Origin of the sequence: Sphingobium sp. TA15, from assembly GCF_037101235.1 — a bacterium.
In the GTDB taxonomy this organism is placed as follows: Bacteria; Pseudomonadota; Alphaproteobacteria; order Sphingomonadales; family Sphingomonadaceae; genus Sphingobium; species Sphingobium indicum.
On the sequence record NZ_AP025355.1, the window covers coordinates 2410971 to 2638372 of the forward strand.

Annotated in this window: 205 protein-coding genes, 3 tRNA genes and 2 pseudogenes (2 of these 210 cut by a window edge); 104 read left to right on the forward strand and 106 right to left on the reverse strand. The window is 63.9% G+C overall.

The window, feature by feature from the left end; translation table 11 throughout:
• Positions 1 to 270 carry the 3' end of a transglutaminase family protein gene (locus Sj15T_RS12055; RefSeq protein ID WP_013041242.1) on the forward strand. Its footprint begins 621 nt before the window's first position, so 270 of the gene's 891 nt are visible here — the last part of the coding sequence; its start codon lies off the left edge, out of view; it ends in the stop codon at positions 268 to 270.
• Positions 271 to 309: 39 nt separating this feature from the next.
• Here the strand turns inward: Sj15T_RS12055 and Sj15T_RS12060 are convergent, their stop codons facing one another.
• From Sj15T_RS12060 to Sj15T_RS12075, 4 genes are all read right to left on the reverse strand, one after another.
• Positions 310 to 675 carry a hypothetical protein gene (locus tag Sj15T_RS12060; RefSeq protein WP_013041243.1) on the reverse strand — a complete coding sequence of 122 codons (366 nt, stop codon included), beginning with the start codon at positions 673 to 675 and terminating at the stop codon, positions 310 to 312.
• 202 nt (positions 676 to 877) lie between these two features.
• Entirely contained in the window at positions 878 to 1708 is an 831-nt protein-coding gene (locus Sj15T_RS12065; RefSeq protein ID WP_007687895.1) for a sulfite exporter TauE/SafE family protein, read from the reverse strand.
• A 378-nt stretch (positions 1709 to 2086) separates the two neighbouring features.
• On the reverse strand, positions 2087 to 3202 hold the full coding sequence (gene ald, locus Sj15T_RS12070; protein WP_041386615.1) for an alanine dehydrogenase: 1116 nt from the start codon (positions 3200 to 3202) through the stop codon (positions 2087 to 2089).
• A gap of 91 nt (positions 3203 to 3293) precedes the next feature.
• The gene (locus Sj15T_RS12075; RefSeq protein ID WP_049775180.1) at positions 3294 to 4184 is read right to left on the reverse strand and encodes a peptidylprolyl isomerase; all 891 of its coding nucleotides are present in this window, start codon (positions 4182 to 4184) and stop codon (positions 3294 to 3296) included.
• Between the two features lie 91 nt (positions 4185 to 4275).
• Between Sj15T_RS12075 and Sj15T_RS12080 the strand changes: the two genes are divergently transcribed.
• Positions 4276 to 4366 (forward strand) — tRNA-Ser (locus Sj15T_RS12080).
• Between the two features lie 177 nt (positions 4367 to 4543).
• Complete coding sequence (locus Sj15T_RS12085; protein WP_013041247.1) at positions 4544 to 5740, forward strand: site-specific integrase; 1197 nt, start codon at positions 4544 to 4546, stop codon at positions 5738 to 5740.
• Positions 5741 to 5754: 14 nt separating this feature from the next.
• Here the strand turns inward: Sj15T_RS12085 and Sj15T_RS12090 are convergent, their stop codons facing one another.
• Both Sj15T_RS12090 and Sj15T_RS12095 read right to left on the reverse strand, forming a co-directional pair.
• Positions 5755 to 7548, reverse strand: a complete 1794-nt coding sequence (locus tag Sj15T_RS12090) for a DNA methyltransferase (protein WP_158514630.1) — start codon at positions 7546 to 7548, stop codon at positions 5755 to 5757.
• Positions 7549 to 7869: 321 nt separating this feature from the next.
• Positions 7870 to 8112 (reverse strand): helix-turn-helix transcriptional regulator, encoded by a 243-nt coding sequence (locus tag Sj15T_RS12095; RefSeq protein ID WP_013041249.1) that lies wholly within the window; start codon positions 8110 to 8112, stop codon positions 7870 to 7872.
• Positions 8113 to 8255: 143 nt separating this feature from the next.
• Here Sj15T_RS12095 and Sj15T_RS12100 point away from each other — a divergent pair, with 143 nt between their 5' ends.
• Positions 8256 to 9113 carry a DUF2628 domain-containing protein gene (locus Sj15T_RS12100; protein ID WP_013041250.1) on the forward strand — a complete coding sequence of 286 codons (858 nt, stop codon included), beginning with the start codon at positions 8256 to 8258 and terminating at the stop codon, positions 9111 to 9113.
• A 397-nt stretch (positions 9114 to 9510) separates the two neighbouring features.
• Here Sj15T_RS12100 and Sj15T_RS12105 read toward each other — a convergent pair whose 3' ends face one another.
• Complete coding sequence (locus tag Sj15T_RS12105) at positions 9511 to 9963, reverse strand: hypothetical protein (RefSeq protein WP_148225573.1); 453 nt, start codon at positions 9961 to 9963, stop codon at positions 9511 to 9513.
• 931 nt (positions 9964 to 10894) lie between these two features.
• On the opposite strand from Sj15T_RS12105, the gene Sj15T_RS12110 reads away from it, so the two are divergent.
• The gene (locus tag Sj15T_RS12110) at positions 10895 to 11212 is read left to right on the forward strand and encodes a hypothetical protein (RefSeq protein ID WP_041386106.1); all 318 of its coding nucleotides are present in this window, start codon (positions 10895 to 10897) and stop codon (positions 11210 to 11212) included.
• 500 nt (positions 11213 to 11712) lie between these two features.
• Here the strand turns inward: Sj15T_RS12110 and Sj15T_RS12115 are convergent, their stop codons facing one another.
• From Sj15T_RS12115 to Sj15T_RS12140, 6 genes are all read right to left on the reverse strand, one after another.
• Positions 11713 to 13041: a DUF3631 domain-containing protein gene (locus tag Sj15T_RS12115; RefSeq protein ID WP_253720663.1), complete on the reverse strand. Its 1329-nt coding sequence runs from the start codon at positions 13039 to 13041 to the stop codon at positions 11713 to 11715.
• Positions 13038 to 13220 carry a helix-turn-helix domain-containing protein gene (locus tag Sj15T_RS12120; protein ID WP_041386109.1) on the reverse strand — a complete coding sequence of 61 codons (183 nt, stop codon included), beginning with the start codon at positions 13218 to 13220 and terminating at the stop codon, positions 13038 to 13040. The genes Sj15T_RS12115 and Sj15T_RS12120 overlap by 4 nt, the downstream gene beginning before the upstream one ends.
• Positions 13221 to 13287: 67 nt before the next feature.
• Positions 13288 to 13959 carry a hypothetical protein gene (locus tag Sj15T_RS12125; protein ID WP_013041258.1) on the reverse strand — a complete coding sequence of 224 codons (672 nt, stop codon included), beginning with the start codon at positions 13957 to 13959 and terminating at the stop codon, positions 13288 to 13290.
• Between the two features lie 508 nt (positions 13960 to 14467).
• The gene (locus Sj15T_RS12130) at positions 14468 to 14998 is read right to left on the reverse strand and encodes a VOC family protein (protein ID WP_013041260.1); all 531 of its coding nucleotides are present in this window, start codon (positions 14996 to 14998) and stop codon (positions 14468 to 14470) included.
• A gap of 64 nt (positions 14999 to 15062) precedes the next feature.
• Positions 15063 to 15911 (reverse strand): alpha/beta hydrolase, encoded by an 849-nt coding sequence (locus tag Sj15T_RS12135; protein ID WP_013041261.1) that lies wholly within the window; start codon positions 15909 to 15911, stop codon positions 15063 to 15065.
• A gap of 50 nt (positions 15912 to 15961) precedes the next feature.
• Positions 15962 to 16780 (reverse strand): oxidoreductase, encoded by an 819-nt coding sequence (locus tag Sj15T_RS12140; protein ID WP_013041262.1) that lies wholly within the window; start codon positions 16778 to 16780, stop codon positions 15962 to 15964.
• Positions 16781 to 16881: 101 nt separating this feature from the next.
• Here Sj15T_RS12140 and Sj15T_RS12145 point away from each other — a divergent pair, with 101 nt between their 5' ends.
• Positions 16882 to 17742, forward strand: coding sequence for a LysR family transcriptional regulator (locus Sj15T_RS12145; protein ID WP_013041263.1), 861 nt, complete (start codon positions 16882 to 16884; stop codon positions 17740 to 17742).
• Between the two features lie 20 nt (positions 17743 to 17762).
• On the opposite strand, the gene Sj15T_RS12150 is transcribed toward Sj15T_RS12145, so the two are convergent.
• The 5 genes from Sj15T_RS12150 to Sj15T_RS12170 all read right to left on the reverse strand — a co-directional run bounded on the left by Sj15T_RS12150 (position 17763) and on the right by Sj15T_RS12170 (position 20946).
• Positions 17763 to 18344, reverse strand: a complete 582-nt coding sequence (locus Sj15T_RS12150; protein WP_013041264.1) for a DUF308 domain-containing protein — start codon at positions 18342 to 18344, stop codon at positions 17763 to 17765.
• Positions 18345 to 18456: 112 nt separating this feature from the next.
• Positions 18457 to 19098 (reverse strand): DUF1109 domain-containing protein, encoded by a 642-nt coding sequence (locus Sj15T_RS12155; protein WP_013041265.1) that lies wholly within the window; start codon positions 19096 to 19098, stop codon positions 18457 to 18459.
• On the reverse strand, positions 19088 to 19591 hold the full coding sequence (locus Sj15T_RS12160) for a sigma-70 family RNA polymerase sigma factor (protein ID WP_049775181.1): 504 nt from the start codon (positions 19589 to 19591) through the stop codon (positions 19088 to 19090). Before Sj15T_RS12160 ends, Sj15T_RS12155 begins: the two co-directional genes overlap by 11 nt.
• 240 nt (positions 19592 to 19831) lie before the next feature.
• Positions 19832 to 20620: an SDR family oxidoreductase gene (locus Sj15T_RS12165; RefSeq protein ID WP_013041267.1), complete on the reverse strand. Its 789-nt coding sequence runs from the start codon at positions 20618 to 20620 to the stop codon at positions 19832 to 19834.
• Positions 20617 to 20946, reverse strand: a complete 330-nt coding sequence (locus Sj15T_RS12170; protein ID WP_007687936.1) for a nuclear transport factor 2 family protein — start codon at positions 20944 to 20946, stop codon at positions 20617 to 20619. The genes Sj15T_RS12165 and Sj15T_RS12170 overlap by 4 nt, the downstream gene beginning before the upstream one ends.
• Before the next feature lie 96 nt (positions 20947 to 21042).
• On the opposite strand from Sj15T_RS12170, the gene Sj15T_RS12175 reads away from it, so the two are divergent.
• The 7 genes from Sj15T_RS12175 to Sj15T_RS12205 all read left to right on the forward strand — a co-directional run bounded on the left by Sj15T_RS12175 (position 21043) and on the right by Sj15T_RS12205 (position 42278).
• Complete coding sequence (locus Sj15T_RS12175; RefSeq protein WP_013041268.1) at positions 21043 to 21936, forward strand: LysR family transcriptional regulator; 894 nt, start codon at positions 21043 to 21045, stop codon at positions 21934 to 21936.
• Between the two features lie 787 nt (positions 21937 to 22723).
• Complete coding sequence (locus Sj15T_RS12180) at positions 22724 to 24823, forward strand: type I secretion system permease/ATPase (protein ID WP_041386111.1); 2100 nt, start codon at positions 22724 to 22726, stop codon at positions 24821 to 24823.
• A complete protein-coding gene (locus tag Sj15T_RS12185) occupies positions 24820 to 26211 on the forward strand; it encodes an HlyD family type I secretion periplasmic adaptor subunit (protein WP_013041270.1) in 1392 nt (463 codons plus the stop codon). Before Sj15T_RS12180 ends, Sj15T_RS12185 begins: the two co-directional genes overlap by 4 nt.
• Before the next feature lie 47 nt (positions 26212 to 26258).
• Positions 26259 to 26789, forward strand: coding sequence for a protein-lysine palmitoyltransferase (locus tag Sj15T_RS12190; RefSeq protein WP_013041271.1), 531 nt, complete (start codon positions 26259 to 26261; stop codon positions 26787 to 26789).
• Entirely contained in the window at positions 26780 to 27160 is a 381-nt protein-coding gene (locus Sj15T_RS12195) for an SEL1-like repeat protein (protein ID WP_013041272.1), read from the forward strand. The genes Sj15T_RS12190 and Sj15T_RS12195 overlap by 10 nt, the downstream gene beginning before the upstream one ends.
• Complete coding sequence (locus Sj15T_RS12200; protein ID WP_148225575.1) at positions 27150 to 27734, forward strand: hypothetical protein; 585 nt, start codon at positions 27150 to 27152, stop codon at positions 27732 to 27734. Before Sj15T_RS12195 ends, Sj15T_RS12200 begins: the two co-directional genes overlap by 11 nt.
• 231 nt (positions 27735 to 27965) lie before the next feature.
• Positions 27966 to 42278 (forward strand): calcium-binding protein, encoded by a 14313-nt coding sequence (locus Sj15T_RS12205; RefSeq protein WP_253720664.1) that lies wholly within the window; start codon positions 27966 to 27968, stop codon positions 42276 to 42278.
• A 1-nt stretch (position 42279) separates the two neighbouring features.
• On the opposite strand, the gene Sj15T_RS12210 is transcribed toward Sj15T_RS12205, so the two are convergent.
• A complete protein-coding gene (locus Sj15T_RS12210; RefSeq protein WP_013041276.1) occupies positions 42280 to 42984 on the reverse strand; it encodes a DUF6118 family protein in 705 nt (234 codons plus the stop codon).
• A gap of 9 nt (positions 42985 to 42993) precedes the next feature.
• Positions 42994 to 45837 (reverse strand): Ti-type conjugative transfer relaxase TraA, encoded by a 2844-nt coding sequence (traA, locus tag Sj15T_RS12215; protein WP_013041277.1) that lies wholly within the window; start codon positions 45835 to 45837, stop codon positions 42994 to 42996.
• Positions 45838 to 46009: 172 nt separating this feature from the next.
• On the opposite strand from traA, the gene Sj15T_RS12220 reads away from it, so the two are divergent.
• The 3 genes from Sj15T_RS12220 to Sj15T_RS12230 are packed head-to-tail and all read left to right on the forward strand — an operon-like array spanning position 46010 to position 46792.
• On the forward strand, positions 46010 to 46360 hold the full coding sequence (locus Sj15T_RS12220; protein WP_013041278.1) for a conjugal transfer protein TraD: 351 nt from the start codon (positions 46010 to 46012) through the stop codon (positions 46358 to 46360).
• A 16-nt stretch (positions 46361 to 46376) separates the two neighbouring features.
• On the forward strand, positions 46377 to 46598 hold the full coding sequence (locus Sj15T_RS12225; RefSeq protein ID WP_041386119.1) for a conjugal transfer protein TraD: 222 nt from the start codon (positions 46377 to 46379) through the stop codon (positions 46596 to 46598).
• 17 nt (positions 46599 to 46615) lie between these two features.
• Positions 46616 to 46792: a DUF6771 family protein gene (locus tag Sj15T_RS12230; RefSeq protein WP_013041280.1), complete on the forward strand. Its 177-nt coding sequence runs from the start codon at positions 46616 to 46618 to the stop codon at positions 46790 to 46792.
• A gap of 6 nt (positions 46793 to 46798) precedes the next feature.
• On the opposite strand, the gene Sj15T_RS12235 is transcribed toward Sj15T_RS12230, so the two are convergent.
• From Sj15T_RS12235 to Sj15T_RS12245, 3 genes are all read right to left on the reverse strand, one after another.
• The gene (locus Sj15T_RS12235; protein WP_013041281.1) at positions 46799 to 47695 is read right to left on the reverse strand and encodes a HEPN domain-containing protein; all 897 of its coding nucleotides are present in this window, start codon (positions 47693 to 47695) and stop codon (positions 46799 to 46801) included.
• Positions 47696 to 47765: 70 nt separating this feature from the next.
• On the reverse strand, positions 47766 to 48008 hold the full coding sequence (locus Sj15T_RS12240) for a sigma-70 region 4 domain-containing protein (RefSeq protein WP_013041282.1): 243 nt from the start codon (positions 48006 to 48008) through the stop codon (positions 47766 to 47768).
• A 50-nt stretch (positions 48009 to 48058) separates the two neighbouring features.
• Positions 48059 to 49804 carry a ParB/RepB/Spo0J family partition protein gene (locus tag Sj15T_RS12245; protein WP_013041283.1) on the reverse strand — a complete coding sequence of 582 codons (1746 nt, stop codon included), beginning with the start codon at positions 49802 to 49804 and terminating at the stop codon, positions 48059 to 48061.
• Positions 49805 to 50337: 533 nt separating this feature from the next.
• On the opposite strand from Sj15T_RS12245, the gene Sj15T_RS12250 reads away from it, so the two are divergent.
• On the forward strand, positions 50338 to 50544 hold the full coding sequence (locus Sj15T_RS12250) for an AlpA family phage regulatory protein (protein WP_013041285.1): 207 nt from the start codon (positions 50338 to 50340) through the stop codon (positions 50542 to 50544).
• Positions 50545 to 51120: 576 nt separating this feature from the next.
• On the opposite strand, the gene Sj15T_RS12255 is transcribed toward Sj15T_RS12250, so the two are convergent.
• The 3 genes from Sj15T_RS12255 to Sj15T_RS12265 all read right to left on the reverse strand — a co-directional run bounded on the left by Sj15T_RS12255 (position 51121) and on the right by Sj15T_RS12265 (position 53445).
• A complete protein-coding gene (locus tag Sj15T_RS12255) occupies positions 51121 to 51396 on the reverse strand; it encodes a hypothetical protein (RefSeq protein WP_148225576.1) in 276 nt (91 codons plus the stop codon).
• Between the two features lie 11 nt (positions 51397 to 51407).
• On the reverse strand, positions 51408 to 52364 hold the full coding sequence (locus Sj15T_RS12260) for a toll/interleukin-1 receptor domain-containing protein (protein ID WP_013041288.1): 957 nt from the start codon (positions 52362 to 52364) through the stop codon (positions 51408 to 51410).
• 562 nt (positions 52365 to 52926) lie between these two features.
• Positions 52927 to 53445: a hypothetical protein gene (locus Sj15T_RS12265; RefSeq protein WP_013041290.1), complete on the reverse strand. Its 519-nt coding sequence runs from the start codon at positions 53443 to 53445 to the stop codon at positions 52927 to 52929.
• Positions 53446 to 53932: 487 nt separating this feature from the next.
• Here Sj15T_RS12265 and yhhA (Sj15T_RS12270) point away from each other — a divergent pair, with 487 nt between their 5' ends.
• The 5 genes from yhhA (Sj15T_RS12270) to Sj15T_RS12290 are packed head-to-tail and all read left to right on the forward strand — an operon-like array spanning position 53933 to position 56861.
• Positions 53933 to 54079, forward strand: a complete 147-nt coding sequence (yhhA, locus tag Sj15T_RS12270; RefSeq protein ID WP_013041291.1) for a YhhA family cyclophane-containing RiPP — start codon at positions 53933 to 53935, stop codon at positions 54077 to 54079.
• On the forward strand, positions 54076 to 55224 hold the full coding sequence (gene yhhB, locus Sj15T_RS12275; RefSeq protein ID WP_013041292.1) for a cyclophane-forming radical SAM/SPASM peptide maturase YhhB: 1149 nt from the start codon (positions 54076 to 54078) through the stop codon (positions 55222 to 55224). Before yhhA (Sj15T_RS12270) ends, yhhB begins: the two co-directional genes overlap by 4 nt.
• A gap of 10 nt (positions 55225 to 55234) precedes the next feature.
• Positions 55235 to 55408: a YhhA family cyclophane-containing RiPP gene (gene yhhA, locus Sj15T_RS12280; protein WP_013041293.1), complete on the forward strand. Its 174-nt coding sequence runs from the start codon at positions 55235 to 55237 to the stop codon at positions 55406 to 55408.
• A gap of 15 nt (positions 55409 to 55423) precedes the next feature.
• Positions 55424 to 56023: a cyclophane-containing peptide 2OG-Fe(II) oxygenase YhhC gene (gene yhhC / locus Sj15T_RS12285; protein ID WP_197532069.1), complete on the forward strand. Its 600-nt coding sequence runs from the start codon at positions 55424 to 55426 to the stop codon at positions 56021 to 56023.
• Positions 56016 to 56861 (forward strand): HEXXH motif-containing putative peptide modification protein, encoded by an 846-nt coding sequence (locus Sj15T_RS12290; RefSeq protein ID WP_081440674.1) that lies wholly within the window; start codon positions 56016 to 56018, stop codon positions 56859 to 56861. Before yhhC ends, Sj15T_RS12290 begins: the two co-directional genes overlap by 8 nt.
• 11 nt (positions 56862 to 56872) lie before the next feature.
• Here the strand turns inward: Sj15T_RS12290 and Sj15T_RS12295 are convergent, their stop codons facing one another.
• Together Sj15T_RS12295 and Sj15T_RS12300 are read right to left on the reverse strand one after the other, a co-directional pair.
• Positions 56873 to 57667: a hypothetical protein gene (locus tag Sj15T_RS12295; RefSeq protein ID WP_013041296.1), complete on the reverse strand. Its 795-nt coding sequence runs from the start codon at positions 57665 to 57667 to the stop codon at positions 56873 to 56875.
• Positions 57664 to 59070: an AAA family ATPase gene (locus Sj15T_RS12300; protein ID WP_013041297.1), complete on the reverse strand. Its 1407-nt coding sequence runs from the start codon at positions 59068 to 59070 to the stop codon at positions 57664 to 57666. Before Sj15T_RS12300 ends, Sj15T_RS12295 begins: the two co-directional genes overlap by 4 nt.
• Positions 59071 to 59193: 123 nt before the next feature.
• On the opposite strand from Sj15T_RS12300, the gene Sj15T_RS12305 reads away from it, so the two are divergent.
• The 4 genes from Sj15T_RS12305 (at position 59194) to Sj15T_RS12320 (ending at position 62178) form a co-directional block, all read left to right on the forward strand.
• Positions 59194 to 59565: a hypothetical protein gene (locus tag Sj15T_RS12305; protein WP_338756113.1), complete on the forward strand. Its 372-nt coding sequence runs from the start codon at positions 59194 to 59196 to the stop codon at positions 59563 to 59565.
• A gap of 65 nt (positions 59566 to 59630) precedes the next feature.
• A complete protein-coding gene (locus Sj15T_RS12310) occupies positions 59631 to 60329 on the forward strand; it encodes a hypothetical protein (RefSeq protein WP_041386125.1) in 699 nt (232 codons plus the stop codon).
• Between the two features lie 23 nt (positions 60330 to 60352).
• Positions 60353 to 60583 carry a hypothetical protein gene (locus tag Sj15T_RS12315; RefSeq protein WP_013041300.1) on the forward strand — a complete coding sequence of 77 codons (231 nt, stop codon included), beginning with the start codon at positions 60353 to 60355 and terminating at the stop codon, positions 60581 to 60583.
• Between the two features lie 53 nt (positions 60584 to 60636).
• Entirely contained in the window at positions 60637 to 62178 is a 1542-nt protein-coding gene (locus Sj15T_RS12320) for a hypothetical protein (protein ID WP_148225577.1), read from the forward strand.
• Positions 62179 to 62498: 320 nt separating this feature from the next.
• On the opposite strand, the gene Sj15T_RS12325 is transcribed toward Sj15T_RS12320, so the two are convergent.
• Positions 62499 to 63020, reverse strand: coding sequence for a TetR/AcrR family transcriptional regulator (locus Sj15T_RS12325; RefSeq protein ID WP_253720665.1), 522 nt, complete (start codon positions 63018 to 63020; stop codon positions 62499 to 62501).
• A 160-nt stretch (positions 63021 to 63180) separates the two neighbouring features.
• On the opposite strand from Sj15T_RS12325, the gene Sj15T_RS12330 reads away from it, so the two are divergent.
• Positions 63181 to 63555, forward strand: a complete 375-nt coding sequence (locus tag Sj15T_RS12330) for a VOC family protein (protein ID WP_013041303.1) — start codon at positions 63181 to 63183, stop codon at positions 63553 to 63555.
• Between the two features lie 218 nt (positions 63556 to 63773).
• Here Sj15T_RS12330 and Sj15T_RS12335 read toward each other — a convergent pair whose 3' ends face one another.
• Positions 63774 to 64076, reverse strand: coding sequence for a hypothetical protein (locus tag Sj15T_RS12335; protein ID WP_013041304.1), 303 nt, complete (start codon positions 64074 to 64076; stop codon positions 63774 to 63776).
• Positions 64077 to 64218: 142 nt separating this feature from the next.
• On the opposite strand from Sj15T_RS12335, the gene Sj15T_RS12340 reads away from it, so the two are divergent.
• Positions 64219 to 64632, forward strand: a complete 414-nt coding sequence (locus Sj15T_RS12340) for a DUF1905 domain-containing protein (protein ID WP_013041305.1) — start codon at positions 64219 to 64221, stop codon at positions 64630 to 64632.
• Positions 64633 to 64953: 321 nt separating this feature from the next.
• Here the strand turns inward: Sj15T_RS12340 and Sj15T_RS12345 are convergent, their stop codons facing one another.
• The 3 genes from Sj15T_RS12345 to recJ form a co-directional block, all read right to left on the reverse strand.
• Complete coding sequence (locus Sj15T_RS12345) at positions 64954 to 66186, reverse strand: integrase arm-type DNA-binding domain-containing protein (RefSeq protein ID WP_013041307.1); 1233 nt, start codon at positions 66184 to 66186, stop codon at positions 64954 to 64956.
• Between the two features lie 163 nt (positions 66187 to 66349).
• Positions 66350 to 66425: transfer RNA gene (locus tag Sj15T_RS12350), tRNA-Glu, on the reverse strand.
• A gap of 121 nt (positions 66426 to 66546) precedes the next feature.
• The gene (gene recJ, locus Sj15T_RS12355) at positions 66547 to 68313 is read right to left on the reverse strand and encodes a single-stranded-DNA-specific exonuclease RecJ (protein WP_013041308.1); all 1767 of its coding nucleotides are present in this window, start codon (positions 68311 to 68313) and stop codon (positions 66547 to 66549) included.
• A gap of 136 nt (positions 68314 to 68449) precedes the next feature.
• Here recJ and Sj15T_RS12360 point away from each other — a divergent pair, with 136 nt between their 5' ends.
• Entirely contained in the window at positions 68450 to 70543 is a 2094-nt protein-coding gene (locus tag Sj15T_RS12360) for a BamA/TamA family outer membrane protein (protein ID WP_013041309.1), read from the forward strand.
• Entirely contained in the window at positions 70543 to 74730 is a 4188-nt protein-coding gene (locus tag Sj15T_RS12365; protein ID WP_013041310.1) for a translocation/assembly module TamB domain-containing protein, read from the forward strand. The genes Sj15T_RS12360 and Sj15T_RS12365 overlap by 1 nt, the downstream gene beginning before the upstream one ends.
• Before the next feature lie 36 nt (positions 74731 to 74766).
• Here Sj15T_RS12365 and Sj15T_RS12370 read toward each other — a convergent pair whose 3' ends face one another.
• The 4 genes from Sj15T_RS12370 to Sj15T_RS12385 all read right to left on the reverse strand — a co-directional run bounded on the left by Sj15T_RS12370 (position 74767) and on the right by Sj15T_RS12385 (position 79194).
• The gene (locus tag Sj15T_RS12370) at positions 74767 to 76173 is read right to left on the reverse strand and encodes a methyl-accepting chemotaxis protein (protein ID WP_013041311.1); all 1407 of its coding nucleotides are present in this window, start codon (positions 76171 to 76173) and stop codon (positions 74767 to 74769) included.
• A 122-nt stretch (positions 76174 to 76295) separates the two neighbouring features.
• Positions 76296 to 77192: a DMT family transporter gene (locus tag Sj15T_RS12375; RefSeq protein ID WP_013041312.1), complete on the reverse strand. Its 897-nt coding sequence runs from the start codon at positions 77190 to 77192 to the stop codon at positions 76296 to 76298.
• On the reverse strand, positions 77189 to 77596 hold the full coding sequence (locus Sj15T_RS12380) for an endonuclease domain-containing protein (RefSeq protein ID WP_041386131.1): 408 nt from the start codon (positions 77594 to 77596) through the stop codon (positions 77189 to 77191). The genes Sj15T_RS12375 and Sj15T_RS12380 overlap by 4 nt, the downstream gene beginning before the upstream one ends.
• 77 nt (positions 77597 to 77673) lie before the next feature.
• A complete protein-coding gene (locus Sj15T_RS12385) occupies positions 77674 to 79194 on the reverse strand; it encodes a fumarate hydratase (RefSeq protein WP_013041314.1) in 1521 nt (506 codons plus the stop codon).
• A gap of 129 nt (positions 79195 to 79323) precedes the next feature.
• Here Sj15T_RS12385 and Sj15T_RS12390 point away from each other — a divergent pair, with 129 nt between their 5' ends.
• Positions 79324 to 79839: a hypothetical protein gene (locus Sj15T_RS12390; protein ID WP_013041315.1), complete on the forward strand. Its 516-nt coding sequence runs from the start codon at positions 79324 to 79326 to the stop codon at positions 79837 to 79839.
• A gap of 42 nt (positions 79840 to 79881) precedes the next feature.
• Here the strand turns inward: Sj15T_RS12390 and Sj15T_RS12395 are convergent, their stop codons facing one another.
• Positions 79882 to 80526 (reverse strand): glutathione S-transferase family protein, encoded by a 645-nt coding sequence (locus tag Sj15T_RS12395; protein ID WP_013041316.1) that lies wholly within the window; start codon positions 80524 to 80526, stop codon positions 79882 to 79884.
• A gap of 503 nt (positions 80527 to 81029) precedes the next feature.
• Between Sj15T_RS12395 and Sj15T_RS12400 the strand changes: the two genes are divergently transcribed.
• The 4 genes from Sj15T_RS12400 to Sj15T_RS12415 are packed head-to-tail and all read left to right on the forward strand — an operon-like array spanning position 81030 to position 85807.
• A complete protein-coding gene (locus tag Sj15T_RS12400; RefSeq protein ID WP_049775121.1) occupies positions 81030 to 83000 on the forward strand; it encodes a ribonucleoside-diphosphate reductase subunit alpha in 1971 nt (656 codons plus the stop codon).
• 22 nt (positions 83001 to 83022) lie between these two features.
• Complete coding sequence (locus Sj15T_RS12405; RefSeq protein WP_041386133.1) at positions 83023 to 83478, forward strand: DUF559 domain-containing protein; 456 nt, start codon at positions 83023 to 83025, stop codon at positions 83476 to 83478.
• A gap of 5 nt (positions 83479 to 83483) precedes the next feature.
• A complete protein-coding gene (locus tag Sj15T_RS12410; RefSeq protein ID WP_007687962.1) occupies positions 83484 to 84539 on the forward strand; it encodes a ribonucleotide-diphosphate reductase subunit beta in 1056 nt (351 codons plus the stop codon).
• Positions 84540 to 84544: 5 nt separating this feature from the next.
• Positions 84545 to 85807 (forward strand): hypothetical protein, encoded by a 1263-nt coding sequence (locus Sj15T_RS12415; protein ID WP_013041319.1) that lies wholly within the window; start codon positions 84545 to 84547, stop codon positions 85805 to 85807.
• Here the strand turns inward: Sj15T_RS12415 and Sj15T_RS12420 are convergent.
• Positions 85776 to 87140: a transposase gene (locus tag Sj15T_RS12420; RefSeq protein ID WP_013039168.1), complete on the reverse strand. Its 1365-nt coding sequence runs from the start codon at positions 87138 to 87140 to the stop codon at positions 85776 to 85778. The genes Sj15T_RS12415 and Sj15T_RS12420 overlap by 32 nt on opposite strands.
• 591 nt (positions 87141 to 87731) lie before the next feature.
• Here Sj15T_RS12420 and Sj15T_RS12425 point away from each other — a divergent pair.
• Positions 87732 to 88229: a glycine zipper 2TM domain-containing protein gene (locus tag Sj15T_RS12425; protein ID WP_007687964.1), complete on the forward strand. Its 498-nt coding sequence runs from the start codon at positions 87732 to 87734 to the stop codon at positions 88227 to 88229.
• 85 nt (positions 88230 to 88314) lie between these two features.
• Here the strand turns inward: Sj15T_RS12425 and Sj15T_RS12430 are convergent, their stop codons facing one another.
• Positions 88315 to 88890, reverse strand: coding sequence for a thermonuclease family protein (locus Sj15T_RS12430; protein ID WP_013041320.1), 576 nt, complete (start codon positions 88888 to 88890; stop codon positions 88315 to 88317).
• A gap of 116 nt (positions 88891 to 89006) precedes the next feature.
• Here Sj15T_RS12430 and Sj15T_RS12435 point away from each other — a divergent pair, with 116 nt between their 5' ends.
• Positions 89007 to 89399, forward strand: coding sequence for a globin (locus Sj15T_RS12435; RefSeq protein ID WP_013041321.1), 393 nt, complete (start codon positions 89007 to 89009; stop codon positions 89397 to 89399).
• A 26-nt stretch (positions 89400 to 89425) separates the two neighbouring features.
• Here the strand turns inward: Sj15T_RS12435 and Sj15T_RS12440 are convergent, their stop codons facing one another.
• Positions 89426 to 89731, reverse strand: a complete 306-nt coding sequence (locus Sj15T_RS12440) for a hypothetical protein (RefSeq protein ID WP_013041322.1) — start codon at positions 89729 to 89731, stop codon at positions 89426 to 89428.
• 135 nt (positions 89732 to 89866) lie between these two features.
• Between Sj15T_RS12440 and Sj15T_RS12445 the strand changes: the two genes are divergently transcribed.
• The 5 genes from Sj15T_RS12445 (at position 89867) to Sj15T_RS12465 (ending at position 93033) form a co-directional block, all read left to right on the forward strand.
• Positions 89867 to 90247 carry a RidA family protein gene (locus Sj15T_RS12445; protein WP_013041323.1) on the forward strand — a complete coding sequence of 127 codons (381 nt, stop codon included), beginning with the start codon at positions 89867 to 89869 and terminating at the stop codon, positions 90245 to 90247.
• 5 nt (positions 90248 to 90252) lie between these two features.
• Positions 90253 to 90609, forward strand: coding sequence for an ArsC family reductase (locus tag Sj15T_RS12450; protein WP_007687974.1), 357 nt, complete (start codon positions 90253 to 90255; stop codon positions 90607 to 90609).
• 59 nt (positions 90610 to 90668) lie between these two features.
• The gene (locus Sj15T_RS12455) at positions 90669 to 91652 is read left to right on the forward strand and encodes a glycerophosphodiester phosphodiesterase (protein WP_253720666.1); all 984 of its coding nucleotides are present in this window, start codon (positions 90669 to 90671) and stop codon (positions 91650 to 91652) included.
• A gap of 39 nt (positions 91653 to 91691) precedes the next feature.
• Positions 91692 to 92117 carry an Rrf2 family transcriptional regulator gene (locus Sj15T_RS12460; RefSeq protein WP_007687978.1) on the forward strand — a complete coding sequence of 142 codons (426 nt, stop codon included), beginning with the start codon at positions 91692 to 91694 and terminating at the stop codon, positions 92115 to 92117.
• 259 nt (positions 92118 to 92376) lie between these two features.
• Positions 92377 to 93033, forward strand: a complete 657-nt coding sequence (locus Sj15T_RS12465; protein ID WP_007687980.1) for an MBL fold metallo-hydrolase — start codon at positions 92377 to 92379, stop codon at positions 93031 to 93033.
• A gap of 147 nt (positions 93034 to 93180) precedes the next feature.
• Here the strand turns inward: Sj15T_RS12465 and Sj15T_RS12470 are convergent, their stop codons facing one another.
• Positions 93181 to 93612, reverse strand: a complete 432-nt coding sequence (locus tag Sj15T_RS12470) for an MAPEG family protein (RefSeq protein WP_013041325.1) — start codon at positions 93610 to 93612, stop codon at positions 93181 to 93183.
• 208 nt (positions 93613 to 93820) lie between these two features.
• On the opposite strand from Sj15T_RS12470, the gene rpmF reads away from it, so the two are divergent.
• The 5 genes from rpmF to Sj15T_RS12495 all read left to right on the forward strand — a co-directional run bounded on the left by rpmF (position 93821) and on the right by Sj15T_RS12495 (position 97225).
• On the forward strand, positions 93821 to 94000 hold the full coding sequence (rpmF, locus tag Sj15T_RS12475) for a 50S ribosomal protein L32 (RefSeq protein WP_007687984.1): 180 nt from the start codon (positions 93821 to 93823) through the stop codon (positions 93998 to 94000).
• Between the two features lie 68 nt (positions 94001 to 94068).
• Positions 94069 to 95094: a phosphate acyltransferase PlsX gene (gene plsX / locus Sj15T_RS12480; RefSeq protein ID WP_020819893.1), complete on the forward strand. Its 1026-nt coding sequence runs from the start codon at positions 94069 to 94071 to the stop codon at positions 95092 to 95094.
• Positions 95091 to 96059 carry a beta-ketoacyl-ACP synthase III gene (locus Sj15T_RS12485; RefSeq protein WP_013041328.1) on the forward strand — a complete coding sequence of 323 codons (969 nt, stop codon included), beginning with the start codon at positions 95091 to 95093 and terminating at the stop codon, positions 96057 to 96059. The genes plsX and Sj15T_RS12485 overlap by 4 nt, the downstream gene beginning before the upstream one ends.
• Before the next feature lie 434 nt (positions 96060 to 96493).
• Positions 96494 to 96790: an integration host factor subunit alpha gene (gene ihfA, locus Sj15T_RS12490; RefSeq protein ID WP_007687990.1), complete on the forward strand. Its 297-nt coding sequence runs from the start codon at positions 96494 to 96496 to the stop codon at positions 96788 to 96790.
• 72 nt (positions 96791 to 96862) lie between these two features.
• Entirely contained in the window at positions 96863 to 97225 is a 363-nt protein-coding gene (locus tag Sj15T_RS12495) for a MerR family transcriptional regulator (protein ID WP_013041329.1), read from the forward strand.
• Positions 97226 to 97486: 261 nt separating this feature from the next.
• Here the strand turns inward: Sj15T_RS12495 and Sj15T_RS12500 are convergent, their stop codons facing one another.
• From Sj15T_RS12500 to Sj15T_RS12515, 4 genes are all read right to left on the reverse strand, one after another.
• Entirely contained in the window at positions 97487 to 98008 is a 522-nt protein-coding gene (locus Sj15T_RS12500) for a GNAT family N-acetyltransferase (protein ID WP_013041330.1), read from the reverse strand.
• Positions 98009 to 98015: 7 nt separating this feature from the next.
• Positions 98016 to 98558, reverse strand: coding sequence for a histidine phosphatase family protein (locus tag Sj15T_RS12505; RefSeq protein WP_007683108.1), 543 nt, complete (start codon positions 98556 to 98558; stop codon positions 98016 to 98018).
• A gap of 75 nt (positions 98559 to 98633) precedes the next feature.
• On the reverse strand, positions 98634 to 101366 hold the full coding sequence (locus Sj15T_RS12510; protein WP_013041331.1) for an ATP-dependent DNA helicase: 2733 nt from the start codon (positions 101364 to 101366) through the stop codon (positions 98634 to 98636).
• Between the two features lie 52 nt (positions 101367 to 101418).
• On the reverse strand, positions 101419 to 101775 hold the full coding sequence (locus Sj15T_RS12515; RefSeq protein WP_013041332.1) for a PilZ domain-containing protein: 357 nt from the start codon (positions 101773 to 101775) through the stop codon (positions 101419 to 101421).
• A 242-nt stretch (positions 101776 to 102017) separates the two neighbouring features.
• Here Sj15T_RS12515 and Sj15T_RS12520 point away from each other — a divergent pair, with 242 nt between their 5' ends.
• Positions 102018 to 103598: a lysine--tRNA ligase gene (locus Sj15T_RS12520; RefSeq protein ID WP_013041333.1), complete on the forward strand. Its 1581-nt coding sequence runs from the start codon at positions 102018 to 102020 to the stop codon at positions 103596 to 103598.
• A gap of 213 nt (positions 103599 to 103811) precedes the next feature.
• Here the strand turns inward: Sj15T_RS12520 and Sj15T_RS12525 are convergent, their stop codons facing one another.
• The 3 genes from Sj15T_RS12525 to Sj15T_RS12535 form a co-directional block, all read right to left on the reverse strand.
• The gene (locus tag Sj15T_RS12525; RefSeq protein ID WP_007683103.1) at positions 103812 to 104282 is read right to left on the reverse strand and encodes an RcnB family protein; all 471 of its coding nucleotides are present in this window, start codon (positions 104280 to 104282) and stop codon (positions 103812 to 103814) included.
• Positions 104283 to 104475: 193 nt separating this feature from the next.
• Positions 104476 to 105153, reverse strand: coding sequence for a 2OG-Fe(II) oxygenase (locus Sj15T_RS12530; protein WP_013041334.1), 678 nt, complete (start codon positions 105151 to 105153; stop codon positions 104476 to 104478).
• 114 nt (positions 105154 to 105267) lie between these two features.
• A complete protein-coding gene (locus Sj15T_RS12535) occupies positions 105268 to 106173 on the reverse strand; it encodes an RcnB family protein (RefSeq protein WP_041386630.1) in 906 nt (301 codons plus the stop codon).
• Between the two features lie 224 nt (positions 106174 to 106397).
• Here Sj15T_RS12535 and Sj15T_RS12540 point away from each other — a divergent pair, with 224 nt between their 5' ends.
• From Sj15T_RS12540 to Sj15T_RS12550, 3 genes are all read left to right on the forward strand, one after another.
• Complete coding sequence (locus Sj15T_RS12540) at positions 106398 to 106928, forward strand: biliverdin-producing heme oxygenase (RefSeq protein ID WP_007683097.1); 531 nt, start codon at positions 106398 to 106400, stop codon at positions 106926 to 106928.
• Positions 106921 to 109488 carry an HWE histidine kinase domain-containing protein gene (locus Sj15T_RS12545; protein WP_013041337.1) on the forward strand — a complete coding sequence of 856 codons (2568 nt, stop codon included), beginning with the start codon at positions 106921 to 106923 and terminating at the stop codon, positions 109486 to 109488. Before Sj15T_RS12540 ends, Sj15T_RS12545 begins: the two co-directional genes overlap by 8 nt.
• A 95-nt stretch (positions 109489 to 109583) precedes the next feature.
• Complete coding sequence (locus tag Sj15T_RS12550; protein ID WP_013041338.1) at positions 109584 to 110393, forward strand: class III extradiol ring-cleavage dioxygenase; 810 nt, start codon at positions 109584 to 109586, stop codon at positions 110391 to 110393.
• 2 nt (positions 110394 to 110395) lie between these two features.
• Here the strand turns inward: Sj15T_RS12550 and Sj15T_RS12555 are convergent, their stop codons facing one another.
• From Sj15T_RS12555 to Sj15T_RS12565, 3 genes are all read right to left on the reverse strand, one after another.
• Complete coding sequence (locus tag Sj15T_RS12555) at positions 110396 to 110932, reverse strand: (2Fe-2S)-binding protein (RefSeq protein ID WP_007683092.1); 537 nt, start codon at positions 110930 to 110932, stop codon at positions 110396 to 110398.
• Positions 110929 to 111405 (reverse strand): DUF2721 domain-containing protein, encoded by a 477-nt coding sequence (locus Sj15T_RS12560; protein WP_013041339.1) that lies wholly within the window; start codon positions 111403 to 111405, stop codon positions 110929 to 110931. Before Sj15T_RS12560 ends, Sj15T_RS12555 begins: the two co-directional genes overlap by 4 nt.
• A 219-nt stretch (positions 111406 to 111624) precedes the next feature.
• Complete coding sequence (locus tag Sj15T_RS12565; protein ID WP_007683089.1) at positions 111625 to 112833, reverse strand: LL-diaminopimelate aminotransferase; 1209 nt, start codon at positions 112831 to 112833, stop codon at positions 111625 to 111627.
• 139 nt (positions 112834 to 112972) lie between these two features.
• Between Sj15T_RS12565 and phaC the strand changes: the two genes are divergently transcribed.
• The 3 genes from phaC to clpS all read left to right on the forward strand — a co-directional run bounded on the left by phaC (position 112973) and on the right by clpS (position 116544).
• Positions 112973 to 114712: a class I poly(R)-hydroxyalkanoic acid synthase gene (gene phaC, locus Sj15T_RS12570; protein ID WP_013041340.1), complete on the forward strand. Its 1740-nt coding sequence runs from the start codon at positions 112973 to 112975 to the stop codon at positions 114710 to 114712.
• 241 nt (positions 114713 to 114953) lie between these two features.
• Entirely contained in the window at positions 114954 to 115853 is a 900-nt protein-coding gene (locus Sj15T_RS12575; RefSeq protein WP_013041341.1) for a phasin family protein, read from the forward strand.
• 283 nt (positions 115854 to 116136) lie between these two features.
• Positions 116137 to 116544 carry an ATP-dependent Clp protease adapter ClpS gene (gene clpS / locus Sj15T_RS12580; protein WP_007683081.1) on the forward strand — a complete coding sequence of 136 codons (408 nt, stop codon included), beginning with the start codon at positions 116137 to 116139 and terminating at the stop codon, positions 116542 to 116544.
• Positions 116545 to 116630: 86 nt separating this feature from the next.
• Here the strand turns inward: clpS and Sj15T_RS12585 are convergent, their stop codons facing one another.
• The 5 genes from Sj15T_RS12585 to Sj15T_RS12605 all read right to left on the reverse strand — a co-directional run bounded on the left by Sj15T_RS12585 (position 116631) and on the right by Sj15T_RS12605 (position 124682).
• Entirely contained in the window at positions 116631 to 117992 is a 1362-nt protein-coding gene (locus Sj15T_RS12585) for an MFS transporter (RefSeq protein ID WP_013041342.1), read from the reverse strand.
• A gap of 32 nt (positions 117993 to 118024) precedes the next feature.
• Entirely contained in the window at positions 118025 to 119020 is a 996-nt protein-coding gene (locus Sj15T_RS12590) for an NADP-dependent oxidoreductase (RefSeq protein WP_013041343.1), read from the reverse strand.
• A 31-nt stretch (positions 119021 to 119051) separates the two neighbouring features.
• Positions 119052 to 121724: a TonB-dependent receptor gene (locus tag Sj15T_RS12595; protein WP_013041344.1), complete on the reverse strand. Its 2673-nt coding sequence runs from the start codon at positions 121722 to 121724 to the stop codon at positions 119052 to 119054.
• A gap of 242 nt (positions 121725 to 121966) precedes the next feature.
• Positions 121967 to 122740, reverse strand: a complete 774-nt coding sequence (locus tag Sj15T_RS12600) for a tRNA-dependent cyclodipeptide synthase (protein ID WP_148225578.1) — start codon at positions 122738 to 122740, stop codon at positions 121967 to 121969.
• Between the two features lie 85 nt (positions 122741 to 122825).
• Positions 122826 to 124682 (reverse strand): LysR family transcriptional regulator, encoded by a 1857-nt coding sequence (locus Sj15T_RS12605; protein WP_013041346.1) that lies wholly within the window; start codon positions 124680 to 124682, stop codon positions 122826 to 122828.
• A 188-nt stretch (positions 124683 to 124870) separates the two neighbouring features.
• On the opposite strand from Sj15T_RS12605, the gene Sj15T_RS12610 reads away from it, so the two are divergent.
• Positions 124871 to 126226, forward strand: a complete 1356-nt coding sequence (locus Sj15T_RS12610; protein WP_013041347.1) for an amidohydrolase family protein — start codon at positions 124871 to 124873, stop codon at positions 126224 to 126226.
• Positions 126223 to 127473, forward strand: coding sequence for a Zn-dependent hydrolase (locus Sj15T_RS12615; protein WP_013041348.1), 1251 nt, complete (start codon positions 126223 to 126225; stop codon positions 127471 to 127473). The genes Sj15T_RS12610 and Sj15T_RS12615 overlap by 4 nt, the downstream gene beginning before the upstream one ends.
• On the opposite strand, the gene Sj15T_RS12620 is transcribed toward Sj15T_RS12615, so the two are convergent.
• Genes Sj15T_RS12620 through Sj15T_RS12630 form a run of 3 tightly spaced genes read right to left on the reverse strand, consistent with a single transcriptional unit; the run spans position 127438 to position 131434 of the window.
• Positions 127438 to 128709 carry an MFS transporter gene (locus Sj15T_RS12620; RefSeq protein WP_013041349.1) on the reverse strand — a complete coding sequence of 424 codons (1272 nt, stop codon included), beginning with the start codon at positions 128707 to 128709 and terminating at the stop codon, positions 127438 to 127440. The two genes, Sj15T_RS12615 and Sj15T_RS12620, sit on opposite strands and share 36 nt — an antisense overlap.
• Positions 128706 to 130343: a urocanate hydratase gene (locus tag Sj15T_RS12625; RefSeq protein ID WP_013041350.1), complete on the reverse strand. Its 1638-nt coding sequence runs from the start codon at positions 130341 to 130343 to the stop codon at positions 128706 to 128708. Before Sj15T_RS12625 ends, Sj15T_RS12620 begins: the two co-directional genes overlap by 4 nt.
• A gap of 8 nt (positions 130344 to 130351) precedes the next feature.
• A complete protein-coding gene (locus Sj15T_RS12630) occupies positions 130352 to 131434 on the reverse strand; it encodes a DUF917 family protein (RefSeq protein ID WP_013041351.1) in 1083 nt (360 codons plus the stop codon).
• Between the two features lie 562 nt (positions 131435 to 131996).
• Between Sj15T_RS12630 and Sj15T_RS12635 the strand changes: the two genes are divergently transcribed.
• The 4 genes from Sj15T_RS12635 to Sj15T_RS12650 all read left to right on the forward strand — a co-directional run bounded on the left by Sj15T_RS12635 (position 131997) and on the right by Sj15T_RS12650 (position 136573).
• Complete coding sequence (locus Sj15T_RS12635; protein WP_041386135.1) at positions 131997 to 132980, forward strand: nitronate monooxygenase family protein; 984 nt, start codon at positions 131997 to 131999, stop codon at positions 132978 to 132980.
• A 34-nt stretch (positions 132981 to 133014) separates the two neighbouring features.
• A complete protein-coding gene (locus tag Sj15T_RS12640) occupies positions 133015 to 133197 on the forward strand; it encodes an SDR-family protein (protein WP_013041354.1) in 183 nt (60 codons plus the stop codon).
• A 188-nt stretch (positions 133198 to 133385) separates the two neighbouring features.
• Positions 133386 to 135614, forward strand: a complete 2229-nt coding sequence (locus tag Sj15T_RS12645; RefSeq protein ID WP_013041356.1) for a TonB-dependent receptor — start codon at positions 133386 to 133388, stop codon at positions 135612 to 135614.
• 293 nt (positions 135615 to 135907) lie between these two features.
• A complete protein-coding gene (locus Sj15T_RS12650; protein ID WP_013041357.1) occupies positions 135908 to 136573 on the forward strand; it encodes a peptidylprolyl isomerase in 666 nt (221 codons plus the stop codon).
• Between the two features lie 171 nt (positions 136574 to 136744).
• Here the strand turns inward: Sj15T_RS12650 and Sj15T_RS12655 are convergent, their stop codons facing one another.
• Positions 136745 to 137248 carry a DUF3617 domain-containing protein gene (locus tag Sj15T_RS12655; RefSeq protein ID WP_013041358.1) on the reverse strand — a complete coding sequence of 168 codons (504 nt, stop codon included), beginning with the start codon at positions 137246 to 137248 and terminating at the stop codon, positions 136745 to 136747.
• Between the two features lie 113 nt (positions 137249 to 137361).
• Positions 137362 to 137898 carry a DUF3617 domain-containing protein gene (locus Sj15T_RS12660; protein WP_013041359.1) on the reverse strand — a complete coding sequence of 179 codons (537 nt, stop codon included), beginning with the start codon at positions 137896 to 137898 and terminating at the stop codon, positions 137362 to 137364.
• 141 nt (positions 137899 to 138039) lie between these two features.
• Here Sj15T_RS12660 and Sj15T_RS12665 point away from each other — a divergent pair, with 141 nt between their 5' ends.
• The 3 genes from Sj15T_RS12665 (at position 138040) to uvrB (ending at position 141764) form a co-directional block, all read left to right on the forward strand.
• The gene (locus Sj15T_RS12665; protein ID WP_081440679.1) at positions 138040 to 139074 is read left to right on the forward strand and encodes a DNA/RNA non-specific endonuclease; all 1035 of its coding nucleotides are present in this window, start codon (positions 138040 to 138042) and stop codon (positions 139072 to 139074) included.
• Entirely contained in the window at positions 139061 to 139489 is a 429-nt protein-coding gene (locus Sj15T_RS12670; protein WP_013041362.1) for a hypothetical protein, read from the forward strand. The genes Sj15T_RS12665 and Sj15T_RS12670 overlap by 14 nt, the downstream gene beginning before the upstream one ends.
• Positions 139490 to 139580: 91 nt before the next feature.
• The gene (gene uvrB / locus Sj15T_RS12675) at positions 139581 to 141764 is read left to right on the forward strand and encodes an excinuclease ABC subunit UvrB (RefSeq protein WP_013041363.1); all 2184 of its coding nucleotides are present in this window, start codon (positions 139581 to 139583) and stop codon (positions 141762 to 141764) included.
• A 506-nt stretch (positions 141765 to 142270) separates the two neighbouring features.
• Here uvrB and recA read toward each other — a convergent pair.
• From recA to dapA, 6 genes are all read right to left on the reverse strand, one after another.
• The gene (gene recA, locus Sj15T_RS12680) at positions 142271 to 143344 is read right to left on the reverse strand and encodes a recombinase RecA (protein ID WP_007683061.1); all 1074 of its coding nucleotides are present in this window, start codon (positions 143342 to 143344) and stop codon (positions 142271 to 142273) included.
• A 99-nt stretch (positions 143345 to 143443) separates the two neighbouring features.
• Positions 143444 to 143803, reverse strand: a complete 360-nt coding sequence (locus tag Sj15T_RS12685; protein WP_007683060.1) for a response regulator — start codon at positions 143801 to 143803, stop codon at positions 143444 to 143446.
• Between the two features lie 90 nt (positions 143804 to 143893).
• The gene (locus tag Sj15T_RS12690; protein ID WP_020819872.1) at positions 143894 to 146320 is read right to left on the reverse strand and encodes a response regulator; all 2427 of its coding nucleotides are present in this window, start codon (positions 146318 to 146320) and stop codon (positions 143894 to 143896) included.
• A gap of 28 nt (positions 146321 to 146348) precedes the next feature.
• Entirely contained in the window at positions 146349 to 146942 is a 594-nt protein-coding gene (locus tag Sj15T_RS12695; protein WP_007683056.1) for a DUF2062 domain-containing protein, read from the reverse strand.
• Positions 146942 to 147424: an SsrA-binding protein SmpB gene (gene smpB / locus Sj15T_RS12700; RefSeq protein WP_007683053.1), complete on the reverse strand. Its 483-nt coding sequence runs from the start codon at positions 147422 to 147424 to the stop codon at positions 146942 to 146944. Before smpB ends, Sj15T_RS12695 begins: the two co-directional genes overlap by 1 nt.
• A 165-nt stretch (positions 147425 to 147589) precedes the next feature.
• Complete coding sequence (gene dapA / locus Sj15T_RS12705; RefSeq protein ID WP_007683047.1) at positions 147590 to 148468, reverse strand: 4-hydroxy-tetrahydrodipicolinate synthase; 879 nt, start codon at positions 148466 to 148468, stop codon at positions 147590 to 147592.
• 169 nt (positions 148469 to 148637) lie between these two features.
• Here dapA and Sj15T_RS12710 point away from each other — a divergent pair, with 169 nt between their 5' ends.
• Both Sj15T_RS12710 and greB read left to right on the forward strand, forming a co-directional pair.
• Positions 148638 to 150674 (forward strand): lytic transglycosylase domain-containing protein, encoded by a 2037-nt coding sequence (locus Sj15T_RS12710; protein WP_013041365.1) that lies wholly within the window; start codon positions 148638 to 148640, stop codon positions 150672 to 150674.
• A gap of 94 nt (positions 150675 to 150768) precedes the next feature.
• A complete protein-coding gene (greB, locus tag Sj15T_RS12715; RefSeq protein ID WP_013041366.1) occupies positions 150769 to 151254 on the forward strand; it encodes a transcription elongation factor GreB in 486 nt (161 codons plus the stop codon).
• Positions 151255 to 151402: 148 nt separating this feature from the next.
• Here the strand turns inward: greB and Sj15T_RS12720 are convergent, their stop codons facing one another.
• The 3 genes from Sj15T_RS12720 to aspS all read right to left on the reverse strand — a co-directional run bounded on the left by Sj15T_RS12720 (position 151403) and on the right by aspS (position 154306).
• The gene (locus tag Sj15T_RS12720) at positions 151403 to 151588 is read right to left on the reverse strand and encodes a hypothetical protein (protein ID WP_007683041.1); all 186 of its coding nucleotides are present in this window, start codon (positions 151586 to 151588) and stop codon (positions 151403 to 151405) included.
• Positions 151589 to 151655: 67 nt separating this feature from the next.
• Positions 151656 to 152441 carry a hypothetical protein gene (locus tag Sj15T_RS12725; protein WP_013041367.1) on the reverse strand — a complete coding sequence of 262 codons (786 nt, stop codon included), beginning with the start codon at positions 152439 to 152441 and terminating at the stop codon, positions 151656 to 151658.
• Between the two features lie 80 nt (positions 152442 to 152521).
• Positions 152522 to 154306 (reverse strand): aspartate--tRNA ligase, encoded by a 1785-nt coding sequence (gene aspS / locus Sj15T_RS12730; protein WP_013041368.1) that lies wholly within the window; start codon positions 154304 to 154306, stop codon positions 152522 to 152524.
• Between the two features lie 128 nt (positions 154307 to 154434).
• Between aspS and rnd the strand changes: the two genes are divergently transcribed.
• Both rnd and Sj15T_RS12740 read left to right on the forward strand, forming a co-directional pair.
• The gene (gene rnd, locus Sj15T_RS12735; protein WP_041386633.1) at positions 154435 to 155601 is read left to right on the forward strand and encodes a ribonuclease D; all 1167 of its coding nucleotides are present in this window, start codon (positions 154435 to 154437) and stop codon (positions 155599 to 155601) included.
• 12 nt (positions 155602 to 155613) lie between these two features.
• Positions 155614 to 155910 carry an I78 family peptidase inhibitor gene (locus tag Sj15T_RS12740; protein ID WP_013041370.1) on the forward strand — a complete coding sequence of 99 codons (297 nt, stop codon included), beginning with the start codon at positions 155614 to 155616 and terminating at the stop codon, positions 155908 to 155910.
• Positions 155911 to 156012: 102 nt separating this feature from the next.
• Here Sj15T_RS12740 and Sj15T_RS12745 read toward each other — a convergent pair whose 3' ends face one another.
• Both Sj15T_RS12745 and Sj15T_RS12750 read right to left on the reverse strand, forming a co-directional pair.
• Positions 156013 to 156696 (reverse strand): hypothetical protein, encoded by a 684-nt coding sequence (locus Sj15T_RS12745; protein ID WP_013041371.1) that lies wholly within the window; start codon positions 156694 to 156696, stop codon positions 156013 to 156015.
• 171 nt (positions 156697 to 156867) lie between these two features.
• The gene (locus tag Sj15T_RS12750; protein WP_007683030.1) at positions 156868 to 157254 is read right to left on the reverse strand and encodes a PH domain-containing protein; all 387 of its coding nucleotides are present in this window, start codon (positions 157252 to 157254) and stop codon (positions 156868 to 156870) included.
• 103 nt (positions 157255 to 157357) lie between these two features.
• On the opposite strand from Sj15T_RS12750, the gene Sj15T_RS12755 reads away from it, so the two are divergent.
• Both Sj15T_RS12755 and Sj15T_RS12760 read left to right on the forward strand, forming a co-directional pair.
• Complete coding sequence (locus Sj15T_RS12755; protein ID WP_013041372.1) at positions 157358 to 157585, forward strand: AbrB/MazE/SpoVT family DNA-binding domain-containing protein; 228 nt, start codon at positions 157358 to 157360, stop codon at positions 157583 to 157585.
• A 9-nt stretch (positions 157586 to 157594) separates the two neighbouring features.
• Positions 157595 to 157996: a type II toxin-antitoxin system death-on-curing family toxin gene (locus Sj15T_RS12760; protein ID WP_013041373.1), complete on the forward strand. Its 402-nt coding sequence runs from the start codon at positions 157595 to 157597 to the stop codon at positions 157994 to 157996.
• A gap of 72 nt (positions 157997 to 158068) precedes the next feature.
• Here Sj15T_RS12760 and lepA read toward each other — a convergent pair whose 3' ends face one another.
• Entirely contained in the window at positions 158069 to 159874 is a 1806-nt protein-coding gene (gene lepA / locus Sj15T_RS12765; RefSeq protein ID WP_041386634.1) for a translation elongation factor 4, read from the reverse strand.
• Positions 159875 to 160050: 176 nt separating this feature from the next.
• Here lepA and Sj15T_RS12770 point away from each other — a divergent pair, with 176 nt between their 5' ends.
• On the forward strand, positions 160051 to 160821 hold the full coding sequence (locus tag Sj15T_RS12770) for a CsgG/HfaB family protein (protein WP_007683023.1): 771 nt from the start codon (positions 160051 to 160053) through the stop codon (positions 160819 to 160821).
• Between the two features lie 163 nt (positions 160822 to 160984).
• Here Sj15T_RS12770 and Sj15T_RS12775 read toward each other — a convergent pair whose 3' ends face one another.
• Positions 160985 to 161440, reverse strand: a complete 456-nt coding sequence (locus Sj15T_RS12775) for a DUF6456 domain-containing protein (protein WP_013041376.1) — start codon at positions 161438 to 161440, stop codon at positions 160985 to 160987.
• A 97-nt stretch (positions 161441 to 161537) separates the two neighbouring features.
• On the opposite strand from Sj15T_RS12775, the gene Sj15T_RS12780 reads away from it, so the two are divergent.
• From Sj15T_RS12780 to Sj15T_RS12790, 3 genes are all read left to right on the forward strand, one after another.
• On the forward strand, positions 161538 to 162101 hold the full coding sequence (locus Sj15T_RS12780) for a helix-turn-helix transcriptional regulator (protein ID WP_007683019.1): 564 nt from the start codon (positions 161538 to 161540) through the stop codon (positions 162099 to 162101).
• A gap of 70 nt (positions 162102 to 162171) precedes the next feature.
• A complete protein-coding gene (locus tag Sj15T_RS12785) occupies positions 162172 to 163347 on the forward strand; it encodes a glycosyltransferase (protein WP_013041377.1) in 1176 nt (391 codons plus the stop codon).
• 422 nt (positions 163348 to 163769) lie between these two features.
• Positions 163770 to 164527, forward strand: a protein-coding gene (locus Sj15T_RS12790; protein WP_115288555.1) for an IS5 family transposase whose coding sequence is annotated in 2 segments (ribosomal slippage) — positions 163770 to 164106 and positions 164106 to 164527 — 759 coding nt in all. Because the reading frame shifts where the segments join, the coding sequence is not laid out codon by codon here.
• Between the two features lie 156 nt (positions 164528 to 164683).
• Here Sj15T_RS12790 and Sj15T_RS12795 read toward each other — a convergent pair.
• On the reverse strand, positions 164684 to 166336 hold the full coding sequence (locus tag Sj15T_RS12795) for a molybdopterin-dependent oxidoreductase (protein WP_013041378.1): 1653 nt from the start codon (positions 166334 to 166336) through the stop codon (positions 164684 to 164686).
• Positions 166337 to 166442: 106 nt separating this feature from the next.
• Between Sj15T_RS12795 and modA the strand changes: the two genes are divergently transcribed.
• A complete protein-coding gene (gene modA / locus Sj15T_RS12800) occupies positions 166443 to 167216 on the forward strand; it encodes a molybdate ABC transporter substrate-binding protein (protein WP_013041379.1) in 774 nt (257 codons plus the stop codon).
• A gap of 114 nt (positions 167217 to 167330) precedes the next feature.
• On the opposite strand, the gene Sj15T_RS12805 is transcribed toward modA, so the two are convergent.
• Positions 167331 to 168077, reverse strand: coding sequence for an HAD-IIB family hydrolase (locus Sj15T_RS12805; protein WP_041386137.1), 747 nt, complete (start codon positions 168075 to 168077; stop codon positions 167331 to 167333).
• A 122-nt stretch (positions 168078 to 168199) separates the two neighbouring features.
• Here Sj15T_RS12805 and modB point away from each other — a divergent pair, with 122 nt between their 5' ends.
• Positions 168200 to 168898, forward strand: coding sequence for a molybdate ABC transporter permease subunit (gene modB, locus Sj15T_RS12810; RefSeq protein ID WP_013041381.1), 699 nt, complete (start codon positions 168200 to 168202; stop codon positions 168896 to 168898).
• Positions 168888 to 169496: an ATP-binding cassette domain-containing protein gene (locus Sj15T_RS12815; protein ID WP_013041382.1), complete on the forward strand. Its 609-nt coding sequence runs from the start codon at positions 168888 to 168890 to the stop codon at positions 169494 to 169496. Before modB ends, Sj15T_RS12815 begins: the two co-directional genes overlap by 11 nt.
• On the opposite strand, the gene Sj15T_RS12820 is transcribed toward Sj15T_RS12815, so the two are convergent.
• From Sj15T_RS12820 to Sj15T_RS12850, 7 genes are all read right to left on the reverse strand, one after another.
• A complete protein-coding gene (locus tag Sj15T_RS12820; RefSeq protein ID WP_013041383.1) occupies positions 169478 to 170305 on the reverse strand; it encodes an aminoglycoside phosphotransferase family protein in 828 nt (275 codons plus the stop codon). The two genes, Sj15T_RS12815 and Sj15T_RS12820, sit on opposite strands and share 19 nt — an antisense overlap.
• 6 nt (positions 170306 to 170311) lie before the next feature.
• On the reverse strand, positions 170312 to 171586 hold the full coding sequence (locus Sj15T_RS12825) for a capsular biosynthesis protein (RefSeq protein WP_007686245.1): 1275 nt from the start codon (positions 171584 to 171586) through the stop codon (positions 170312 to 170314).
• A complete protein-coding gene (locus tag Sj15T_RS12830; protein WP_013041384.1) occupies positions 171579 to 173234 on the reverse strand; it encodes a capsule polysaccharide transporter in 1656 nt (551 codons plus the stop codon). Before Sj15T_RS12830 ends, Sj15T_RS12825 begins: the two co-directional genes overlap by 8 nt.
• Positions 173235 to 173345: 111 nt before the next feature.
• A complete protein-coding gene (locus Sj15T_RS12835; protein WP_013041385.1) occupies positions 173346 to 174644 on the reverse strand; it encodes a glycosyltransferase family 1 protein in 1299 nt (432 codons plus the stop codon).
• Positions 174645 to 174674: 30 nt separating this feature from the next.
• Positions 174675 to 175115 (reverse strand): HIT family protein, encoded by a 441-nt coding sequence (locus Sj15T_RS12840; RefSeq protein WP_041386636.1) that lies wholly within the window; start codon positions 175113 to 175115, stop codon positions 174675 to 174677.
• Positions 175116 to 175219: 104 nt separating this feature from the next.
• Positions 175220 to 175855, reverse strand: a complete 636-nt coding sequence (locus Sj15T_RS12845) for a CoA transferase subunit B (protein ID WP_013041387.1) — start codon at positions 175853 to 175855, stop codon at positions 175220 to 175222.
• A complete protein-coding gene (locus Sj15T_RS12850) occupies positions 175855 to 176565 on the reverse strand; it encodes a CoA transferase subunit A (RefSeq protein ID WP_007686238.1) in 711 nt (236 codons plus the stop codon). The genes Sj15T_RS12845 and Sj15T_RS12850 overlap by 1 nt, the downstream gene beginning before the upstream one ends.
• A gap of 87 nt (positions 176566 to 176652) precedes the next feature.
• Between Sj15T_RS12850 and Sj15T_RS12855 the strand changes: the two genes are divergently transcribed.
• Positions 176653 to 177567 carry a LysR family transcriptional regulator gene (locus Sj15T_RS12855; RefSeq protein ID WP_193377922.1) on the forward strand — a complete coding sequence of 305 codons (915 nt, stop codon included), beginning with the start codon at positions 176653 to 176655 and terminating at the stop codon, positions 177565 to 177567.
• Here the strand turns inward: Sj15T_RS12855 and thiS are convergent.
• Positions 177564 to 178589, reverse strand: coding sequence for a sulfur carrier protein ThiS (gene thiS, locus Sj15T_RS12860; protein ID WP_013041389.1), 1026 nt, complete (start codon positions 178587 to 178589; stop codon positions 177564 to 177566). The genes Sj15T_RS12855 and thiS overlap by 4 nt on opposite strands.
• Positions 178590 to 178700: 111 nt before the next feature.
• Between thiS and aroQ the strand changes: the two genes are divergently transcribed.
• From aroQ to polA, 6 genes are all read left to right on the forward strand, one after another.
• Complete coding sequence (gene aroQ / locus Sj15T_RS12865; protein WP_013041390.1) at positions 178701 to 179141, forward strand: type II 3-dehydroquinate dehydratase; 441 nt, start codon at positions 178701 to 178703, stop codon at positions 179139 to 179141.
• A gap of 84 nt (positions 179142 to 179225) precedes the next feature.
• Complete coding sequence (gene accB, locus Sj15T_RS12870) at positions 179226 to 179711, forward strand: acetyl-CoA carboxylase biotin carboxyl carrier protein (RefSeq protein WP_041386639.1); 486 nt, start codon at positions 179226 to 179228, stop codon at positions 179709 to 179711.
• A 13-nt stretch (positions 179712 to 179724) separates the two neighbouring features.
• A complete protein-coding gene (gene accC / locus Sj15T_RS12875) occupies positions 179725 to 181077 on the forward strand; it encodes an acetyl-CoA carboxylase biotin carboxylase subunit (protein WP_013041392.1) in 1353 nt (450 codons plus the stop codon).
• Positions 181074 to 181418, forward strand: a complete 345-nt coding sequence (gene arsC / locus Sj15T_RS12880; protein WP_007686225.1) for an arsenate reductase (glutaredoxin) — start codon at positions 181074 to 181076, stop codon at positions 181416 to 181418. Before accC ends, arsC begins: the two co-directional genes overlap by 4 nt.
• Positions 181419 to 181479: 61 nt before the next feature.
• Positions 181480 to 181779: a GIY-YIG nuclease family protein gene (locus Sj15T_RS12885; protein WP_013041393.1), complete on the forward strand. Its 300-nt coding sequence runs from the start codon at positions 181480 to 181482 to the stop codon at positions 181777 to 181779.
• 519 nt (positions 181780 to 182298) lie between these two features.
• Positions 182299 to 185085 (forward strand): DNA polymerase I, encoded by a 2787-nt coding sequence (polA, locus tag Sj15T_RS12890; RefSeq protein WP_013041394.1) that lies wholly within the window; start codon positions 182299 to 182301, stop codon positions 185083 to 185085.
• Positions 185086 to 185376: 291 nt separating this feature from the next.
• On the opposite strand, the gene Sj15T_RS12895 is transcribed toward polA, so the two are convergent.
• From Sj15T_RS12895 to Sj15T_RS12905, 3 genes are all read right to left on the reverse strand, one after another.
• Positions 185377 to 186828 carry a mannose-1-phosphate guanylyltransferase/mannose-6-phosphate isomerase gene (locus Sj15T_RS12895; RefSeq protein ID WP_013041395.1) on the reverse strand — a complete coding sequence of 484 codons (1452 nt, stop codon included), beginning with the start codon at positions 186826 to 186828 and terminating at the stop codon, positions 185377 to 185379.
• 99 nt (positions 186829 to 186927) lie between these two features.
• Complete coding sequence (locus Sj15T_RS12900) at positions 186928 to 187191, reverse strand: zf-TFIIB domain-containing protein (protein WP_007686202.1); 264 nt, start codon at positions 187189 to 187191, stop codon at positions 186928 to 186930.
• 4 nt (positions 187192 to 187195) lie between these two features.
• On the reverse strand, positions 187196 to 187888 hold the full coding sequence (locus tag Sj15T_RS12905; protein ID WP_041386138.1) for a Bax inhibitor-1/YccA family protein: 693 nt from the start codon (positions 187886 to 187888) through the stop codon (positions 187196 to 187198).
• Between the two features lie 309 nt (positions 187889 to 188197).
• On the opposite strand from Sj15T_RS12905, the gene cysS reads away from it, so the two are divergent.
• From cysS to Sj15T_RS12925, 4 genes are all read left to right on the forward strand, one after another.
• Positions 188198 to 189727, forward strand: a complete 1530-nt coding sequence (cysS, locus tag Sj15T_RS12910; RefSeq protein ID WP_013041398.1) for a cysteine--tRNA ligase — start codon at positions 188198 to 188200, stop codon at positions 189725 to 189727.
• Between the two features lie 264 nt (positions 189728 to 189991).
• Entirely contained in the window at positions 189992 to 190309 is a 318-nt protein-coding gene (locus Sj15T_RS12915) for a Rap1a/Tai family immunity protein (protein WP_013041399.1), read from the forward strand.
• Positions 190310 to 190431: 122 nt separating this feature from the next.
• The gene (locus Sj15T_RS12920) at positions 190432 to 191802 is read left to right on the forward strand and encodes a 3-deoxy-7-phosphoheptulonate synthase class II (protein ID WP_013041400.1); all 1371 of its coding nucleotides are present in this window, start codon (positions 190432 to 190434) and stop codon (positions 191800 to 191802) included.
• A 151-nt stretch (positions 191803 to 191953) separates the two neighbouring features.
• The gene (locus Sj15T_RS12925; protein ID WP_013041401.1) at positions 191954 to 192703 is read left to right on the forward strand and encodes a ParA family protein; all 750 of its coding nucleotides are present in this window, start codon (positions 191954 to 191956) and stop codon (positions 192701 to 192703) included.
• Between the two features lie 186 nt (positions 192704 to 192889).
• Here Sj15T_RS12925 and Sj15T_RS12930 read toward each other — a convergent pair whose 3' ends face one another.
• Both Sj15T_RS12930 and Sj15T_RS12935 read right to left on the reverse strand, forming a co-directional pair.
• Complete coding sequence (locus Sj15T_RS12930) at positions 192890 to 195187, reverse strand: EAL domain-containing protein (protein WP_013041402.1); 2298 nt, start codon at positions 195185 to 195187, stop codon at positions 192890 to 192892.
• 162 nt (positions 195188 to 195349) lie between these two features.
• The gene (locus tag Sj15T_RS12935) at positions 195350 to 197071 is read right to left on the reverse strand and encodes a fatty acyl-AMP ligase (RefSeq protein WP_013041403.1); all 1722 of its coding nucleotides are present in this window, start codon (positions 197069 to 197071) and stop codon (positions 195350 to 195352) included.
• A 185-nt stretch (positions 197072 to 197256) separates the two neighbouring features.
• Here Sj15T_RS12935 and Sj15T_RS12940 point away from each other — a divergent pair, with 185 nt between their 5' ends.
• The 4 genes and pseudogenes from Sj15T_RS12940 to Sj15T_RS12955 all read left to right on the forward strand — a co-directional run.
• Positions 197257 to 197781, forward strand: a complete 525-nt coding sequence (locus tag Sj15T_RS12940) for a RecX family transcriptional regulator (RefSeq protein ID WP_007686187.1) — start codon at positions 197257 to 197259, stop codon at positions 197779 to 197781.
• A 62-nt stretch (positions 197782 to 197843) separates the two neighbouring features.
• Complete coding sequence (locus Sj15T_RS12945; RefSeq protein ID WP_013041405.1) at positions 197844 to 198350, forward strand: DUF192 domain-containing protein; 507 nt, start codon at positions 197844 to 197846, stop codon at positions 198348 to 198350.
• Between the two features lie 49 nt (positions 198351 to 198399).
• Positions 198400 to 198798, forward strand: coding sequence for an NADH:ubiquinone oxidoreductase subunit NDUFA12 (locus Sj15T_RS12950; RefSeq protein WP_007688672.1), 399 nt, complete (start codon positions 198400 to 198402; stop codon positions 198796 to 198798).
• A gap of 227 nt (positions 198799 to 199025) precedes the next feature.
• Positions 199026 to 199196: pseudogene (locus Sj15T_RS12955) on the forward strand (DUF2155 domain-containing protein); the annotation flags it as partial.
• 35 nt (positions 199197 to 199231) lie between these two features.
• Here Sj15T_RS12955 and aat read toward each other — a convergent pair.
• The 6 genes from aat to Sj15T_RS12985 form a co-directional block, all read right to left on the reverse strand.
• Positions 199232 to 199996 carry a leucyl/phenylalanyl-tRNA--protein transferase gene (gene aat, locus Sj15T_RS12960; protein ID WP_021223998.1) on the reverse strand — a complete coding sequence of 255 codons (765 nt, stop codon included), beginning with the start codon at positions 199994 to 199996 and terminating at the stop codon, positions 199232 to 199234.
• Positions 199997 to 200119: 123 nt separating this feature from the next.
• Positions 200120 to 201154: a tRNA preQ1(34) S-adenosylmethionine ribosyltransferase-isomerase QueA gene (gene queA / locus Sj15T_RS12965; RefSeq protein ID WP_013041407.1), complete on the reverse strand. Its 1035-nt coding sequence runs from the start codon at positions 201152 to 201154 to the stop codon at positions 200120 to 200122.
• Positions 201155 to 201432: 278 nt separating this feature from the next.
• Positions 201433 to 202212 (reverse strand): peptidylprolyl isomerase, encoded by a 780-nt coding sequence (locus Sj15T_RS12970; RefSeq protein ID WP_007688681.1) that lies wholly within the window; start codon positions 202210 to 202212, stop codon positions 201433 to 201435.
• 95 nt (positions 202213 to 202307) lie between these two features.
• The gene (coaD, locus tag Sj15T_RS12975) at positions 202308 to 202820 is read right to left on the reverse strand and encodes a pantetheine-phosphate adenylyltransferase (RefSeq protein WP_007688682.1); all 513 of its coding nucleotides are present in this window, start codon (positions 202818 to 202820) and stop codon (positions 202308 to 202310) included.
• A 4-nt stretch (positions 202821 to 202824) separates the two neighbouring features.
• The gene (locus Sj15T_RS12980; protein WP_013041408.1) at positions 202825 to 203742 is read right to left on the reverse strand and encodes a polyprenyl synthetase family protein; all 918 of its coding nucleotides are present in this window, start codon (positions 203740 to 203742) and stop codon (positions 202825 to 202827) included.
• Positions 203743 to 203768: 26 nt separating this feature from the next.
• Complete coding sequence (locus Sj15T_RS12985; protein WP_007688687.1) at positions 203769 to 204029, reverse strand: exodeoxyribonuclease VII small subunit; 261 nt, start codon at positions 204027 to 204029, stop codon at positions 203769 to 203771.
• 167 nt (positions 204030 to 204196) lie between these two features.
• Here Sj15T_RS12985 and Sj15T_RS12990 point away from each other — a divergent pair, with 167 nt between their 5' ends.
• From Sj15T_RS12990 to Sj15T_RS13000, 3 genes are all read left to right on the forward strand, one after another.
• Positions 204197 to 204577, forward strand: a complete 381-nt coding sequence (locus tag Sj15T_RS12990) for a hypothetical protein (protein ID WP_007688690.1) — start codon at positions 204197 to 204199, stop codon at positions 204575 to 204577.
• 351 nt (positions 204578 to 204928) lie between these two features.
• The gene (gene purL / locus Sj15T_RS12995) at positions 204929 to 207106 is read left to right on the forward strand and encodes a phosphoribosylformylglycinamidine synthase subunit PurL (RefSeq protein ID WP_013041410.1); all 2178 of its coding nucleotides are present in this window, start codon (positions 204929 to 204931) and stop codon (positions 207104 to 207106) included.
• 125 nt (positions 207107 to 207231) lie between these two features.
• The gene (locus Sj15T_RS13000; RefSeq protein ID WP_013041411.1) at positions 207232 to 207951 is read left to right on the forward strand and encodes a dienelactone hydrolase family protein; all 720 of its coding nucleotides are present in this window, start codon (positions 207232 to 207234) and stop codon (positions 207949 to 207951) included.
• A gap of 18 nt (positions 207952 to 207969) precedes the next feature.
• On the opposite strand, the gene Sj15T_RS13005 is transcribed toward Sj15T_RS13000, so the two are convergent.
• Together Sj15T_RS13005 and Sj15T_RS13010 are read right to left on the reverse strand one after the other, a co-directional pair.
• On the reverse strand, positions 207970 to 209100 hold the full coding sequence (locus Sj15T_RS13005) for a M14-type cytosolic carboxypeptidase (protein WP_013041412.1): 1131 nt from the start codon (positions 209098 to 209100) through the stop codon (positions 207970 to 207972).
• A complete protein-coding gene (locus Sj15T_RS13010; protein ID WP_013041413.1) occupies positions 209097 to 209726 on the reverse strand; it encodes a hypothetical protein in 630 nt (209 codons plus the stop codon). The genes Sj15T_RS13005 and Sj15T_RS13010 overlap by 4 nt, the downstream gene beginning before the upstream one ends.
• Positions 209727 to 209935: 209 nt before the next feature.
• Here Sj15T_RS13010 and ykgO point away from each other — a divergent pair, with 209 nt between their 5' ends.
• Both ykgO and Sj15T_RS13020 read left to right on the forward strand, forming a co-directional pair.
• Complete coding sequence (ykgO, locus tag Sj15T_RS13015) at positions 209936 to 210061, forward strand: type B 50S ribosomal protein L36 (RefSeq protein WP_004210176.1); 126 nt, start codon at positions 209936 to 209938, stop codon at positions 210059 to 210061.
• Positions 210062 to 210064: 3 nt separating this feature from the next.
• Positions 210065 to 210706 carry an HAD family phosphatase gene (locus tag Sj15T_RS13020; protein WP_013041414.1) on the forward strand — a complete coding sequence of 214 codons (642 nt, stop codon included), beginning with the start codon at positions 210065 to 210067 and terminating at the stop codon, positions 210704 to 210706.
• Between the two features lie 181 nt (positions 210707 to 210887).
• Here Sj15T_RS13020 and pyk read toward each other — a convergent pair whose 3' ends face one another.
• Positions 210888 to 212345: a pyruvate kinase gene (pyk, locus tag Sj15T_RS13025; RefSeq protein ID WP_007688697.1), complete on the reverse strand. Its 1458-nt coding sequence runs from the start codon at positions 212343 to 212345 to the stop codon at positions 210888 to 210890.
• A gap of 105 nt (positions 212346 to 212450) precedes the next feature.
• Here pyk and Sj15T_RS13030 point away from each other — a divergent pair, with 105 nt between their 5' ends.
• The 5 genes from Sj15T_RS13030 to ruvC all read left to right on the forward strand — a co-directional run bounded on the left by Sj15T_RS13030 (position 212451) and on the right by ruvC (position 215004).
• Complete coding sequence (locus tag Sj15T_RS13030) at positions 212451 to 212750, forward strand: DUF1244 domain-containing protein (protein ID WP_025160639.1); 300 nt, start codon at positions 212451 to 212453, stop codon at positions 212748 to 212750.
• Between the two features lie 39 nt (positions 212751 to 212789).
• Positions 212790 to 213032: a DUF2312 domain-containing protein gene (locus Sj15T_RS13035; RefSeq protein WP_007688707.1), complete on the forward strand. Its 243-nt coding sequence runs from the start codon at positions 212790 to 212792 to the stop codon at positions 213030 to 213032.
• A 20-nt stretch (positions 213033 to 213052) separates the two neighbouring features.
• A complete protein-coding gene (locus Sj15T_RS13040; protein ID WP_013041416.1) occupies positions 213053 to 213379 on the forward strand; it encodes a heavy metal-binding domain-containing protein in 327 nt (108 codons plus the stop codon).
• A 271-nt stretch (positions 213380 to 213650) separates the two neighbouring features.
• Positions 213651 to 214394, forward strand: a complete 744-nt coding sequence (locus Sj15T_RS13045) for a YebC/PmpR family DNA-binding transcriptional regulator (RefSeq protein WP_013041417.1) — start codon at positions 213651 to 213653, stop codon at positions 214392 to 214394.
• A 118-nt stretch (positions 214395 to 214512) separates the two neighbouring features.
• Positions 214513 to 215004 (forward strand): crossover junction endodeoxyribonuclease RuvC, encoded by a 492-nt coding sequence (gene ruvC / locus Sj15T_RS13050; protein ID WP_007688713.1) that lies wholly within the window; start codon positions 214513 to 214515, stop codon positions 215002 to 215004.
• A gap of 172 nt (positions 215005 to 215176) precedes the next feature.
• Here ruvC and ppc read toward each other — a convergent pair whose 3' ends face one another.
• A complete protein-coding gene (gene ppc / locus Sj15T_RS13055) occupies positions 215177 to 217876 on the reverse strand; it encodes a phosphoenolpyruvate carboxylase (protein ID WP_041386146.1) in 2700 nt (899 codons plus the stop codon).
• A gap of 186 nt (positions 217877 to 218062) precedes the next feature.
• Here ppc and Sj15T_RS13060 point away from each other — a divergent pair, with 186 nt between their 5' ends.
• Both Sj15T_RS13060 and Sj15T_RS13065 read left to right on the forward strand, forming a co-directional pair.
• Positions 218063 to 219517, forward strand: coding sequence for an ATP-binding protein (locus Sj15T_RS13060; RefSeq protein ID WP_013041419.1), 1455 nt, complete (start codon positions 218063 to 218065; stop codon positions 219515 to 219517).
• Positions 219514 to 219981: a low molecular weight protein-tyrosine-phosphatase gene (locus tag Sj15T_RS13065; RefSeq protein ID WP_013041420.1), complete on the forward strand. Its 468-nt coding sequence runs from the start codon at positions 219514 to 219516 to the stop codon at positions 219979 to 219981. The genes Sj15T_RS13060 and Sj15T_RS13065 overlap by 4 nt, the downstream gene beginning before the upstream one ends.
• A gap of 303 nt (positions 219982 to 220284) precedes the next feature.
• On the opposite strand, the gene Sj15T_RS13070 is transcribed toward Sj15T_RS13065, so the two are convergent.
• The 5 genes and pseudogenes from Sj15T_RS13070 to paoA form a co-directional block, all read right to left on the reverse strand.
• Entirely contained in the window at positions 220285 to 221070 is a 786-nt protein-coding gene (locus Sj15T_RS13070) for a S1/P1 nuclease (protein WP_013041421.1), read from the reverse strand.
• Between the two features lie 57 nt (positions 221071 to 221127).
• Positions 221128 to 223130 (reverse strand): annotated as a pseudogene (locus Sj15T_RS13075) (TonB-dependent receptor).
• 52 nt (positions 223131 to 223182) lie between these two features.
• Positions 223183 to 225399, reverse strand: a complete 2217-nt coding sequence (paoC, locus tag Sj15T_RS13080; RefSeq protein ID WP_013041424.1) for an aldehyde oxidoreductase molybdenum-binding subunit PaoC — start codon at positions 225397 to 225399, stop codon at positions 223183 to 223185.
• Positions 225400 to 225402: 3 nt separating this feature from the next.
• A complete protein-coding gene (locus Sj15T_RS13085) occupies positions 225403 to 226353 on the reverse strand; it encodes an FAD binding domain-containing protein (protein ID WP_013041425.1) in 951 nt (316 codons plus the stop codon).
• Positions 226350 to 226988, reverse strand: coding sequence for an aldehyde dehydrogenase iron-sulfur subunit PaoA (paoA, locus tag Sj15T_RS13090; protein ID WP_013041426.1), 639 nt, complete (start codon positions 226986 to 226988; stop codon positions 226350 to 226352). The genes Sj15T_RS13085 and paoA overlap by 4 nt, the downstream gene beginning before the upstream one ends.
• 247 nt (positions 226989 to 227235) lie before the next feature.
• On the opposite strand from paoA, the gene Sj15T_RS13095 reads away from it, so the two are divergent.
• Positions 227236 to 227310: transfer RNA gene (locus Sj15T_RS13095), tRNA-Gly, on the forward strand.
• A gap of 74 nt (positions 227311 to 227384) precedes the next feature.
• Here Sj15T_RS13095 and Sj15T_RS13100 read toward each other — a convergent pair.
• Positions 227385 to 227402 carry the 3' end of a hypothetical protein gene (locus Sj15T_RS13100; RefSeq protein WP_253720669.1) on the reverse strand. 396 nt of this gene lie beyond the right edge of the window, so 18 of the gene's 414 nt are visible here — the last part of the coding sequence; its start codon lies off the right edge, out of view — the gene reads right to left on this strand; it ends in the stop codon at positions 227385 to 227387.

Here is a 227402-nt window from a genome sequence, read left to right on the forward strand (position 1 = left end):
GGCTATCTGCGCACCGATCCGCCGCCGGGCATGGCGCGGCTGGTGGGTGCGGACGCCATGCATGCCTGGGCGATGCTGTGGTGCGGCCCGGCGCGGGGCTGGATCGGCTTCGATCCGACCAATGGGGTGATCGCCGGCGAGGGGCATCTGTTCGTCGCCATGGGGCGCGATTATGCCGATGTCGCGCCGATGGACGGGCTGTTCGTCGGCGGCGCGGGGCAGAGCGTGCAGGTGATGGTGGATGTCATGCCGGAGGATGAGGCGGCGTGACGCGGGCCTTGCGGCCGCCCCATCCTCCGCCCTGCATCGTCAGCGGCCGGAGCCGTGGACGCGCACCTGTCCGCCGCGATAGCCCTTTTCCCGCATTTCCTTCGCATAGTCGCGGCGGGCGTCCGCCAGTTCCGTGCGATATTCGTCCCAGGCGTCGCGCTCATCCTCCGCATCGGTGGCGTGGCGCAGGTCGTGGGCCAGTTCCTTGCGGGCTTCGGCCACATCGGTGCGATAGTTGAACCAATATTTGTTCTGCACGCCCGCGATCGGCGCGGGCAGGGTCATGTCGTCCTCCATGGCGGCGAGCCTTTCCTCATAGCTCATCGCGCCATGGGGCATGGCCGTTGCGGAAAGCGGCGCCATTGCGATCATGGCAAGGGCGCCGGCGATGGTCGAGCGTTTCATGTCTCTTCTCCTCTTCCTCGTCCCGATGCCGGGTTCAACGTGCGAGGAGCGGGATTTTGCGCATGAACGGTTGTGCAGAATGGACGAAACGCATCCCCCCGGCGACCGGCGGAAAGGACGGATCGAACAGAAATCCATTGAAATCAGTATGTTACGGAAAAATCCCGCCCATGGCCCGTGCAGGGGCCATGGGCCGGGGAATTCACATCTTCATGGCGTTGCGGAACATGACGAAGGCGATGATCACCAGATAGACGCCAAAGATCTTCTTGAGCGGGGCGGCGGGCATGGCGTGCGCGACGGCGACGCCCAGCGGCGCGGTGAGCACGGACATGGAGGCGATGGCCAGCGTCGCGGGAATGTTGACATAGCCCAGCGAACCCCAGGGCAGGCCGCCTTCCTTGAGGCCGATCAGCGCGAAGCCGATGGCGCTGGGAATGGCGATGAGCGTGCCGATGCCCGACGCGGTGGCGATGGCGCGGTGGATCGAACGGCCGCACAGCGTCATCACCATGATGGCGATGGTGCCGCCGCCGATGCCCAGCAGCGCAGAAAAGGTGCCCAGGCCGCCGGCGATGCCGACGCGGGCGATGCCGGACGGCATGGTGTCGCTGATCACCTTGCCGCCGACCTTGGGCAGCAGGAAGTTGAGCGACATCAGGAACACGCCGACCGCGAAGATCATGGTCAATATGTGCCCGTCGACCCGGCCGGCCAGCAGCACGCCGACGCCGTCGCCCAGGATGATCCACGGCGCCCAGGTCTTGAGTATCTCGAATTCCACCGCGCCGCGCTTGGCATGGGCGAGCAGCGAGCGGATCGACGTGACGATGATCGTCGCCGCCGACGTGCCGATGGCGACATGGGCGATGGCCTCATGCGTGCCGCCCAGCAGCGGCAGAACCACGAACAGCGCGGGCACCACCACGAAGCCGCCGCCGATCCCGAAAATCCCCGCCGCGAAACCGGCGAACAGGCCCGCCCCCAGCATCGCGACCAGCGGCACCAGCCAGGTCGTCAGGTCACCATGCATCAGCGCTGCTCCCCTGTCGGTGCCGTGCGGGCGGCGTTATGGAGGAATATGCCCCGATGGATCAAGGCGGCGGAAGCTGTGCAATCGACCATTTTGGAAACCCATGCCTCTCTGCGGCGGAATATAACGGGCGGGGACGATCAACTGCCCCGCTTCTTCCCAAGACGAACGAAGTCGGGGAACCCGCAAAGGGGGGTGCAATATTGTGGGAGGCGATGGGGGTGAAGCGGACGTTCCCCAATTCGTCACCCCGGGCCTGACCCGGGGTCCCGCTTTCTTTCCGAGTGCACGCCCAGCCCAAGGCAGCGGGACCCCGGATCAAGTCCGGGGTGACGGTAAATGATGTCCGCAACTGGCAATAAGACGCCGGCCCGGCCGTTATCCGATCGCCTGTTCCGCAGGGATATGGGGCAGGTTCAGCGCCTCCGCCACGGCGCGATAGGCGATCTGCCCGTTCCACACGTTCAGCCCGTCCAGCAGATGCGGGTCCGCCCGCATCGCTTCCTTCCACCCCAGGTCGGCGATCCGCAGCGCGTGGGGCAGGGTCACGTTGTTGAGCGCATAGGTGCTGGTCCGCGCCACGGCGCCGGGCATGTTGGCGACGCAATAATGGACGATGCCCTCCACGATATAGGTCGGGTCGTCATGGGTGGTGGGGTGGCTGGTTTCGAAGCAGCCGCCCTGGTCGATCGCCACGTCGACCAGCACCGCGCCCTTCTTCATGGTCTTGAGCATATCCGCCGACACCAGCTTGGGCGCGGCGGCGCCGGGGATCAGCACCGCGCCGATCACCAGGTCCGCCTCCGCCACGCATTCGGCCAGGTTGGCGCGGTTGGAAAAGCGCGTCTTCGCCCGCGCCTCGAAATGGATGCCCAGCCGCTCCAGCACTTCCGGGCTGCGGTCCAGGATGGTGACGTCCGCGCCCAGGCCCGCCGCCATCTGCGCCGCGTTGAAGCCGACCACGCCGCCGCCGATCACCGCCACCTTCGCCGGCAGGACGCCGGGCACCCCGCCCAGCAGCACGCCGCGCCCGCCATTGGCCTTTTCCAGAGCGGTGGCGCCCGCCTGGATCGCCATGCGCCCGGCGACCTGGCTCATCGGCTTGAGCAGCGGCAGGCCGCCATGGGCGTCCGTCACCGTCTCATAGGCGATGCAGACCGCGCCCGACGCCATCAGATCCCGCGTCTGGTCAGGATCGGGGGCGAGGTGCAGATAGGTGTAGAGGATCTGGCCGGGGCGCAGCAGGGCGCGTTCCTCCGGCTGGGGTTCCTTGACCTTCACGATCATCTCCGCCGCGGCGAAGACGGCGGCGGGGTCTTCGACGATCTCCGCCCCGGCGCGGGCGTAGAGGCCGTCATGCGCGCCGATCCCCTCCCCCGCGCCGCTTTCCACCAGCACGCGATGGCCGTGGGCGGTCAGCTCATGCACGCTCTCCGGCGTCAGGCCGACGCGATATTCGTGATTCTTGATCTCCCTGACGGTGCCTACGATCATGACCATCTTCTCCATCATTGCCGGCGGGGGTGTAATGTCCGTTAGATAGGCATCGTTCCGGCATTTTGCCCGTGTCGGCGAAACGGCGCGCTCAGGGCGCCTGCCGGACCGGCACCGGCGCGTTGCAGAGGTCGACGCCGCCGGCGGGCCGTTCGTAGAAATCGTCTTTCCGGTTGGCCCGCAGGCGAAGATAATCGGCGAAGCTACGCGATCCCACGTCCATCGCCTGGTAACGCGGCCGCTGCGCCTCCGGCAGGTCGCTGGCGAGGCGGACGGAAAGGATGGGCAGGCGCCTTTCCCCCGCCGCATAGAAGCCGAGGTCGCCCGATCCGCGCGGCAGGCTGGCAAGCAGGCCGATGCCCTCTATCACCCGGCCGACCAGCGCGATGTTGCGGTCGAGCTGGCGCGGGGCCTGGCCGATCACGGCGTAGAGTTCCGCTCCGGTCCCCGCGTCCGGGGACAGGTTCCGCGCCACGCCGACCATGGCGTAGCAATGGGGCAGCCAGGCCGACGTCTCGTCCATCGCCACCGGCCAGCCGTCGATGAAGCCGGTGCGCGGGGCATAGGCGTCCGGATAGGGCAAGGGCACGGCGGCGCCCTTGAGCGTGGCGAGCGGGCGGACATAGTCGGGCACGATGTTCGCGGCGATGCCGGGGGGCAGGGCCTTCTTCTCCGTCGCGTCGCCCCATTGGGCGACATAATTGTCCTGCACGCGGTAGACGCTTTCCCCGTCCCACCAGCCCGCCCGGGCGAGCGCGCGGATATTGGCGACATGGGCAGGCGCGAAATCGGGCGCGAGCTGGATGACGACCCGCTTGCCGCCCTCGACCGTCATGACCAGCAGCGCGTCGGGCGCGATCGGCCGCCAAGCGCCTGCGGGGGCCTGCGCCACTATGGCGGAGGGGGTGGCGGGCGCATCGGCGGCAAGCGCCGGGGAAGACAGGAAAAGCGCGGCCGTGAAAGCGAGGGAGCGGATTGGCATGGCGCGATCAAGCATGGGATGGAAAGGAAAGTAAAGCATCCCCTTGCCTAGCGCGCCGACGCACGATAGGGAGCCGCCTCCAGTGCAATGCGGAGCGGTGGCCGAGTGGTCGAAGGCGCTCGCCTGGAAAGTGAGTATACGTCAAAAGCGTATCGAGGGTTCGAATCCCTCCCGCTCCGCCATTTACCCATTCGCCAGCGTTCATAGACAGCCGCCGGAAGGTACGGTTTTCTGCGGAAAATTTGGTTTTCATAGACCGCCGATGTTCGTTGAAGTTCGCCTGCAACCACGATAAAACGTGGTGGAAAGTGTGGTGGATTTCGGGGGGTGTGGTGGAATGCGCCCCGGCGAGGTGAAGCATGGGGAAATTGACGGCCAATGAGGTGAAGGCTTTTCTGAACAAGCCCGGCACCTATCAGGATGGTGACGGCCTATTCCTGAAAGTGGATAAGCGTGGCGGTGCGTCTTGGCTCGTTCGCATCCAGCATCAAGGAAAACGGCGCGATTACACCATTGGCACCGCCAAACTGGTGACTTTGGCCAACGCCCGTATCGAGGCCGTGAAGCTGCGCGAGGCCGTCCGAATCAAAGGCCTCGATCCGGTGGCTGACAAGCGCAAGGCCAAGGCCGCGACCGTCACCTTCAAAGAGGCCGCCGATGCCTATCTGGAAGCGCATAAGTATCAATGGGCTAACGAGAAGCATGGGGACCAGTGGCTTAGCACACTGAAAACCTATGCTTTCCCTGCCCTTGGTTCCAAGCCGGTAGGCAGCATCACCGCTGGCGAGATCATTGCGGCCATCTCCGAAGTGTGGACGAAAACCCCGGAAACCGGGCGGCGAGTGAAGCAGCGGATTTGCACCGTGTTGGATTATGCCCATGCTCGTGGCTGGCGAGCCACCGAAGCCCCGCATAAAGCTCTGGCAGCAGGCAAGGGCCTGCCCAAGCAATCTGGCGGCAAGCATCATCCCTCCATGCCCTATGCCGATGTCCCTGCCTTCCTCACTCGCCTTCGTGTCACTGGCGGAGTGTGGGGACGCCTTGCACTGGAGTTCGCCGTGCTGACCGCCGCACGCTCGCAGGAAGTGCGGCTGGCGACATGGGATGAATTCGATCTTGATAACGCTTTATGGACGGTGCCCGCCGATCACATGAAGATGCGGCGTGAGCATGTCGTGCCGCTGTCGCCCGAAGCCGCGTCTGTGCTGCGAAGCGCCATGGTTGTCCGGCGCGAAGGAACTGATGTTGTATTCCCCGGCATGAACGGTGGCGTCATGTCCGACATGACCCTGTTAAAGGTGTTGCGGCGGATGGAAGAACCAGTGACCGTTCACGGCTTCCGGTCATCATTCCGCACATGGGTCGCCGAACAGACCAACTTTCCCGGCGAAGTGGCGGAAGCGGCACTGGCGCATCAGAACCCCAACGAGGTTGAGCGGGCTTATCAGCGGGGCGGTATGCTCGACAAGCGCCGGAAGCTGATGGAAGCATGGGGTGCGCATTGTGCCACGGATCGTAAACCAGCAGTGGTTTTACAGTTGATGAGGCAAGCTTGAAGGCAGGCATTGTGCTACATCAACGCCAATGAACCTTGGCCCGTCGCGAACTTCGTGCTGACCTTCGTAGGCGTATGGAATGTCATCCCCCGCTCCAAAACGTCGGTCGCGCTCAGCAGTTGAAGCCGCTTGTATGGGATTCCCATATATTCATATTCGCCCGCATCTTCGGCTTCTTGTCGCATGGCCTTCGTAGGTTCGTTGAGACAAAGGAAACCAGCAATCGGACACTTTTCGCGTTCCATGACACCCCGTAGGTCGCGAACGTCGGTGGGCTTCAACTTGCCACCCTTCACCGAAAGAATAATCTGTTCCAATTTCATATTTGTTTGGAAGTATAGGCGACCGTCAATGCCGCGATCCGCGACCTTCTTCTGCATTGGAAATCCACCAACACGCTCAACAAACCATTGTTGAAATTGATAAGGGTTTCTATCAAAGAGATGCCGAGCCTGTTCGACACTAATTGGAACACCATCTACTTCGAAATGAATTCCTTGGACCAAGCGATGGCGCTCAGCGAGTTGCGTTGTGACCATTTGTATTGGTAAAATAGCAATGTCGCATCCAATCCATCTTCTTTCGTTCTTTACGGCAGAATAGATCGTCGTTCCGCAACCGCAGAATGGATCGAACACTACGTCGCCGGGGTTGCTGGATGCCTGAATGATCCGGTCAAGCAACGGCACGGGCTTTTGCGTGGGGTAGCCGAGGCGTTCATTTGCTTGCGATGAAACTGGTCCGATGTCCGTCACAATGTCTTGAACAGGCACCCCAGGATTCTCATCGGCATATCTCTTTTGTTGTGGAACACTTCCTCGCGGGGGCCAATACACAAGGCCAGCCTTATCAAGCAAATCCAGCTTTTCCTGAGTTGATAGCCCGGCGAAATCATGGTCTGGATATGCACGTTGAAGCGACTTAATTGGAACCGCCCAATGTCTGCCAGAAGCGGTGGGATCAACATTGCGCCATGGCTTTCCAGAATCTCCCGTACGAACGCCCGCCCCTGTCAAAGTGACTAGTCTATAACGACCCTTACCATCACTAAAGCGGTAGAAATCGTCAAGGTATGACTTTTCATATTCTTGAAAAACCCGGTTCCAAGTGTATTTTGATGATTTAGTGTAAAATAATATGACATCGTGGACCGGACCCCACCGCTTTGATCCCCCATGTGATCCAGTACGCTTCCAAATGATTTCATTCCGAAAATTGTCATGCCCGAAAATCGCGTCCATCATAACTTTGATATAATGGCTCGCTGTCGGGTCGCAGTGAAGATAAATCGAACCGGTCCGTTTCAAAATGCTTTTCATGAAGAGCATTCGCTGCACCATATAAATTAGATAGGCGAGTAGTTCGCGATTGGTTTTCCTAAGTGCATCAACCCAAAGCGTCCAAAACTGCACAGCATCAGGGTCAATGCCCTGTTGGATCATGAGCGTAGGTATCTCGCGTGCAATTCTTTCCTTTTCGGCGTCGAATTCCCACGTATCGGCGAACGCATGAACCTGTTCTGGCACTGGTTTACCGGTCAGATTGCGATACATTAAGTTATAATTGGTGTCGGACTTGAACGGTGGATCAAGGTAAATCAGATCAACGCTTTCAAGACCAAGTTTGTTCTGCATTATGTCGAGATTGTCGCCGTAGTAGAGCCGGTTTAGCGAGTTGCTTGCGCCGCCGCCCGCGCCGTCCAACAATCCAGCCATATGTCCCCCGATTTTAGTCGCATCTTCGCATAAGGCATGGGCCATACCGACAAGAGACGTCGGACCCGTGGCGCATTCCTTGCGCCCGCTCATAACTTGACCGCCCCACATTCGGCAATGGGCAGGTGTAGCTAGTTTATTGAATCTGATCGAACAGGCGATTCGGACCTCCGCCGACCAAACCCTGTCCGCCAACGAGCCGCCCTCAGGCATCGTATTATGAGCGCGGCTGATTGACAAATGTCACATTCTTGTCTGCGAGCAGAATATAGCCAGATTACTGTTTGCCTCTAACATGATGAACATTATCGCCGCGATCACAGGATGGACAACGTGTCAGTGGCTCAACAAATAACCGCTGCTTTAACCTTGATCGTGCGGCCCTCAATCGGCGGCGAACTAAGGTTCCCTCGACTAAGGTCGGGTGGCCGCCGAAATGCGATATTTCGAAAACAATTCCGCAGGCTGTACGTCCAATGCACGAGCCAAGGCCAGCATTGTCTTGATGGTAATGTTACGTTCGCCGCGCTCGATCCCGCCTATATGATTGCGGTGAAGTTCGGTCAGCCCGGACAAATCTTCTTGGGTCAGGCCACGCACTTTCCTTAACTGCCTAACAGCGTCACCTAACGGGACAAGATCGGGATCGACTTCCACGCAAACGTGGTTGCCGACCTCTCTTCAGCATCACCACATCGTATAAGTGTGAATCCCGCTTTTACGATGCATTTTACCATAATCACACCTATGAGTGTTTTCCTTGCGTCTGCTCCGCAGGCGCCGCCATGAAAGGGGGAGATATGCGATCATTCAACCTGTTCTCGAACGATGACGGCGATTACAAGGCCGTCAAGCAAGGCTGGTGCTGGCCAGCATTCTTCTTCGGATCGATATGGGCGTTGTTCAGCGGACTATGGCTTGCGGCCTTTCTGCTGCTGCCCATAGACCTCGTTTTCAGCATCACCGGGAACAATACCAACGGGTATGTCGATCCCTATGACCGTTACGACGAGCCGACCCGGCTTGTGGTGCTGGCTGTGTCCTCCGTCCTACTCACAATCCGGATACTGTTTGGACTGTTCGGTAATGCGCTACGAGCGCGGAAGCTGCGCAGGCTCGGCTTTTCCCATGTCGGCCGCGTGAAGGCGGACGGGAAGGCGCACGCCATTTCTTTGTGCAAGGCCGCGCCTTCTGATTCGGGCGGCCAACAGGCAGCGCCAATGGCCGCAAGAGCACCATCTGTATCGTCGCCTGCGATCACACCACATGCCGAGCCGGAAAGGCCTATCGGCCTTGGGGAACCAAGAAGAGAGAAGATAACCCCGCAGGGATTCCCGCCCCACTGGCTGGGCTGGTCGATTGCGGCTCTCAGCATTCTGGCCGTGGCTGATATGCCCTACGGCTATTACCAACTGCTCCGCCTGCTGGTGACAGGATATATGGGCTATCTCGCTGCCCTGTATTTCATCCGCAAGCCGAGTTCGTGGGCGTGGGCGTTCTCCTTCATCGCCCTGTTATATAATCCCGTTTTCGTCATCACCATGAGTAAAGAGTTTCATGCGTTGGTGAACCTGATCGCTGCTGCTGCCATAGCATGGGAGATCAAGAAGCTGCGCGGGGCGTTCCTCATCTCCCGCCCCATCAAAGCCCCGCATTGAACCGCCTTCGGCGTGTTCCAGCCGTCCGCACAACCCACGCGCCGCAGGCGCGGTGGGGCAGGAGTGGAAGAGGCTGGGCACGCCGTGCGCCAGAATGGGAACCAAGAGGTGGAAATCTCTCAACCACCCACCCCGACATATTATTGAGGGGATAAACGAGATGGCGGTTCATTTCGTCGGCTGGTCGCCCGCTCTCCGCTCCCGGCTTTGCCCTATCGGCCCCTCCGCTTCGCTACGGGCCGATGAGCAGCCTTCGCTCCCGAGCGCCCCCCCAGCCGAAGGGGGGAGGAGAAGGGAAAAGCTTCCTGCATCGAAGGTGAGGAGGCAGCGGCATCGGCAGCAAACGACCAGAAGTTGCCATAAACTGAACGTTGAGCTTTTCTGGCAACCGGACACACTATGGTAGATCAATAGACTTGTTCAGCCATGCTGCCGTCAGAGGCATTATTCCAGCTACTCCCGCACCGTAGAGGGGGCAGGCATATTTTGCCATTTCAATAGTTGAACCTAGTCCATCGCTGAACACGACCAAAAATATGATCCATCCGACGGCCGCGCCAATCAGTGCGAATAACACTGCATACGACTTCGGATTGGCAGCGACTTGGAGAGTAAGAATACAATGTAGAGGGGTGCCCAAAATTAACGCTGCGGGGATTGAAAAAAGCAATGCCATTGTGCCGACTAGCGCTCCCCACATCTGCACTGCAATAATGCCCTTCAAACTAAACATTCCATCCGCCGTCGCAAGAATGCCACAGCAAAAGATGATCGTTGATAAAAAGCATCCGGCAAACGCCGACAAAAATGCGACTTTTAAAGATTGTGCGATGCTGAGGTCTGGTTCCATGATGAGAGTAACGCAAACTCTTTTTAAATATCCGTAAAAGTCCGCTTTTTTGTCGAAGTGGCTGCAAACCTGAGTGTCGCGAAACCACCCCGCATCGTCGTTCCCGGCCCGCGAATCACTCCGCGCCGACGATAACCCGTTGGTCCGGTTCGGGATTGGCAAGCTGCCCAGCGGCAGGGGACCACTGCCTGCCGCTTAGGCAACCGATATCGGTGCGCAAGATTGGACGTTGCCGGAACGTGCGGACACTTGATCAAGATGGCCTAGGAAAGCCGAACGATTCCGTAAGCTAATAGGACGGCCGATACCCCGAACCAGATAGCCCAGATCACCTGCATCTTTGCTCGCCCGCTACGCTCAAGATAAGCAACGTAGGTTCCATATGTGTCAGGTCCAAACGCCCTCGCACATAACAAAGATAGCGGTAGAGAAATAAATGCGCCTGCCCAAGCGAACGCGAGCAGACTGCCTGTGCCCAGTTTCAAACCCCATAACTCGCTTAAATAGAGACTGAATATCGGACTGCACGCAAGCGAAGCAACGAATATCGCGAACGCAATAGCGACGCGCCAGTTGTCAGGCGAGTGCCGGGTAGACCTGCCACCTGACAGTAGCAAGATAATCGCCAGAAGGGCGAGCCAAATTAGGGCGTTGCTCCAATTCATGGCCAGCCTTTTAGTCGGCTTTCAGCGAAATTGAACAGGGAAGCGGCCTGTCCCCTTCCCACCCTTTTCAGTCATTCGCAGCGCAGCCGCGCCTTATGCAAATTTTTCATCGCAACGGCTGGCGGCAGGGGTGTCACCATGAGGCACCCCCAATATACAGATACCCCCCCGGTGTCCGGGAACACAGAAATACGGGTGTGCCCCCCATTATACGGGCCTCCGGCCTGTCTGGATAAATTTGTCCGGCTCAATGGAGGGCTTACCTCATGGCTACCACTCGCATGACTTTCGGTGCCGTTCTTGGCACCATCACCGACACCGCTGGCATGGTCAGCAAGACCGTCACCACCGTTAGCGGGGGCATCGACATGGCAAGCCGCTTCGTGGAATCTGCGGCCACCGACCAGCGTGACCGTCATGCGATCCATCGCAAGACCTTCCGCGACACGCTGCTGCGCGAAGCCCGCATCGACTTGGCCCGTTCAAACCGTGAGGTTTTGGACTTCTGCGCCGACTCCGAGGCCAATGCCACGCTCTACGCTCAGGCTATCGAATATCTTCCCGATAGTATTTTCGGGGAGTGAAGTGCCGGACCCAGCCCTTGGGGCGGGTCCGGTATGAACGTCCGATAGGCAGAATGGCTACCAGTCAGTTCGCGGCAGCTTCCGGCTCTTGCTGGAATTTGTCAGCAGCCGAAGCATGCGGTCAGCCGCCCTTACTAACTTCAACTCAGCTTCTGTCTGCGCCGAGCGATCACCATGTTTCCATGCGTTGCGATTGCCCATCGGCGCACCGCAGCTACTCCCACCATGCATCCTGCATCGCTGTTTTCCTCTGACAGCCGGGGAACGGCATTCGGCTCCCGTCCGTGTTCGGGCACCGCAACGAGGAGCACTGGCCAAATTGGCCGGTTGCATGGGGTTGTCCGTGAGAATGTTCAACTTCTTGGCTCCCGCTCCGCTTCGGGTTGTCTGGAGAGTGGCCAAGTCAACTTCTCGGCCACTCTCTGGGATTTGCCGCCACTGACGACACATGGGCAACTTGGCCGAAAACCAATGGCTTTCACGCCTCCCTCGCCCGTGACTCAGCCGCTTTTGCCGCCACACGCCGCAGGCATGTTATACTCCAACACAGTGCCATCCCCGGTAACATCAGGGTTGGCATGATAGGTGTCGGACGTTGCGCTTGTTGTGCGTGCTGGTGACACAGGCAGGTAGCGCTTCCATGCATCATGAAATGCTTCGCGCTTATAGCCCTTGGGCGTCTGACCATTGGGCATACGGATCGTGGACGACCGGATGCCATATTCACGCAGCATCTCGGCCAGTTTGCGGGCGTCGATCTTCCTGCCACGCAGATCGCCCCAAGGCGCTTCGTCGTCGTCCAGCAACCTGTCCAGCAGATCGACGGTGGTGATCCGATCAGCATTGCCGAAGCAGGCATGAATATCCGCCAACAGTTGAGCGCCCAAAGAAGGACGCTCGCTGGCTTTCGCTGACAGCACGGCATCCGTAGCAGCCATCCTCACCGCTTCGGGCCATGTACCACCTGCCAGATCGGCCACCGCGAACAGCGGTCCCCACACATCGGCATTCCGGTCGGCAATACAGTCCGGCATGGCCGGTTGTGCCATTTCCGCCAGACCGGCGATGCTGGCCGCCCATTCGGCCAGTTCGATCCGCAGGGCTTCTGCTTGAAGCTCATGAATACGGGGCTGGAAAGGTTCGGCCTTTTCGCCAGCCGCCCGCTTCCGCATTCGGATAATGATCGACCGGCTCATGATAGTGTCGGGCAGGTTGCCAAGGCCACCCATTGCGACCGCCGCATATGTAGCCAGTTCAACGGGCTGCACCTTGCCGCGCTCCGTATTGCAGCGGCCCACCACGGCACCACGGCGATAGCCTGCATTGACCATCCCCCGTAGGTCTTCGTTGCCCCTAGCGGCAGGGCCAAAGATCGTGTCGATTTCATCATACAGGATCGTTGGCCGGTTCGCTTGATCGGAGACCTTCCACAGAATGTACGCCGCAGACGAGTTTACCGACAGCAGCGGGTTTGGAACCAGCATGGCTGTAATCTCTAACACCCGCGACTTTCCGCTTCCTGGCTCCGGCGACAGCACCGCAAGGCGGGGCGTCGAAAACCACGCCTCCATCAGATGCGTGTGGGCGATCCACAGGACATGTGAGGTGCTGGCATGGTCCGAGGGGTAGCAGATGAAACGGCGTGTAAACGCGTGAATGCGGTTCAGCAGTCCCGCAGCATCGACGCTCGCCGCATCTGCCTGCATCTCATCTGGCGTCATCGGCTGGTCCGGGTTAGACAGTGATGCCGGGCTGACCGCTTTGGCATCTTCCGGGCCGGTTGCTGTTGACGCAGCACCGGCCCTTTCGTTGTGGCTGGCATCGCTCATGCGGCACCGCCAGTCAGGCGCTCGATCAGCGCCCGAATGCTGGCCACCTTGACCAGCCGCCTCGTGCCGATTTGCATGGACAGGATTTCGCCCTTGGCGATCATGTCATACAGTTTGGTTCGTCCGACCCCCAACATCTTTGCGGCATCGGAGACGGAACACAGATAGGGTTCATTCATAGACTTGGTTCCCAGCCCATCAGCTAACGCTTTCATGCGTCCGCTTTCCGTGGGCAGGGGCGGTTGACTACGAATCCGGGAAGGTGTCGGCTGGTAAGGGCCGGAAACTGGTTTTCAGCCCTTTCATTATCGCGCTGGCCCGTTTGCGGATTTCACTGTCGGCAGGCGCATCGCCACCGGCCTGAATGAACCAGTCATGGATGATTTCCTCAATCCGCGCCTGCGCCCCTCGCTCTGAAGGCAGCCCGTCTGGTGTATTGGCTATGGCCGTGACATGGATCAGCGCACCTTCCCAATCCCATGTTGGCGGGCGACCGCCCTTATTCTTTGACTCGACAAAGCTGGAGCGATGATTGTCGAGATGCCGGATCAGCCTCCGGCGAACAGCATCAAACCGTTCGCCAGCCACTTTGAGCATGGCAGGGTGCAGTGGAACGCCACGCCCCTGCTCCACCACGCCTTGCAGGTCGGAAAGGTAAGCGTTCATCGCCATATCAATCATCGTGAAACTGGCCGGTGCCGTCGATATGCCTGAGACTCGAGACACAGCATCGGCAAGCAACTGGCTGGCGCTGCTCTCGGCAGCCCGCACCATGTCATTGACCATAAACTCTGGGACGAACTCACCATAATCCCCACCCGCATGTATGTGGAGCATCTGCCGTTTGAAGGCGCTCAACGCCTTTGCCGTGAGTGCGTCTAGGTGGAGCTTGATCTTGTCAGCCGCAGTTGTGTCCATGCGGCGCAGTTGGCTATCGTATCGGAATATGTCGAATCCTTTTGATGTGGCAGTGTCTCACACATTCCGGTCGTGTCCAGTATCGAGGGCATCAGACACCGCCCGCAAGACTGCCCGCCCGCTACAGCGCTATTTGGGAAGCGCGCGAGCGGGCAGCCTCGCTACCGTCACGAATCTCCGCAGCCGGTAAAATGAAGGGACACTTTGAGAATGTGTGGGGGAAAATGTGGGGGATGAATTTTTAGATCGTAAAATATGCCTATATATCAACTACATATGAAATGAGTTAGACTCCCTCCCGCGCCATTTACCCATTCACCAGCGTTCATAGTCAACCGCCGGAAGATGCGGTTTTCTGCGGGAAATTTGGCTTCCTCAGGCCGCCGATGTTCGTTGAAGTTCGCCATAATGTCCGCGATGTCGGCGCTCTCAGCCGAGCGAATTTCGGGATTTGCCACATGCGCTTCACTCCTCAAGTCGGGTGGTACCATCCCTCTTCGCGCCCTGCTCAGTCCTCGTCCTGCCACCTGCGCAGATCGGTCTGATCATGATAAGCCATGCGGTCCGGCGTGGTGATGAACTCCATGGTCGTGCCCCACGGCATGCGGCAATAGCAAACCTTGTTTCCGGGACCTTTTTCGGTGGCATAGGGGATAGCGCGCGGCGCGGTGAGGGGTGTGCCTCCAGCCTTCTCGAAGCGCTCGACCGATGCGTCGATGTCGTCGGTGTAGAGCGCGAAGTGCGTGATGCCGAAATCGCTCGCCCGGATCGGCTGGGCTTGCTGGGGACCGTGCATTTCGAAGAGCTCGATATCGGGTCCGGTTCCAATCTTGACCATCGCCTGCGCGCGCACAACCGTTCCCGGGAAAGCGCCGACGGCCCGCTCGAACTCGGGCCCCTGGCGCGGCGGATCCTGCGGTCCGAAGGACTGATAGATCAGTTGGCCGCCGAATGCATCCGCCAGGAACGCTTTTGCGGCTTCGATGTCGGGCACCGTGATGCCGATATGATTGACGCCGCGAATGACGGGTGCGGTCATGACAGTCTCCTTTGCTATTTGTTCGATCTATCGCGAGGCGTCACGAAGGCGCAGTGGCTGAGTTTCACTTGGCCTTGACGAACGCGATCAGCGCGGCTGCGACTTCATCCGGTCGCTCGTCCGCGACATAGTGGCTGCACCGCGCGATCGAGCCGCCCGTCACGTTGGTCGCGAATTCCTTGAGCATCGGCACCATCTGCGCGCCGAAGCGCTGGTCGCCGCCCAGGCCAAGCACCGGCATCTCAAGCGGCTGCTTCTTGTACGCGAGCGCGGCCGCATGGTCGGCGGCGAGCGCGCGATACCATTCCATGCCGCCGCGGGTGCGGCCGGGAAGCGCCATCGCCCTGGCGTAGACCTCGATGTTGGCCGGATCGAAGCTGCTGTGATCGTAGAACCGCTCTGCCATAAAGGTCGAAACATAGTCATATTCACGGCCATGGATCAGGCGCTCAGGCAGATCCCGATTATTATGGAAGCCGAAGTGCCAGAGCCGTGCGGTCGTCGCCTCCCATCCGGTCCAGCCGGGAAGGGGTACGTCAAGGACCGCCAGGTGAGTAACAGCCTCCCGATAGAGGACGGCCTGCGGCACGGCGACCATTCCGCCGATGTCATGGCCGCACAGGGCGTAGCGTTCATGCCCAAGGGCAACCATGACTTCATGCGCGTCGCGCGCCATCGTCGCCTTGTCATAGCCGCCCTGCGGGCAGTCGGAAAAGCCCGCGCCGCGCAGATCGATGGCCACTACGCTGAAATGCCCGGCGAGCAGCGGCATCACATGGCGCCATTCCCACCATGTTTCCGGCCAGCCGTGGAGCAGAAGGATCGGCGGGCCTGAGCCGCCCGTGACGGCGTTGATCCTGATGCCGTTCACCGGCACCAGTTGCTGGGCAAAGCCCTTCAAGGCTGCGATCATGATGGCTTTCCAGTCGGATGCTGACGTTCAAACAGAGCGCGTGGCCAGCGCTAATCGTAATCGGTGGCGATCGTGATGGCGCGCCAGGCGTCGATGTCGCTGCCGAAGGCCGCCAGCTTTCGCTCCGCGATGGCGTGCGCGGCCGGGCCGAGCGGCAGGTGCAGCGGGGCATCATGGGCGTCGACTGCCTGCAGGATCACCGCGACCGCCTTGTCGGGATCGCCCGCCTGATTGCCGTCGTTCGTTTCGCGATAGCGCTTGCGCGAGCTCGCCGCATATTCCGGCATCTGGTTGGCCGCCATGGCGATCGAACGTCCCAGGAAATCGGTGCGAAACGGCCCCGGCTCGACGATCAGCACGCGGATGCCAAACGGCCGTAGTTCGCCTGCGAGCGCTTCTGAAATCCCTTCCACGGCAAACTTGGCGGCGTGATAATAGCCTCCGCCGCCACGCCCCTCGATGCCTGCGCCGGACGACATGTTGACGATCGTTCCGCCCGAACGCCGCAGGACGGGCAATGCAGCCTTGGTGGTTTCGATCAGACCGAACAGGTTGACCTCGAACATCGGGCGATATTCCTCCGACGTGCCTTCCTCGATCGCCCCGAACAGCGCGTAGCCGGCATTGTTCACGAGCACGTCAAACCCGCCGAAGGTCTCGACCGCCATTGCGACCGCCGCCTTCGCGGCCGCCGCATCTGTCACGTCGAGCGGCAACGTGATCATGCGACCGCCGAAAGGCTCCGCCATCGCCTCGATCGTCTTGACACCGCGGGCCGTCGCGATGACCCGATCGCCGCGCTGCGCCGCCGCAAGCGCGAGCCGCTGGCCAAAGCCGCTTGAGCAGCCTGTGATGAACCAGGTTTTCATTCCTGAGCACCTCCAAATGATGAAGGGAATCTAGATGTTTATATTTGTTCTTTAACTGCCATAAATGCATTCTCGCTGTTCAGTTTTGTATGGGTGTTGTGATGGAGTGGAGCGACGTCAGGATATTTCTTGCCATCGTGCGATCCGGCACCTTCGGCGGCGCCGCGCGGTCTCTCCAGATAAGCCATCCAACCGTCGGCAGGCGCCTTCGCGCGCTGGAGCAGGCGATCGGTCACACGCTCTTCCAGCGCACGGCGGACGGTCTTGTCCTGACCGACGAGGGCCATGGGATCATCCCGCTGGCCGAGCAGATGGAGGAAGGCGCGCTGGCCATGGAGCGTCGGCTCGCGGGGCAGGAGCAGACTCTCAAAGGCAGTCTGCGAATTTCATCAGCTGACTGGTTCGGGGCTTATGTCCTACCCCCCATATTGGCGGATTTCTCGAAAGCCTATCCCAATGTCGATGTCGAGATCCTGACCGGCACGCGCCTGTTCAACCTTGCCCAGCGCGAGGCCGACGTCGCATTCCGTATCGTGCCGTTCGACACTGCCGATGTCGTTCAGCGGCGGCTCTTCAGGCTCGAATATGGCGTCTACATCGCCGAGGAGGCAGCTGATCCCGAATATGGCGACGGCACCGGCTTCCGGTTGATCACCCATGACACTTCCACCGGCCATTTCCCTGACATCGCGTGGCTCATCGAGAGTTTCCCCAATGCGAGGCCGGTCCTGCGATCGAACAACCGCAACGTCCAGGGGCGCATGTGCAGGGAAGGCGTCGGCATCGCTGTCCTGCCCCGCGTGGTCGGCAATCAGATCCCGGGCATCCGCAGAGTGGACCTGCCGACGACGCCGCCAGCGCGAGACATCTGGATGGGATATCACCGGGATCTAAGGCGTCTTGGGCGTCTTCGCGCGTTCATCTCGACCGTATCGGGCCATCTCGTGAATGCGGTCGCCTGATGGGCGACCCGGCTCGCGTGTCAGGCGGCGGCCGCCTTCGAGCGACGACGCGCGCCGCTGATGGTCAGCGAGACCGCCGAGACGAGGAAGTAGAAGGCGCCGAAGGCGGCGTAGGGCGCGATGTCGGCGATGCTGACCGGCGCCGCGCCGACGGCCTTGCTGATCATGTGCGCCCCGGCGAGCCCCGACTGGGCGCCGCTCAGGATCATGGCCCATTGCGCGCCATAGGACTTCCAGCGCTGCGCGCCGGTGAGTAGCTGGAACAGGCCGGAGAGCACCGCCCATATGCCGAAGATCTGGAGGACCGCATGCATGCCGTGCGGCAGGGTCGCGGCGACGGCCATGGCGGTCGCGACGCTGACGACGAAGTTGAGCATCTGGCTCTTGTTCCTCATCAGGCCGCCACTTCGGCTGGCGTCGAGATAGTTCGCCAGCGCGTCCCATGCGGGATAGGCGACGAGCATCATCGCGGCCAGCGGCGGCATGGCCTTCGCGACCGTGAAGGCGAGCGCGACCCAGATCGCGGAGACCGCGAAGCGCAGATAGTAATAGGTCTTGAGCCAGTCCCGATCCGGGGACTTCGCGTCGGTGATGGTCTTCATGGCATGGTTCCTTCATGTGAAGCGGGCGCACGTCTCCTGTCCCGGAATCCGGGTGGATCGGTGGTTGGTGCTCGGGCATTGCGCGGCTCGTTATGCGCCGCGCCGGTTCCGATTAGAGGCGGAAGCGTCGCGGCAGGCGCCATCGTGCTGCGGCCGCCACGGCGGCGCACCCGACGCTATACCAGACCACGACGTAGAGCGGGTCGTTGAAGGGGCAGCAGAAGGCGAAGACAAAGGCTCCGCAGGCGCCGGCGGCGATGCCGGAGGCGAGCGCGCTGAGCCTCGGTTGGGTGGGCGCGGCCCTCCGCATGAGGGCGCCGAGCAGCGCCACGATCGGCAGCGAAAGCAGGAAGATCGATGCGGCGCACAGCATGCCGCTGGCCGGATCGATGCGATCGAGCAGCGCGCGGTCGCTCGCGCCTGGGGGCATCACGAACGCACCGCCGACCATGGCCGCGACCGCGAGGGCGCAGGCAAGCATCAGCCCCCGCCGTGGTCGCGCCGTCGGCGAGAAGGACCGGATCGCCAGAACGCAGGCGACCGCAGCGAGCAGGCCGAGACTTCCCACCCGCCAGATGAGAAAGGGCGAGCCGGTGATGTGGTGCATGTCGGGCCGCATCACTCCCATCGAGACGAACAGCGCGAGCTCCACAACGCCGAGTGCAAGGACTAGCCCGCCTTCGCGCAGCATGCTGCGGCGCTGCACTGGCGCGAGATCGGACGACAGAGCGACGATCAGGGTTTCACTCGACATCGGGAGTCTTCTCAATGATGGCCGTCAGGCGCGCAAGCCCACGGTGGATGTTCATCTTCACGGCCGAGGGCGAGAGGCCGATCTGGCCCGACGCTTCATCGACACTGTAGCCCTGCACCTTGACCAGCAGGATCGCCTGCGCCTGCGCGGGGCGAAGCTCGTCGAGCAGGCTGGCCAAGACGGAGCTGCTGACCACCGAAGCCTCGTGGTCGTCGACGGCTATCTCGTCAGGCAGCTCGTCCATGGGCCGGCGCGCCAGGCTGCGCAACTGGTCGACCCACTTATTCTTGGCGATCGCCGCCAGCCAGGGTCCTAGTGGATATTGCGGATCATAGGTGTGGCGCCGCCGGTGGACGGCGAGCAGCGTCTCCTGGACGGCGTCATCCACGTCGCCCGGCGGCAGTCGGCGCTGGAAATAGTGCTTGAGCCACCAGGACATCTCGCCGAGCAGCCGCCGATAGGCTCCGCCATGGCCGTCCTGCGCCGCCGCCATCAGGCTGCTCCAGCCGTCCGGCGCGGTTCTGGACGGACGCTCGCGGCTGGCCGGCGCCGTGCTCGGCGCGGGCTTTGAGATCAATCTCGAGAGGAAGTCCGAGCGCATGATCTCTTATTCGCGCGCAAGGCGATCTCGGTCACGCGCCATGTCGAACTTTTTTTCAGCGCGGTTTCGATCGTGCCCCGCTGCGTCGACGACGAGGCCCTGCCATCAGAGAATGCCGTCATGTGGTTGGCCTCACACGGTTCTGATCGTGCCGCCATCGATGACGAATTCGGCGCCGTGGATCGCGCCGGCGCGATCCGAGGCCAGATAGGCGATGAGGTCCGCGACCTCGGAAGGTTCGGCCCCGCGCCCGATCGGAATGCCGCCAAGGGCATCGAGGACCGACTGCCTCGCATCCTCGATCGTGCCGCCATTCACCTGCTGGAGGCGTTCCAGGAAGTGGACCGTCGAGTCGGTCATGATCCAGCCGGGGGACACGACATTGACCCGCACACCCCTCGGCCCCAGTTCCTTGGACAGCGATTTGCTGTAGGTCCTGAGCGCGGCCTTGGCAGCGGCATAGGCTGTGGTCGACTCCGGCAATGGCAGGACGGACTGGATGGAGGTGACATGCACCACGACGCCAGCGCGCTGTTCGATCATCTTCGGGACCAGCAGGCGATCGAGCCGAACGGTCGCCAGAAGGTTGAGGTTCAACTCCGAAAGCCAGTGTTCGTCGGTCAGGGCGACGAAGCCGCCCCCGGGCGCGGACGAACCGCCGATGACGTGGGCGAGAATGTCGATGCCGCCGAGCCGTTCGAGCGCGGCGTCCGCCAGCGCTTTGCCGCCTTCCGCAGTCGTGAGGTCGGCCTGGACGAACTCGACCCCATCGATCGGCTCCGGCGTTCCGCGCGCGGCGGTGACGACCCGCGCGCCTCCGGCCAGGAACCGATCCACCGTAGCGCGGCCCGCACCCTTGGTGCCACCGCTCACAAGCACGCGCTTTCCCGCGAACTCGGTCGGATCGGCCCTGATCGTCATGCCGTGACCTCCAATGCCTTGATGGCATCGGTTTCGAGCGTGAAACGATAGGTGAAGCGAATGGGGCTGCCGGGGAAGTCGCCATGGGCGGGCCCTTCGACCACGACCTGACCGTCCTCGCGGCGGATCGCCTCCGGCATGAAGACGGCCTTCACGGCGATGACTTCCTCCTCGAACAGTTTGCGGATCTCGTCGTGGCCTTCGAAGCGCTTTCCGTTGTCCAGGAAAACCGCGTCGGCGGCGAACGGCTTGAGCATGGCATCGGCATCGAGCCGTGCATTGGCCGCGACATAGTCGGCGATGGGCTTGGGCAGTTCGATCGACATTGCTCGGCTCCTTGCGGTGACAAGGGGAATTTAGCGTCGAGCAATGCTTGTGATAATCGGACCAAACCGGCATGTGACGTTGCGAAAGGCGGGACAATGTCAAAGCATGGCCTGGTTGAATTTGATGCGGTCCTCGCCATAGCGCGGCGGGGGTCGTTTCGCGCTGCGGCTCTGGAACTGGGGCTTTCAACCACCGCGCTGAGCAATGCCATCGCCAAGCTGGAAGGGCGGCTTGGCGTCCGATTGTTCAATCGCACGACCCGCAGCGTGTCCCTCACCGATGCCGGCCGAAATTTCGTCGAACAGGTGGGGCCTGCCGTGAGCACTCTTCACGAAGCGATGGGAGCCGCCCGGTCGCAGCAGGAAACGCCCTCCGGCACTCTGCGGATCAATGCTTTCGCCACGGGCGCGCGAGAGATCCTCAGTCCGCTATTGTTGAAGTTCCTGCGACACTATCCCAAGGTTCACATCGACCTTGTCACCGAAGGCCGGATCGTGGACATCGTCGCCGAGGGGTTTGATCTTGGCTTGCGAACCGCGAACCTTGTGCCGACCGACATGATCGCCATTCCCGTCGGGCCTCCGCGCAGCTTTGCCGTGGTTGCATCGCCTTCCTACTTCAAGGTCAACGACAAGCCCCGCACCCCTCCGGACCTGCTTCGTCACTCATGCATTCGCGTCCGCTTGCCGAACGGGGCGCTGCATCGCTGGCATTTTGAGAAGAACGGTCAGCCCGTTCAGATCGATGTTGCCGGTCCCATCACGCTGGACGAGGCGAGCCTGGCGCGCATCGCCGTCCTCAACGATGTCGGCATCGGCTATTTCATGGAGGCCGACGTCCGGGAAGACGTCCAGGCCGGGCGCATGGTCCGAGTCCTGGAAGACTGGACGCCGCCAATCGCGCCATTATGTCTCTATTATCCGACCAGACGGAATCCCTCGGCCGCTTTCAAGGCTTTGATCGACATGGCGCGGCGATCATCCGAATGATCATTTTGCGGCGACCGTTTTTGCCAGCAGCTGCGGTTTCCGGCCTGAGTGGGGATGGCGGTATCTGGTCGACAGCCGCCAGAAGGGGACGGTCTGCATTGGGCAATCAAAATCCTGCGGCTTTGATCGCCACTGCGGAAAGCGGCATGATGCTATCTCCCGATCAGGGAGTGGCGGACACCATCAACTCTACCATCGGTTTGTTGGTATGCGGTGAAACACCGCATACTCCATGCGAGCGGAGCATATCATAGAAAAACAGCCATTTACGAGATGAAATGGCACCTTCCGAGAGAGGAAGGTGGTGACCCCTACGGGCATTGCATGGTCCGGTTAAGTGTTTGATATCAATTTATAAAGTTATGAATTTTGTCATCGGTGCCATTGTATGGCCCATCAGGCATTTGCATTTGCAGTCCGGGCTGAGCCTTAGGTGATGGGTGCGAATTTTGCCGATGTCATCTGATTACCCAGCGACACGACCAGGAATGGTAAAATTTCGACGCCCGTGGGGTGCGAGCACGCACATCATTGCCCAGATCACCTACGCACAGCGTGGCTGGAGTTTGTTGGCAACGAAGCAGATATCGTCTGGTTAATGGAATGCTATGAATAAAGCGTCCATAATGAACTGAAATAACAACATTATTTTCTTCAATCTGTCGCAAAGGCCGTTGCCTAATCCGTTCGGCTATGAAACCCATTGATGTGGTGCTGGGGTTTGCACCGAATCGGGGTGACGATGGACAGGGGTTTGGGAGGCGTCCTATCAGGCGCCGATAGTGGCGTGCGCGCCCTTGCGACGCTGCTGGCCGTGCACAAAATTGCCGTCGATCCTCATCAATTGCGCCATGAGCTTGGCCATCATGATCCCCTGTCGCCCGATGATATATTGCGTCTGGCCAAACGCCAGGATGGGGTCCGAGCCCGCTTAGCTCACATAAGTTTTGACCGATTGTCGCGGCAGCCATTGCCGGTGTTGGCCAATGGCTCTGAAGGCTGGTTCCTGATCGGCCGGGTAACCGAAACAGAAGCGCTGATCCAGCGCGCTGATGCCAATGTCGAGAAACTTTCGAGGGACGACCTAGAGGCAATCTGGTCCGGTGAGATCATCCTGCTTACCACGCGCGAGAGCGTAGGCGGGGCAGCGGGCCGGTTCGATATCCGCTGGTTCGTTCCGCAGGTCGTACGCTACCGTAAGCTGATCGGTGAGGTGCTGCTGATTACGCTGGCGCTTAATCTGCTGGGTCTGGCAGCGCCGCTCTTCTTTCAAAATGTGATCGACAAGGTACTGGTCCACAACACGCTGGCCACCCTCCAGGTGCTGTCCGTCGGCTTTGTCGCTGTATCGCTCTGGGAAGTGGCCTTCGGCTGGTTGCGGACCCGGCTCTATTCGGAAACGAGCCAGAAGCTGGATGTGGAACTGGGCTCGAAGCTCTTCCGCCATATGTTGGGCCTGCCGCTATCCTATTTCGAGGGCCGCCGCGTGGGCGACACGGTGACGCGCGTTCGCCAGCTAGAATCGATCCGCGAATTCCTCACCAATGCGTCGCTTTCAGTGCTGATCGATCCTGTCTTCACCATCGTCTTTCTAATGGCGATGTGGATCTATTCTCCAACCCTTTTCTGGATCGTCGCCGCCACCATTCCCGCCTATGTCGCGGTGTCGCTGCTCGTCACCGGCCCGCTTCGTCACCGTCTCGACGAAAAGTTCGAACGCGGCTCGGCGAACAACGCCCTGCTGGTGGAAAGCGTCTCAGGAATGCAAACCATCAAGGCATCGGCGGTCGAACCGCAATGGCAGGAACGATGGGAGCGGCAACTGGCAGGCTATAGCGCTGCCAACCAGCGGGTCATCAATCTGGGTAATACGGGCAGTCAGGCGGTCCAGCTCATCTCCAAGCTCAGCCTAGCGGCGATCCTCTTCTTCGGCGCCCGCGAGGTAATTGCGGGTGCCATGACGGTTGGCGCGTTGGTCGCTTTCAACATGTTCGCGCAGCGTGTCTCCGGGCCGGTGATCCGAATGGCTCAGCTCTGGCAGGACTTTCAGCAGGTCAGGCTCTCGATCGATCGGCTTGGGGATGTCCTCAATCAGTCGGTTGAGCCCGGCGCTGGCTCCCGGGTGGCGCTGCCCGAGATCAAGGGCATGATCCGCTTCGAGGGCGTTAAGTTCCGCTATGGCCTGGACGGCCCCTGGACGCTGGAGGATATCGACATCCACCTCCCCGCCGGCGGGACGCTGGGCATCGCCGGGTCATCGGGATCGGGCAAGTCCACCCTCACCAAGCTGCTTCAGCGTCTCTACACCCCCGCAGCAGGACGAATCCTCATCGATGGCGTCGATATTGCCCAGATTGATCCAAGCTGGCTGCGCCGCCAGATCGGCGTGGTGCTGCAGGAGAACCTGCTGTTCAACCGCTCGATCCGTGAGAACATCGCACTTGCCCATCCCGCCATGCCACTGGAACAGGTAATGGCTGCCGCCCAACTTGCAGGCGCGCATGAGTTCATTGTTGGTCTGCCTCAGGGCTATGATACGATCATCGAAGAGCGGGGCGTCAATCTGTCGGGCGGGCAGCGCCAGCGCATCGCCATTGCTCGCGCCCTGGTCACGCAGCCGCGTATCCTCATCCTTGATGAGGCCACCTCGGCGCTGGACGCGGAAAGCGAGGAGATCATCCAGCGCAACCTGCGCGCCATGGCGCGGGGCCGAACCGTCCTTATCATTGCACACCGCCTTTCTGCGATCCGTCAGTGCGACCGTATCATGACCCTCGAAAAGGGACGCATTGTCGAAGTCGGCACTCATGATGAACTGCTGCGGCAAGGCGGGCGCTATGCCAGCCTGCATCGCCGCCAGATGGGCGTCAGCGAGGGCGTGGCATGAGCAGCATCGCGCAACATTGGGATGTTGTCCGCGCCGCCCTCGCTGATGAAAGGCGCCGGGCGAGAAACCTGAACAGGGTCGATGACGTCACCTTTCTCCCGGCGGCACTGGAAATCATTGAACAGCCCGTCTCGCCGACCGCGCGGGCAACCACAAGGGTTCTGCTCATAGGACTTGTCCTGACACTCCTCTGGCTGACCTTCGGCAAGGTCGATGTGGTGGCCTCGGCGCCGGGGCGCCTGATCCCGGCAGACAATGTGAAGCTGGTCCAGCCTGCGGAGGCGGGGATCGTGCGGGCCATCCATGTCAGAAACGGCCAGTTCGTGCGCAAGGGCCAAGTGCTGGTCGAACTGGATCCGACCGTATCGGCAGCCGAGACCATTCAGGCCGAGGCGGCGTTGCAAACCGCTCTGTTTGATATCGGCCGCGCCAGGGGGGTCCTTTCAGCCTTGGACGGCAAAGGCCTCAACTTCATCCCGCCTCAAGGGACGGCACCCCAGTTGGTCGCGACGCAGCGCGCCCTGGCGGCAGCGGAACTGGCTACGATCGAAGCCTCCGTTTCCGGGCGTTCGGCTGACCTCCAGGCCGCCAAGGCCGCCCGCTCGGAGGCGTTGGCGCAGGCCGCCAAGCTCACAGAGACGATCCCGCTCCTCGATCAACAACTCGATGCCTATGAAGGATTGCTGACGAAGGGCTATGCAGCCAAGCTGAAGGTCATAGAGATGCGGCGGCAACGCTTCGCAACCATTCGGGATCGCGAGGCGGCGCTGGCAACCGCACGTAAAGCCGAGGCACAATCCTCCAGTGCATCCAGCACCATGGCGCAGAGCAAGGCTGAGGCGCGTTCCAGGATTCTCACTGACCTTGCTAAGGCGGAGGCTGACGCGCGCCTTCGCCAGGAAGAACTGACCAAGAGCCGACAGCGCAGCAGCCTCCAACGTCTCGTTGCGCCTGTCGATGGAACGATCACTCAGCTCTCCATTCACACCATTGGCGGCGTCGTCGAACCCGCCAAGCCGATCATGGTGGTGGTGCCCAAAGGTGGCTCGCTGATCGCGGAGGTCAAGATTCTCAACAAGGATATGGGCTTCGTAAAGGATGGCCAACCGGTCGCGATCAAGCTCGAAGCTTTCCCATTCACCCGATACGGCACAATCCCGGGATATGTGGAGAGCATCGGATCGGACGCGGTTGAGGATGAAAAGCTCGGTCTCGTCTATCCCGCCCGCATTCGTCTCGATCCCATTGACCGTGGCAGAACAACAGAGATGCGGCTCAGCGCCGGCTTAGCCACCACAGCGGACATCAGGACAGGTCGCCGCAGCATCCTGAGCTATCTGGTTAGTCCTATCGATGAAGCAACCCAGGAAGCTGCACGGGAAAGGTAAACGATCATGATCTGGCAGTGCGTCTTTCGGAATAAAGGAAATATTCGATGACAGCCGATCAAAACGAGGCACGGGTGCCAAAACCTGTGACCGTCAGCCATATTTTTGGCGAGATCGTATGGTTGCTGAGCCAGTCGCCCCGCCATGCAGACGTTACGGCGGTCGAGATGAACTGGTTGTTGATGCCCCCTATTCTCCGTCGCCAATTTCACATCTTCCAGGAAGGTGAACGTCCCATCGGGGCAGCAATCTGGGCCATGTTGGACGAGGCTGGCGAACAGAAGGTGATGAAGGGTTTGCGCGAGACCGGTGCAAAACTGGAAGATGCAGAATGGACGGCAGGAGATCGCTTGTGGCTGGTCGAACTGATTGCTCCTTTTGCGACGGTCGAAAACCGACACGCTGAGCTTATGATGGCGGATCTAATAACAGGCCCATTCAGCAAACGGGCCTTCAAGATGCTCAGTACAAATCCAAATAGTGGAGAATCACAGGTCGTCTCAATCCCGTCCGATATGGGGGAACGACTTGTCCAGAGCACATTGGAAAAAATGGGAGCATCCGGCTCATGTCAATGACTCTGCGATCGGCAGTCGCTGCCGCTGCGATCATCCTCAGTTCAAATTCCCTTGCTCAAAACGGCTCGGATTGGACCAATGCCAGTCTCGCTGAAGTTCAGAGCGCAGCAAAAGGCGGGCTTAAAACCGCGCAATATGAACTTGGCCGCCGCTATGAAGAGGGGATTGGCCTTGAACGCGACACAAGTAAGGCGCGCAAGTGGTACAAAAAAGCCGCCGGAGACACAGTTGATCAAAATTTCGTCTATTCGGGTCCGGTAGGTAGCGAACAGCATGGACGGGCGATCAAAGTGGGCCGGCCCCATGTACAGCCAGGACTCCCGGCGGCGGCTACCCGGCTAAAGGATATGGAGCGTGCTGATGAGCGATGAATGCGACCTTTGGCGCAATGTGGAGGCTAAATCGGAAACTTCTTTCCGTCGCAGTCTTTCGCCAATTCTGCGCATCATTGTTTCATCGTTCTTGCTCATCGGCCAAAGCGGCTGCGGACGAGGTGGTTATGATGTAGACGTATATGGCAAAGCCGCAAAATACACGACCTACTCGATCACAGAGAATCCAGGACCTCGAGAATGTGGAATTCTGATTGTTCCAAAGTCTTTCACATGCTCGACAATAAAATCACTATTTCCGAAAGAAGTCGCTTCATCTCGCTTCGATGAAATAGAGATAATGCCCAATGGCATCCCAGATATTGCAGGAAATATGAACTGCGCGCCCACGGTATGTAAAATTGATGGTAGTCAGTTGTTTGTATCTCAACACGTACTTGGAAATATCTGCCGACTGGAGTGTGGGATATTTATAATTGATTCACCAAATGTGAAAATAGCATTTCTTTACAGTGTTAAGCAGGGTGATCGTCGAACAATTGAAAAAATTGTATCTAGTCATGTCATTTCTAGAAGCGATTACGCTTCTTTGATTAAACATGTATCGGAGTGATATATGAGCAATTCTAATATTATCGACGGAACGGCATATCAGTCCGGTATCGGCCCAACGCTTAGCTTGGAAATTAGAAATTCGATATCGGCTGTAATCAGTAGATATAACAATTTGAAAAGGGCGCCATCCGAATATCAGGCAAGATACATTGGGTTGGTCAACAGAAATGCTCAAGCGACTGCGAGAATAGTTGCAGAACGGCAGAGTCAGATCGGTCAAGATTGGAACTTGGCCAATTCCGAAGTGAAAATTGATGGCTTCGGAGTGCCATATCGAGTCGATGGATCAGTTATGGTCGTTCTTGCTGAAAAGTACGAATGGCGACCGATTGGTATTGGCGGAAAGGCTGGCCAACCTCAGGAAAACAAAATTGGGTCCTTTGCCGAGTACGATGGTTTTTATAATCGAATTGTTATAGCCCCTTGGTTTGCTCAGGCGCTTTGGGAAGGCGACGTCAGATATCTTGGTGCTGACGGAGGATGGCATGAATATACGTTAGCAGACGTGATACATCACGAATACGGTCATGCGGCCGATAGCGTTTTCGGAGGAGGTTCGGAGGCGGATGGTCTAGTAAATCAATCCGCAGAAAAGATGGAGGAGATATGGGGACTTGCTGGCGGGAAAGCGCCAAGACTAGATCATGCAACCCTTCAATTTAGGGATTTGAACGGAAACTGGATTTCTTCTGAAGGGTTCTATTCTCAGACAAGTCCTGATTTTGAAGCAGCACAGGAAATTGTCAGTTACTACAATGAGATGTTAAACCTTCCAGATGAACCTTTTCTTCTGAATTCTACAACAGATAATTTTAATCCAAGTAAAGGCCAATACCTTTATCTCAATAATGGATCTTCGGTGTCCTTGTCCGGGCATGGAAACATAGTCAGTGGTGCTAACCTCAATATCACGTTAGATTACGACTCTTCGGTGTTCATAGAGGCAGGAAGCGCTGAACTTTCCATTGGTGGAATAATATTCCAAGTAGGCGCTATTAGTAGTTCGACAAATTCTTCAGGGATGTATGACTCGTTGATGATCCCTAGAGGCGTGGTTGTCACGGTGTCTCCCCAAGGTGACATTGAAGCGCAGTCTTATGATTTTAAGACGATAAGCTATGACCCAAGAAGTAAAAATGCGGTCTATCAGGTAACCAGTCAAGATGAGTTCGGTAGATCTGTCAAGCAGATTTATACTGCGAATCTGTCTAATAACACGTTTGATTTCACCGGTGATAGGACTGTTGTCGACGGTGCATTGACCATCGAGCAACATCCAAACTCGGGTACGGCGATCCGGCTAACCGACTCTCCAATTAATATCGACTTTGTCGATGCGGCTCAAATTATATCCGGGACACTCGGGCGTTTCGTTGCGGGTGGGGACATCCTTACCGAGGTCGTTTCGTCAGCTATCCTAAATACAATTTCTTCCAACTTTGGCGACGTACTCAATACAATTGCGTTCGATAGCGGCGTAGCTACATCTCACAATCTGGAACACGCATTCGATGGAATAGACACAGAACTTCTTCAAAACCTCAAGGCGGCCGGAATTGGAGCGGTTAGCTCGTACCTGACAGCTCAACTCATTGATGTCTTAGGCATTGATGGTCTTCCAGCAGAAATCCTAAACACTGCCGCAGGGCAAGCTCTCAATACTATAATATCGAACCTAGCAGGCGTTAACGCTAATCCTTTTAATGGGGTTGGAGGAGGCCTCGCCAATGTTGGAGCGAGCTTCGTTGGTAATAAACTCGCTTCTGAGATCGGGAATTGGGACGAGGTCGGTGAACAGATTGGCTCTCAGATTGGGAGTGCGATCGGCGCAGCTATTGGCGCAAGTACAATTATCGGTACTGCAATTGGCGCGTTCTTTGGCAATTTGATCGGCGGTTTGATTGGAGGCGTCTTCACCGGTGCACCTAAGTCAGGTGCCATCCTTGGCTATGATGAGGCAACAGGCCAGTTCCGCGTTGAAACGGTATGGAAGGAAGATGGCGGTAAACGCGCTGTGGCGCGTCAACTGGGAAATACTGCGGCAACGACCCTCAACGGCATCTTGGCCTCGATCGGCGGGGAATTGTTGAACGGCGATGACGTCGAAGCGGGTTCCTACGGGATGCGCAAAAAGGCTTTCGTTTATTGGAACGATGGCACTTCCAGCGACAATCGTATCAAGTTCTCGACGGCCTCCGATCTCGTGGAATATGGGGTCATGAAGGCAGCGCAGCAGATGGAGATTATCGGCGGCGATATCTATTCTAAGCGCGCTTTCTATCTCACCATGGCGCGAGGGGCGGTGACCAGTTCGAATGGCGACGGTGCAACCGCGGACGACGGAAAATCCTCGAACAATGTGGATTTCGGCCTGGATCTTTTGCTCGGCAATTTTGCCGTTGCGGACCGGCTGAAAGTCTATCTGGCGAATTCCGCGTCCATCAACGCGCTGATTGCAGCGGAGCCGGATTCGGTGTTCACTACTGACTGGCTGATCGCGCTTGCGAGTGCCAGTGAACTGGGCCTCCTAAAGCGTAACGAGCATGATTGGGACGGCGGTTTCTCCTATTTATTGGATCGAGGGAATGTGGACGCCCGCAACGTCGGCTTCCGCTTCGAAACATCTTCCCGTGAAGGGAACGGTGAGCGTGTCATGTATCTCGACGGGGCGGCGCTCGAGGATACGATCGACACGGGATCGAAGACGATCGTCCAGGGAGGCGCGAGCGATGATGTGCTCACGGCCTATGCAGGAGGAGCGCGAGACGGCGCTGCGGCCGGTACAGCTTATCATATCGCCAATGTGTTCCATGGTGGCGATGGCGATGATCGGATTGTTGCGGACGACACTGGTGATGATCTTTTTGGCGATGGCGGCAATGATCTTCTCGTCGGCGGAAAGCTCGACGATTGGTTGTTCGGTGGTGCAGGTGACGACGTTCTCGATGCTGGCGGCGGCAGCGGGAACGTACTGATTGCGGGCGAGGGTAATGATCGCCTCGTAGGCTCAAACGGCGTTTCGGCCGATCCCATGGACAGTGGATCCGATTGGCTTTTGGGTGGCCTTGGCAATGACCGCCTGTACGGTCTCGGCGGTGATGATTATTTCGAAGGCGGCCAAGGATCGGATTTCATCGAGGGTGGGAAAGGAAGCGATACCATCATCTTCCGCGCTGGTGACGGCACGGATCGGATATCTGATATTGGTACGGACGAAGGCGACATTGACGTCATTCAGTTCGGCGATGGGATAGCTCCCACTGACGTTGGAGTGGTCGCGAGTTCTTCCAGCATCGACATGTCAATGCTTCTGGGTGCAGGCGGTGACCGCATCGATCTCCGGGGCGCAGCGTTAACATCGCGCGCAGGCATCGAATTTTTCGACTTCGGTTCGACGATCTGGTCGCGCGGGCAAATAACTGCCCAAGCGATCTTTGCCAAGAATGCTGGTAGCATCATTTCCGGCTCGGGCACCGCGGAGAGTGTCGATGGTACTCGCTATGACGACGCCCTATCGGGCGGCGCTGGTGATACACTCAGGGGCGGCTATGGTTCGGACAGCTATCGGTTCGCGCTAGGTGACGGAGTGGTCACGATCGACGAAAGGAGTTTCGCGTCCGATCTCGACATCGTTACTTTTGCAAGCAGCATCGCGCTCGCTGATATTACCGTTACGGTGGATCCCGATGCATCCCAGGATTTGATCGTGCATGTCGGAAGCGCTGGCGACCGGTTAATCCTCAAAAACCAAGACATTGATTCAGGCGTGAATTCCATTGAGGAGCTTCGATTCGCGGACGGTACCAGTCTGACCCTCGGCGACCTGTACCAAATGGTGCTGGGTGGCGCCTTTACAGCAGGGGCAGATGTAAAAACCGGTCTCGATCAGTCCGATCGCTTTGCCAGCGGCAATGGCGACGACACGCTGATCGGTGGAAAAGGTAACGACAATCTGATCGGTGGCTTCGGCTTGGACACTTATGTTTGGAATCTGGGCGATGGCCATGACCGTATCGAAGACAGCAATTTCACGGAGTATTTCTACCCTGCCTGGGCGGGCACGAACACGCTACGCTTTGGAGCGGGCATATCCGCGAGCGACGTGATCCTGTCGCGCGACCCTGCGGACCGGAACAATCTGCGCGTCACATTCACGAACGACACGGGTTCTATCCTGATCGACGATCAGTTCATTGCCACGCGTTATGGCGACTATGGCTGGGGCATCGAAACTTTCGTCTTCGATGACGGCACGGTCTGGGATCGCGCGACGATCATGAATCAGTTGCAGCCCGGCAGTCTGACCAGCCTTTCGGACACTTTCTATGGCAACCATTTCGGGGAAACGGTCGCAGCCGGAGCGGGCGACGACCATATCGCTACTGGCAACGGTGACGACACCTTGGCCGGTGGGTTGGGTAACGACAATCTGATCGGCGGCTTCGGCTCGGACACTTATGTTTGGAATCTGGGCGATGGCCATGACCGTATCGAAGACAGCAATTTCACGGAGTATTTCTACCCTGCCTGGGCGGGCACGAACACGCTACGCTTTGGAGCGGGCATATCCGCGAGCGACGTGATCCTGTCGCGCGACCCTGCGGACCGGAACAATCTGCGCGTCACATTCACGAACGACACGGGTTCTATCCTGATCGACGATCAGTTCATTGCCACGCGTTATGGCGACTATGGCTGGGGCATCGAAACTTTCGTCTTCGATGACGGCACGGTCTGGGATCGCGCGACGATCATGAATCAGTTGCAGCCCGGCAGTCTGACCAGCCTTTCGGACACTTTCTATGGCAACCATTTCGGGGAAACGGTCGCAGCCGGAGCGGGCGACGACCATATCGCTACTGGCAACGGTGACGACACCTTGGCCGGTGGGTTGGGTAACGACAATCTGATCGGCGGCTTCGGCTCGGACACTTATGTTTGGAATCTGGGCGATGGCCATGACCGTATCGAAGACAGCAATTTCACGGAGTATTTCTACCCTGCCTGGGCGGGCACGAACACGCTACGCTTTGGAGCGGGCATATCCGCGAGCGACGTGATCCTGTCGCGCGACCCTGCGGACCGGAACAATCTGCGCGTCACATTCACGAACGACACGGGTTCTATCCTGATCGACGATCAGTTCATTGCCACGCGTTATGGCGACTATGGCTGGGGCATCGAAACTTTCGTCTTCGATGACGGCACGGTCTGGGATCGCGCGACGATCATGAATCAGTTGCAGCCCGGCAGTCTGACCAGCCTCTCTGATCGGTTCGACGGCATCCAGTTTGATGAAGTGGTCGAGAGCGGAGCCGGGAATGACTATATTACGACCAATAACGGCAACGATACCCTGATGGGCGGGACGGGCGACGATAATCTGATCGGTGGCTTCGGCTCGGACACCTATGTGTGGAATCTAGGCGATGGTCACGACCGGATCGAGGACAGCAATTATTCGGAGACCTTCTACCCTGCCTGGGTCGGTACGAACACGCTGCGTTTTGGAGCGGGCATATCCGCCAGCGACGTGATCCTGTCTCGCGACCCTGCGGATCGCAACAATCTGCGCGTCACCTTCACCAATGACACGGGCTCGATCCTGATCGACGATCAGTTTATCGGCACACGCTATGGCGATTATGGCTGGGGCATCGAAATCTTCGTGTTCGACGATGGCACCGTCTGGGATCGCGCAACGATCAACAGTCAGGTCGTGGTGGTCACCTTAAACAACATCCAGGGAACCGCATCTAACAACACGCTTTTGGGCATGGGCGGTGACGACGAGATTAGCGGGTTGGATGGAAATGACACGCTCGACGGTGGTGCTGGGAACGACCGGCTGGATGGCGGCAATGGCGATGACATATTGTCCGGCGGCCTGGGCGATGACTGGCTGAGCGGCGGCGCCGGCAACGACACCTATCTCTTCAATCTGGGCGACGGTTGGGATGTCCTCCAGGACAGCAGCGGCACCGACACAGTAAGATTCGCTGCCGGTATTTCCGCTGGCGATATTCGCCTGAGCCAGGTCAGGCAGGATGGCGACGTGGATGGCATCATGTTGTCCATAGCAGGGACGACCAACCGTCTGCATCTTGTTGGCCAGAACGGCGCTAACCGGATCGAGCGATTTGAATTTGCCGATGGCACGGTATGGACCGATGCGGATCTGAGGCAACATCTCTATAGTCAGGTACTGACCGCGGGTGATGACATCGTTCGCGGCACGGCCTTTAACGACACGCTGTCCGGCATGGGTGGTGATGATGAAATCGCCGGTGTGGATGGCAACGACACACTCGATGGCGGTGCTGGCAACGACCGGCTCGATGGCGGCAATGGTGATGATCAGTTGTCCGGCGGCTCGGGCGATGACTGGCTGAGCGGCGGCGCCGGCAACGACACCTATCTCTTCAATCTGGGCGACGGTTGGGATGTCCTCCAGGACAGCAGCGGCACCGACACAGTAAGATTCGCTGCCGGTATTTCCGCTGGCGATATTCGCCTGAGCCAGGTCAGGCAGGATGGCGACGTGGATGGCATCATGTTGTCCATAGCAGGGACGACCAACCGTCTGCATCTTGTTGGCCAGAACGGCGCTAACCGGATCGAGCGATTTGAATTTGCCGATGGCACGGTATGGACCGATGCGGATCTGAGGCAACATCTCTATAGTCAGGTACTGACCGCGGGTGATGACATCGTTCGCGGCACGGCCTTTAACGACACGCTGTCCGGCATGGGTGGTGATGATGAAATCGCCGGTGTGGATGGCAACGACACACTCGATGGCGGTGCTGGCAACGACCGGCTCGATGGCGGCAATGGTGATGATCAGTTGTCCGGCGGCTCGGGCGATGACTGGCTGAGCGGCGGCGCCGGCAACGACACCTATCTCTTCAATCTGGGCGACGGTTGGGATGTCCTCCAGGACAGCAGCGGCACCGACACAGTAAGATTCGCTGCCGGTATTTCCGCTGGCGATATTCGCCTGAGCCAGGTCAGGCAGGATGGCGACGTGGATGGCATCATGTTGTCCATAGCAGGGACGACCAACCGTCTGCATCTTGTTGGCCAGAACGGCGCTAACCGGATCGAGCGATTTGAATTTGCCGATGGCACGGTATGGACCGATGCGGATCTGAGGCAACATCTCTATAGTCAGGTACTGACCGCGGGTGATGACATCGTTCGCGGCACGGCCTTTAACGACACGCTGTCCGGCATGGGTGGTGATGATGAAATCGCCGGATTGGACGGCAACGATACGCTTGATGGGGGGAAGGGCTCCGACCGACTTGAAGGCGGCAACGGGAATGACATTTACATCTTCAATCGCGGGGACGGTCGGGACGCTATCTGGGACTCGGGAGGCAGCGACACTGTGCGTTTCGGCGCCGGCATTGCGCCCGGCGACCTCGAATTCACGCAAGCACAGCAAGATGGAGACAGCAACGGCCTCACCCTTGCTATAAAGGGCACAGCTGATCAGTTATACATCATTGGTCAAGCAGGTGGTTCGCTGATAGAGCGTTTCGAATTCTTCGATGGCTCCGTCTGGACTCCCCAGATGCTGACCGACCTCAGAACATCTAACAACATCGGTGGCCAACAGGTCGCGGTTACGATGGGCGATGATACCATCGTTGGAACATCTGGAACCGATACGATCCGCGGCATGGGCGGCGATGATGCGCTGCGAGGTGGTATGGGAGCCGACACATATCGGTTCGCCAGGGGGGATGGCTTCGATACGATCTACGATCCGGATGAAGCGGCTGCAACCGACGTTCTGATCCTTGATGGGATCAACAGCGGCGATGTCGCTGTCATGTTCTCCCCGACGGATACGGATGACATCATTCTCTACATCGATGATCAGAGCATCGTCTATCTCGATCAAAATCGCGTCGGCGGCAAAACCGGCATTGATGAGATACGTTTTGCAGATGGAGCGATCTGGGACCGCGCAACGCTCCTGGCGAAGGCGAGCGGTGGTCAGGGAACGGTCGGCAACGATCTACTGATCGGCTCGAATTTCGCCGATACCTTGACTGGTGGAACCGGAGATGACCGGCTCGTCGGCGGAGCGGGCAATGATATCTACGTCTACAACGCTGGTGACGGAAATGACGTCATTGTTGACTCGGCGGACAGTGCCGATTCGGCAGCAGCGACGGGTAACGTCTTGAGCTTTGGGCCGGGCATTACGCTGGCAGATATACGGCTCACCCGCAATGCAGTGGATGGACCGCTGATCATCAGCTTTGCCGGACAAGTGGGGTCAGTCACTCTGGAAGGCTCAGATGTCGATGGCCTTGCCGGGGTGCAGTTCCTCAAATTTGCTGACGGCAGCGTCCATAGCATGGCTGACGTTCGACAGGCGGCCCTGACCGGCCAGGCCACAAGTGGCAATGACCTGATCGAAGGCTTTGCGACGGCTGATACCCTGACTGGTGGCGCCGGCAATGATACGCTGATCGGACGCGGCGGTGCCGACACCTATCATTTCGCGCTCGGCTACGGGGAAGACACGATCATCGAGAGCGACGGTGCCGCTAACAAGCTCGTATTCGGAGCTGGTATCGCCACAGCATCGCTGCGCCTGTACCGGACGATCGATGCGCCAGATGATCTGATTATAGCCTTGCCCAATGGCACTGACCGAGTTGTGCTCAAGGACCAATTGTCTTCTTCTGGACGATCCGGCGTTGCTAAGATCAGTTTTGCGAACGGGACTGTTTGGGATCGGGATAAGATTATCGAGCAACTGCTCTCCCAACCCGCGACGCCCTATGCCGACTATCTCGTTGGCAGCGATTCTGCTGACAGCATCGATGGCCTTGCAGGGAATGATTTCATCGAAGGCGGGAAGGGCAATGACATTCTTGCCGGTTCCGATGGCAATGACATTCTCTTTGGCGGTATCGGCAACGATGTCCTCTACGGGGGCGAGGGCGACGACATTCTCTCCGGTGACCAAGGCGTCGATACGCTCGATGGAGGCAATGGCTTTGATACGGCCGACTACAGTTTCTCCCTCGATAGCTGGAACATTGATCTGGCTGCCGGGACGGCATCGATCATTCAGTCGACGGGTACTGCCCCCACTGAGACGCTCATATCCATAGAGTCTGTCGTTGGCGGCCTTGGAAGTGACCGGATAAAGGGTAGTGACGTTGCCAATCGAATCCGAGGTGGCGCCGGCAACGATATTCTCGAAGGCCGAGGTGGAGACGATGTCTTCATTGTCGAAGGCGACGAAGAGGGCATCGATACGATCGATGGCGGCGAAGGCTATGACCGTATCGAAGCTGCGGCCGACGACACCATCATTGGCTTGTCCAGTCTGGCGAATGTCGAACTGATCGCCGCAAATGGACATGCCAACGTGCGGATTGAAGGGACGGACGAGAATGATGTTCTCGATCTCTCTGCCGCAGAATTGAGCGGCATTGTCTCGATCGACCTTGGCGCAGGAAATGATATTCTGACAGGCACGCTGGGCGCCGACACCATCAATGCGGGCGCTGGCGATGACATCATCCGTTATGTCGGGCAGGGAGCCGGTGCCGACGTGGTGGATGGGGGCGAAGGCGTCGATCGGATCGAAGCCGCTGCAGACAATGCTATTATTCGACTGGCATCCTATCAGAATATCGAAGCCATTTCTGGCGGGCAGTTCACAGGTGTTGTCCTTGTGCGTACGGATGCTGCCGAAACGACCAATCTTAGTGGGCTGTCGGTTAGCGGGCTATCCCGGATCGATCTGGAAGGCGGCGATGATATTTTCATCGGGACGAACCAGGCCGAAACGGTGCGAGGCGGTCAAGGTAATGACACGCTTTCGGGTAACGGCGGCGACGACATTTTCGATTATGTCGGGACAGCTAATGGGATTGATTCGATATCGGGCGGTGACGGTTTCGACACGGTTCGTGCATCTGCAGACAATACCAGGATCGTCCTGTCTTCGCTCACCTCGGTAGAACGTCTGACAGGTAATGGTTATGCGAATGTCGTTGTTGAATGGGGGGCTAGCAACGATATCCTCAATTTCTCGGCAGTTGTTTTGGACGGACTGACGCTTGAGACGGGGGGAGGCAATGACTCTGTGACTCTCACCGGCGGCGGAATCGTTCTGGTAGGGGGAACGGGTAATGATACGTTCACCGTGTCGGGCAATGGCGGCCATACCTTCAAATTTGGAGCAGGTGATGGCAACGACACGCTGACTAATCCTGGTTCGGGCTATGCACGAAATGACATCCTACAATTGGTCGGTCTTAACGCCGATGAAGTCAGTCTGACTCGTAGCGGCGATCAGTTGAAGGTCGCCATCACGGCGACTGGAGAAGTTTTCAACGTTGCTTATCAGTTTTGGGGTGAGGCGCAGGGTGCGCAATATGGACTGGGCAGCATCGCGTTCGCCGATGGTACAGTCTGGGATCGAGCACGTATTCAGCGCGAGGCGCGGATACGCGGTACAGCTGCGGGCGAAAGAATTGACGGAACATCCGCCCCAAATACCATCCAGGGTAATGGGGGGGATGATTTTCTCCTCGGCGCTGGGGGAGATGACATCTACCTCTATGCCTCTGGCGACGGCAATGACCACATTGTTGACTACAACAACGGTGTTGCCGACAGTGATACGCTCAAGCTGATAGATCTCAACCCCGGTGACGTAGAGTTGCGCCGCTCGGGGGACCAGCTCTATGTTAAGAATTTGACGACAGGTCAGGAAATTTGGGTCGAAATCCAGTTCCACTCATCCACGCGATACGCGATTGAAAATATCCAATTCGCTGACGGTACGATCTGGGATCTCGCACGGATCCAACAAGAAGCGTGGTACAGGGGGACCGTAGGTGCCGAGACGATCGACGGGTCTGGTGCTGCCGATACGATCGTAGGCAAACAGGAGAATGATTTCCTTCGGGGCGGACAAGGCAATGATACCTATGTCTATGCCTCAGGTGACGGCAATGACCATATCGTGGATTACAATGGTGGCGTTGCCGACAGCGACACGCTGAAACTGGTCAACCTCAACCCCGGTGACGTGGAATTGCGCCGTTGGGGGGATCAGCTTTACATTAAGGATCTGACAACCGGCCAGGAAATCTGGGTCGAAATCCAATTCCACTCATCCGGGTCATATGCGGTTGAGAATATCCAGTTTGCTGACGGTACGGTCTGGAACCTTGCACGTATTCAGCAGGAGGCTTGGATTAGGGGCACAGCCGGTGCTGAGACGATCGATGGGTCTGGTGCTGCCGATACTATCGTAGGCAAGCAGGGGGACGACTTCCTTCGAGGCGGACAAGGCAACGACACCTATGTCTATGCCTCGGGCGATGGCAACGATCACATTGTGGATTATAATGGCGGAGTTACCGACAGCGACACGCTGAAACTGGTGAACCTCAATCCTGGTGACGTGGAGTTGCGCCGTTCAGGGGATCAGCTTTACGTCAAGGATTTGACGACGGGGCAGCAAATCTGGGTCGAAATCCAATTCCACTCATCCGGCTCATATGCAGTTGAGAATATCCAGTTCGCGGACGGCACGGTCTGGAATCTCGCCCGGATTAAGCAGGAGGCTTGGTATCGTGGCACGTCAGCGGGCGAACGTATCGACGGCAACTCTGAAGGGAATACCCTTCTGGGAAAAGAAGGAAATGATCATCTCGTCGGAGGCGCGGGCAGTGACACATATGTGTACCAGTCTGGGGATGGGAGCGACCGGATCGAGGACAGTCCCTCGACTACAACAGATGTAGACCGCCTTGTCCTCTTGGATCTTAATCCTGACGATGTGACTTTTAGCCGCGTAACGTCAACGGGCTATATGAAGGTAAATGCCACCGGTGAGGTTTTGACAATCGACTATCAGTTTTGGAATGAGTTGGTGGAATCGCGGGGTCTTGAAGAGATCCAGTTCGCTGATGGTACAATCTGGAACCGCAGCCAGATTTTAGCGGCGGGATGGTTCCGCGGTGGTGATGGAAATGATTCTCTTTCCGGCTATGCTACTGCGAACACCTTCGAAGGTGGAAAGGGTGATGATTATCTCGTGGGCGCAGCCGGCGACGACACCTATGTCTATCGTTCTGGGGACGGCAGCGATCACATATGGGACTATAATGCCGGAGCCAGCGATACCGACACATTGAAGCTGGTTGATCTTAATCCAAGCGATGTAGAATTGCGCCGTTCCGGAGACCATCTCTATGTCAAGGATTTGACCACCGGGCAGGAGATTTGGATCGAATACCATTTTTATTCAGATAGCAGGGACGTAGTCGAACGAATCCAGTTCGCAGATGGAACAGTTTGGGATCGGAGCAATATCGCTGCTTTTGTCGCCACAGCTGGGAACGACACTATTACCGGGAACAGCGGTGCAAACATCCTGCGGGGTTTTGCTGGCGACGACGGGATTGTCGGTCTGGCCGGGGATGACACGGTTTATGGTGATGATGGAAACGACCTGCTTTACGGGGACGGGCTTGGCTCGACCGGACCCAATCTAATCGTCAATGGAAGTTTCGAGGAGCAGGGTACCAATCCAAGCTACCAGTCGTGGGGTGTCTGGTTGGATGCGATACCTGGTTGGATCAAGAGTAATCCAGGTCGATATAACCAAACAAGCTCAGGCTTTTCCGGCATCCCATCGACGGAAGGACAATATTATCTGGATCTTGATGACGCCGGTCAGGTCGGCGGTAACATGGATATCCGCCAGATGATCGGTGGTCTCACCGCTGGAGAGACAATGCTGCTCTCTTTTGATCACGCCAATTCGCGGCAGTCGGCTAGTGGATTTTTTAACGTTTATTGGAATGGGCAGAAAGTAGCTTCGATCACAGATACCAGTTTGCAGATGCAGACGGAGAACATTCTTGTCACGGCGATCGCGGGCGATAACGAGCTTCGGTTCCAAGGTACCGGTGCGGAAGATGGCTTGGGGGCCGCACTGGACAACATCCGGATGTCTACAGCTGCACAGACCATAAGCAATGACATGCTCTATGGCGGTGCCGGAACCGATTATCTCGATGGCGGAGCTGGCGATGATCAACTCGACGGCGGGGACGATAACGATATGTTGTTCGGTGACGGCCTGCTGCCAATCGGTACAAACCTCATTGTTAATGGCAGCTTTGAAAGTCTTGGCCCCAATCCAAGCTATCAGGGTTGGGGCGTCTGGTCGGATGCGATGCCCGGATGGACGAAGACGAACGTGGGACGCTTCAACCAGGTTTATTCTGGCAATGACGGCTCTTACGCAACCGATGGGCAGTTCCTGCTCGATCTCGACGATGCAGGCCAAGCGGGCAGCAATATGGATGTTCGCCAGACCATCGGCGGCTTAACCGCCGGCCAGGCACTGGCTCTGACGTTCGACCATGGTAACCCCAGAAACTCGGATAGTGGCTTTTTCGAAGTTTATTGGAACGATCAGTTGCTTGCGACGATCACCGATCTCGGAGGGCAGATGCGGTCGACCGAGCTTCATGTGATCGCGGCTGATGGTGACAACGTCCTGCGCTTCCAAGGAATTGGTGCGGGAGATGCCGTAGGTGGACAGATCGACAACGTTCAATTGTTCGCAACGCAATCAGCAGGGACAGGAAGCGATATTCTCACCGGCGGAGCCGGTAACGACTGGCTTGACGGTGGAGCAGGCGCTGACATGGCTGTGTTTTCTGGCGCTATGGCCGATTACACGGTCGTTACGACGAACGGCACCGTCACTATCGTCGACAGCCAACCTTTACTTGACGGCAATGACGGCACCGATACTTTGGTGGGGATCGAGACAGTCTCATTCAGGGATGGTTCGCTCAACCTCGCAGCCCCGATCGTTCTTGACCTCAATGGCAATGGTGTTTCCCTGGTCGATAATAGGAACACCAAGGTTAGCTTCGATTGGGACGGCGATGGTCAGAGGGATCAGACCGGTTGGATTGGCAAGGATGACGGTTTACTGTTTATTGATCGCGACGGCAATGGAACCGTCACCAATGGCGGCGAACTGAGCTTCACCAGCGACAAGGAGGGCGCCAAATCCGATCTTGATGGCTTGCGGGCTTTCGACAGCGATGGCGATGGCATCTTGTCGTCCGCCGACGATCAGTTCGACCGATTCAAGGTCTGGCGTGACAAGAACGGCAATGGCCAGGTCGACAAGAAGGAAATCCTCTCCCTTCAAAAGGCTGGGGTCGCCTCGATTGACCTGACTGGCGAAGCGGTCAACCAGAACTGGGAATGGGGCGAAAACATTACCGTCAATACCGGCTCCTTTACCCGCACGAACGGCACCGTGGGTTCGTTCAGCGACGTTGCCCTGAGCTATGATACCAGCACTCCGCAGAACGCAGCCATCAACAAGGCCGCATCGCAGTTGAGCGAGGCGATGGCTGGCTTCTGGGACGGTCGGGGCACCGCTGCATTCGGTAAATTTGAAGCTCTAGCTGAACGAAGGGATAATTTCCTGGCCGCAGCCCGTGGCGGGTGGCGGTAGTTTATCGGAGATTAGACTGGCCGCCATGGCCGACGACAATAGTGCATCCTATAGGCCGCTCGGATTTCCGAGCGGCCCTTTTGCAATCGCCCAAGGCTTTCCGATTGTCGTGTGACAGCGCCACGGCATCGCCGACCGCCCGCCAGGACGTTAGATTGCCTGCTTCCATAATTCGCATGCCAGCTTCCCATAAGGTGGGTTTGTCTACCATCTGCGCCGCCATCCATTCCGGGGCATGCCATTTCTCCGGCAGGGACCGGATGATCGCGCCGGGCAGGATCGACCAGAGCAGCATGCCCAGGAGGAATGCGCTGATCCCCACCCACAACAGAAGCTCGAACTGTTTGTCGGATGCCCGGCCGCGCCCGATCATGCTGTCGAGATGGCCGAGCGATCGGGACAGGACGTTCCGCGCTTCATCCAATGCCTTGCGATCCTCCGCCCGCACAGCTTGCGCAGCCTTGTTGATCTCCTGCGCCATGGCCGCTGGCGGCAGGCGGACCGCCGGGCTTTCCTCAATCTGCCTCAGGCGTGCTCCAATCACCTTAAGCGCCTGATCCATGCCGCCCAGCGTCTCGCTGTAGTCGGGCATATTGTCGCGGGCGGCGGTGAGACCCTGGACCGCGCGGTGGAGAAGGCTGAGTTCGCGGCGCACACCCTCGAAAGCTTCGGCAGGATCGGTTTCTTGGGGTTCTGAATGTGGCATGTGTCCTGCCTAACGTCCCAGACCGCGACTGCGCGAGAGGCTGAGATAATCCTGGAGATCGTGCGACAGCGATGCGCCGCCATGAGACGGGAGACCGAGCTCCTTCACGCGATCGCGCAGAAGCGACTCGAGCTGCGGATCGCGATGGAGGCTTTTTGCCATGCTCTCCATTCCTTGCCGGATGCGCCAGCTTGCATCATGGTCGCCACTCTTCTCCAGTGCCTTGAGCTGCCGCGCCTGCGCCTGCCATTGTGCAACGAAGCGATCGGCGCGCTGGTTTTCAGCGATGCGAACTTCACCCTCCGCCACCATCTGCCGGACGGCATTGGCCGTGCGGCCACTGGCTGCCTCGCTAATCAGCGCCGGATCATGGGTGAAGGCTGCACGCAGATCGCGGGCTGCGTCCGGGCGCAGGGTGTTCAGGGCTGCGCGAGCTTCAACCAGGGCCTTGCGCTGATGTGCCAAGGGCTCCAGGCCCTTGTCCTGCATGCGTAGCGTGTCCTGAACCCGCCTTGCATAGCGCTCCACCGCCCGGTCGAGCGGATGGATTTCCGGCTCCGGTAAAGCCGGAATGGATTTCAGCTTCAGGCCGGCAAAGATATCGCGTTTGAGGGCTGGCGCATGGTTGACCTGTTCCAACCTGACATAATCCGACGCCATGTCCTTACCGCGCTCGCGGCTGAGGGCACGCACCAGCCCTTCGACCGGGCTCAGGGGAGCATTGCCGCGATTGGCAAAATCATCCTGGCCATAATGCAAATCGACCGACCCGCGATGGCGTGAGAGCGCGACATAGGCGGCATGCCGATCCAGTCCCGGCGTGGCGAGCACATGCACATTGTCGACGGTCATACCCTGCGCCTTGTGGATGGTGGCGGCATAGCCATGATCGATGGCGGCATAATCCTTCACATCGAATGCCACGGCGCGGCCATCGTCCAGCATCACCGTCATGCGCAACTGGTTGACGCTCTGCACGGTGGCAAGAGTGCCGTTCTTGACGCCCAGGCTGCGCTCGTTGCGCAGGAACATGATTCGATCGCCAACAGCAAAGCTGCGTTCTCCGCGCTCGACTGTCAGGCTGACCTCCTCACCCAGAGCGCCGGATGCGCGTAACCGGTCGCGCGCCGCCTCATTGAGCGAATGCACCTCGTCATTGGTATGGGTGAGGATGATGCGGCTCGCTTGCGAGTCGAGTCCCCGATTCCTGTTCCAGCGCTCGATCAACGCGCGCCGTGCGTCATCGCGCGTTGCGGCGGCATGGACATGGCCGGCGTCTTCATAGGCAGCGATCGCTTCGCCGGTCCGACCCGTGGCGAGTGACCGGGTGGCCTCGCGCTGCCATTCCTCACTCTGGCGGCGGATGGAGGTGATCTCCACGCTGCCATGCCGTTCGGTAACCGAGCGGAATGCGGCCCCTGCCTCAATTGCCTGAAGCTGTTCGGGATCGCCGACCAGCACGACCTTGGCGCCGCGTTTCTCCGCTTGCGCGATCACCCGCTCCATCTGCCGGGTGCCAATCATCCCGGCCTCGTCGATCACAAGGATGGAACGGTCGGTGAGCAACTCACGACCCTGACCCCATTGATGCTCGAGACTAGCAATGGTGCGCGACGTGATGCCCGACCCGCCTTCCAGATTTTCCGCCGCGATGCCCGACAGCGCCGCGCCCCGCACAGCATAGCCTGCCTGCTCCCACGCCTCACGCGCCACGCCCAGCATCGCGCTCTTGCCGCTCCCGGCATAGCCGATGACGCTGCTGAGGCCATTGGCGCTGGTCACATGTTCGAGCGCGCCGCGCTGCTCGGTAGAGAGGTTCATGCCCCGCTGCGCTGCCTGCGCCAGCGCGCGCTCGACATGGCGCGCGGAGACGCCATGATGGCGGCGCGCATCGAGCGTGGCGGTCGCCCGCTCGAGCCGCTGTTCGGTCTCCAGCATGGATCGCGAGGTGAAGCGCTTATCGCCGCGCCCGTCCCTGCCCAGCGCGACAAGATCGGGCGATGCCTTCACCACCGCCATCACCGCATCGAACTGCTCTTTCCCTTCGCTGTGGCGATGCACGAACATCGCAAGGTCACGGGTGGTGAAGGTGGCTTGGCCGTGAGTGATCGCATCCAATGCGATGCCGGGGTTGGCGAGGATCTTCTCGCCATTGGCCCGGGCGATGGCGTAATGCTCTTCCAGCCGCTCACTGTCATGCCCCTCAAGCGCCATGCGCGAAGCGGCCGGGCCGATCTTGTGCTGGGGCTCAAGCTCGATGCCCTGCACCTCCAGGCTGCGATGATCGATGCGCGCATCGATATCGAGTTCGGCCAGGCGCTGGTTGGCATGTTCTGCCCATGCTTCCCGCCAATGGGTGAGAAGCTCCGTCCGGTTCCAGTCGCGCACCTTGGCGCCGAAGCCCTCTTCGCTCACTGTGCGCAAACCCAGCATCACATGGGCATGCGGCTTGGGACTGCCGTCGGGCGCAACATCCCAATGGACATTGAGGTCGGCAATCATGCCACGGCTGACAAATTCCCGTTGGACGAAATCGCGCGCCAAGCGGATGCCTTCTGCCTTATCCAACTCGCGCGGGATGGCAAACTCGATCTCGCGAGCGAGCTGCGCGTCCTTGCGCAGCTCTGCCGCTTCGACAGCGTTCCAAAGCTTTTCCCGATCACGCCATTCTTCTGGCGCACCATCGGGCAGCAACACTTCGCTGTGGACGACGCCCGCCTTGTTGGAGAAATCATGATGGCGGCCAAGCCGCTCGTCATGGAGCCGGGAGGCCGAGCGATAGGCGGCAGCGGCCAGCGCCGACGAACCGGCGGCGCGGGAAATGATCTTGGCGGAGAAGTGGTAGATCGCCATGGCGACATACCAATTACCGCTAAAGCAGCACGTCGGCACGACGTATAAGCGCGCCCTCGAAAGATTTCATCAATCTCGGGAAGCGGAAATCTCATGAAATATCAGAGCATTGTTGCTGATCGAGAGGAGCGATAACTGGAATGTCCTTTCGTTTACAAGAAGGACATTTTCCATGCGCAAGCCACGTGATCCCTCGACGCCGCTCGGGAGAGCCTATGATGCAGAGCTCAAAGCGCTGACCGACAAGGCGAGACAACTCAGGCTTCGCAAGCAAAGCCAGTTGGGCGAACTGGTGATGGCGACCGGCGCCGATGCGCTCACCGCCGAGGAACTGGCGGGCGCACTGCTCGCCATCGCCACGACCAGCGACAGCGCCACAAAGGAGGCGTGGCGCAAGCGCGGCGCTGCCTTCTTTTCAGGCCAGGCAAGCAACACTGGCAGCAGCGCTGGCGGCAAGCCGGGCGGCGCTGCGGCGGGTGACGATCGCACGCCACCGGCTGCAGGCACGAGCGGCACTCAATGACAGGCGGAACTGGCAGGTGAAGCGGCGCGAGCGCACCCGGCATCTGATCGAACTGGGCGGGCTGGTCATGAAGGCGGGACTGGTCGAGCTTGTCGACGACGATCGCGCCGTCATCCTCGGGCTGCTTGGCGAAGCGGCGGCAAGGCTGCGGGCTGGGGATCGTGGGCAACAGTTGCTGCTCTGGCGGCGGCGCGGCCAACGCATGTTTGCGGCCGAATCCTTGCCGGTTCAGGACTGACCCGTCATAGGGCAGCCATGGACGACGAAATGAAAGCCATCATCCTGGGCGTGATCGAACGCGCGCCGCAATGGATCCGGCATGATCTGGCTGCAAAGGACGCGGCCACGCGCGCCCGCGCGGAAGAAACGCTGGCGGCGATGATCGCCGATGTGCTGGGAAACGGGAACGCGGGATCGCCGGGCAACAGTTGAAGACGATCAGTCGCCCGCCAGACGCCGCTCGCAGACGGTTTTGACCAGTTCCTGCAACACCGCCACGCGCTCGCCCAGCCAGTTCAGTTCCTCGTCCGTCACCTTATAGTGCGGGGAGTAGCGGGCGTTCACATAAGCCTGCCGCAGCAGATCGAAACAGCGGCGGCTGAACTTGTCATCGCGGGGCCAGGCCGCGACCAATTCCGGGGCGATCTCCTCGGCATGGCTGCGCAGGAAATTGAGCCGGTGGGATTTGGGCGAGTAGAGGCTCAGTGTGAGCAGTGTGCAGTGATAGAGCCGTTCTGTTGCCTGATGGAGATTGAAAGCTGCCTCATTCCGGTCGCCTCGTTCCATCAGGAATTTCGCTGATGCCAGAAAAGCATCTGCGCTTGCGAACCATTTGTCGAAATGCCCCTGCGCCTCGGCTCGCGCTTCCTCAGGCGGCAAGTCACGCGGCTGGGCGAAGCAGAAGCCCTCGGCCTCATAGAGCAGGATGCCGTCGCGGATGATGTCGATGAAGAAAGGCCGTCCCTTTTCAAGCTGCCGGTTCACGTCGGTCAGCGAATGAACGATGAAATTGACCGGCGCCGACAGCGTCTTCGTGATGGTCATGTCCCGCATCAGACGGTCGTCCGCCGCCGACCAATAGTCCAGGTCGACCAGATTATCGTCATTGACGACGATGAGGATGTCATAGTCGGACTTGTAGCCGCCGACCGGATCGTCGACCCAGCCGCCACGGGCATAGGAGCCGTAGAGCACTAGCTTCAGGATTCGCGCCTGCTTGTTCCATTTGCTGCTGCGGCGCGCCTGCGCCGCCTCGAACTCCTCGAACAGCACGCGCACCACATGCTCCAGTTCGCGCCGCTTGCTGGCAGGAAGATGATCGAGACCGGTTTTCATGGGGTTGATCCTAGCGGGGTGAGAGCGATGCGCCAACCTCGCCCGGCACGCACCGGGCGAGGCGGACTTTTCAGCGAAGCCAGCGCCGCCACCGCTGGCGCAACGGATCGCGCAGATTGCGGCTGAAATTGCCAAGGGCCTTGGCGAAGAGCCGCTCGACCTGCCGTTTCGTAAGGCCGGTCCGCTCCGCAATCTCCCCATAGCTCAGGGCATCGAGCCGGACGGCAAGGAAGATGTCGCGCTGGATACGGGGCAAGCGGAGCAGTGCATCCTCCAGCCGCTCCAGCAGCGCAGGATCATGGCTGTCGTTCATCGGAAATCTCCCGACAGGGAACCGGCGGCATTGCTGCCGCCGGTATCGGTTCAAGCCGCCTGGGCCAGCGGGGATGTTTGCGGCGCGAGGGTAGCGACAAGCTCGGCCAGCAGCGCACTGCGTTCGACGGTTGGGACGCCGCCGCGCTCCGTATAGGCTGTGGGTGGAAACGCCATCCAGCGGGGCACCCAGCCCTCGACCTTTGCCCGGCCATTCTCGCCGGTCAGGCAATCGCGGACGATCTGCCGCTTGACCTTGCCGGTTGCTCGGCCATTGGCGGTGGCCACTTCCTCGCCCGCAACCTCGGTCAGGATGCCGTCCAGCACTTCCCGGTCGCGCAACTGGTCGAGCAGGGCATCGTCGCAACTCCATGCCTCGCGCATATCGATGTTCAGATGCAGGCCCAGAAGATCGGCAAGGGCGCTGCCTGCTTCCAGCGTTTCGGCCATGACGATAGCCAGAACCTCCTGCACCGCCTCGTCGGAGAGGGATGCCAGGCGGACGAACAGGCCCGCCACGCCATGATCGCCTTCATAGCCGCCAGTGATGGTCGACGCTTCGGGATCGAAGCCAAGCAGCGCCAGCACCGCCCGCCGCCGCGCATCGAATGCCGTTTCCGACACGCTGGTCTCGATGCTTTCGGCAACCGCTTCGTTTACCGCCCGCTGCGGTTCCACTGAGACCCGCCACAACGATGATCCCACAATGGCATGGGCGACCATCAGGCGCAGCGCGAGCGAGGGAGAGCCAACCACTGCCGCCCGCACAGCAGCATGACGATGGAGGTCCACATAGTTGCGGATGGCAGGACCGATTTCAGGGCGGACCGGCTTTTCGGTCACTGTCTCACCCGCTGCTTGTTTTCGCGCTTCCCGGGTCGTCAGATAGCCTTCATGGAAGGTGACATCGCCACGTGGTCCCACAGCAATGAAGATTTTGCCGCCCTTGCGCTTGGGGGTGCGCTCATGATCCCAGCTATGGAAGGGTTCGCCAACGGGAAGGATGACGACATCCTGCCATCCGGCTTCGCGATAGGCGTCGGCGCGTTCGGCAATGGCAACTTCCTGAGCGGTCCAGAATATTTGGGCATCGGCGAAGTATCGCTCCTCGCCAAACAGGTCGGAAACTATGCTGCCGGGAAAGCTGTCAAGATCGAACAGAGCCACGCTCACCGGGATGGATGCACCACCGCAGGCCCACGCTTTCAATCGGGCACCGGTCGGGCAATAGGCTGCCGGATCGTCGAGCAGGGCCAGCCAGTCGCGCTGCCGGACCTTGGACAGCAGGGTCAGATGCCGGACGGTCGCGGCATCGATCTCGCCATTACGGTAGAGATTGCGGATGCGGGGCAGCAGATTGCCCAGCGCCAGCGTTCGTTTGACCTGCAATTCGGTAAGGCCGAAGGTGAGGGCGATGTCCTCCACATTCCGCCCTTCACGCACCAGCCGGGTGAAGCTCTCCCACCGGGTCACCTCGTCGGGGTCCAGCCGGGCCACATTCTCGATCAGCGAGGCTTCCAGCGCCGCCGCGTCATCGCCTGCTTCCATGATCGCGCATGGCAGGGCCTCGGCTTCTCCGCTTTCCTGCGCAATCGTCAGTGCCGCATGGTAACGCCTTTTGCCCGCGACAATCTCGTAGCTCTCAGGACTCCCATTCTGCCGCACGATCAGCGGCACCAATACGCCCCGCGCCCGCACGGAGGGCAGGATATTGGTCAGGTCCGGTGTCTTGCCCTTGGCCCGCATATTGGCAGGCGAGACGGACAGATGGGCGATGTCGATATGCTTGAGTTCCATTTCCTTCACTCCTTCAAACACCGCAACCGGCGCCGGAATGGCGGGGGAGCGGCAGGAGCGAACCCAAAGGCCCGTCGAGGGAGCCGGGCTGCACCCGCAGGGGCGCAATGGAATGGAGCACTCAGGCGCAGCCTGAGTTGTTGCCCGGCGCGACGGGCCTAAGGGAAAGCGACGCTCCCCCGCCAGATCGACGCCGGAGGCCAACGCCAGCGCGCGCAGCGCGATGACCGCATGCGGGACCGGAGGGACCGATCCACAACAAAGCGAATCGGGAAACTTGCACGCTGATCTTCAGCGCGCTCCGCAGCTCTTTCCCATCTCAAAAAGGCTCAGCAGCCGCATCGCCGATGGCCGGAAAGTCTATCGGCGAAAAATTTTCTGCATACGATCTGGTCCGCGGTGGACCGACATGGTCCGCCATGGCCCGATTAGCCACAATGCCTTGATTCTCATGGGCTTGACGCCGCTAACGCTGCCCACAATCCTGCTGCTCAGGGGCGCACAACATGCATCGCAGCATATAGGAACTTGCCATGATCGCTCAGTCCCCCGACCGCATCCTTCGCCTGAACGCCGTGCTCGACCGCACCGGGCTCAGCCGCGCCACTCTTTACCGAAAGGTGGCAGCCGGGACATTCCCCAGGCAGATCCGCATCGCCAGCCGCTGCATGGGATGGCGGGAGTCCGCCATCAATGACTGGCTCAGAAATCCCATGTTCTACAGCGTCGGGGATGGCTGACACCGCATCCCATCCATATTGGTGCCAGTTGGCGTTGCGCCGGCACTGGCTTGGCCTACATTGCTCCCGCCGCTCTTTCCCCTTGAGCGCGGCAACGACCCTGAACCTCAACCCCGCCGTCGAGCTTGCTCCGGCGGGGCAACTTTCCTTCGGGTTCGCACGCATGGTCGCATGCCGACTTGCGACCGACCGCGCTTGGATAGGAGCGGTCCGGCAGGTTTTTGACTGGGTCTGGGACGATCCGGAAAGGCCGGTTACAGCCGCACAAATGGAATAGCCGACATTCGGATGAGTCGGTGTCGGCTTCCGGGTCCGACCCTTTGTGGACCTTAACCTTGACCAGCCGGAACATCACTGCGACCGCTAGTTGGTGATCGGAGTCGCATCGACTGTCGCCAACACTCGTTTCTCCTCACCTACTCCCAGTACGATCTGCCATTTAAGGAAGCAGGCTGACTGGTACGCCGCGCAGGTACGCAATCCATCAAGGATCGTGATAGAGCTAGCCGACGAGTGAAAACGCCTCTCAAACTGCACCCGCAAGGATAGCTTGTCCTCGGAGCGTTCCATTGTGCCTCACGGAATAAAATGCCCCTGCGCCTCACTCAGGCTGGCCTCGTCCAATTCGATACGGACGCCGGGAATATGAAGGCCATTCCAACTATTCTGGCCGTCACATTCGAACGCAAAAAACCGGCCGAGCTGATGGAGTTCGTCAAGACAAACCACCACGGGCTTGCCCTCGCTCATCACGATCAGGCAGCGGTGTTCATAGTCCCCGCGAGGCAGGACAAGAGTCATCTCCTGCGCGGCTGATATCGGGGCGGCAAAACACTCGGACGGATCGATCATGCCTGTGCCTCCTAGCGGCTCTGAAGTGGTTGGATGAGCATTCCCCAATACAACTCAGCGGCTCCTTCCTGAGAAAGCTTTTCACCGGCTCCGCCCCTAAAACTCATCCCCATGGATTTCAGGTGGAGCATCTGGTCATCAGCTTCGACGCTAAGATTTTCATTGAACGAATTGCTCTCGCTGGTTTCATTGGCCGTATAGGCAATGCCGTTCATGAAGCCGCCGCCCATGAAAACCGTGCAGCGCGTCAGGGCCTTCCCGCCGCGATAGATCACCGCATTGAAGCGGTTTGCATCAACGCGCCGGAAAGTGCCCTCGATGCCGGGATTACGGGCCTGAAGCTCCTCAAGTGAGCCCTCGAAGTAGCGGGCAATGAAGTCGAAAGTCTCGACCTTGAAATGGTCCTTGTCGCGCTCCGTGAAAGTCTGCGCGAGGCGCAAATTGCTAGACCGCGAAGCCGGTGCGGCCAATGACTGCGATCGCGACTGCATGGGTGAGAAAGTATGCGCTGGTAATTCCCGCTGCTGTGGCCCAAGCTTCGCTGCAGCGGCCCGGATAGCCTTCGTTACTTCGAGGAACGCCTGATCGCGATCAGCCCACTGGGTGACAGGTTTTCCGTCCGTAGGCGTAGCCAGCAACTTGCCGAATGGCGTTCCATGCCAGTCGCAGGGACGGAGGATCACCGGAATAGCGATTGCCTCGCCAGCCTCGTGACGTTCCATGGCACGCTGCATTTCGCGGTCATAGCAGTAGTCCGAGGCCAGAAATGCGGGGCTGACCAGCAAGAGAATTATATTCGCCATTTCGAGATTGCTACTGATGGCGTGGTCGATCACCTCACCCGCCGTAATGCGACGGTCATGCCAAGTGGCGATGACATTCTGGCGTTTGAGAATGGCGAGTTGCTGCTCCAACTGGTTGCGCAACTGCTCGTCCTCGTGGGAATAGGAGAAGAAGACAGATATCATTGGAACCCCAAAAATTTGGAAATCATGGTGGAGAACAAAACGAGATTGCGCAAGGGCGTTGCAAGTTATATCTACGCTGCCATCTCACGCGCGCCCTGAAGGCGACATTGCTGTTGGACACCGTATTTCCGATCGTCTGAACTGACGGAGGTCGCAGGCTTTAAGTCCAATGCTTTGCACACCGAAAGGTCGTGCCAGACCATTCCAAGACGAGGTAATTTGATGCGTCGCACCCATATCGCTGACGGTTCAGGAAACCTGCCAGCACTCGAGACAAGATGTGCCGCTTGCGACGGCGAAGGTCGCATCCCCAATCGGAGGGACGGCAACCGAATAGAGTACGGCGGCCACTGTAATGCATGTAACGGCGGCGGCGCTGTCCCGACTGAGGACGGCAAAAGGCTTCTCGAATTCCTCCGCTGGAACCGGCATTGAAAGGTACGATGCGAGGATTTCGATCCGAAGACACTACATTTGTATCGTCCATTTTTCGGACAACAGACGCCGAGAAGTCGTTCGATGACTGTTCTTGATCGTTCGCCTGTACAGGCCGAAATACTGGCTAAGTCTTGGGTTGAGCCTCAAACGAACGAATTACCTTCACATCTCCGCTCTCCCGGACAGCGATGCTCCAACGGGTAAATCCACACGCTTCATCCGCACTGCCTTCGGTGAAACCCTTCATCAAGGGCACCCGATATGGGTCGCCGTGAAATTGATCCCCGAGCCTCCGGCAACAGATGAAGAGTTGTCCACTCCTGAGGACAAGCGCGCCAGCAGGGTCAAATTCCTCCTCGGAATTGTAACGGGACGTCGCATCCACCCGATACTCAACCTGACTAACTATTACGCCACGGATGGGATTGCCGGTACCAACTGCAGCCTCTTTAAAAGCATATGATCCATCCAAGTGGATCATATGCTTCTGGTCATCCCAATCCACAACCAGGCCCATCGGGAGATTGGCGCGGTACGGCAGAAATAATCCGCACGATTTCTCGTCGGCGTTCTTGCCGAGCCGAACCGGCGCGACTGCGGACATTGGCAGATCCAGTGCTTCTATATTCGTCTGTTTGCTCATTCGACGCCCTCTTCGTTTGTCAATCGTCATCGACAGGTATGTAGGCTATGTAGGCGCGACAGCTTGCAACTCTCATGGCCCTGGCAATATTACGCCAGTCTCGCGTTCAATTTTTTAGCGACGCCTGATCGGCAACAACGCGTAACAGTCTTTGCGGCCGTCGTCTCTTATGTACGCTTCGTTCCATCGATCTTCTAGCACCTCGACGTACTCTGCAGTTTTAACGTCACCCCATTTATAAGTCGATTGGTAAATTTAGCTGAGCTTTGCCTCGTCCCATAACTCGTCATTACTAAAATATAACAAGATAAGATCTATATCAAATTATACGTATATCTAACGGTAATTAAAGAATCGGTGGTTATGAATGCAATTAGTTGCAAGATTTGTGCATTCATATTTCTAAATGCGCCCAAAATTCTGGGAAATTTATTGCTGGAATTCAGCCTCATCCTTCGCTATGATAGAGCATAGAAAGGAGCACTCCATGCAGACGGACAACCAGATTGCGACGAGCGTCGACGCCCCTCTGAACAGCGTAGCACTCGCAAGGGTGATCGCCGAAGTTCGCGACGGGGATGTGCGGGCGGCGACGGGCGCGTATAACCGGACCTATAACCGGCACAATCGGTGAGCAGTTTGGAGGACGGCGCGCGCCAGCTCGACACGGTCCTGCTCAAGGTTGCGAGCCGCTGCAATCTCGATTGCAGCTATTGCTATGTCTATCACATGGGTGACAACGCGTGGCGTGATCAGCCCAAGCAGATGTCGGACGCGGTGCTTGACGCCGTTGCACGCCGTCTGGCCGATCAATATGCGCTGCAAGCTGTTCCATTCAGCGTCGTTCTGCATGGCGGGGAGCCACTGCTTCTCGGTGTGGCGAAACTCGAGCGGTTCTGCGCAAAGCTAAGAGATGCCCTGCCACACCCCTGCGGCATCCATATCCAGACCAACGGCGCGCTGCTGAACGAACCGATCATCGACGTGCTGGTGCGCTACGATGTCGGCATCTCCGTGAGCATCGACGGTCCGCAGGATGTCCATGACCGGTTTCGCGTCGATCATCGCGGCAAGGGCTCCTATACGCAGGTCCGCGCCGGGATCGAGAATGTGACCGCACGGGCGGACGCGCGCCCATTGCTTGCGGGCGTGCTTGCTGTGATCGACCCGGAAAGTGATCCGGCTGAGATCTATGCGGCGCTCAAGACGCTGGGCGCTCCCGGCCTCGACATCCTGCCGCGCGACGGCAATTGGGAAACGCTGCCGTTCGGGAAGGCGGCACCGGATTCGATCGAATATGGGCGGTGGCTCGAAGGTTTTCTGGACAGCTATTTGTCCGATCCCGATCCGCCAAGAGTCCGGCTGCTCGACGATATGTTGCGACTCGTTCTTGGCGGCTGCTCGGTTAAGGAAGGTGTCGGTACCACCGATTACGGGATCGTAGTGATCGAGCCGGACGGCACGGTCGACAAGAACGATACGCTAAAAGTCGCCGGGGCCGGCAAGGATCGCTTCGGCGAACGCTGGTCGGTGCTGACGGACAGCTTCGACCATATCCTTCGCAGCCCGGCCTTCGCCGATTACTATCGCCAGCAGCGGCCGAGCTCTCCCGCATGCCAGTCTTGTCCCGATCTCGCCATTTGCGGCGGCGGCATGGTCGCGCATCGCTGGAGCGAAACCCGCAGCTATGACAATCCGACCATCTTCTGTGCGGACCAGCGCCATCTGATTGCAAAAATGCGTCGTCTGGCCGAAGCCGCCTTGCCCCATGCCGCCTGAGGATTGAACCATGCATAACGAGTCGATTCCAACACCCCGCGACGCCGTGATACCCGCCCGCGATCTTCCACTTACCGACAGCGTGGCGCTGCAGCGGCTCATCGCCGAGGTGCGCCAGCGCGATGCCAGTGGCATCGCCGACACCACCCTCTACAACCGCACCTATCATCGGCATAATCGCTAACGCGCTATGCCGGTCTTGGATCGCATCGACCCTTACGCGCGGCTCGAACCGGTGGAATCGGTAACGGTGCCGTTTCGCTACTTCGTGGCGAATCATTGCCTGGATGCTTCGATCGAGCCAGTGCTGCTGGACTGGCTGGAGGCGGATGCACCCTGGGCGCTGGTCGAGACCGATTTCTACGAGCAGTTCGAATTCGATCTACGCGACGCCGATCTGCCGCCAGCGCTTGCGTGTCTTGTCGATCCTGACAAGCTCGCTCGCTTGCGGCGAAAGATGGAGCAAGCGCTCGGCGATGCGCTCGCCCCGCACATTCAAATGGTCGCGCACCGCCTTGATCCCGGCCAGCGCATAGCCATCCACAATGACATGCGTGAGGGCGGCGAGACGCACCGACTGACCATCCAGCTCAATCGCGGGCTCGACGATGCCGATGGCGGCTTCTTCATGATCTTCAACAGCGATGACGCCGAGGACATTCACCGGATCCTGCGCCCCGTCTCGGGCAGCGCGATCGGTTTTGCAATCAGTCCGGCATCGCATCACGCCGTTTCGCGGCTGCATGGCGGCACGCGGTTCACACTGGTCTATTCCTTTTTCGCCAAGCGCGATGAGTGATATCGCGAACGAGCTTAACGCGCGCATCGTCGCAGACGAGCCCTGTTGGTTTCCCGGTCTTTCCGACCGTCTAGCCGATGCGTTCTGGTCGAACCCGCAGCCCATAGACCACGCCCGTTATACGACCGCAGCATGGCTCGGAGAGTCGCGGCTGACCAGCGCAAGCGTGATTTCGCCCTACGGCCTGTCGATCGAGCCCTTGCCTCACGCGTTTGAGGTCCGCTTCCGGAGCGCTTTCCCCGAAACAGGTGATGCTGGGGGCGTGGTCGCGGCTGTCGACTCGGCGCTCGACCGGTTATGTCCGGGTGGCGCAGATCATATAGTCACCGGCCTGGTCCGCGCGATCCATGTGATCGAAGCGCTGGCACCGGGTTATGATGTCAGCCATTCTGAACCCTCGATCCCGTTCACGATCTTTGTGTCGGTGCCGATCGGTGAGCGCCACGGCACGCTGCGCCTTGCGGAATCGCTGCTGCACGAAGCCCTACATCTTCAGTTGACCCTGCTCGAACGCCATGCGCCGTTGGTGCTGGAGACCGACGCGACCGGCTTTTCGCCATGGCAACAATGCGAACGCCCGGTCGCCGGCTTGTTGCACGGTCTCTATGTGTTCGCCGGGATTGATCAATGGCTGGCGCTGCTCGACGCATCGCCTTTGACCTCCTCGGAGGAGCGCATCTATCTGACCCGCCGCCGGGCCGAGATCTCGCAGGAAATCGCCGTGGTCGCAACACTTGCCGACGCTCGAGGACTTACGCCGACTGGCCGCCACTTCGCGCGTTGGCTGCTGCGGTCGCATGAGCGCGCTTGGGGTCGCTTCCATCAGTTCGCTGGCTAGAGGGCGGACAGTTACGCCGCCGAGACAGGGAGGAAATTCTCGCCGGCATCGAGCGCAGCCAGATGATCGGCTGCCGCGGCGCTGAACCTAGCATCGGGTAGGATTGCGGCAGCAAGCTCAGCGCGCGCGCGCTGGAGAAACGCGATGGCCTCGGGACGCGGATCGCCGTCGAACAAGGACACACTTTCATGCACCAGCGTAAGCATTCGCAGGTGCTGGAGCCGGTCACGCGCTAGGGCTGTCCTTCCAAGCGCGAGAATATCAATTGTCGCGTTGCCTGCCGCGGTCAATCCGGTCACCGCTTCCCCACGAAACGCGATATGCGCGCGCGGGTCGCGCGGACCATAGGCATCTAGCAGCAGCGGCTGCTCCAGCGTGATATCAGCATGATGATCGCGGGCGCGGTTGGCTTCGTTCTCTAGGGGAAAGCAGTTGCGCTTGCGATAGGAATTGCAATCCGGACAGGCGTAACAGAGGTTCTCCCAGTTGTAGCCTAGCCAATAATAACCCGGATAAATTCGTCTGTCGTCAGTATCGACCGCACCCTTCGGGCGGTAATGTTCAACATCTCCAGCGACATTGGCGTCGAAAATCGACTCACAGAATGCACATTTGTCGTACTGGTCGGCCTTCAATTGGCGTTTGACGACATCGGTGCCATAAATCCCTTTGCGAATGTCGAAGCTTCGCTCGCCGTTTCGATAGCCCGCTGCGGCGGCATCATAGGCGGTGCAGTTGTCCTCATTGGCTTGGACCCCGCGCCCTAGCGACGACGGCACATTGGTAGACTTCGTATGGCGGATCACGGCGCGCGCTTCACCAGTAGCGCGGCGGCCTCGCGGATGAGCTTGGCGGCCTTATCGTCCTCGGGCGCGAGATCGCTCGGGATGGCGGCCACCAGAGCATTGGCGGCCTCGAGCCGTTCTCGATCTTCCCGATTAAGCGTCTGCTTGCCGAGCAGAGTCCGGCGTGTCTCGAAGGCATCGACAATCTCGGGGGCATAGGGGTCTGCATCGTGCAGCAACCCAACGCTCACTTGGTCGAGCCGCCAACTGCGCACGGTCTGCGGGTCGTTGTCGATGATTGCGTGATCGCCTTCCCGGGTGACCACCGCGATATTCGTGTCGAGATAAGTTTGCGCCAGCACCGGGCTGTGCGTCGTGACGATGAACTGCACTTTGGGAAAGACGCTGGACAGGTCACGACGGACGCGGCGTTGCCATTTGGGGTGGAGATGAAGATCAAGTTCGTCGATCAGAACAATCGCAGGTTCGCGGAGCGGATCGACGCTGTCCTTGTGATATTCGGCCATGCGCCACGCGAGGTCAACGGTCCAAGCGAACATCGTCTGATAGCCAATACTCAGCGAGTGGAGCGGGACTTCGCCTGAATAAGTTTCGATCCAGACGCCGGTCTTTTCCTCGGCAAAGCCGGGAAGTGCCGGACCATAGACGTGGATGCGCTCGGGAAGCTCGACTTCGGGTAGGATGCAGGCGAGCGCCTGCCGGATCTCGCGGTAAAGGATGGCCGCGCGGCTTTCTGCGGTGCTATCGGTTTTGTCACTACGATTACGATCCTCGCGCAGCGCGATATGATCGAGATCTTCGAGAATCTGGACCGCATCGGCGAGTTCGATCTCAGCGTTGAACAGCGAGGCGGTCGAGTCCTCTTGATCGGAAACGACATCGCTGCGCCGGTATGGCGGGTGGCGGGCCGCACTGTAGCCAACGACTAGGGGTGGCAGGAATGGCTTGCGTTTGGTCTTGCTGAAATCGAATTCGGTGAGATCCTGCTTATCGACGCGATATGCTGCTTTGGTCGCGACGTGTTTCCCGCGCCCTTTGGGCCGTTCCGCCGGCCGAAGTTCCCGTCCGATCGAGAATTCCGCTTCGATGCCGACCTGCAATCCTTCGCCGACCCGCGCAATCTCGACCAGCAGCGCGTCTTCATAGGCGGGAATCGCCGGTTCGACGCGATCGGGGTCGCGTGCATCGGTGCGTGCGCTTTGCTCCACGTTGAGGATCGGCCGCATTAGTGCCAAACATTGCAGGAGTGTCGTCTTGCCGAGGCCATTTTCGCCCAGCACGAGGGTCCAGGGCGCAGGTCCGCCATCCAGCCGAAGATCGAGCACGACACCGGGCAGGAACGCTTTCACGTTGGAAAGGCGCAGCTCGCTGTAATAGACTGGCGCTGCCTTGCTGGCGTTCATCGGCTTACCTTCCCATGGCCTATGTGGCTGCGTGCGCTGGCTGACGGGAGCCCGGCGCCGTCACCCGAATCCAGCCATGGCGTACCCGCCGTTCGACTACCGATATAGCGAAGCGAGACCAGTATGCACGGAGTTATCCATCGACTGTTGCGACCGGGTGGGCTGGAGGTGGCCCGCAAGTTTCGCCGCGCGCGTGGCTTCTGGGAGGCGTTTCACAAGGCTCATCGCAACGCCGAAATTGCTGTCCTTGCCGAGGGACTGACCCACGCTCAGCACCGCTACGAAGCGCTGATGGGGTTCGATCGGCAGTTCGCCAAGGAGACCATGGCGATCACATGTCTCGGTTCGCTGTACGACGATCGCCGGGGCTGGCTGCGCGGGCGCGCAGACTATGCCGGACGCCTGATCGAAGCGTTCCGGTGCTCGTCGACCGCGATGGAAGTGAAAGCCGGTGCAAGACTCGCCGCCGAGCTCTATGGGATCGATCGTCCGTGATGCGCCTTGGCCGATGGATCGAAGGCGCATGGCAGTGGCTTGCGAGAATATGGATGGGCCGATCGATGCCACACCTGCCGTCCCCGTTTACTGCCCAGTCGCTGGCAGCGCTCTACACGGATATCTCTGCGCAGGCGGGCGTGACGGTTGCCGCGCTGAGGCGCCATCTCGATGAATTCAGCAGCTTGCCAATCGCCCAAGCGGATCTCCAGGCCTATCGTGAGGGCCGGGGCGCCTGGAAGAAACTACACGACGAAGTCGTTGCGGTCGGGCACTTCCTCGACGGGCGCTATCCGGAGGACTCGCGGGTGCGCTTTCCTCTCGATGACCAGCCGCCCGATGCTTGGCTGATGGTCGATGGTAAACCACCCGTCGGAATTGAAGTGACTGCCGCGCTAGCGCGTGCTGGCCATGAAGTGGCGAAGAGCATGGCAGGCGGCGGCGCTGTTCCCGGTTTCATCGGGCTGCAGGACAATGCGACATCGCAGCAATTCACCGCGGCCCGCGTGCGCGGGCGAGTCCTTCACTCGAAAAAGGACATCGATGCCGTCATCGATAACGCGATCACGGCGCGCCTTTCCGCAAAGGATCAGCAGAAGTTCGCGGAGCAGATCCTGGTAATCACGGTGCCGCTCGGCTCGTCGCCAGACCGTAGCGCGCAGGAGTTGCAGGCTAGGCATGGTGCCAAGGCGGCAGCACTGCCCTTCAGTGAGGTCCACCTCCTTGATCCTGCGCGGCGCGGGCGGCATGTTCAACTCAAATAAATCGGACCAGCGAAGGATCAAAGATGAGTGGGACGGACAGCGGATTACCTGAACTCGAAGAGCCGTGCGACGCCTGCAACGGCACTGGAGACGCGCCGCCGGCCACTCCTTACGAACCGCGGGCCAGCTTGAACTGCCCTAAGTGTAAGGGCCATAAACTCGCGCCGACCGAAGCGGGTCAGAAACTGATCGAATTCATTAAGCGCCGGTTCAACCTGCCAGAGCGCGAGGCGCATCGATCGCTATTCGGTTAGGGTGCGGCGCCTGAATTCCGGACATGTGGCTTGACGGGAAAGGCTCGCTGCAGATGAGCAAGCTCGGTCGGGACGTCTATCGCAGGAAGCTGGCGCGCTATCTGTCGCACAGCCTCGACGAGCAGGTGATTTCGATGATCTCGGCCCTGGTCGCCGTGCAGACTGGCCATGCCGCTGCGCTGAAGGCGTTGCCCGACCTGCCTGCCGATGCGCTCGGGGCCGAGCTTGGCTCTCCCTATCATATCCCTCTCTGGTCGCTGGAGACACTGGTCAACGAACTGCTCGCCACCCCCAAGCCGAGGAACTTCGGGATCGGCCGAACCCGGGTGCTCGATACGTCACGCTTCCAAACCTTGCGCGTACTGCACGGTATTCTCGTGAAGGTGGAAAATGCCGAGGACGGAATTTTTCTCGAGAACCACGATGTGTTCTATGAGATGGCCCGCATCGCGCAGCGCCAGTTTCCCTGGCAACGCGGCGTTGCCAACGCACCGCATTTGTACCGGTCGATCCTGCTGTATGGCACAGGAAGCGCCCGCAGCTTCTTCGAAGCAGATGCCGGTATGTCGCTGCCCGATTTCGTAAAGGTCGGCGCGTGCTTTTCGGGCGCGCTGACCGGGCGGGACTATGGCGACCGCAACCGCGATCTGTCGATGATTGGCATTGGAGCGCAGGTCCGCGAAGCGGCACTGGCCAAGCTGTCGATCGGGCATGGTGCGGCGCGTGCGCGCACGGCTAAGATACGCGAAGGCCAGCGTCACACCGGCTACAGCCCCAGCATCCTGCGTGACTTTCCGATCATCGCGTTCGGTGACAACGGCGAGCGCCTACGCGCGCCAATCCCCGAGCTGATCATGTATCGCTATACGTCGGGCCTGTATCTCGATGTTGTGCGCGGTGGCGCTTCGGTCTGGGCCGATATCGGCAAGCGCTTCGAAGCCTACGTTCACGACTACCTGCAAGCAATGATGGCGCCGTTCGACGTCACTGGCGAGACGACTTATGGACCGAAGAAGGCGCAATATCGCACACCGGACATTCTCGTGCACCAGGACAGCTGCGTAGTTGCTGTCATTGAGTGCAAGGCCAAGCGCATGAGCTTCGCGGCGCGCTATGCCGATGACCCGCTTGCCGACGCCGCGCTCGGCTTCGATGAGCTGGCGAAGGGCATGTTCCAGCTTTGGCGTTTCTTCGCCCATGCCAGGAAGGGCGTGACCGGGTCATTGGCAATGTCGACGCACTGCCAGGCAATCATCGTCACTGCCGACAGTTGGCTTACGATGGCGCGGAACCAGGCCGAGAAGGTGGTCTCGGCAGCCCATCAACTGGCGGATGCCGACGGCGGCATTGAGCCAGTCGATCGGCGCGATGTCGCATTCTGCCAGATCGACGACGTCGAGTTCGCGCTCCAGAACGGCAATGCGGAAAGTTTCCTCGCCGCGGCGCGGGAGATCGCATCAGGCCAGAAGAAGCATTTCATGCTGTCGGTGGCCCATGGAGCTGATCTAGGCCAGCAGCGCGATTATCCCTTCATGGACAAGATTGCCGACCTGCTCCCATGGATGGACGATTTCGAACGGACGTCGACCGACTGAATCAGGGATCGCGCTCGCCTTCCAGGCATCAAGCCCTGGAAGAATCGGCAAAAGGTTCAGGGAGGACGGATGCAACAGACAACTCTGAGCCACCACGCCGACTGGACGATTCCGCAAGGTTGGGATCGATACACTCAGAGCGAGCTATGTGGTACCAGTTGTTCGCGCGTCAGTCGGACACATGAACGATCGGCTGCAATCAGGGATTCGATCTGGGCCGTTCATCGGCAGCTCTGTTGGCGGTCCCGTCCGGCAGCGCGGGACCAGCGCCGACGGTGCTACGAACCGTCGCACCTGGTGGAACACCCCCGCGGGTGCCATCAACTGAGCATGTCCTTGATGACGGCGTCGACGGTCGCCTCGGTGAAACGGTCGTCGATCGTCTCTTTAGAAAACCAGCGGCGATAAAAGAGTGGGCCAACTACCAACGCGATCACATCGGTAGCTGGCTTAGACAGCCGCACTTCACCTCTCTCTCTGGCGCGTTCGATGACAGCATGAAACGGCGCCATAAAAGCCTTATGGAGTCCGGCCTGCAACGCGGCGATTTCCGGATCGCGCTCTGCCGCATCTACGATCGATGGGTACACCGTCGCCCATGCGGCAGACTGGAGCTGCTCCGCGAGCGTCGTCACCAGCGCGTGGAGATCGGCACGCAAAGTGCCCGTGTCCGGTGGCGGAGGCGCACTCCCGAGCTTGGAACAGGCATCGATCAGCAACGCCGATCGCGAGGGCCAGTGCCGGTAGATCGTCGTTTTTGAAACGCCGGACGTGCGCGACACTTCGTCGATGCTGAACCCGCCGATCCCGCTTTGTGTCAACTGTCGATAGGTTTCGGTCAAGACTGCCGCCTTGGAGCGTTCCACCCGCTTGTCTGCAATCTGAATCACCTGAGCCCTTCCCGCATTGACATTACGATACGCTACGGTATCGTATCATAGTTACGATGCCGTTCAGTATTGGTATCTACGGAAAAACCGCAAAGCCGGAAAGGTCTCGCTCATGAAATTCGCCTACACGCGCCTCATCACCGGGGATGTTCCCAGCCTCGCGACCTTCTATGAAAAGATTCTGGGCGTCATGCGCAGGGGTGATGACAGCTACGTCGAGCTTCATCCAAGTGGTGCCATCCTCGCGATCGCCAGCCGGCAAGCCGCGAAATCTATGCATGGCGGGGAGTGGTCCGCCAGCGCAGGCAGATCGGTGATCCTTGAGTTCGAAGTCGACGATGTTGATGCCGAGCGCGCGCGGATTGATCCGTTCGTGACGGACTGGCTGCAACAACCCAAGGATATGCCCTGGGGCAACCGCTCGATGCTGTTCCGGGACCCGGACGGCAACCCGATCAACTTCTTCAAACCGATCGCGAAGGTCTGACCGGGCGCTGATCCCCTTGGGTGGAGAAGTGCGGAAGCTCCACTTCTGCCGGAATCAGTCCTTAACGGAAGCCAAGGGGAATGACGGGGAAGTCCGCCTAGGGCGTCGTGTTCGTGCTCAATCTTGCCGATCGAATGTCAGCTATTGGAGCCAAACAAATCCGATCTGAAGGACAAGAAGTGGTCGTTCCTGATGGTCCACCATGGGTGGCGTTTGCCTTAGTCGTCGGTATCCATAATAGGCTGGCGGTTGATCAAGCGGCGCACAATGTGCCCGCCGATCCATAGAAACATGATGATTGCATAAGTGCCGCCTAGCATGACGCCCGTAGCCATCATCATTGTGGACCAATACCGGGTTAACTCCACGCCGAAAACGCGGATGAGAAACGCGGCGGCAATTAGGTAGAGGAGAGCGAGAATCACACCGCTTCCGAGGAAGTAGCCCCGCAAGCGACGGCGAGCGCGCCTGAGGCGTGCAGCGGTCAGGCGACAGTTGGGAATGCTATTGCCGTTTCTCATTGCGTCTGGTTCTGGGCAGACAGCTTTTACCAGTCAACGGCAGATTGGGGTCGACTGCGGCACCCAACGAAAGAGAACGTAGACGCAAACGATAGCGCAAGATCGGGTTGCATCAAACGAGCGCACAGCCAATGATCCCGTCGTGCAAACGAACGATGGCCCAACAGACCCCGAGCTCATCCGCTTCCTGCGCGAGGAACTGGGCGGAGAAGTCTCACCTGACGAAACAGCTTGGGAGCATGTCGGCCCTATCTGGTTGTGGCGCGGGGAAGGCAAGAATGGCCAGCCCTCATCGATGTCGTGGCATTTTCTGACAATCGACGGCGAGGTCGCCGAAGCCATCCGTGTAGCATCGTCTGGCCAATCAGCGGCCTGGGGATCGGTCTACGTAGAGGCTGTCATCGGCAAAACGTGTTGGCGCACATCGGTCTTTCCGAGCAAGGCACGCCAAGGCTACATGCTGCCCATCAAGGCGAGCGTGAGAAAAGCAGAAAAGCTAGCCGAAGGCGACGTGATCACGGTACGCATTACCCTATCCAAGGGGCCATCACGCTAGAAATGAGCGCTCGGCCTGAGGGAAGTTGGTCCGCGCAGTTCTGATCAGCGTGGTGACAACTTCTCTAGATGGCTCCATCTTCGCGCTTCGCTACTCGACAGTCGTCATGCGAGAAAATGGCTGGTTTCGGCGTGATCCGACATTGCCAGCATTGCTCCAGAACGGCGCAAGTTGGTCGGAGCTGCCGAAATAGCGGACGGACGGCAACTAGGGATCGATAATCGGCGGCTGAACGGCAAGAACGGGTCGAGATTGATGATCGGCTTACCGGCGGTGCGCGTCGATTTCGTTAGGAGCAACGGAGCAGCCCGCTTCGGACGATCAGCCGGCCTCTCCATCTTTTCTGAAATCCCCCTTTATCACCTTCGCGCCGTCACGCAGGAAGTCCAGGTGATCGGACCAATGCTGCATCATGCGGACCCGCTCATCCCAATACTCCCCTCGCGTATAGGCGCGGCGCACGGCATTGTTGTCGCAATGAGCGAGTTGCCGTTCGATGGCGTCGGGATGCCATAGCCCCATCTCGTTGAGCAGCGTCGCTGCCATGGCCCGGAAGCCATGGCCAGTCATTTCATCCTGGGCATAGCCCATGCGCCGCAATGCGGCGTTAATGGTGTTCTCCGACATCGGCCGATCGACCGACCGGAGGGAGGGGAAGAGGAAGCGGCTGTAATCCGCATCATGCTCGATCGAGCCGATGATCGCGATGGCCTGTTTGGAGAGCGGGATGCTATGGGCACGCCGCATCTTGGTCTTGTGTGGCGGGATGGTCCAGATCGCCTTCTCCAGGTCGAAATCCGCCCATTCAGCAAAGCGCAGTTCACCGGGCCGCACAAAGACATGCGGCAGCAGCCGCAGGGCTGCTCTGGTGTTGGAATGGCCCTCGAATGATTCGATGGCCCGCAGAAGTGCTCCTGCGCCTGGGGCCGACGTGATGGCGGCGCGATGTACTGGCTTGGGGGCGATCAGCGCGCCGCGCAGGTCTGCTGCGACATCTCGCTCGGCGCGGGCCGTGGCAATGGCATAGCGGAAGATTTGCGAACAGGTGCTGCGCAGCCGCTTGGCGGTCTCGTATCGGCCCTTGCCCTCCATCTTGCGGAGCATGACCAGTAGCTCCTGCGCCGAGATCGAAGCGATAGGACGCTTACCGATGGAGGCGTTGATGAAGGCGAGGAGCCAGCGCAGCTTCTTCATCGTAGCTGCCGAGCGATCCTCCCGCTCGACCTTGATCAGCCATTCGTCGGCGACTGCCTTGAAGCTGTTGGAGGCAGCCACTGTCGCCGCGATCCGGTCCAGCTTGATTCGCTCGGCCGGGTCTTCACCCCGCGCCAGCAGCTTGCGGGCGGCATCGCGCTGTTCGCGAGCATCGGCCAGACCGGTGTCGGGCCACACGCCGAAGGCGAGGGTCTTCTGCTTGCCGAGATAACGATAGTTCATCCGCCAGTAGCGTCCACCCTTGGGCGTCACATAGAGGAACAGTCCGTCGCCGTCGGTAAGCTTGTAGGGCTTCGCGCGCCCCTTGGCGGCTTTAATTGCCACCGCCGAAAGTGCCATGATGGTATCTCCCGATCAGGGAGTGGTGGACACCATCATATCTACCATCGGATTGTTGGTATGCGGTGATATCCAGCTACTCCGTATGAGCGGAGTATATCACAGAAAACCTACGGAAAACAGCCATTTACGAGATGAAATGGCACCTTCCGAGAGAGGAAGGTGGTGACCCCTACGGGAATCGAACCCGTGTTTCAGCCGTGAAAGGGCCGCGTCCTAGACCGCTAGACGAAGGGGCCACAAGCAGGTTCGCCTGGGCGTCGCTGCGAAGCGAGGCGGGCATTAGGCGGTGGCTCCGGAACGGTCAACCCCCTTTTCGTCCTGAAAATGACGCGGGGCATAAAATAGCCGATCCTCCCCTCAATCGGCCCAGGCGGCGTCCTCCAGATGCAGTTCGGCGGCCGGGCGCGGACCCCAATCGTCGATCTTCGCCCGGCCCACGATCCACAGCCGCCGGTCGCGGGGCGCGCCCAATATCGCCTGGCCCAGATCGGACTCCGCCTGGCGGAAGGCGATGGTCTTGATCGACCGGCCGTCGTCGCCCGCCATGATGGCGCGCAGATGGCCGTTGCCCACGACATCGGCCTTGATGACCCGCATCGGCCCGGAAGCGATCAGCGGCGCGGGCCAGCCCGCGCCATAGGGGCCGCCGGCGTCGATGGCGGCGACGAAATCCGGATTGACCCCAGCAGGCGCCAGCACCGCGTCGATCAGCAGGGCGCGGTCGTCCCGCGCCTTGGCGACCGCGCCGGAAAGCCGTTCGTCCAGGAAGTCGGCCAGCGCATCGACCTTGTCCGCCGCGACCGTCAGGCCCGCCGCCATGGCATGGCCGCCGCCCGCGACCAGCAGGCCGCTGTCCTTCGCCGCCAGCACCGCCGCGCCCAGATCGACGCCGGAAATGGAGCGGCCCGACCCCTTGCCGGTGCCGTCCCCATCGATGGCGACGACGATGGCGGGGCGGCCCGCCTTCTCCTTGATGCGCCCCGCGACGATGCCGATCACGCCCGGATGCCAGCCCGCGCCGGACACCAGCGCCACCGCCCGGTTGCCCTGCGCGGCCAGCAGTTCCTCCGCCTCCGCCTGGACGGCCGCTTCGATGGCGCGGCGTTCCTCGTTCAGCAGGTCGAGTTCCTGCGCGATCTGCGCGGCCTCCGCCGGGTCTTCGGTGGTGAGCAGCCGCACGCCCAGATCCGCCTTCCCCACGCGCCCGCCCGCATTGATGCGCGGGCCTAGCGCGAAGCCCAGATCGTGGCAGAGCGGCGCCCGCGTCAGGCGGCTGGCGTCGATCAGGGCGGAAAGGCCGATATTGCGGCGCTTTGCCATGACCTTCAGCCCCTGCGCCACGAAGGCGCGGTTGAGGCCCTTCAACTGCGCCACGTCCGCCACGGTGCCCAGCGCGACGATGTCGAGCAGGTCCATCAGCGGCGGCTCCGTCCGTTGCGCGAACCAGTTGCGTTTGCGCAGCGCCCGGATCAGCGCCGCGCCCAGCAGGAAGGCGACGCCCACCGCCGCCAGATGGCCGTGGGCGGCCGCTTCCTCCGCCTCATCCAGGCGATTGGGATTCACCAGCGCCAGCGCTTCGGGCAAAGCGGCGGCGCATTTATGATGGTCGACCACCACCACATCGACGCCCGCCGCCTTGGCCTGCGCCAGCGCGTCGAACGCCTGCGCGCCGCAATCGACCGTGACGATCAGGGTCGCGCCCTCGCCCGCCAGCCGCACCAGCGCTTCGCCCGACGGGCCATAGCCCTCCATCAGCCGGTCGGGGATATAGGGCCGGGCCGCCAGCCCCAGGTCGCGCAGCAGGCGGATCAGCAACGCCGCGCTGGTCGCGCCGTCCACGTCATAATCGCCGAAGATGCGCACATCCTCCCCCCGCGCCACCGCGTCGGCCAGCCGTTCGGCGGCGGCGTCCATATCGCGGAACAGGCTGGGATCGGGCATGAAATGGCGGATCGTGGGGTTGCGGTGCGCCTCCACCGCGTCGCGGGGACAGCCCCGCGCCAGCAGCAGTTGCGTCACCAGATCGTCAGGCCGATAGCCCGGATCGCGCCCGTCCGCGCTGCCCCCGCGCCACCGCCAGGGCTGGCCGAGGATCGAACGGGTGACGTTGAGCGCGATGGTCATGCCGCCGGTCTAGACTGGATGGGATTTGGAGGGAAGCGCCCCCTTCATGACGCGGGCGGAACCTTGGCAACCCGCTGCGCGTATTGGCTGTTCCCGCCCTCCATGGGCGAAGGGCAAGAGGGGCAAAGCGGTTTCCATGGGTTCAAGGCAGAAGCGGGTCCGGCGAGCCTTGGGTCTGACGATGATGGCGACCTTTCCCCTCCCCCTGACGGCGCAGACGCCTCCGCCGCCGCAACAGCAGGAAGAACCGATCCTGCCCGACAGCAAGTTCGAGGCGCGCCTGCCCAAGGCGGGAGAAGCCGCAGCGGACCCCGGCGCGCCGCTGCCCTCGATCGACGAGTGGATCGACCGGCAGATGCCGCCCGCCGAAGCCGCCCGGCAACTGCCCCCTGCGGTCGAGCCGCAGGAGGAGCGCGAACTGGCCCAGCCGCTGCCCCCGCTCGACAGCGTGCAGGTGCCGGCGCAGGTCGCGACCGACGGCAACCCCGATGCGAAGACCCAGGCGGTCCGCTATTCGGTGGCGGTGGAGGGGTTCGGCAGGACCGGGCTGGAACCGGCGTTCCGCGAGTCCTCCGCCCTGATCGACGGCGGCGGCAAGGCCGACACGGCGGCGATGGTGCAGGCCCGCGCCCATGAGGATGAGGCGCTGGCCGTGCGGCTGCTCTATTCGGAGGGCTATTATGACGCGACCGCGCTCGCCTCGCTGGATCAGGCGGGCGACGGGGCGTTGAAGGCCGTCCTCTCGGTCACGCCGGGCAAGCGCTACAGGATCGGGGACATCGTCATCAACGCCGGGCCGACCGTGCCGTCCGGCCTGATCCGCGACAGCCTGCCGCTCAAGACGGGCGACCATATCGTCGCGGCGGCGGTCGAGGGGGCGGAGGCCAATGTCGGCGTCAGGCTGCCGGAAAACGGCTATCCCTTCGCCAGGGTCGGGCAGCGGGACATATTGCTCGATCCCGCGACGGCGACGGGGGACTATACGCTGCCAGTGGAGACCGGGCCGCGCGGGTCGTTCCGGGGGATCACCACTACGGGCGAAAAGCAGGCCTTCGGCGCCGACCATATGAAGGTCATCAGCCGCTTCAAGCCGGGCGAGCTTTACGACACCCGCAAGGTGGACGACCTGCGCCGGGCGCTGGTGGCGACGGGGCTGTTCTCCAGCATTTCGGTCGATCCGGTGCGCACCAATGAGCCCGGCCCGGACGGCACAGAATATGTCGACCTGAACGTCGCGCAGGAGGCGGGCAAGCCGCGCACACTGGCGGGCGAACTGGGCTATGGCACGGGGCAGGGCTTCCGCGCCGAGGGGACATGGACGCACCGCAACCTCTTCCCGCCCGAAGGCGCGGTGATCGCCAGCGTCATAGCGGGAACGCAGGAACAGGGCGCGTCGGGCACGTTCCGCCGGTCGAACGCGGGCAAGCGGGACAAGACCTTCCAGACGGGCATTGCGGTCAACCACCAGAATTACGACGCCTATGAGGCCTATACGCTGGGGCTGAACATCGGCTGGTCGCGCCAGTCGACGCCGATCTTCCAGAAGCGCTGGACCTACAGCTATGGGGCGGAGGTGCTGCTGACCAACGAGCAGGTGGTGGTCGATCCGGCGAGCGCGGACAAGACGCGGCGGACCTATTTCATCGGCGGCCTGCCGGTGCAGGTCGGCTATGATCGGTCCAACGACCTGCTGAACCCGACAAAGGGCTTCCGCGCCAATCTGCGCGCCGAGCCGGAGGGATCTTTGCAGGGCAGCTTCTCGCCATATTTGCGGGCGACCTTCGACCTCACCGGCTATTATCCGGTATCGGACGATCTGGTGATCGCCGGGCGGGCGCGGGTCGGCACGATCAGCGGGGTGAAGCGGGACGATGTCGCCCCATCCCGCCGCATCTATGCGGGCGGCGGCGGGTCGGTGCGCGGCTATGGCTATCAGGAACTGGGGCCGAAGGACGCGAACAACGATCCCATCGGCGGCCGGTCCGTCAATGAATTCGCGGTCGAGGGCCGCTATCGCTTCGGCGATTATGGCGTGGTCGCCTTCGTCGATGCGGGGCAGGTCTATGAAAGCTCCATGCCGCAATTTTCGAACATCCGCTACGGCGTGGGCGTGGGCGGACGCTTCTACACCAATTTCGGTCCTTTCCGCGCCGACATCGCCATGCCGATCAACCGGCAGCCGGGCGAATCCAAATTCGCGCTCTATATCGGCATCGGACAGGCCTTCTGATGGCTGAGGAAACCGTCATCCTTCGCGAAAAGCGCCCGCTCTGGCAGAAGGTCGCGCTGGGCGTCGTCGGCCTTGTCGTCGCGCTGGCGGTGCTGGCGGCGGGCCTGCTGCTGTTCCTCGACACCCAGCCGGGCAAGAAATTCCTCATCCGCCAGATCGCCGCGCTGAAGCTGGAATCCGGCATGGCCATAGAGGTCGGGCGGATCGACGGGTCGATCTACAGCGACATGACGATCCGCAATCTGGTGCTGCGCGACCCCAAGGGCATTTTCGCGGTCAGCCCGGAAGTGCATGTGGTGTGGAGTCCCTTCCGCTACATCGACAACCATATTTCGGTGCGGCTGCTGGAAAGCCCGCTGGTTGTGCTGGCGCGCAGCCCGCGGTTCAACATCACCAAGACCGATCCCAACGCCCCGATCCTGCCGGACCTGGACATCGACGTTGACCGGCTGAAGATCGCCCGGTTCCTCGTCGCGAAGCCGGTCATAGGTCAAAAACGCGAGATCGCCATCGACGGCGTGACGCATATCGCGGACGGCCGCGCCATATTGTCCGCCGATGCGGTGGTCGACAGCGGCGACCGCCTGCAGGCCAATCTCGACGCCGTGCCCGCGCAGAACCGCCTGGCCATGAAGGGCAGGCTGACCGCGCCCAAAGGCGGGGTGATCGCGGCGATGAGCGGCCTGACCGACGGCTTCACCGCGACGCTGGACGGCCGGGGGACATGGCAGGCGTGGAACGGGCGGCTGATCGCCATGTCCGGCAAGGGCGAGCTGGCGAACATCGCGCTCGCCGCCCGCGACGGCAATTTCACGGCGAAGGGGCCGCTGCGGCCGGGGCTGGTCTTCGCCGGGACGGTCGACCGGCTGACGACGCCCGCGCTCGACGTCGACCTGTTCGCGGGGATGAACGAGCGGCGGGTGAACCTCAAAGGCTCGCTGAAGTCCCCCGCCGTCGCCGCCACCGCGCAGGGGCTGGTCGACCTTGGCCAAAGCCGGTTCGGCGCGCTCCGGATCGACGCCGCCCTGCTTGCCTCCGGCGCGATCATGGAGAAGGTGAAGGGCCGCGACGTGCGCGCCTCCGTCATTCTCGACGGGCCGATGGCGACGCCCTTCATCGACTATGACATCACCGCCAGGCAGATCGCCTTCGACGCCACCGGCATCGAGAATCTGAAGGCCAGCGGGCGCGCCGTGATCGACGCCGACCGCATCCGCATTCCGGTCAGCGCCACCGCCAGCCGCGTCACCGGCCTCAACGCGGCGGCGGGCGGGCTGCTCAACAATCTGCGGGTGAAGGGCGACTTCGCCTATGCCGCGGGCAAGCTGATCAGCGACAATCTGAAGATCGACAGCGACCGGGTGGACGCCACCGCCATCGTGCTGGCGGACATGGACAACGCCATCTATCGCGGCGCGCTGAAGGGCCGGGTCAACGACTACCGGATCGACGGCGTCGGCATCGTCAACCTGCAGACCGATGTGAAGCTGGTGCCGGGGCCGAGGGGCGGATTCGGCCTGTCCGGCCGCTTCGGCGTGCGCACGGCGCGGTGGGAGAACGCCTCCGTCCGCGACTTCCTGGGCGGCAATGCCGTCGCGTCCGGCAGCATCGGCATGACGCCGGAGGGCAAGTTCACCCTCAGCGGCCTGAAGGGCGCGGCCCCCGAATTCCGCATCCACAGCGGTTCGGGCAGCTATGATACGGACGGCCGGATCGCCTTCGACGCCAGGGCGACGTCCAACCGATACGGCCCGCTGGCGCTGACCGTGCGCGGCACGATGGAGCGGCCCAATGCGGTGCTGCGCGCCGCCCGGCCCAATGTCGGGGTGCAGCTTCACGACGTCGTGGCGAAGCTGAACGGCGAGGCGGCGGGCTATCGGCTGGAAGCCGCCGGCGGGTCCGCCTATGGCCCCTTCTTCGCCAATGTGCTGATCCGCACGGCCAGGGGGCCGCTCACCATCGACATAGCGAAGGCGCGTTTCGCCGGCATCGACATGAACGGCCGCGTGCAGCAGAGCGCCGCCGGTCCCTTCACGGGGCAGCTTGCCATGAACGGTTCCGGCGTCACCGGCGCGGTCCGCCTGACCGCGGTGGGCAAGGCGCAGGGCGCGCGGTTGGACGCCACCGCCAGCAATGCGAAGCTGCCGGGCGAGGCGGATGTGGTGATCGGCCGGGCGCTGGTCACCGCGAACATGGTGCTGGCCGACCAGCAGCAGATCAGCGCCGACGTGCAGATGGCGAACGCCGCCTATGGCGACTATGTGGTGCGCAAGGCGCGCGGGCGGATCGACTATCGCGGCGGGCGCGGGCGGGCGCAACTGGTCGCTGACGGTTCGACCGGCGCGCCCTTCTCCATCGCCATGAACGCGGCGCTGCGCCCGACGCTCTATGCCGTCGCGCTGGAGGGGCGGGCGAGCAACATTCCCTTCCGCTTCGCCCGGCCCGCCATCGTCCGCATCGAGCAGGCGGGCTATCGGCTGGAACCCGCGACGCTGGTGCTGCCGCAGGGGCGGGTGGATCTGGCGGGCCGCTTCGGCCGGCAGACGGCGATGCAGGCGCGGTTCAAGGATTTCGACCTCGCCATCGTCAACATGGCCTCGCCGGGGCTGGGCATTGGCGGGAAAGCGACCGGCACGCTGGATTTCGCGCAGGATGGTTCGGCTTTCCCGACCGCGACCACGCGGCTGGCGATTGCGGATTTCCGCCGCTCCAGCCTGACCAGGGTATCCGACCCGGTGTCCATGGCGGTCGAGGGCAAGCTGTCGCGCGCGGGCGGCGACATGCGCGGGCTCATCCGGCGCGGCAATGCGACGCTCGGCAGCTTCGTCGCGACGCTGGCGCCGCCGGGACCGGGCGCGGGCTGGGCGCAGCAATTGCAATCCGCGCCCTTGGGGGGTGGCATCCGCTATGCCGGGCCGGCCGACGTGTTGTTCTCCTTCGCCGGGCTGGCGGATCAACAATTAACCGGGCCGATCGCCGTCGCGGCCGATTTCGGCGGGCGGCTGAGCGCGCCGCGGCTCAACGGCCTCGTCCGCGCCAATGCGCTGACCTATGAGAATGAGACCTTCGGCACGCGGGTCACGCAGATGCGGCTGGACGGGCGCTTCACCAACGACCGGCTCGACCTGCGCGACTTTTCCGGGCGCGCGGGCGAAGGCACGGTGCAGGCGAGCGGCACGGTGGGGCTGGCGGCGGAAAGCGGCTATCCGATGAACATCGCCGTGAGGCTGAACCGCGCCCGCCTCGCCCGCAGCGAAGCGATCACCAGCGTGGTCAGCGGCACGCTGGCCATCACCAACAGCCCGGCCGATGGCGGCCTGATCAGGGGCGACCTGTCGCTTCCCGAAACCCGCTACCGCGTCGCCTGGCAGGGGGGCAGCGACATCCGCCAGTTGACCGGCGTGCGCCGCAAGGGCGAAGGGACCGACCTGCTGGACCAGCGCGTGGCAGCGCGGCAGGCGGCCGCCCGGCCCGCGCCATGGAAGCTGGACGTGCGCATCCGCGCCGATAACGAGATCTACGTGACCGGCATGGGCCTCGATTCCGAATGGAAGACGAACATGCGCGTGACCGGCACGGCGAGCGATCCGCGCGTGGTCGGCAAGATCGAGGTTATCCGGGGCCGCTATAGCTTCTCCGGCCATCAGTTCGATCTGGAGCAGGGCGTCATCAGCTTCAACGGGCCGATGATGAACCCGACGCTGGCGATCCGCGCCCAAACCCGGATCGACGACGTGACGGCGGGCATAGCGGTCGGCGGCACGGCGCAGCGGCCCGACATCGCCTTCGTTTCCACCCCCACGCTGCCGCAGGACGAGATTTTGGCGCGCATCCTGTTCGGCGACAATGTGGCGAACCTGTCGGCGACGCAGGCGATCCAGTTGGCGGCGGCGCTGAACGGCCTGCGCGGGGGCGGCGGCGGGCTGAACCCCATGGGCAAGCTGCAAAATGCGTCGGGCGTCGACCGGATCGGCATCGTCGGCGGCGACGAGGCGACCGGGCGCGGCACGTCGCTGGCGGTGGGGCAGCATATCTCCAACAACATCTATGTGGAGGTGATCACCGACCCCAAGGGCTTCACCGCGACGCAGCTCGAAATTTCCCTGTCGAGGACGCTCAGCCTGCTGTCGAAGACGGGGACCAATGCGGGATCGTCCGCCAATCTGCGCTATTCGAAGGATTATTGACGCCTTTGAGCATAGCTCCAGGGCGGCCGGGAAATCTTACCTGTCCTGGTCCTGATAGGCCATCTGCAAAATCCCCCAATGCCGGCCGCGCACGTGGATGGAGGCGATGACCTGCTTCAGCAGGATGACCTCGCCCACCGCGTTCAGCCGCCGATAGGCCTTGATGCAGAAGGGCTGGGTGATGCGGCACTGTTCCCGCGTGTCGGGATAATCGAAGATCAGCCCCTGGCGCGAATATTCGAAATTCCAGTCGTCGTCGCCCGGCCGCTGCGGATGCGACCGTTCCGGCATGGCGACCGCGCCGAAGCTGTTGCGGTCGGTGAAGGTCATGCCGAACAGCCCCGGAAAGGCGCGCGCCCGTTCCTGCTGCGCCCGCGCCGCCGGGATCAGCACCGGCTGCACCGGGTGGCTATATTGCGCCGGCTGCGTGCCGGGAATCGGCATATAGGTTTCGCTGAACAATTCGCCTTCCGTCAGCCGGCCTTCCGCCAGGGCCAGTTCCAGCGCGTCGCTCACCGTGCGGGCCGCGTCCAGGCAGAAGTCGATATAGGGCGTGTCGGCGATCTCGACGCCGCTTTCCGCCACCAGTTGCAGCAGCCGGTTGGTGTCGTCGCTGGCGGTGGAGATGCGGCCGGACAGCCTTTGCAGGCCCCCGGCATTGTCGGTCGATGTGCTCGCCAGCGCCGCCAGCCCGCCGCGAATCTCGCCCGCCGATCCGACGATGGAGGCGATGCGTTCGGCGACGGTTTCGCTGTTGCTGGAGAGGTCCGCCATCAGCGCGCCCAGCCGTTCGACCAGCAGTTCGATGTTCTTGGTGTCGTTGAGCGCGGTGCGCGCAGTTTCCGCGCCGTGGACGATGCCCTCCAGCATCTTGCCCGCCTCGCCGGTCAGGGCGCCGATCGACTGGTCGATGGTCTGGGTGGCGGTCGCGGTTTCCTGCGCCAGTTTCTTGACCTCCGCCGCCACGACGGCGAAGCCGCGCCCGGCGTCGCCGGCCCGCGCCGCCTCTATGGTGGCGTTCAGCGCCAGCAAATTGGTCTGGCTGGCGATGCCGCTGATGACGCTGGTCACATGGGCGACGGTCTTCAGCGCCTCGCGAAAGCCGTCGAGCTGGGCGTGGACGCTGCTCACCCGTTCGATCAGGTCGACGAAATTGCCGTTGGCGTCCGACAATTGGCGCCCGGAATCCTGGATGATGCCGCGGGCCGCCACGGCCTTTTCGCGCGCGTCCTGCCCCACCAGCGCCACGCTTTCGCCGTCGCGGGAAAGCTGCGCCGCCGCGCCGCTGATCGCCTCTATGGTGCGGGCCTGGTTGGTGACGCGATCCGCCAGTTCGCTGATGTCCGCCTGCAGGTCGAGCGTGCGGATGCCCAGGTCGCCCGACAACTCGGCCACCTTCTTCACCGCCTGTTCGACGTTCCGGTTTCTTGCCTGGCTTTCCACGCAATCCGGCTATCGGACGTTGGTAAAATATCCGTTAGCGATGCGGCGGGCCGTTGGCCGAACTCACTCCGTTCGTCCTGAGCAGCATTGAGCGCAGTGGAAATGGCGCATCGAAGGGCTGGTTAAAGCGCCCCCATCAAGGCCAGCACCACCCCGCCCACCACCAGCATCAGCCCCATGACCTCGCTGCGCGCCATCCGCTCGCCCAGGTAGAAATGGCCGAAGCCCAGGGTGAAGGCGACCTCCACCTGCCCCACGATCCGCACCAGCGCGACCGGCGCGGTGGCGAAGCCGGTGAACCAGCAGGCCGAACCCAGCGCGGACAGCAGCCCCACCTGCCCCGAAATCCTCCAGCCGCGCAGCACCCGGCGCATCTGCTCCGGCTCCCGCAGCAGCAGATAGCCGCCCTGCATCGCCGCCTGCATCGCGACCGTCGCCGCCAGCACGACCAGCGCCGCCAGCACGGGGTCGTCGCCGCCCGCCATCTGCGTCGCCCGCCGGACGGCGACGGCGGTCAGCGCGAAGAAGAAACCCGAAGCGATCCCGCACAGCGCCGCCGGCTGCCCCAGCGACCGGACGAACCCCGCCTGCCTGCCGCCCGCCGACAGCAGCATGACGCCCATCACCCCGCAACCGATCCCCGCCCATGTCAGCGGATGCAGCCGCTCCCCCATCAGCAGGAAGGACAATATGGCCCCCTGCACCGCCTCCGTCTTGGAATAGGCGGTGCCGACGACGAAATTGCGATGGGCGAAGGCCATGATCAGCAAATTGGTCGCAATGATCTGCGCCAACCCGCCCCCCAGGCAAAAGAGCAGGAAAGACGCATCGGGAACGGGCCAGGGCCCGCCAAAAACCAGCCGATACCCACCCAACAGCATCAGCGCGAAAGGCAGCCCATAAAGATAACGCACCACCCCCGCCGCATTGACGGACAGATCATGACTGACCCGCCGCTGCACCGCCGTCCGCCAGGCCTGCGCCACCCCCGCCAACAAAGCCGCCGGAAGCCAGATCACTTATTCCTCCCCATCGAAAGATGGGGAGGGGGACCAGCCGCAGGCTGGTGGAGGGGAAATGCGCGACATTGGTGCAGGACATGCACCGTCACGGCTTCAAACTCCCGAAGCACGTCGACAGCCCTGATCCGCAGAACACGGATGTTCTGAGCGTTGAGCCAAGCATCCCGTCGTTCATCCCGAACCACTCGTTCGGCGCTATCATGCCCGGAGCCATCGACCTCCACCCCCAGCCGCGCCGACGCACAATAAAAGTCCAGCACGAAAGGCCCGACCGGATGCTGCCGCCGGAATTTCATCCCCTCAGGCCGCTCCCGCATCCATTGCCAGAGCCTGATCTCCGGCGGCGTCAGGGCGCGGCGCAATCCCCGCGCCTGCGCCACCGTCTTCCTTTTGGGAGGCATCGCGCCCTTTCCCCTCCACCATTTGCTACGCAAACGGTCCCCCTCCCCATGCAAGCATGGGGAGGATCAAGAAAGCCTCACGCCTTTTCGAGCAGGCCTTCCTTCCGGATCTTCTCCTGCCACACCAGCGGGGCGAGCCGGTGGACATTCTGGCCTTCGCTGTCGACGGCGACGGTCACGGGCATGTCCTGCACCTCGAACTCGTAGATCGCCTCCATGCCCAGATCCTCGAAGCCGACCACCTTGGCTGCCTTGATCGCCCGCGCCACCAGATAGGCCGCGCCGCCGACCGCCATCAGATAGGCGCTCTTATGCCTGGCGATGCTATCCGTCGCCGCAGGCCCGCGCTCCGCCTTGCCGACGCACGCCGCCAAGCCCTGCTCCAGCATCATGTCCATGAACTTGTCCATGCGCGTCGCGGTCGTCGGCCCGGCCGGCCCCACCACTTCGTCGCGCACCGGATCGACCGGGCCGACATAATAGATGACGCGGCCCTTGAAATCGACCGGCAGTTCCTCGCCCTTGGCCAGCATGTCCTGAATCCGCTTGTGCGCCGCGTCGCGCCCGGTCAGCATCTTGCCGTTCAGCAGCAGCCGGTCGCCATGCTTCCAGCTTTGCACCACTTCGGGCGTCAGCTTGTCCAGGTCGACCCGGATCGCCTCCTTGCTCGGCTTCCAGTCCACCTGCGGCCATTCCGAAATCTTCGGCGCCTCCAGATAGGCCGGACCCGACCCGTCCAGCGTGAAATGCGCATGGCGGGTCGCCGCGCAGTTCGGGATCATCGCCACCGGCTTGCCCGCCGCATGGCAGGGATAGTCGTAGATCTTGACGTCCAGGATGGTCGAAAGCCCGCCCAGCCCCTGCGCGCCGATGCCCAGCGCGTTGACCTTGTCGAAAATCTCGATCCGCAGCCGTTCGATGTCGTTCTGCGGCCCGCGCGCCTTCAATTCGCCCATGTCGATGGGCTCCATCAGCGATTCCTTGGCCAGCGCCACCGCCTTTTCCGCCGTGCCGCCGATGCCGATGCCCAGCATGCCGGGCGGGCACCAGCCCGCGCCCATCTGCGGGATCATCTCCAGCACCCAGTCGACGATGGAATCGCTGGGGTTCATCATCTTGAACTTGGTCTTGTTCTCCGACCCGCCGCCCTTGGCCGCGACGTCGACGATCACCTTGTCGCCCGGCACCATCTCGACATTCAGCACGCAGGGCGTGTTGTCCTTGGTATTGACGCGGCTGAACGCCGGGTCTTTCAGGATCGAGGCGCGCAGCCGGTTTTCGGGGTTGAGGTAAGCGCGGCGCACGCCCTCGTCGATCACCTCCTGCATGGAACGGCTGTTGTCGTCCAGGCGGCAGTCCATGCCCCATTTGACGAAGACGTTGACGATGCCGGTGTCCTGGCAGATCGGGCGGTGCCCCTCGGCGCACATGCGGCTGTTGGTCAGGATCTGGGCGATGGCGTCCTTCGCCGCCGGATTGGCCTCCGCCTCATAGGCTTTGCCCAATGCGCGGATATAATCCATCGGATGATAGTAGCTGATGAACTGGAGCGCGTCGGCCACGCTCTCGATCAGATCGGCGGTTTTGATGACGGTCATCTACCCTGGTCCCTAATCTAAAGGCCCGCCCGGCGCGGCAGGTCCATGCAGGGGAGCGGCTAGTAGGGAATCGCGCGCGAGTCCAGTGGCGGGAGGGAGCCGGGCGTCCGCCCCAGGCGTTTCCCGGCCATGCCCCGCGCGCTCAAGACCTATCGCACCGCCATCGGATTCCACGACGCCTATGTCGCCGCGCCCAGCCAGAAGGCGGCGCTGGAGGCCTGGGGCGCCGACGCCAATCTGTTCGCCCGCGGCGTGGCGGAGGTCGTGACCGATCCCGCGCTGACCGCCGAGCCGCTCGCCCATCCGGGCAAGGTCATCAAGCGGCCCCGCGGTTCCATGGCGGAGCATCTCGCGGCTTTGCCGGCGGAAAGGCCCGCAGGCTCCGGGAAAGCGACGGCGCGCAAGGCGGCGAAGCCCGAACCCCGCCCCGATCGCGCGCCGCTGGACGAGGCGGAGGAAGCGCTGGCGGCGCTCGACCGGCGGCAGGAAGCGGAAAGCCGGCGGCTGGCCCGCCGCGAAGCCGCCCTCCGGCGCGAGCGGCAGGAACTGGAACAACGACATGGGGCCGAAAGGCGCCGACTGGAAAAAGCCCGCGATACGGCCGCCGGGCGCTATGAACGCGCGCTCAAGGCGTGGAAGGGCTGAGGCCCGACCCGCGGGCCGCCATGGGCTGAATCCCCACACGCCCTAATCCGCGAAGGGAAACATGGGCCACCACGGCTCCTTTTCCCGCAGCACCCGCGCGAAGCTCTCCCGCGCCTCCAGCCGTTCAAGATAGGCGCGCAGTGCCGGAAACCCGCCCCGCATCGGCTCGATCTTGTCGGCATAGAACAGGGCCGGCGCCGCCGCGCAATCGGCCAGGGTGAAATCGTCCCCCGCCGCCCAGCGCCGTCCCGCCATCCGCGCCTCCAGCAGCGCATAGGCCTTGCCCAGCATCCGCCGCGCTTCCCCCACGCCATGGGAATCGCGGGCGACGCCCTGGGGCCGGATCTTGTCGGCGACGATCGCCTGCATCGGCGTCATCACATAGATGTCGAACAGCCGGTCCATCAGCCGAACCTCCAGCGCCGCGTCGGCATCTTCGGGAATCGGCCGGAAGGGCCCCGGACGATGCCGTCCCAGATATTCTATGATGATGCTGGTTTCCGCGACCGTCCTGTCCCGCGTCTCGTCCCGCAGCACCGGGAACTTCCCCAGCGGCCACAGCGCCAGCCACGCCTCCGCCACGGCCGGGTCGTCCAGCATGCGCGGCTCGAACGGGGTGCCGTTCTCGTAAAGGGCGATCAGCACCTTCCAACTGCAGGAGGAGAGGGGGTGGTAATAGAGAATCATGTCGGCTCCTCTCGTCTCGCGTCGGCCATTGCTCGTGCCGCTCCGTTCCCCCCTATCTGTCATGCATTCGTCGCGAAACGCCATGGGTGGAATCGCCCGGCCCAGCAATTGCGTGGCAAGCCAAATTTATTTTCCGGGCCAAATTGTTCCCCTTGCCTTTTGCAAAGCCAAGGAAAGTCCGCGCGTCGCTGCGCTGCGCCGTGCCGCAACGTCGACGAAACGAGTCTCAGCGTCGATGAGTTGAGTCTCCGAACCGTCATTTACCCCCTTGAAAGGAAATGAAGCTGTGGCACTATCCCTTGTATCGGGTTAACGGGGGTTACCCAACAGATTGTGATCGAACCAACCGGGCCGCTTCCCGGAGGGAGGCTGTTTTTGCCCTTGCGATCGCGCCTGCTGGCCCCATCTCCGTGCCTGACCGGGTCGATAATGCTATATTCGTTCGGCCCGGCCGGCAGCGGCTTGACCGAATCGAACGAAACAGGAACATTCGGGAGCTGGTCATGGATTTTCGAGACAGCGAACAGGTGAGTGCAAGCGACGTGGCAACCGTGATTGACGAAGTGGTCGAAACCGTGGCGGACAAGAAGAAGGCTCCCGTTCCCGCCGAGGGGGCGCTGGTCGATGGGGCGCCTGCGCCCAAGGCCGACCCGACGCCGGATTCCTCCACCGTGCTGGAGCGCCGCTTCCATGTCGTGACCGACGCCAGCCGCGACGCGCTGCTGACCGATTTCGGCAAGGACACGTTGCAGGACCGCTATCTGCTGCCCGGCGAATCCTATCAGGATCTGTTCGCCCGCGTCGCCGCCGCCTATGCCGACGACGCCGACCATGCCCAGCGCGTCTACGACTATATCTCGCGCCTCTGGTTCATGCCCGCCACGCCCGTCCTGTCGAACGGCGGCACCGGGCGCGGCCTGCCGATCAGTTGCTATCTCAACAGCGTGGACGACAGCCTGGAAGGCATCGTCAACACCTGGAACGAGAATGTCTGGCTGGCCAGCCGGGGCGGCGGCATCGGCACCTATTGGGGCAATGTGCGCGGCATCGGGGAGCCGGTGGGCCTGAACGGCAAGACCAGCGGCATCATCCCCTTCGTGCGCGTGATGGACAGCCTTACCCTCGCGATCAGCCAGGGCAGCCTGCGTCGCGGCTCGGCCGCCTGCTATCTCGACATCTCCCATCCGGAGATCGAGGAGTTCCTCGAAATCCGCAAGACCAGCGGCGACTTCAACCGCAAGGCGCTGAACCTGCACCATGGCGTCCTGCTGACCGACGAATTCATGGAGGCGGTGCGCGACGGCAAGGAATTCGCCCTACGCAGCCCGAAGGACCAGTCGGTGCGCGGCAGCGTCAACGCCCGCGCCCTGTTCCAGAAGCTGGTGGAGGTCCGCCTCGCCACCGGCGAACCCTATATCGTCTTCAACGACACCGTGAACCGCACGATGCCCAAGCATCACCGCGATCTAGGGCTCAAGGTGTCGACCTCCAACCTCTGTTCCGAAATCACTTTGCCGACGGGTCGCGACCATATCGGCAATGACCGCACGGCCGTCTGCTGTCTTTCCTCTCTCAACCTGGAAACCTGGGACGAGTGGAAGGACGACAGGCAGTTTGTCGAGGATGTCATGCGCTTCCTCGACAATGTGCTGCAGGACTATATCGACCGCGCGCCGCCGGAAATGGCGCGGGCGAAATATAGTGCGAGCCGTGAACGGTCGGTGGGCCTGGGGGTCATGGGGTTCCACTCCTTCCTCCAGGCCCGCGGACTTCCCTTCGAAGGGGCGATGGCCAAATCGTGGAACCTGCGCATCTTCAAGCATGTCAACGAGAAGGTGAACGAAGCCTCGATGCAGCTCGCGGTCGAGCGCGGCCCGTGCCCGGACGCCGCCGACATGGGCGTGATGGAGCGTTTCTCCTGCAAGATGGCGATCGCGCCGACCGCGTCGATCAGCATCATCTGCGGCGGCGCGTCGGCCTGCATCGAACCGATCCCGGCGAACATCTACACGCACAAGACGCTGTCCGGCAGCTTCGCGGTGAAGAATCCATACCTCGAAAAGCTGCTGGTGGCGAAGGCCAAGGACAGCACGGCGGTCTGGAACTCGATCCTGGAAAAGGGCGGCAGCGTCCAGCATCTCGACTTCCTGAGCCAGGAGGAAAAGGACGTCTTCAAGACCAGTTTCGAGATCGACCAGCGCTGGCTGCTCGAACTGGCCGCCGACCGCACGCCCTATATCGACCAGGCGCAGTCGCTCAACCTCTTCATCCCCGCCGACGTGGAGAAATGGGATCTGCTGATGCTCCACTACCGGGCATGGGAACTGGGCATCAAGTCGCTCTATTATCTGCGCTCCAAGTCCGTCCAGCGCGCCGGCTTCGCGGGCGGCGTGGAAGCCGACAACACCATCGACGCCCCCAAATTCGAAATCGGCGAGACCACCGACTATGACGAGTGCCTCGCCTGCCAGTGATCCAAGAATCTCCTCTCCCCTTGTGGGAGAGGAAGGGGCCCGCGCGGCAAAGCCGCGTGGGAAGGCGAGGGGTAAGGCCCCAAACCCGACGATCGCCCGCGCGAGAGAACTGCGCCGCAATGCAACCGACGCCGAGAAACGCCTCTGGACTCTCCTCCGCGAAAAGTTGCCGAGCGCCAGGTTCCGCCGCCAGGTTCCCATCGGCCCCTATTTCGCGGACTTCGCCTCTCACGCCGCCCGCCTGATCATCGAACTGGACGGCGGCCAGCATGACGAGGCGGCAGACGCGCCCCGCACGGCCTTTCTCCAACAGGAAGGCTATCGCGTGATCCGCTTCTGGAACCATGATGTGATGCAAAATCCCGAAGGCGCGCTGGCACGGATAGCGATCTTCACCCCTCACCCTCCCATCGCTGACGCGATGGGCCCCTCCCTCTCCCACAAGGGGAGAGGGTCTGGTATAAAATCCTCGGAGTAACCACCATGCCCCTTCTTCAAGCCAGCAAGGTCTACAAGCCCTTCGAATATCCCTGGGCCTATGAGTTCTGGAAGCGCCAGCAGCAGCTTCACTGGCTGCCGGAGGAAGTGCCGCTGGGCGAGGATTGCCGCGACTGGGCGCAGAAGCTCAGCGACCATGAGCGCAACCTGCTGACGCAGATCTTCCGCTTCTTCACCCAGGCGGACGTGGAGGTGCAGGACTGCTACCACGAAAAATACGGCCGCGTGTTCAAGCCGACCGAAATCAAGATGATGCTGACCGCCTTCAGCAACATGGAGACGGTCCACATCGCCGCCTATTCGCACCTGCTCGACACCATCGGCATGCCGGAAAGCGAATATAGCGCCTTCATGCAATATAAGGAGATGAAGGACAAACACGACTATCTCCAGCAGTTCGGCGTCGACACGGACGAGGACATCGCCAAGACGCTGGCCATGTTCGGCGGCTTCACCGAAGGGTTGCAGCTTTTCGCCAGCTTCGCGATGCTGATGAACTTCCCGCGCTTCAACAAGATGAAGGGCATGGGCCAGATCGTAAGCTGGTCGGTCCGCGACGAGACGCTGCACTGCGAGGGCATCGTCCGCCTCTTCCACGCCTTCGTGAAGGAACGCGACTGCCTGACCGCCTCGGTCAAGGACGACATCATGGACATGTGCCAGAAGACGGTGCGGATCGAGGACGCCTTCGTCGACCTGGTCTTCGAAATGGGCCCGGTGCCCGGCATGACGCCCAAGGACATCAAGAAATATGTCCGCTACATCGCCGACTGGCGCCTGGGGCAACTGGGCCTGAAACCCATCTACATGATCGACGAACACCCCCTCCCCTGGCTGACCCCGCTGCTGAACGGCGTGGAGCACGCCAACTTCTTCGAAACCCGCGCCACCGAATATTCGAAGGCGGCGACCCGCGGCCAGTGGAACGACGTCTGGGACGCCTTCGACCGCCGCGCCAAGCTGAAAGGCGGCGAAGCAGCCAACGCGGATGAAGCGGGCGATCCGGACATGTTCAAGGCGGCGGGCATCGCGGCGGAGTGAGCAGCATGGGCTATCTCGGTACAATTGGATCGTTTGGTGACGTTGCAGCCGAGGATGATGATGCCGTTTTATCCTATTTTCTTAAGACTGAAGCGGTCGACAGAATTGAGTCTGGTGATTGCTATGCAGTCATCGGACGAAAAGGGTCGGGAAAAACAGCCCTAACTAAGTACTTTTCTCAGCCGCGCAAAGAGTATGTTACTACAGCGCCAAGCTTAAGAGATTACCCGTGGAATCTCCATGCTCGTCGCAAGAATATTGGAGCGTCTGAAATTGAAAGTTACGTTAGCGCATGGCGATATTTGATTGCGGTAAAAGCAATATCAGTAATTCTTGAACAAAGAAGTATGTCAACTATGACAGACTCTCAGCGGGCTGCAAGAGAGTTTCTCAATGAAAACTATGGCGGCATCGTCCCCAGCCTAAGTGATATATTATCCCCTCCCCGATGGCGAGTGGGTAAAACAATATTTTCTCCTCAAGCTTTTGGGGTTGCTGTAGGCAGCATAGAATTTGAGAGTGAGAATGGCTCAATTTCTCCAGAAATAGATACCTTGACTAATATATTACTTCGCACTGCCGTTACTATTGCTAATCAGGCTGGATTGAAAAAAGTTTGCATTCATTTCGATGAGCTTGATCAAGGGCTCAGTCAATTGGATGAATCTAGGAAACAGATGATCATCGGCCTCATTCTGGCAATTCGATCAATTCGAGGCAGAAAAGAGGGAGATATCATCTACCCCGTTTGCTACGTGAGAACCGATATCTGGGATGAACTAAGATTTTCGGATAAAAACAAAGTTTCACAGTCTTCTGCAGTATATCTTGAATGGGATCAAAATTCCTTACTTGAGATGGTTGATGAAAGAATTAGAGTAAAGCTCGGAAAGGGTTTCTCTTGGAATGACATAGAAGATGAAGCTTTGATGCGCGGCTCTCAAAGCAAATGGAGTCATATTGTATCAAGAACTTTCATGAGACCAAGAGATGTTATTCAGTTTCTTAACTTTGCGACGCAAAAAGCCCTGAAAGAATTACCGGACGCTGACGGCTTTGATAACAACGATATCCAAGCTGCCCGTGAGCCATATTCGCGCTATCTAAAGCAAGAACTCGATGATGAAATAGGGCCGCATTGGGCAAAATGGGGTGATGCACTACAAGCATGTTCCGAGTTGGCTACTATCACATTTACACGGGAGGCTTTTAGCAGCGCGGTGACGAAGTCGGTTTTCAGCCGGGTCTGTCAGCGCCTTCAGGGGTAAAAACGATGAGGAGCATGGCCCTTTCTCCGTCGAACTCGGCGACGAGGGCGATGACGAGCGCAACATCGGTCTGAACTACGAACAAGAATGCCTTGGATGCGCCCCTGGCGCCCCTCGGAGTGCCGCAACCGAACAGGGCGCGCATGAGAATGCCAAGATTGAACCCGGCGACGTGGATCAAATAACGCTTGTGAACATTCTCGCGCCCGCGCAGCCACGCGCGGCGCATGCCGCCGCGATCCAGGACGTGGGCAAAGCTACGCTCGACCATCTCACCACGCTTGCGCATCGCCTTGCGTCCGACGGCGGATTTCAGGCGAGACCGATTGGCGTAGACGGCCTTCTGGGCAGCCTCGTCGCCGTGCCAGCGCAGATATCCATTCGGCGGTGCCGGCTCGGCGATGCGCGTCTTCCAGATGTCGCCGTCGAGACCCTTGAGGAGCTCGCGCGAATGATAGCCTTTATCGGTCACAAGATCGCAGGGATCCCCGGACGTCGGCGCCAGGCCAATGTCGGCGAGGTTGCGTGCTGCCGTCTCCAGCGTGGCGTCGAGCGTTGTCGTGTCGCCCTTGTCGGCCGGGTGGATCGGCGCTGCCACGATAACACCCGTGTCGAGATCGACCGCGTGTTCGGGCTTGTAGGCCAGACGCGTCGAGCCGTTCTTCATCCGCGCGACCTTCGCGTCGGGATCGGTCTTGCTCGCCCAGTCCGCATTCGACAGCTTCTTGCCCTTGCGTTTGCGATCGAGCCGGACAAGGTCGTCGATCGTCGGCGTGTCGATGCCGCTCTCTTGCGCCATGCGCACCAGCATCTCGCGGTAGGTCTCGCCATTGTCACGCCGCACGATGGTACGCAGCGCGGCGTTCGCCTCCATGGTCGAGCCATCGACGCCGATCCGCTCGCCTTTCACCAGATCGTGCCCGGCGACGAGGGCCAGTACCCAGCCGAAGATCTGGTCATGTACCTCGTGCGGCAGGCGGCTCCGCGTCTTCGACAACCAGCTATGATCAGGGACCTTGTCGCGGCTCGACAGTCGCAGGAACTCCCGCAGCGACAGCGAATCCGAACAGCGCCAGACAATCCCGCGTTCGCTGTCGATGCCCTCGAAATAGCCGATCAGCAGCATGCGGAAATAGCGGCCCGGCGGCAGCGACGGGGCTCCCATCCGCGGCGCATAATAGGGCTTGCACGTCTTCTCGACAAAGCCATCGAAGCCCGCCTCGGCCAGCAGCTTCTGGAGCTTGTCGTAGAAAACATGCCCCGGTGAACGCGGTATCTCCGCCCACGTCACGATCAAATCGGACTGGACCTCGCTATCACGCCCCATCGCCATCGCCGCTAACCCGCCAGACAATCCCACTGCCGCACTGAATCAGCCACCGCCGACTTCGTCAACGGCCTGTTAGGGAAGCATACCAGCGGCGTAAGTCCTCTCAAAACCCATATGATGCGGATGAAGCGTTAGAAGTTCTGTACGGTTTCTCAGTTATTGGTTATCGTCGTGGTATTGGCAGGGGAGGCAGCGGGTGGGTATTCCAGTATAGCGATCCAGATGCCGGCTGGGATAATGGCGCTACCCGTCTCAAAGTCCATCTAGGCCTGAAAGAATTTCTGAAATTGCGAGAAGAGCGTTCAAATTGAACCTCATACTCTCATGGCCCAAAATTAATCATGCTCGGTGCCACCTTCTCCTCCTCTTTCACCGCTGGAAGGGGCTTATGTGGGTCATTGGCAATTCAATTCGTTTTACCTCCGACGAGCGCCCCGTCCAGAACACGACAGGGCAAGGGGCTGACCCACCTCAATACCATCCTCTAAAACCCATCCGCTCCTGACCTCTAAATGAACGCCTCGTTTTGTTCCGTTCATGCAACATTTATCCGCTTTAGGTTGTTCTCCCTCATCATAACCAAGGGAGCCTGAGATGAAGTTCACCCTGAAAACCGCCCTTGCCGCCCTGTCCCTCGGCGCCGTGACGTTGAGCGCGGCCCCCGCCGCCGCTGATCCGCCGCCCTGGGCCGGGCACGGCAAGAAGCATAATCCCGGCCACGGCCGCAACGACTGGAAGCATGGCGGCAAGCATGACCGTTACCAGCGCCCAGGCCGCGTGATCTACAGCTATGACTGGAACCGTCCGGACCCGCGCTATGGCCGCTATTACCGGCCCGACCGCTATTATCGCGGCGGCTATGAGCCGATCCGCGTGACCCGCTCGACGCGCATCTATCGCGGCTATGACGACCGCTATTATTGCCGCCGCTCGGACGGCACGACCGGCCTGATCGTCGGCGCGGCGCTGGGCGGCCTGCTCGGCGGCCAGCTCGACCGGGGTTATTCCAACACGGCGGGCATCCTCATCGGCGCGGGCGCGGGCGCTCTGCTCGGCCGCGAAATCGACCGCGGCAATCTGAGCTGCCGCTAAAAAACGGAAAGGCTGAGGGAGCCGCCCTCCCTCAGCCCTCCTTCAACGCCAGGCCGATCAGCACGGGCCGATCAATGCCGGGCAATCAACACCACGGATGCCGCGCCCCGTCCCATTCCCGCGCCAACCCTTCGGCCACCAGCATCTCGCCGATCGACTGCCCGCCCCGCGTCACCACCCGCAGCGCCCGCCCATAGCGGTCCGTCTCCCGATCGCCGCTTTCCAGCGAGAAGGGACCGGCGTTCATCAACTGCTGCAATCGCTGCGTCGCCCGCGCCCCCAGCGCCGCTTCCTGGGCGCAGCGCGGCCCGTGCGTTTCGGGCGCGTCTATGTCCATCACCCTTATCTTTTCGCCGCGGAACCAGAAGGTGTCCCCGTCGACCACGCAATCGGCGCCGCCGCCGACATGGCAGAAGCCGAACCGCGCCGACAGCTTGTCCCCCGCGACGGGCGACGCCACCTCCCGCCAACTGCTCTGGAAGCGCTGCGCCAGATCCGGCCCGAACCAGCCCAGGCCCGCGCCCATCAGAACCCCGCCGATCACCAGCATGGCGACGGAAGGCCCCTTGGGCTTCCTGGGTCGCAGGCGTCCGCGCCCGGCCCGGCGCGCCTGCGCCAGCCAGATCACCTCATTGCGCGTCTTCCTGGTTCCTCGGCTCATGACGCGGCCATAACGAAAGGCGTCCCTGCCGTCTCGCGTCAAAAGCGCGCGATTTGATCCATATCATTGACCCGCGGGCACAGGCCGCCACGCTGGCCCGACCAGCAGGAGGCCCCATGACCACCCCCTATGCCCGCATCGGCGGCGAGGCGACCGTCGCCGCCATCGCCAACCGCTTCTACGACCTGATCGACCGGGACCGCGCCTATGCCGATCTGCGCGCCATCCATGCGGCGGACCTGCGCGCCGTGCGCCATGGCCTCACCCGTTTCCTGGCGGGATGGTCGGGCGGTCCGCGCGACTGGTTCGAACGCGGCCAGTGCATCATGTCGCTGCACCGCGCCTTCCCGATCACCGCGGGGCTGGCGGATCAATGGTCCGCCGCCATGACCCGCGCCATAAAGGCGCAACCGGGCATCGACCCGCAACTCGCCGCCGCCATGGCCGATGCGCTCGGCCATATGGCGCGGGGGATGATCAACCTGTCGCTGGACCAGAACGCGGCTTAGCCGGATAGCAGGCCGGCGGCCGGACCTTATTCCTCGTCCTCGGTCGGCCCCAATATATCCTCCTCATCGTCCATCTGCGGTTCGCCGGCGAAGGCGTCATTGTCGATCCGGCCGGATCGGTTCATTTCCTCCATCCGCTCGACCAGATCGGGCGTGTCGTCGGGAATGATCTGCGCGGGATTGGGCCGCCCGCCGCGCTCGCTGTCCTCGGCCAGGTCCGTCGACCGCGCCCGCGCCTCTTCGGCCACGTCCTGCGCCTGCGAACCTGCTTCGGCCTGTTCGTCATTTTCCTCCCCCGCGTCGGGGAAGGGGCTGTCGTCGGGTCGGTTCATGCTCTGTCTCCTTCCTCGCTCCAACGGCCGGCGGCCCGCGCCGTTCCCGCCGGGCAAAAGGCGCTGGACAGCATCCTGCGAACGGGGCAAGAGCCGCAGCGATCCTTTTCGCTCCGTTCTGCACAGGGAACTTCCATGCCCCGCCAGCTCATTTCCTCCGGCTCGCCTTTCGAGGCGCAGGTCGGCTATTCGCGCGCCGTCGTCCAGGGCGACTGGTGCTTCGTCGCCGGCACCACCGGCACCGATCCCGAAACAAAGGCCATGCCCGAATCTGTCGTCGACCAGGGCAAGAATGCGCTGAAGGTCATCGGCCGGGCGCTGGAGGAGGCGGGCTTCTCCTTCGCGGACGTGGTGCGCGTCACCTATTACATCACGGACCCCGCCTATTGGGACGTGCTGGGGGAGGCGACCGCGCCGGTCTTCGGCGACATCCGCCCCGCCGCAAGCTGCATCGTCACCGGCCTCATCAAGCCGGAGATGAAGATCGAGATCGAAGTCACCGCGTTCAAGGGATAACGGCCATGCTGACCATGTACGGCATCAAGAATTGCGACACGATCAAGAAGGCGCGCAATTTCCTGGACAATAGCGGCAAGCCCTACAGCTTCCACGACTACAAGGTGTCGGGCGTCGACAAGGCGAAGCTGGAGGAATGGGTGATGGAGCATGGGTGGGAAACCATCCTCAACCGTTCCGGCACCACCTTTAAGGCGCTGGACGCGGGCGACAAGGCGCATATCGATTCGGAAAAGGCGATTCTGCTGATGATGAGCAATCCCTCGATGATCAAGCGCCCGATCCTGGACCTGGGCGACCGCACCATCGTCGGTTTCAAGGCGACGACCTATGAGGACGCTCTGGAGGGCGTGAAGGCATGATTTTGAGGGGGATGCTCCGAACATTCCTCCTCCTCACCCTTTTGACGGCGGCGCCAGCGATGACGGAGACCGGGGCGGAACCCTTCATCATCGCCCATCGCGGAGCCAGCGGCGAACGGCCCGAACATACGCTCGCCGCCTATGAACGCGCCATCGACCAGGGCGCCGACTATATCGAGCCGGACCTGGTGCTGACCAGCGACGGCGTCCTCGTCGCCCGGCATGAAAATGAGATAAGCGGCACCACCGACGTCGCCGATCACCCCGAATTCGTCGCGCGCAGGACCAGCAAGACCATCGACGGCCAGCCCGTCACCGGCTGGTTCACGGAGGATTTCACGCTGGCGGAACTGCGCACGCTGCGCGCCCGCGAACGGCTGCCGCAGCTTCGGCCCGCCAACAGCCGCTTCGACGGCCTCTACCCGATCCCCACCTTCGAGGAGATCGTGAAGCTGGTCCGCGCCAAGGAGGCGGAAACCGGCCGCCGCATCGGCCTCTATCCCGAAACCAAGCATCCCGCCTATTTCGCGGGCATCGGCCTGCCGCATCAGGCGCCCTTGCTCGATCTGCTCAGCCGCTACGGCTATCAGACGGAGGCCGATCCGGTCTTCATCCAGTCCTTCGAGGTCGGCAATCTCAAGGCCCTGCGCGCCGCGTCGCGCCTGCGCCTGATCCAGCTCGTCGCGGGCGAGGGCGGTCCCGCCGATGAGCCGGGGACGAGCTATGCCGACATGATGACGGCGCAGGGGCTGCGGCAGGTCGCGGACTATGCCGACGGCATCGGCCCGGCGGCGGCCATGGTGCTGGCGCCCGAAGGCCCGACGGGACTGGTCGAACGCGCCCATCAGGCCGGATTGCAAGTCCATGTCTGGACGCTGCGCATGGAAAACAGCTTCCTGCCCGCCGCCTTCCAGCGCCCCGACGATCCGCAGGGCCGGGGCGATTTCGCCGGCTATGTCCGGGCGGTCGCCGGAACGGGCGTCGACGCGATGTTCAGCGATTTTCCGAAACAGGCGCGCCAGGCGCTGAATCCCGCGCCCTGATGACTTGTCAAATCTGCGGCGGCAGCGAATAACAGCCCCATGCTTTCGCAGAAGACCCGTTACGCCATCCGCGCCCTCCAGCATCTCGCAGACCGCTATCGGCAAGGCCCGGTGCCGCTGAACGAAATCGCCACGCGCCAGAACATCCCGTCCAAATTCCTGACGGTGATCCTGTCGGAACTGGCGCGGGAGGGACTGGTCGCGACGCAGCGCGGACGCGACGGCGGCTATTGGCTGGCGCTGGCCCCGGTGGACATCAGCTATGGCGACATCGTCCGGCTGACCCGCGGCTCGCTCGCGCTCACGCCCTGCGCCAGCCGCTTTGCGCATGAGACATGCACCAACTGCCTGCCCGAATCGGAATGCCGCCTGCACCGCGTGATGCTCCGCGTGCGCGACGAAACCGCCAAGGTGCTCGACAGCATCAGCCTGGCGGAACCCTTCGCGACGGGGGACATGGGGTAAGAGGGCCTTTGGCCGATCCAAGATATTCCCCTCCCGCAGGCGGGAGGGGCCAGGGGTGGGCGCGAGCGGAGCGAGCTTCTGACTTAGCCCCGTTGCAAAACAATGCAGATGTCGCGCCAGCCCACCCCCTAACCCCCTCCCGCCTGCGGGAGGGGGGATGAAGCTAATCCACACCAGCCCGCCTCGGACCGGAGCTGCAAAACCCCTCCCCTTCCCCCAAAGCCTTGCGCCCGGCGCGTAGCTTCGCCACATCAACGCCATGACGACTCCGCCCCTCAAAGCCGCCCTGATCCCCGTCACGCCGCTCCAGCAGAATTGCACGCTCTTCTGGTGCACGGCGACCAATCGCGGCGCCTTCGTCGATCCAGGCGGCGATCTGCCGCTGCTCAGGAAGGCGGCCGAGCAGCATGGCGTCACCATAGAGAAGATCCTCGTCACCCACGGCCATATCGACCATTGCGGCCAGGCGGGCATCCTGGCCCGCGACCTCGGCGTGCCGATCGAAGGCCCGCACGAAGCCGACCGCTTCTGGATCGACCGGCTGGGCGAGGACGGCGCGAGATATGGCATCAACGGCGAAAGCTTCGAACCCGACCGCTGGCTGAAGGACGGCGACCAGGTGACGGTCGGCAACCTCACGCTGGACGTCTATCATTGCCCCGGCCACACGCCGGGCCATGTCGTCTTCCACCACGCCCCCAGCAAGCTCGCCATCGTCGGCGACGTGCTGTTCCAGGGTTCCATCGGCCGCACCGACTTCCCGATGGGCAATCATCAGGATCTGATCGACGCGATCACCGGCAAGCTATGGCCCCTGGGCGGCGACACGGCCTTCGTCCCAGGCCACGGACCGATGAGCAATTTCGCCCATGAACGCCGCACCAATCCCTTCGTGGGGGATGCCGTCCTCGCCTGATCCGTAGGCTGTATGGACATTCAGATGATGGCGAGCCGAAAATGGTGGTTTTTCGCGACCCGGAGCGCAGCGTACTAAAGGTACGTGAGCACCGGAAGCGCGAAAAGCCGCCATTTGCAGGCCGTCAGCGCTGAATGTCGATACAGCCTACCGAATCATCGCCATGGCGGGCGGAGCGGGCACTTCCCGCGTCGCGCCATAGGCGATGGCGAGCGCCGTCACCGCCATGCCGACCATCACCGCCCAGGTCAGCAGCGCCCCGCCCGCGCGCCAGACGGTCGGCTTGTCCGCATCCATCCCGAATCCATGGCCGATTCGCGCCAGCACCAGCACCAGCGCCGCGCCCCACAGCCAGATCGACGCGCCGACCGCCAGTTCCACCAGTCCGAACAAAATCAGCGTCACCGGCACATATTCGATGAAATTGGCATGGGCGCGCATCCGCCTGGCCAGCATCGCGCTGCCGCCGTCGCCATGCATCACCTGGCTCGCGATCCGGATTCGCGTGCAACGGAACCCCAGCCACATGTTGATCAGCGCGCAGGCCGCGGCCAGGGTCAGCGTGATCGGCAGCAACATCGGATTTCCCCCCTTTTATCGTGACGCCCCCAGAATAGGGCGGCGCCATGCCGGGGCAAGGAAGGACTTGCGCATGGGCCAAAAAACGCTATAGGCGCAGGGCTTCGCGATCATCCGGGCCGCATGGGTCTGCGGCGCCGTTGGCGTCGGCATCCATCGGATACGGCCAGTCGCACTAACAGATCAATTTATGGAATAAGGTGCCGACATGGCTGTCCCCAAGAGGAAAACGTCCCCGTCCCGCCGCGGCATGCGCCGCAGCCATGACTCGCTGCGCGTCGAGGCCTATCAGGAATGCTCCAACTGCGGCGAACTGAAGCGTCCGCACAATCTCTGCGACGCCTGCGGCCATTATAACGGTCGCGAAATCGTCGCCGTCGGGGCCTGACGTTCCGGAATTTCTCCTGAAAAGGGTGCGTTAACTTGTCCAGCCAACCGCGAATCGCAATCGACGCGATGGGCGGGGATGAAGGCGTGCGCGTGATGATGGCGGGCGTGGCGCTCGCCCGTCGCCGTCACGAAGGACTGCGCTTCACCCTTTTCGGAGACGAGGCGCGGATCAAGGCCGCGCTCGACAACCACCCCAATCTGCGCGCCGCGTCGGAAATCGTCCACGCGCCCGACGTCGTGGATGCGGGCGACAAGCCCAGCGTCGCCATCCGCAAGAAGACCAGCTCCATGAGCATGGCCATCGCGGCGGTGAAGGCGGGCGAGTGCGGCGCTGCCGTCTCCTCCGGCAATACCGGCGCGCTGATGGCGATGGCGAAGCTGGCGCTGCGCACCATGAAGGGCGTCGACCGGCCCGCGCTGGCCGCCATGCTGCCGACGCTCGGCGACAATGACGTGGTCATGCTGGACCTGGGCGCCAACACCGAATGCGACGCCCGCAACCTCGTCCAGTTCGCGGTGATGGGCGCGGCCTATGCCCGCATCGCCCTTGACCTGGAACGCCCCCGCGTCCGGCTGATGAACATCGGCACGGAAGAGATGAAGGGGACGGAGGAAATCCGCGACGCCGCCGCCATCCTGCGCGCCGCGACCAGCCTGCCGCTGTCCTTCGACGGTTTCACCGAAGGCGACAAGATCGGCCGGGGCGATGTCGACGTCATCGTGTCGGACGGCTTTTCCGGCAATGTCGCGCTCAAGACGGCGGAAGGCACGGCCCGCTTCGTCACCGACCTGCTGCGCACCGCCTTCACCAGTTCGATCCGCTCGAAGCTCGGCTTCCTGATCTCCAAGCCCGCCATGCACCTGCTGCGCCATCATCTCGACCCAAACAACCATAATGGCGCCGTTTTCCTGGGCCTGAATGGCGTGGTCGTGAAAAGCCACGGCAGCGCCAACGACAAGGGCGTCGCCAATGCCGTCCATGTCGCCGCCCGGCTGCTGGAGGAAGACATCACCCGGCGCATCGCCGCCGACATGCATGGGATCGAGGGGCTGACCGCCCCCGCATCCAGGATGGAGCTGCCCGCAAAGTGATCCGCCGATCCATTCTCCTGGGCACGGGCTCCGCCCTGCCGGCCCGCGCCGTCAGCAATGCCGAACTGGCGGAAACCGTGGACACGAGCGACGAATGGATCGTCGAGCGCACCGGCATCCGCACCCGCTACATAGCGGGCGAGGGCGAAACCACCGCGACCCTCGCCACCGACGCCGCCAGGGCGGCGCTGGAAGCCGCCGGGATCGCTGCGAGCGACATCGACCTGATCATCCTGGCGACCGCCACGCCCGACCAGACCTTCCCCGCCAGCGCGACCATTGTCCAGGCTGCGCTCGGCATCGACGATTGCGTCGCCTTCGACGTGGCGGCGGTCTGCTCCGGCTTCCTCTACGCCGTCACCGTGGCCGACAGCATGATCCGCTCCGGCGCGGCGCGGAACGCCATCGTGATCGGTTCCGAAACCTTCAGCCGCATCCTCGACTGGGAAGACCGCACCACCTGCGTCCTCTTCGGCGACGGCGCGGGCGCGGTCGTGCTGGGCGCGGAGGAAAGCGCCGACGGCAGGCGCGGCATCCTCGCCTCGAAACTCCATGCCGACGGCCGCCACAACCAGCTTCTCTATGTCGACGGCGGCCCTTCGACCACGCAGACGGTCGGCAAGCTGCGCATGAAGGGCCAGGAAGTCTTCCGCCACGCCGTCACCAACCTCGCCTCCGTGCTGACCGAGGTGATGGCCGCCGCCGACATGACCCCGGCGGACATCGACTGGCTGGTCCCGCACCAGGCCAATGCCCGCATCCTCGACGCGACCGCGCGCAAGCTGAAACTCTCGCCGGAAAAGGTGGTGATGACGGTGGATCGCCACGCGAACACCTCCGCCGCGTCGGTCCCCCTGGCGCTGGACCTCGCCATGCGCGACGGACGCATAAAGTCCGGCGACCTGCTGGTGCTGGAGGCGATGGGCGGCGGCTTCACCTGGGGCGCCTGCGTCCTGCGCGTGTAGGGCGGGCTTTGGCCATCCCAAGACATTCCCCTCCCGTAAACGGGAGGGGCTAGGGGTGGGCGCGACCCCGGACTTGATCCGGGGGAGCTTCTGACTTGGCCGTTGCAAAACAACGCGCATGTCGCGCCAGCCCACCCCCTAACCCCCTCCCGCTTGCGGGAGAGGGAACGTCTGCGTCCCACCCTTTGCCGACATCAGGCGAAACCTGCTCCGGTCCGGCGATGCCCTTGATCCCACTCGATCCCGCCCAAAACGGACGACATCCCTGCCCATGGCCCTCGCAAATCCCATTCCGGGACCGCTATACCGTCCAATTTTCACGGTTTTTTAAGGATTTCGGCAACCGCTGATCTTGCCGAATCATGCAAAATCGCGCACATTGTCGAATGATCACCCGCATTTAGGCTTGACGGGTGTCAAGGTGGGGAAATGCTATGAGCGGTAACGGAACTCTGACGCGCGCGGATCTCGCGGAGAGCGTGAACCGTCATATTGGCCTTTCGCGGGCAGAGGCGGCAACCTTGATCGAATCCATTTTGGAGCATATGTCCGCCGCGCTCGAACGCGGGGAAAATGTGAAGATCTCCAGCTTCGGCACTTTCGTGCTGCGGGACAAGACGCAGCGCATGGGCCGCAACCCCAAGACGGGCGTCGAAGTGCCGATCGAGCCGCGCCGGGTGCTGACCTTCCGCGCCAGCCAGACGATGCGGGACCGTGTCGCTTCGGCCTGAGAGGGCCGCCGTCAAAACAGCCATTTTCCCGAAGGTTGACCTTTGCGCCGCTACAGGTGCAACATCAGGACCATGGAAAAGGCAGAGGGCGCATTTCTGACGATCAGCGAGCTGGCGAGCGAGCTTGATCTTCCGCAGCACATATTGCGCTATTGGGAGACGCGCTTCACCCAGTTGCGTCCGCTCCAACGCTCCGGCAACCGCCGCTATTACCGGCCCGCCGACGTGGCGCTGGTGCGGCGGATCAACTATCTGCTGAATGTCGAGGGCTTCACGGTGCGCGGCGCGCAAAAGGCGCTGGCCGACGGCGGCGGCGATTCGTCCCCGGCCATGCCCGCGCCCGTGGCGAGGAACGGCGAAACACCATCCAGCCCCGATCTCCTCCCCCGCCTGGAAGCTATTCGCGCCGAGCTGGCCAAAGCCATCGGAGAATAGCCGCCGCCCGTTCATGCTCCCGCGAAGGCCGGAGTCTAGGCTGATTATTTGGATAGAGAGCGCACCTATCCCATTCCTCCCCATCGGTAGATGGGGAGGGGGACCATGCGAAGCATGGTGGAGGGGAAATAAGCAGGTCGTGCCACCTTCCCCTACACCAGCCTTCGCCCGGTCCTCCACCCCACGCTGCGCGCAGGAGATTTCAGCGTCCGCTCATGTCTTGAAGAGCAGAACAGCCCTCGACAGACAGCACCCCCAAAATCACCCAACCGCCGCCGCGAAAATCAAATCCCGAAACGGCGCGTCCCCCACCATGAAGACCGTCTCGCCGATCTCGACGAAACCATGCCGCGCATAGAATCTCTGCGCGCCCACATTGGCCTCGTAAACCGCGAGCAACAACCGCTTCGCCCCACGCCGCCGCGCTTCCTCCATCGCCAACTTCAGCAAGGCCGCGCCATTGCCGCCCCCCTGCCAGCCGGAAAGCAGATAGATGCGCTTCAATTCCAGATCGCCGTCCCGCCGCTCGACCGGCAGCGCGGGCGGCGTCAGCAGCGCATAGCCCACCGGCGCACCCAGAGCCGTTTCCCCGATCAGCAGCGCCTGTTCCGGGTCCGCCAACGCCGCGGCGTAAAATGCCTCCCCATGGGCCTTGCGGACATGGGCGATCAGCGCGTCGCCCGGATGATCATGGGCAAAGCTGGCCAGAAAAGTCGCCCCGCCCAGCAGCGAGAGCGCCGCCGCGTCGCGAGCCTCCGCCCGCCGCCAGAGGATCGGCGTCACCGCCCGCTCAGCGCGAACCCGGCCCCAGCGCCGGGTCCAGGTCGCGCGGGCGCGTAAAGCTGGCCAGTGTGGCGATATTGGCCTTCGCCTCGCTCCAATGATCGATGGGCAGGTCCAGCACGGCGATGGAGGCGGTCGGGAACTTCACCTCCACATCCTCGCGCAGCGGACTCGCGCCGTCGTCGGGAACCAGGTCCAGGACCAGTTCCTCCAGCCCCGGATTATGCCCCGACATCAGCACGCTGTCCGCGCTGTCGGGCAGGTCGCGGATCACGTCGAACAGGGTCGGCGTGGAGGCCAGATAGATGCGCCGGTCCCAATGCGGATCGACCACCTCGCCATAGCCGGTGAAGAAGACGTTGAGCGTTTCCACCACTCGCACCGCCGGGGAAGCGACCACCATGTCGAAGCGGATGCCCTTTGCCCTGGCGAACTCGCCCATGACCAGCGCGGCCTTTTCCCCGCGACCGTTCAGCGGCCGGTCGAAGTCCCGCGCAACCGGATCGTCCCAATCGGACTTGGCGTGACGGAACAGGATCAACCGCTTCATTTTTGCTCCAGGTCGCAGAGTGATTTCGAAGCGGGTGGAACAGCCGCTGACTCGGAAATCACGAAAACAAAGTCTCTAGGTGCCGGATTCGAATTGCTGATGCCCTAACGCGGCATGGCTCCCATGGCCAGCGCGGGATTGCCCGCTGACCGATATGATCGCCTCGTCCAGCGTCAGGCGGCGGATCGGCGTGCCGGGCGGAAAGGCGCTCAGCAACCGGCTGGGCATGGCGGCGGACAGGATGACGAAGCTGCCCCGGTCCTCCGCCCGCCGTATCAGCCGGCCGAAGGCCTGCGCCATCCGCGCCCGGATCAGCCGGTCGTCATAGGCCGACCCGCCGCCCGCCAGCTTGCGCGCCGCATGCAGCACCGTGGGCTTGGACCAGGGCACCCCCTCCATCACCACCAGCCGCAGCGAATGGCCGGGCACGTCCACCCCGTCGCGCAGCGCATCGGTGCCCAGCAGCGAAGCGCGGGGATCGTCGCGGAAAATGTCGATCAGCGTGCCGGTGTCCATCGGGTCCACATGCTGCGCGTAGAGCGGCAACCCCGCCCGCGCCAGCCGGTCCGCGATCCGCGCATGCACCGCCCGCAGCCGCCGGATCGCGGTGAACAGCCCCAGAGTCCCGCCGCCCGCCGCCTCGATCAGCCGCGCATAGGCCCCGGACAATGCCGCGATGTCCCCGCGCTTGATGTCGGTCACGATCAGCACTTCCGACCGTTCCGGATAGTCGAAGGGGCTGTTCGCCTCGAACTGCTCCGCCCCGCGCGGCAGGTGGTTCGCGCCGCTGCGGCTCGCCGCATTGTCCCAGTCGCCGCCGCCCTTCAATGTGGCCGAGGTGATCAGCACCCCCTGCGCCGGTTTCAGCACCGCCTGCGCCAAAGGCCGCGTCGGGTCCAGCCAATGGCGGTGGATGCCGATGTCGAATTCCCGCCCCTCGATCCGCTCGACCGCCAGCCAGTCCACGAAATCCGGGTCCGCCGGTCCGCCGATCCGCGCCAGCAGCGCCAGCCAGGCCGTCACCAGATCGCGCCGCCAGCCCAGCGAGGCGATCGCCCCCTCGACCCGCGCCCGCGCCGCGCCGTCCAGCCAGTCGGGCGCTTCCTCGATCACCGCCTCCATCCGCTTGCCCAGATGGGTCAGCGGCCGCAGCAGATTATCGAGCGCCCGCGCCGCCTCCTGCGCCGCCTCGACCAGCGCGCCGTCCGGCTCGGCCAGTTCGGTCTCCAGCCCATAGCCCGCATCGGCCTCGCCCGTGTCGGCGGCCCGCGCATAGACCGTCCCCCGCACCGCAGCGAGCAACTGCTCGACCGGCCCGAAAGGCTCGTCCGCCACGATCCGCTTCAACCATTCGTCGGCGGGCAGCGCCCGCGCTGCCTCCGCCGCCGCCCTGATCGCCTCGCCGCCCTGCTCGTCATAGCTGGCGAGGTCCGACAGCCGCGCCGCCAGCCCGCGCCGCCGTCCCCGCGCATTGCCCTCCGGCCCCATCACCCAGCGGCGCAGCTCGATGGCTTCCTGCCCCGAAAGCGCGACGGAGAAGGTCGAATCCGCCGCATCGAACAGATGATGGCCCTCGTCGAACACGATGCGCTGCGGCGCCTGCCCCGTCTCCCGCCCCCGCGCCGCATTGATCATCACCAGCGCATGATTGGCGATCACGATGTCCGCGTCCGCCGAAGCCCGCGCCGACCGTTCGATGAAGCATTTTCGATAATGGGGACAGCCCGCATAGATGCACTCGCCGCGCCGGTCGGTCAGCGCGGTCGACCCGTTGCGCCGGAACAGGGTCGGCAGCCATCCGGGCAGGTCGCCGCCGATCATGTCGCCATCCTTGGTGAAGGCCGCCCAGCGCGCCACCAGTTGCGCCAATATCGCCGCCCGCCCCGCAAAGCCCCCCTGCAGCGCATCCTCCAGGTTCAGCAGGCAGAGATAATTTTCCCGCCCCTTGCGCACCACCACCCGCTTCGCCGCCACGGCGGGATCGGGGAAGAGGCGCAGACTCTCCCGGTCCAACTGCCGCTGCAACGCCTTGGTATAGGTGGAAATCCACACCGTCCCCTGCGCCTCCCCGGCCCAGAGCGACGCGGGCGCCAGATAGCCCAGGGTCTTGCCGATCCCTGTCCCCGCCTCCGCCAGCAGCATATTGGGCTGGTCGCGATGCGCCCTGGGCCGGAAAATCTCCGCCGCCGCAGCCGCATAGGCGCGCTGCCCCGGCCGCGCCTCCGCCTCCGCGCCCGTCAACTGCTCCAGCCGCGCCACCACCGCATCGGGTTGCAGCGTCACGGTGCGCGGGGCAGGGCGCGGCGGGTTCTCCTCCCATTCGGGCAGCTTGGAAAAGAGCCAGCGCTCCGCCTCCTTCGGCGTGGCGATGCGGCCCGCCAGCAGCGGCGCCCAGGGCCATCGCAGCCGGTGCAGCGCCTGCGCCGCCGTCCAGCCGCCCTCGCGCTCCGTCCAGGCAGAGGATTCCAGCGTCGCCAGCAGGGCGGCGGTCGCCGCCTGCAACAGTTCGGGAATATCGGATTCGCTCGCCGGACGCGGCAGGTCCAGCGCTTCGGCCAGCCCCTTGGGCGTCGGCACCAGGAAGCGCGCCGGATGGATGAAGGCCCATAATTCCAGCAGGTCGAGGCCATTGAGGTCGGGATAGCCCAGCCGCTGTCCGGTCAGCGGCGCGTTCAGCAGCAATGTCGGCGTTTCGGCCGTCCGCGCTATGGCCGTGCCCTTGGCGACGGCGGCGGTGCGATCCGCTTCCCGAAGCCAGATGCCGCCATGGCTGGCGTGAAGGGCGGGCAGGGCGGCGGGGTCGATCACCCGTCCCGCTTAGGCGAACGGGAACAAAAGGGAAACCTGAAAAGCGCCGGATTCAGCCGAAACGACGCCCGAATCCGCCAGCGGGACGAGCGCCCAAAGTCCGGGGCTGAAGGGCCGTGGGGGTCAGCCGCGCCGCCCGCGCAATCTCCAGCCGGTCGAACAGCGGCCCGTCGGCCAGTTCATAGGGGAAGCGGATGCCCATACGGTCCTCTTCCGACCATTGCACCGTGCCGAACACGACATGGCCCTCATAGTCGATCTGGCACTGGCTGCGCACCGGCAGGCCGCAGCCCGCTACCTGCGCGCCGCCTTCGCTCAAATCGACGATCGTTCCTTCCATGCTGTCGAGCACCGTCGTCACCACGACTGGTATATCGACCGTTATTCTATGACGGCTGCGCGGCTGCATAGTCCCTCCTGAGCTCCCTAAGCTCCCGATAAATATGCCTCATCAAGGTTAATCAAAGTTAAATGGGGGTGGGGAAAGGCCGCCATTCGTCTCCATTTCGGCACCTGGAATCGCCGCTTAGGGTCCAAAATGAAGGCTGATCTATATTAACGGAGCCTTAGCCTTTCGGCCCGCCGCCATGATGTTTTCCGAGTCGTCAGATGTTTCCAACCGCCGCGAAAATGCTTAGGGGGGCATGCATCATGACCGTGTCCGAAATCATCCGCACCGCCGCGCAGGCGTCCAAGGCCTGGCCCTATGAGGAAGCGCGCAAGCTCCTGAAGCGCTATCAGAACGGCGCGCCCGAAAAGGGCCATGTGCTGTTCGAAACCGGCTACGGTCCGTCGGGCCTGCCGCATATCGGCACGTTCAACGAAGTGCTGCGCACCACCATGGTCCGCAACGCCTATCATGCGCTGTCGGACATCCCCACCCGCCTGATCGCGTTCAGCGACGACATGGACGGGCTGCGCAAGGTGCCCGACAATGTCCCCAACCAGGCGATGCTGGCGCAGCATCTGGGCAAGCCGTTGACGCAGGTGCCCGACCCGTTCGAGAAGTTCGAGAGCTTCGCGCACCACAACAACGCCATGCTGCGGGAATTTCTCGACCGCTTCGGCTTCGATTACGAGTTCGTCTCCGCCACGGAACGCTACAGGTCCGGCGCGTTCGACGACGCGCTGAAAAACGTCCTGCGCCACTATCGGGACATCATGGACATCATGCTGCCGACCCTGCGCAAGGAACGGCAGGCGACCTATTCCCCGGTCCTGCCGATCAGCCCGAAGACGGGCATCGTGCTGCAAGTGCCGGTGGAGGTGATCGACGCCGACCGCGGCATCGTCCGCTTCGAGGATGAAGGCGACGTCATCGAACAGTCGATCCTGTCGGGCGGCGCGAAGCTGCAATGGAAGGTCGACTGGGCGATGCGCTGGGTCGCGCTGGGCGTCGATTATGAGATGGCGGGCAAGGATCTGATCGATTCCGTCACCCAGTCGTCGAAAATCTGCCGCGCGCTCGGCGCCCGCCCGCCCGAAGGCTTCAATTACGAGATGTTCCTCGACGAAAAGGGCGAGAAGATCTCCAAGTCCAAGGGCAACGGCCTCAGCCTGGAGCAATGGCTGACCTATGGCCCGCAGGAGAGCCTCGCCTTCTACGCCTATCGCGAGCCGAAGAAGGCCAAGCAACTCCACATGGGCGTCATCCCCCGCGCCGTGGACGAATATTGGCAGTTCCGCGGCAATTATCCGAACCAGCCGGTCGAACAGCAACTCGGCAATCCGGTCCACCACATCCATGACGGCAAGCTGCCGGAGGGCCGCCTGCCGGTGACGTTCGGCCTGCTGCTGAACCTGGTCGGCGTGATGGGCGACGCCAGCCGCGAACAGGTCTGGGGCTATCTGCAGAACTATGTCGCGAACGCCAATGCGCAAAGCTATCCGGAACTGGACGCGCTGATCGGCCACGCGCTCGCCTATCACCGCGATTTCGTCGCCCCGACGCTCAGGCGCCGCGCCCCCACCGACAGCGAGGCCGCCGCCCTGCGCAGGCTGGACGCGGAACTCGCCGCCCTGCCGGAAGGCGCCACGGCGGAGGACATCCAGAACATCGTCTACGCCATCGGCAAGGACGAGGCCTATGGCTTTGCCGAACTGCGCGACTGGTTCAAGGCGCTCTACCAGACGCTGCTGGGCGCGGACCAAGGGCCGCGCATGGGCAGCTTCATCGCGCTCTACGGCGTGGAGAACAGCCGCCGCCTGATCGCGGAGGCGCTGGCCGCCTGAGCGGCGCGCAGCGGAACATAAAGGGGCGCCGGGCGTTTCGCCATATGGTCCACCCCCTTTCGGACTGATGGTGCGTTTCACGCGCCATCGGCCGCGCCCGCCCGGAAACGAGCGGCGCGGCCAAGGGGGATGAACAGGACCGAAAGCGCCATAGCGCAAAAGGAAACGGCCCCTCGACCTTCGTCGGGGGCCGTTTCGTCATTCGGGCGGCCGTTACCAGAAGAAGCCGCGATGCACTTCCATAACCCGGCCGGTCCGCACATTGACCAGCAGCACGTCGTTATAATGCCTCACCCACCGCAGGTTCGCGCCGGCGCGGGGCAGGCGATAGCGATAGGGGTCGGCGATATAGTAGCGCGAGCTGTAATAAGCGGGCCGGAGCCGCGCGCCGACTTCCCAGCGATTGTAGCGGAAGGGCGCGCGCCAGTTGCCGCCGCGATAGACGTCGCGGTGCGACCGGCGGTAATCGCGCCAATCCTCCCGCAATTCCTGCCGCGCCTCGCGCACGTCGCGGCGTTCCTCGCGCACGTCGCGCCGGTTGCCGTAGCGCTGGGCGTCGCGCAGGTCGCGCTGTTCCTGGCGCAGGTCGCGGGCGCTGTCGCGCACCTCGGCGCGGGACTGGGCCATGGCGGCCCCTGGGATGACGGTGGCGGCCATCAGGCCCAAGATGATCAATTTACGCATAGGTCTTCTCCCATTGCCTGGCGGCTGAAGTCCGGTGGGGAGGGGGGAAACTTTCCCCCGGCCCGCCGGTTCCGCCGACCACGAAGACGGTTATGCGTCCGGCCACCTGAACATGCCGGGAATGAAACGGTCAGGAATCAGTCATTTATGTCGCACTTTGTATCAGGGGCCGCCGGGCCCGGCGGTGCGGGGATCAGGGCGTCCAGGGCCGCTCCCGAAACCATTTGGTGACGACATATTTGGCGCCCCGCTCCACCGGGCGCGCGGCGTGCAGGCTGAACGGATTGGGCGATCCGTCCCGCTCCATATTGTTCCACATCAGCAGCATGCCCTCCACCGGCGGGACCATGAACCCGCAATGGGGGAAATGCGTCTCCCCGCCCGCCTCCACCGCGGACAGGTAGATCATCGCCGTCCAGCTCCGCTGCCCGCCGGTCTTCAGCATGGCCGGCCAATAGCTGGCCGTCACCGGGAAATAGTCGCAATGCGCCTTATATTCCTGCCCGGCCTGGTAGCGCTGCCCCTGCAGGGTTTCGCCATGCTCCCCGGCCAGGCCCATCAGCGCGCAGATCCGGTCGCTTACCGCCATCACCAGCGGACTCCAGGGGCTCAGATGGCAGCTCGCGCTGGTGCGGTAATCGGCATTGGCGCTGCCGGAAAACAGCGTGGAGGGCTGCGCCCCCGCATCGATCAGTTCCCGCAGGCCCGCGCATTCCTCCGCGCTCAGAAATTCCTGCCGGCCATAGATCTCAAGGTGCGGCGCATCGATCCGGCTGACCATCGGATTGCGCTCCAGCCGCGCCCGCACCGTCTCCCCGATCCGCGCCCGCGCCGCGGAGGCGACGCCGCCATCGTCAACAATCTCGCTCATGCCGCTTTCCTGCCACCGCGCGGGCGCCCGGCGCAAATGAAAAGGGCCCGGAACCTCACGGCTCCGGGCCCAGTATGTCCTGAAGGCCAGTTCAGGAGCGCCTGTCTTCCGGCATCACCAGAAGAAATCGTGGATCACGTCGACCACATAGCCGTCGCGTATGTCGACCAGCAGCGCGTCGTCATAATAGCGAATCCAGCGCAGCGTGCCGTAGGCGGGCGGCAGGCGGTAGGAATAGGGATCGTCGATCCAGTAGCTGTTCGAATAGAGCAGGCTGTTCAGGAAGATCCCGATGGAAAAGCGCGAATAGCCATAGCTCCAGCCGCGCGGCGCATAATAGCGGCCGATCCGGTAACGGTCGCCATAGCGGGCGCGATAGCTGTACCAGTCATAGCGCCGGTCGTTGCGCCAGCCATTGTCCCAGCGCCTCTGCCCCTGCCACCGTGTGCGGTCGTCGAAGCGCCGCCCAGCGTTCCAGGCGGACCCGCCGTTCCAGCCCGAACCGCCGCCGTTCCAGCGGCGGTCGTCGCGCCTGTCCCGATCGTTCCGGTTCCAGTCGCTCCGATCCCGGTCGTTCCGGTTCCGATCGTCGCGATTCCAGTCCCGGCGGTCATTGTCGCGCCGGTTGTCCTGCCAGTTCGGCCGATCCCCGTTCCGCCCGTTCCAGTCGCGCCGGTTCCTGTCGTCGCCGCGCGGCGTGGTCTCGAAACGCTGCTGGTCGCGGTTCCAGCGGGTGACCGTCGCGGGGCCGCGCTGCTCCGGCCGCGCTTCATTGCCGCGCCATTGCGGCTGGGCGGCCTGCGCCGAGCGTTCCGGCCGCTGCTGCCGCATCTCGCCGCCCCGCCACTGGCGTTGCGCCTGTCCGTCGCCCTGGCCGCCACGGCCGCCGTCCGGACGGGCCGACCGTTCGCCGCCGCGTCCGCGCCAGCCGCCATCCTCGCCCCGCTGGGCATGGGCCGGGGCGATTCCGCCCAATATCGTCGCGGTCATCAAGCCCGCCAGCATCATTTTCCTCAACATGCCGTTCGCTTTCGTATCACGGGGCCATTCGCCCCTCATATTCCGCTTCTAGGACTCGGGCCATGTCGTGATGCTGAACCCGTCTGTCAGCGATTTGAAAGAATCCCCCGGCGCAGGATGGGCATCGGTTGCGCCGAAATCACCGGAAATATGGCCAGGAACGGCAAAAGCTGATCCAGATCAGAGCATCGCCCCGCAAACCCCCTTAGGAATGCGGGGTGACGATGACGCCCACTGCCGGCAGCGCCCGCCAGGCCCTGCGCCAAGCGACGATGGAAAGCCATCAGCGGGTCGACGACCTGTTTTCCCATTTTTCGCTGGAGGACAGCGCCAGCTATGCCGCTTTCCTGAAGGCCCACGCCAGGGCGCTCGCCCCGCTGGAGGAGATGGCCCGGCCCGATGCGCCGCGCCTGCCGCTGCTGGCGCGCGATCTGGCGGACCTGGGCGAAACGCTGCCCGCGCCGCTCGCCGCGCCGCCCTCCCCGTCCGACGCCTGCCGCTGGGGCGTCCGCTACACGCTGGAAGGATCGCGGCTGGGCGGCGCCATGCTCGCCCGGCGCGTCGGCCCCGGCCTGCCCCGCGCCTATCTGTCCGCCGTGCATGAAAAGGGCGGCTGGGCCGCGTTCCAGCGTCGGCTGGACGATGCCGCGGCCGAAGGCGGCGAGCCATGGATCGACGATGCCATCCGCGGCGCGCAGGCCGCCTTCGGCCTGTTCGCGGCCGCCGCCGGCGGCACGGCGCCGGCCCATGGCTGACGGCAATATCCCGGCGGGGGGTTTCGCCGTCGACCTCGCCAATTGCGACCGGGAGCCGATCCATGTCCCCGGCACGGTCCAGCCCTTCGGCTTCCTGGTCGCGCTGACCGCCGACTGGCTGGTGTCGCGCGTGTCGGCCAACAGCGCCGACCATATCGGCCTTTCGCCCGAACAGATGCTGGGCCGGCCGATCGGCGGCATCTTCAGCGCGGAGGCGGTCCATTCCCTGCGCAACCGCATCACCCTGCTGCGCGGCCCCGACGCGGTGGAGCGCATCTTCTCGCTCGCCCTGATGGAGGGCGTCGCGCCGTTCGACGTCGCCGTCCATTTCTCCGGATCGCTGGTCGTGATCGAGGCCGAACCGGCATCCCATGACGAGATGGAGGCCAGCAGCACGGTCCGCTCCATGGTCTCGCGGCTCGGCCAGACGGAGGGCATGGCCGCCTTCCTGCGGGACGGGGCGCGGCAGGTGCGGGCGCTGACCGGCTTCGACCGGGTGATGGTCTATCGTTTCGCGGAGGGCGGCGACGGCGAAGTCGTGGCCGAAGCGCTGCGTCCCGGCATCGACAGCTTCTTCGGCCTGCATTATCCCGCGTCCGACATTCCCGCGCAGGCGCGCGCGCTCTACCTGCGCAACATCTTCCGCGTGATCGCGGACGTCGGGGCGCGGCCGGTTGCCGTCGTGCCTCAACTCGATCCCTCCGGCGCGGCGCTCGACATGTCGCTCTGCCTGACGCGGGCGGTGTCGCCGATCCATATCGAATATCTGGGCAATATGGGGGTGGGGGCCTCGCTCTCCATCTCGATCATCGTCGAAGGGCGGCTCTGGGGCCTGTTCGCCTGCCACCATTATGGTCCCCGTCTGCCCAGCTTTGCGCAGCGCAGCGCGGCCGAACTGTTCGGCCAGATCTTCTCGATGATGCTCGAAAATCGCGAGCGCAGCGAAACCGCCGCCTATGAGGGCAAGGCCCGGCAGGTGGCCGACCGGCTGATGTCGGCGGTGGCGCAGGACCATGACCTGCTGTCCAACGCCCGCTGGCTGGGCGACGTGATCTTCGACACCATCCCGGCGGACGGCGTGGGCGTCTATATCGACGGGCAGATGATCTTTTCGGGCCTCAGCCCGGACGAGCGCAGCTTCGCCGCCATCGTCGCCATGCTGAACCGGACGGCCGCCGGCCAGGTCTTCGCCACCGACCATCTGGCGCGCCTGCTGCCCGAAGCGGCGGCCCATGCCGACCGGGCGGCCGGCCTGCTCGCCATCCCGCTGTCGCGCCGTCCCCGCGACTATGTAGTGCTGTTCCGGGCGGAACAGCTCCGCTCGGTGCGCTGGGCGGGCAGTCCGGAAAAGCATGTCGAATATGGTCCCAACGGTCCCCGCCTCTCCCCCCGCAAGAGCTTCGAGGAGTGGTCGGAACTGGTGCGCGGCACCGCCGTGCCCTTCACAGCCGCCGAACTGCGCGTGGCCGGGGCGCTGCGCACCGCCCTGCTGGAGGTCATATTGCGCCTGTCCGATTCCGCGCATGAGGAACGGCAGAAGGCGCATGAAAAGCAGGAATTGCTGATCGCCGAACTCAATCATCGCGTCCGCAACATCCTCTCGCTGATCCGGGGGCTGCTGTCCCAGACCCGCGACAATGCCCAGTCGGTCGACCAGTTCATCGACACGCTGGAAAGCCGCGTCCATGCCCTGGCCCGCGCCCATGACCAGATCACCGCCGACCGCTGGGCGCCTGCCCGGCTCTACGACCTCATAGAGGTGGAATCGGCCGCCTATCTGGGCGAGCGGCGCGACCGGGTGAAGCTGACCGGCCCCAATGTCCTGCTGACCCCCGCCGCCTTCACCGTGCTGGCGCTGGTGATCCATGAGATGCTGACCAACGCCGCCAAATATGGCGCGCTGTCCGACAATGGCAGCGTGGCCATCGACTGGCGCGTCGATGCCGACGGCAGCCTGCTGCTCGACTGGCGGGAAAGCGGCGGGCCCGCCGTGGTCGCGCCCACGCGCCGGGGTTTCGGATCGACCGTGATCGAACGGTCCATCCCCTATGATCTCGATGGCCGGGCGGAGGTGCATTACCGCCTTTCCGGGCTGGAGGCGCGATTCTGCATCCCCTCCGCCCATGTCGCCTCCGTCCTGCCCGACGTCGTCGGCGCCGAACGCGCGACCCCCGCCCCTGCGCCCGCGCCCACGCTGCTCAAGGGCCGCAACGTCCTGCTGGTCGAAGACAATATGATCATCGCCATGGACGGCGAGGACGCGCTGCGCGACCTGGGCGCCGAAGTGATCACCGCCGCCAGCGTCAGCCGCGCGCGGGAGGCGATTGCGAACCATGAGGTCGATCTGGCGGTGCTGGACTTCAACCTGGGCAATGAAACCAGCCTTCCGGTGGCGGAACTGCTGGCGGAAAGGGGCGTCTCCTTCCTCTTCGCCACCGGCTATGGCGACGGGCTGGACCTGCCCGACCGCTTCGGCGGCGTGACCCTGCTCAAAAAGCCCTATTCCGGCGCCACCCTGGCCCAGGCCATCGCCCCGGTCCTGGAAGAGAACGAGGCTTAAGGGGCGTCGGCCCCCCGCCCTTTCCGCCCAGCTGAAACAATCCGTTTCCGGCCCTCCCGCTTGCGCCGCGCCCAGATCCATCCGATCTCCCGGGCATGAGACAACCGACCCTTTTCATCCCCCATGGCGGCGGCCCCTGCTTCTTCATGGACGCCAGCGACCCCGATCACCCGCATTGCGACCCGATGTGGCAGCCGATGCAAGACTATCTGGCGGGCATCGTCGCGACCCTGCCCGAACGCCCCGGCGCGATCCTGCTGGTCTCCGGCCATTGGGAGGAAAGCCGGTTCACCGTCCATGACGGGGAAAGGCCCGGCCTGCTGTTCGACTATCATGGCTTTCCGCCGCACACCTACGCGCTCCGTTGGGACGCGCCCGGCGCGCCTGCGCTTGCCCGCCGCGCCGCCGGCCTGCTGGAACAGGCGGGCTTTCCCGCCGGAACGGAGGAGGAGCGCGGCTGGGACCATGGCGTCTTCATCCCGATGAAGGTCGCGCTGCCGCAGGCCGACATCCCCCTTGCCCAGCTCTCGCTCCGCGGCGATCTGGACCCGGCGGCGCACATCGCCGCCGGACGCGCCCTCGCCCCGTTGCGCGACGAAGGCGTGCTGATCGTCGGTTCGGGCATGAGCTTCCACAATTTGCGCGTCCGCGGTTCCCAGGCCACCGCGCCGTCGAAGCTGTGGGACGACGCCCTGACCGCCGCCGTCACCGATCCCGACCCGGCCAGCCGCGCCCGCCGCGTCGCGGCCTGGGCCGACCTGCCCCATGCCCGTTTCGCCCACCCGCGGGAGGAGCATCTGCTGCCCCTGATGGTCGCCCTCGGCGCGGCAGGCGAGGACAAGGCGGTGCGCAATCATGGCAGCACCGTGCTGGGCTGGACCGTGTCCGGCTATCGCTTCGGCTGAAGCTAGGGCCGCCGCAGCGCCGGAACCGCCTTCGCCGCCTCCTCCGGAGCGATGCCGGATGGAGGGACGGCGTCCACCACCTCCTCGCCCCGCATCACTCGCCCGGCGCGCTGGATCGCGCCTCGCAGCCGGGGATAGATGCCGCAGCGGCAGATATTGGTGATCGCCGCGTCGATCTCCTCATCGCTCGGATCGCTGGTCCGCCGCAGCAGCGCCGACGCCGCCATGATGACGCCGGGGATGCAGTAGCCGCATTGGGAAACATTGTCCGCCGCGAACACCTGTTGCAGCGGATGGCCGCGATCGGGCGACAGCCCCTCTATGGTGGTGACGAACTTCCCCTCCGCGGCGGCGATGGTCACCTGGCAGGAACGCACGGCCTCCCCGTCTATGTCGACCGTGCAGGCGCCGCAATCGCCCGTGCCGCAGCCATATTTCGTTCCGGTCAGGTTCGACGCGTCGCGCAGCGCCCACAGCAGCGGCGTCGCCGGGTCCATGCGATATTGGACGGGCCGGTCGTTGACCGTGAACTTCGTCATCCCGCGCTCTCTTCCTCGACCTTGTGATAGAGCACTTCGTTGCGGATGTGGATGGTGCGCGAGGCGAGCCGGATTTCCTGGATGAAGGTGGCGAAGGCCGCCGCCTGCAACACCATGGCCAGGCTGAACAGGATCGCGATGGGCGTGCCGAGGTGCGAACCCAGCAGGTTGGCGGCGAACAACAGGATGACGACCAGGCAGATCGCGCAGGCCGACGCCACCGACAGGAAGATCGCGCCGTTGACCACGCTCATCCGCCGGTCCAGCACGCGGATCTCGCTGACCATCCGGTCATGCTCCTTGCCGCGGGAGGCGAGGATCTTGTCCTCCACCTTGCGCGCCCGGTCGATGATGCGCGCCAGCCGCCCGACGCAGACGTTCAGGAACGCCCCGATGCCCGCGAGCAGGAAGACGGGGGCCAAGGCGAGCTGGATGGTCTGCGCGACCTGCGAAACCTGGGGAAGTGCGATCATCGTGTCAAAGCAGCGCAGAGCGAGGAAAATGGCAAGGGTTGAAATGGCTGTACAGGTTGCATGCCATCATGCCCTTGGGGAAGCGTGCTCCTGCGAAGGCAGGAGCCCAGTTCCAACGGTAGAATGACATTCCGACGGCAGAACTGGGCTCTCACGAGCCACTTGTCTCATTCGAGTGCCTGCGCAGGAGCACGTCCCTTATTCCCCAGGCCTATTCCCTCAGGCAGCGCCCTTGGCGGGCGTGTTGACGCCCATGGACTTGAGATATTGCCGGATGTTGCGCGCCGCCTGCCGCAGCCGCTGCTCATTTTCCACCATGGCGATGCGGACATAGCCCTCGCCATCCTCGCCATAGCCGACCCCCGGCGCGACCGCGACCTTGGCATGGGTAAGGAGCTGCTTGGAAAATTCCAGGCTCCCCATGTCCTTGAGCGCGGGGGGCAGCGGCGCCCAGGCGAACATCGACGCCCTGGGCGCGGGAATGTCCCAGCCAGCCCGGCCAAAGGCCTCCACCATCACGTCGCGGCGCTTGTGATAAAGCTCGCGGTTCTTCTGCACGATGTCCTGCGGCCCGTTGAGCGCCGCGCAGGCCGCCGCCTGGATCGGCGTGAACGCGCCATAGTCCAGATAGGACTTCACCCGCTTCAACGCCGCGATCAGTTGCCGGTTGCCCACGGCAAAGCCGATGCGCCAGCCCGCCATGGAATAGGTCTTGCTGAGCGAGGTGAATTCCACCGCCACATCCTTGGCGCCCGGCACCTGCAGGATGGAGGGCGTCGGATTGCCGTCATAATAAAGCTCGGAATAGGCAAGGTCGCTCAGCACCCAGACCTTGTTCTCCTTCGCCCAGGCGACCAGCCGCTCGTAGAAGGCGAGGTCGACGGTCTCGGCCGTCGGGTTGCTCGGATAGCCCACGACCAGGATCGACGGACGCGGCACGGTGAACGCCATGGCCCGCTCCAGCGACTGCCAATAATGCTCGTCCGGCGTGGTCGGCACCGACCGGATGGTCGCCCCCGCGATGATGAAGCCGAACATGTGGATCGGATAGCTGGGATTGGGCGCCAGCACGACGTCCCCCGGCGCGGTGATCGCGGTGGCGAGGCTGGCAAGGCCCTCCTTCGACCCCATGGTCACGACCACCTCGGTCTCCGGGTCCAGATCGACGCCGAAGCGGCGGCCATAATAATTGGCCTGCGCGCGGCGCAGCCCCGGAATGCCCATCGACTGCGAATATCCGTGCGCGCTCGGCTTCTGCGCGACCTCGCACAGCTTGGCGATGACATGGTCGGGCGGCGGCAGGTCGGGATTGCCCATCCCCAGGTCGATAATGTCCTCCCCCGCGGCGCGCGCGGCGGCCCGCATCGCGTTCACTTCGGCGATGACATAGGGCGGCAGACGCTTCATGCGGTAGAATTCTTCGGACATTGGGGCTTTCCTGAAAGCTCGCTGTAAGGAATAGTGCGTGACGCGCATTCGGCTTGTCACGATCCGGCTATAACCCGCCAGCCCGCGACGCGCCAGAGAAAGCGGCGGACCGGACAATGCCAGGCGAAGGAAGGTGGCCATGAAAGCACAGGACGTCATGGAACCCCACCTCCCCACGCTGGAGGACATGCAGCAATGGACGCAGGTGCTGGGCCGGGCGCAGCAATTGATGCTGGAACAGGCGGCGGGCGCGACCGGCCGGACATTGCCCTTCGACCCCGAAGCCGTGGCGCGCATCCAGACCGGCTTTGCCGATGAAGGCTTGGCGCTGTGGCAGCGTTTCCTGGATTCCGGCGGCCTGCTGCGCGACCATCCCGAACCCCCGCCATCGGATAGCCCCGCGGCCGCGCGCGACCGCCGCTTCGCCGACCCGGCCTGGACCGAGCATCCCTTTTACGACCTGATCCGGCAGAGCTATCTGCTGCTCTCGGATTATCTGACGAAGCTGGCCGACGCGGTGGACGGCGTCGATCCGAAGCAGAAGGCCAAGCTGCGCTTCGCCACCACCGGCCTGCTGGACGCCATCGCCCCCAGCAACTTCCCGCTGACCAACCCGCTGGTCGTGCAGAAGACGATTCAGAGCGGCGGCGAGAATCTGGTCAAGGGCCTGCAGCACATGCTGGCCGATCTGGAGAAGGGCCAGCTCACCCACACCGACGGCACGGCGTTCGAGCTTGGCCGCAACATCGCCTCGACCCCCGGCAAGGTGATCAAGGAAACGCCGCTCTATCAGTTGATCCACTATGCCCCGACGACAGACAAGGTGCTGGAAACGCCGCTGATCATCTTCCCGCCCTGGATCAACCGTTTCTACATCCTCGACCTGTCGCCGGAAAAAAGCTTCGTCAAATGGGCCGTCGACCAGGGGATCAGCGTCTTCCTGGTGTCGTGGAAATCGGCCGACGCCTCGATGAAGGACGTTGTCTGGGACGATTATATCCTGGACGGCCAGATCGATGCGATCGACACGGTGCGCGACCTGCTGGGCGTGCCCGGCGTCCACGCCATCGGCTATTGCGTGGCGGGGACGACATTGGCCGCCACGCTGGCGCTGCTGGCGGCGCGGGGCGAGGCGGACAAGGTCGCCAGCGCCACCTTCTTCACCGCCCAGGTCGATTTCAGCAAGGCGGGCGACCTCACCCTGTTCGTCGACGACGAGCAGATGAAGATGGTGGAGCAGCTTTCCTCCGGCGGCTTCCTGGACGGGCGCTACATGGCCGCGACCTTCAACCTGCTGCGCGGGCGCGACCTCATCTGGAACTATGTGGTCAACAACTACCTGCTGGGGCAGGATTACCCGCCCTTCGACCTGCTCTACTGGAACGGCGACACCACCAACCTGCCGGCGCGCTGGCACAAGGATTATCTGACGCAGCTCTATCGCGACAACCTGCTGGTCCAGCCGGGCGCGATCAGCGTCGCGGGCACGCCCATCGACCTGCGCCGGGTCAGGACGCCCGCCTATGTGCAGGCAGGGCGGGAAGATCATATCGCTCCGCTGGAAAGCGTGTGGAAGCTGACTGAGCATTTCTCCGGCCCGATCCGCTTCCTGCTGGCGGGGTCGGGGCATATAGCGGGCGTGGTGAACCCGCCCTCCGCGCAAAAATATCAATATTGGACCTGCGCCGAATCGCAGCCGACCCTGGAGGCCTTTCTCGCCCATGCGAAGGAGACAAAGGGTAGCTGGTGGCCCGACTGGATCGAGTGGATTCGCGGGCAGGCCCCCGCCACCGTCCCGGTGAAGGGCGCCCGTCGCCCCGGCAAGGGCCGACTCAAGGCGCTGGAGGATGCCCCCGGCCGCTATGTGAAAACCCGTTAGCGATTTCCAAGCGGTCGGTCCGATCGCTGGTCAAGAAATCGCGGAAAACGAAGAATCAAGAGCGGCGATCTGATTCGCTCAGATCGAAACCCGCTCCAGTTCCTTCGCGGGCTGCCTGTTTGCGGCAGCCCGCCTTGCCGAAGCGACGGGTCGTACGGGCAATTTTGCTGCACTGCACAAAAGCGCTTGCAACGGCGGCGCGATTTCTATATTGTGCACTGCAACAAATGGAGGTTGGTCCATGGCCGTTACCCCAAAGCCAGTGCGTAAGAAGCCTGTCGCCAAGAAAGCGTCGTCGACCCTCTCCGCCAGCGAGGCGCTGAAGGCCGCCGAAGCGGCGATCAAGGCGCCGGCTCCCGCCCGGGCGAAGCCCGCCGCGAAAAAGCCTGCCCCGCCCAAGACCGTCGCTCCGGCGGCGAAGGCTGCGCCGGCGGCGAAGGCCGATCCGGTAGCGGTGATCGCGGCGACCACGGCGGTCGACGCGGCGCCCGAACCGGAACTGGTGAAGGATGTGACCCCGCAACCCGCCCCCGTCGCCGCGGCGCCGAAGGTGGAGACGCCCAGGTCCAAGCCGGTTGCGAAGCCGACAGCGGCGCAACCGGACCTATCGAAGACCCTGTTATCCGGGGCCGGGCCGCTAGAGCCCATGTTGCTGCCCGCCACAGAAGGAACGAAAATGATGAACGATGTGATCGAGACCGGAAAGAAATTCGCGGAAGAAACCAAGGCCAAGCTCGAAACGGTCTATGCCGACCTGAACGAGAAGGCGAAGGTGAGCGTCGAGAAGTCGACCAAGGCGATCGAAGAATTCAGCGACATCGCCAAGGGCAATGTCGAAGCGCTGGTCGAATCCGGCAAGATCGCGGCCAAGGGCTTTGAGACCCTGGGCCAGGAAGCCGTGGACTACAGCCGCAAGAGCTTCGAAAAGGCGACCGCTTCTTTCAAGAGCTTCTCGACCGTGAAGACGCCGACCGAATTCTTCCAGCTTCAGAGCCAGTTGCTCTCCAGCAGCTTCGACGAATTCACCAAGGAAGCGGCCAAGAGCAGCGAAGCGCTGATCAAGCTGGCCGGCGACGTCGCCTCTCCGCTGACCGCCCGCGTGACCGTGGTGACCGACAAGGTAAAGGCGCTCGCCGCCTGACCCCCGGCCTTCGGGCTTGTAAGAAAGAAACGGCCCCGTCGCAGGGGCCGTTTCCTTTTTCCGAAGGACGCCCCATGGCCAATGGCGGACGTTAGCCCCTCCGTCACCCCGGACTTGATCCGGGGTCCCGCTTTCTTTCTGAGTGCCCGCCTGGAAAGGGCAGCGGGACCCCGGGTCAAGCCCGGGGTGACGAGATGGGGAATGGCGGGAATCCACCCATTTCACTCTCCCCCATGCCATTCCCGCCAGGAAGGATGGTTTACGCCCGGCAGGACCCCTTGCCATGCGGGAGCAAATCGCCATATCCTCGCCCATCATGAGCAGCTCCACGACGATGGCATATTCCGTGACGATGGCGGGCAGGGATCAGGACGACCAGGGCGACGGCTCGGGCGGTCCCAATGTCGGCATTGCCACGCGCACCCGCGCCCGGACGAAAAAGCCCTCTCTCTACAAGGTGCTGATGCTGAACGACGACTACACGCCGATGGAATTCGTCGTGCACGTCCTCCAGCAATTCTTCCGCATGGACATGGAGGAGGCGACCCGCGTGATGCTCCACGTCCACCAGCGCGGCGTCGGCGTGTGCGGCATTTTCAGCTATGAGGTGGCGGAAACGAAGGTGAACCAGGTCATGGACTTCGCCCGCCAGAACCAGCACCCGCTCCAGTGCACCCTGGAAAAGGCATAGGGATTCCCCCGGCCCGCCTGAGCGGCGGGAGGCCGATCACTTTCGACCGCCTTCGCTGATCCGGCTCCTTCACCTTCGCGTGAGGGTCATATCTCGCCGAGATCGGCCTTTAAATGGCGCGCCGCTGACAAAAACAGAATCGCGGCGCACAGCACCGGCACGGTGGTGATGGTCAGGGCCGCCCGCAGCGCGGACCCCGCATCATATCCCATCCATGCCATCAGGTCGCTCGCCAGACCGACCAGCAGCGGACCAAGGCCATTGCCGAAGAGTACGACGGCCAGCAGCGAAATCGCCGAGGCGGTCGCGCGCATCTGCGGCGGGGCGAGCGATTGCGAACAGGACAGGAGCGGCGGGCCGGAGAAGCTGACAAGCCCCTGAACGATGGCGAAGAATAGAAGCGCCGCCGATATGCCGGGGGAGTAGAGCGCGACGATCACGGTCGGCACCGCCAGCAACAGGGGAGCGCCACCGATTCGACCGAAATAACGCACGTCCCTGGCAACCAGCCGGTCCGTCACCACGCCGCTGGCAAGCGCGCTGATCATGCCGGTGAGGCCGATCGCAACGCCCAGCGCTGGCCCGATGATCGCCGTAGGGCCCAGCTTCACGCCGAAAGCGGCATGGATCTGGGCCGACAGCCCGGCAAGTTCCTGCGCATGGACGCGGAAGAAGAAGGAGGCGATGAACGATTGCAGCCCATAGCCGCCCAGGGCCAGCAGGCCGCTGCCCATCACCAGCAGCAGGTAGGATCTTTTGCCCAGCAGCACCCGCGCATCGCTGAGGAAGGTCGAGGGCTTGCCGCTTTTCTGCGCGCCTGCGCGAAACCGGGGGTCGCGGACGGTGAACAATATGATCATCGCGATGATGACGCCGGGAAGTCCGGCGAGCATGAACGCGGTCCGCCAACCCCAGAAATCGGCGACGATGCCGCCGATCACCATTGCCACCATGCTGCCGACGGGGACGCCGGTGCCGAATATGGCGAGGGCAAGCGTGCGGCGATGCTTGGGGACGGTTTCGGTGATCAGCGAATGGGACGATGGGGCGTAGCCGGATTCGCCGATGCCCACCGCCACCCGTGCCGCCGCGAGCTGCGCGAAGCTGCGGGCCATGCCGCTGAACAGCGTCGAAGCGCTCCATAGCGTCATCGCAACGGCGATCAGGCGCGGCCTGTTCACCCGTTCGGCCAGGCGGGCGACGGGAAGCGCCATGGCGCCGTACACCAATGCGAAGGACAGTCCCGACATCACCCCCAGTTGCCAGTCCTGCAAATGGAGATCGCGCTTGATGGATTCGGCCAGGATATTGACGATCTGGCGATCGGCGAAGTTCAGTATATATCCGAAATTCAGGAGAAGAACGACATAGATCCAGCGGCGCCCCATTGGCCGTTCGACCGGCATCGCCGCCGCTCCGCCTGCAACCGCTGTGTCGATGGTGGCCATGGATTTTCCTCGAAAAAAGGACGATCGGTCCGTTACAGGCGGACCAGTATCTTGCCCGCGATGCTGCCGGTGAAGATCGAAATAAAGGCTTCCGGCGTCCGTTCGAGCCCCTCGAAAACGCTTTCGCATATGCTGATCCGTCCGCTGGCGATCCACTCCGCCATCTGGTGCTGGAAGGCCAGCATGTCCGCGCCATATTCACGCGGCGCGATATAGCCCTGCAAACGGATATTCTGCCCCACGACGCGCGAGAAGTTTCGCAGGGTCGCCGCCTCGCCATTATCATAATTGCCCACCGTGCCGCTGATCGCGAAGCGCGCATGGGTGTTGGCCAGCCCCAGCGCCGCGTCCAGATGGTCGCCGCCGACATTGTCCAGATAGACGTCGATGCCCTCAGGCGCCACCTGCCGCAGCTTTTCTTCCATTCCGCCCGGCGCCTTGTAATCGATCACCGCGTCGGCGCCGATCGAGCGGACGAAGGCGCATTTTTCGGCGCCTCCGGCCGATCCGATGACCCGCAGCCCCAATATCTTCGCGATTTGCACCGCCGCCGATCCGACGCCCCCGCCAGCAGCCGAAATGAAGGCCACATCGCCCGCCCGCGCCTCCGCCACCTTCACCAGGCCCGACCATGCCGTGAGGCCCACGACGCCCATATAGTGCATGAAATATTGTTCGGGCATGTCGATATCCGGCAGCTTGCCGAACAGTTCCGCCGCGCCGACGGCTTCGTCGCGCCAGCCAAGCTGATGCTTGACGCGGTCGCCGGGGCTGAACAGCGGCGATCGGGATTCGACCACCACGCCCGTCGCGACGCCGCCGATCGGTTCGCCCAGCGCGAAGGGCGGCTGCGCCCCCTGATAATCCCCGCGCATCCGCAGGCGCGTGATCGGGTCCACCGACAGCCAATGATTTCGCACATGAATCTGCCCTTCCGCGAGCGGCGGCAACGGGACGTCGCGCAGCTCCACATTCTCCATCGTCAGGGTGCCTTCGGGGCGGGAGACCAGATGCCAGGCTTGAACCATTGTCGTTTCCTCAAAGGTGATGGCGCGCAATTCAGAATTGGGTGACGAGGCTGAGCGCCACGAGGCGCCCGACCGGGCTTGCGACCGATGCGTCGAAGCCGCCTTCGGTGAAAGTGGTCGGCCCGACATTGACGAACGGCGGCGATTTGTCGAACAGGTTTGTCACGTCCAGGGCCAGGCGGAGGCGCTTCGCCTTGACCGGGATGATTTCCGCCAGGTCGTAATCGGCGTGAAAATCGATCGTGGCTTGCGAAGAGACCTTCTGCACGGGCGTCACCAGATTATTGTCGTAGCTGCCGGTGATGTTGACCGTGGCGAGCATGTTGAACGCCTGGCCGCGCCAGCCGACATAGGGGCGTGCCTGGAATTTCACCGGATTCATGATCGTGCCGACCATGTCGATCACCGGCGCGCCTTCGGCGGCCGCGGTTGCAAAGCGCAGATAATAGGTTCCCGAAACGCCGAAATTGACGCTGCCGGAGCCTCCGGCATCGAGTCGATAGTCGAGCAGGAAGTCGATCCCCTCCGCCTTCAGCGACGTCAGGTTGCGCGTGCGTCCATCGATCAGCACCGGAACATTGGGCGGCACCGTGCCGGTGACGAGCGGGTATCGCGCGAGGGTTGCCGCCACTTCGGCGGCAGAGGGATTGCGCTTCACGATGCCGAGCGCGGAATAATAGCTCTGGTTCAAAATCTGCGCATTGCTGCCGAGCGCCGTGATGATGTTGCGGTAATCGACGTTGAAATAGCCGATCTGGCCGCTCAGACCCGGAATGAAGCCGGGCCGGAAATCGGCGCCAAGCGACCAGGTCTTTGCCGACTCCGGCTTCGTGTCGCTGTTGCCCCCGGTCACGACGAGCGCGGTGGTGAGCGCCCCGCCGAGCGTCGGATCGGAAAGCTGCGCGATGCTGCTCGCCGCCCGGCCCTGCGACTGATAGACCGGCGGAGCGCGGAAGGAGGTGCCATAGCTGCCGTGCAGCACGAGTCCCCCGACCGGCTCCCAATTCACGCCGACCTTCGGGTTGGTGGTCGACCCTACATCGGAATAATGATCGTAGCGCCCGGCGACGTCGATCTGCAGACTCTGGATGCCGGGCACGGCGTTGTCCGGGCCGAACAGCGGGATCAGAAGCTCGCCGTAGATCGAGTCGACCTTGCGGGTGAAATCCACCGACCGCGTGACGATGGGCGTCACCGTGCTGCCGGTCATGTTGTAGGCGCGCTGGCGCGCCTGTTGATGCTGGTATCCGACGGCCAGCCGGACATCGCCGCCGGGAAGCCTGAACAGGCTGCCGCTGACTCCGGCGTCGCCGATATATTGGTCGGCCCTGCCGGAGGGCGAGAATTGACCATTGCCGATCGCCGCGAGCACCGTGGGATTGTTGGGTCCGCCATAGGGGTTGAAGGCGGTCGCGGGATTGCTGGACGCCAGCGCCGCCGCCAGCGCCGCATTGTTGACGGAATTGCTGGTGTAGAAATGCTCGCTCGACCCCGAATAGGTGAAAGCCGCATTCGCTTCCCAACCGGCGGGCAGTTCCAGCTTCGCCGCGATGTTCCCATGGTAGAAATCCGAACGGCCATGCCCGGTCGGGCTCAGCGGAAGATCGCTGAAGGCGTAGCGAATGGTCTCCGCGCCTGGCCCCGCCGTGGGCGGACGCGTGTAGAATGCGTTGGTCGCGGGGACCGACAGCGTCGTCGCCGGATAGCCGTAGCGGGCCTTCGCAAGCCGACGGGCGAAGACGCCGGTCATCGCAACGCTGAGCTTGTCGGTGATTTCCTGTTCCAGCGTGGCCACGACATTGTGGCGCTTGATATCGGGCAGCAGCCAACTGTCGAGGAACAGGTCGCATCGATTGGTCGTGCCGGGTTGCAGCGCCGCGGCATTGGCGGGCGTGACGCCGCCTGCCGGAATGGCGTAGTTGACGCCGCCGATCACGATGGTGCCCGGATTGCATTGCGTCGCCCGGAAATCGGACCCGCCGAAGGGCCTGAGGTCGGCCCGCGCATAGGATCGGTCGCCCGCGACCAGTTCCGAATGGCCGCCATAGCCATAAGCGAGCGTGGCGTGGCCGCCCGCCCAGTTCAGCCCGCCGATGATGCCGAGCTGATACTGGTCATAATTATCGGCGACCCCATAATTGGCGGATGTCTCTATGCCCTCCACTTGGCGGCGAAGGATCAGGTTGGCGACGCCCGCGATCGCGTCGGAACCGTAGATTGCGGAGGCCCCGTCGGGGACGATCTCGATGCGTTGCAATGCGATGGTGGGAATGATGCTGGTATCGACTGCCAGGCCATAGACCCCCTGCGGCGCGATGCGCTGGCCATCCAGCATGACGAGCGTGGCATAGGGGCCGATCGCATGGATATTGACCCCCTGCGAGAAGTTGAAGTTCGCCGATCCGCCATTGCCCGTCCGCACGCTTTCGGACACCCCCAGATTATTGACCTGCGGCATGTTCTGAAAAAGCTGCGCCATGGTGGTCGCATTGGATGTCTCGATAGTGTCGCGGCCGATCACCATGAGCGAGGAACCGACCGGCGCTTCGCCCTTCACGCGGCTGCCGGTGACGACGATATCGGGGCTTGCCGGCGCCTCGGCGGTTTCCGCCGCGCCGTCGCCCACCACTTCAGCGGAAGCGGGATATTGGGCGGCGACGGTGAATATTGCGGTCGATAGCAGCAGCCTGGTCGTCAAATTCATAGGAACCCCCTTCATGTCGGAGGGCGCGCCAGGTAGAATTTTCTGCAGTCAAAGCCCGGCCCGTACCGTCGGCTTGCCGCCATCCCGAACGCCCTGTTTCGATAAACAATATCCCGCGTCATCTTCGCGGCCTGTTCTTCAGGTGAGAGGCTAGCGCGAGCAATTCCGCCGACAAGACGCGCCTGGGCGACATGGGGTATAAGCTCCGCCGCATGATGACCGGCAGGTCGGCCGGAAGGGGATCAATAAGAGTCGGCAGCCTCGATTTCAGACGCGTCGGACAATATGAAATAGCCCTGCCGGTCGGAAGGCTTGAGGGTGAAGCGGCCTTCGAACAATTGCTTCAGCAGGGACGGGGCGCGGTGGTAGAGGAATACCGAAGAGTCGCACTTTATGATGCTGGGCAGGTCGATCAAGAGGGGTAGTTCGTCGAGCAGATAGCGCGCGGCAAGAAAGCAGGCCGCCCGCCTGTCATCCTCGTCGGTTATTTCAGGGTCAAGGAGCGTGTCCGCCATGGTCAGGCAAGCCTGGCGAAAACAGGCGTCGGTGCAGAAGGCGCGGTCGACGTCGACCCGTAGCTGCAAATAATCGTCATTCCTGACAAGGTCATCCCAGGTGAGCAGCCGGTGGGCATCGCTGTCGATGCCCTCTTCGGCATGGATTCTGGCGATCTTGTTATGCAATTTCCGCCCTTCCTTCCGCGCTCGCCGGACGGAGCCGGGGGAATGGCCCTTCCGGGCGGAGAGCGTGTAGGCGTGCGGAAGATCGAAGACAGGGATATGCGAACGTTCGAATGTGTGTTTGGCCCAGCGCACAAGCGTCGTTATGCGGTCCGTGGAATAATAGCTATTGAACAAGCTCACTGCGATCAGCGCGTGGCCATAGTCGCCGATATTCATCCTGTCTCCGGGCCGGATCGAGGTGACCGTGAGTGCCCTATGGCTCAAAACTGTGACGTCCATCAAATCTCCATGGCAGCGAAGCTTAAGTCCAAAGAATCCGGACTGCTCCGCCAACCCCTCGCCCTGTGCCTGAAGAGGGTGGTTGCAGATTTAAACTTCTATCGTTGCGCCCGATGCGGGACAATCCAGTTTGCGAAGCTTATCCGACTGCTTGCGCGGATAGGATGTCGGCACCCGCCGCGAGCGCCGATCGAAGGCGGCGGATGAATTCCCGTTCGATCTGGGTCAGCGCGCGATCTCCCGAATAGATCGCATAGAGGCGCCGGTGGATTTTCGGACCCTCTATCGGATGGGCGGTCCACCCGCCCGCCGCGATCTCCGAACTGATTGCGGATATCGGGAGCACGGTCGCCATCCGGTCGCGGGCGATGAGGGCCGAGAGCATGGCCAGCGAATCGATTTCGTGAAGCGGCTTCAAATCGAAGCCTGCCGCCCTGGCTTCATTGTCGAGGATCTGCCGCAGCCCGAACAAATTGGTGGGCAGCGCCAGGGGCAAGCCTGCAAGATCGGCGAAGGCGACAGGCCCCGGCGGGAGAAGTTCGTGTCGGGGGTGCGCGATAAGCGCGAGCGGCTCGCTGGAATCGAGGGTCAGACGCGGCATCTGGGGCGGCGCGACATCGACGATCGCGATGCCCAGGCGGCCTTGCTTCACCCAGCGCTGGAGGCTGGCGTTCGGCCCTTCGCGCACGAGCAGGCTCAGCAGCGGCGTTTGGGTCCGCAGCGCCAGGACCGTATCGGTGATCGTCGCGATCAGGCGGCCATAGGGGCTTGTCGAGGGCAGCACGCCCAGGCTCAGGCGGCCGCCGTCCGCCAGCGTCGCGGTCGCGCCGCTGACCTCCACGTCGCGCAGATGGCGGTCGAGAAGTTCGGTCGCCAACGCCAGTTCATCGGCCGCCGCCGTTCGCACCAGTCCGAAACTCTTGCGATCGAACAGCAATACGCCGAGGGACTCCTCCAGCTTTTGAAGCTGCTGGCTCATCGCGGGCTGCGCAACGCCCGCCGCCTTCGAAGCGGCGGAAACCCGTCCCGTCCGGTAAGCGAGATTGAAATAGCGCATGCGCCGCTCGGTCATTTTGGGCATGAACGCGCGCGACGGCAATCCGTCCTCCAGGGCCGTCCGGACGTGCGCCAGAAAAGCCGCCGCGGCGTCGCTGCCGTCGGGCCGGGCGACAAGGGTCGAATGCAGCGCCGGAACCAGCGGGCGCGTCACGATGCGGGAAAGGCCCAGGCGCGTGCCGATGGCGCTCGACGGCAGCGCGATCTGGCCGCTGGGATAATCCTCCAGAAGTTGAGGCCAACTGTCCGGCGGCGTGTCGAGCATGCGAAGCTCGCGCCCTTCCGCCGCGGCGCGTTCGCTGATCTGCGCCGCGAGCGGTTCGGGCAGCGCGGGCACGAGCCATGGGGTCTTGATCTGATCGCGGCGCCCGGCTCCTTCAAGCTCGCCAGCCCCATATCTGCGTTCGACAAGCATCCACGGATCGACGCCCAGCAGCGTGTCGCCGCCGGTCAATTCGCTTTTTCCGTCCATCGGCTCGATCGTGACACGATGCTCATGCCCGAAATGCAGGTCGACCAGGCTGGTCGCGGACGGATTGTCGCCTTCCAGCACCCATTGCGGGTTGATCAGGATCGGCGCCTCTTCCGCCGCCGCCGCGCTCGCGCGCGCCAGCGCCCGACGCACATGGCCGAAGGCGAAGCGCAGGCGGATGTCGATGGTCAGCCGCGCACTCGCCTCGTCGGGAGCGCGGGCGCGGCGCTGCATGAACTCCTCCAGCAGAAGGACGGGAACCGCCCTGCGGTACAGCCAGTGGGCGAGCCGCCGGGGCGCAAGCCCGTTTTCGTGCCGACGAAACAGGGAAGCGCCGAAGCCGCTTTCCAGCGACTTCAGGCTGGCGCTCAGCGTCGAGGGCGCAATCTCCAGGTCCGCCGCCGCCGCGCCCAGGCTTTCATGTTCGCAGGCTGCCACGAAATAGCTCAGGGCGCGAAAATCGATCATGGGACACATCTTCCGGGCAACAATTTGCAGAGCGGCGCGCTCGGCAGGCGAGCCTATGCTGCGCCGCAACATAATGCAACATGACGCCCTTATGGACCGATGCGGAAAATAGCGCCTAGTTCAGCCGCTCCGCCGATGCGCAGATCATTTCCGTTCAAAACCGGATATCAGCATCAAGGAAAGCGGAGATGGATCAAGTCTTTGTCGGCACAATCGTCCTGCCTGACCGCATCATCGACCGGGGGTTCGTTCTCGCCTCCGAAGGGGTCGTGCGCGCGGTCGGTGCGGGCGACGCGCCATCGGGGGAAGTTCATGGCGGCCCCGGCGCGCTGATCCTTCCCGGCGCGATCGACGCCCAGGTCCACAGCCGCAGCCAGCGCGATCAGGAGGACTTCATCTGGTCCACGAGCAGCGCGGCGGCGGGCGGCGTCACGACCATCGTCGACATGCCCTATGACGACGGAGACCTGATCTGCACGCCTGAGCGTTTCGAGCGCAAACGCGACGAGGCGGCAGCGCAAGCCCGCACCGACTTCGCGCTTTACGCGACGGTCGATCCGGAGGACGGGCCGACGCATATCGACGCGCTGGTGCAAAGCGGCGCCGCGGCCTTCAAATTCTCGACCTTCGGCACCGATCCAAAACGCTTCCCGCGCCTTGCGCCGCAGCAACTCTTCGCCTGTTTCCAGGCGATTGCCCGGCACGGGCTGATCGCGGGCGTCCACAATGAGGATGAGGAGGTGGTGCGGGCGGCGACCGCGGAGGTGCGCTCTACCGGCGCGACCGATTATCTGGCGCATGGCCGCGCGCGCCCGCCGATCAGCGAAATGCTGGCGACGGCGCAGGTCTATGCCACCGCTGCGGCGACCGGCTGTCCGGGGCATATCGTCCATTGCTCGCTCGGCGCTGGCTATGACCTCGCCGCCGCCTATCGGGCAATGGGCCATGATGCGACGATAGAGGCTTGCATCCACTATCTGATCCTGGACGAGGAAGAGGATGTGCGCCGTCTGAAGGGACGGGCGAAGGTGAATCCGCCGATACGCCCGCGCGCCGAACGCGAAGCCCTGTGGCGGCATCTGGCGGCGGGCCATGTCACCGTCGTGTCGACCGATCATGTCAGTTGGTCGCTCGACCGCAAGGATAAGGACGACATGCTCGCCAACGCCTCCGGGCTTCCGGGGCTGGAGATATTGCTGCCGCTGCTGCTGAAGGGCCTGGACGAGCGGGGGCTGCCCCTGACCCATGCGGCGCGGCTGCTCGCGCACAATCCGGCGCGGCTCTTCCGGCTCGACCATGCCAAAGGGGCGCTGGCGGTGGGATGCGATGCGGACGTCGCCATATTGGCGCGCGCGCCCCATGCCTATGATCCTGCCGAAAGCGGCGCGAATATTTCCGATTGGAGTCCCTATGCTGGCATGACGCTGCCGTTTCGCGTCGAGGCGGCCTATCTTCGCGGACGGCTCATCGCCGCCGACGGGAAAGTGCTGGCCGAACCGGGGAGGGGGCGATTCCAGCGCCCGCAGCGGAGCGTCGCGCCATGACGCGGCCCGGCATCGACGCGGATCGCCTGTGGGGCGACATGATGGCGCTTGGCGGGATCACCGAACCCGACCGCCCCTATACGCGGCGGGCCTTTTCGCCGATGTTCGCCGCCGGGCGCGCCTTTCTGGCCGAGCGGATGCGCGATGCGGGCCTGTCGGTCCGCATCGACGCCGCAGGCAATCTGATCGGCCGGATCGAAGGCGCGATTCCCGGCCTTCCAGCGATTGCGATGGGATCGCACAGCGATACGGTGCCGAGCGGGGGCCGTTTCGACGGCATCGCGGGCGTGATCGCGGCGCTGGAAGTTGCGCGGGCGATTGCCGAAGCGGGCGCGCCGCTGCGTCATCCCCTCGAAGTGATCGATTTCCTGGCCGAGGAGCCCAGCGACTTCGGCATCTCCTGCATCGGCAGCCGGGGAATGACCGGGCGCCTGAGCGCCGAAATGCTGGCGGCGACAGCGCCGTCGGGCCATTCGCTGGCCGACGGGATAAGCGATGTCGGCGGCGATCCGGATCGCCTTGACGAAGCGGTCCGCACCGACATCGGCGCTTTCCTCGAACTCCATATCGAACAGGGGCCTGTGCTCGAGGCGGAGGGGATCGACATCGGCATCGTCACCGCTATCGCCGGTATCCGCCGCATAGAGATTGAATTTGCCGGTCAGGCCGCGCATGCCGGGACGGTGCCGATGCACCTGCGGCGCGACGCGGGCTATGCCGGCGCGCTCGCGATGATCGCCGTTCGCGAACGGGCGGAGGCGATGGCCGCCGCCGGTCTGGGCTATGTCGTCGCGACTGTAGGAATTGTCGACGTCCGGCCCGGCGGGTCCAATGTCGTGCCCGGCCGCTGCCGCCTGGTCGTCGATGCGCGCAGCGACGTCCTGGCCCTGATCGATGCCTTTATGGAGGGTTTGCGCGCCGACTGCGTCGCCGTCGCCGCCAAGGCGAAGGTGGAGCTTGCCGGATTCAGGACGCTTTCCGACGGCGTCCCTGCAATCTGCGCTCCCGCGCTGCGCCAGGCCATAGGCGCGGCGGCGGACGGGCTGGGCCTGTCGGCGGTCGATATCGCGAGCGGCGCGGGGCATGACTGCGCCTTCCTGGCGGCGATCTGTCCGGCGGCGATGATCTTCATCCCCTGCCTGCGGGGCATGAGCCACACGCCCGAAGAATATGCGACGGAGGCCCAGCTCGCGGCGGGGACGGCCACGCTGCTAGAAACCGTGCTCGCGCTCGACGGCGATGGATGAGCCGATCAATATGGCCGGGGCTGCGATCAGAACCGCCAGCGCGACATAAAAGGCCGGAGCAAGCACGCCCAACCCCAGCGTGGAAAGCCACAGGATGAGCGCGGGGCCGAAACCTGCGAGGGGCGTGATCGCCGCATTATAGGCGATGGAGGTGGCCGTCGACCGCACGGGCGCGGGATAGAGTTCGGCAAGCGCAGCCGGGACGGCCCCGGCATAAAGCCCCGTGACGATGCATAGCGCGGGCTGGACGACGAACAGGAGCAGCGGGGCGGCATGGGCCCCGACCAGCGCCAGAAGCGGCAATGGCGTCAGCAACAGCGCCATCGCCGCCAGGGCGAGCGTGCGCCAGCGGCCGAATTGATCGCTGGCCCACCCGCCCAGCAGCGATCCGCCCAGCAGCGCCAGATTGCCCAGGATCGACGTCAGGAACAGGATGTCGCCGTCGATGGCGAGCGTCTGGCGCAGGAAGACCGGCATGAAGATGACCAGCGCATAGATGCCGACGCCCCACAGCGCCGAAAGCCCGAAGCCGGTGGCGATGGCGCGGCCCTGCCCCTTCAGTTTCCGCAGGGGAGAACGCGCTCTGCCCGCGATGAAGGAGGGCGTCTCCTCGACATGGACGCGCAGCCACAGGCCGATGGGCACGATGGCCAGGCCCAGCAGGAAGGGCAGGCGCCAGCCCCCGCCTGCAATCGCATCCTCGCTCAGCATCGCGCCGGTCCCCAGCACGACGATGGCGCCCAGGATGTTGGACAGCGCCATGCTGGCTTGCAGGACAGAGGCCGCGATCCCGCGCCGGTCCGATGGGCTGTGCTCTATGAGGAAAGCGGCGGCGCCGCCGATCTCGCCGCCCGCCGAAAAGCCCTGCAGCAGTCGCCCGGCCAGCACGATCATCGGCGCGGCAGCCCCGGCGGACGCATGGGTCGGCGCGCATGCGATCAGCAACGTGCCCAGCGCCATCAGCGTGAAGGTCAGGGTCAGCGCGGCCCGCCGCCCCGCGACATCCCCATAATAGCCGATGACAAGCGCGCCGAGCGGGCGGGCGACGAAACCGACGCCGAAGACGAGCAGCGCCTTGACGGTTTCCACCATCGTTCCCCCGCCCGGAAAGATCGCGGCGGCGATATAGGGCGCAAACAGCAGGTAGACCGAGAAATCATACCATTCCAGAATATTGCCGACCGCCGCCGCAGCGACCGGAAGCCGGGAGCCTGCGATCCCGGACGGGCCGCTCAAGACTGTTCGAGCGCGATATGGCGGATCGCGCGCATGCGGACTTCGTCCTGCGCGTCCGCATAGCCCGCATCGGCATAGCGCATCACGCCAAGCGCCGTGTCGTTGGTGAGCGCGAGCGCGATGCGTTCGTCGGCCGCCGCGCTGCCGTCCGCGATCACGGTGACCCCGGCGCTGGTGCTGAAGCCCGCATAGCCGCCGCCGCCGGAATGGATGGCGACCAGATCGGCCTGGGATGAACACATGGCCAGGGCGTCGAGCAGCGGCCAGTCGGCAATCGCATCCGACCCGTCGAGCATATTTTCGGTCAGGATCGTCGGGTGGGTCATCGCCGCCGCGTCGAGATGATCGCGGGTGAAGCCGACCGGACCCGCGAGTTCGCCGGTGCGGACCATCGCGTTCACCTCCAGCGCGAGCCGGGTGCGTTCGCCATGTCCCAGCCATGCGATCCGCGCCGGCAATCCTTCGACCGGCACATGCTCCCGCGCCAGCCGAATCCATCGGGTGACGACCGCATTGTCCGGAAAGCTGTCGAGCACCAACTGGTCGATGCGCACAATGTCGCTCCGCGCGCCGGAGAGTGCGATCCAGCGAAAGGGGCCGATGGCGCGGCTGAACAGCGGCCGCAAAAAGGCCTCGGTAAAGATCGGTATGTCGAATGCGTCCGCGACGCCGCCCTCCAGCGCCTGGCTGCGGATCAGATTGCCATTGTCGAAGACGATCGACCCGGCGCGCTGGAAAGCGAGCATGGCGCGCACATGCTCCGCGATGGAGGCCCGCCCTTCGCGGATCAGCAGCGCGGAGTCGGAACGCAATCCGGGCATCTCGGCGGCGGTGCGCCCCAGCGGGACATAGCCATAGACGAGATCGTGCGCCGAAGTCTGGTCCGTCACCACATCGGGAACCAGGCCTCGCGCCGCGATGGCGGGGAATATTTCGGCGGCATTGCCGGTCAGGCCGATGGACAGCGCCCGGCGCTGCGACTTCGCCTCCTGAGCCAGGTCCAGCGCCTCGTCCAGCGATGCGGCGACGACATCCAGCAGGCCTATTTCCAGCCGCTTGGCGATGCGGACCGGATCGACCTCCACGCACAGGATCGCCGCGCCCGCCAGCTTGCCCGCGAGCGGTTGTGCGCCGCCCATGCCACCCAATCCCGCGGTCAGCACGATCCGGCCGGAAAGGTCGCCGCCGAAATGCTTTTCGGCGATCCGCATGAATATCTCGTAGGTGCCCTGGATGACGCCCTGCGACCCGATATATTGCCAGTCGCCTGCGGTCAGCCCGCCCCAGCAGATCAGCCCCTTTTCCTCCAGCGCATAGAAATTTTCAGGCGTGGCCCAGCGCCCGACGATGTTGCAGTTCGCCATGATCACGATCGGCGCCCGGCTGTGCGTCTGGAGGATGCCGATCGGCTTGCCGGACTGGATCACCAGCGTCTCGTCGTCCCGCAAATCCTTCAGCGCCGTGACGATGGCGTCGTGCGACGGCCAATCGCGCGCGGCGCGCCCCAGCGCGGCATAGACGACGAGCCGGGCCGGGTCTTCCCCCACGGCGAGCACATTTTCCAGCAAGCGGAGCAGCCCCTCCTGCCGCCAGCCCCTGCACCGCAGTCCCGCATCGACCATCGCGTCCGTCATTCACTATCTCACAGATCAGGGTTGTAGAGGGCGATGCCCAGGGCCTTTTCGACCGCCGGATAGACGCTGGGATCGCGGACCGACGCGTTGAGCGGGATCAGGTCGGCCGGGATGCGCAGGACGAGCAGATCCATGCCCACCGCGACCTGCCCGACGCTGACGGGGGCGCCCGCCGGATCGAGCGTCGTGATCACATCGGGATAGGTGGCGACCCGTCCCTCCCGCGGATCATCGACCGCCATATATTCGTTCATCACATGAAGGGTGAGCGCGCGTCCCTCGCCCTCGATGGCGATCGTGCCGATATCGAAGGCTTCCGGCGTATAACGCACGCGCTTTTCGGTGACGCGTCCGGCAGCCAGGATCGATCCGCCGGTTTCCTGCAGGATCGCGCCGACGACATCGCCGCCTCCGTCCCTGGCGGCGAGTATCGCGGCGCCCAGATCGATGGCGCGGGAGATGCCGCCCAGAGCCGCATTCTCCCGCACATAGGAAGCGCGCAGCGGGTTGCGGCAGCTGGCGATGAACCCGCCCGACATGTCCGATGCGGTGCGCAGGACCGGCGAGATTTTCGCGGTCGCGCCGCGGCATATGAGTTCGATGTAGGAATGGGATGCGCGATGGCCGCCCGCCGCGGTCTGGATCATCTCCTCCGTGCTGCCGGCCATGCCGATCGAGCCCATGTCGCCCGTGGGATGGGCGCGAATATCCCCCACGGCGTCAATGACCTTGTAACCGCGCAGCGCAGCGGGCAGCCAGGCGTTGAGCGTGCTCGACATGCCGTTCTGGCCGATCATCAGCCCATAGAGGGGCTCGCCGAGCGCCTCCTCCAGCAACTGCGCCGCCCGGACATAATCCTCGCCCCGCATTTCCCAGGCGGTCGTGCTCGCAGGCGCGCCGATGGCGGCGGCGGTTGCGATCCAGGCGTCGTCGGGAACCTCATCCATGGAAACAAGTTCAGGGGAACCGGCGGCCATCGCCATCTCGCCCAGCATGCGGCCATGATCGGCCCAGCCGCCGCCGCCCGCCGCGAAGATCGATCCCCCGCACACGGCCGCTTCGACATCATCCGCGGTGAGAAGACGCCGCATCCCATTCCTCCGTTCGACAGGCGAGCCGCATCGGACGGCGCCGCCGGGCAGCCGCCTTCGCGTCTGGCTGGTATTTGCTTGAGCCTGCGTTACCTTCGCCCCGCTTGCGACCAGTGCCGCATCGGGTGCCCAGGCCGACCATAGCCGCTCCCGCGGCGACGACAATTCGCTAAAGCCGCGCCGGTCATCGGCTTGGGCTTCATTAGGTCATCGCTTGTTTCGCAGGGTAGGCGGGCCTCGCCGGCAGGGTGGATTTTTACAGCGGAACACCGCTCAAGGGTGTCGCTACTCTGCTGGGGGCGGCGGACCCAAAACTCAGCAAGCTGCCTGATCCGAAGCCGTTGAAGTTGACGATCACTCCCGGTCTTCAGTCAGAATCCTATTGACCGCTTTTATAAAAGTGTAGATACACTTTATGGAGACGCCAATGGCGGAACTGGAGCGATTTCCAAGCGATCGGAACCGATCGCTGATCAAGAGATCGCGGAAAACAAGGAATCCAGAGCGGGGATCTGATCCAATCAGGTCGAAACTGCTCTAGTCGATGGGAGAGCGTAAAACCGTGACAATCCCAGCTTCGCTCAGGCGCGGTCTCAGATTGCCGGTCATCGGTTCGCCGCTGTTCATCATCTCCGGCCCTGAACTGGTCATCGCGCAGTGCAAGGCTGGCATCATCGGCAGCTTCCCAGCGCTCAACGCGCGGCCGGCGCCGGTTCTCGAGGAGTGGCTTGATCGCATAACGTCCGAACTTGCGGACTATGACGCGGCAAACCCCGATCGTCCCTCCGCTCCCTTTGCCGTCAACCAGATCGTGCACAAGTCCAATGACCGCCTTGAGGCGGACATGGCGCTGTGCGTAAAATATGAAGTGCCGCTGATCATCACGTCGCTCGGCGCGCGCGAGGATATCAACGACGCGGCCCATTCCTATGGCGGCATCGTGATGCAGGACGTCATAGATCAGAATTTTGCGCGCAAGGCGATCGCCAAGGGCGCCGATGGCCTTATCGTTGTAGCAACGGGCGCTGGTGGTCATGCGGGCGTGCAATCGCCCTTTGCTCTCATGCAGGAAACGCGGGAGTGGTTCGACGGGCCCATCGCGCTTTCAGGGTCGATCGCAAATGGTGGCGCGATCCTTGCCGCACAAACGCTGGGCGCGGATTTCGCCTATGTCGGAACGGCCTTCATCGCAACCGAGGAGGCACACGCCGTCGATGCGTACAAGAATTGCATCGTCGACGGAAGCGCGGCAGACATCATATTCAGCAGCCTCGTGACGGGCGTCAGGGGCAATTATCTTCGTCAATCTTTCATCCTGGCGGGCCTCGATCCCGACAATCTGCCGGAATCCGACCCCTCGAAAATGAACTTCGGATCGCTCCAGGCGAAAGCGTGGCGGGACATCTGGGGCGCTGGGCAGGGGATTGGCGCGACAAAGCAGGTGCTGCCGACAGCGTCGCTGGTCCGGAAATTCGAGAGCGAATATCTACAGGCGCTCGATCGTCAAAGCCGCTTCAGCCTGCTGCCCGATCTGGCAACCGCCTGATTATCGAAGGAAATCGACAAGCAGGAACGCAATAATGGTCGAAGAGAAATCAGTCGCCGTAATTGGGGTGGGCGACTATGTCGATGGCGAGATCGTGAAGCGCCGCGCCCGCGAAGGCTACATCGTTCATGCTGGCCGACGAGGTGCGGAAAAGCTCGCGCCTCTGTTTGCGGAGGTCGAGGCCGTGGACGGCGCGATCGTTGCGCGCGGCCCTTGATGCTCGCGTTCCCGATGACGCTTCCGTTTTTCTGGCTGAAGCTGAGGCGAGCGCGCCGGGGGAGGCCGGCGTCCTCGACATCGGGGGCATGGGCGCCGGGCAATTGTTCGAAGTGAACTGAAGATTGAAGCCGGACGCCGCCTGACAAGAGGGAGGGCGGCGCCGGTTGCATAAAGAGGGAGGATGTCATGCGAGGTAATTTCGCCAGCCTATTGTCGCGTCTGCTGTGCACCGCCGCCGCCGGTGTCGCAGCGCCGGTTTTCGCTCAAGAGACAGCGGTCGCAAATGCTCCGGCGGCGGGTGCGCCGGCTGAGGAAAAGGCCGCGGTGGGCATTGCCGACATCGTCGTGACGGCGCGCAAGCGCGCCGAAAATCTCCAGGATGTTCCGATCGCGGTCACCGCGCTCGGCTCCGTCGCCATGGAGCGCGCGCATATCACCTCGGTTCTGGATGTCGCGGCGCTGACGCCCGGCGTCACCATGACCCAGTTCAATATCGGCGAACCCCAGACCTATATTCGCGGCGTCGGATCGCAGACGGATTCGGCCGCCTCCGAATCGTCGGTCACGATCTCCATGGACGAAGTGGCGATCGGCCGCGGCGGCGCCACGTCGATTGCGTTTCTGGACGCCAGCCGGGTCGAGGTTCTGCGCGGCCCTCAGGGAACTCTCTACGGTCGAAATGCGTCCGCCGGCACGATCAGCTTCTATTCGAACCGTCCGACCGAAGCGTTCGAGGGCAGTGTCGAGGCGTCTGCCGGCAGCTTCCGCACCTTCGGCGGCAAGGGCATCGTCAACCTGCCGGTCGGCGACGGCATGGCGTTCCGCACGGCCGGTCAATATTCCGACAGCCGCGGCTATGCCTATAATCTGCTGACCGGCAAGCATCTCCAGGGCGGAGAGCGCTATGGCGGCCGACTGCAGTTCCTGGCCGAAAAGGACGCATGGACCATCCTCCTGTCGGGAGATTATTCCAAGGATGATCTCGACGGCGATTCCCGGTCGATCGTGTCGACCTATTTGGCGAGCCCCACCTTCGCGGCGCTGGCGGCCGCCTCCAACGCCGACCGCAAGAATGTCTGGGAGAGCGAGACGATCCCGGGGACGTTCCAGCGCCGCCGCAATTACGGACTCGTCGGGCGGGTCGAATATGCGGGCGATTGGGCCACGCTGACGTCGCTCACCGCCTATCGCAACAATCGCTATTCGTTGCGCGCCGACTATGTGGGGGAATCGAATTTTCCTTTCCAGACCGACGACCGTGTCAATGAGGCGTCGCACCAGTTCAGCCAGGAACTGCGGCTGACCTCGCCCTCAAGCTCGAAGGTTCAGTGGGTCGCCGGCCTCTTCTATTATTCCGACAGCATCGACCGCGAGGAGCGCTTCGTCGTCACCTCGGTCGCGCCGCTGCCGCGAGGATTGGGCGGCGACAACACCGCCCTCCAGAATGCCAGCACGAAAAGCTATGCCGCTTTCGGCCAGGTCACCATACCGTTCGCAAGCATCTTCGAACTGACGCTTGGCGCCCGCATTTCGCGCGACAAGAAGGACGTCTTCCAGCAGGCGGTGCATAATGCGCCGGCGGGCCAAGGGCTTGGCTTCCCCTTCTTCCCCGGCTCGCTTTACGCGGTGCCGGCGTCCGCAAGCTTCACCAAGCCCACCTGGCGCGCGACGCTGGCGATGGAACCCAGCCCGGACAAGCATTTCTACCTGAGCTATGATCGCGGCTACAAGTCGGGCACCTTCACCAGCCAGGCTCAGAACGCCGTCCAGGCCACCTTCCTAGTGAAGCCCGAACAGTTGGACAGCTTCAACCTGGGCGCGAAAACCCAATGGCTGGACAATACGCTGCGGGTGAACGCCGACCTCTTCTATCTCGACTATAAGAAGCTTCAGGTGTTCGAGTTCGGCGCAAATCTGAACTTCATCCTTGCCAATGCCAATGCGCGGATCAAGGGCGCCGAACTCCAGGTTGCGATCGCGCCGTCACGCCATCTCAACGTCGGCATCAATGCGAGCCTCCTCGACGGCAAGTTCACGTCCAATCCGCAATTCGCGGGGGCGACGCTTGCCTATAAGGGCAACCGCCTGTCGCGCGCGCCGCGCTACAAGATCAGCAACTATATCGAACTCAACGAGGACCTGTTCGGCGGCACGGCCACGGTGCGTCTGAGCCAGGCTTTCCAAAGTTCCTATTTCTACAACCCGTCCAACGATGTTGCGGGCCTCCAAAAGGCTTACAGCGTGCTCAACGGCTTTGCGTCCTGGGAGAGCGCGTCGGGCCTGAAGCTCTCGCTGAGCGCCGACAATCTGACGAACGAGCAATATTCGGTGCACCATATCAGCTTCCAGAATCTGGGCGTGCGCATTTTCGCTCCGCCCCGGTCCTACACGGTCACCCTGGCCAAGCGCTTCTGATGACTGCCCTCTGAAAAGGGGCGCTCCCGTCGCCACCTTCCTCCTTTGCAAAGCGGCTAAAGTCCGGTGCTTGCCGCCCGGTTGCGCCGCGCCTGCAAGCTCTCTAGGGTGTGTGGGGGATTAAGTTCAGGGCGCGGCGAAAATAGTGGAATTCGAGAACTGGCGCGCAGCGTACTTCAGTACGTGAGCACCGGAAGCGCAGAAAGCCGCTATTTGCAGCCCGCCATGGGCTGAATCCCCACACACCCTAGCCTTGGGTCTTGTCCCTCTTTCCTGAGCGTGCCTTCCCGCCGATGCGTCCTGCCGTCCTGCATTATCTCGTCCTGCTGACAACCTTCCTCTCCGGTCCCGCCCTCGCCCTGCCCGCCAACCGGCCGACGCCGGGCCATACCCGCGTGGCCATCGAGACCTCCGTCGGCGCCATCGTCGTGGCGACCGACGATAAGCGGGCGCCGGTCACCTCCGCCAATTTCCTGACCTATGTCGATGACGGGCGCTTCGACGGCGTCACCTTCTATCGGGCGGCGCGGCGCAAGAGCGCTCCGCAACTGGGGCTGATCCAGGGCGGCATAGACACGGATGCGCGCCGGTCGCTGCCGCCGATCAGGCATGAGCCGACGACGCGGACCGGGATCAGGCATCTGGACGCTACGCTGTCCATGGCGCGGCCCGACCGCGCCAATTCGGCCATGGGCAATTTCTTCATCACCGTGGGGCCGACGCCCAACATGGATGCGCGGGGCGACTATATCGGCTATGCCGCCTTCGGCCATGTGGTCGCGGGCATGGACGTGGTGAAACGGATCCTCGCCGCGCCGACCTGCTGCGGGTCGGGGCCGATGCGCGGGCAGATGATCGTCAAGCCGATCCGGATCATCCGCGCCAGACGGCTCGACGGCACGCCGCATCCGACGCGCGGGGTGAAGCCGTGGCTGTTGGGCCTCAGGCGCAAATCTTGAGCGTCCGCCAGGCGGCGCCGATATTGCCGCGATCGGCCCATGGCATTTCCATGCGCGCCGTTCGGCAGGCCGTCCCCATCCGATGCAAGGACAGGGCGCGGCCTGCCGACGGTTCGGCCGTCCATCATGGCATGCAGGCGCCGCGTCGGACGGAAGGTATCGGACCGGCCCTCAGGCCTTGGTGCATTCCCCGGCGCGCTTGCCCGTGACGTCATGGGTGGTGCGCAGCACGGGCTGGCCGCCCTCTGTCCTGGTCATGGTGCTGCCCAGGGTCAGCGTGTCGGCGGTGAAATTGCCCTCCAGCGCTATTTCGGACGTGCCCTTGCCGGACGTGCAGCTCAGCGTCGCGATCAGGCGGCCCTTGCGGATCAGCTTGTCCTTGTAGGTGCAGTCACTGCCCTCATCCCCGGCCAGCGCATCGGCGTCCGGCACGCCGGCCGCGTCGACGGCGATGCAGACCCTGTCCTCGCTCACCTGCTTCAGCGCGGCCTGATATTCGGCCGGGGTGACAGTGGGGGTGTTGTAGCCGGTGGTCTTGCGGGTGAGCGTCCATTCGCCCGCTTTCATGACGATCGGCGCTTCGGTCGTTTCGGGCGCGGGTTCCGGCTTGCTGCCGCAGGCGGCCAAGCCGAGAGCAAGCCCAAGCGGCAGGGCCGCCAGCGCAAATTTCTGCATATCCTCTCCCCTGTTCTCTGTTGGAACGGGGGCAGGCTCGCGCCAAGCCGCGCAAAGCGCAAGCGGAATCTGCCATCGCCTGTTGCGGCCAGAAGCGCCCGCTCGCCTCGCCCTTATTTCTCCGCGCAGGCCGCGCCGATCCATTTGCCGCTGGTCTTCGCCTTCATGCTCATGTTCATGCCGTTGGGGGCGCCGGTCATCTTCATGTCCATGTGCATCTCATAGCTTTCGGGCGCGTAGCTGCCGGACATGACGGCGTTCATCGTGCCGCCCTGCGACTTGCAGCTTATCTCCCCCTTCACCGATCCGCCGCTGGCGTCGAAGCCCTTGTAGGCGCAGTCCTTGTTCTCCTGGCCGGAGAACATCTTGCCGCTGGGGTTGGCGGCTTCCTCCGGCGAGACGCAATATTTGATGGAGGCGCGGCTCATCATCTTCTTCATCTGCTCTTTCATCTGATCGCCGCCGCCCGGCATGTTGGGCATGTCGATGTCGACCAGTTCATAGGCGCCCTCCCACTGGCCGGGCTTGAGCTGGACCTTCTGCACCTCCTGGCGGACTTCTTCACGGGTCTGGGGCTGGCCCGACGGCTTTTCGCCGCAGGCCGCCAGCAGAGATGTCAAGCCGATCAGGACGGGAAGTGTCGCACGCATAGGCATTCTCCCTGTTTCCACTCCATTTTGCTGGCCACCATAACAACGGGCGGCGGCGATGCAATGCGGAACGGTTCCGACGTTTGTTCTTGATTTGTTCCAATTATTTTGCTATGAGCCGTTACAAGCGGGGGAGCGTCTATGAAACCAGAAGAAACGGGTGATGAGTATAGTTTGAGAGCCTTCGGCCACTATCTGCGAACAGGACAAAAGCTGCTTCCTGATCGATTGGAAGTGAAATTCAACCCTTGGCATGATGAGAAGAATGGTCGGTTCACTTTTGTTGGGCAAGGGCGGTATTTTGGTGGAGAAGGTGGTGCAAACAACGACCTTCGATACAGCCAAAGGGGAGATGCCGGAGGAAAGGCGACTTCGGAATGGAACCGTGCGGACAGGCGAGCAGATGGCGATGGTGTCCCGGATCGAAGCCATCTCCATCCCAACCATCCGAGCAATTATTCCTTATATACTGTTCAACCCGGCGATTCTCTCGCGCGCATAGCCGCTTTGCGGAAAGGATTGAAGGCAAGCGACCTTGCCTGGTTGAACGAAATGTCACTCGATCAGACGTTGAAGGTCGGGCAACGAATCAAGCTGCCCCATCAAGAATTTTTGGATGCTGGACGCGAGGCCAAGAACAAGTTCCTTGCCCTTGCCCATTATATGGACTCGCATGGTGGAAAGTTACCGCCCAATCCAGCGAATCCACCGTCGCTGGAAAGCCAGATCCTCGATTCCAACTGGAAAAGGGAGAGCAAGAATGGCTATGATTTCTACATGGACATGCTTGCCCGGGTCAGGAAAGTCCATGGCCAATTGTTTCTCGGTCCGACAACCGCACGGTCACGATTCAATCAAATTCAAGCGGGCAAACCGGATCGTCGCTCTGGTGACGATGGTGGACATTTCATCGCTGCTCGCTTCAACGGGCCGAACGACAGCTTCAATCATTTCGCCCAAGATGCCAATTTCAATCGGAGCGCCTATAAAGCACTGGAAAATAGCTGGGCCAACGATTTACGAGCGGGCAAAAAAGTCTTTGTCGATATCATACTTCAATATGCGGGAACATCGAGGCGGCCCTACAGGCTCACCGTTACTTGGTACGTCAATGGCGAAAGAAATCTCCGAAATTTCCCGAACGAACCGAGGGAAGCAAGCAATGGCAGACGATAAACTCGACAATCTAGGGCCGCTGATGAATGAGATCGGACAGGAACTGGCGGAGATTGTCGGCGGCGATCCAAATGGCGTCTTCCTCTATGCGGAGATTGGTGAAGGATGGAATGGACCGAGCGTCTTCAAGGACGAAGGCGACGTCGTCCGCTATTATAATTCAGCAAGTGAGATTCTTTCAGACCTTCTTTTCGAGTCCTGGTATGCGGCATCGGAAGATCCCATCAAGCGTTGGTCAGTGATGGAATATGATGTGAAGAACGGCGAATTCAGCGTTAGTTTCAAATATCCTGACGAGGTGAATGTCGAGATCGTCGATGCACGGCGGCGTGAGGCAGCCCTGCGCGCTCGCTATGGTGACAAGCCGGTGATTTATCCTCCCCCGCCCAAGGGTGCGTTTGAATTGAAGCCGTAAAAGGAACGGCGGCGCACGGCTTTTCCGCCTTCCTGCCCCAGGAGAGTGTGAACCCGATTGCGTCTCCAACCAAAGGCACCATATTCGGACCATGTCTATCCAGATCCGCACCACGCTGGACGAGCCGGAGACCGGCGAAGGCTTCGTCCCCCACCGCCCCGCGCGCCCGGAAAAGAGCGAGGGCGGCAGGCCGTTCAAGCTGGTGTCGGACTATGAACCGTCTGGCGACCAGCCGACCGCCATCGCCGAACTGGTCGAGACCGCGCTCCAGGGCGAGAAGGACCAGGTGCTGCTGGGCGTCACCGGATCGGGCAAGACCTTCACCATGGCGAAGGTGATCGAGGCGTTGCAGCGGCCCGCGCTGGTGCTGGCGCCGAACAAGATCCTGGCCGCGCAGCTTTACGGGGAGTTCAAGAGCTTCTTCCCCGAAAATGCCGTCGAATATTTCGTCAGCTATTACGACTATTATCAGCCCGAAGCCTATGTGCCGCGGTCGGACACCTATATCGAGAAGGAGTCCAGCGTGAACGAGGCGATCGACCGGATGCGCCATTCGGCCACCCGCGCCCTGCTGGAGCGGGACGATGTGCTGATCGTGGCGTCGGTTTCCTGCCTGTACGGCATCGGGTCGGTCGAGACCTATTCGGCCATGACCTTCGCGATGAAGAAGGGCCAGGTGGAGGACCAGCGGGAAATCATCCGCAAGCTGGTGGCGTTGCAGTACAAGCGCAACGACGCGGCCTTTGCGCGGGGGAATTTCCGGGTGAAGGGGGATAATCTGGAGATTTTCCCGTCCCACTATGAGGATACGGCGTGGCGGGTCAGCTTCTTCGGCAATGAGATAGAGGACATCGTCGAGTTCGACCCGCTGACCGGCAAGAAGGTGGCGAGCCTCGACTATGTGAAGGTCTTTCCCAATTCGCACCACGTCACGCCGGGGCCGACGCTCAAGCAGGCGATGGAGGCGATCCGGTTCGAACTGGCGGAGCGGCTGAAGGAACTGACCGCCGAGGGCAAGCTGCTGGAGGCGCAGCGGCTGGAGCAGCGGACCAATTTCGACCTGGAGATGATCGCGGCGACCGGCTCCTGCGCGGGGATCGAAAATTATTCGCGCTTCCTGACCGGCCGACTGCCCGGCGAGCCGCCGCCGACCCTGTTCGAATATCTGCCGGAAAACGCGCTGCTGTTCGTCGACGAAAGCCACCAGACCGTGCCGCAGATCGGGGCGATGGCGCGGGGCGACCACCGGCGCAAGATCACGCTGGCCGAATATGGATTCCGCCTGCCGAGCTGCATCGACAACCGGCCGCTCCGCTTCAACGAATGGGACGCGATGCGGCCGCAGACGGTCAGCGTCTCCGCGACGCCCGGCCCGTGGGAAATGGAGCAGACCGGCGGCGCCTTCTCCGAACAGGTGATCCGCCCGACCGGGCTTATCGACCCGCCGGTCGAGATCAAGCCGGTGGAGGATCAGGTGGACGACCTGATCCATGAGGCGAAGGAGACGGCGAAGAAGGGCTATCGCACGCTGGTGACGACGCTCACCAAGCGGATGGCGGAGGATCTGACCGAATTCATGCATGAGGCCGGGATCAAGGTCCGCTACATGCACAGCGATGTCGAGACGCTGGAGCGGATCGAGCTGATCCGCGACCTGCGGCTGGGCGTCTACGACGTGCTGGTGGGCATCAACCTGCTGCGCGAGGGGCTGGACATTCCCGAATGCGGGCTGGTCGCGATCCTGGATGCGGACAAGGAGGGCTTTTTGCGTTCCGAAACCTCGCTGATCCAGACGATCGGGCGCGCGGCGCGTAATGTCGACGGGCGGGTGATCCTCTATGCCGACCGTATTACCGGGTCGATGGAGCGGGCGCTCAACGAAACGTCGCGGCGGCGCGAGAAGCAGATGGCCTATAATCTGGAGCATGGCATCACGCCGACCACCATCAAGCGCAACATCGGCGACATCATCGCCCATGTCGCATCGAAGGATCAGGTGACGGTGGACACGGGGCTGGAGGACCGGCCGCACCTCGTCGGCCACAATCTGCGCGCCTATATCGAGGATCTGGAAAAGAAGATGCGCGCCGCCGCGGCCGATCTGGAGTTCGAGGAAGCCGGGCGGATACGCGACGAGATCCGCAAGCTGGAGGCGGAGGAACTGGGCTTGCCCGCCGAACAGCAGGTGGCGGCGCCCAGGGGCCGGGCCATGGAAGGCAAGCCGGGAACCCGCAAATTGCGCTACGGGAAGGTGCAGAAGAAGTTTGGACGATAGGCGGCGAGGAGCCTTGGCTGGACCCCGTCATGCCTGCCCGGGCGCTCGAAGGAAAAGGGGGGCGCCCCGAGAGGACGATGCGTTTCCTGCCCGCAAATCGCTCTTTCCGCCGATGAACCGATGGCCCGGTCCGCGATTGGCAAGCCATTCGACGGCCGTGGCCAAAGCTGGAGCATCGTGCAATGACTCGGCACCGTTCATGCTGAGCAGGGACTGAGTCCTTCGACGGGTTCAAGACAGGCAAGTCGAAGGCCCATATCGAAGCATCTGCGCCGATTGGTCCTTCGATGCGTCACTTCGTGGCTACTCAGGACGAACGCCGTGGATTTGATTGAACGCAGGGCTTTAGACGCTGCGCCCGGCGAAAGGCCTGTGCGGCAAAGGCCGATCCGGTAAAAGGCCCGCCGCGCCAGTCGCGCAGCGGGCCTTTTCAGTGCGTGAAGCGGCAGGCGGGCAGAGCCGCGCTGGAGCCTTCCGGTTGATCCGGCCGGAAGGCCCGTCAGCGCCTATTCGCCATCATCCTCCGCTTCGGGTCCGGCCATCATCCCTTCGGCGACCTCCTCGGTCTTGCCGCGGATCGCCTTTTCCAGCCGTTCCGCCATTTCGGGATGTTCTTTCAGATAGGTTTTCGCATTCTCCCGACCCTGGCCGATGCGGACCGAGTCATAGGAGAACCAGGCGCCCGACTTCTCGACTAGCCCGGCCTTCACGCCGATGTCGAGCAGTTCGCCGATCTTGGACACGCCCTCGCCATACATGATGTCGAATTCGACCTGCTTGAAGGGCGGCGCGACCTTGTTCTTGACCACCTTCACCCGGGTCGCGTTGCCGACAATGTCCTCGCGGTCCTTGATCTGGCCCGTGCGGCGAATGTCCAAACGCACCGAGGCGTAGAATTTGAGCGCATTGCCGCCGGTCGTCGTTTCCGGGTTGCCGTACATGACGCCGATCTTCATGCGGACCTGGTTGATGAAGATCACCAGGCAGCGCGAGCGGGAAATGGAGCCGGTCAGCTTGCGCAGCGCCTGGCTCATCAGGCGCGCCTGCAGGCCGACATGGCTGTCGCCCATCTCGCCCTCGATTTCCGCGCGGGGGACCAGCGCGGCGACCGAGTCGACCACCAGCACGTCGATGGCGTTCGACCGCACCAGCGTGTCCACGATCTCCAGCGCCTGTTCGCCCGTGTCCGGCTGCGACACGATCAGTTCGTCGATGTCGACGCCCAGCTTCTTCGCATAGCCGGGATCGAGCGCATGTTCCGCGTCGACGAAGGCCGCGATGCCGCCAGCCTTCTGCGCTTCGGCAATGGCGTGCAGCGCCAGCGTGGTCTTGCCCGAGCTTTCCGGCCCGTAAATCTCCACAATGCGTCCGCGCGGCAGGCCGCCGATGCCGAGCGCGATGTCCAACCCCAGCGATCCCGTCGAAATCGCCTCGATCTCGATCTTCTCGCGGCTGCCCAGCTTCATCGCCGAACCCTTGCCGAAGGCGCGGTCGATCTGGGAAAGGGCCGCTTCCAATGCTTTCTGTCTGTCCATTGTCCCCGTCTTCTTGGAATCGATGAGTGAGAGCATTGCGGTCATCGGCCTATCCCCTGTCAAGCGGAACGCGCCGGTCCGGATGGCGCGTGGCCACCATGTATCCTGTTTGTTCTAATGGAACAAGAGGGGAACGAAATTTTCTTATGCGGCGCCCAGCGCCTTGTTGAGAGCGCGTTCGACCGCGCCGATGGTGAAGGGCTTGGCCAGCGTCGGCCGGTCGGCATGGCCCGTCGGCAGATCGTCCGCCATGCCGCCCGTCGCAAAGACGAAGGGTATGCCGCTCTGCGCCAATATGTCCGCCACGGGCCAGCTTTTCTCGCCATGCAGATTGCAGTCGAGCAGCGCCGCGTCGAATCCGCCCTCCCGCGCCTTGGCGCAGGCTTCGTCCACCGATTCGGCAATGGCGTGCAGCCGGTATCCCAGCGTGTCGAGATAATCCTCCAGCATCATGCCGATCATTGCCTCATCCTCCACGACCAGGATGGTCTTGCCGTCAGACATGCTTGCGGTCCCCAATCTTACCCATCGCAACCCCAAAGGCGTTTTCCCACCGACATAATCGACAAACCGCGCGGAAGTTCATCATGCCGTTCATTCCGCCGGCCGCATCGCCAGCGCATCCCGCGCCGCTTCCGCCAACTGGCTGACGGAAAAGGGTTTTGGGAGGAAAGCCACATTGGCGATGTCGATCGATTTGCGCAACTGTTCCTCGGCATAGCCCGACATGAACAGCACCGGCAGGTCGGGATGTGTCGCCCGCGCCCGCGCCACCATCGACGGGCCGTCCATGTTGGGCATCACCACGTCGGAAATCAGCAGGTCGATCTTCTCGTCCCCGGCCAGCACCTCCAGCCCCTGTTCGCCGTCATTGGCGGTCAGCACCTTGTAGCCCTGACGCGACAATGCCCGTTCCGCGACGGCGCGCACCATATCCTCATCCTCCACCAGCAGCACGGTGCCGGTGCCCCAGGTTTCGCTGCGGCGGACCGGCGCCTTGGGCTGCGCGGCCTGATCGGCGTCGGCGCCCTGGTAGACCGGCAGGTAGATGACGAAGCTCGCCCCCCGCCCCAGTTCGGATTCCGCGAAGATGAACCCGCCCGACTGCTTGACGATGCCATAGACGGTGGAAAGGCCAAGGCCGGTGCCCTTGCCCAGTTCCTTGGTGGTGAAGAAGGGTTCGAAGATCTTGGACAATATGTCGGGCGGGATGCCCAGGCCCGTGTCCGACACCCGCACCGCCGTATAGTCGGCGGGCGGCAATATGTCCGACCGCATCTCCCGCACCTTGGCGGCGGGCACGGCATAGGTCTGGATGTTGAGCGTGCCGCCGTCCGGCATGGCATCGCGGGCATTGACGGCCAGGTTGACGATCACCTGCTCCAACTGGCCGGGGTCCGCCCGCACCGCGCCCAGATTGCGGCCATGGGTGACTTCCAATTTGACGCTCTCGCCCAGCAGGCGCTTCAGCAGGTTGGAAACGTCCGCGACGATGTCGGGCAACTGCAATATCTGCGGCCGCAGCGTCTGCTGGCGCGAGAAGGCCAGCAACTGCCGCGTCAGCCCCGCAGCGCGGTTGCTGTTCGACTTGATCTGCTGGATGTCGTCATAGTCGCTGTCGCCCGGCGTATGGCGCATCAGCATCAGGTCGCAATGGCCGATGATCGCGGTCAGGATATTGTTGAAGTCGTGCGCCACGCCCCCGGCAAGCTGGCCGATCGCCTGCATCTTGGTCGCCTGCGCCACCTGCCGCTTGAGCTTGCTCTCCTCGCTATTGTCCTTGAGCGAGAGCAGCACCGCCGCCTCGCCCAGCCCGCGCACGCCCGCCAGGCTGAGCGCGATCGGCTCGTCGGGCTGGTTGCGCATGCGCACGGCGACGTCGCCCGACATTTGCGGTCCGACCGCGAAGCGCCGCACCGCGTCGGCCACCGCCGCCTGATCTTCCCGCACCACCAGGTCGCCGGGATAGCTCGGCTTCTCCTCCGGCTTGACGCCCGCGGCCCGCGAAAAGGCCTTGTTCATGAACAGCACGCGCCCGTCGCGATCCGCCATGGCAAGGCCAAAGGGCAGCAGCGACAACAGCGTCTCGATATAGGAAAGCGCCGACGTCCCGCCCGCATTGCCCGCCGGCTCGTCGATCAGCAGCAGCAGCATCGGCCCGTCCTGCGCGCCCGATTGCGCCCCCGCCGGCTGGGCGGCGCGCTTCAACGGCACCTGCAACAGCCGCAGCGGAACGCCGCCCGATTCCTCCCGCGCCAGGAACAGCCGCCCCTTGTCGTCCACCCGCATGTGGGCGGCGAAGTCGCGCCCGGTGATATTGGCGTCGATCCGCCCGGCGGCGCGCAGCAGGAAGGCGCCGTTGGCCGCCCGGATGCGCCCTTCCCCGCCGATCATCACCGCCATGATGCCCGCTTCGCCCAACTGCCGCCCGGCCTCCCCGGTCAGCAGGCGATGCACATCGTCCAGCGCGCTGGGCTGGCGCACGGGGGAAAAGCGCCACAGCAGATAATCCTCCGAACGGCCGGTGCGGCACAGGAAGGCGTCCAGCCGCAGCGCGCCCTGCACGATCCCCTCCACCCGCGCCTCGCCGTCGCGCCAGGCGGCGCGGGCGGCGTGGCCCAGGCTGTCGGACAGGGGCGCATCGCCGGTGACATGCGGCGGCGTGGGAAAGCCGGGAAACCACTCCCCGAACAGGTCGCTGGCGCAGACCAGCCGCCCGGCCCGGTCGGTGACGGCGATCGCCATGTTGGATGCGTCCGCCGCCGCCCGCGCCACCGTCCAGTCGGGCACGGCCTCCCCCACCGCCACTTCCGGCGGATGGAGCCTGCGATACCAGCTCAGCAGCGCCGCCCCGGCCAGCACCGCCGCGCCGAAGCCCGCGCCCAGCGCCCAGTTCCCGGCGGCATAGATCACCAGCCCGGCGGAAATCAGCGCCAGCAGGACCAGCAGCGGCAGGGCAAGCGGCGATGGCCGGTCAGCCGCCCAAGCGTCTCCATCCCTGATCACACGCGCCCCCTGCATCCACAATGGACTTGCCGCCCCAACCCCCTCAGGCCGAAGCGATTTCCTCCAATGCGCCGCTTTCGCGCGCCTTGCCAATCCTCAATTTGCGCGCATGCCATTTCCGCCCCATGCGATGGCGCCAGATCCAGTCGGCCAGGAAATAGCCGACCACCGCGAAAGCCAGCGAAATCAGCGCCAGTCCCAGCAGCATGGCAGGCGCGGCCTCCGAAAAGAGCCAGGCGCACCATTCGCGGATCGAGGCGTGCCGGTCGATCAGCGCCATGAAGCCCGAAGCATCCGCCGTCCGCCCCAACATCCAGTTGCCCATCCACACCGAAGCCATCAGGAACAGCGGCGTGGTGGCGGGATTGGACAGGAACGTCATCGCCGCCGCCAGCGGAATATTCGCCCGGAACGGCAACGCCAGCAGCGCCGCGCCCGCAATCTGCACGCCGGGGATCAGCAGGAAGATGCCGACCAGCAGCCCCAGCGCCACGCCGCGCGGCACCGACCGCCGGGTGAAGCGCCACAGCGAGGGTTCCAGCACGCGATGCGCCACCGGGGCCAGAAAGCGGTTGTTTTCCAGCGACTCGCGGGTGGGCGCATTGGCGTGCCACCAGCGGGAAAGTCGATTGTCCATCAGCGATGCGCCTTCATGATGCGCTGCTGGTCGCGTTTCCAGTCGCGTTCCTTGATCGTGTCGCGCTTGTCATGGGTCTTCTTGCCCTTGGCCAGCGCCAGTTCGACCTTCGCCTTGCCCCGGCTGTTGAAATAGATGGACAGCGGCACCAGCGTCATGCCCTTGCGCTCGACGGCGCCGTGCATCCGGGCGATCTCCCGCTGGTGCAGCAACAGCTTGCGGGGGCGTTTCGGCTCATGGTTGAAGCGGTTGCCATGGCTGAATTCGGGGATGTTGCTGTTGACCAGCCACACCTGCTCGCCCTTCACCTCGGCATAGCTTTCCGCGATATTGCCCTCGCCGAAGCGCAGAGACTTGACCTCCGTGCCTTGCAGGGCGATGCCGGCCTCGAACACATCCTCCAGGAAATATTCGAAACGGGCGCGCCGGTTCTCGGCGACGATCTTCTTCTTGTCGAAGGCTTCGGGACGGGGACGGGCCATTATCGTTCAATCAGACTTCTCTAAACTATCCGTTCGCGCAGAGCAGGGGCTGGGCCTGTCGAAGCTCCGTATCGAAGCATTTGGCACATCCCCGTCCTTCGATACGGCCTTTCGACAAGCTCAAGGCCTGCTCTGCGCGAACGGAAGATGGGGATAATCCCCTTCTCAAACCAGTCCCGCGATCTCCAGCGCCCGGTCCACCGCGGCGCGGCTCGATTCCGACGGCCAGGTGATCGGCAGGCGGACGTCGCCGGGCATGTCGGGGCGGACCCGCGTGAGGGCATATTTGACCGGGCCGGGTGAAGCGTCGCTGAACAGGGCATCATGCAGGGGGTAGAGACGATCCTGGAGCGCCAGGGCACCATCCCAATCGCCGTTCTCCGTCGCCTGCTGGAATTCGGCGCACAGGCGCGGCGCGACATTGGCCGTGACCGAAATGCAGCCCTTCCCTCCCATCGCGTTGAATCCCAGCGCCGTTTCGTCATTGCCGGAAAGCTGGCAGAAATCGGCCCGGCAGGCGAGCCGCTGCGCGGCGACCCGCCCCAGATTCCCGGTGGCGTCCTTGATGCCGACAATGGTCTGGAACTCCTCCGACAGGCGGTGGATCACCGGGACGCCGATGTCGGTGATGGTGCGGCTGGGCACATTGTAGAGGATGATGGGCAGGGAACAGCGCTCCGCCAGATGCGCGAAATGCCGGTAGACCCCCTCCTGGTTGGGCTTGTTGTAATAGGGCGCGACGACCAGCGCCGCATCCGCCCCGGCCGCCTGCGCCGCGAACATATGCTCGAGCGCGATTCGCGTGTCGTTGGACCCGCAGCCCGCGATCACCGGCACCCGGCCCGCCGCCTGGTCGACGCAGATGGCGATGACGCGATTATGCTCCTCGACCGTCATGGTCGCGCTTTCGCCCGTCGTGCCGCAGGGAACGAGGGCGCTGCTGCCTTCCCCGATCTGCCAGTCGACGAAGGCGCGGAAAGCCGCCTCGTCCACCGCCCCGTCGCGGAAGGGCGTGATCAGCGCCGGAATCGACCCGGAAAACATGCAACAAACTCCTTCAACTCACCGGGATTCCGGGGCATGATAGCGTGAAACACGCGAACGGCGCGCTATAGCGCGTCATTCAGGGCCTGATAAGGATGCAATTGCGATAATGTCCAGTAGGGTATCGCTCTCCTGTCTCGAAACTGCCCCGGAAACCCTTACGGTTCGTATGCCTTTGATCGCCCTTCTGCTTTTCACGGCCGGCGCCAGCGCCCAGACCGAAATTGCCGTCCCCGCGCCCGCCTCGGCCTATCCGCCGGGCGCCGTGGTGCAGCCGATTCCCCGCTCCACGGAGCCCAGCCCCTGGCAGCAGGCGCAAAGCCGAATCGGCGTGGCGAGCGATCCTTCGATCTCCGGCACGATCAGCCAGTGGCGCGCGCTCCAGCAGAGCGATGGGCTGGGGTCTTCGACCTATATGAGCTTCATCATGGCCAATCCCGGCTGGCCGGGGGAAGACCGGATGCGGCGGCTGGCGGAAACCGGCATCAATCCCAACAGCTACGATCCGGGGCAGGTCGTCGCCTTCTTCGCCCGCTTCCCGCCGCGCACGGCGACCGGCAACGCCCGTTACGCGCTGGCGCTGATGCAGCAGGGCCGCATGGGCGAAGCGCGGATCGCGGCGCGCAACGCCTGGATCGGCGGCACCCTCTCCCCCGATGACGAGGCGCGATTGCTCTCGCTGTTCGGTTCCGGCTGGACATCGGCGGAGCATGACCTGCGCGCCGACGCGCTGCTGTGGAAGGGCGACATGTTCGGCGCGCAACGGATGCTGGCCTATGTCTCGCCCGCCCGCCGCCCCGTCTATGAGGCGCGCATCGCCTTCCGCCAGAAGGCGCCCGACGCCGCGATGAAGATGCAACTGGCCGAGGCCGTCGGCGCGACCGACGCGGGCTTCGTCGCGGACAAGGCGGCATGGCTGCTCAACACCGGCAACTGGATCGCCGGGCGTCAATATCTGGCCAACCGCTCGGCGCTGACCTTCCGCCCCAGCGACGCGGAAAAATGGTATGAGGTGCTGCTGACCCAGGCGCGCGCCGCCGCGAACGACAGCCAGTGGAGCTTCGCCTACGGCATCGCCAGCAAGCTGGACGACGCCTATCTGCCAGGCACCGACGTCAGCACCCGGCCCATCGGCGAGCGCGACGATTATACCAGCCTCGCCTGGCTGGCGGGGTCGACGGCCTTCTACAATCTCGGCAAGCCGCTGGACGCGATGGAGATGTTCCGCCGCTACGCCACCGCTGCCAAGTCGCCGCAGACCCAGTCCAAGGGCTTCTACTGGGCGGGCCGCGCCGCGCTCCAGGCCGGGGACGCCGCCAGCGCGAACAGCTATTTCACCCGTGCCGGGGCCTTTCCCGACCAGTTTTACGGCCAGCTCGCGCTCGAACGGCTGGGCCGTCCGATCCCCGCCCCCGCCGCCGTCGAGCGCCCGGTCGAGATCTCCGCCAGCGAACGCGCCGCCTTCGCCAACCGATCGGTCGTCCGGGCGGTGAAGGCGCTGGGCCAGATGGGCTATTGGGAGGATCAGAGCAAATTCGCCCGCGCCATCGCCAATAATGCCGACAGCGATGCCGACCATTATCTGGCGGTGGAACTGGCGCAGAGCATCGGCCGTCCCGACATGGGCGTGATGGTCGGCCGCCGCGCCGTGTCCAGCGGCCTCACCGGCTATGGGACAAGCGCCTTCCCCCGCGTGCCCGTGCCGTCCGAAGCGCAATATAACTGGACCATGGTCCACGCCATCGCCCGGCAGGAAAGCCAGTTCGACCGGCAGATCGTCAGCCACGCCGGGGCGCGGGGATTGATGCAGTTGATGCCCGGCACCGCCCGCGAACAGGCGGGCAAGCTGGGGATGAGCTACGACCCCAGTTCGCTCAACGACCCCAGCTACAACATCATGCTGGGTTCCTCCTATTTCCAGCGGATGCTGGACTATTATGGCGGCAGCTATCCGCTGGCGGTGGCGGCCTATAATGCCGGGCCGGGCAATGTGAACCGCTGGATCAGCGCCAATGGCGACCCCCGGCTGCCCGGCGCCGACATTCTGCGCTGGATCGAGCAGATCCCGCTGTTCGAAACGCGCAACTATGTCCAGCGCGTGCTGGAAAACGCCGTGGTGTACGAGGCGATGAACCCTGGGCGTGCGCGCTTCAGGGGCACGACGACGCCCTTGTCCAAATATCTCGGCAAACAGACGCCGGGTTGATCGGTCCCCTTCGTTCGTTTCGAGCGAAGTCGGGAAACGCCGGGCATGACGTGTCTCGACTTCGCTCGACGCGAACGGGTAGGGAGGGTTCATCATGAGCAACCCTCACCCCAATTACATCACTCCGGAAGGCTTCGCGAAGCTGCGCGCCGAATATGACCAGCTTCTCGGCGTCGAGCGCCCGAAGATCGTGGAAGTGGTAAGCTGGGCGGCGGGCAATGGCGACCGCTCCGAGAATGGCGACTATCTCTACGGCCGCAAGCGGATGCGCGAGATCGACGGGCAGTTGAAGCGCCTCTCCCGCAAGATGAAGGACGCGAAGGTCGTCGACCCGCGCCAGCAGCCCGACAAGAGCAAGGTCTATTTCGGCGCCACCGTCACCATCGCGGACGAGGACGACAAGCGCCGCACCGTCACCCTGGTCGGCAATGACGAGACGGAGGCGAGCGCCGGCCGCATCGGCTGGAGCACCCCGATAGCCCGCGCCCTGCGCGGCGCGGCGGTAGGCGACCTGCGCCGTGTGATGCTCCCGGCCGGGGAGAAGGAATATGAGGTGATGGAAATCCGCTACCCGGAGTGACTGCCCTCAATTCCTCCCTGCGCGAAGCGTGGTGGAGGGGGAATTCGGAGGTCGTGCCCCTTTCCCCTCCACCAGCCTTCGGCTGGTCCCCCTCCCCATCTATCGATGGGGAGGAATGGGATAGGTCCATCCTCCAACCGAAACCCCGCTAATCATCCCGCCGCAATATGACGTTGAGTCGCTCCATCACCTCGGCGATCGGCTCTATCACGGTGACGCTGCGCCCTTCGCCGAAGCGGATGCGGGTGCCGTCGGTCACGGAGGATATGAAGGTGACCTGCGCGGCATTGACGGCGGTTTCGGTCCGGTCGGCGCCCACGAACATGACGAGCATGCATCCTCTCCTTCTTTATGGAGGGAGAGCCTAACCCGAATTCCGCCCGAAGCCAGCCCTTTTCGGGCTACGGCATTTTCCTGTAGCCATATGCCTCAGCCGCCAGCTTCACCACCTCCGGATCGGCTTCCGGAAAATCCATCGGCACCAGCTTCTCCAGCCGCCTCGCCACATGCTCCAGCGCGGCGATCCGCCCGGCGCGGCGGTGATTATTGTCGATCGCCTGCCAGGGCGCCGCCTTCGTGTCGGTCTTGCGGAACATGTCGTGCATGGCGTCCAGATAATCCGCCCGCCTCGCCCGGTTTCGATAATCGTCCGCGCCGGTCTTCCACCGCTTCCAGGGGGTGTCCAGCCGCTCGGCAAGCTGCTCGTCCTGCACCTTCTGCGTGATGTGGACGAACAGCTTGACGATGTTGGTCCCCGCATCGACCTGCTGCTTTTCAAAGGCGTTGATCTCCTCATAGGCGCGCTTCCACTCGCCCCTGGAGCAGAAGCCCTCCACCCGCTCGACCAGCACCCGACCGTACCAGCTTCGGTCGAAGATCGCGATGTTGCGCCCGGCGGGCAGGCGCGTCCAGAAGCGCCAGAGGAAATGCCGGTCGCGCTCCTCCTCGGTCGGGGCGGAGATGGGATGGACCTTGTAATAGCGCGGATCCCACTGCGCGGTCATGCGCTTGATGATGCCGCCCTTGCCCGCTGCGTCCCATCCCTCCAGCAGGATGACGCTGCGCCGGTCGTGGATGATGTGCGCGACCTGTATCTTGGCGAGCCGCTCCTGCAATTCCGCGAGCCTGGCTTCATAGTCGCCCTTGAACTTCGCGCCCTTCTCATAGTCGGCGAGGTCGATGGTCATCCCTCAACTCCCGAACAGCAAGGCCCCGCTCCCTTAGAGAACAGGAGCGGGGCTTTGACAAGCACGGGACCGAAAGGATTTCAGGCCTTGGCCTGCGGCTCCACGACCCGGATATGCAGTTCGCGCAACTGCTTGAACTCCGCCGGGCTGGGCGCGCCCATCAGCAGGTCTTCGGCCCGCTGGTTCATCGGGAACAGCGTGATCTCGCGCAGATTCTGCGCCCCGCAGAGCAGCATCACGATGCGGTCCACGCCCGCCGCCATGCCGCCATGGGGCGGCGCGCCATATTGGAAGGCGCGGTAGAGGCCGCCGAAGCGCTCCTCCACGTCCGCCTGGCTGAGGCCCACCTTCTCGAACGCCTTGACCATCAGTTCCGGCGACTGGTTGCGGATCGAGCCCGAAGCGATCTCATAGCCGTTGCAGACCATGTCATACTGATAGGCCTTCAGGCTCAGCGGATCCTGATTCTCCAGCGCGTCCAGCCCCCCCTGCGGCATGGAGAAGGGGTTGTGCGCGAAGTCGATGGACTTGGTGTCCTCGTCATATTCGTAGAAGGGGAAGTCGACGATCCAGCACAGTTCGAAGCGATCCCTGTCGATCAGGTCGAGCTGCTCGCCCACGCGAATCCGCGCCAGGCCCGCCAGCTTCGCCGCCTGGCCTTCCTTGCCCGCCGCGAAGAACACGCCGTCGTTCGGCCCCAGGCCCAGCGCCTCGATCAGCTTGGCCGTCCGTTCCTCGCCATGATTTTTGGCGATGGGGCCGCCGGGCACGCCGTCCTTGATGTTGATATAGCCCAGGCCCGAATAGCCTTCGCTGCGCGCCCAATTGTTCATGTCGTCGAAGAATTTGCGGCTGCCCGCACCAGCGCCCGGCGCCGGGATGGCGCGGATCACGCTGCCGCTCTCCACCAGCGACGCGAAGATGCCGAAGCCGCTGCCATGGAAATGTTCGGTGACGTCGGTGATAAGGATCGGGTTGCGCAGGTCGGGCTTGTCCGACCCATATTTCAGCATCGCCTCGGCATGGGGGATGCGCGGGAAGCTGCCCGCCGGGGTCACGGGCTTGCCGTCGGCAAAGGCCTCGAACACCTCAGCGATCACCGGCTCCATCGTGTTCCAGACATCTTCCTGGCGCACGAAGCTCATTTCCAGGTCAAGCTGGTAGAATTCGCCCGGCAGCCGGTCGGCGCGGGGGTCTTCGTCGCGGAAGCAGGGCGCGATCTGGAAATAGCGGTCGAAGCCCGCGACCATCAGCAACTGCTTGTACTGCTGCGGCGCCTGCGGCAGGGCGTAGAATTTCCCCGGATGGATGCGGCTGGGCACCAGAAAGTCGCGCGCGCCTTCCGGGCTGCTGGCGGTCAGGATCGGCGTCGAATATTCGGTGAAGCCCGCCCCTTCCATGCGGCGGCGCATGTCGGAGATGATCTTGGTCCGCTTGACGATGTTCGCGTGCAACGTCTCGCGCCGCAGGTCGAGGAAGCGATAGCGCAGGCGGATGTCCTCCGGATATTCCTGCTCGCCCGCGACCGGCAGCGGCAGGTCGGCGGCGGCGGACAGCACCACCGCGTCCAGAGCGCGAATCTCGATCTCGCCGGTGGGCAGGTTCGGGTTCACCGCTTCCTTCGCCCGCGCGACGACCTTGCCCGTCACCGTCACGACGCTTTCCGCCCGCAGCGATTCGATCACCTGGAACACCGGCCCGTCGACTTCGGTGACGATCTGCACCATGCCATAATGATCGCGCAGGTCGATGAAGACCAGGTCGCCATGGTCCCGCTTGCGGTGCACCCAACCGGACACCCGCACCTCATTGCCGACCTCCGCCGTCGTAAGGGCGCCGCAGGTGTGGGTGCGATAGGCATGCATGGCGTTTTTGGTCTTTCAGCTTCGTTTTACGGAAATGACAAATTGTTGCAGCGCCGCTATGGGCAGTCCTGTCAAGCATTGACGAGCCCGTGCGCGACGGGCCAGCCCATAATAAGATCGAAGACCATATGCAAATCCATCCGCTGATTACCGACAGCAAGACTCTCGCCCAATTCTGCGCCCGGATCGCCAAGTCGCCCTATATCGCGGTCGATACCGAATTCATGCGCGAAAACAGCTATTGGCCCGACCTCTGCCTGGTGCAGGTCGCGGACGAGCATGAGGCGGCCGCCATCGATCCCAAGGCGCCCGGCCTCGACCTGTCGCCCCTGCTCGACCTGATGGTCGACAATGAGGACGTGCTGAAGGTCTTTCACGCGGGCGGGCAGGATCTGGAGATCATCTACAACCTCACCGGCAAGACGCCCCATCCGCTGTTCGACACGCAGATCGCGGCGATGGCGCTGGGACTGGGCGAGCAGATCGGCTACGGCAATCTGGTCGACGCCTGGCTGGGCGTGCAACTCGACAAGGGCGCGCGCTTCACCGACTGGGCGCGCCGGCCGCTCGACAAGCGGCAGATCGATTATGCGATCGGCGACGTCACCTACCTGATCCAGATATTCCCCAAGATGCTGGAGGAACTGCGCCGCACCGGCCGGGGCGACTGGCTGGATCAGGAGATGGAGCGGATCAGCGACCCGTCCAATTACGAGAACAAGCCGGAAGAGGCCTGGCAGCGCGTCCGCATCGCCAGCCGCAAGGCCGATGTGCTGGGCCGCCTGAAGGCGCTGGCGGCATGGCGCGAGATGGAGGCGCAGGACAAGAACCTGCCCCGCGGCCGCATCGTCAAGGACGAGACGCTGGCCGACATCGCCAGCCACCCGCCGCGCACGCAGGAAGACCTGGGCAAGGTGCGCGGCCTGTCCGCCACCTGGAAGACCAACGACATCGGCAACCGCCTGATGCTGGCGCTGGCAAGCCACGCGCCGCTCGCCAAGGAGGAAATGCCGGAGCGCGACCCCAAGCGGCCGGGCCTGGGCAAGGACGGCGCGCTGGTGGCGGACCTGTTGAAGCTGCTGCTGAAAATCCGTTCCCGCGACATCAACGTCGCCGCGCGCCTCATCGCCCGCAGCGACGACATCGACGCGCTGGCGGCCGGCGTGCGGGAAGACCTCGCCATCCTGGAAGGCTGGCGCTATGAACAGTTCGGCCGCGACGCGGTCGACCTGGTGGAGGGTCGCCTGGCCTTCGCTGTCAAGAACGGCCGCCTCAAGATGACCCGCACGCAATAGGAGTCAGGAACGATGCGGACGGCAGCGTTGATTTTCCTTCCCCTTCTGGCCGCCTGCGCGGGCGCGAACGGCAAAGGCCCCGCCGCGCAGCCGCCCGCCGCCGAGGGACCGTGCCGCGACGAGGGGCTGGACCGCTTCCTCGGCCAGACCGCCAGCGCGGCGACCGGAGCGGAATTGCTGAAGGCGTCGGGCGCGCGCACGCTGCGCTGGGGCGCGCCGGGCATGGCGATGACCATGGATTTCCGCGCCGACCGGCTGACCGTCAGCTATGACGGCAAGATGGCGATCACCTCCGCCCGCTGCGGCTAAGTCCGGGACGGAATAAACCACGTGCTCCTGCGAAGGCAGGACCAGATCAGGTGTTGGAACTGGGCTCCTGCCTTCGCAGGAACACGCTGTTTTCCACGGCAATCAACATTCCAGCCCGATCAACGTCCCGCTGCCGATCCGCCCGACATAGCGCTTGCCGTCGATCTCCAGCCAGTCGGGCGTCACTTCCAGCCGGCGCCCCCTGATCGTCGTGCGCAGATGCTCCACCGCGATCCGGTTGCGCGCCACGATGCGCAGCACCGCCAGCCCCTCGCCCCGCGCCGCCATCATGCTGTAGCGGTCGCCGCGCAGCAGGAAATGCCAGCTACCGTCCGTCGGCATCCATTCATTGCCGTTCACCACCTGCACCGGCTCGCCATCGGGGCCGCCCATGCGCACGCTGATCCGCGTCGCCCCATTGCTGCGGCGCGGCGGGGCGAAGATCAGGATCGGCTCGCCCTCCAGCGTCAGCGGGATCGGCGTGTCCCTCAGCAATTGGGAGCCGCCCATGATCAGCGTCGGCAGTTCCGGCGAAAAGGGCAGGCGGTCGCGCGCGAAATGGCGCTGCCGCACGACCGGATTGGCATGGAATCCCTGCACCTGCATCGGCGTCAGCCGCCCTTCCTCGACCAGCCCATGACAGGTCGGGCAGAGCAGCGTCACCCCATGACTCTCCGGCAGCCGCAGATAACGATAGATGGTCACGCCACATCGAACGCAGGCGAAACCGCAAGCCTGGCGGACATCGTCCTGCTGCTGCGCGGTCAGTTCCGGCAACGACGGCATCACACGCAAGCCCATGCACGACGACCCCTTGCAATCACCCGCCCGCGCCACTGCGGACCGGCGTTCCTCCGGCGTCCTTCCTGCTGGCCGTGGGCGCTCCAACGCGCCCCTTCTCGCTATTGCACTATCGTTGAAATAAATGCGGTCAAGTCAAGAGGCTGTTGGCTATTCCTACCGCTGGGGCAGCAGGTCGAGATTGCGGGAAGCCGCGATCGCCCGGATGCGGTCGGGCCGCGGCATGGATTTGATCGCGATTTCCGCCATGTCGCCCGCGCTGAACAGCTCCACATTGCCGACGTTGAAGATGCGCTGGCCCAGCGTCTGGGTGATGCGCACGCTGCGAATGCTGGAAAGCGCGATCTCCGTCCGCTGCTTGGCGAGCAGGCCGCGCTCCAGCAGCACTTCCCGGTCGGAAAGCGCCAGCCGCTCGCCCTTGCGCAACACCCACCACACGCCGATGGCCAGAATGCCGACCACGGAAATCAGCAGCAGCAGGAACAGGAAGGGATGGGCGCGGAACATCGCGGGATGCTCATCATACAGCCATGTCTCGCTCATGCCGGTCCCCTGACGCTGATACCCCTGCATTGACCATGGACGCCCCGCCGCCGTCAAGGCCGCCGGGCTTGCGCCGCGACCGGATCATGGTTATAACATCTGTATGAACGCACCGCTCAAGATCACGAAGATCGGCAATTCCGCCGGAGTCATCCTGCCCAAGGAGGTGCTGGCGCGGCTACGCGTCGGCCTGGGCGACAGTCTTTATGTCAGCGAAGCGCCCGACGGTATCCGGCTGACCGCGAATAATCCCGACTTCGAGGCGAAGATGGCTCTTGCCGAACAGATCATGCGCGAGGATCGCGATATTCTGCGCGTGCTGGCGCAGTAAGCCTGCTTCATGGCCGCCGACGACAGGGTAGAGCCGGTCTGGCTCGACACCGACATAGCCAATGCCGTTCATGACCGCCAGCTCGCCGAGCATGGCGGCGGCATGGGCGTGCGCGATGCCGGAATGCTCGACTCCGCCCTTGCAAGGCCAATCAACCGTTGGACCTATGGCGAGGATGATCCTAGCGCCTTGGCGGCGGCATACGCCTTCGGGATTGCGCGCAATCATCCTTTCGTCGACGGCAACAAGCGCACCGCCTGGGTGCTTGCGCGTCTGTTCCTGGCTCTGAACGGCGTCGCTCTGCGTTTCGCGCCGGAAGACGCCATAGGCATGATGCTCGCTCTCGCCGCCGGAGAACTGAGCGAGGAGGAAACCGCCGCCTGGTTCCGGCACCATCTGACGGCGGAATGATCCGACATCCGAGCGCTGCGAACTGCCCCATCAAACCCGTCATGGGGAAGGCCGACCCTATTCCGGTCTGCCTCAGCCCTCATCCCCCATGCGCAGCGCCGCGATGAAGGCTTCCTGCGGGATCTGGACGGACCCATATTCGCGCATCCGCTTCTTGCCCTCTTTCTGCTTCTCCAGCAGCTTCTTCTTGCGGGTGATGTCGCCGCCATAGCATTTCGCGGTCACATCCTTGCGCATCGCGGCGATCGTTTCGCGGGCGATCACCTTGCCGCCGATCGCCGCCTGGATCGGAATCTTGAACAGGTGGCGGGGGATCAGGTCCTTCAGCCGCTCGCACATGCCGCGCCCGCGCGATTCGGCGCTGCCCCGGTGGACGATCATGCTGAGCGCATCGACCGGCTCGTTGTTGACGAGGATGCTCATCTTGACGAGGTCGCCTTCCCGCGCCCCGATCTGATGATAGTCGAAACTGGCATAGCCCCGCGAAATCGACTTCAGCCGGTCGTAGAAATCGAACACCACCTCGTTGAGCGGCAGTTCATAGGTCACCTGCGCGCGCCCGCCGACATAGGTCAGGTTCTTCTGGATGCCCCGCCGGTCCTGGCAGAGCTTCAGGATCGAACCCAGATATTCGTCGGGGCAATAGATCACCGCCTCGATCCACGGCTCCTCGATATAGTCGATATGGTTGGCGTCGGGCATGTCCGCCGGATTGTGCAGATGCCGCACCGTCCCGTCATTCATGTGAATCTCGTACACCACCGACGGCGCCGTGGTGATGAGGTCGAGGTCATATTCCCGGCTCAGCCGCTCCTGGATGATCTCCAGATGCAGCAGCCCCAGGAAGCCGCAGCGGAAGCCGAAGCCCAAAGCCGCCGACGTCTCCATCTCGAAGGAGAAGCTGGCGTCGTTCAGCCGCAGCTTGGAGATCGATTCGCGCAGCTTCTCGAAATCATTGGCGTCGACCGGGAACAGGCCGCAGAACACCACCGGCTGCACTTCCTTGAAGCCGGGCAGCGGCGCCTTCGCCGGATTCTTGACCGTGGTGATGGTGTCGCCGACGCGGGTCTGGCTGATGTCCTTGATCTGCGCGGTGATGAAGCCGATCTCGCCCGGCCCCAGTTCGCCCAGTTGCTCGATCTTGGGCCGGAAACAGCCGACGCGGTCGATCAGATGCTCGGTGCCGCCGATCATGAACTTGATGCTCTGGCCCTTCTTGATGACGCCGTTGACGACGCGCACCAGGATGACGACGCCCAGATAAGGGTCGTACCAGCTATCGACCAGCATCGCCTCCAGCGGCGCGTCCCGGTCGCCCGTGGGCGCGGGGATCTTGGCGACCACCGCCTCCAATATGTCGTCGATGCCGATCCCGGCCTTGGCGCTCGCCAGCACGGCTTCCGACGCGTCGAGGCCGATCACCTCCTCGATCTCCGCCTTCACCTTCTCCGGCTCGGCGGCGGGCAGGTCGATCTTGTTGATGACGGGCACGATCTCATGGTCATGCTCGATCGACTGGTAGACGTTGGCCAGCGTCTGCGCTTCCACGCCCTGCGCCGCGTCCACCACCAGCAGCGCGCCCTCGCACGCCGCCAGCGACCGGCTCACCTCATAGGCGAAGTCGACATGGCCCGGCGTGTCCATCAGGTTCAGCTCATAGGTCTCGCCATTCTTCGCGACATAGTCCAGGCGCACGGTCTGCGCCTTGATGGTGATGCCGCGCTCCTTCTCGATATCCATATTGTCGAGCACCTGGGCCGACATCTCCCGGTCGGTCAGGCCCCCGGTGCGCTGGATCAGGCGGTCGGCCAGGGTCGACTTGCCATGGTCGATATGGGCGATGATCGAGAAATTGCGGATGTGCGAGAGATCGGTCATGGCCGCGCCGATAGCAGCCATTTGCGGGCCTGTCAGCAGGATCGCGCATGGAGGGCAATAGCGGCGATACCCATTCGCATTGCTTGCGCGGCGACACGGTTGTGCTAGAGCTTGGATCGAATATCGGGGCGCCACAAAATCAAAACGACTTCAGCAACTTTCAGGGGTGCATGACAATGCGTGTGTTCGCGAAGTTCGTCGCTGCCGCAGCCGGCCTGGCTGTCGCGGCTTCTCCGGCGATGGCCGCCGACAAGGGCTCGTCCGCCCGGCAGCAGCAGGCCAAGAAAACCGCCGAAATTCCTCATTGCACCCGGCGCCTCGGCACGGTTGCCATCGTCGACCCGGACAACCAGTGGTGGCGGGAATTGAACCTGGGCAGCCCGGAGGCGATCCTCAAGGTGTTCATCCAGCAGTCGGGCTGCTTCGGCATCGTCAATCGCGGCCGCGCCATGGCCAGCCGCAATATGGAGCGCGCCATGGCCGACTCCGGCGAACTCCAGGCCGGGTCGAACCTGGGCAAGGGCCAGGTGAAGGCGGCTGACTATTATCTTCAGCCCGACATCGTCTCCTCCAACAAGAATTCGGGCGGCAACGCGTTGGGCGGCATGCTCGGCGGCTTCCTGGGCGGCCGCACGATCGGCGCGCTGGCCGGCGGCATCTCGATCAAGAAAAGCGAGGCCAATGTGACGCTCTCCATCGTCAACGCCCGCACGACCGAGGAAGAGGCGCTGACGGAAGGCTATGCCCGCAAGTCGGACCTCAGCTTCGGCGCGGGCGGCGGCGCGGGCTGGATGGGCGGCCTGGCCGCGGCCGGCGGCGGCGGCTACCAGAATACGGAGATCGGCCAGGTGATCGTGCTCGCCTATCTCGACGCCTATACCAAGCTGGTGACGCAACTCGGCGGCCTGCCCGCCAATGCGGCGGCGGCGGCGCCCCGCGCCCAGTAAGCCGGCGCGCCACGGACAACGACCATTGCGAAGAGGGCGCTGCCGGAGATTCAGCAGCGCCCTCTTCCGACTGGGCCGCGTGCAATAGCTCGGAACCGTTCGTGCTGAGCCCTTCGACAAGCCCTCGGCACGAACGCGGCGGATCGATTCAACGCAGCGTGCTTCAGCTCAGCCGATACCAGGCCGCCACCCGATCCAGCGCCAGCGTCAGCACCAGCTTGCCCGCGCGCGTCGGCCATCCCAGCGCCCTTTCCGCCGCACTCAATCCCTCGCCCGCGCAGACGACCCGCCACAGCACATCGGCGAGGCCCGGCCCCGCCGATCGGATCGCGCCGTCGAACCGCTCCCGCGCGGACAGTTGCGCCAGGCCCGGTTCGGGCGCCGCCGCGCCTCCGCCGCGCTGCCGCCCCGGCGCGGCGTCCCAGCGCATCGTGACCCGCGGACCCAGCCCCGCCTTCTCCCAATCGGCGCGCAGCCTGTCGCCGGCCAGATAATGCCGCTCGCTCAAATGCCCCCGCGCATGCAGCCAGGCGAGGGGCGATTCGTGCAGGTTGACCGCCACCTTCTGCGCCCGTCCAAAGGGATCCTCCATGATCCGTTCGACATATTGCGTGGCCATGGCGCTTCTCCTTGCAGGAATCGGATGCGAGGGGACTTGCCATGGCGGCTCGTTTGTAGGAAAGAACTAAAACCAAATAGGTAAAACAGGATATGGCATGATCACCCGCATCCGGGAGGTACGCAAGGCCAAGGGGCTGACGCTGGAACAGGTCGGCGCCCTGTGCGTCCCGCCCACCACGGCCCAGACCATCGGTCGACTGGAAACCGGCACCCGAACCGTATCGGTCAACTGGCTGAACCGCATCGCCCGCGCGTTGGGCGTCGCCTCCTCCGAACTGGTCGCGCTGCCGGGCCAGAATGTGGTGCCCGTGGCCGCGCTGCTGGGGCCGGAGGGCGCAAGGGCGCCCACCCGTCCCCTTTCGCTCGCCCCCCCGGCCCCCGCCGACGCGATGGTGGGCGTGCAGGTGTCGGGCAGCATCGGGGATTACCGCAGCGGTGACGAAATCTGGTGCCGCCGCATCATGCCGGACGAATTTTCCAGCGTGCTGAACCGCGACCTGCTGTTGCCGCGCCACGCCGGGCGCTTCCTGTTCGGGCGGCTGATCGGGCGGGAGGACGACCGGCTGCACGTCCTTCCCCTGGGCAGCGGCACCCGCCAGCAGGTGATCAGTGACCCACCTTGGGGCGCCGTGGCGGTCCAATTGGTCAGACGGCTGTAGACAAAGGCGGTTTCATCCTTAACGCTGCGTCGACCAGGGCCGCCTGATGAGCGCCCGCTAGGAAGATGCGATGACGCTGAACGTCCTAATGCTGTCCACCCTGTTCCCGGACATGAGCCGTCCCAATTTCGGCGTCTTCGTGGAACGGCAGGCCCGCGAACTGGCCAGCCGGGACGGCGTCAGGGTCACGGTGGTCGCGCCGCTGGGCATTCCGCCCTGGCCGCTGTCGAAGGCGAAGCGCTATGCCGCCCTGCGCGCCCTGCCCGCCAAGGAACGGTGGAAGGATCTGACCGTCCACCGCCCGGTCTTTCCGATCATCCCCAAATTCGGCGGCCGCTTCAACGTCCACGGCATGACCCGCGCCATCCTGCCGCTGGTCCGGCGCCTCCATGCGCAGCAGCCCTTCGACGTCATCGACGCCAGCTTCTTCTTCCCCGACGGCCCGGTGGCGCAGCGCCTGTCCCGCGCCCTCGGCATTCCCTATTCGGTGAAGGCGCGCGGCGCGGACATCCATTATTGGGGCACGCGCCGGGGCACGCGCAAGATGGTGAAGCGCGCCGCCGACGATGCCGCCGGGCTGCTCGCGGTGTCGAACGCGATGCGCCGGTCGATGGCGCGCATGGGCATCGATGCGGAGAAGATCCGGGTGCACTATACCGGGGTCGACCTCGACCGATTCGAGATAAGCGACCGCGCCGCCGCGAAGGAAAGCCTGGGCTTCGAAGGGCCGGTGGTGCTGTGCGTCGGCGCGCTCATTCCGCGCAAGGGGCAGGAATTGCTGGTCCGGGCGCTGCCGCACCTGCCGGGCGTCACGCTGCTGTTCGCCGGCCAGGGGCAATATCGCCGGGCGCTGGAAAGGCAGGCGGAGGAACTGGGCGTCGACCGGCGAATCGGCTTTCTGGGGTCGGTGCCGCACGACCGCCTGCCGCGCATCTACGCCGCCGCCGACGTCATGGCGCTCCCCTCCTCGTCCGAGGGGCTGGCCAATGCCTGGGTGGAGGCGCTGGCCTGCGGCACCCCCGTCGTGATCAGCGATGTCGGCGGCGCCCGCGAACTGCTCGACCGGCCGGAGGCGGGACTGATCGTCGCCCGCGAACCCGAAGCGCTCGCCGACGCCATCAGCGCCATATTGACCAACCCGCCCGACCGGGAAGCGGTGCGCGAAGCGGCCCTGCGCTTCACCTGGACCGCCAATGGCGACGCGCTGCTGGAGCATCTCCGCGCAATCGCGGCTCAGCGGTCCTAGGCAGCGCGGACAAATTCAAGACTCGCCGGACTGAGTGATTTGAGTGGGAAGCCGTCATTCCCCTATTCGTCACCGCTCCCCCTATTCGTCACCCCGGACTTGATCCGGGGTCCCGCTGCCTTGGGCTGGGCGCGGACTCAGAAAGAAAGCGGGACCCCGGGTCAAGCCCGGGGTGACGGGAAACTAATGACCGCAACTGGCCATTTCCCGACATTCCGAATTTGTCCACACACCCTGGGTTGGGGACTCCTGGAGCGCGTTTCGATCTGATTGAATCAGATCGCCACTCTGGTTTCTTTGTTTCCCCCGATTTCTTAACCGGCGATCGGTTCCGATCACTTGGAAATCGCTCTAAGGCTTGTTGAGATTCAGGATTCCCCTTTAGGCTTTGATCTGATTCAAGCTCCTTGAAGGAGTTTGTGATGGAAGCTGAACGACTTGTCCTTCGGGACGATCAGTGGGCAAAGATGGCGCCATATTGTCTTGGCAAGGCAAGCGATCCGGGTCGGAGCGGCCACGACAATCGGCTATTTCTGGAGGCGGTGTTGTGGATTGCGCGCACGGGCAGTCCATGGCGTGATCTTCCGGCTGCATTCGGGAAGTGGAACACGATCTTCAAGCGCTATCGGGATTGGGTGAAAGCCGATGTTTTCCAACGGCTTTTCGACGCCGCGTCGGATGATCCAGACATGGAGTTTGCAATGGTCGATGGCACGATCGTCAAGGTCCACCGCCACGGCCAGGGCGCAAAAGGGGGACTCAAAGCCAGGCCATAGGGCGGTCGAAGGGCGGCATGACCACCAAGATCGTCGCACTCACGGATGCCTTGGGCAATCTCGTTCGCTTCGTGCTGCTACCGGGTCAGCGCTGCGACATCATAGGTGTCCCGCCCCTCATCGAGAACCTCGCCTTCGCTGGCTTCATGGCCGACAAGGCGTTCGACACCAACGCCATCATTGCTGAACTCGACGCGCGGGGCGCAAGGGTCGTGATCTCACAGCATCCCGGACGGGCCAGCAAGCGCCGGATCGACGCAGAACTCTACAAATGGCGTCACCTCATCGAGAACTTCTTCTGCAAACTCAAGGAGTTCAAACGAATCGCCATGCGTTCCGACAAGACCGATCAGAGCTTCTCAGCCATGATCTATCTCGCCAGTGCCGTCATCAACTCTCGATGAATCTCAACAAGCCTTAGGGTGTGTGGGGATTCAGTTCAGGGCGCGGCGAAAATAGTGGAATTCGAGAACCGGCGCGCAGCGTACTTAAGTACGTGAGCACCGGAAGCGCAGAAAGCCGCTATTTGCAGCCCGCCATGGGCTGAATCCCCACACACCTTAAAGGGCGATCAGCCGCGCCTTCCCGTCCGGCGTCGGGAAACGCCCTTCGTCGAACGGCACCTCCCCCCAGCGCCACGGCGTCAGCTCGTCATAGGCCGGGTTGGAAATCGGCGCATGCCGCTTGAGGTTCAGCAGCCGCCCCCCCTCATTGCGATAGGCGGTCAGCCGCACATGCTCGCGATAGATTTCCGCGGGGCGCTCATAATGGAAGGCCTCGCGCCAGCCCATGGCCTGCGCGATCCGGGTGAATATCCACCAGTCGGGCTTCGCCTCTCCGGGCAGGGGAAACAGCCGGCGCTGTCGGCTGATCAGCCGGTCGGCGCCGGTCAGCGTCCCGTCCTTCTCGACCCACAGCGGCGACGGCAGCGCGACCATGCGCAGCGACTCGATTTCCGGCTCGCTCCATGGCGTCGTCGCTATGACCAGCGGCACCTGCCCCATCAGGCCGCGGATCGGATGGGACGCCGAAGGCAGGCCGCCCATCATCAGCAGCGCCTTGACATGCCCCGCCTCCACCGCCCGCGCCAGCGCCGCGCCGGACATCCCCGGCCGGTCCGCCAGCCGCGCCGCGCCCCAGAAGCGGCCGACCTCCGCCAGGGCCTGGGCCGAAAAATCCCGGTGCGCGGCCAGTTCTCCGGCGCGGCATCCGACTTCCCGCGCGCCCATGCCGTTGCCCGCGTCCGTCACGGCGAAGGGCGCCGCGCCCGCCTTGCCGATCCGCCCGGTCGCCAGATGGAAATTGAGGATGGCGGCCGACAGGCGACGCGCCTCCTCACCCTGTCCCTGCGGGCTGAACAGCGTCACCAGCCGGGGCGCCGCCGCGACCTGATCGTAAAAGGCGCGCACCTCGCCCGGCGCCAGTCCGCAGGCGCGGGCCACCGACCAGAGGTCATGTCCCCGGCGCAGCCCCGCCCAGAAATCCGCCGGCACGGACAGGCTGCGTTCCATGAATTTCCGGTCCAGCGCACCATGGTCATGGCAATGCAGCAGCAGCCCGTTCAACAGCATCGCTTCGCTGCCCGGCGCGACGTTCAACCGCTCATCGGCCTCGACCTCCTGCCCGTCGTCCGCATGCGCGACCAGGATCAGGCGCGCGCCCTGCTCCGCCCGCGCCTCGGCCATCCTTTCGTGCAGCACCGGATGGCGGCGGGCGGTCGGCACGCCCAGCAGCAACAGCATGTCCGCCTGCGCCAGATCCTCATAGGCGGCGGGCGTCACATCCTCGCCGAAGGCGGCGCGCTGCGCCGCCGCCATGCCGCCCGCATCGCTGCACGGCGCTTCGACATGCGCGGAACCGACGAAGCCCTTGATCAGCTTGTTGGCGACATAATAGTCTTCGGTCAGCAGGCCGCCCGGCACGTGCATCGCCACGCTGCCCGGACCGTGGCGGGCGATGACGGCGGACAGGCGGCGCGCCGCCTGGTCGATGGCCCGGTCCCAACCGGCGACGCGGCCGTCCACCATCGGCCGCAACAGCCGCCCGTCCAGCGGGAACATGTCCTTCAACGCTTCGCTGCGGGTGCAGAGCAGGCCGCCATTGGCAGGATGCACGGGATCGCCCTCTATCAGCGCCTCGCGCCCCTCGCCGGTCACGGCGCGGATGCCGCAGCCCACGCCGCATTGGCCGCAAAGCGAGCGAATGACCGCCACGGCGCGATCAGGCCGGAACCGGCGGGGTCGGAAACATCGTCATGCGCTCCGGCTTAACCGATGGCGGGGCAAGACAAAAGGGCGCGCTGCTGGCAGGACAAGGGTCATGCCGAAACCGATTCTCCGCGCCCTCGCGTCCATCGCCATGGTCGTCCATATGCTGCCGGTCCCGGCCATGGCGCAGCAGCGCGGCCCGCTGGTGCTGGCAGCCGCCAGCCTTCAGGAGGCGATGACCGCCGCCGCCGACGCCTGGGCGGCGCGGCGCCATGCCCGGCCGGTCCTGTCCTTCGCCGCCTCCTCCGCCCTCGCCCGGCAGATCAGGGGCGGCGCCCCGGCCGACCTGTTCGCGTCGGCCGACGAAGGCTGGATGGACGATGTGGAGAAGGCCGGATTCGTCCGGCGCGGCAGCAGGGCCGACATGGCGGGCAACCGGCTGGTGCTTGTCGCCCCCGCGCGCGCGCCGCTGCGGCTTCGGATCGCCCGCGGCATGCCGATCGCCAGGGCGCTGGGCGACTCCCGGCTGGCCATGGCCAATCCGGACAGCGTGCCCGCGGGCAAATATGGCAAGGCGGCGCTCAGCGCGCTGGGCGTGTGGCCCAGCGTGGCGAACCGGCTGGCGCTGGGCGGCAATGTGAGATCCGCCCTGACCCTGGTGGAACGGGGCGAGGCGCGGCTGGGCGTCGTCTACGCGACCGACGCCCGCGCATCGAAGGGGGTCGTGGTGGTCGGCGTCTTCCCGGCGGGCAGCCATGCGCCGATCCGCTATCCCATCGCCCGCCTGACCGCGAGCCGGAACCCGGAGGCGGAGGGCTTCCGCCGCTTCCTGCTATCGCGAGCCGGGCAGAGCATCTTGGTGCGCCATGGTTTCAGCCGACCTTGATACTCCGGCAGATCATGAGAAATTCGTGCTCCTGCGAAGGCAACAGCCCAGTTCCAACGGCACGACTGCGTTCCTGCCTTCGCAGGAACATGATGCATGTCCAATCTTACGCCATCACCTCTGACAGGCGACGATCGCGTCGATCACCGCCAGCGTCTCCTGCGGATCGCGCACCCGCACCGTGTCCAGCCCCAGTTGCTTCGCCGGATAGTCGTTGCCGCCGGGGAAGATCGCATCGCCGATGAACATCATCGCCTCCAGCGCGATCCCGCTCGCGTCGCGCAGCTTCTTCAGGCCATAGGCCTTGTCCACCCCCTCCCGCGTAATGTCGATGGAGGTCGCCCCGCCCATGTTGATCGACAGCCCCGGCAGGCGCTGGCGCAGGTCGGCCTGGATCACCTTGCGCTTGGCGAAGTCGGGATCCCACACCTCCTTGGCATGGATCGGCGCCTGCTGGCCCAGCGCGGAAAAGGTGATCTGGCTGCCGCGATCCTCTATCCGCTCGCCCCACACCTGTTCCGGCACGAAGCCCGTCGCCTCCAGCGAGGCGTCGAACGCCGCCAGGATCGCCTGCTTCTGCGCCTCCTCGAACAGTTCGGCATAGACCGGCGTCCACTGCCCGTCGCGATGGATGTAGAGCTTGGTCCCCGTCGTCGGCATCAGCCACAGGCGCGAACGGTCGGCCCGTTCCGGCAGGCGGCTCGCCACCTGCTTGTCGAATTGCGGCCAGTCCCCGCCGGAGATCACCGCGACATGCGCCACCTGCAACAGCCGGGCCAGGGCGTCGCCCATCGCCTCGCCCAGCGGCTGCTTGCTCTCCGCCAGCGTTCCGTCGAGGTCGAAGGCGATCAGGTCTTTCATGCGCATGCTCCGGCTTGAAGGGCTGTCCGGCTTTGCCCTCTGGCCTCGACCGATGCAATGCCGATGAGCGGGATATGACGGGGGGCTGGTGTTTTCCCCTATCCTGACCGAAAGAGGGCGGCATGATCCTCTCTGCCGATGAATGGGGCATCGTCGCGCTGTCGCTCCGGGTCAGCCTGGTGGCGGTCGGGCTGATGCTGCCGGTCGCCTTCGCCTTCGCCTGGCTGCTCGCCCGCTGGCGCTTCCCCGGCAAGCTGCTCGTCGACGCGCTCGTCCACCTGCCGCTGGTGGTGCCGCCGGTCGTCACCGGATGGCTGCTTCTGCTCCTCTTCGGCGCGAACGGCCCGCTCGGCAGGCTGTTCGAACAGATGCTGGGCATCGGCTTCATGTTCCGCTGGACCGGCGCGGCGCTTGCCTCCGCGATCATGGCGATGCCGCTGATGGTGCGCGCGATGCGGCTGTCGATAGAGGGCATCGACCGGCGGCTGGAACAGGCCGCGCAGACGCTGGGCGCGGGTCGGTGGCGCGTCTTCCTCACCATTTCGCTGCCGCTGTCGCTGCCGGGCATAGTGGCGGGACTGGTGCTCGGCTTCGCCCGCTCCATCGGCGAGTTCGGCGCGACCATCACCTTCGTTTCCGATGTTCCGGGCGAAACCCGCACCCTGCCCATCGCCATCTATTCCGCGCTGCAGATGCCGGGCGCCGAATCGGCGGTCACCCGGCTCGCCATCATCTCGATCCTGCTGTCCTTGGGGGCGCTGGTCGCATCGGAGGCATTGGCCCGCCGGGCGAGCGGCGGAAGGACCAACCATGTCCTTTGAAATCGCCGTCGACCATCGCATCGCGGACCGCCAAATCCGCCTGCGGGCAGAGGCGGGCGCGGGCCTCGTCGCCCTTTTCGGTCCCTCCGGCGCGGGCAAGACCAGCATCCTCAACATGGTCGCGGGCATATCGACGCCCGACAGCGGCCGTATCTCCGTGGCGGGCGAGACGCTGTTCGACAGCGGCGCGGGCATCGACATTCCCGCCGCCCGGCGGCGCGCCGGCTATGTCTTCCAGGACGGACGCCTGTTCCCGCACATGCGCGTGCGCGCCAATCTGCTCTATGGCCGCCATGGCGAGGCGCCGCTGCCGTTCGACGCGGTCATGGACTTTCTGGGCATCGGCCATCTGCTCGACCGCTGGCCCGCCACCCTCTCCGGCGGCGAGGCGCAGCGCGTCGCCATCGGGCGGGCGCTGCTCTCCGGCCCCCGGTTCCTGCTGTTGGACGAGCCACTGTCCTCGCTCGACCCGGCCCGGCGCGAGGAAATCCTGACCGTGATAGAACGGATGAAGCGCGATCTCGCCATGCCGATGCTCTATGTCAGCCACGACCGGGCGGAGGTCGAACGGCTGGCCGATCACATCGTCGCGCTGTAGGGGGGCAGGCCCGCCTCCGCCAGCGCCCGGTTCAAATAGGCCAGGAAAGCGGCCTGCCTGACCGGCGCCCGCGCCCGCAGCCAGGCCAGCGCCACGACCGCCCGCCATTCCGCGCCATGCTCCAGCGCCGGGGCGAGCCGCCTGTAGCTGGCCGCATAATGGCGCGCCGCCCAGTCCCGCGCCATGTTGGTCAACCGATCCTGCGGCCCCTCGCCGAAGCGCAGCAGCATCTCCGTCCGCAGCAGGTCCGGCACGAAGTCGCCGCGCGCCGCCTTCGACCAGTCGATCGCCACCATGCCCGAAGGCGACAGCAGGATATTGCCGATGTGAAAATCGCCGTGCAGCAGCCGGTCGCCCTCCGGCAGTCCGTCCAGCAGCGCCACCGCCGCCTCCTGCAAGCCGCGATCCGCCGGGCCATAGAGGATGTCCGTGCGCAACACCTGCCGCAGGGAACGCAGGCCCGGCGCGGCCTGCCCGTGAATCCGCCGGTGCAGCGCCGCCATCTCGCGCAGGCATGACCCCGATTGCAAAGGCCGCAGCCGCATGCGCCGCATCAGCGTCGGCCCGGTCACTTCGGGATAGAGGATCGCCCGTCCTTCCGCCATGTCCAGCCGTCGCAGCGGCCTGGCGACCGGCAGGCCCGCCTCCGCCGCCAGCGTCGCCGCCTCCACCTCGCGGGCGATCATCTCCTCCGACACGGCGGCGTGGAATATCTTGGCCACGCGCCCCTCGCCCACGCGCCAGACGCGCGAACTCGCGCCGGAGGCCAAAGGCGCCGGCGGGCCGGGCGGATCGTCCTGCTGCGGCACGCGCCCCTAGCGCTGGGCTGCCCGGGCGGGCCGACGATCATGGACCAGCCGCGGCTCGGCCCGCGAAGGGGCGGGACGGGTCAGCCGCTCCACGGCATTGTCCACCAGCATCCGCAGCCCTTCCTCGCTCAGCAGGCCGCCCCGGATCAGGCAACGGTCGATCAGCACCCGGCGGAACGCGGAATAGAGCGCCATGTCGGGCGCGCCCGGCGCGGACCAGAATTCGTCGAGCGAACGCCGATGCACCACGCCCGGCACCTTGTAGACCGCGTGGCCCAGCACGACCACCGGCTTTCCGGCGTTGAGCGCCAGCGTGCCCACCGTGCTGTTGACCGTCACCACGCCCAGCGACCTGTCGACCACTTCGGCAATGTCCCAGTCGGCCAGGTAGAAGACCCGGTCCGCGACGCCATATTGCGCCGCCAGCCGCCGCGTCAGCCGGCCCCAGGCGACCAGTCCGGGATCGAGCGGATGGCGCTTCACCACCAGGGCGGTGTTGGCGGGCGCATGGGCGGCGAAGCTCTTGATTACGAAGCGCAAGGCGGCGCGCATCGTGCCGAAGGGCGAATGGACGCGGATCTGATAGTCGGAATCGAGCTGGAGCGGCAGAGCGAAATAGGGCCGGTCGCACACCGCCGACCACTGCTCCCGCGACTTGCCGCGTTCCGCCTGGCGCAGGTTCAGCTTCTTGAACCAGCCGACCGTCTCCCACAGGAAGCTGTTGGGCCGGTGCGTGCGATAGAAGGGAAAGGCAGGCCGCATCAGCGCCGACGCCATGCCGTTGCGCCCGGTGTTGAAGGCCCGCTGCCGGAAGGTGGAGGGGATTTGCGGTTCCCGCCCATTATCCTCCGGCGGCAGCGCCCTGGCCTGCTCCAGATACCATTCGGGGTCGAGCGGCAGGGTCGAGTTGCCGTTCACCCCATCCTCCTGGAGCGTCAGGAAATCGGGGCGGATATAGCCTTCCTCCACCACATGGACGCGCAGGTTGCGCAGCCGCGCCATCTTGTGGGCGGAGGCATGATAGGGGCGGCAGTCGCCATAGAGGATCAGGTCCGTCACGCCATGATGGACGATATGGTCGTCGAAGAAGATCGGCCAGTTGCGGAACGTCCCACGATAGTCGGTCGCGCCCTCGCCCGGCCAGTCCACCTTGTCGCCGCCATTGATGTTGATGCGCAGCGCCCGGTGCCCCCGCGCCCTCAGCGCCTCCGCCAGCATGGCGAAAAAGGGGCCATGCGGTCCCTGGAGGAAGAGAAAGGTTCTGGCCTGGGCGTCAACCATGGAAATACTCGGCGGACAAAGTCATAAATCTCTGCAACTTCCCCTGTAAAGTCCGCAGTCGAATCAACCATGACACCGGGGCCGGCGCCCCGCTTGCCAAACGTTCGACCATGATTTCAGGTCCGCAGGGCAAGCGCGTGACCGGGTCCAGATAGCGTGGATAGAGAATCAAGGCCCCGGCGACAAGCTGATCCAGGGAGAGCCGACGCCCGCGCCGTCCATTGGCCGCCGCCAGGTCGCGGGTCAGCCCCCAGCCGGCGTAGAAGGGCATGCCGTGGACCGTCACCGGCCGCCCGCGCATCAGCGCCTCGAACCCGGTGAGGGAGGAGAGGACATGGACCTCGTCCACCGCCTGCACCAGTTCCATCAGCGGCGACCCGGTGTCGATGGCGTCGGCCTGCTCCAGCACCGCGGCATCGCTCAGATGCCCCTTGCGCAGGCCCGCCTGCACGTCGGGATGCGGGCGATAGACGATATGGGCGTCCGGCTCGGCCCCGCGCACGCGCTTCAGCAGGTCGAGATTGCCCGTCACCCCCGCGCCGCCATATTCCACCGACAGATCGTCCTCGACCTGCCCGACCGCCAGCACCGTCCGGCGGCCCTGGGGCAGGCCGATCATCCGCCCCCCCTCCCTGCCATATTTGGTGACGCCCGAAGCGCATATCCTCGCCCGCAGGCGCGCCGCCCGCCGTTCCAGCGCGGGGGTGAAGACGCAGCTCGCCAGCAGCGCCTCCATGTCGCTGGGCGAGCGCGCGTCATAATAGATGCCCGTCCGGTCGATCACCACCGATCCGGGCGGATGCAGCGCCGCGCCCAGCCCCTTCGACCGCAGGAAGCCGTCCTCCACCCGGGCGACGGTCACGCCCTGCCGACGCGCCTCCTCCATGGTGCCGGGCGTCACGCGCGACGGCCAGACCGCAAGCGCGCCTCCCTGCCGGGCGGCCCGCCGCAGGCCCCTGTGCTCCGGCAGGAATGGCGGCGACCGCACGCCGTCCCACAGGAACCGCCGGATCGCCTCCCGCTTCCACCAGGCCATGCCGCTGGCCGCCGCGATGCCGTGATTGCCGTCCAGATGCCGCCGCCAATCGGCCAGTTGGGCCACGGCCTGCGCGGCATCGGCGTCCTCGCCGCTGAAACAGTCGCGATAGGTCGCCGCCGCCAGCGCGGCACGGGCGCCGTCGCGCAGGACCGCCGGCTCGATGGCGACCCCGTCCGCGCCGAAGACCGGCACGTGCAGCAGCCCGGCGATGATCGCCAGCTCGTCGCCCGCCTCCGCATGCACGGAGGCCGCGCCCGCGACCAGCGTCCAGAGGTCGGTCGGTTCCGGCAAGGCATGACCGGGGTCGGGGAAGGAGCCGGGGCCGGAGTCCGCGCCGCGCAGCGCCTTTCCCACCATGCCGATTTCCCGCCGCGCCAGCCCGTCCAACATGGCCTGCGGGACGGCCACGCCCGCTCGCGCGACCAGCCTGATGCCGGCGGGCCGATGACCCCAGAATATGCCACCGACCCGCGCCTCGGCGAGGGCGTCCAGCACGGCGTCGGAAATGGTGGGGGGCGCTTCGCCGTCGCGCCGCATGCGGCTGATCGCCGCCGTCGCGGGGGCGATGCCCGGAAAGGGGGGCGAGCGCAGAAATGGAGTCGCGTTCACGTTGAAAAGCCGTCCCCTGTCACGACTATATTAGCGCGAATGGAGCGACGCTTCAGCCATTCGAAAACGCAATCCATACAACAGCTTCTGTGATCGCCCGGCACAGGGACGTCAAGCGGAAGCGCGAACCGTCATTTCGTCCAGCATGTCGGCGACGATGTCGAAATAATCCCCCCATGTCGGCGCCCGCCACGCCGCGATCCGGGCAAGCTGCGCCGCGCGTTCGGGCGAATCCGTCCTGCTGTACGCCTCTATGGCCCTCAGCCAGCCCAGGCCGTCCAGCGGATCGAGATAATCCGGCGCGTCGCCGCCCACCTCCCGATGCGCGACGATGTCGCTGCAGATCACCGGCACGCCCGCCGACAGCGTCTCGATCACCGGCATGCCATAGCCTTCCTCGAAGGAGGGCATCAGCATCGCCCGCGCCCCGGCGACCAGCGCGTTCATCTCATTGTCCGGCACGCTGCCCGCCTCGATCACATGGCCGCGCAGGATTTCCGCCCGCTCCAGCATGTCGACGACATTCTCATTTTCCCAGCCGCGCCGCCCGATCAGCACCAGCACCGGCGCCTGGTCGCCCCATCTCTCCACCAGCCGCCGCCAGATGTTGAGCAGCAGCAGATGGTTCTTCCGCGGCTCGATGGTCGAGATATAGACGAAATAGGGCCGATCGGGCACGTCATGGCCGCCCGCCACCACCATGTCGGGCGCGTCGGCGCCGAAATGCGCCACTCGGATCGTCCGCCCCTGCAGCCCGCGCTTGAGATGCGGCGCCAGCGCGTCGATGGTCGCCTGGCTGTTGCCGATGATGCCGTCGGCATAGCGGTCTATGGTCCGCACCCGCTTCAGATGCTCCTGCGCGCCCTGCGGCCGGGCGAATTCGGGATGGGTCAGCGGAATGACGTCATGCACCAGCGTCACGAAGCGCGCCCCCTCCGCCCGCAGGATCGCGCCGACCTGATCGGCGTCGTCCAGATGATGGGGCGACACCTGCAGATAGATGCGCGGCCCCCGCGCCGCGGGCACCGGGCGCGGGCGCAGCGCGATCAGGTGGCGGATCACGGCCGCCTTGCTCTCCCGCTCGTCCACCTGCTCCACATTGCGCCAACGCGCCGCGGTGAAGGCCAGGAACTGGCGCACCGCCGCATCCTTCAGCCGCCCGTAATAGCCGCCCGCCGGATGCACGGCGGCGAAGGCCAGCCGGTCCGGCATCCGCTCCAGCAGTTCGCGGGCATAGGTGAACTCGACCCGGTCGATCCCGGTCGGTGCGGCGTGGAAACTGCGGGAGAGCAGCCGCGAGATGTCGAGAACGATCTCCGCCGACCGGCTGCCGCCGACGAAGCGCCGGCTTTCCCGCTTGGCGCGCAGCGCCAGCCGCGCGCCGGGGGCCTTGAAGGGCTTTAGCGCCATGTCAGGGCGCTTTCACGACGGTCTGGCGCATCAGAACTGGGCGCAAATCTCTTCGGCCAGCTTCCGCAATTCCTCCGGATCGGCAAAATCGCCCTGCGCATGGGCGACGAAGCCGCGCGGCTGCCCCTCCCAGCGGGGCACGATATGGAAATGCAGGTGGAACACGGTCTGCCCGGCCGGCGCGCCGTTGAACTGCGCGACATGGATGCCGTCGGGGTCCAGCGCCCTGCGGGTGGCGTTGGCGACCTTCTTCACCGTCGCCATCACCTGCGCCAGCGCCTCGTCCTCGACTTCCAATATGTTGCGCGCCTTCGACCATTTGGAAATGACCAGGCTGTGCCCCCTGGACTGCGGCTGGATGTCGAGGAAGGCATATGTATGCTCGTCCTCATAAAGCTTGGTCGACGGGATTTTCCCTGCCAGGATCAGGGCAAAGACATTGCCCTCGTCATAAGTGCCCTCAAGGCTCATCATGCTTCCCCGAAGCGATTTCCATGCGACCGGACCGATGCCGGCCGGGAAATCGCGGTGAACAAGGACCTGGAGCGGCGATCCGATTCGCTCGGATCTCCGCTCTAAGCCAGATAATGCGCGCTTGTCTTAGCGGCGACTTCCTCCGCCGTCACGCCTGGAGCAAGCTCGACGAGACGGAACGGGCTGTCATGGTCGGGCCGCTGGAAGACGCAAAGGTCGGTGACGATCATGTCGACCGCATTCCTGCCGGTCAGCGGCAGGGTGCAGGCCGGAATGAACTTGGGGCTGCCGTCCTTGGACGTGTGCTCCATGACGACGATGATCTTCTTGACGCCCGCGACCAGGTCCATCGCGCCGCCCATGCCCTTGATCATCTTGCCGGGGATCATCCAGTTGGCGATGTCGCCATTCTCCGAAACCTCCATCGCGCCCAGCACGGTGAGGTCGATATGCCCGCCCCGGATCATGGCGAAGCTGTCCGCGCTGGAGAAATAGCAGCTTTGCGGCAATTCGCTGATCGTCTGCTTGCCCGCATTGATGAGGTCGGCGTCCTCCTCCCCCTCATAGGGAAAGGGGCCGATGCCCAGCATGCCGTTCTCCGACTGCAGCGTGACTTCCACGCCTGCCGGAATATGGTTCGCCACCAGCGTCGGAATGCCGATGCCCAGGTTCACGTAGAAGCCGTCCTTCAGTTCCTTCGCGGCGCGGGCGGCCATCTCGTCACGGGTCCAGGGCATTATGCGGCCTCCCTCTGGCGGACGGTGCGGAACTCGATCTTCTTGTCATAGGGCGCGCCCACGATCATGCGCTTGACGTAGATGCCGGGCAGATGGATCGCATCGGGATCGAGGCTGCCGGTCGGCACCACCTCCTCCACTTCCGCCACGCAGACCTTCGCCGCCGTCGCCATGGGCTGGTTGAAATTGCGCGCCGTCTTGCGGAAGATGAGGTTGCCGCTCTCGTCGGCCTTCCAGCCCTTGACGATCGCCACATCGGCGAAGATGCCGCGCTCCAATATATAATCCTGCCCGTCGAAGCTCCTGACCTCCTTGCCCTCGGCCACGGCGGTGCCGACGCCGGTCCTGGTGTAGAAGCCCGGAATGCCCGCGCCGCCCGCCCGGCAACGCTCCGCCAGCGTGCCCTGGGGGCAGAACTCGACCTCCAGCTCCCCGGCCAGATATTGCCGCTCGAACTCCTTGTTCTCGCCCACATAGCTGGAGATCATCTTCTTCACCTGCCGCGTGCGCAGCAGCTTGCCCAGCCCCTCGCCGTCGATCCCGGCGTTGTTGGAGGCGATGGTCAGATCCTTCACCCCCGAATCGCGGATCGCGTCGATCAGCCTTTCAGGAATGCCGCACAGGCCAAAACCGCCCGCGCACAGATGCATTCCATCGAACAGCAGTCCGTCCAGCGCCGACGCGGCGTCAGGGTAAAGCTTCTCGACCATCTGCGTCCTTCCTTTCCCAATCATCGCCGTCTTAGGCACGTCAAATCATCAATACCAATGATTTGTTTTTTGCGTTATGCACAAGCGATGTCTATCAATCGGATTGCTTTCTACCATCTTGAAACGTTGCTCTGGATCGCGCGGCTGGGCACCTTTGCCGCTGCGGCGGAACGATTGAACACGACGCAACCTGCCATTTCCGCGCGCGTGCGGGAACTGGAAAATCATCTGGGAACCGCGCTTTTCCGGCGGGAGGGGCGGACAATGACCCTGACCCCGGCGGGGCGCGAACTGGTCCGCGAAAGCGAACCGCTCTGGGCGCGATTCCAGGGCGTATTGATGGGATGCAGCGACATTGCAGGCGCGACCGGCGTGGTGCGCATCGGCGCGGGCGAGATAGCGGCGGCCAGTTGCCTGCCCGGCTTCGTTGCCGTGCTGAACCGGGACTTGCCCCGCGTCTCGCTGGACGTGGAGATCGCCCTTACCGCCGACCTGATCCAGCAGCTTATCGCCGGGCGAACCGACATCGCCTTCGCCGCCGGGCAGATCGCCCATCCCATGCTGCGCACGGCGCCCATCGGCGATGTCGGCCTGCTGTGGCTGGCCAGCCCCGCCACCGTGGCCGCGATGCGGAAGACACCCGCCGACGCCCCCGACACAGCGAAAATGCCCATCTGGTCCCTGTCCAGCCTGTCGCCGCTCTATAATATCATGAAGGAGGCGATTGCCGCGTCCGACCTTGGCTGGCGCTCAGTGAACCTGTGCAACAATATGCGCACGATGATCGACATCGCGCTGGAAGGCGGCGGCATCGGCATTTTCCCGCATCCCATGGTCCGCCAGCATATGGCCGACGGCACGCTGGTGCCGATACCGGGCGCCCCGGTCATGCCATCGGTCGAATTCCGGGTCGCGGTGCGCGCGGCCGAGTCCGATCCGCTCGTCCTCACCATTTTCGACCGGGCGACAGAACTCGATCTGGGCTCGCCCCCGAAGCTTTAGATCAACCCTGCGAGCGGACTGGACGGGTCGGCATACATGCGCTTGCCCATCCGCCCGGCGCGATAGGCCATCCGCCCGGCCTCGACCCCCGCCTTCATCGCGGCGGCCATCAGCACCGGGTTCTTCGCCTCGGCAATCGCGGTGTTCATGAGGACGCCGGTGCAGCCCAGTTCCATCGCCTCCGCCGCTTCCGATGCCGTGCCCACGCCCGCATCGACCAGCACCGGCAGCCTGGTCCCCTCCACGATCAGCCTTATCGTCACGCGGTTCTGGATGCCCAGCCCCGACCCGATCGGCGCGCCCAGCGGCATGATCGCCACCGCGCCCGCATCCTCCAGCCGCTTGGCCGCGATCGGGTCGTCCACGCAGTAGACCATGGGCTTGAAGCCCTCCTTGGCGAGAATCTCCGTCGCCCGCAGCGTTTCGACCATGTCGGGATAGAGCGTCCGCGCCTCGCCCAGCACTTCCAGCTTCACCAGATCCCAGCCGCCCGCCTCCCGCGCCAGCCGCAGCGTGCGGATCGCTTCCTCGCCGGTATAGCAGCCCGCCGTATTGGGCAGATAGGTGATCTTCTTTGGGTCAATGAAGTCGGTGAGCATCGGCGCCTTGGGGTCCGACACATTGACGCGCCGCACCGCCACGGTGACGATTTCCGCCCCCGAAGCCGCGACCGCCGCCGCATTCTGCTCGAAATCCTTGTATTTCCCCGTGCCGACGATCAGCCGCGAGCGAAAAGTCTTGCCCGCCACCGTCCAGCTATCCGCATCCGTCACCAGGACGTCGCCGTCCCCCGCGACCGGATGGTCGCCGCCGCCCACGAAATGCACGATCTCCAGCTCGTCGCCATCCTCGACGCGCACCTGCGCCAGGGTGGAGCGCGGCACCACCGCCAGATTGCGTTCCACCGCCACCTTCTCCGGCGCGAAGCCCAGTTCGCTCGCCAGTTCCGCCAGCGTCATGCCGGCCCGGACGCGGCGATGCTCACCGTTGATTTGGATCGATACGGTTCCGTCGACGTGCAATGCTCTGTCCTGTCAAATAACGTGTCTCGACTTGGCGCGACACGAAGGGCTAAAGATCACGGCGCATATAGGGGCGGACACGCCCCGGTCGCAACCTAAAGGGGGACTGCCATGGCCGAGGCGCGCAAAATCTATGTGTTGAACGGTCCCAACATCAACATGCTGGGCACGCGCGAGCCGGAAATCTACGGCTATGACACGCTGGACGACATTGCCGAGCGCATGGAGGACGCCGCCAACCGCGCCCATGTGGAAATCGATTTCCGCCAGTCCAACCATGAAGGCCATCTGGTCGACTGGCTGCAGGAGGCGCATGCGGAGGGCGCGCACGCCGTCATCCTCAACGCCGCCGGCCTCACCCACAGCTCCATCGCGCTGCACGACGCGATCAAGGCCATCGCGGTCCCGGTGATAGAGGTCCACCTCTCCAACCCCCACCGGCGCGAGGAATTCCGCCATAAAAGCTATGTCGGCATGGCGGCGAAGGGGACCATCGCGGGCTTCGGCGCCCTGTCCTACATGCTGGCGCTGGAGGCGGCGCTGGAACTGTAGCTCGACGCACATAAGTTGCGCTCTGGCGCAAATGCGCATAGGCGCGGGCATCGGAACACGAAATTCACCGTCCAGGGAATGAAAATGAACGACAAGGCTGAAAAGGGCGCAATGCAGGTGGACGTACAATTGGTGCGCGATCTCGCCGCGCTGCTCGACGACACCAACCTGACGGAAATCGAGGTGGAGGACGGCGACCGGAAGATCCGCGTCGCGCGCAAGGCGGGCGGCGGCGCCGTCGCCTATGCTCCTCCGCCCGTTGCCGCCGCTCCGGTCGCCGCCGCCGCGCCGGCCGCCGCGCCGGCTCCGGCCGAAGCCGCCGCCGCGCCGGTGGCCGCCAACGCCATCCGCTCGCCCATCGTCGGCACCGCCTATCTCGCCGCCGAACCGGGCGCGGCGCCCTATGCCGCCGTCGGTTCGACCGTGAAGGCGGGCGACACCGTGCTGATCGTCGAAGCCATGAAGGTCATGAACGCCATCACCGCGCCCCATGCCGGCACGGTCAAGGCCGTGCTGGTCGATAACGGCCAGCCGGTCGAATATGACCAGCCGCTGATCGTCATCGAATAAGGCCGCGCAACCCATGGCCATCGAAAAGCTGCTGATCGCGAACCGGGGCGAGATCGCGCTCCGCATCCACCGCGCCTGCCATGAAATGGGCATCAAGACGGTGGCGGTCCATTCCACCGCCGACGCCGACGCCATGCATGTGCGCCTGGCCGACGAGGCGATCTGCATCGGCCCGCCCGCGGCCAAGGACAGCTATCTCAACATCGCCGCGATCATCTCCGCCGCCGAAATCTCCGGCGCGGACGCGATCCATCCGGGCTATGGCTTCCTGTCGGAAAACGCCCAGTTCGCGGAGATCGTGGAGGCGCACAACATCGCCTTCGTGGGGCCGAAGCCCGAACATATCCGCATCATGGGCGACAAGGTGGAGGCGAAGCGCACCGCCGGCGCGCTCGGCCTGCCGCTGGTTCCCGGCTCCGACGGCGCGATTTCCGACATCGCGGAAGCGAAGGAAATCGCCGCCAGGATCGGCTATCCCGTCCTCATCAAGGCGGCGTCGGGCGGCGGCGGGCGCGGCATGAAGGTCGTGCCGTCCGAAGACCTGCTCGAAACCTCGATGAAGCAGGCGGGCAGCGAGGCGAAGGCCGCCTTCGGCGACGACACCGTCTATATGGAAAAATATCTGGGCAATCCCCGGCATATCGAATTCCAGGTCTTCGGCGACGGCAACGGCAACGCCATCCACCTGGGCGAGCGGGACTGCTCGCTCCAGCGCCGCCACCAGAAGGTGCTGGAGGAAGCCCCCTCCCCCGTCCTCTCCGCCGCCGAGCGCGACCGGATGGGCGAAGTGGTGCGCAAGGCGATGGCCGACATGGGCTATCGCGGCGCGGGCACGATCGAGTTCCTGTGGGAAGACGGCGAATTCTACTTCATCGAGATGAACACCCGCCTGCAGGTGGAGCATCCGGTGACGGAGATGATCACCGGCGTCGACCTGGTGCGCGAACAGATCCGCGTGGCGGAGGGCAAGCCGCTCTCGGTCGAGCAGCAAGACCTGCGCTTCACCGGCCACGCCATCGAATGCCGCATCAATGCGGAGGATCCCCGGACCTTCGCGCCATCGCCGGGCACCGTCACCAGCTATCATGTGCCGGGCGGCATGCACGTCCGCGTCGATAGCGGGCTGTACCAGGGCTATAAGGTGCCGCCCTATTATGACAGCATGATCGGCAAGCTGATCGTCTATGGCCGCACCCGCGAGGGCGCGATCATGCGCCTGCGCCGCGCGCTGGAGGAATATGTGATCGAGGGCATGAAGACCACGATCCCGCTGCACCAGAAGCTGCTGACCGACCCGGACTTCCTCAACGGCGACTATACGATCAAGTGGCTGGAGGATTGGTTGGCGAAGGACGAGCAGGCGTGAAGGCCACCATCTGGCACAACCCCCGCTGCTCGAAATCGAGGGCCGCGCTGGCGATCCTTGAAGCCGCGCCGGGGGTTGAGGTGGATGTCGTCGAATATTTGAAGACCCCGCCCAGCCGCGCCGAGATCGAGGCGGTGCTGAAAAAGGCGGGGGTTCGCCCGTCGGAGGCTGTCCGCAGGGGCGAGGGCGTGGTGAAGGAAATCGGCCTCGACCTATCGGACGACAAGGCGGTCCTCGACGCGATGGCGCAGCACCCCATCCTGATCGAACGCGCCATCGTCATCACGAACAAAGGCGCCGTCATCGCCCGCCCCCCGGAACGGGCCAGCGAAGTTCTCTAGCCCCACTCCGTTCGTCACCCCGGGCTTGACCCGGGGTTCCGCTTCTTCAATGCACAACCCCATGGAACGGAAGCAAAAAGGCGGCTGGGTCTACATCATGTCCGACCGCTATCGCGGCACGATATATGTAGGCGTAACCTCAGACCTGCCCGCTCGCATCCACCAACACCGCTCCGGCAACGGTTCCGACTTCTGCGCAAGATATGGCCTGAACCGCCTCGTCTGGGCTGAGCGCAGCGACGACATCACACGCTGCATAGAACATGAAAAACGCGTCAAGCGCTGGCGCCGGGAATGGAAGTTCGACCTGATCGAACGCGCCAATCCCGACTGGCAGGACCTGTTCCACCTGCTCGCCTGAAAGACAGCGGGACCCCGGGTCAAGCCCGGGGTGACGATGGCGGCGGGCGGCGAGAAGGGTGGGGAGCGGACATCCCTCTATTCGTCACCCCGGGCTTGACCCGGGGTCCCGCTGTTTTGATGAATCACATCCGACTGAAAAAGAGGCCCCAAGGTCAGCCCCCCGCCCGCCCAATCGCAACTTGCTCCCCAATCCTGAACGACAAGCCGACAATCATGCGTCACCCAAAAACCACGGGTCACGCAAAAAACATCCTATTTCACGAAAAGCGCGGGATTTTATCCTGTCCTACACCACCCCAACCAGCCTATCCCGCCCGCCTCTTTGAAATGTCCGATGCATTCCGCTTCACGCCTACGCACGCCCGGGCACGCGCGCGCATATGCTGTGAACTTCGGGCCGAAAATGGCCGGTTTCCGCCCTTTTTGCCGCCTCATCCCAGCCGCGAGCCGGCAACCCGCCCCCTACACCGACAAGCCCACTGGAGGCCCGCGCCCTAACCCGCTATCCCCTGCCTCCATGGCCCAGAATCATCTCTATCTCGTCGACGGCAGCGGCTATATCTTCCGCGCCTATCACCAGCTTCCGCCGCTCACCAACAGGCATGGGCAGCCGGTCGGCGCGGTCTATGGCTATACCACCATGCTCTGGAAGCTGGCCGACGAACTGGGCAAGGCGGAAGGCCCGACCCATCTGGCGGTGGTGCTGGACAAGGGCAGCCACACCTTCCGCAACGACATGTACGACGCCTACAAGGCGAACCGCCCGCCGCCGCCGGAGGATCTGGTCCCGCAGTTCCCGATGATCCGCGACGCCACCCGCGCCTTCTCCCTCCCCTGCATCGAGGAAGCGGGGTTCGAAGCGGACGACATCATCGCCAGCTATACCAAGGCCGCCGTCGCGCAGGGCTGGCACGTCACCATCGTCAGTTCCGACAAGGATCTGATGCAGCTCATCCAGCCCGGCGTCGACATGTACGACACGATGAAGAATGAGCGGCGCGGCGCCGACTATGTGATGACCAAGTTCGGCGTCCGGCCCGAACAATTGGGCGACGTGCTGGCGCTGATGGGCGACAGCGTCGACAATGTCCCCGGCGTCCCCGGCATCGGTCCCAAGACCGCCGCCAAGCTGATCACCGAATATGGCGGGCTGGAAGCGGCGCTGGAAGCCGCGCCGCGCATGAAGAAGTCGAAGATGCAGGAAAACCTGATCGAGCATGCCGACATGGCCCGCCTGTCGCGCAGGCTGGTGGCGCTGCATGACGGCATGGACCTGCCCGAACCGCTGGACGACCTGACCCTGAAGGGCATTCCGCTGGAGCCGTTGCAGGCCTTCCTTGAGCATCATGGGTTCAAGTCGCTGCTCGCCCGCGCCGGCGCGCCCGCCGCCGCCGTGGCGGTCGCGACCGCGGCGGCCGCCGTCACCGAAGCCACCGCTCCCGCCGCCCCGGTGCTGGAGGAAGAACCGCCGATCGACCGCAGCCTCTACGAAACCGTGGTGACGGAGGAGGCGCTGGACCGCTGGATCGCCGCCGTCCATGCCGAAGGGCTGGTCGCCGTCGATACGGAGACGGACATGCTGGACTGCGTGTCCTGCGCGCTGGTCGGGGTGAGCCTGGCCGTCGGGCCGAACGCCGCCTGCTACATACCCGTCGGCCATGGCGGGAAGGACATGTTCGCGGAAAAGCCCGACCAGCTCCCCCTCCCGCTGGTCCTCGCGAAACTCAAGCCGCTGCTGGAGGACGACAGCGTCCTCAAGATCGGCCAGAATTTGAAATATGACATCACGGTCCTGCGCCGCCATGGGATCGAGATCGCCCCCTATGACGACACCATCGTCATGAGCTTCGACCTCGACGCCGGGCAGAGCCTGGCGGGCCACGGCATGGACGAGGCGGCCAGAGTCCACCTCAACCATGTCTGCATCAGCTTCAAGGATGTCTGCGGCACCGGCAGGAGCCAGATCAGCTTCGCCGAAGTCCCGCTCGACAAGGCGACCGAATATGCCGCCGAGGATGCGGACGTCACGCTGCGCCTGTGGAGGCTGTTCAAGAGCCGCATCGCCAATGAGGGCGCGACCCGCGTCTACGAACTGGTCGACCGGCCGCTCGTCGGCGTGATCGCGAAGATGGAGCATGAGGGCATCAAGGTCGACCGCGAGGCGCTCTCCCGCCTCTCCGCCGAGTTCACCGCCGGAATCGCGGCGCTGGAGGGGGAAATCCACGCGCTGGCGGGCCAGCCCTTCGCCATCGGATCGACGCAGCAACTGGGCGCGATCCTGTTCGACAAAATGGGTTACAAGGGCGGCAGGAAGGGCAAGTCCGGCGCCTATTCGACCGACGTCACCATATTGGAGCAATTGAAGGCCCAGGGCGCGGAGATCGCGGGCAAGGTGCTGGACTGGCGGCAGCTTTCCAAGCTCAAGTCGACCTATACCGACGCGCTTCAGGCCCAGATCAACAAGGATAGCGGCCGGGTCCACACCAGCTACAGCCTGTCCGGCGCGCAGACCGGCCGCCTGTCGTCGACCGACCCCAATCTCCAGAACATCCCGATCCGCACAGAGGTCGGCCGCCAGATCCGCCACGCCTTCGTCGCGGAGCCGGGCAATGTCATCCTGGCGGCGGACTATAGCCAGATCGAACTGCGCCTGGCCGCGCACATGGCGGACGTGCCCGCGTTGAAGGAGGCGTTCGCCAATGGCGAGGACATCCATGCCGCCACCGCCCAGCAATTGTTCGGGGAGGTCAACCGCGACACGAGAGGCCGGGCCAAGACGATCAACTTCGCGATCCTCTACGGCATCAGCCGCTGGGGCCTGGCCGGGCGGCTGGAGATCAGCGCCGACGAAGCGCAGGACATGATCAGCCGCTATTATGAGCGTTTCCCGGGCATCAGCCTCTACATCACCGACACCATCGAAAAGGCGCGTTCAAGGGGCTATACGGAGACGCTGTTCGGGCGGAAGACCTGGTTCCCGCGCATCAAGGCGCCGGTCCAGCACGAACGCCAGGGCGCGGAGCGCGCCGCGATCAACGCCCCGATCCAAGGCACCAGCGCCGACATCATCAAGCGCGCCATGGCCCGCATGGGACCGGCGCTGGCGGCGGAAGGGCTGCACCGGGTCAAGATGCTGCTGCAGGTGCATGACGAACTGGTCTTCGAACTGCCGGAGGGCGATGTGGAGCATGCTGGCGCGGTGATCCGGCGCGTGATGGAGGGCGCGGCGGAGCCGATCGTGAAACTGAGCGTGCCGCTGGGTGTGGAGATCGGCCATGGTTCGAGTTGGGGGGCGGCGCATTAGGCAGCGCGGACAAATTCAAGAGATCCGCCGGACCGAACGATTTTGGGTGGAGAGCGGACCTATCCTATTCCTCCCCATCGAGAGATGGGGAGGGGGACCATGCGAAGCATGGTGGAGGGGAAGATACGCAGGTCACGCCATTTCCCCTCCACCATTCGCTTCGCGAACGGTCCCCCTCCCCACGCTGCGCGTAGGGAGGAATTTAATGGTAGCTTCTGACCATCCCGACGTTCTTAATTTGTCCGCACTGCCTAGGGCCGATGGACATTCAGTTATAAAATCTCTCTCCCCTCAACCCCGCGCGTAGCGATCCTCGTACCGCACGATATCGTCCTCGCCCAGATATGTGCCCGTCTGCACTTCGATGAACACCACCGGGATCTTCCCCGGATTCTCCACCCGATGCTTTGCCCCGGCAGGCACGTAAAGCGACTGGTTCTCCGTCAGCAACGTCACTTCGTCTCCCACCGTGACCTTGGCCGTGCCCTCGACGACGATCCAATGCTCCGACCGATGGAAATGGCTTTGCAGGCTCAAGGATTGCCCCGGCTGCACCACGATCCGCTTCACCTGGAACCGCTCACCGGCAAGCAAGCCTTCCACCCAGCCCCAGGGCCGGTGATCCTTGGGGAAACTCTCCGCCTGCACCGCGCCCTTTTTCTTGAGCGCCTCGACCGCCAGCTTCACGTCCTGCGCCCGCGACTTGTCCGCGATCAGCACCGCATCGTTCATCGCCACCGCGATGATGTTGCTGAGGCCGATGCCGACCAGTTCCATCCCGTCGCTGTCGGAGCGCAGCAGCGTATCGCTGCAATCGATGGCCGTCGCCCCGCCGCCCACCGTCACGCCCGCCGCGTCCGGCCCGGCATGGCTCCACACCGCGTCCCAGCCGCCGAGGTCCGACCAGCCGGAATCATAGGGGACGACCGACAGATTGCCCGCCCGTTCCATGATCGCATAGTCGATGGAGATGTCGGGCGCGGCGTCCCACGCCTCCGCCGACAGCCGCAGGAAGCCCAGATCGCCCTCCGCCGCGTCCACGGCAGGCCGAACCGCCGCCAGCACGTCGGGCGCAAGCGCCTCGAAGGCGGCGATCAGATCCTTCGCCGCGAACAGGAAAATCCCCGCATTCCAGAGGTGATCGCCGCTCGCCAGCATCTCCTGCGCCCGCGCCGCATTCGGCTTCTCCACGAAACGGGCCAGCTTGATCGGCTGTCCCGACCCATCCGGCCGGGCGACGACCTGCAGATAGCCATAACCCGTCTCCGGCCGCGTCGGCTGGATGCCGAAGGTCACCAGATCGCCCGAGCGCGCCGCCGCCAGACCCTGACTCACCGCCGCGCGAAAGGCCTCCGCATCGGGCACCACATGATCGGAGGGCGCGACCAGCATCACCGCTTCCGGATCGCCCGCCGCCAGATGCAGCGCCGCCGCCAATATGGCGGGCGCGGTGTTGCGCACCGAAGGCTCGATGATGATCGCTCGCGGGTCGGTGTCTTCCTGCGCCAATTGTTCAGCAACGATGAAGCGGAAGGTCGCGTTGGTCAGCACGACCGGCCGGGCGAAGGCGAAACCCTTTCCCTCGCCCGACAAGCGCGCCACGACGGAGCGGAACAGCGTCTGCTCGCCCAGCAGCGGCACGAACTGCTTGGGGTAGGATTTGCGCGACAGCGGCCACAACCGCGTCCCCGATCCTCCGGCCAATATCACCGGGGTAACAACCGCAAGATTCTTGTCCGACATGCAACTCTCTCAGAAATCCGAGATTCTTATAGCCGTTCCGGAAATCTAAGCCAGAATTGGTCGACAAAAAAAGGCGGCCCGCAATCGGGCCGCTTTCCGTCAGTCGAACAGTTCTTCCAGAAAGCTCTTTTTTCGCTTCTTCTGATAATATCGCCCGTCGTCGCGATCCGGGCGATAGCTTGGCTGGGGCGGAGGAACCCCGCCCGCCGAACGCTCGATGATCTTGTCCAGCTCGCCCCGGTCCAGCCAGACGCCCCGGCATTGCGGGCAATAGTCGATCTCCACCCCCTGCCGGTCGGTCATGGAGAGGCCCACATGACAGACCGGGCAGAGCATGGCCGACACCGCGGCCTGATCCCGCATCCGATTACTCCCGCTCGCCGGTCAGGCTGAGCAGCATCTGGAATAGGTTGACGAAGTTCAGGTACAGCGACAGCGCGCCCATCACCTGCATCTTCTGCGCGACTTCATGGCCGGCATAGGCGAAATATTCCGACTTGATGCGCTGCACGTCCCAGGCGGTAAGGCCGGTGAAGACCACCACGCCGATGATCGAGATCACCATCTGCATGGCGGACGAGCCGATGAAGATGTTGATCAGGCTGGCGACCAATATGCCGATCAGGCCCATGATCAGGAACGACCCGAATTTCGACAGGTCGCGCCCGGTGGTATAGCCCCACAGCGCCATCGCCAGGAACATCACGGCGGCGGAGAAGAAGGCCTGGGCGATCGACCCGCCGGTGAAGACGAGGAAGATGCTGGCCAGCGACACGCCCATCACCGCCGAAAAGGCGTAGAAGGCCATGCGCGCGCCCGCGGTGGTCATCTTCTCGATGCGGAAGCTGAAGAAGAAGACGAAGGCCAGCGGCGCGAAGATCGCCACCCACTTCAGCGGCGTGCCGAAAATCGCGGCCGCCAGAACCGGCGTATTGCCGATGAAGGCGGCGACCAGCCCGGTGATGACCAGGCCGATGCCCATATTGCGGAAAACGCCCAGCATGTGCGCGCGCAGCCCGGCATCGGTCTGCGCCGTCTGGCTCGCACCATAGCCCGGCATACGAACGGGATTGTTCACGGCGTTATAACTCCATCCAAAACAAGCAAGTTACGGATCGAGTGGCCCGGCGCGGTCTTCGTGAGGTCAAAGGGGGACGAACGCTCACGAACCTGCACCGAGCACACTCGATGCGGTCCGACATCGCGGCTGGAGCATGTCGCATGCATTCAACCGCCAGAGGGGCCCGGCCCGCACAGGCAATATCGGTGGACCAACGCGCCAATGCAAGGGATGGGGCCATTAGCAACAATTTGTTACAAATATCGAGGGCTGTTGACGCCCCGGCCGAACCGCCGCATGGCTGCGCCCATGAGCGACCAGTTCACCCCCGCGCAGCAGCATGCCGACGCGCCCCTGCGGCTGTTCAACAGCCTGACGCGCGCGGTCGAACCCTTCGCGCCGATCCAGCCGAACCATGCCCGCGTCTACAGCTGCGGCCCGACCGTCTATAATTACGCCCATCTCGGCAATCTGCGCGCTTATGTCTTCACCGACACGCTGCGCCGCACCTTGCTGTGGAAGGGGCTGGACGTCACCCACATCATCAACATCACCGATGTCGGCCACCTGACCAGCGACGCCGACGCCGGGGACGACAAGATGGAGGCCGCCGCCCGCGCCCAGGCGAAGAGCATCTGGGACATAGCGGCCCATTATACCGACGCCTTCAAGCGCAACATCGCGGACCTCAATATCATTCCGCCCAGCGAATGGACGGTCGCCACCGACTATGTGCCGCAGATGATCGCCTTTGCGGAGAAGATCGCGCCCGCCCATTGCTACGAACTGGAAAGCGGCCTTTATTTCGACAGCAGCAGCGTGCCTGATTATGGCGCGCTTGCCGGCGGGCGCGACGACGCGGCCCATGCCCGCATCGATCCTGTCGCAGGCAAGCGCAACCCCAGCGACTTCGCCATATGGCGCAAGTCCCCGCCGGGCGAGCAGCGGCAGATGGAATGGGACTCCCCCTGGGGCAAGGGCGCGCCGGGCTGGCACCTCGAATGCTCGGTGATGAGCGAGGCGCGGCTGGGCCATCCGTTCGACATCCACACCGGCGGCATCGACCATCGCGAAATCCACCATCCCAACGAGATCGCGCAGAACCAGGCATTTCATGGCTGCTGCGGCGAAGCGGACGCGGCGGCGGCGGGTTTTACCGGCGCCCGCTGGTGGATGCACAATAATTTCCTGGTCGACCGGCAGGGGAAGATGAGCAAGTCGAAGGGCGGCTTCACCACCCTCTTCTCGCTGATCGACGCGGGCGTGCATCCGCTCGCCTATCGCCTGCTGTGCCTGGGCGCCCATTATCGCAGCGAACTGGAATTCAGCGCGGAGAGCGTGAGCGCCGCGCTCACCCGGCTGAAACGCCTGGTCATGGGCGTGGAAAATCTGAAGGCGCGGGCCGAGGGCGTGACATGGCAGTCGCTGCGCCTCGACTGGCTGCGCGCCAATCTGCATCCCAAACTCGCTCCCTTGCTCGAACAGTTCGACGCGGCGATCAGCGATGACCTGATGACGCCCCGCGCGCTTCCCCTGCTGGAAGAAACCATCGCCATGAAGAAGGTGCCGGTGGACGAAAAGCTCTGCCTGCTTGCGGCTTTCGATCAGGCGCTGGGCCTCAACCTGCTGACCATCGGCCGCGCCGATCTGCGCATCCAGCCCAGGGACGCGCAGATCGCGCCGGAAGAGATCGAAGCAGAACTCGACCACCGCCAGGCCGCCCGCGCCGAAAAGGACTTCGCTCTGTCGGACGAGATACGCGACGCCCTGATCGCGCGCGGGGTGGAAGTGATGGACGGCGATCCGCTGCGCTGGGACTGGCGGTTGGCGCTGGCTTGATTTTTACCTGTGTGCGGGTGATTGGCCGACTTTCCTAATCCTCCCCATCGGGAGATGGGGAGGATTTAATACATTTGCGGATTTGTCACCGCCGCCTGGGCGATTTCTGGCAGCGGCCTTATCCTTTCGTTCGCTGGCAAAGCGGCGCCATCTGAGGCAGGATGTGCGCGGGGCAGGTTCGTCCGTTTGGACAGATCGCTCCAAAACGGGCAGATTCCGCACATGCTAAGATACGCAACGGCAGCCTTCATCGCGGTCAGTGGAATGGCGGCAATCCCCATTGCTGCACCTGCTCAAAATTATATGTTCGAAACGGGCACGACCCTGCTTGCAAAGTGCCGAAACAAGGCGCCCGAATATGGGCTTGCCTGCACCGCTTACATCGTCGGCGCGGTGGACGGCATCAAGAAGGACGTCTTCATCGGCCGCGCCAAGCCCAATTGCTGGCCCGCGCAACTGAATGCGGAGGATGTGAAGCGCATCGTCCTCGCCTATCTCACCCGCTACCCCGATCAGCGGCAGGCGCCCGCATCCGTCCTGGTCAGCGTGGCGCTGAACGAACAATATCCCTGCGAAAAATGACGCGGGCCGTCCTGGCCGCGCAACCATCGAAACCCGCGAGCGCCCCTTCCGCTATAAACTTGCGTTAGCCACTGGTTGCGCGTAGGTGCGGCCCCTATTTTATGATCTTTGGGAGACTCAAAGTGGCGGCGAAGTGGACGCCGGAAAGCTGGCGGGAGCATAAGGGCATTCAGATGCCCGTCTATCGTGATGCCCAGGCGCTCGGCGCCGTGGAGGCGCAGCTCAGCCAGTTTCCCCCGCTCGTCTTTGCCGGCGAGGCGCGCAGCCTGAAGGGCGAACTGGCCAAAGTCGTGGCCGGGGAGTCCTTCCTGCTGCAGGGCGGCGACTGCGCCGAAAGCTTTGCCGAGTTCCACCCGAACAATATCCGCGACACGTTCCGCGTGCTGCTGCAGATGGCGGTGGTGCTGACCTTCGCGTCGAAGCTGCCCATCGTGAAGGTCGGCCGCATGGCGGGCCAGTTCGCCAAGCCCCGTTCCGCCGACACGGAAACCATTGGCGGCGTGGAACTGCCCAGCTATCGCGGCGACAATGTCAACGACATCGCCTTCACGGCGGAGGCCCGCGAACCCGACGCAAGCCGCATGATCCGCGCCTACAATCAGTCGGCGGCGACGCTGAACCTGGTGCGCGCCTTTTCGACCGGCGGCTATGCCAGCCTGGACCGGGTGCATGGCTGGATGCTGGATTTCATGGGCCGCAGCCCCTGGGCCGCGAAGTTCGAGGCGATGGCGGACCAGATCGGCCAGGCGCTCGACTTCATGCGCGCCTGCGGCCTGTCGCCGGAAACCGTGCCGCAGCTTGGCGGCACCAGCTTCTACACCAGCCATGAGGCGCTGCTGCTGCCCTATGAGCAGGCGCTGACCCGGCAGGATTCGCTGACCGGCGACTGGTACGACACGTCCGCGCACATGCTGTGGATCGGCGACCGCACCCGGTTCGAAGGGTCGGCCCATGTGGAATATCTGCGCGGCATCGGCAATCCGATCGGCATGAAATGCGGCCCCTCGCTGGAGCCGGACGCGCTGATCCGCCTGCTGGACGTGCTGAACCCCTCGCGGGAGGCCGGGCGCATCACCCTCATCACCCGCTACGGCCATGACAAGATCGAGGCGGGCCTGCCCAGGCTGGTCCGCGCCGTCCTGCGCGAAGGCCATCCGGTGGTCTGGTCCTGCGACCCGATGCACGGCAACGTCATCAAGGCGGCGAACGGCTACAAGACCCGCCCCTTCGACCGCATCCTGGCCGAGGTGCGCGGCTTCTTCGCCGTCCACCGGGCGGAGGGCAGCTTCGGCGGGGGCATCCATGCCGAAATGACCGGGCAGAATGTGACGGAATGCACCGGCGGCGCGGTGGCGATCACCGACGAAGGGCTGGCCGACCGCTACCACACCCATTGCGACCCGCGCCTCAACGCCGCGCAGAGCCTGGAACTGGCTTTCCTGCTCGCGGAAATGCTGAACGAGGAGTTGAAGGAACGCCGGGCGGCCGCCTGACGCCGTTCGAACGGATTGGAAGCCCGTCTCCAGCCAGGCTGGGGGCGGGCTTTTTCGCATACGCGGCGCGATCCGCACCCCCTGTCACAGGAGCGTAACAATGCTGTGATTCAGCTCTTGCTTTGGCGGTGCAGCAATATAGCCTCCGCCTATGGCAAAGGAACCGGCATTGGCGACCATCGCCGTCTACAGCCTTAAAGGCGGGGTTGGCAAAACCACCTTCGCGATCAACCTCGCCTGGGCGTCCGCCAGCATCTCGAAACGCCGGACGCTGCTGTGGGATCTCGATCCGCAGGCGGCGGCAAGCTGGCTGATCTCCACCGACAGCGAGAGCAGGGACGCCGCGCAGGCGATCTTCAGCAAGGATGTGGAGGTCCGCAAGCTGATCCAGCCCTCCACCGTGCCGGGCCTGGACCTGATCGCTGCCGACACCTCGCTGCGCAGCCTGGACCATCTCTTCCGCGAGATGGACAAGAAGAAGCGCCTCGCCAGGCTGATCGAGAGCCTGGGCAAGGATTATGACCGGATCATCCTGGATTGTCCGCCCGGCCTGACCGAAACCAGCGAACAGGTGCTGCGCGCCGCCGACATGATCGTGATTCCCGTCATCCCCTCCCCCCTCGCCCAGCGCGCCATGGGGGAAGTCGCCCGCTATCTGGTGCAGCGCGGCGGCAGCCATCCGCCGATCATGCCGGTCTATTCCATGGTCGACCGCCGCCGCGCCCTGCACCGCGCCGCGCTGGACGCGCAGCCCGGCTGGCCGGCCATCCCCATGGCCAGCACGGTCGAGCAAATGGCTGTCCGCCGCAAGCCGCTGGGCGCGTTCGCGGCCTCTTCTCCATCGGCGCAGGCTTTTACCGGGCTTTGGACGACGATCGAACGACAGGTTCAGAAGCGGTAGGTGGCCGCGAGTCTGGCTGGAATCTACCGATTGCCGCCATCGGCGCAGCTTGCTCCTGCGCAGGCGTTCGAATGATCCCGATTCAGGCGGTGCGATGATAGGTCGAGCGCGGGACTGGGCTCCTGTCTGCGCAGGAGCACGGCGCGCTTCACCAAGGGTCGAAAGTCGGCCTGGCTATTCGCGTATCTAAGCCCGTGCCCGCGCCTGATGCGCCGGAAAGAGCGCCGCCGCGTCGGACGCCGGCATGGGCCGTCCGAAATAGAAGCCCTGGACCTTGCGGCAGCCCAGACCGCGGACCATCGCCAGTTCCGCCTCCGTTTCGACGCCTTCCGCCGTGGTCGCCATGCCCAGGCTGTCGGCCAGCGTGACCACCGCGCGGATGATCGCCAGGCTCTCCGCCTTGTTGTTCGACGCGCCCACGACGAAGCTGCGGTCGATCTTGATCGTGTCGAAACGCGTTCGGCTGAGATAGCCGAGCGAGGAATAGCCCGTGCCGAAATCGTCGAGCGACAGCCGAACGCCCAGGCCGCGCAACTGGTCGAGTATCTTGAGCGCCCCGGTATCGGCGTTGACGAACACGCTTTCGGTGACTTCCAGTTCCAGCCGCCGCGCCTCCAGCCCGCTTTGCGCGAGAGCGGATACGACCGCGCCGACGAAGCTCGGATGAGCAAGCTGCTCGGCCGAGACATTGACCGCGATCCGCACGTCCTCCGGCCAGCATGCCGCTTCCTTGCAGGCGGTCCGCAGCACCCATTCCCCGATCGGCCCGATCAGCCGGGCCTCTTCCGCGACCGGAATGAATTTGGCCGGCGAGATCGGCCCCATGTCCGGGTGGGTCCAGCGCACCAGCGCTTCGAACCCGACGACGGTGCCGGCCTGCGCCTCCACCACCGGCTGGAACAGCACGTGCAACTGCTTCTTCTCCAGCGCGTCGCGCAGCGCCAGTTCCAGTTGGCGCCGCTCCTCCGCCTGGGCATGCAGTTGCGGTTCATAGGCGCAATGCACGCCGCCGCCGTCGCCTTTCGCGCGATAGAGGGCAAGGTCGGCGCTCCTTATCAGCGCCTCCGATTCGCGGCCGTCCTGCGGCGACACCGCCGATCCCACCGATGCGCCGACATAGAGCGTATGTTCTTCCACCTGGTAGGGGGCGGAAAGGCCGTTGATGATCCTGGCCGCCAGCTTGTCGACGCCGTGGGTCTCGCCCAATTGCGGGATGACGACGGCAAATTCGTCTCCGCCGATGCGCCCGCAAAATTCGGCGCCGGAACAGATGTGCCGCAACCGCCGCGCCACCTGGGTCAGCAGCTTGTCGCCGATCTGATGCCCCAGCGTGTCGTTCACCGCCTTGAACCGATCGAGGTCGATCATCAGGAAGGCGCAGCCGCCCGCCCGCGCCGCGCCCGCCATCCCGCCGCCCATCGCCTGATCCAGCACGTCGCGCAGATGGGTGCGGTTGGGCAGGCCGGTCAACGGGTCGAACCGCGCAAGCTGGGCGATCCGCTCCGCCGATTCCCGCTGCTCGGTAATATCGGAACCCACGCCGCGAAAGCCGAGAAAGGCGCCGCCCTCATCATAGCGGGGCGATGCCGACAGTTCCCACCAGCGCACTTTTCCATCCAGTTCGACGGGCAGGACGATGTTGCTGAAACTCTCCCGCCGCTTCAGATGATCCGCCAGTTCATGCAGTTCGGTCGGAAACAGTCCGCTTTCCCAGGCGTTTCCAGCCAGCAGTTCGACCAGCAGCACGCCTTCCGCCTCGGCCGGCGCGCGGCCCAGCATTTCCGCCAGGCGCGGCGACACGCCGCTCAACCGCCGCGCAGGATCGGTCTGCCACAGCCAGTCCGACGCGCCATGCTCATATTCGCGCAGCAGCAGGCTGACGACCTCGCTTTTCTCCTCCAGTTGCACGCTGGCGCTGTGCTGCCGGGCGAAGGTCCGCGCATAGAGGAAGCAGCCGACCAGCAGCGACAGCGCATAGCTGGTGGCCAGGGCGAGCAGCGGCGCCTGGTCGCGCGGATCGAACAGGGCGCCAAGCCCGACGATGCAGGGCAGCAGGAAGCCGGTCGCCGCCAGCGGAGTGGGGGCATAGCTGATCGCGCCGCAGACCATGATGCAACTGATCAGCGTCCAATGCGCCACCGACTGCGCCGCGCCATGCCCCGCGGAAAGCGACATCATGCACGCTGCCCAGATGAGGCCGTGGAGCAGGCCGGTAAAGCCATGGACGCGAAGATCGGCGGCGCTGACCGCCGCGCCGTTCCGCCTGCGGCGCAAGATGCCGCCGACGGCCATGGAGAGAAGCAGCGCGGCGCTCCACAGCATCAGTCCCGGCGCAGAGCCGTGGTGACCGAAGACCTGCCAGAGGAACAGCAGGCCAAAGAGGTTCATCGCCTGCCGCAGCAGCGCGACATGATCGGCCGAGCGCAATTGGGCGGCCAGCACCCGTTCGGCCGCGTCGCCCGGCACGACGGCAAGGCCCATCATCGCCGGAAGCGATATTCGCTCCCGAGAAGCCGGTTCAGAAGATGGCCCGTGCCCGCGTTTCACCCGCCCGGATTAACAGGAAGCGGTTATCAATCCGTAACGGCGGAATGAAAGCAGGTAAAAAAGCGCGGCGCCGGGGAGGGCAATGCGCGACGACGGGGTTCAGGCGGCGATGTCGTAGGGCCGGATTTCGCCGGTCAGATAGAGGTTGCGCGCCTTCGACCGGCTCAATTTGCCCGAACTGGTGCGCGGCAGGGTGCGCGGCGGCACCAGTTCGACGACGCAGTTCATGCCGGTGATCGCCCGCACCCTCTCCCGGATCTGGTCGCGCAGCCGCGTGCGCTCGTCATTGTCGGAGGTGCGGCAATGCACCAGCACGGCGGGCGCTTCCTCGCCGCCCGGCGTGGTGATGGCGAAGGCGGCGATGTCGCCCTGCTTGAAGCCGGGCAACTGCTCCACCGCCCATTCGATGTCCTGCGGCCAGTGATTCTTGCCGTTGATGATGATCATGTCCTTGGCGCGGCCGACGATGTAGAGATAGCCGTCGCTGAGATAACCCATGTCGCCCGTGTCCAGCCAGCCGTCGACCATGCAGGCGTCGGTCGCCTCCTGATCGCGGAAATAGCCGACCATCAGCGACGGTCCAGTGGTCCACACCTTGCCGATCTGGCGCTCGTTCAGCTTCGCGCCGTCCTCGTCGCGGATTTCCACGATCATGTCGCGGGCGGGCTTGCCGCAATTGACGATGGAGCGGAAACGCTGCGGCCGCCCCTCGGTCGCGTCGCCGCCCGACAGGTCGGTTTCCTCGACCAGTTCGACGATGATGCCCTCGCCCGGCGGCATGATGGTGACGGCCAGCGTCGCTTCGGCCAGGCCATAGCTGGGCAGGAACGCCCTGGGGCTGAACCCGGCGTCGCCGAAGGCGTCGACGAAACTCTGCATCACGTCCGGGCGGATCATGTCCGCGCCGTTGCCCGCCAGCCGCCAGCGGGACAGGTCGAAACGGTCGGCCGCCTTGGTCTGGCTGGACATGCGGCGGGCGCAGATATCGTAGCCGAAGGTCGGCGAATAACTGATCGACGTGCCTTCGTTCCGGCTGATCAGGTCCAGCCACGCCAGCGGACGGCGGGCGAAATCCTCGGTCTTCATGTAATCGGTCGACACCTGGTTGGCGACGACCGACAGGAAGCAGCCGACCAGGCCCATGTCATGATACCAGGGCAGCCAGCTTATGCAGCGGTCGCTGTCCTGCACCTTCATGCCATGGCTGTGCGCGGCCAGGTTGCTGAGCAGCGCATGATGCGTCACCGCGACGCCATGGGGGAAGCGGGTCGAACCGCTAGAATATTGCAGATAGGCGATTTCGTGCGGCTGCGCCTGCGGCAGGTCGCAGGGCACGGCTTCCCGGGCGATGAAATCCTCGAAGGCGATGCTCTCGACCGCTTTCTGGCGGCCGGATTCCCCCGCCATCTCCTCCAATTCCCTGGGGAAGAGGAACAGCATCGGGTCGCAGCTCGACAACTGGACGTTCAACTGGTCGATATAGCTTTCCTTGCCGCCGAAGCTGGTTGGCAGCGGCAGTGGCACCGGCCAGCCGCCCGCATAGACGATGCCGAAGAACAATTGCGCGAAATCGGCCCCCGTTTCCGCCACCAGCGCCACGCGGTCTTGGGGCTTCACCCCATGGGCGATCAGCCGGTGCGCGCAGGCGATGGCGTCAGCGCGCAATTCCGAAAAGGGATAGGCGCGCGCCAGATTTCCCCGCGCATCGTGGAAGTTGAGGCCGCGCCGTCCGGTCGCGGCATAGTCCAGCGCTTCGCCCAGCGTCTCGAAATCCGAGAAACGGCGGGGCAGATCGTCGGTGGTCGGCGTCGGTGCCATCATGCTTTGCGAACCCATATTGGCGTTACCAATGTCATATTTGTCCTATTCCGGCGCGCCGCTAACAGCTTTCAAGCTGCATTGCACCGGATAGTTGCATTCCAGCCTGAGCTTTTAACCCGGAAGGGGCGGTAAAATTCCGGCCCGACTGTGGCATAATCAAGGCGCTTGCCGCATGAAGCATTGCCATGGCCGATAAACGCCTTCCTCCCCCGCTCGACGAAGAGGCGCTGCGCGAACTGGCGCTGCGCTATGTCGGCCGTTTCGCCACCAGCCGCGCCAAATTGCTCGCTTATCTGAACCGCAAGGTGAAGGAACGCGGCTGGGGCGGCGAAGGCCCAGCCGATCCGCAGGCGCTGGTCGATCGCCTGAGCGAACTGCGCTATGTCGACGATGCCGGCTATGCGGTGATGAAAAGCGGCGCGCTCAGCCGCCGCGGCTATGGCGCCCGCCGGGTCGCGGAAACCCTGCGCGCCGACGGCATAGCGGAGGCCGACCGGGAGGAAGCCCAAGCCCAGACGGAAAGGGAAAGCTGGTCCTCCGCCGACCGCTTCGCCCGCCGCAAGCGCATCGGCCCCTATGCGCTGGAACGGCCAGACCCGAAGCAGCGCGAGAAATGGATCGCCGCCTTCCTGCGCGCCGGCCATGATTACGCCACCGCCCGCCGCTGGACCGACGCCGCGCCGGGCGAGGTGCCGGAAGCGGAGGGATGAAGTGCAGGAGCACGCTGTTTTACGCGCTGTTTTTAATCGTGAAGCTGCGATAGGCCATAATCATGAAACCCCTCCCCCTCATCCTAGCAACCCTTCTCGCGGCCTGCTCCCCTTCCGCTCCCAAAGCCGAAAACACCGCCGCCACCGCTCAACAAGCCACCCTCCCCCTCACCATCCGCACCGCCAAAGCCACCCACCGCTTCACCGTGGAGGTCGCCCTGACCGAAAAGCAGCAGGAGCAGGGCCTGATGTTCCGCAAATCGCTCGCCCCCGACGGCGGCATGCTGTTCCCGATGGACCCGCCGCGCACCGCCAGCTTCTGGATGAAGAACACGCTGATCCCGCTCGACATGCTGTTCATCCACACCGACGGCAGCATCGCTTTCCTCAAGGCCAATGCCGCACCCTATTCCCGCGAGCCCGTCTCCGCCGGCATTCCGGTGGCCGCCGTCCTCGAACTGCGCGGCGGCCGGGCGGCGGAACTGGGCATCGGGGAGGGCGACCATGTGCAATGGGGCGACTGCACCGCCTCTGCGCCCGCAAACCCCCTCAATTTCTGCCCCGGCTGACCAGAACCGCCTTGCCAAGCGCCGGGCGCAACGGCTAAGCGCTTCGCCCATGGGAATCCTTGGCAAGATATTCACTTGGTGGGATGGCGCGACCATCGGCACCTCGCTCCATACCTCCCGCAAGGGCACGAAGGTGGGCGAGGATCATCAGGGCAATGTCTATTATGAGGGCGGCACCGACCCCAATGGCCTGACCCGCCGCTGGGTCATCTACAATGGCGCCAACGACGCCAGCCGCGTGCCCGCCGAATGGCATGGCTGGCTGCACCATTCGATAGAGGGCGCGCCGGAGAGCTTCCTGCCGCCGCCGCGCATCTGGGAAAAGGATTTCACCCCCAACGCCACCGGCACGGCCCAGGCCTATCGCCCCACGGGCGCGCTGGAAAAGGGTGGCCTGCGCCAGAAGGCGACCGGCGATTATGAGGCGTGGAGCCCCGACGCATCATGACGCGGCGCCCGGCGGGACGTTTCCTGCCGATCCTCGGCTGCGCGCTGGTCCTGGCCGGTTGCGGCGGCGACGACCTGCCGACGCAGAACCAGGGCGGCCCCGTCCGCATAGAGGGGCAGAAGATCCGCAATGGCGATGAATCCCCCCTTACCGGCACGCCGATGAACGAGCGCGTGGCGGTGATCGGCCTGCTCAACAAGCGCAACGGCATCACCACCGACCTGACGATGAAACCCGGCGAAGCGCTGCGCGTCGGCGACGCCATCGTTCGGCTGCAGGCCTGCGAAACCACGGCGTCCTGGGAAAATGTGCAGGAAACCGGCGCCTTCGTGCAACTGGACGTGCGCAGCACCGCCGACAATAAATGGCGGCGCAATTTTTCCGGCTGGCTGTTCCGCGAACGGCCGGACCGCAATGTGGTGCAGCACCCGGTCTATGACGTCTGGGTCAGAAGCTGCACGATGTCCTGGCCCGAAACCGGCCCGGACACGGTGAAGCTGGGCGACAAGGGCGAAGCGTCGGACGGGGCGCGGGCCAATGCGTCCCCGGCGAGCGGAGAGAACGCCAGTTCCGCCCAGACCCCGGAACCGGCCGCCAGCACGCCCCGGCCGGCCCCCAGCGCCACGCCGTCCAACGCGCCCGCCAATGATTGAAGATAGTCGCGCTGGCTGATCTCGATCGCGCCCAATGACCGCAGATGATCGGTCATGAACTGGCAATCGAGCAGGGTGAAGCCGCCGAAACGCATCCGGGCGGTCAGCCAGGCCAGCGCCACCTTCGACGCATCGGTGCGCCGGGACACCATGCTTTCCCCGAAAAAGGCCCGGCCCAGCGCCACGCCGTAGAGGCCGCCGACCAGCTCCTCCCCCTCCCATATTTCGACGGAGTGGGCGAAACCTATTTCATGCAGGTGGCGATAGGCCCGCTCGATCGGATGGTTGATCCAGGTGGAAGGCCGGTCCGGCGCGGCCTCCGCGCACAGGCGGACGATGCCGGCGAAATCGCGATTGGCGGTCACCCGAAACCGCTCCCGCCTTATCGTCTTGGCCAGCGAATGAGAGATGTGGAAGCCATGGAGCGGCATGATCGCCCGCCGCTTCGGCTCGATCCAGTACACCTCGTCCGCCTCGCGGTCGTCGGACATGGGAAACACGCCGATCGCATAAGCCTGCAACAGCACCAACGGGTCAATCGTCATCAAGGAAAGACTTAACGCCAGACCGGGCGGCGCGCCAGTGCGACTTTCATGCCTGATACCGCCCTGCATGGCGGGAAGCCTGCCCGCCGACGCGAATCCTTCTAGGCTGTATCGACATTCAGCCTAGGGATTCGGCAACAGCAGGCTGGAGTCGCCATAGCTGTAGAAGCGATAGCCGCCATCAATGGCGTGCCGGTAGACCGACTGCATTTTTTCCGTGCCCATCAGGGCGCTTACCAGCATGAACAAGGTCGATTTGGGCAGGTGGAAATTGGTCATCAGCCCGTCGACCGCGCGGAAACGGTAGCCGGGCGTGATGAAGATCCGCGTCTCGTCCTCGAAGGGGCGGATGATGCCGTCTTCCCCCGTCGCGCTTTCCAGCAGGCGCAGGCTGGTGGTGCCGACCGCGATCAGCCGGCCTCCCGCCGCCCGCGCCGCATTGAGGCGGCCTGCCGTCGCCTGGTCGATCCGCCCCCATTCGGCATGCATATGGTGATCGTCCGTATCCTCCGCCTTGACCGGCAGGAAGGTGCCGGCGCCGACGTGCAGGGTCAGCGTTTCCGTTCCGATGCCGGCTTTTTCTATCGCGGTCATCAATTCGGGCGTGAAGTGCAGCGCCGCCGTGGGCGCGGCGACGGCGCCGTCCTCCCGCGCGAACATGGTCTGGTAGTCGCTGCGGTCGCGCTCGTCGGTCGGGCGCTTGCTGGCGATATAGGGGGGCAGCGGCATCCGGCCCGCCCGTTCCAGCAACAGTTCGACCGGCTCCTCGCCCTCGAAGCGGAGCATGACGCCGCCCTCCTCGTCGCGCGGGCCGGCCACGGCGGTGACGCCATTGCCGAAATCGATCCGGTCACCGTCCCGCACCCGCTTGGCGTTGCGGAGGAAGGCCTGCCACTGGCGCAGGCCGAGCCGCTTGTGCAGCGTCGCGCCGATCTTCGCCTGGCCGCGCATGCCTTCCAATTGGGCCGGGATGACTTTGGTGTCGTTGAACACCAGAACGTCGCCGGGGCGCAGCAGGCCGGGCAGGTCGCGCACGATCCGGTCCTGGAACGGCGCGTCGCCCGCCGCCAGCAGAAGCCGGGCCGAATGGCGCGGGGAAGCGGGGCGAAGCGCGATGCTTTCGGGTGGAAGGTCGAAATCGAACAGGTCTACGCGCATGGTCGAATGCTCTAGGGTGTGTAGGGATTCAGTTCAGGGCGCGGCGAAAATAGTGGACTTCGAGAACCTCGAAACGAGGCAGGTGACTCGTTTCGACGCAGTGTACCTCAGTACGCGAGCACCGGAAGCGGAGAAAGCCGCTATTTGCAGCCCGCCATGGGCTGAATCCACACACACCCTAGAACAGCATATCAAGTTCTCCTGGGAAGACAGAAACCCAGTTCAGACGGCGGGACTGGACTCCTGCCTTCGCAGGAGCACGCATTCACCCGGCCTTACTATTTCTTCTTCAGCGTGGCCGGCTTCCTTGCGGGCACAGGCTGCTTCGCGGGCGGCGGCGCGGCGATCGACGGGGTCGGCTGAGCGGGCGGCGTCGGCAGCGCCGTCACCGGCGGCTTGCCGTCGCTTTCGATCGATGCCTGGAGGATGATCGTCGGATCGGCCGGCGGCTCGCCCTCATGGATCGCGTCGACATATTGCATGCCCTCGATCACGCGGCCGAACACCGTATATTTCTTGTCGAGCTGCATGCGCGGCAGGAAGACGATGAAGAACTGGCTGTTCGCGCTGTCCTCGCTCTGGGCGCGGGCCATGGAGACGGTGCCGCGCAGATGCGGCATCGGATTGAACTCGGCCTTCAAGTCCGGCAGCGTCGAACCGCCGGTTCCGTCGCCCTTGGGATCGCCGCCCTGCGCCATGAAGCCGGGGATGACGCGGTGGAACTTGAGGCCGTTGTAGAAGCCCTGGCGCGTCAGCTCCTTGATCCGCTCGACATGGCCGGGCGCGATGTCGGGGCGCAACTGGATGCGCACGCGGCCGCCGCTCGACAGGTCGAGATCCCAGACATTCTGGGGATCGACCGGCACCGTGGCCGCCGGCAGCCTGGATGCGGGGTCGAGGCCGAGCTGCTTGGCGGTCTGCTCCGCGCGCACGGCCGCCTCCTCCTTCTTCATCTCCTCGGCATTGCGGCCGCCGCCGCCCTGGGCCAGGGCAGCGCCGCTCGATGCATAGAGGGCGAAACCGATCGCCACGGTCTTGAGCGCCGACGTGAACCGCATGAATGCTGCTTTCCTCAAATTTTGCCCAGGTGCGAAGTTGCCCCTGATAGCGCCCTCTTCGCGATTGGCAACTGAACGAAGGCTGAGTGGAGCCTTCAGCCCTGCCCTTTCAGGCCGATGGCGGCCACCCGCGCCTCCACTTCCTCGCGCACGGCGGGGCTGACGAATTTGTGGATCGGCCCGCCATAGAGCGCGATTTCCTTGACCAGGCGGGATGCGATGGGCTGCAGCGACACGTCCGCCATCAGGAAGACGGTTTCGACCCGGCCGTTGATCTGCTGGTTCATCCCCGCCATCTGATATTCATATTCGAAGTCCGCGACGGCGCGCAGGCCCCGGATGATGACGCTGGCCCCCTGCGATTCGGCGAAGTCCATCAGCAGCGAGTTGAAGCCGGTGACGACGATTTCCGTGTCGATGCCCGCGCATTCGCGGCGGACCATGTCCAGCCGTTCTTCGTCGGAGAACATCGGGGATTTGGAGATGTTGGTGGTGACGCCGATCACCAGCTTGTCGACCAGCTTCGCGCCGCGCCGGATGATGTCCATATGACCCAAGGTGATCGGATCGAATGTGCCGGGATAGACCCCCACCCTCTGCTTGCTCATGCCCCTAGCGATCCCTTTCCACAATATAGTCGGCGATGGCGCGCAGCAGGTCCGCCTCCGGCCCGTGCCCGTGCAGATGCGCCTTGGCCTGTTCCACCAGCAGGCGAGCCTGCTCCCGCGCCCGCTCCACCCCCAGCAGCGAGACGAAGGTTTCCTTCCCCGCCGCCGCGTCCTTGCCCAGCGCCTTGCCGGCGAGAACGGCGTCCCCCTCCACGTCCAGCAGGTCGTCGGCGATCTGGAAGGCAAGGCCGATGTCGCGGGCATAGCCGTGCAGGCGCATCCGCCCCTCCGGCGGGATGAGGGCCATAATCGCCGCCGCATCGACGCAGACGGCGATCAGCGCGCCGGTCTTCAACTGCTGGAGCCGGGTGACTGTGGGCAGGTCGAAGCTGGCCTTCTCCGCCTCCAGGTCCATCATCTGACCGCCCGCCATGCCGCTGGTGCCGCTGGCGACGGCCAGCGCCTTCACCAGTTCGATCCGGACGAAGGGGTCGGGATGCGTTTCCTCGTCCGCCAATATCTCGAAAGCCAGGTCGTGCAGGCAGTCGCCCGCCAGGATCGCCGTCGCTTCGTCGAACGCCCTGTGCACGGTCGGCTTGCCCCGGCGCATGTCGTCATCGTCCATCGCCGGAAGATCGTCATGCACCAGCGAATAGACATGGATGCATTCGACCGCGACGCCGACCCGCAGCGCAGACTCCCGCGAGATGTTGAACAGGTCGCTGGCCGCCTGCACCAGCAGCGGGCGCAGCCGCTTGCCGCCGTCCATGGCGGCATGGCGCATCGCCTCGTACAAGCGGCGGCGCGGATCGTCGGGGACCGCCAGCAGCCGGTCGAACAGGCGGTCGACATCGGCCGCCACGGCCGCCGCGCGGCCGGCCACCAGGCCCGTCGCGGGGGGCGAGGCGGAACCCCCGCTCATGACCGCCTCTCCCGCATGCGGCACGCTCAGTCCGAACCGAAGGGCTGCGCGCCGGTCACGGCGCCGCCTGCGTCGATCGTCAGCTTGGCGATGCGCGCTTCGGCCGCCTGGAGCCGTTCCATGCAGCGTTTCCGCAGCTCCTCGCCCTGCGAATAGAGCGAGATGGATTCGTCGAGCGGCACGTCCCCGCTCTCCAGCCGCCGGACGATCGATTCGAGCGCGCGCAACGCATCTTCGAACGACATTTGCGACGGATCGCCCTGTTGTGTCATGCTGTCTTGCGCCATGTCCCTGCATTGGCGGCCCCCGCCCGCCCGGTCAAGCCCGCATGGGCCATGGCCGCCGATTCCGGCCGCCGTTCACGAAAACGTCATGACGTCGCACCACTGGCTGGCGGACTTGCGGCAGTTTTGCGTTGACGCTTGGCATGGCTAGTGCACATAGAAGGACCGCTATGAAATATCATCTCCCCCTGATCTCCGTAGCGGCGCTTGCGCTGCTTTCCGCCTGCAACAAGAATGACGAACCCGAAGTCGTGGGCGGCCCCGCCGATCCCATGGCCGAAAAGCTCGCCAATGCCGCGCCCATCGAACTGCCGCCGATGGTGAAGGAAAGCCATCAATATCGCTGCAAGGACAACAGCCTGATCTTCGTCGACTTCATGAGCGACGACAAGACGGCGAACCTGCGCACCGAAAAGGACGGCGCGCCGACCAAGCTGACCGCCGCCGAAGCGGGCAAGCCCTTCGAAGGCGCCGGCTACAAGATCGAGGGTTCGGGCAAGCAGATCACCGCCACCCTTCCGGGCAAGGACGCGGTTAGCTGCAAGGGCTGATCTTCTTTCATTTTCCTGCACATCCGGGCCGGTCTTCCCATGCGGAAGGCCGGTCTTTTTATTTTTGGGTTGGCGGAAGGTGGCCGGTAGGGGATGTTCTTAATCCTCCCTGCGCGAAGCGTGGGGAGGGGGACCATGCGAAGCATGGTGGAGGGGAATAGGCGCGACCTGCGTATTTCCCCTCCACCACCGCCTTCGGCGGCGTCGAAGAGAGTCACGTGCCTCTCTTCGACCCTCCCCATCTTGTGATGGGGAGGAATAGGATGGGTGCGCCTTTCGCGACATTGCGCCGGATGCGGGTGGGCCATCATCTTATTGTCTATCGAACGCTCCATCGCTAAAGGCGCGCTCATGTCCAGCACCGCATCCCAGATCACGCCCCAGGTCGTCGCCGAACATGGGCTTTCCCCGGAAGAATATGATCGCGTCCTGAACGCGCTTGGACGGGAACCGAATCTCACCGAACTCGGCATATTCTCGGTCATGTGGTCGGAGCATTGCTCCTACAAATCCTCGCGAATCCATCTGAAGAAGCTGCCGACCGAAGGGCCGCAGGTGATTTGCGGCCCCGGCGAGAATGCGGGCGTCGTCGACATCGGCGATGGGCAGGCGGCGATCTTCAAGATGGAGAGCCACAACCACCCCAGCTATATCGAACCCTATCAGGGCGCGGCGACGGGCGTGGGCGGCATTTTGCGCGACGTGTTCACCATGGGCGCGCGGCCGGTGGCGAACATGAACGCGCTGCGCTTCGGGCGGCCCGATCACCCCAAGATGAAGCATCTCATCAGCGGCGTGGTGCGCGGCATCGGCGGCTACGGCAATTGCGTGGGCGTGCCGACCGTGGGCGGCGAGGTGAATTTCCACCCCGCCTATGACGGCAACATCCTGGTCAACGCCATGACCGTGGGCGTCGCGGAGACGGACAAGATCTTCTACAGCGCCGCGTCGGGCGTGGGCAATCCCATCGTCTATGTGGGGTCGAAGACCGGGCGTGACGGCATCCATGGCGCGACCATGGCGTCGGCGGATTTCGGCGAGGATTCGGAGGAGAAGCGGCCGACCGTGCAGGTGGGCGATCCCTTCACCGAAAAGCTGCTGATCGAGGCCTGTCTGGAACTGATGGCGTCGGACACCATCGTCGCGATCCAGGACATGGGCGCGGCGGGGCTCACCTCCTCCTCCGTGGAGATGGCGTCCAAGGGCGGCGTCGGCATCCAGCTCGACATGGACAAGGTGCCGCAGCGCGAAACCGGCATGACCGCCTATGAGATGATGCTGTCGGAGTCGCAGGAGCGGATGCTGATGGTCCTCCAGCCGGGCAAGGAGGATTTTGCCGAGGCCATTTTCCGCAAGTGGGAACTGGACTTCGCGGTGATCGGCCATGTGACCGATACGGGCCGCATGGTGCTGGTCCATCATGGCGAGACGGTGTGCGACATTCCGCTGGCTCCTCTGGCCGACGACGCGCCGCTCTATGACCGTCCGGCGATGGCGAAGGAGGAATATAAGGCCTGGTCGGGCGTGCAGCCGCTGGGCGAGATCGCGGAGAGCGCCGACATCGGCGCCGACCTGATCAGGCTGATGGGTTCGCCAGACATCGCCTCGCGCCGGTGGATCTGGGAGCAATATGACCATATGGTCGGCGCCGACACGGTGCAGCGCCCCGGCGGCGACGCGGCGGTGGTGCGCGTCCATGGATCGCAAAAGGGCATCGCGATCAGCACCGACTGCACGCCGCGCTATTGCTATGCCGATCCCTATGAGGGGGGCAAGCAGGCCATCGCGGAATGTTATCGCAACATCAGCGCGGTCGGCGCGACGCCGCTGGCCGTCACCAACTGCCTGAACTTCGCCAATCCGCAGCGGCCGGAGATCATGGCGCAGTTCACCGGCTGCCTGGAGGGCATGGGCGACGCCTGCCGGGCGCTGGATTTCCCCATCGTGTCGGGCAATGTGTCGCTCTACAATGAATCCAAGGCGACCGGCGGCGGCTCCGCAATCCTGCCGACGCCCGCCATCGGCGGCATCGGCCTGCTCAAGGATGTCGACGGGATGGCGACCGTGGCCTTCAAGAATGAGGGCGACGCGATCTGGCTGATCGGCGGCGAAGGCACGCATCTGGGCCAGTCGATCTGGCTGCGGGAGATTGCCGGGCGGGAAGCGGGCGATGCGCCGAGGGTCGATCTGGCCGCCGAGCGCGCCAATGCCGAAACCGTCCGCGCCCTGATCGCGGCGGGCAAGGTCAATGCGGTGCATGATATTTCCGACGGCGGCCTGCTGGTCGCGGTGGCGGAAATGGCGCTGGCCGGGAAGATCGGGGCGGAACTGGACATCGCGCTGACGACCGCTGGCGCCTTTGGCGAGGATCAGGGGCGGTATATCGTCGCCGCTGCGCAGGGCGTCGAGATTGCGGGCGCCGTGAAGATCGGGACGACCGGCGGCGACAAGGTGGCGGGCGTGGCGCTGGCCGACCTGCGCGACGCGCATGAGGGCTTCTTCCCGGCGCTGATGGACGCGGAACTTTAAAGTGGGAAAATGGCATGCTCCTGCGCAGGCAGGAGCATGCTGGAATAACGGCGGCAACTGGCCGCAACTTGCTAATCGCGCATGGCGCCCCAACATGCGTCGGACCCCGAAGCAAGGAGCCTTCCATGACCATCACCCGCCGCGTCACAGTGCATGAAGGCCCTGGCGGCCGGTTCGAGAGCATGGCCGTGTTCGACGATGCGGCGGGCGCGCCGCGTCCCGGCGTGCTTCTCTTCCCCAATGTCCTGGGCGCCAAGGAGGCCGATTTCGCCTATGCCGAAAGGGTCGCGGCGCTGGGGCTGGCGGTGCTCGTCGCGGACATGTTCGGCCAGGGCAAGCGGACCACCCGCGCCGATCCCGACATGGGCCGCTACATGGCGGAGCTCAATGACGACCGCTTCCTGCTGCGCGACCGGGCGAACGCCGCGCATGCGCTGCTGAAATCGCTCGACGAAACGGACGAAAGCCGCACCGCCGCGATCGGTTTCTGCTTCGGCGGCAAATGCGTGCTGGACCTTGCCCGTTCCGGAGCGGATATTGCAGGCGGCGTCAGCTTCCACGGCGTCTACGACGCGCCGCCCTTCCCCCATGCGAAGATCACCGCGCGGCTGTTGATCTGCCATGGCTGGAACGACCCGATCGCTCCGCCGGAGGCCACCGTCGCGCTCGCGAAGGAATTGACCGAAGCCGGATGCGACTGGCAGGTCCATGCCTATGGCCATGCCGGCCACGCCTTCACGGACCATGACGCGAAGATGCCGGAAAGGGGCCTGGCCTACCATCCCGACGCCGACCGCCGCAGCTTCCGCTCCATGGCCGATTTCCTGGGCGACGTTTTCGGCTGAACCGGCGGCCGGCGGGGATCAGATTTCGTCGACCATCTCCGCCAGCACGCCGAGGCAATCCTTGGCGAGCTGGATCGAGCGCGCCGGGGACCAGCCGAAATCGGCGTCGGGCAGGTCGTCATTATCCTTGAACGGCATTTCCAGCGTCATGGCCACCGCGCCGAAGCGTTCGGCCAACTGGTTGGTCGACATGGACAGGTTCGCCCTGCCGGCAGGCGCGGTCGGATAGCCCTTCCTCGTCTGGAAATCGGGCGTCCGGGCGGCCAGCGTGTCGCGATAGCGGCGATACACGGCCGACTGCCGTTCCGTGATGGAGGGAATGCCCTCGAACCCCGCCAGGAACACGGCCGGAATCGCCTCGTCGCCATGCACGTCCATGGCGAAATCGACCCCGACCTCGTCCATCGCTCCGCGCACCAGGAACACCTCCGGACTCTTTTCCATCGACGGCTCATGCCATTCGCGGTTGAGGTTGATGCCGACCGCATTGGTCCGCAAATGGCCGCGACGGCTGCCGTCCGGATTCATGTTCGGCACGATGTAGAAGGTCGCCTCCCTGCGCAGCAGCCGCGCCACGGCGTCCTCCTCGTCGCAGAGCCGCTCCAGCGCGCCCTCCATCCACCATTCGGCCATGCTCTCGCCCGGATGCTGGCGGGCGTAGAGCCAGACCTTCTTCGGCCCTTCCCCCAGCACCAGCAGGTCGAGCGGCTGCCGGTCCAGCGTCAGCCCCAGTTCGCGATGCTCCACCCCCGGCTGCGACGCCGCCCAGGCGACCAGGTCATGGTGCCGTTCCATCGAATAGGGCGCGAAATAGGCAAGCCACACCGCATTGCTGTCGGGCGACAGGCGGATCGTCAGCGTGCCGTCGGCATAGCCGGTGTCCGCCAGCAGCCAATTGTCCCGATCCTCGCTATAGCGCGCCTTGTAGCCCGGCCAGCCGTCGGGATAGGCCGACGCGCCGCAATTGACGATCGCCAACTCGACCTCCCGCCCCGCCACGCCCGCCACGCGGAAGTGGAACCATTGGTAGAAGTCGCTCTGCCGGTCCTTGACGATCTCCAGTTCGGCGCGGACGCCGGCGGGGGTGTCGGAGACGGAAAGGACGCGAATATTGCCGCTGTCAAAGGCACTTGTGATCGAGATGCTCATTTGACGGTTATAGTCCGCCCCGATTCGCCCGGATAGCCCCCCAGCAACGCCGCCGCCAGCTTCTGCGCCGCCAGGCCGGGCTGCGATGCGGGCGTGCCCTCCCGCGCGGCAGTCTGCGCCCGGCCTTCCCAGATGGTGGTCGAATCGGCGCGTCGGCGTATCTGCACCTGCAATTCGGTGAAGACCTGCCCCTTGGGCTTGCCCGACAGGTTGATGCCGATGCCCAGCCCCAGGCCGGAATAGCCGCCGCTGCCCACCGCGCCGCCCACGCCGACGCTCACCGGCTTGCCATTGGCGCCATAGCTGCCGGGTTCGCGGAAGGTGCGGCGGAAGCTCACCAGCGCGACATAGTCGCTCCTTGCGCCCTGTCCTGCCGTTCCCTGTCCGGCGGCGGTGAAGCCCACGCGCTGCAATTCCTGCTCGACCGCGGCGGCATAAGTGCGGAATTCCAGGCCGACATCGGGGTTGCCGGCCATCTCCTCGACGGCGATGGTCCCGCTGCGCGCCGGATTGTCGATATGGAACCGCGTCACCTCCACGGGTGGAACAGCCGTGGCGCAGGCGCCGAGGCCCAAAGCCAGCAGGGAGGGAAGGACGATCTTCTTCAACATGGACGGATTGGACATGGATGCGCACTCCAGGGGATCAACAGCCTCTACACGACACCGCGCCGCTAATCCCTTAAAAGCGTCAAGCCACGGATTTGCTGCATGCAGGATGAACGGCGCGGGGATGGGGCGAAAAGCGGGCGGCCGCCCTTGACTTTCGGCCGTCCCGCCCATAGGGGCTGCGCTTCGATTTTCGATCAAGCAAGATTCATTCAAAGGCTGGTTCCATGAAGATCCGCAATTCGCTCAAGTCGCTCAAGGGCCGTCACCGGGACAACCGCGTGATCCGCCGCCGCGGCCGCACCTATGTCATCAACAAGACCAACCGCCGCTTCAAGGCCCGCCAGGGCTGATTCATGGCGGATATTGCCGCCGTCGTCTTCGATGTCGGCAATGTCTTGTATCACTGGACCCCAAGGGTTCTGTACGAGCGCCTGATCGACGATGATCGGGCGCTCGATGCGTTTCTCCGCGATGTCGTGACGCCGGACTGGCATTTCCAGCATGACCGGGGCCGCCCCTTCGCGGAAACCAGCGCCGAACTGATCGCGCGCCATCCGGAACATGCGGCGCTGATTCGCCTCTGGGGCGAAAAGTTCATCGACAGCGTCGGCCCTGCGGTCGAGGGCATGCCGGAGGTCGTGCGCGAACTGCACGAAGGCGGCGTTCCCCTCTTCGCCATCACCAATTTCAGCGACGAATTCTGGCCGCCCTTCCATGCGCGGGAGGCGGCGCTGTTCGCACCCTTCCGCGACATCCTGGTTTCCGGCGCGGAAAAGCTGGTGAAGCCCGATCCCGCGATTTACCGGCTGGCGCTCGACCGATTCGGGCTGCGGGCGGAAGAGGCGCTGTTCGTGGACGACCGGGAGGACAATATACTGGCGGCCGAGGCGGAAGGGATGCGCGGCCATTTGTTCCGCGATGCGATCGCATTGCGCGAGGAATTGGTTGAACTAGGCTGTATCGACATTCAGAAGATGGCGAGCCGAAAATGGTGATTTTCCGTGACCCGGCGCGCAGCCTACTAAAAGTAGGTGAGCACCGGAAGCACGGAAAAGCGCGATTTGCAGGCCGCCAGGGCTGAATGTCGATACAGCCTAGGCCTGCTTCGAACCCCAACTGTCTAACGCAGCGGTGTTCCTGCGAAGGCAGGAACACAACCCCTTTTGCAGTCGACCTTTACCCCTCGTCCCGGCCCCTCAACTCGTCGCCCCGTATCGCGGCCACATGCAGCACATTGGTCGACCCCGGCGTCCCGAAGGGCACGCCGGCCAGCACGACGATCTTGCCGCCCTTCTCGACCATGTCATGGCGCAGCGCCATGCGGCGCGCCTTGCCGACCATCTCCTCGAACGTGCCGATGTCCTTGGTCCGCACGGCATGCACGCCCCAGGTCAGCCCCAGCTTGCGCGCCGTGTCCTGCCGGGGCGTCAGCGCCAGGATCGGCGTCATCGGCCGCTCTCGCGCCACGCGGCGCACGGTGCTGCCCGATGAGGTGAAGCAGGTGATCGCGCTCGCCCCCACCACGGACACGATGCTGCCCGCCCCCTCCGCCAGCGCGTCCGCGGTGGTGGGGTCAGGCTTCGTCTCGGTATAGTGAAGCCGCCCGAAATAGCCCGGATCGCGCTCCACGCTATGGGCGATGCTGTCCATCATCGTCACCGCTTCGACCGGCCAGTCGCCGGCCGCCGTCTCCGCCGACAGCATGATCGCGTCCGCCCCGTCATAGACCGCCGTCGCCACGTCGGACACTTCGGCGCGGGTGGGCGTGGGCGCCTTGATCATCGATTCCAGCATCTGCGTCGCCACCACGACGGGCCGCCCCATGCGCCGGGCCGTCGCCACGATCTGCTTCTGAAGGGGCGGCACCGCCTGGGGCGGCAATTCGACGCCCAGGTCGCCGCGCGCCACCATCACCCCGTCGGCCAGTTCGATGATCTCCTCCAGCCGCTGGACAGCCGCCGGTTTCTCGATCTTCGCCATCAGCGCGCCATAGCCGCCCATCAGCTTGCGCGCCTCGGCCAGATCCTCTGGCCGCTGCACGAAGCTGAGCGCGATCCAGTCGCAGCCATGCTCCACCGCGAAGCTGAGGTCGCGCCGGTCCTTTTCGGTCAGCGCCGGCACCGGCACGACCACGTCGGGCACGTTCACGCCCTTGCGGTTGGAAAGGGCGCCGCCAACCTCGACCACCGTGTCGATGCGGTCCTCCGCCACCTTCTTGACCCGCAGCACCATCTTGCCGTCGTCCAGCAGCAGCCGGGTTTCGGGCACCAGCGCGGCGTAGATCTCCGGATGGGGCAGGTTGACCCGCGTCGCATTGCCCGGCGCCGGATCGCTGTCCAGCACGAAGGCCGCCCCCGTTTCCAGCACCGCCAGCCCACGTTCGAACGTGCCGACGCGCAGCTTTGGCCCCTGAAGGTCGCCCAGGATGGTCGTAGGACGGCCGAATTCCTTTTCCAGCGCCCGGATGGTCGCGATGCGCGCGGCATGATCCTCATGCGCGCCATGGCTCATGTTGATGCGGAAGGCGTCGGCCCCGGCGACGAACAGCGCCCGGATCATCTCCGGGCTGTCGCTCGCGGGGCCAAGGGTCGCCAATATGCGGACCTTGCGCGAACGGGGCGGTAATCTCGTCATTCGTCTTTTCTCCTGACCGTCATGGTCGCCTCTGGTTTGCCAGGGCGCGGTTTTCGATTATCCGTGCTGCACGACAGGATGATGATGATCAGCGAAAGGCTCGCCGTGAACGACACCATACTCAGCGACGCGGTCGCCGCAACCGCCTTCCGACGGCTGGTGGCGCATTTGCAGCATCGCACCGACGTCCAGAATATCGACCTGATGGGAATGGCGGGCTTCTGCCGCAACTGCCTGGCCGACTGGATCGCGGAGGCGGACGGCGCAATGAGCAAGGATGAAGCGCGGGAGATCATCCACGGCATGCCCTTCGCCGAATGGAAAGCCCGCCATCAGGGCGAGGCGACGCCGGAACAGATCGCCCGCATGCAGGAGAGTGTGGCGAAGAACGCCGACAGCCATTAGAGGCAAGCGCCGACCGATTCACACTGACTGGAGATTCTCATGAGCGATGGCAATGTCGCCGCCGAACAGCTACGCCTCTTCATCGAGCGCATCGAGCGCCTGGAAGAGGAAAAGAAGGGCATCGCGGACGATATAAAGGACGTCTATCTGGAGGCGAAGGCCAATGGCTATGACGTGAAGACGATGCGGTCCATCGTCCGCCTCCGCAAGATGGAGCGCAACGCCCGCATGGAAGCCGAAGCGCTGCTGGAAACATACAAGACGGCGCTGGGGATCGAATAACCGCAGCAGGAGTAACGCCCATGACCGAGATCATCGTCAGCACCACGCCCTCTCTGGAGGGCCGCCCCGCAAGGGAATATCTCGGCATCGTCACCGGCGAGGTGATCGTGGGCGCCAACCTGTTCCGCGACCTGTTCGCCAGCGTGCGCGACATCGTGGGCGGGCGGTCCGGCGCCTATGAGGACGTGCTCCAGCGCGCCCGCGAGCAGGCGATAGCGGAAATGCGGATGCGCGCCGCGACCCTGGGCGCCAATGCCGTGGTCGGCGTCGACCTGGATTATGAGACCGTCGGGTCCCGCGGCTCGATGCTGATGGTGACGGCATCTGGCACCGCGATCCTCGTCTAGGATATACGGATTTGGCGGCGATTGGCCAGTTGCTGACATCAGTTTCCCGTCACCCCGGACTTGATCCGGGGTCCCGCTTTCCTTTCTGAGTGGCCGCCCCGTCCAAGGCAGCGGGACCCCGGATCAAGTCCGGGGTGACGAATAGGGGAATGACAGCTTCCCACCCAATTTGCATCCCCAGGCCAAATCTCCATGCACCCTGAAGTTGCGCGAACCGGGCGCTCTCGCTAGAGAGCGCGCATCGAACAAACAGACAAGTCAGGAGCAGGCCGTGGCCGGCCACAGCAAATTCAAGAACATCATGCATCGCAAGGGCGCGCAGGACAAGAAGCGCTCCTCGATGTTCTCCAAGCTCAGCCGCGAAATCACCGTCGCGGCGAAGATGGGCATGCCCGATCCGGACATGAACCCGCGCCTCCGCCTCGCGGTCAACGCCGCCAAGGCGCAGTCCATGCCCAAGGACAATATCCAGCGCGCGATCGACAAGGCGATCGGCGGCGACATGGAGAATTACGAGGAAATCCGCTACGAGGGCTATGGCCCTGGCGGCGTCGCCATCATCGTCGAGGCGCTGACCGACAACCGCAACCGCACCGCGACCAACGTCCGCACGGCCTTCTCCAAGAATGGCGGCAATCTGGGCGCTTCGGGCGCCGTCAGCCATGGTTTCGACCGCATGGGCCTCATCACCTATCCGGCGAGCGCGGGCGATGCCGACGCGATCTTCGAAGCGGCGCTGGAGGCGGGCGCGGACGACGTGTCCTCGAACGAGGACGAGCATGAGATCTGGACCGCCATGGACGCGCTGCACGAAGTCGCCAGGGGGCTGGAGGCCAAGCTCGGCCCGGCGGAAGGCGCCAAGCTCGCCTGGAAGCCCCAGACCACCGTCGAAGTGGACGAAAGCAATGCGGCGACGCTGATGAAGCTGGTCGACACGCTGGAGGACGATGACGACGTCCAGACCGTCTGGGGCAATTACGAAGTCTCCGACGAGGTCATGGAGAAGCTGGGTTGATCCTTCCCCTTCCCTCTTCCCGGCGGGGAGAGGGACGCGAAGTTCCGGGCGCCTTGCCGCTTCGGCGAAGCTGGACAAGCCTCCCCATCCTCTCCCGCGACCGGGCGAGCGAAATATCATGATCATCCTGGGCCTGGACCCCGGCCTGGGCACGACCGGCTGGGGCCTGATCGCCGCCGACGGCAACCGGCTGACCCATATCGCCAACGGCCAGATCAAGACCGATTCGGACATGGCGCTGGCGAGCCGGCTGCTGGTGCTCGATCTGGCGCTGACCGACCTCATCCTCGAACATCAGCCCAATGGCGCCGCGGTCGAGGAGGTGTTCCTGAACGTAAATCCGCAATCGACGCTGAAACTCGGCCAGGCGCGCGGCGTGGTGCTGCTGGCCGCGTCGCGCTCCGGCATGGAGGTGGGCGAATATGCCGCCCGGCTGGTCAAGAAATCCGTGGTCGGCGTCGGCAATGCGTCGAAGGAGCAGGTCCACGCCATGGTCTCCCGCCTTCTCCCCGGCGCGAAGGTCGCCGGACCCGACGCATCGGATGCGCTGGCCGTGGCGATCACGCACGCCCACCACCTGGCCAGCGCGAGGCGGATTCCGCGGAAGTAGGTGGAGCGATTGGGCGGGAACTGGCCAATAGCTGACATCAGTTTCCGTAGTTTCCGTCACCCCGGACTTGATCCGGGGTCCCGCTTTTGCCTCTACACCGCGCCCAGCCCAAGGCAGCGGGACCCCGGATCAAGTCCGGGGTGACGAATAGGGGAAGGTCCGCAATCCACCCCTATCCGCTATTCCTCAGCGCCGTCGCGATCGCGTTGATCGACAATTCTATGCCTTCCTTGATGCGCGGGTCGTCCTCGCCGCTGCGGTGGCGCTTCATCAGTTCGACCTGGAGCAGGTTCAGCGGCTCGATATAGGGCAGGCGCAGGCGGATCGACGTGTCGAGCTTCGGATTCCTCTCCAGCAGGCGCGATTGGCCGGTGGCGGCGAGCAGGCCGTCATGGGTCATGTCCCAGCCGCCTCTTATGCGGTCGAAAATCTCCGCGCCCCTCGCCTGATCCTCCACCAGCGGCAGATAATGGGCGGCGATGCCGAGGTCCGACTTGGCCAGCACCATCTCCAGATTGGCGAGCGCGGATTGCAGGAAGGACCAGTGCTGCGCCATGTCCGCCAACAATGCCTTGTCCTCGAAGGCGGAAAGCGCGTGACCCACGCCGTACCAGCCCGGCAGCATCACCCGCGCCTGCGCCCAACTGAACACCCAGGGGATGGCGCGCAGATCCTCGATCCGGGTGCTCTTGGTGCGGCTGGCCGGACGGGAGCCGATCTTGAGGCCGGAAATTTCCTGGATCGGGGTCAATTGCCGGAAGAATTCCTTGAACCCGTCGGTGCCGTAGACCAGGTCGCGATAGGCGGCGAAGGCGGTCTTCGACAATTGGTCCATGGCGGCGGCGAAGCGGGCGGCGTCGCGGTCGGACAGGACTTCGGGTTCCAGGCTGGCGAGCAGGGTCGCGCTGGTCGTCGCCTCCAAATTGGTCATGGCGACGTCGCGGGTGCCGAATTTGGCCGCGATCACCTCGCCCTGTTCGGTGATGCGGATGCGGCCCTGCACCGTGCCCTTGGGCTGCGCCTGGATCGCCGCGAAGGAGGAGCCGCCGCCGCGCCCGACCGCGCCGCCGCGGCCGTGGAAAAGCTGCATCGCCGTGCCCGCTTCGGCAAAGACCGGGGCCAGCGCCTTGCTCGCCTGGAACAGCCCCCAGGTGGAGGTGATGTAGCCGCCGTCCTTGTTGCTGTCGGAATAGCCGATCATCACTTCCTGATGGCCGCGTTCCCGCACCACGCCCCCTACCTCCGGCAGGCCGAAATAGGCGGCCATGATCTTGGGCGCGGCCTCCAGGTCGGCGATGGTTTCGAACAACGGCACGGCCATGATCGCGGCCTGCGGCGGCGCGCCGTCCGCGCCCGCGCGCCACAGGCCCGCTTCCTTGAGGATGATGTTGACCTCCAGCAGGTCGGAAACGCTTTCCGCCTTGGAGATGATATAATGGGTGATGCATTGCGGGCCGTAGATGCGGTGCGCCTCCGCCGCGGCATGGACGATGGCGAGTTCGGAGGCGGTCCTTTCCGAATATTCGAAAAAGGGCGTGCCGAGCGGCCGGTTGTTCGCCAATTCCCGCCGCAGCAGGGCGATGCGGGCATATTCGTCGAGGCCGGCATAGTCCGCCTCGACGCCGGCGACTTTCAGCAGTTCGGCCACCACGTCCTGGTGGACGTCGCTGTTCTGCCGCATGTCGAGCGTGGCGAGATGGAAGCCGAAGGTCTCGACCGCGCGGATCAGACGGCCAAGCGCGCCGCCCGTCGCCAGGGCGCCATTGCCCTCGCTCGCCAGACCCTGCGCCACCGTCACCAGATCGCGCCGCAGGTCGGCCGGGCTGGCATAGGGTTCCCCCTTGAGCGCCGAGGGGCGGGGCGCGGCCTTGCCCACCAGCGACCTGTGGGTTGCGGCCAGACGGGCGTATATGCCGGAAATCGCCCGGCGATAGGGTTCGTCCTGGCGGCTGGGGGAGACGTCGCCGCTGGCGTCGGCCAGGTCCAGCACCGCCTGCGGCACATGGGCCAGTTCGGTCGAGAGCGACAGTTCCGCGCCCAGGGCGTGGAGCGCATCCATATAAAAGCCCAACGCCGCCTCGCAGCCTTTGGCGAGCGCCAATCGAAGCTGCGGCGCCTGGACGAAGGGATTGCCGTCGCGGTCCCCGCCGATCCAGTTGCCTACGCGCAGGAAGCTCTGCGGGCGCGCGCCCAGCACCCGTTCCCAGCGGGCATAAAGCGCGGGCAGAACGGGCAGGAAGACGTCGCGGAAATAGGCGAGGACATTTTCGATCTCGTCCGCGACGAACAGCTTTTCCCGGCGCAGCGGTCGCGTCTGCCACAGCAGCGCGATCTGGCGGAATATCGCCTCGTCCAGATTCTCCCCCTCATCGGTTTCCGTCCGGCCGCCATCCTTGAGCAGCATCAGGTCGGCGATGCGGTTCTTGTGGTCGATCATGCTCTTGCGCCGCACCTCGGTCGGGTGGGCGGTCAGCACCGGGACGATCAGGGCGTGGGACAGCAGGTCGAGCACGGCCTGGCGTCCTATTCCATGGGATTGCAGCTTTTCGACGGCGGAGGCGACGTCCGCGCCCGGCTCGGCGGCGACGCCCTGGCGATCCTCGGCCAGGTTGGCGAGCATCGAGAACAGCATGAAGCCGCGCACGAAGCTGAGCGTGTCGTCGAGGTTCAGCGCATCCAGGCCGGTGTCGACCACGTCCGCGCCATGCAGGCCCCGCGCCCGGTCGACGGAGGCGGAGCGGATATATTCGGTCTGCTTGTAGATCTTCTCCCCGCCATAGGCGCGGATGACGTCGCCCAGCAGCCGGCCGAGATAGCGGATGTCGGGATTCTGGGTGATCGCCGGCACGGAGGAGGATGCAAGAGTCGCCATGATGGATCGATGCTGCACCGCAACAATGGGATGGTCAAGGGAATCCGGTCCGGTGCCGCCCCGCCTGATAGGTTGGCGTGTTCCTGCGAAGGCAGGAACCCAGGCCCGTCCTCCCCGCATTATCGCAGCGTTTCAACTCATTCTGCGGACTTGCGCGAAGCCCCTGCCCTGGGCCAAAGAACCCCTGTGACCGCCAGCATCAGCATAGGAAGCGACAGCAACGGCAATGCCGTTCTGGTCGATGTCGAGGAATTGCTTGCCACCCGGCTGCTCGTCCAGGGCAATTCGGGGTCGGGCAAGTCGCACCTGCTGCGCCGATTGCTGGAGGAAAGCGCCGCGCTGGTCCAGCAGGTGGTGATCGATCCGGAGGGCGACTTCGTCACGCTGGCCGATGAATATGGCCATGTGGTGATCGATGCCGGCGATTATAACGAGCGCGAGATCGTCAAGATGGCGATGCGCATCCGCGAACACCGCGCCTCCGTCGTGCTGAGCCTGGAATCGCTGGAGCTGGAGGCGCAGATGAAATGCGCCGCGACCTTCCTGTCGACGCTGTTCGATGCGCCCCGCGATCATTGGTATCCGGCGCTGGTTGTGGTGGACGAGGCGCAGATGTTCGCTCCGGTGGCGGCGGGCGACGTGTCGGACGAGGCGCGGCGGCTTTCGCTGGCGGCGATGACGAACCTGATGTGCCGGGGGCGCAAGCGGGGGCTGGCGGGCGTGATCGCGACGCAGCGGCTGGCGAAGCTGGCCAAGAATGTCGCGGCGGAAGCGTCCAATTTCCTGATGGGGCGCACCTTCCTGGACATCGACATGGCGCGGGCCGCCGACCTGCTGGGCATGGAGCGGCGACAGGCGGAGCAGATCCGCGACCTGGAGCGCGGACGATTCCTGGCCTTAGGACCGGCCATCTGCCGGCGGCCGGTGGCGGTGAAGATCGGATCGGTCAAGACCAGCACGCGGGGCGGCACGCACAAGCTGATGCCGCCGCCGGTCGCGGCGACGGGGAATCTGCAGGAATTGCTGTTCGCCGGCGCCGGCGAGGAGGAGGCGCTGCCCCCTCCGCCGCCGCGCGCCGAGCCGCCGCCCCTGCCCGCCGAGGAACTGATGCGGGCGCTGGCCGCCGCGCCTTCGGCCAAGCCTGCCGCGCCGGAACTGGATTTCGGGCAAAATGAGCCGGTGGTGATCGCCGTGCTGGAGGAGATCGTCGCCGATCTGGGCGATGCGCAGCCCGGCGTATCGACGCTCTACCAGGATTTCGGGGTCCGCTGCCGGATGAAGGGATTGCGCCAGCCGCCGCTCGACCTGCCCGCCTTCCGCAAGCGTTTCGCCATGGCGCAGGCCGGCATGTTCGACGCCGGCGATCCGCGCTGGGCCGATGCGATGAAGGCTGCGGAGGCCCTGCCGGAGGACATGCTCGCGCCCTTCCTGCTGATTGCGCGGGCGGCGATGCAGGGGCTGCCCTGCCCGGACGATGCGGCGCTGGCCCGCGCCTATGGCACCAGTTCGCCGGGGCGCGTGCGGCGGCTGATCGACTATATGGAAAAGCTGGGCGTGATCGTGGCGCGCACCGATTTCGGCGGGCGGCGGTCGATCGGCGTGCCGCAACTGGGCCTCAGCACGGCGGCGGCCGAGGGATGAGCGCTTCGGTCCTGTTCGTGTGCCTGGGGAATATCTGCCGCTCGCCGCTGGCGGAAGCGGCGCTGCGCGCGGAGGCGGAGCGGGCGGGCCTTTCGGTGACGGTGGATTCGGCCGGGACCGGCGATTGGCATGTCGGATCGCCGCCGGACCGGCGGGCGCAGGCGGTGGCGTTGCGGCACGGGATCGACATTTCCTGCTATCGCGGGCGGCAGGTGACGGCGGGGGATTTCCGGCGGTTCGACCATGTCTTCGCGCTGGATTCGGAGAATTTGAGGAACTTGCGGCGGATCCGGCCGTCGGACGGGACGGCGGAGTTGCGGTTGCTGATGGACCTGGTGCCGGGACGCGAGGGAAGCGGCGTGACCGATCCTTATTTCGGCGACGATGCCGGCTTCGACGTGACCTGGGACGACGTCACGCGGGCGGCGCAGGCGATTGTGGAGCGGCTGCTGGAGCAGGAGTAGCGATTTCCATTCCGGTCGCGGCCGGAATGTGATTCGGACGATCCCGGCCTAAGGCCTGTGGGGATTTAGGCCGCGTGGACAAATTCGGAATGTCGGGAAATGGCCAATAGCTGACATTACGACCGTCACCCCGGACTTGATCCGGGGTCCCGCTTTCTTTCTGAGTGCGCGCCCAGCCCAAGGCAGCGGGACCCCGGATCAAGTCCGGGGTGACGAATAGGGGGGAGGGGTGACGAATAGGGGGAAGGTCCGATCCCCACTCAAATCTCTCAGTCTGGCGAGTCTTGAATTTGTCCACGCTGCCTAGGGCTGCCGGGGCGAATCGAAGATCGCGTTCAGGCAGGCGGCGATGCGCGCGCCGGCCCGCCGCAGCCGGTCGTCCAGTTCGGCGCGATGCCGATAGGCATAGTCCCAGGAAAGGTTCGGGTCCGCCGGATAGATCGTCTTGCGCAGGGCGATGCTCTCACGGGTCCAGATGTCCGGATCGCACAGGCTCCAGCCGATCGTCTGTTCCGGCGTGATGGAGCGCGACAGCCAGTCCGCATATTCCGAATAGGACAAGGCGCGCTGCTCGATCAGGCCCGAATCCCAGACCGAGTGCAGGTTGCTCTGCGCGCCGAAGAACGTGACCTTCACATCATTGCCGCCCCGGTCGTCCCCACCGCCGACATGCAGCGGCTGGTGCAGGTCGCCGATGATATGGACGATGAAACGCAGCGCCGCGCGGCGGTCGTCCAGCGATGCCCCGGGGTCGCGAAGCGTCGCCGTGAACCGGGTCAGCGCAGTCACCGCGTCGCCCTCCTTCGGCACGTCCGAGGCGGCGTAGCGGTCGCCCTCCCTGACGGTGACATAATGCCAGGGGCTGGCCGTCCTGCGCCAATATTCGGCGGGGTCGGACCGCATGTCGTCGGGCCAGGTCGAAGCCTCCGCCAGATCCTCTGTCCCCAGCAGCAGGCGGACCCGCGCGCGGGCGACGCCGCTCAGATTGCGGTCGGCTATGGCGCCGGTGACGCGATGGCCGACAGGCCCCCAGGCCTGGGCGGGCGCGGCGGCGAGGAGCGGCAGGACGAGGAGCAGGGCAAGGCGCATGACGACCTCATACAGCTTTGCCCCGGCGGGACCAGCGGGCTTTTTCAGAGGGTTGCCTCAGCCTGCGAAACGGAAGCCGATCCACAGCGTCCGGGGCGTGCCCAGGTCGATGGACCCTCCGGCATTGCGGGTGATCACTTCCTCATCAAAGAGATTCTCGCCGCGCGCGACCAAGGTCACGCCATGACCCAGAGGCAGGCGCGCCACCGCGTCGACCGTCAGCGCATGGGGCAACACGTCCTTCTCGAGATCGTCCTCATATTGCTTGTCGACATAGCGCAGGGTGGCGGAGAGCGCCGGTCCCTGCTTCGGTTCCCAGGCCAGCGTGGCGCTCGCGGCATGGCGCGGGCTTTGCGCCGGCGTCAGGCCGTCAAAGCCCTCTCCCGGCGCATGCACCGTGCTGTGGCTATAGGCATAGGATGCCGAAAGCAGGAAATCGCTCACCCGGCCGATGGCGGTCAGTTCAATGCCCTTGGCGGTGATATGGTCGACATTCTGCCGCTCACGGGGTTGGTGCGATTGACGAGCGTGACATTGGCGATGGCGTCGTCCAGCCGGTTTATGAAGCCGGTGGCGGAAAGGGTCAGGCCCGTGACCGGGCTGACGTCGATGCCCGCCTCCACGCCCTTCAGCTTTTCGGGCATCAGCGCGGCATTGGCCAATGTCGTGATCGGGAAGACTACGAACGGCCGGTAAAGTTCGTTCAGCGTCGGCAGGCGAAAGCCGCTATAGGCCGCGCCGCGCAGGGCGAGGGCATCGCTGATCCGGTAGAGCGCGCCGACCCTTCCGGAAAACTGCCAGTCGGAGCGGTCGGCAAAGCTGTTGTTGGCCGCGCCGGCGCCGCTGGCGCGATAGAAGCCGTTGCTGATCGTCCAGCGATCCGCCCGCGCGCCGCCGGTCAGGACCAGCCGGCCCAGCGTCCAGTCATCCTCGGCGAAGACGCCGGTGGTCATTTGCTCGCCGCCCGCGTGACGGCGGGAGGTCACGGGGTTGGCCGCGATATTGGCGTTATAGGCATCCTCGAACATGTCGCCGCTGGCGAAGCGGGTGTCCGCGCCGATGCGCAGCACATGGTCGGGACCGACCGGCGGCCGCAGCTCGATCTTGCCGCCGATGCCGATCGAGGGCGTATTGCGCTGGTCGAGCGACTTGCGGAAGGTGGAGGCCGAAATCACGATGTTGGAGAAGTTGCGCGCCTGGATATAGGCGAGCGCATCGACCTGCCACGCACCGCGGGAGATGAAGCGGATGCTGGCGTCCTGCCCCTCGCTCATGCTGTCCGCGCCCTGGAAGCGCAGGGTCCGTTCGTCGTGGAAGATGGTGCCGCGAAACTGGATTTCCGACGTGGCGGACAGCGGCGCGACGGCGCGCAAATTGGTGGACCATCCGTCATAGGCGGCGGGCGCGGTGGCGGCGACGCGCTGGTCCCTGGGCGTGGTCAGGAAGCCGTCGCCCCGGTCCCAGCGACCCGACAGCGAGACATAGCCGCCGCCCAGGTCGGGCGTCAGGCTGGCGGTCAGTTCGGTCGCGTCCTTGCTGCCGTAGAAGGCGCTGGCCGCGAAGGTCGGAAGCTGGTCACGCGTGGCGCTGGCGAGTTCGATGGTCCCCGCCACGGCGCCCGCGCCGAAGGCCCCTATGCCGCCGCCGCGCGTGACCCGAACCACCGACAGGCGGTCGGGCACCAGCGCGCTGAACGGGATATAGCCGAAAAAGGGATCGGCCATCGGCACGCCGTCGAGCAGCACCAGCGTCCGGCTGGATGCGTTGCCGCCCAGGGCGCGCAGCGTCGCCCCCTGCGCCGAGGGATTGGCAGAGCGGCTGTCGGAACGGCGGAACTGCTGGAATCCCGCCACGTCGCCCAGCACGCTTTCGATCCGGCCGGAGGCGCTGTTGGTCAGCCGGTCCCGGTCGATGATCACCGATCCATAGGCCGGGGTGCCCGGCGGCAGGGAAAGCCCCTCCCCCGTCACGACGATGCGGTCCGGATCGGGCGCCTCCGTCGCCGCGGCCGCAACCGTTGGAATTGCGGCCAGAACCAGTGACAGCGGAAGATATTTCATCGGCGCCCTTTCCTCTCTTTGGGACAGGGACTAAGGGCGCGGCGTCGGAAGTTCAAGCGACCCTTTTTCCGGTTGACGACCCCAGAATCTTGTCGATCGTCAGCGGATAGTCGCGCAGCCGCACGCCCGTGGCGTTGTAGATGGCGTTGGCGACCGCCGCCCCTGCCCCGCAAATGCCCAGTTCGCCGACGCCCTTGGCCTTCATGGGGGAACTCTTGTCGTCCAGTTCGTCGATGAACAGCACGTCCTGATGCGGGATGTCCGCATGGACCGGCACCAGATATTCGGCCATGTCGTGGTTGACGAAGAAGCCGAAGCGCGTGTCGACGCTCAGTTCCTCCATCAGCGCCGCGCCGACGCCCATGGTCATCGCGCCGATCACCTGGCTGCGCGCCGATTTGGGGTTGAGGATGCGCCCGGCGGCAAAGGCGCCGCCCATGCGGCGGATGCGCACCTCCGCCGTGTCGATGTCCACGCCCACCTCGCAGAAATGCGCGCCGAAGGTCGCCTGCGCATAGCGTTTGTCGAGGTCGCCATAATCCATGCTGTCCTCCGCCCACAGGCCTTCCCGCCCCGCCAGCGTCCCCAGCGGCTGCGACTGGTTGCCCAGGCGCACCAGGCCATCTTCGAACAGCGCCTTGTCCGCTGGGAAGCCGGCCTTTTCCGCCAGCTTGGCGCGCAGGGCCATGGCGGCGGCATAGACGCCCGCCGTGGAGCTGTTGGCGCCCCATTGGCCGCCCGATCCCGCCGATACCGGGAAACGGCTGTCGCCCAGGCGCACCGACACGGCCTCCAGCGGCACGCCCAGCATTTCCGCCGCCGTCTGGGCGATGATGGTGTAGCTGCCGGTGCCGATGTCGGTCATGTCGGTTTCGACCGTCACATGCCCCATGGCGTCGACGCCGATCCGCGCGCCCGACTTGGCGACCAGATTGTTGCGGAAGGCGGTGGCGACGCCCATGCCGACCAGCCAGCGCCCGTCGCGCACCTGCCCTGGCTTGGGATTGCGGCGGTTCCAGCCGAAGCGCGCCGCCCCCTCGCGCAGGCATTCGACCAGCTTCCGGCTGGAAAAAGGACGCTGCGGTCCGGCTTCGGGATCATATTGCACGTCGTTGCGGATGCGCAGTTCGACCGGATCGACGCCGCATGCCTCCGCCAGTTCGTCCATCGCGACTTCCAGCGCGAGCAGGCCCACCGCCTCGCCGGGAGCGCGCATGGCGTTGCCCTCCGGCAGGTCGAGCGTCGACAGGCGGTGCGTCGTCAGCCGGTTGGGGCCGCGATAGAGCAGGCGCGTCTGCTGCGCCGCCGTTTCCGCGCCGCCGCCCGGCAGGTCGCCCGACCAGACCTCATGGGCGATGGCGTCGATCACGCCCCGCTTGTCGGCGCCAATGCGGATGCGCTGGATGGTGGCGGGCCGATGGACGGTGTTGTTGGGGATTTGCGGCCGGGCGATGGCGACCTTGACCGGGCGGCCGACCAGGCGCGATCCCAGCGCCGCCAGCAGCGCGTCAGCGCGCACCCACAGCTTCGCGCCGAAGCCGCCGCCGATATAGGGCGAGACGAGGCGGATATTTTCCGGCGGAATCTTCAGCGTCTTCGCCATTTCGCCCACGCCCCAGGCGATCATCTGGTTCGATGTCCAGAGCGTGAGCTTGTCGCCGTTCCAGGCGGCGATGGTCGCATGCGGCTCCATCATCGCATGGCTCTGGTCCGGCGTGGTGTAGCTCTGGTCGATCTTCACCGCCGCCTTGGCGAAACCGGCCTCGAAATCGCCCGCCCTGGTGTCGGCGGGGCCGCCGAAGCCGGGCGGGGGCGGAACGCCCTTGTCGCGCTCCGCCGCCAGGTCGAAGCGGCCCTGTTCCGGCGCATAGTCGATGCGGACGAGCCGGGCGGCGTCGCGGGCGTTTTCCAGCGTGTCGGCGATCACCAGCGCCACCGCCTGCTCATAATGTTCGATCTGCGGCCCGCCGAGCAGATGGGCGGTGTTGAAATTGCCCTTGCCGAGCGGCCCCGCATTCTGGTGCGTGACGATGCCCAGCACGCCGGGCGCGGCTTCGGCGGCGCGCAGGTCCATGGCGCCGATCCGCCCCTTGGCGATGGCCGATCCCACGATCCAGCCATAGGCGGCGTTGGGCGCGGCGTCGTGCCGTTCATAGGCATAGGGGGCGGTGCCGGTGACCTTCGCGGGGCCGTCGATCCGGTCATGGGCAACGCCGACGACGCGGCCCCGGTCGATGGGATTGGTGGTGGCTGGCGTGTCGAACTTCATGGCTCAGGCCCCCTTCTGACGGTAGAGCGAGGCAAGGGTGCGGGCGGTCAGTTGCTGCTTGAAGGCATTGTGCGCGGTGGGTCGCGCGCCGCTGAGCGCAGCCTCCGCCACGGCGGCCGCACCCGACGGGGCGGCGGCATCGGCGGCGTCGGTGCGCCATGGCTTGGCCCCTATGCCGCCGAAAGCGAAGCGCGCCCGGCCATCCTTCTGAAACACCGCCGCGACGGACACCAGCGCGAAGGCATAGGAGGCCCGGTCGCGCACCTTGCGATAGACATGGGTGCCGCCCAACGGCTTGGGCAGGGTGACGGAGGTGATGAGTTCGCCGGGCTTCAGCGCATTTTCGATATGCGGCGTCTCGCCCGGCAGCAGGTGGAAGTCGGCGATCGGGATGGACCGGCGACCGCCATCGGCGCCCACCGTGTCGACCTGCGCGTCGAGCAGGCGAAGCGCCACCGCCATGTCGGACGGGTGCTGCGCGATGCAGGCGTCGCTGGTGCCCAGTATCGCCAGGCTGCGGCTCATCCCCTTGAGCGCGCCGCAGCCGCTGCCGGGCTGGCGCTTGTTGCAGGGCATGCGCGTGTCGTAGAAATAGGGGCAGCGGGTGCGCTGGAGCAGGTTGCCGCCGGTCGTCGCCTTGTTGCGAAGCTGTCCCGAAGCGCCCGCCAGCAAGGCGCGGCTCAGCACCGCATAATCGCGGCGGACGGTCCTGTCGGCGGCGAGATCGGTATTGCGGACCATCGCCCCGATTTTCAGGCCGCCTTCCGCCGTCGGCTCGATGCGGTCGAGGCCGAGATGATTGACGTCGATCAGATGGGTCGGCGTCTCGATCTGCAGCTTCATCAGGTCGAGCAGGTTGGTGCCGCCCGCGATGAAGCGCGCGCCCTGGGTGGCGGCGGCGGTTTTCGCCGCCTCCTCGACGCTGGCGGCGCGGCTGTAGGTGAAGGGCCTCATGCCTTTTCCTCCCCCGCTACCTCGCGGATCGCCGCGACGATGTTGGGATAGGCGGCGCAGCGGCAGATATTGCCGCTCATCCGCTCGCGCACTTCATTGTCGGAAAAGGCGACGCGGTCGAGGTCTTCGGTGGCGTGGCTTGGGATGCCCGCCTCGATCTCCTCCAGCACCGCCACCGCAGAGCAGATCTGGCCGGGCGTGCAATAGCCGCATTGATAGCCGTCATGGGTGATGAAGGCGCGCTGCATCGGGTGGAGCTTCTCCGGCGTGCCCAGCCCCTCGATGGTGGTCACATGGTCGCCCTCATGCATCACCGCCAGGGTCAGGCAGCTATTGATCCGCTGCCCCTCCACGATCACCGTGCAGGCGCCGCACTGGCCATGGTCGCAGCCCTTCTTGGTGCCGTTGAGGTGCAGATGCTCGCGCAGGGCGTCGAGCAGGGTGGTGCGGGGGTCGAGTTGCAGATGCACCTCGCGGCCGTTCACGGTCAGTCCTACGGCGTTCATGCGGGCCTGCTCCTTCTGGCGTTGCGGGCGGCCAGGGGCGGCGGCCTGCGCCTCGCCCAGCACGGGAATGGCGGCAGCGGCGACGGCGCTGCCCTGCAAAAGGCCGCGACGAGACAAGGGTTCCGGCATGCGATGCTGCTCCTTTGCGCCTCCGGCCGAAGCGGAGGGCGATCATATTCATCGTTGCATTGATCTGATTTGCGGAAGAGTAGCAGATGGATACGCCACGCCAAGATGCAAGCTCATGGCGGCGCTCCGGTGCAAAAAGGGTTGGGGCGGAAAAAAATGATTTTGTGCAGATTCTCCCTTGCCGAGGTGGGAAGCCGCTGCTAGTTGCCCCCCACCCGCCGAGAGGGACATTCCTCCGGCCGCCAGAGCGGGCGTAGCTCAGGGGTAGAGCACAACCTTGCCAAGGTTGGGGTCGAGGGTTCGAATCCCTTCGCCCGCTCCAGATTTCCCGAAAATGGACACGAAGTTTCCCTGTGGCGACGGACGCATGTTCGCCCGCAGGCGGGCAGCCGCCTGTTACCAGATCTGGATCGT

Excerpts from the sequence above, each read along its gene's own strand:
- Sj15T_RS12425 (WP_007687964.1), top strand. The coding sequence starts at position 87,732 with ATGAAGTTCACCCTGAAAACCGCCCTTGCCGCCCTGTCCCTCGGCGCC.
- Sj15T_RS12315 (WP_013041300.1), top strand. The coding sequence starts at position 60,353 with ATGAGTGGGACGGACAGCGGATTACCTGAACTCGAAGAGCCGTGCGAC.
- Sj15T_RS12310 (WP_041386125.1), top strand. The coding sequence starts at position 59,631 with ATGCCACACCTGCCGTCCCCGTTTACTGCCCAGTCGCTGGCAGCGCTC.
- Sj15T_RS12235 (WP_013041281.1), bottom strand. The coding sequence starts at position 47,695 with ATGAAAACCGGTCTCGATCATCTTCCTGCCAGCAAGCGGCGCGAACTG.
- Sj15T_RS12515 (WP_013041332.1), bottom strand. The coding sequence starts at position 101,775 with ATGCAGCCGCGCAGCCGTCATAGAATAACGGTCGATATACCAGTCGTG.
- Sj15T_RS12695 (WP_007683056.1), bottom strand. The coding sequence starts at position 146,942 with ATGGACAATCGACTTTCCCGCTGGTGGCACGCCAATGCGCCCACCCGC.
- Sj15T_RS12710 (WP_013041365.1), top strand. The coding sequence starts at position 148,638 with ATGCCTTTGATCGCCCTTCTGCTTTTCACGGCCGGCGCCAGCGCCCAG.
- Sj15T_RS12785 (WP_013041377.1), top strand. The coding sequence starts at position 162,172 with ATGACGCTGAACGTCCTAATGCTGTCCACCCTGTTCCCGGACATGAGC.
- ppc (WP_041386146.1), bottom strand. The coding sequence starts at position 217,876 with ATGGCGACTCTTGCATCCTCCTCCGTGCCGGCGATCACCCAGAATCCC.
- ihfA (WP_007687990.1), top strand. The coding sequence starts at position 96,494 with ATGAGCGGTAACGGAACTCTGACGCGCGCGGATCTCGCGGAGAGCGTG.
- Sj15T_RS12100 (WP_013041250.1), top strand. The coding sequence starts at position 8,256 with ATGCGATCATTCAACCTGTTCTCGAACGATGACGGCGATTACAAGGCC.
- Sj15T_RS12460 (WP_007687978.1), top strand. The coding sequence starts at position 91,692 with ATGCTTTCGCAGAAGACCCGTTACGCCATCCGCGCCCTCCAGCATCTC.
- Sj15T_RS12195 (WP_013041272.1), top strand. The coding sequence starts at position 26,780 with ATGTCAATGACTCTGCGATCGGCAGTCGCTGCCGCTGCGATCATCCTC.
- Sj15T_RS12085 (WP_013041247.1), top strand. The coding sequence starts at position 4,544 with ATGGGGAAATTGACGGCCAATGAGGTGAAGGCTTTTCTGAACAAGCCC.
- Sj15T_RS12400 (WP_049775121.1), top strand. The coding sequence starts at position 81,030 with ATGGATTTTCGAGACAGCGAACAGGTGAGTGCAAGCGACGTGGCAACC.
- Sj15T_RS12660 (WP_013041359.1), bottom strand. The coding sequence starts at position 137,898 with ATGCGTGCGACACTTCCCGTCCTGATCGGCTTGACATCTCTGCTGGCG.
- Sj15T_RS12725 (WP_013041367.1), bottom strand. The coding sequence starts at position 152,441 with ATGACCATCGACCTCGCCGACTATGAGAAGGGCGCGAAGTTCAAGGGC.
- Sj15T_RS12535 (WP_041386630.1), bottom strand. The coding sequence starts at position 106,173 with ATGTTGAGGAAAATGATGCTGGCGGGCTTGATGACCGCGACGATATTG.
- Sj15T_RS12125 (WP_013041258.1), bottom strand. The coding sequence starts at position 13,959 with ATGGACACAACTGCGGCTGACAAGATCAAGCTCCACCTAGACGCACTC.
- Sj15T_RS12210 (WP_013041276.1), bottom strand. The coding sequence starts at position 42,984 with ATGCCACATTCAGAACCCCAAGAAACCGATCCTGCCGAAGCTTTCGAG.
- Sj15T_RS12465 (WP_007687980.1), top strand. The coding sequence starts at position 92,377 with ATGACGACTCCGCCCCTCAAAGCCGCCCTGATCCCCGTCACGCCGCTC.
- Sj15T_RS12625 (WP_013041350.1), bottom strand. The coding sequence starts at position 130,343 with ATGACGGACGCGATGGTCGATGCGGGACTGCGGTGCAGGGGCTGGCGG.
- Sj15T_RS12335 (WP_013041304.1), bottom strand. The coding sequence starts at position 64,076 with ATGAGAAACGGCAATAGCATTCCCAACTGTCGCCTGACCGCTGCACGC.
- Sj15T_RS13010 (WP_013041413.1), bottom strand. The coding sequence starts at position 209,726 with ATGTCCAATCCGTCCATGTTGAAGAAGATCGTCCTTCCCTCCCTGCTG.
- Sj15T_RS13040 (WP_013041416.1), top strand. The coding sequence starts at position 213,053 with ATGACCGAGATCATCGTCAGCACCACGCCCTCTCTGGAGGGCCGCCCC.
- coaD (WP_007688682.1), bottom strand. The coding sequence starts at position 202,820 with ATGAGCAAGCAGAGGGTGGGGGTCTATCCCGGCACATTCGATCCGATC.
- rpmF (WP_007687984.1), top strand. The coding sequence starts at position 93,821 with ATGGCTGTCCCCAAGAGGAAAACGTCCCCGTCCCGCCGCGGCATGCGC.
- Sj15T_RS12410 (WP_007687962.1), top strand. The coding sequence starts at position 83,484 with ATGCCCCTTCTTCAAGCCAGCAAGGTCTACAAGCCCTTCGAATATCCC.
- Sj15T_RS12345 (WP_013041307.1), bottom strand. The coding sequence starts at position 66,186 with ATGGCACTTTCGGCGGTGGCAATTAAAGCCGCCAAGGGGCGCGCGAAG.
- accC (WP_013041392.1), top strand. The coding sequence starts at position 179,725 with ATGGCCATCGAAAAGCTGCTGATCGCGAACCGGGGCGAGATCGCGCTC.
- lepA (WP_041386634.1), bottom strand. The coding sequence starts at position 159,874 with ATGACCGATCTCTCGCACATCCGCAATTTCTCGATCATCGCCCATATC.
- Sj15T_RS12525 (WP_007683103.1), bottom strand. The coding sequence starts at position 104,282 with ATGCGTAAATTGATCATCTTGGGCCTGATGGCCGCCACCGTCATCCCA.
- Sj15T_RS12110 (WP_041386106.1), top strand. The coding sequence starts at position 10,895 with ATGGCTACCACTCGCATGACTTTCGGTGCCGTTCTTGGCACCATCACC.
- Sj15T_RS13000 (WP_013041411.1), top strand. The coding sequence starts at position 207,232 with ATGACCATCACCCGCCGCGTCACAGTGCATGAAGGCCCTGGCGGCCGG.
- rnd (WP_041386633.1), top strand. The coding sequence starts at position 154,435 with ATGCAAATCCATCCGCTGATTACCGACAGCAAGACTCTCGCCCAATTC.
- Sj15T_RS12220 (WP_013041278.1), top strand. The coding sequence starts at position 46,010 with ATGCGCAAGCCACGTGATCCCTCGACGCCGCTCGGGAGAGCCTATGAT.
- Sj15T_RS12840 (WP_041386636.1), bottom strand. The coding sequence starts at position 175,115 with ATGAGCCTTGAGGGCACTTATGACGAGGGCAATGTCTTTGCCCTGATC.
- Sj15T_RS12605 (WP_013041346.1), bottom strand. The coding sequence starts at position 124,682 with ATGATCGATTTTCGCGCCCTGAGCTATTTCGTGGCAGCCTGCGAACAT.
- Sj15T_RS12970 (WP_007688681.1), bottom strand. The coding sequence starts at position 202,212 with ATGCGGTTCACGTCGGCGCTCAAGACCGTGGCGATCGGTTTCGCCCTC.
- Sj15T_RS12630 (WP_013041351.1), bottom strand. The coding sequence starts at position 131,434 with ATGCGGCGTCTTCTCACCGCGGATGATGTCGAAGCGGCCGTGTGCGGG.
- recA (WP_007683061.1), bottom strand. The coding sequence starts at position 143,344 with ATGACCGCAATGCTCTCACTCATCGATTCCAAGAAGACGGGGACAATG.
- Sj15T_RS13005 (WP_013041412.1), bottom strand. The coding sequence starts at position 209,100 with ATGAGCATCTCGATCACAAGTGCCTTTGACAGCGGCAATATTCGCGTC.
- Sj15T_RS12200 (WP_148225575.1), top strand. The coding sequence starts at position 27,150 with ATGAGCGATGAATGCGACCTTTGGCGCAATGTGGAGGCTAAATCGGAA.
- Sj15T_RS12595 (WP_013041344.1), bottom strand. The coding sequence starts at position 121,724 with ATGAATTTGACGACCAGGCTGCTGCTATCGACCGCAATATTCACCGTC.
- paoC (WP_013041424.1), bottom strand. The coding sequence starts at position 225,399 with ATGAAGTTCGACACGCCAGCCACCACCAATCCCATCGACCGGGGCCGC.
- Sj15T_RS12950 (WP_007688672.1), top strand. The coding sequence starts at position 198,400 with ATGGGAATCCTTGGCAAGATATTCACTTGGTGGGATGGCGCGACCATC.
- Sj15T_RS12770 (WP_007683023.1), top strand. The coding sequence starts at position 160,051 with ATGCGTGTGTTCGCGAAGTTCGTCGCTGCCGCAGCCGGCCTGGCTGTC.
- plsX (WP_020819893.1), top strand. The coding sequence starts at position 94,069 with ATGGGCGGGGATGAAGGCGTGCGCGTGATGATGGCGGGCGTGGCGCTC.
- Sj15T_RS12885 (WP_013041393.1), top strand. The coding sequence starts at position 181,480 with ATGGAACGGAAGCAAAAAGGCGGCTGGGTCTACATCATGTCCGACCGC.
- Sj15T_RS13085 (WP_013041425.1), bottom strand. The coding sequence starts at position 226,353 with ATGAGGCCCTTCACCTACAGCCGCGCCGCCAGCGTCGAGGAGGCGGCG.
- Sj15T_RS12105 (WP_148225573.1), bottom strand. The coding sequence starts at position 9,963 with ATGGAACCAGACCTCAGCATCGCACAATCTTTAAAAGTCGCATTTTTG.
- Sj15T_RS12775 (WP_013041376.1), bottom strand. The coding sequence starts at position 161,440 with ATGGCCACGCAATATGTCGAACGGATCATGGAGGATCCCTTTGGACGG.
- Sj15T_RS12190 (WP_013041271.1), top strand. The coding sequence starts at position 26,259 with ATGACAGCCGATCAAAACGAGGCACGGGTGCCAAAACCTGTGACCGTC.
- Sj15T_RS12455 (WP_253720666.1), top strand. The coding sequence starts at position 90,669 with ATGACGGAGACCGGGGCGGAACCCTTCATCATCGCCCATCGCGGAGCC.
- Sj15T_RS12240 (WP_013041282.1), bottom strand. The coding sequence starts at position 48,008 with ATGAACGACAGCCATGATCCTGCGCTGCTGGAGCGGCTGGAGGATGCA.
- Sj15T_RS12640 (WP_013041354.1), top strand. The coding sequence starts at position 133,015 with ATGGTCGAAGAGAAATCAGTCGCCGTAATTGGGGTGGGCGACTATGTC.
- Sj15T_RS12850 (WP_007686238.1), bottom strand. The coding sequence starts at position 176,565 with ATGGTCGAGAAGCTTTACCCTGACGCCGCGTCGGCGCTGGACGGACTG.
- aroQ (WP_013041390.1), top strand. The coding sequence starts at position 178,701 with ATGGCCGAGGCGCGCAAAATCTATGTGTTGAACGGTCCCAACATCAAC.
- Sj15T_RS12505 (WP_007683108.1), bottom strand. The coding sequence starts at position 98,558 with ATGAAGCGGTTGATCCTGTTCCGTCACGCCAAGTCCGATTGGGACGAT.
- Sj15T_RS12385 (WP_013041314.1), bottom strand. The coding sequence starts at position 79,194 with ATGACCGTCATCAAAACCGCCGATCTGATCGAGAGCGTGGCCGACGCG.
- Sj15T_RS12330 (WP_013041303.1), top strand. The coding sequence starts at position 63,181 with ATGAAATTCGCCTACACGCGCCTCATCACCGGGGATGTTCCCAGCCTC.
- Sj15T_RS12065 (WP_007687895.1), bottom strand. The coding sequence starts at position 1,708 with ATGCATGGTGACCTGACGACCTGGCTGGTGCCGCTGGTCGCGATGCTG.
- Sj15T_RS12440 (WP_013041322.1), bottom strand. The coding sequence starts at position 89,731 with ATGAACCGACCCGACGACAGCCCCTTCCCCGACGCGGGGGAGGAAAAT.
- Sj15T_RS12670 (WP_013041362.1), top strand. The coding sequence starts at position 139,061 with ATGGCAGACGATAAACTCGACAATCTAGGGCCGCTGATGAATGAGATC.
- Sj15T_RS12945 (WP_013041405.1), top strand. The coding sequence starts at position 197,844 with ATGAAACCCCTCCCCCTCATCCTAGCAACCCTTCTCGCGGCCTGCTCC.
- Sj15T_RS12060 (WP_013041243.1), bottom strand. The coding sequence starts at position 675 with ATGAAACGCTCGACCATCGCCGGCGCCCTTGCCATGATCGCAATGGCG.
- Sj15T_RS12545 (WP_013041337.1), top strand. The coding sequence starts at position 106,921 with ATGGCTGACGGCAATATCCCGGCGGGGGGTTTCGCCGTCGACCTCGCC.
- yhhA (WP_013041291.1), top strand. The coding sequence starts at position 53,933 with ATGCAGACGGACAACCAGATTGCGACGAGCGTCGACGCCCCTCTGAAC.
- Sj15T_RS12245 (WP_013041283.1), bottom strand. The coding sequence starts at position 49,804 with ATGGAACTCAAGCATATCGACATCGCCCATCTGTCCGTCTCGCCTGCC.
- Sj15T_RS12690 (WP_020819872.1), bottom strand. The coding sequence starts at position 146,320 with ATGCAGGGGGCGCGTGTGATCAGGGATGGAGACGCTTGGGCGGCTGAC.
- Sj15T_RS12560 (WP_013041339.1), bottom strand. The coding sequence starts at position 111,405 with ATGATCGCACTTCCCCAGGTTTCGCAGGTCGCGCAGACCATCCAGCTC.
- Sj15T_RS12905 (WP_041386138.1), bottom strand. The coding sequence starts at position 187,888 with ATGCCGGGCTATGGTGCGAGCCAGACGGCGCAGACCGATGCCGGGCTG.
- pyk (WP_007688697.1), bottom strand. The coding sequence starts at position 212,345 with ATGACGAGATTACCGCCCCGTTCGCGCAAGGTCCGCATATTGGCGACC.
- Sj15T_RS12360 (WP_013041309.1), top strand. The coding sequence starts at position 68,450 with ATGGGTTCAAGGCAGAAGCGGGTCCGGCGAGCCTTGGGTCTGACGATG.
- Sj15T_RS12575 (WP_013041341.1), top strand. The coding sequence starts at position 114,954 with ATGGCCGTTACCCCAAAGCCAGTGCGTAAGAAGCCTGTCGCCAAGAAA.
- Sj15T_RS12845 (WP_013041387.1), bottom strand. The coding sequence starts at position 175,855 with ATGCCCTGGACCCGTGACGAGATGGCCGCCCGCGCCGCGAAGGAACTG.
- Sj15T_RS12175 (WP_013041268.1), top strand. The coding sequence starts at position 21,043 with ATGTCAAAGCATGGCCTGGTTGAATTTGATGCGGTCCTCGCCATAGCG.
- Sj15T_RS12645 (WP_013041356.1), top strand. The coding sequence starts at position 133,386 with ATGCGAGGTAATTTCGCCAGCCTATTGTCGCGTCTGCTGTGCACCGCC.
- Sj15T_RS12435 (WP_013041321.1), top strand. The coding sequence starts at position 89,007 with ATGACCACCCCCTATGCCCGCATCGGCGGCGAGGCGACCGTCGCCGCC.
- Sj15T_RS12185 (WP_013041270.1), top strand. The coding sequence starts at position 24,820 with ATGAGCAGCATCGCGCAACATTGGGATGTTGTCCGCGCCGCCCTCGCT.
- Sj15T_RS12290 (WP_081440674.1), top strand. The coding sequence starts at position 56,016 with ATGAGTGATATCGCGAACGAGCTTAACGCGCGCATCGTCGCAGACGAG.
- Sj15T_RS12145 (WP_013041263.1), top strand. The coding sequence starts at position 16,882 with ATGGAGTGGAGCGACGTCAGGATATTTCTTGCCATCGTGCGATCCGGC.
- Sj15T_RS12990 (WP_007688690.1), top strand. The coding sequence starts at position 204,197 with ATGAAATATCATCTCCCCCTGATCTCCGTAGCGGCGCTTGCGCTGCTT.
- Sj15T_RS12590 (WP_013041343.1), bottom strand. The coding sequence starts at position 119,020 with ATGGTTCAAGCCTGGCATCTGGTCTCCCGCCCCGAAGGCACCCTGACG.
- Sj15T_RS12140 (WP_013041262.1), bottom strand. The coding sequence starts at position 16,780 with ATGAAAACCTGGTTCATCACAGGCTGCTCAAGCGGCTTTGGCCAGCGG.
- Sj15T_RS12755 (WP_013041372.1), top strand. The coding sequence starts at position 157,358 with ATGAACGCACCGCTCAAGATCACGAAGATCGGCAATTCCGCCGGAGTC.
- Sj15T_RS12075 (WP_049775180.1), bottom strand. The coding sequence starts at position 4,184 with ATGCCAATCCGCTCCCTCGCTTTCACGGCCGCGCTTTTCCTGTCTTCC.
- Sj15T_RS12745 (WP_013041371.1), bottom strand. The coding sequence starts at position 156,696 with ATGCCGTCGTTGCCGGAACTGACCGCGCAGCAGCAGGACGATGTCCGC.
- Sj15T_RS12665 (WP_081440679.1), top strand. The coding sequence starts at position 138,040 with ATGAAACCAGAAGAAACGGGTGATGAGTATAGTTTGAGAGCCTTCGGC.
- Sj15T_RS12155 (WP_013041265.1), bottom strand. The coding sequence starts at position 19,098 with ATGTCGAGTGAAACCCTGATCGTCGCTCTGTCGTCCGATCTCGCGCCA.
- Sj15T_RS12530 (WP_013041334.1), bottom strand. The coding sequence starts at position 105,153 with ATGAGCGAGATTGTTGACGATGGCGGCGTCGCCTCCGCGGCGCGGGCG.
- Sj15T_RS12750 (WP_007683030.1), bottom strand. The coding sequence starts at position 157,254 with ATGAGCGAGACATGGCTGTATGATGAGCATCCCGCGATGTTCCGCGCC.
- Sj15T_RS12165 (WP_013041267.1), bottom strand. The coding sequence starts at position 20,620 with ATGACGATCAGGGCCGATCCGACCGAGTTCGCGGGAAAGCGCGTGCTT.
- Sj15T_RS12825 (WP_007686245.1), bottom strand. The coding sequence starts at position 171,586 with ATGGTTGACGCCCAGGCCAGAACCTTTCTCTTCCTCCAGGGACCGCAT.
- Sj15T_RS12720 (WP_007683041.1), bottom strand. The coding sequence starts at position 151,588 with ATGCTCGTCATGTTCGTGGGCGCCGACCGGACCGAAACCGCCGTCAAT.
- Sj15T_RS12565 (WP_007683089.1), bottom strand. The coding sequence starts at position 112,833 with ATGTCCGAAGAATTCTACCGCATGAAGCGTCTGCCGCCCTATGTCATC.
- greB (WP_013041366.1), top strand. The coding sequence starts at position 150,769 with ATGAGCAACCCTCACCCCAATTACATCACTCCGGAAGGCTTCGCGAAG.
- Sj15T_RS12925 (WP_013041401.1), top strand. The coding sequence starts at position 191,954 with ATGGCAAAGGAACCGGCATTGGCGACCATCGCCGTCTACAGCCTTAAA.
- Sj15T_RS12585 (WP_013041342.1), bottom strand. The coding sequence starts at position 117,992 with ATGGCCACCATCGACACAGCGGTTGCAGGCGGAGCGGCGGCGATGCCG.
- ykgO (WP_004210176.1), top strand. The coding sequence starts at position 209,936 with ATGAAGATCCGCAATTCGCTCAAGTCGCTCAAGGGCCGTCACCGGGAC.
- Sj15T_RS13065 (WP_013041420.1), top strand. The coding sequence starts at position 219,514 with ATGAGCGCTTCGGTCCTGTTCGTGTGCCTGGGGAATATCTGCCGCTCG.
- Sj15T_RS12980 (WP_013041408.1), bottom strand. The coding sequence starts at position 203,742 with ATGAGCGGGGGTTCCGCCTCGCCCCCCGCGACGGGCCTGGTGGCCGGC.
- Sj15T_RS12420 (WP_013039168.1), bottom strand. The coding sequence starts at position 87,140 with ATGGCGATGGGGCGTGATAGCGAGGTCCAGTCCGATTTGATCGTGACG.
- traA (WP_013041277.1), bottom strand. The coding sequence starts at position 45,837 with ATGGCGATCTACCACTTCTCCGCCAAGATCATTTCCCGCGCCGCCGGT.
- uvrB (WP_013041363.1), top strand. The coding sequence starts at position 139,581 with ATGTCTATCCAGATCCGCACCACGCTGGACGAGCCGGAGACCGGCGAA.
- Sj15T_RS13070 (WP_013041421.1), bottom strand. The coding sequence starts at position 221,070 with ATGCGCCTTGCCCTGCTCCTCGTCCTGCCGCTCCTCGCCGCCGCGCCC.
- Sj15T_RS13020 (WP_013041414.1), top strand. The coding sequence starts at position 210,065 with ATGGCGGATATTGCCGCCGTCGTCTTCGATGTCGGCAATGTCTTGTAT.
- aat (WP_021223998.1), bottom strand. The coding sequence starts at position 199,996 with ATGACGATTGACCCGTTGGTGCTGTTGCAGGCTTATGCGATCGGCGTG.
- Sj15T_RS12305 (WP_338756113.1), top strand. The coding sequence starts at position 59,194 with ATGCACGGAGTTATCCATCGACTGTTGCGACCGGGTGGGCTGGAGGTG.
- Sj15T_RS12300 (WP_013041297.1), bottom strand. The coding sequence starts at position 59,070 with ATGAACGCCAGCAAGGCAGCGCCAGTCTATTACAGCGAGCTGCGCCTT.
- Sj15T_RS12260 (WP_013041288.1), bottom strand. The coding sequence starts at position 52,364 with ATGATATCTGTCTTCTTCTCCTATTCCCACGAGGACGAGCAGTTGCGC.
- Sj15T_RS12415 (WP_013041319.1), top strand. The coding sequence starts at position 84,545 with ATGGGCTATCTCGGTACAATTGGATCGTTTGGTGACGTTGCAGCCGAG.
- Sj15T_RS12610 (WP_013041347.1), top strand. The coding sequence starts at position 124,871 with ATGGATCAAGTCTTTGTCGGCACAATCGTCCTGCCTGACCGCATCATC.
- Sj15T_RS12835 (WP_013041385.1), bottom strand. The coding sequence starts at position 174,644 with ATGGCGCTAAAGCCCTTCAAGGCCCCCGGCGCGCGGCTGGCGCTGCGC.
- Sj15T_RS12915 (WP_013041399.1), top strand. The coding sequence starts at position 189,992 with ATGGCGGCAATCCCCATTGCTGCACCTGCTCAAAATTATATGTTCGAA.
- Sj15T_RS12650 (WP_013041357.1), top strand. The coding sequence starts at position 135,908 with ATGCGTCCTGCCGTCCTGCATTATCTCGTCCTGCTGACAACCTTCCTC.
- modA (WP_013041379.1), top strand. The coding sequence starts at position 166,443 with ATGCCGAAACCGATTCTCCGCGCCCTCGCGTCCATCGCCATGGTCGTC.
- ald (WP_041386615.1), bottom strand. The coding sequence starts at position 3,202 with ATGATCGTAGGCACCGTCAGGGAGATCAAGAATCACGAATATCGCGTC.
- Sj15T_RS12655 (WP_013041358.1), bottom strand. The coding sequence starts at position 137,248 with ATGCAGAAATTTGCGCTGGCGGCCCTGCCGCTTGGGCTTGCTCTCGGC.
- clpS (WP_007683081.1), top strand. The coding sequence starts at position 116,137 with ATGCGGGAGCAAATCGCCATATCCTCGCCCATCATGAGCAGCTCCACG.
- Sj15T_RS12135 (WP_013041261.1), bottom strand. The coding sequence starts at position 15,911 with ATGATCGCAGCCTTGAAGGGCTTTGCCCAGCAACTGGTGCCGGTGAAC.
- Sj15T_RS12450 (WP_007687974.1), top strand. The coding sequence starts at position 90,253 with ATGCTGACCATGTACGGCATCAAGAATTGCGACACGATCAAGAAGGCG.
- ruvC (WP_007688713.1), top strand. The coding sequence starts at position 214,513 with ATGATCATCCTGGGCCTGGACCCCGGCCTGGGCACGACCGGCTGGGGC.
- polA (WP_013041394.1), top strand. The coding sequence starts at position 182,299 with ATGGCCCAGAATCATCTCTATCTCGTCGACGGCAGCGGCTATATCTTC.
- Sj15T_RS12930 (WP_013041402.1), bottom strand. The coding sequence starts at position 195,187 with ATGATGGGCCTTGCCGTCGTGCCGGGCGACGCGGCCGAACGGGTGCTG.
- Sj15T_RS12495 (WP_013041329.1), top strand. The coding sequence starts at position 96,863 with ATGGAAAAGGCAGAGGGCGCATTTCTGACGATCAGCGAGCTGGCGAGC.
- Sj15T_RS12430 (WP_013041320.1), bottom strand. The coding sequence starts at position 88,890 with ATGAGCCGAGGAACCAGGAAGACGCGCAATGAGGTGATCTGGCTGGCG.
- Sj15T_RS12900 (WP_007686202.1), bottom strand. The coding sequence starts at position 187,191 with ATGCGGGATCAGGCCGCGGTGTCGGCCATGCTCTGCCCGGTCTGTCAT.
- recJ (WP_013041308.1), bottom strand. The coding sequence starts at position 68,313 with ATGACCATCGCGCTCAACGTCACCCGTTCGATCCTCGGCCAGCCCTGG.
- yhhA (WP_013041293.1), top strand. The coding sequence starts at position 55,235 with ATGCATAACGAGTCGATTCCAACACCCCGCGACGCCGTGATACCCGCC.
- phaC (WP_013041340.1), top strand. The coding sequence starts at position 112,973 with ATGAAAGCACAGGACGTCATGGAACCCCACCTCCCCACGCTGGAGGAC.
- Sj15T_RS12230 (WP_013041280.1), top strand. The coding sequence starts at position 46,616 with ATGGACGACGAAATGAAAGCCATCATCCTGGGCGTGATCGAACGCGCG.
- Sj15T_RS12265 (WP_013041290.1), bottom strand. The coding sequence starts at position 53,445 with ATGAGCAAACAGACGAATATAGAAGCACTGGATCTGCCAATGTCCGCA.
- Sj15T_RS12780 (WP_007683019.1), top strand. The coding sequence starts at position 161,538 with ATGATCACCCGCATCCGGGAGGTACGCAAGGCCAAGGGGCTGACGCTG.
- Sj15T_RS12615 (WP_013041348.1), top strand. The coding sequence starts at position 126,223 with ATGACGCGGCCCGGCATCGACGCGGATCGCCTGTGGGGCGACATGATG.
- cysS (WP_013041398.1), top strand. The coding sequence starts at position 188,198 with ATGAGCGACCAGTTCACCCCCGCGCAGCAGCATGCCGACGCGCCCCTG.
- Sj15T_RS12895 (WP_013041395.1), bottom strand. The coding sequence starts at position 186,828 with ATGTCGGACAAGAATCTTGCGGTTGTTACCCCGGTGATATTGGCCGGA.
- Sj15T_RS12390 (WP_013041315.1), top strand. The coding sequence starts at position 79,324 with ATGCCCCGCGCGCTCAAGACCTATCGCACCGCCATCGGATTCCACGAC.
- Sj15T_RS12365 (WP_013041310.1), top strand. The coding sequence starts at position 70,543 with ATGGCTGAGGAAACCGTCATCCTTCGCGAAAAGCGCCCGCTCTGGCAG.
- Sj15T_RS12170 (WP_007687936.1), bottom strand. The coding sequence starts at position 20,946 with ATGTCGATCGAACTGCCCAAGCCCATCGCCGACTATGTCGCGGCCAAT.
- Sj15T_RS12320 (WP_148225577.1), top strand. The coding sequence starts at position 60,637 with ATGAGCAAGCTCGGTCGGGACGTCTATCGCAGGAAGCTGGCGCGCTAT.
- Sj15T_RS12445 (WP_013041323.1), top strand. The coding sequence starts at position 89,867 with ATGCCCCGCCAGCTCATTTCCTCCGGCTCGCCTTTCGAGGCGCAGGTC.
- Sj15T_RS12395 (WP_013041316.1), bottom strand. The coding sequence starts at position 80,526 with ATGATTCTCTATTACCACCCCCTCTCCTCCTGCAGTTGGAAGGTGCTG.
- Sj15T_RS12685 (WP_007683060.1), bottom strand. The coding sequence starts at position 143,803 with ATGTCTGACGGCAAGACCATCCTGGTCGTGGAGGATGAGGCAATGATC.
- dapA (WP_007683047.1), bottom strand. The coding sequence starts at position 148,468 with ATGTTTTCCGGGTCGATTCCGGCGCTGATCACGCCCTTCCGCGACGGG.
- Sj15T_RS12250 (WP_013041285.1), top strand. The coding sequence starts at position 50,338 with ATGATCGCTCAGTCCCCCGACCGCATCCTTCGCCTGAACGCCGTGCTC.
- Sj15T_RS12815 (WP_013041382.1), top strand. The coding sequence starts at position 168,888 with ATGTCCTTTGAAATCGCCGTCGACCATCGCATCGCGGACCGCCAAATC.
- Sj15T_RS12120 (WP_041386109.1), bottom strand. The coding sequence starts at position 13,220 with ATGAATGAACCCTATCTGTGTTCCGTCTCCGATGCCGCAAAGATGTTG.
- Sj15T_RS12380 (WP_041386131.1), bottom strand. The coding sequence starts at position 77,596 with ATGCCTCCCAAAAGGAAGACGGTGGCGCAGGCGCGGGGATTGCGCCGC.
- paoA (WP_013041426.1), bottom strand. The coding sequence starts at position 226,988 with ATGCCGGAACCCTTGTCTCGTCGCGGCCTTTTGCAGGGCAGCGCCGTC.
- purL (WP_013041410.1), top strand. The coding sequence starts at position 204,929 with ATGTCCAGCACCGCATCCCAGATCACGCCCCAGGTCGTCGCCGAACAT.
- Sj15T_RS12935 (WP_013041403.1), bottom strand. The coding sequence starts at position 197,071 with ATGATGGCACCGACGCCGACCACCGACGATCTGCCCCGCCGTTTCTCG.
- Sj15T_RS12255 (WP_148225576.1), bottom strand. The coding sequence starts at position 51,396 with ATGATCGATCCGTCCGAGTGTTTTGCCGCCCCGATATCAGCCGCGCAG.
- Sj15T_RS12115 (WP_253720663.1), bottom strand. The coding sequence starts at position 13,041 with ATGAGCGATGCCAGCCACAACGAAAGGGCCGGTGCTGCGTCAACAGCA.
- Sj15T_RS12130 (WP_013041260.1), bottom strand. The coding sequence starts at position 14,998 with ATGACCGCACCCGTCATTCGCGGCGTCAATCATATCGGCATCACGGTG.
- Sj15T_RS12855 (WP_193377922.1), top strand. The coding sequence starts at position 176,653 with ATGTCTATCAATCGGATTGCTTTCTACCATCTTGAAACGTTGCTCTGG.
- Sj15T_RS12940 (WP_007686187.1), top strand. The coding sequence starts at position 197,257 with ATGGCCGATAAACGCCTTCCTCCCCCGCTCGACGAAGAGGCGCTGCGC.
- Sj15T_RS12740 (WP_013041370.1), top strand. The coding sequence starts at position 155,614 with ATGCGGACGGCAGCGTTGATTTTCCTTCCCCTTCTGGCCGCCTGCGCG.
- Sj15T_RS12550 (WP_013041338.1), top strand. The coding sequence starts at position 109,584 with ATGAGACAACCGACCCTTTTCATCCCCCATGGCGGCGGCCCCTGCTTC.
- aspS (WP_013041368.1), bottom strand. The coding sequence starts at position 154,306 with ATGCATGCCTATCGCACCCACACCTGCGGCGCCCTTACGACGGCGGAG.
- Sj15T_RS12520 (WP_013041333.1), top strand. The coding sequence starts at position 102,018 with ATGACCGTGTCCGAAATCATCCGCACCGCCGCGCAGGCGTCCAAGGCC.
- Sj15T_RS12160 (WP_049775181.1), bottom strand. The coding sequence starts at position 19,591 with ATGGCGGCGGCGCAGGACGGCCATGGCGGAGCCTATCGGCGGCTGCTC.
- Sj15T_RS12985 (WP_007688687.1), bottom strand. The coding sequence starts at position 204,029 with ATGGCGCAAGACAGCATGACACAACAGGGCGATCCGTCGCAAATGTCG.
- Sj15T_RS12555 (WP_007683092.1), bottom strand. The coding sequence starts at position 110,932 with ATGACGAAGTTCACGGTCAACGACCGGCCCGTCCAATATCGCATGGAC.
- Sj15T_RS12805 (WP_041386137.1), bottom strand. The coding sequence starts at position 168,077 with ATGAAAGACCTGATCGCCTTCGACCTCGACGGAACGCTGGCGGAGAGC.
- queA (WP_013041407.1), bottom strand. The coding sequence starts at position 201,154 with ATGCGCGTAGACCTGTTCGATTTCGACCTTCCACCCGAAAGCATCGCG.
- Sj15T_RS13035 (WP_007688707.1), top strand. The coding sequence starts at position 212,790 with ATGAGCGATGGCAATGTCGCCGCCGAACAGCTACGCCTCTTCATCGAG.
- Sj15T_RS12470 (WP_013041325.1), bottom strand. The coding sequence starts at position 93,612 with ATGTTGCTGCCGATCACGCTGACCCTGGCCGCGGCCTGCGCGCTGATC.
- modB (WP_013041381.1), top strand. The coding sequence starts at position 168,200 with ATGATCCTCTCTGCCGATGAATGGGGCATCGTCGCGCTGTCGCTCCGG.
- Sj15T_RS12540 (WP_007683097.1), top strand. The coding sequence starts at position 106,398 with ATGACGCCCACTGCCGGCAGCGCCCGCCAGGCCCTGCGCCAAGCGACG.
- smpB (WP_007683053.1), bottom strand. The coding sequence starts at position 147,424 with ATGGCCCGTCCCCGTCCCGAAGCCTTCGACAAGAAGAAGATCGTCGCC.
- Sj15T_RS12760 (WP_013041373.1), top strand. The coding sequence starts at position 157,595 with ATGGCCGCCGACGACAGGGTAGAGCCGGTCTGGCTCGACACCGACATA.
- Sj15T_RS12090 (WP_158514630.1), bottom strand. The coding sequence starts at position 7,548 with ATGAGCGGGCGCAAGGAATGCGCCACGGGTCCGACGTCTCTTGTCGGT.
- Sj15T_RS12150 (WP_013041264.1), bottom strand. The coding sequence starts at position 18,344 with ATGAAGACCATCACCGACGCGAAGTCCCCGGATCGGGACTGGCTCAAG.
- accB (WP_041386639.1), top strand. The coding sequence starts at position 179,226 with ATGAACGACAAGGCTGAAAAGGGCGCAATGCAGGTGGACGTACAATTG.